General features: G+C 41.7%; 200 protein-coding genes, 4 tRNA genes and 1 other RNA gene (2 of these 205 only partly in view). 133 read left to right on the forward strand and 72 right to left on the reverse strand.

Annotation, left to right across the window (positions count from 1 at the left end):
* The 4 genes from H6679_00385 to H6679_00400 form a co-directional block, all read left to right on the forward strand.
* Positions 1-453: the 3' portion of a hypothetical protein gene (locus H6679_00385; protein MCB9492713.1), read on the forward strand. Its footprint begins 1,350 nt before the window's first position; 453 of the gene's 1,803 nt are visible here — the last part of the coding sequence; its start codon lies off the left edge, out of view; it ends in the stop codon at positions 451-453.
* Positions 454-508: 55 nt separating this feature from the next.
* Positions 509-2,317 (forward strand): hypothetical protein, encoded by a 1,809-nt coding sequence (locus H6679_00390; protein MCB9492714.1) that lies wholly within the window; start codon positions 509-511, stop codon positions 2,315-2,317.
* A gap of 21 nt (positions 2,318-2,338) precedes the next feature.
* Positions 2,339-3,409, forward strand: a complete 1,071-nt coding sequence (locus H6679_00395) for a hypothetical protein (GenBank protein ID MCB9492715.1) — start codon at positions 2,339-2,341, stop codon at positions 3,407-3,409.
* A 141-nt stretch (positions 3,410-3,550) separates the two neighbouring features.
* Positions 3,551-4,756, forward strand: coding sequence for an ATP-binding protein (locus tag H6679_00400; protein ID MCB9492716.1), 1,206 nt, complete (start codon positions 3,551-3,553; stop codon positions 4,754-4,756).
* Positions 4,757-4,914: 158 nt separating this feature from the next.
* Here H6679_00400 and H6679_00405 read toward each other — a convergent pair whose 3' ends face one another.
* The 6 genes from H6679_00405 to H6679_00430 all read right to left on the reverse strand — a co-directional run bounded on the left by H6679_00405 (position 4,915) and on the right by H6679_00430 (position 12,668).
* Positions 4,915-6,570: a hypothetical protein gene (locus H6679_00405; protein ID MCB9492717.1), complete on the reverse strand. Its 1,656-nt coding sequence runs from the start codon at positions 6,568-6,570 to the stop codon at positions 4,915-4,917.
* 341 nt (positions 6,571-6,911) lie between these two features.
* Positions 6,912-7,298: a HEPN domain-containing protein gene (locus H6679_00410; GenBank protein ID MCB9492718.1), complete on the reverse strand. Its 387-nt coding sequence runs from the start codon at positions 7,296-7,298 to the stop codon at positions 6,912-6,914.
* Positions 7,285-7,605 carry a nucleotidyltransferase domain-containing protein gene (locus tag H6679_00415; GenBank protein MCB9492719.1) on the reverse strand — a complete coding sequence of 107 codons (321 nt, stop codon included), beginning with the start codon at positions 7,603-7,605 and terminating at the stop codon, positions 7,285-7,287. Before H6679_00415 ends, H6679_00410 begins: the two co-directional genes overlap by 14 nt.
* Before the next feature lie 622 nt (positions 7,606-8,227).
* On the reverse strand, positions 8,228-11,641 hold the full coding sequence (locus tag H6679_00420) for a hypothetical protein (protein ID MCB9492720.1): 3,414 nt from the start codon (positions 11,639-11,641) through the stop codon (positions 8,228-8,230).
* Positions 11,642-11,982: 341 nt separating this feature from the next.
* A complete protein-coding gene (locus H6679_00425) occupies positions 11,983-12,378 on the reverse strand; it encodes a nucleotidyltransferase substrate binding protein (protein ID MCB9492721.1) in 396 nt (131 codons plus the stop codon).
* Positions 12,366-12,668 carry a nucleotidyltransferase domain-containing protein gene (locus tag H6679_00430; GenBank protein MCB9492722.1) on the reverse strand — a complete coding sequence of 101 codons (303 nt, stop codon included), beginning with the start codon at positions 12,666-12,668 and terminating at the stop codon, positions 12,366-12,368. Before H6679_00430 ends, H6679_00425 begins: the two co-directional genes overlap by 13 nt.
* 345 nt (positions 12,669-13,013) lie before the next feature.
* On the opposite strand from H6679_00430, the gene H6679_00435 reads away from it, so the two are divergent.
* Genes H6679_00435 through H6679_00445 form a run of 3 tightly spaced genes read left to right on the forward strand, consistent with a single transcriptional unit; the run spans position 13,014 to position 25,614 of the window.
* The gene (locus tag H6679_00435; GenBank protein ID MCB9492723.1) at positions 13,014-22,049 is read left to right on the forward strand and encodes an ankyrin repeat domain-containing protein; all 9,036 of its coding nucleotides are present in this window, start codon (positions 13,014-13,016) and stop codon (positions 22,047-22,049) included.
* Positions 22,050-22,059: 10 nt separating this feature from the next.
* The gene (locus H6679_00440) at positions 22,060-24,042 is read left to right on the forward strand and encodes a hypothetical protein (protein ID MCB9492724.1); all 1,983 of its coding nucleotides are present in this window, start codon (positions 22,060-22,062) and stop codon (positions 24,040-24,042) included.
* Positions 24,043-24,063: 21 nt separating this feature from the next.
* Positions 24,064-25,614: a hypothetical protein gene (locus H6679_00445; protein MCB9492725.1), complete on the forward strand. Its 1,551-nt coding sequence runs from the start codon at positions 24,064-24,066 to the stop codon at positions 25,612-25,614.
* Here H6679_00445 and H6679_00450 read toward each other — a convergent pair whose 3' ends face one another.
* The gene (locus H6679_00450; protein ID MCB9492726.1) at positions 25,615-27,069 is read right to left on the reverse strand and encodes a CCA tRNA nucleotidyltransferase; all 1,455 of its coding nucleotides are present in this window, start codon (positions 27,067-27,069) and stop codon (positions 25,615-25,617) included.
* A gap of 132 nt (positions 27,070-27,201) precedes the next feature.
* Between H6679_00450 and H6679_00455 the strand changes: the two genes are divergently transcribed.
* The 12 genes from H6679_00455 to H6679_00510 all read left to right on the forward strand — a co-directional run bounded on the left by H6679_00455 (position 27,202) and on the right by H6679_00510 (position 38,068).
* Positions 27,202-27,277: transfer RNA gene (locus tag H6679_00455), tRNA-Ala, on the forward strand.
* 14 nt (positions 27,278-27,291) lie between these two features.
* Positions 27,292-27,822, forward strand: a complete 531-nt coding sequence (locus H6679_00460) for a hypothetical protein (protein MCB9492727.1) — start codon at positions 27,292-27,294, stop codon at positions 27,820-27,822.
* A 104-nt stretch (positions 27,823-27,926) separates the two neighbouring features.
* Entirely contained in the window at positions 27,927-28,700 is a 774-nt protein-coding gene (locus tag H6679_00465) for a hypothetical protein (GenBank protein MCB9492728.1), read from the forward strand.
* Positions 28,701-28,704: 4 nt separating this feature from the next.
* Entirely contained in the window at positions 28,705-30,699 is a 1,995-nt protein-coding gene (gene uvrB / locus H6679_00470) for an excinuclease ABC subunit UvrB (protein ID MCB9492729.1), read from the forward strand.
* A gap of 419 nt (positions 30,700-31,118) precedes the next feature.
* The gene (locus H6679_00475) at positions 31,119-32,093 is read left to right on the forward strand and encodes a MerR family transcriptional regulator (protein MCB9492730.1); all 975 of its coding nucleotides are present in this window, start codon (positions 31,119-31,121) and stop codon (positions 32,091-32,093) included.
* A gap of 200 nt (positions 32,094-32,293) precedes the next feature.
* On the forward strand, positions 32,294-32,872 hold the full coding sequence (locus H6679_00480) for a hypothetical protein (protein MCB9492731.1): 579 nt from the start codon (positions 32,294-32,296) through the stop codon (positions 32,870-32,872).
* Between the two features lie 149 nt (positions 32,873-33,021).
* Entirely contained in the window at positions 33,022-33,762 is a 741-nt protein-coding gene (locus H6679_00485) for a hypothetical protein (protein ID MCB9492732.1), read from the forward strand.
* 7 nt (positions 33,763-33,769) lie between these two features.
* Complete coding sequence (locus H6679_00490; GenBank protein MCB9492733.1) at positions 33,770-34,018, forward strand: hypothetical protein; 249 nt, start codon at positions 33,770-33,772, stop codon at positions 34,016-34,018.
* Between the two features lie 5 nt (positions 34,019-34,023).
* The gene (locus H6679_00495; protein MCB9492734.1) at positions 34,024-34,431 is read left to right on the forward strand and encodes a type II toxin-antitoxin system death-on-curing family toxin; all 408 of its coding nucleotides are present in this window, start codon (positions 34,024-34,026) and stop codon (positions 34,429-34,431) included.
* Positions 34,432-34,520: 89 nt separating this feature from the next.
* Entirely contained in the window at positions 34,521-36,896 is a 2,376-nt protein-coding gene (gene pheT, locus H6679_00500) for a phenylalanine--tRNA ligase subunit beta (protein MCB9492735.1), read from the forward strand.
* 15 nt (positions 36,897-36,911) lie between these two features.
* Positions 36,912-37,403 carry a signal peptidase II gene (gene lspA / locus H6679_00505; GenBank protein MCB9492736.1) on the forward strand — a complete coding sequence of 164 codons (492 nt, stop codon included), beginning with the start codon at positions 36,912-36,914 and terminating at the stop codon, positions 37,401-37,403.
* 5 nt (positions 37,404-37,408) lie between these two features.
* Complete coding sequence (locus H6679_00510; protein ID MCB9492737.1) at positions 37,409-38,068, forward strand: ComF family protein; 660 nt, start codon at positions 37,409-37,411, stop codon at positions 38,066-38,068.
* On the opposite strand, the gene H6679_00515 is transcribed toward H6679_00510, so the two are convergent.
* Positions 38,033-38,581: a hypothetical protein gene (locus tag H6679_00515; protein MCB9492738.1), complete on the reverse strand. Its 549-nt coding sequence runs from the start codon at positions 38,579-38,581 to the stop codon at positions 38,033-38,035. The genes H6679_00510 and H6679_00515 overlap by 36 nt on opposite strands.
* A gap of 14 nt (positions 38,582-38,595) precedes the next feature.
* Entirely contained in the window at positions 38,596-39,315 is a 720-nt protein-coding gene (locus H6679_00520; protein MCB9492739.1) for a hypothetical protein, read from the reverse strand.
* 157 nt (positions 39,316-39,472) lie between these two features.
* Here H6679_00520 and H6679_00525 point away from each other — a divergent pair, with 157 nt between their 5' ends.
* Positions 39,473-40,816, forward strand: a complete 1,344-nt coding sequence (locus H6679_00525) for a hypothetical protein (protein ID MCB9492740.1) — start codon at positions 39,473-39,475, stop codon at positions 40,814-40,816.
* Here the strand turns inward: H6679_00525 and H6679_00530 are convergent.
* Positions 40,813-41,505, reverse strand: coding sequence for an HAD family phosphatase (locus H6679_00530; protein MCB9492741.1), 693 nt, complete (start codon positions 41,503-41,505; stop codon positions 40,813-40,815). The two genes, H6679_00525 and H6679_00530, sit on opposite strands and share 4 nt — an antisense overlap.
* A gap of 249 nt (positions 41,506-41,754) precedes the next feature.
* On the opposite strand from H6679_00530, the gene H6679_00535 reads away from it, so the two are divergent.
* The 3 genes from H6679_00535 to H6679_00545 all read left to right on the forward strand — a co-directional run bounded on the left by H6679_00535 (position 41,755) and on the right by H6679_00545 (position 47,426).
* The gene (locus H6679_00535) at positions 41,755-42,396 is read left to right on the forward strand and encodes a hypothetical protein (protein MCB9492742.1); all 642 of its coding nucleotides are present in this window, start codon (positions 41,755-41,757) and stop codon (positions 42,394-42,396) included.
* Between the two features lie 24 nt (positions 42,397-42,420).
* Entirely contained in the window at positions 42,421-46,080 is a 3,660-nt protein-coding gene (locus H6679_00540; GenBank protein MCB9492743.1) for a mechanosensitive ion channel, read from the forward strand.
* 122 nt (positions 46,081-46,202) lie between these two features.
* Positions 46,203-47,426, forward strand: a complete 1,224-nt coding sequence (locus H6679_00545; protein MCB9492744.1) for a ubiquitin carboxyl-terminal hydrolase — start codon at positions 46,203-46,205, stop codon at positions 47,424-47,426.
* 30 nt (positions 47,427-47,456) lie between these two features.
* Here the strand turns inward: H6679_00545 and H6679_00550 are convergent, their stop codons facing one another.
* On the reverse strand, positions 47,457-47,714 hold the full coding sequence (locus H6679_00550; GenBank protein ID MCB9492745.1) for a hypothetical protein: 258 nt from the start codon (positions 47,712-47,714) through the stop codon (positions 47,457-47,459).
* Positions 47,715-47,918: 204 nt separating this feature from the next.
* Between H6679_00550 and H6679_00555 the strand changes: the two genes are divergently transcribed.
* Positions 47,919-49,742 (forward strand): ubiquitin carboxyl-terminal hydrolase, encoded by a 1,824-nt coding sequence (locus tag H6679_00555; GenBank protein ID MCB9492746.1) that lies wholly within the window; start codon positions 47,919-47,921, stop codon positions 49,740-49,742.
* 27 nt (positions 49,743-49,769) lie between these two features.
* On the opposite strand, the gene ssrA is transcribed toward H6679_00555, so the two are convergent.
* Positions 49,770-50,205, reverse strand: a transfer-messenger RNA (tmRNA) gene (ssrA, locus tag H6679_00560).
* 208 nt (positions 50,206-50,413) lie between these two features.
* On the opposite strand from ssrA, the gene rsmA reads away from it, so the two are divergent.
* Entirely contained in the window at positions 50,414-51,253 is an 840-nt protein-coding gene (rsmA, locus tag H6679_00565) for a ribosomal RNA small subunit methyltransferase A (GenBank protein ID MCB9492747.1), read from the forward strand.
* On the opposite strand, the gene H6679_00570 is transcribed toward rsmA, so the two are convergent.
* Positions 51,250-51,882: an HD domain-containing protein gene (locus tag H6679_00570; protein ID MCB9492748.1), complete on the reverse strand. Its 633-nt coding sequence runs from the start codon at positions 51,880-51,882 to the stop codon at positions 51,250-51,252. The genes rsmA and H6679_00570 overlap by 4 nt on opposite strands.
* Before the next feature lie 164 nt (positions 51,883-52,046).
* On the opposite strand from H6679_00570, the gene H6679_00575 reads away from it, so the two are divergent.
* From H6679_00575 to H6679_00600, 6 genes are all read left to right on the forward strand, one after another.
* Positions 52,047-53,357: an ankyrin repeat domain-containing protein gene (locus H6679_00575; GenBank protein ID MCB9492749.1), complete on the forward strand. Its 1,311-nt coding sequence runs from the start codon at positions 52,047-52,049 to the stop codon at positions 53,355-53,357.
* 136 nt (positions 53,358-53,493) lie between these two features.
* A complete protein-coding gene (gene gspE / locus H6679_00580) occupies positions 53,494-55,197 on the forward strand; it encodes a type II secretion system ATPase GspE (GenBank protein ID MCB9492750.1) in 1,704 nt (567 codons plus the stop codon).
* A 27-nt stretch (positions 55,198-55,224) separates the two neighbouring features.
* Positions 55,225-55,797 carry a hypothetical protein gene (locus H6679_00585; protein MCB9492751.1) on the forward strand — a complete coding sequence of 191 codons (573 nt, stop codon included), beginning with the start codon at positions 55,225-55,227 and terminating at the stop codon, positions 55,795-55,797.
* An 8-nt stretch (positions 55,798-55,805) separates the two neighbouring features.
* Positions 55,806-56,567, forward strand: coding sequence for a polysaccharide deacetylase family protein (locus tag H6679_00590; protein MCB9492752.1), 762 nt, complete (start codon positions 55,806-55,808; stop codon positions 56,565-56,567).
* Positions 56,568-56,598: 31 nt separating this feature from the next.
* On the forward strand, positions 56,599-56,925 hold the full coding sequence (locus H6679_00595; protein MCB9492753.1) for a hypothetical protein: 327 nt from the start codon (positions 56,599-56,601) through the stop codon (positions 56,923-56,925).
* Between the two features lie 17 nt (positions 56,926-56,942).
* Positions 56,943-58,658: a hypothetical protein gene (locus tag H6679_00600; protein MCB9492754.1), complete on the forward strand. Its 1,716-nt coding sequence runs from the start codon at positions 56,943-56,945 to the stop codon at positions 58,656-58,658.
* Here H6679_00600 and H6679_00605 read toward each other — a convergent pair.
* From H6679_00605 to H6679_00615, 3 genes are all read right to left on the reverse strand, one after another.
* Entirely contained in the window at positions 58,655-60,103 is a 1,449-nt protein-coding gene (locus H6679_00605) for a hypothetical protein (protein ID MCB9492755.1), read from the reverse strand. The genes H6679_00600 and H6679_00605 overlap by 4 nt on opposite strands.
* A 143-nt stretch (positions 60,104-60,246) precedes the next feature.
* On the reverse strand, positions 60,247-61,254 hold the full coding sequence (locus H6679_00610) for a phosphatidylserine decarboxylase (protein MCB9492756.1): 1,008 nt from the start codon (positions 61,252-61,254) through the stop codon (positions 60,247-60,249).
* Between the two features lie 13 nt (positions 61,255-61,267).
* Positions 61,268-61,789, reverse strand: coding sequence for a hypothetical protein (locus H6679_00615; GenBank protein MCB9492757.1), 522 nt, complete (start codon positions 61,787-61,789; stop codon positions 61,268-61,270).
* Positions 61,790-62,048: 259 nt separating this feature from the next.
* Here H6679_00615 and H6679_00620 point away from each other — a divergent pair, with 259 nt between their 5' ends.
* The 15 genes from H6679_00620 (at position 62,049) to H6679_00690 (ending at position 79,556) form a co-directional block, all read left to right on the forward strand.
* Positions 62,049-63,587 (forward strand): YifB family Mg chelatase-like AAA ATPase, encoded by a 1,539-nt coding sequence (locus H6679_00620; GenBank protein ID MCB9492758.1) that lies wholly within the window; start codon positions 62,049-62,051, stop codon positions 63,585-63,587.
* An 8-nt stretch (positions 63,588-63,595) separates the two neighbouring features.
* Positions 63,596-64,015: a holo-ACP synthase gene (locus H6679_00625; GenBank protein ID MCB9492759.1), complete on the forward strand. Its 420-nt coding sequence runs from the start codon at positions 63,596-63,598 to the stop codon at positions 64,013-64,015.
* 2 nt (positions 64,016-64,017) lie between these two features.
* Positions 64,018-65,619 (forward strand): ATP-binding protein, encoded by a 1,602-nt coding sequence (locus H6679_00630; GenBank protein ID MCB9492760.1) that lies wholly within the window; start codon positions 64,018-64,020, stop codon positions 65,617-65,619.
* Positions 65,620-65,721: 102 nt separating this feature from the next.
* Positions 65,722-66,390 carry an OmpH family outer membrane protein gene (locus H6679_00635; GenBank protein MCB9492761.1) on the forward strand — a complete coding sequence of 223 codons (669 nt, stop codon included), beginning with the start codon at positions 65,722-65,724 and terminating at the stop codon, positions 66,388-66,390.
* Positions 66,390-67,442, forward strand: a complete 1,053-nt coding sequence (gene lpxD / locus H6679_00640; GenBank protein ID MCB9492762.1) for a UDP-3-O-(3-hydroxymyristoyl)glucosamine N-acyltransferase — start codon at positions 66,390-66,392, stop codon at positions 67,440-67,442. Before H6679_00635 ends, lpxD begins: the two co-directional genes overlap by 1 nt.
* A 12-nt stretch (positions 67,443-67,454) precedes the next feature.
* On the forward strand, positions 67,455-68,438 hold the full coding sequence (locus tag H6679_00645) for a ribose-phosphate pyrophosphokinase (protein MCB9492763.1): 984 nt from the start codon (positions 67,455-67,457) through the stop codon (positions 68,436-68,438).
* Positions 68,413-68,973 (forward strand): aminoacyl-tRNA hydrolase, encoded by a 561-nt coding sequence (locus H6679_00650; GenBank protein MCB9492764.1) that lies wholly within the window; start codon positions 68,413-68,415, stop codon positions 68,971-68,973. The genes H6679_00645 and H6679_00650 overlap by 26 nt, the downstream gene beginning before the upstream one ends.
* Positions 68,974-69,066: 93 nt before the next feature.
* Positions 69,067-69,627, forward strand: coding sequence for an elongation factor P (gene efp, locus H6679_00655; protein ID MCB9492765.1), 561 nt, complete (start codon positions 69,067-69,069; stop codon positions 69,625-69,627).
* 2 nt (positions 69,628-69,629) lie between these two features.
* The gene (gene nusB, locus H6679_00660; protein MCB9492766.1) at positions 69,630-70,184 is read left to right on the forward strand and encodes a transcription antitermination factor NusB; all 555 of its coding nucleotides are present in this window, start codon (positions 69,630-69,632) and stop codon (positions 70,182-70,184) included.
* On the forward strand, positions 70,184-71,017 hold the full coding sequence (kdsA, locus tag H6679_00665) for a 3-deoxy-8-phosphooctulonate synthase (protein ID MCB9492767.1): 834 nt from the start codon (positions 70,184-70,186) through the stop codon (positions 71,015-71,017). The genes nusB and kdsA overlap by 1 nt, the downstream gene beginning before the upstream one ends.
* Before the next feature lie 101 nt (positions 71,018-71,118).
* Positions 71,119-71,505 carry a nucleotidyltransferase substrate binding protein gene (locus H6679_00670; GenBank protein MCB9492768.1) on the forward strand — a complete coding sequence of 129 codons (387 nt, stop codon included), beginning with the start codon at positions 71,119-71,121 and terminating at the stop codon, positions 71,503-71,505.
* A gap of 4 nt (positions 71,506-71,509) precedes the next feature.
* On the forward strand, positions 71,510-71,803 hold the full coding sequence (locus tag H6679_00675) for a nucleotidyltransferase domain-containing protein (GenBank protein MCB9492769.1): 294 nt from the start codon (positions 71,510-71,512) through the stop codon (positions 71,801-71,803).
* Positions 71,804-71,943: 140 nt separating this feature from the next.
* A complete protein-coding gene (locus H6679_00680) occupies positions 71,944-73,566 on the forward strand; it encodes an ankyrin repeat domain-containing protein (GenBank protein MCB9492770.1) in 1,623 nt (540 codons plus the stop codon).
* Positions 73,567-73,870: 304 nt separating this feature from the next.
* Complete coding sequence (locus H6679_00685) at positions 73,871-76,438, forward strand: ankyrin repeat domain-containing protein (GenBank protein ID MCB9492771.1); 2,568 nt, start codon at positions 73,871-73,873, stop codon at positions 76,436-76,438.
* A 676-nt stretch (positions 76,439-77,114) separates the two neighbouring features.
* Positions 77,115-79,556, forward strand: a complete 2,442-nt coding sequence (locus tag H6679_00690; protein ID MCB9492772.1) for an ankyrin repeat domain-containing protein — start codon at positions 77,115-77,117, stop codon at positions 79,554-79,556.
* A 361-nt stretch (positions 79,557-79,917) separates the two neighbouring features.
* Here the strand turns inward: H6679_00690 and H6679_00695 are convergent, their stop codons facing one another.
* Positions 79,918-80,268, reverse strand: a complete 351-nt coding sequence (locus H6679_00695; protein ID MCB9492773.1) for a hypothetical protein — start codon at positions 80,266-80,268, stop codon at positions 79,918-79,920.
* 908 nt (positions 80,269-81,176) lie between these two features.
* Between H6679_00695 and H6679_00700 the strand changes: the two genes are divergently transcribed.
* The 6 genes from H6679_00700 (at position 81,177) to H6679_00725 (ending at position 91,294) form a co-directional block, all read left to right on the forward strand.
* Complete coding sequence (locus H6679_00700; protein MCB9492774.1) at positions 81,177-83,768, forward strand: ankyrin repeat domain-containing protein; 2,592 nt, start codon at positions 81,177-81,179, stop codon at positions 83,766-83,768.
* Between the two features lie 351 nt (positions 83,769-84,119).
* Positions 84,120-86,621, forward strand: a complete 2,502-nt coding sequence (locus tag H6679_00705; protein ID MCB9492775.1) for an ankyrin repeat domain-containing protein — start codon at positions 84,120-84,122, stop codon at positions 86,619-86,621.
* Positions 86,622-86,796: 175 nt separating this feature from the next.
* On the forward strand, positions 86,797-87,981 hold the full coding sequence (locus tag H6679_00710) for an ATP-binding protein (protein MCB9492776.1): 1,185 nt from the start codon (positions 86,797-86,799) through the stop codon (positions 87,979-87,981).
* A gap of 976 nt (positions 87,982-88,957) precedes the next feature.
* Positions 88,958-90,364 carry a hypothetical protein gene (locus tag H6679_00715; GenBank protein ID MCB9492777.1) on the forward strand — a complete coding sequence of 469 codons (1,407 nt, stop codon included), beginning with the start codon at positions 88,958-88,960 and terminating at the stop codon, positions 90,362-90,364.
* Positions 90,365-90,593: 229 nt separating this feature from the next.
* Complete coding sequence (locus tag H6679_00720; GenBank protein MCB9492778.1) at positions 90,594-90,887, forward strand: nucleotidyltransferase domain-containing protein; 294 nt, start codon at positions 90,594-90,596, stop codon at positions 90,885-90,887.
* Entirely contained in the window at positions 90,875-91,294 is a 420-nt protein-coding gene (locus H6679_00725) for a nucleotidyltransferase substrate binding protein (protein MCB9492779.1), read from the forward strand. The genes H6679_00720 and H6679_00725 overlap by 13 nt, the downstream gene beginning before the upstream one ends.
* A 26-nt stretch (positions 91,295-91,320) precedes the next feature.
* Here the strand turns inward: H6679_00725 and galU are convergent, their stop codons facing one another.
* From galU to H6679_00740, 3 genes are all read right to left on the reverse strand, one after another.
* Positions 91,321-92,250 (reverse strand): UTP--glucose-1-phosphate uridylyltransferase GalU, encoded by a 930-nt coding sequence (gene galU / locus H6679_00730; GenBank protein MCB9492780.1) that lies wholly within the window; start codon positions 92,248-92,250, stop codon positions 91,321-91,323.
* Positions 92,251-92,279: 29 nt separating this feature from the next.
* A complete protein-coding gene (gene pheS, locus H6679_00735) occupies positions 92,280-93,314 on the reverse strand; it encodes a phenylalanine--tRNA ligase subunit alpha (protein MCB9492781.1) in 1,035 nt (344 codons plus the stop codon).
* A 232-nt stretch (positions 93,315-93,546) separates the two neighbouring features.
* Complete coding sequence (locus H6679_00740) at positions 93,547-94,611, reverse strand: phospho-N-acetylmuramoyl-pentapeptide-transferase (protein ID MCB9492782.1); 1,065 nt, start codon at positions 94,609-94,611, stop codon at positions 93,547-93,549.
* Between the two features lie 139 nt (positions 94,612-94,750).
* Between H6679_00740 and H6679_00745 the strand changes: the two genes are divergently transcribed.
* The gene (locus H6679_00745; protein ID MCB9492783.1) at positions 94,751-96,052 is read left to right on the forward strand and encodes a hypothetical protein; all 1,302 of its coding nucleotides are present in this window, start codon (positions 94,751-94,753) and stop codon (positions 96,050-96,052) included.
* Here the strand turns inward: H6679_00745 and H6679_00750 are convergent.
* Positions 96,049-97,455: a hypothetical protein gene (locus tag H6679_00750; GenBank protein ID MCB9492784.1), complete on the reverse strand. Its 1,407-nt coding sequence runs from the start codon at positions 97,453-97,455 to the stop codon at positions 96,049-96,051. The two genes, H6679_00745 and H6679_00750, sit on opposite strands and share 4 nt — an antisense overlap.
* Positions 97,456-97,681: 226 nt before the next feature.
* Positions 97,682-99,817: a hypothetical protein gene (locus tag H6679_00755; protein MCB9492785.1), complete on the reverse strand. Its 2,136-nt coding sequence runs from the start codon at positions 99,815-99,817 to the stop codon at positions 97,682-97,684.
* Positions 99,818-100,089: 272 nt separating this feature from the next.
* Here H6679_00755 and H6679_00760 point away from each other — a divergent pair, with 272 nt between their 5' ends.
* Complete coding sequence (locus H6679_00760) at positions 100,090-100,641, forward strand: ankyrin repeat domain-containing protein (protein MCB9492786.1); 552 nt, start codon at positions 100,090-100,092, stop codon at positions 100,639-100,641.
* On the opposite strand, the gene H6679_00765 is transcribed toward H6679_00760, so the two are convergent.
* The 3 genes from H6679_00765 to H6679_00775 all read right to left on the reverse strand — a co-directional run bounded on the left by H6679_00765 (position 100,634) and on the right by H6679_00775 (position 103,556).
* The gene (locus H6679_00765) at positions 100,634-101,287 is read right to left on the reverse strand and encodes a hypothetical protein (GenBank protein MCB9492787.1); all 654 of its coding nucleotides are present in this window, start codon (positions 101,285-101,287) and stop codon (positions 100,634-100,636) included. The genes H6679_00760 and H6679_00765 overlap by 8 nt on opposite strands.
* A 134-nt stretch (positions 101,288-101,421) precedes the next feature.
* Complete coding sequence (locus tag H6679_00770) at positions 101,422-102,450, reverse strand: ankyrin repeat domain-containing protein (GenBank protein ID MCB9492788.1); 1,029 nt, start codon at positions 102,448-102,450, stop codon at positions 101,422-101,424.
* 23 nt (positions 102,451-102,473) lie between these two features.
* Positions 102,474-103,556 carry an ankyrin repeat domain-containing protein gene (locus H6679_00775; GenBank protein MCB9492789.1) on the reverse strand — a complete coding sequence of 361 codons (1,083 nt, stop codon included), beginning with the start codon at positions 103,554-103,556 and terminating at the stop codon, positions 102,474-102,476.
* Positions 103,557-103,642: 86 nt separating this feature from the next.
* Between H6679_00775 and H6679_00780 the strand changes: the two genes are divergently transcribed.
* The 5 genes from H6679_00780 to H6679_00800 all read left to right on the forward strand — a co-directional run bounded on the left by H6679_00780 (position 103,643) and on the right by H6679_00800 (position 110,355).
* Positions 103,643-105,769, forward strand: coding sequence for a GHKL domain-containing protein (locus H6679_00780; protein ID MCB9492790.1), 2,127 nt, complete (start codon positions 103,643-103,645; stop codon positions 105,767-105,769).
* 75 nt (positions 105,770-105,844) lie between these two features.
* Positions 105,845-106,579, forward strand: coding sequence for an ankyrin repeat domain-containing protein (locus H6679_00785; protein MCB9492791.1), 735 nt, complete (start codon positions 105,845-105,847; stop codon positions 106,577-106,579).
* Between the two features lie 39 nt (positions 106,580-106,618).
* Positions 106,619-107,134: an HIT domain-containing protein gene (locus H6679_00790; protein MCB9492792.1), complete on the forward strand. Its 516-nt coding sequence runs from the start codon at positions 106,619-106,621 to the stop codon at positions 107,132-107,134.
* Positions 107,135-107,460: 326 nt separating this feature from the next.
* Entirely contained in the window at positions 107,461-108,861 is a 1,401-nt protein-coding gene (locus tag H6679_00795; GenBank protein MCB9492793.1) for a hypothetical protein, read from the forward strand.
* Positions 108,862-108,960: 99 nt separating this feature from the next.
* Positions 108,961-110,355 carry a hypothetical protein gene (locus tag H6679_00800; GenBank protein ID MCB9492794.1) on the forward strand — a complete coding sequence of 465 codons (1,395 nt, stop codon included), beginning with the start codon at positions 108,961-108,963 and terminating at the stop codon, positions 110,353-110,355.
* Between the two features lie 183 nt (positions 110,356-110,538).
* Here H6679_00800 and H6679_00805 read toward each other — a convergent pair whose 3' ends face one another.
* Both H6679_00805 and H6679_00810 read right to left on the reverse strand, forming a co-directional pair.
* Positions 110,539-111,027: an ankyrin repeat domain-containing protein gene (locus H6679_00805; GenBank protein MCB9492795.1), complete on the reverse strand. Its 489-nt coding sequence runs from the start codon at positions 111,025-111,027 to the stop codon at positions 110,539-110,541.
* Positions 111,017-111,466: a hypothetical protein gene (locus H6679_00810; GenBank protein MCB9492796.1), complete on the reverse strand. Its 450-nt coding sequence runs from the start codon at positions 111,464-111,466 to the stop codon at positions 111,017-111,019. Before H6679_00810 ends, H6679_00805 begins: the two co-directional genes overlap by 11 nt.
* Before the next feature lie 144 nt (positions 111,467-111,610).
* On the opposite strand from H6679_00810, the gene H6679_00815 reads away from it, so the two are divergent.
* From H6679_00815 to H6679_00880, 14 genes are all read left to right on the forward strand, one after another.
* Complete coding sequence (locus H6679_00815) at positions 111,611-112,237, forward strand: hypothetical protein (protein MCB9492797.1); 627 nt, start codon at positions 111,611-111,613, stop codon at positions 112,235-112,237.
* Positions 112,238-112,250: 13 nt separating this feature from the next.
* Positions 112,251-114,143 (forward strand): transketolase, encoded by a 1,893-nt coding sequence (locus H6679_00820; GenBank protein MCB9492798.1) that lies wholly within the window; start codon positions 112,251-112,253, stop codon positions 114,141-114,143.
* 74 nt (positions 114,144-114,217) lie between these two features.
* Positions 114,218-114,958, forward strand: coding sequence for an ankyrin repeat domain-containing protein (locus H6679_00825; GenBank protein MCB9492799.1), 741 nt, complete (start codon positions 114,218-114,220; stop codon positions 114,956-114,958).
* Between the two features lie 142 nt (positions 114,959-115,100).
* Positions 115,101-115,772: an ankyrin repeat domain-containing protein gene (locus H6679_00830; GenBank protein MCB9492800.1), complete on the forward strand. Its 672-nt coding sequence runs from the start codon at positions 115,101-115,103 to the stop codon at positions 115,770-115,772.
* 21 nt (positions 115,773-115,793) lie between these two features.
* Positions 115,794-116,633, forward strand: coding sequence for an ankyrin repeat domain-containing protein (locus tag H6679_00835; GenBank protein ID MCB9492801.1), 840 nt, complete (start codon positions 115,794-115,796; stop codon positions 116,631-116,633).
* A gap of 122 nt (positions 116,634-116,755) precedes the next feature.
* Positions 116,756-116,833, forward strand: a tRNA-Asp gene (locus H6679_00840).
* Positions 116,834-117,097: 264 nt separating this feature from the next.
* Positions 117,098-118,774, forward strand: a complete 1,677-nt coding sequence (locus tag H6679_00845) for a hypothetical protein (protein ID MCB9492802.1) — start codon at positions 117,098-117,100, stop codon at positions 118,772-118,774.
* A gap of 9 nt (positions 118,775-118,783) precedes the next feature.
* Positions 118,784-120,019, forward strand: a complete 1,236-nt coding sequence (locus tag H6679_00850; GenBank protein MCB9492803.1) for a hypothetical protein — start codon at positions 118,784-118,786, stop codon at positions 120,017-120,019.
* Positions 120,003-121,163: a hypothetical protein gene (locus H6679_00855; protein ID MCB9492804.1), complete on the forward strand. Its 1,161-nt coding sequence runs from the start codon at positions 120,003-120,005 to the stop codon at positions 121,161-121,163. The genes H6679_00850 and H6679_00855 overlap by 17 nt, the downstream gene beginning before the upstream one ends.
* Before the next feature lie 69 nt (positions 121,164-121,232).
* On the forward strand, positions 121,233-122,504 hold the full coding sequence (locus tag H6679_00860) for a hypothetical protein (GenBank protein ID MCB9492805.1): 1,272 nt from the start codon (positions 121,233-121,235) through the stop codon (positions 122,502-122,504).
* Positions 122,505-122,546: 42 nt separating this feature from the next.
* On the forward strand, positions 122,547-123,950 hold the full coding sequence (locus H6679_00865; protein MCB9492806.1) for a hypothetical protein: 1,404 nt from the start codon (positions 122,547-122,549) through the stop codon (positions 123,948-123,950).
* A 28-nt stretch (positions 123,951-123,978) separates the two neighbouring features.
* Complete coding sequence (locus H6679_00870; protein ID MCB9492807.1) at positions 123,979-125,283, forward strand: hypothetical protein; 1,305 nt, start codon at positions 123,979-123,981, stop codon at positions 125,281-125,283.
* Positions 125,284-125,381: 98 nt separating this feature from the next.
* A complete protein-coding gene (locus H6679_00875) occupies positions 125,382-127,052 on the forward strand; it encodes a hypothetical protein (protein MCB9492808.1) in 1,671 nt (556 codons plus the stop codon).
* 120 nt (positions 127,053-127,172) lie between these two features.
* Positions 127,173-127,249, forward strand: a tRNA-Met gene (locus H6679_00880).
* A 12-nt stretch (positions 127,250-127,261) separates the two neighbouring features.
* Here the strand turns inward: H6679_00880 and truB are convergent.
* Positions 127,262-128,005, reverse strand: a complete 744-nt coding sequence (gene truB, locus H6679_00885) for a tRNA pseudouridine(55) synthase TruB (protein ID MCB9492809.1) — start codon at positions 128,003-128,005, stop codon at positions 127,262-127,264.
* An 81-nt stretch (positions 128,006-128,086) separates the two neighbouring features.
* On the opposite strand from truB, the gene H6679_00890 reads away from it, so the two are divergent.
* A complete protein-coding gene (locus H6679_00890; protein MCB9492810.1) occupies positions 128,087-128,899 on the forward strand; it encodes a hypothetical protein in 813 nt (270 codons plus the stop codon).
* Between the two features lie 12 nt (positions 128,900-128,911).
* Positions 128,912-129,223, forward strand: coding sequence for a cation transporter (locus tag H6679_00895; GenBank protein MCB9492811.1), 312 nt, complete (start codon positions 128,912-128,914; stop codon positions 129,221-129,223).
* Between the two features lie 134 nt (positions 129,224-129,357).
* On the opposite strand, the gene H6679_00900 is transcribed toward H6679_00895, so the two are convergent.
* Positions 129,358-129,945 (reverse strand): hypothetical protein, encoded by a 588-nt coding sequence (locus tag H6679_00900; GenBank protein MCB9492812.1) that lies wholly within the window; start codon positions 129,943-129,945, stop codon positions 129,358-129,360.
* Between the two features lie 199 nt (positions 129,946-130,144).
* Here H6679_00900 and H6679_00905 point away from each other — a divergent pair, with 199 nt between their 5' ends.
* From H6679_00905 to H6679_00940, 8 genes are all read left to right on the forward strand, one after another.
* A complete protein-coding gene (locus H6679_00905) occupies positions 130,145-131,494 on the forward strand; it encodes an ankyrin repeat domain-containing protein (GenBank protein ID MCB9492813.1) in 1,350 nt (449 codons plus the stop codon).
* Between the two features lie 126 nt (positions 131,495-131,620).
* Positions 131,621-133,510 (forward strand): ABC-F family ATP-binding cassette domain-containing protein, encoded by a 1,890-nt coding sequence (locus tag H6679_00910; protein ID MCB9492814.1) that lies wholly within the window; start codon positions 131,621-131,623, stop codon positions 133,508-133,510.
* Between the two features lie 139 nt (positions 133,511-133,649).
* Positions 133,650-135,560 (forward strand): hypothetical protein, encoded by a 1,911-nt coding sequence (locus H6679_00915; protein MCB9492815.1) that lies wholly within the window; start codon positions 133,650-133,652, stop codon positions 135,558-135,560.
* A gap of 156 nt (positions 135,561-135,716) precedes the next feature.
* Entirely contained in the window at positions 135,717-136,142 is a 426-nt protein-coding gene (locus tag H6679_00920) for a hypothetical protein (GenBank protein ID MCB9492816.1), read from the forward strand.
* Positions 136,143-136,166: 24 nt separating this feature from the next.
* Entirely contained in the window at positions 136,167-136,862 is a 696-nt protein-coding gene (locus H6679_00925; GenBank protein ID MCB9492817.1) for a DUF1669 domain-containing protein, read from the forward strand.
* An 89-nt stretch (positions 136,863-136,951) separates the two neighbouring features.
* Positions 136,952-137,887 (forward strand): hypothetical protein, encoded by a 936-nt coding sequence (locus H6679_00930; protein ID MCB9492818.1) that lies wholly within the window; start codon positions 136,952-136,954, stop codon positions 137,885-137,887.
* Positions 137,884-138,297, forward strand: coding sequence for a hypothetical protein (locus H6679_00935; GenBank protein MCB9492819.1), 414 nt, complete (start codon positions 137,884-137,886; stop codon positions 138,295-138,297). Before H6679_00930 ends, H6679_00935 begins: the two co-directional genes overlap by 4 nt.
* Before the next feature lie 33 nt (positions 138,298-138,330).
* Positions 138,331-139,287, forward strand: a complete 957-nt coding sequence (locus H6679_00940; protein ID MCB9492820.1) for a DHH family phosphoesterase — start codon at positions 138,331-138,333, stop codon at positions 139,285-139,287.
* Between the two features lie 178 nt (positions 139,288-139,465).
* On the opposite strand, the gene trxB is transcribed toward H6679_00940, so the two are convergent.
* Positions 139,466-140,404: a thioredoxin-disulfide reductase gene (gene trxB, locus H6679_00945; GenBank protein ID MCB9492821.1), complete on the reverse strand. Its 939-nt coding sequence runs from the start codon at positions 140,402-140,404 to the stop codon at positions 139,466-139,468.
* A 132-nt stretch (positions 140,405-140,536) separates the two neighbouring features.
* Here trxB and H6679_00950 point away from each other — a divergent pair, with 132 nt between their 5' ends.
* From H6679_00950 to H6679_00970, 5 genes are all read left to right on the forward strand, one after another.
* Positions 140,537-141,121: a peroxiredoxin gene (locus tag H6679_00950; protein ID MCB9492822.1), complete on the forward strand. Its 585-nt coding sequence runs from the start codon at positions 140,537-140,539 to the stop codon at positions 141,119-141,121.
* Positions 141,122-141,177: 56 nt separating this feature from the next.
* The gene (locus H6679_00955; GenBank protein ID MCB9492823.1) at positions 141,178-141,867 is read left to right on the forward strand and encodes a hypothetical protein; all 690 of its coding nucleotides are present in this window, start codon (positions 141,178-141,180) and stop codon (positions 141,865-141,867) included.
* A gap of 45 nt (positions 141,868-141,912) precedes the next feature.
* Entirely contained in the window at positions 141,913-142,497 is a 585-nt protein-coding gene (locus H6679_00960; protein MCB9492824.1) for a hypothetical protein, read from the forward strand.
* Positions 142,498-142,569: 72 nt separating this feature from the next.
* Positions 142,570-143,010: a hypothetical protein gene (locus H6679_00965; protein ID MCB9492825.1), complete on the forward strand. Its 441-nt coding sequence runs from the start codon at positions 142,570-142,572 to the stop codon at positions 143,008-143,010.
* A gap of 85 nt (positions 143,011-143,095) precedes the next feature.
* Complete coding sequence (locus tag H6679_00970; GenBank protein ID MCB9492826.1) at positions 143,096-143,596, forward strand: hypothetical protein; 501 nt, start codon at positions 143,096-143,098, stop codon at positions 143,594-143,596.
* Here the strand turns inward: H6679_00970 and H6679_00975 are convergent.
* From H6679_00975 to H6679_01005, 7 genes are all read right to left on the reverse strand, one after another.
* Positions 143,582-144,526, reverse strand: coding sequence for an alpha/beta fold hydrolase (locus H6679_00975; protein MCB9492827.1), 945 nt, complete (start codon positions 144,524-144,526; stop codon positions 143,582-143,584). The genes H6679_00970 and H6679_00975 overlap by 15 nt on opposite strands.
* Positions 144,523-144,894 (reverse strand): HIT domain-containing protein, encoded by a 372-nt coding sequence (locus H6679_00980; GenBank protein ID MCB9492828.1) that lies wholly within the window; start codon positions 144,892-144,894, stop codon positions 144,523-144,525. Before H6679_00980 ends, H6679_00975 begins: the two co-directional genes overlap by 4 nt.
* A 33-nt stretch (positions 144,895-144,927) precedes the next feature.
* Positions 144,928-145,014 (reverse strand) — tRNA-Leu (locus H6679_00985).
* 103 nt (positions 145,015-145,117) lie between these two features.
* Complete coding sequence (locus tag H6679_00990; GenBank protein MCB9492829.1) at positions 145,118-146,629, reverse strand: macro domain-containing protein; 1,512 nt, start codon at positions 146,627-146,629, stop codon at positions 145,118-145,120.
* 63 nt (positions 146,630-146,692) lie between these two features.
* A complete protein-coding gene (locus H6679_00995) occupies positions 146,693-149,524 on the reverse strand; it encodes a hypothetical protein (protein MCB9492830.1) in 2,832 nt (943 codons plus the stop codon).
* 335 nt (positions 149,525-149,859) lie between these two features.
* The gene (locus H6679_01000) at positions 149,860-150,897 is read right to left on the reverse strand and encodes a rod shape-determining protein (protein MCB9492831.1); all 1,038 of its coding nucleotides are present in this window, start codon (positions 150,895-150,897) and stop codon (positions 149,860-149,862) included.
* A 31-nt stretch (positions 150,898-150,928) separates the two neighbouring features.
* Positions 150,929-152,227 (reverse strand): hypothetical protein, encoded by a 1,299-nt coding sequence (locus H6679_01005; protein MCB9492832.1) that lies wholly within the window; start codon positions 152,225-152,227, stop codon positions 150,929-150,931.
* A 227-nt stretch (positions 152,228-152,454) separates the two neighbouring features.
* Between H6679_01005 and tpiA the strand changes: the two genes are divergently transcribed.
* From tpiA to H6679_01040, 7 genes are all read left to right on the forward strand, one after another.
* Positions 152,455-153,219: a triose-phosphate isomerase gene (gene tpiA, locus H6679_01010; GenBank protein MCB9492833.1), complete on the forward strand. Its 765-nt coding sequence runs from the start codon at positions 152,455-152,457 to the stop codon at positions 153,217-153,219.
* Between the two features lie 142 nt (positions 153,220-153,361).
* Positions 153,362-153,748, forward strand: a complete 387-nt coding sequence (secG, locus tag H6679_01015; GenBank protein ID MCB9492834.1) for a preprotein translocase subunit SecG — start codon at positions 153,362-153,364, stop codon at positions 153,746-153,748.
* 53 nt (positions 153,749-153,801) lie between these two features.
* Entirely contained in the window at positions 153,802-154,581 is a 780-nt protein-coding gene (locus tag H6679_01020; GenBank protein ID MCB9492835.1) for an ABC transporter permease, read from the forward strand.
* Positions 154,578-155,333 (forward strand): ATP-binding cassette domain-containing protein, encoded by a 756-nt coding sequence (locus H6679_01025; protein MCB9492836.1) that lies wholly within the window; start codon positions 154,578-154,580, stop codon positions 155,331-155,333. The genes H6679_01020 and H6679_01025 overlap by 4 nt, the downstream gene beginning before the upstream one ends.
* A gap of 18 nt (positions 155,334-155,351) precedes the next feature.
* On the forward strand, positions 155,352-156,614 hold the full coding sequence (locus tag H6679_01030; GenBank protein ID MCB9492837.1) for a sigma-54-dependent Fis family transcriptional regulator: 1,263 nt from the start codon (positions 155,352-155,354) through the stop codon (positions 156,612-156,614).
* Between the two features lie 16 nt (positions 156,615-156,630).
* The gene (locus H6679_01035; GenBank protein MCB9492838.1) at positions 156,631-157,644 is read left to right on the forward strand and encodes a MoxR family ATPase; all 1,014 of its coding nucleotides are present in this window, start codon (positions 156,631-156,633) and stop codon (positions 157,642-157,644) included.
* Between the two features lie 18 nt (positions 157,645-157,662).
* On the forward strand, positions 157,663-158,529 hold the full coding sequence (locus H6679_01040; GenBank protein ID MCB9492839.1) for a deoxyribonuclease IV: 867 nt from the start codon (positions 157,663-157,665) through the stop codon (positions 158,527-158,529).
* Positions 158,530-158,537: 8 nt separating this feature from the next.
* Here the strand turns inward: H6679_01040 and H6679_01045 are convergent, their stop codons facing one another.
* From H6679_01045 to H6679_01055, 3 genes are read right to left on the reverse strand one after another with little or no spacing between them, the layout of a single operon-like run.
* Complete coding sequence (locus H6679_01045) at positions 158,538-159,311, reverse strand: hypothetical protein (GenBank protein MCB9492840.1); 774 nt, start codon at positions 159,309-159,311, stop codon at positions 158,538-158,540.
* The gene (locus H6679_01050) at positions 159,283-160,065 is read right to left on the reverse strand and encodes an ankyrin repeat domain-containing protein (protein MCB9492841.1); all 783 of its coding nucleotides are present in this window, start codon (positions 160,063-160,065) and stop codon (positions 159,283-159,285) included. The genes H6679_01045 and H6679_01050 overlap by 29 nt, the downstream gene beginning before the upstream one ends.
* Complete coding sequence (locus H6679_01055; protein ID MCB9492842.1) at positions 160,004-160,597, reverse strand: ankyrin repeat domain-containing protein; 594 nt, start codon at positions 160,595-160,597, stop codon at positions 160,004-160,006. The genes H6679_01050 and H6679_01055 overlap by 62 nt, the downstream gene beginning before the upstream one ends.
* Positions 160,598-160,716: 119 nt before the next feature.
* Here H6679_01055 and H6679_01060 point away from each other — a divergent pair, with 119 nt between their 5' ends.
* A complete protein-coding gene (locus tag H6679_01060) occupies positions 160,717-161,997 on the forward strand; it encodes a hypothetical protein (protein ID MCB9492843.1) in 1,281 nt (426 codons plus the stop codon).
* Position 161,998: 1 nt separating this feature from the next.
* On the opposite strand, the gene H6679_01065 is transcribed toward H6679_01060, so the two are convergent.
* The 8 genes from H6679_01065 to nusA form a co-directional block, all read right to left on the reverse strand.
* Entirely contained in the window at positions 161,999-162,268 is a 270-nt protein-coding gene (locus H6679_01065; protein MCB9492844.1) for a hypothetical protein, read from the reverse strand.
* Positions 162,269-162,342: 74 nt separating this feature from the next.
* On the reverse strand, positions 162,343-163,164 hold the full coding sequence (locus tag H6679_01070; GenBank protein ID MCB9492845.1) for an NUDIX hydrolase: 822 nt from the start codon (positions 163,162-163,164) through the stop codon (positions 162,343-162,345).
* 157 nt (positions 163,165-163,321) lie between these two features.
* Complete coding sequence (locus tag H6679_01075) at positions 163,322-163,720, reverse strand: hypothetical protein (protein MCB9492846.1); 399 nt, start codon at positions 163,718-163,720, stop codon at positions 163,322-163,324.
* A gap of 68 nt (positions 163,721-163,788) precedes the next feature.
* The gene (locus tag H6679_01080) at positions 163,789-164,193 is read right to left on the reverse strand and encodes a hypothetical protein (protein MCB9492847.1); all 405 of its coding nucleotides are present in this window, start codon (positions 164,191-164,193) and stop codon (positions 163,789-163,791) included.
* A 2-nt stretch (positions 164,194-164,195) separates the two neighbouring features.
* The gene (locus tag H6679_01085) at positions 164,196-165,227 is read right to left on the reverse strand and encodes an undecaprenyl/decaprenyl-phosphate alpha-N-acetylglucosaminyl 1-phosphate transferase (protein ID MCB9492848.1); all 1,032 of its coding nucleotides are present in this window, start codon (positions 165,225-165,227) and stop codon (positions 164,196-164,198) included.
* Positions 165,228-165,248: 21 nt separating this feature from the next.
* Positions 165,249-166,235 (reverse strand): tetraacyldisaccharide 4'-kinase, encoded by a 987-nt coding sequence (lpxK, locus tag H6679_01090; GenBank protein ID MCB9492849.1) that lies wholly within the window; start codon positions 166,233-166,235, stop codon positions 165,249-165,251.
* A 170-nt stretch (positions 166,236-166,405) separates the two neighbouring features.
* Entirely contained in the window at positions 166,406-168,751 is a 2,346-nt protein-coding gene (locus H6679_01095) for a translation initiation factor IF-2 (GenBank protein MCB9492850.1), read from the reverse strand.
* 22 nt (positions 168,752-168,773) lie between these two features.
* Entirely contained in the window at positions 168,774-169,961 is a 1,188-nt protein-coding gene (gene nusA / locus H6679_01100) for a transcription termination factor NusA (GenBank protein ID MCB9492851.1), read from the reverse strand.
* Between the two features lie 698 nt (positions 169,962-170,659).
* Here nusA and H6679_01105 point away from each other — a divergent pair.
* The gene (locus H6679_01105; GenBank protein ID MCB9492852.1) at positions 170,660-171,826 is read left to right on the forward strand and encodes a C40 family peptidase; all 1,167 of its coding nucleotides are present in this window, start codon (positions 170,660-170,662) and stop codon (positions 171,824-171,826) included.
* Complete coding sequence (locus tag H6679_01110) at positions 171,826-173,016, forward strand: C40 family peptidase (GenBank protein MCB9492853.1); 1,191 nt, start codon at positions 171,826-171,828, stop codon at positions 173,014-173,016. The genes H6679_01105 and H6679_01110 overlap by 1 nt, the downstream gene beginning before the upstream one ends.
* Before the next feature lie 21 nt (positions 173,017-173,037).
* Here the strand turns inward: H6679_01110 and H6679_01115 are convergent, their stop codons facing one another.
* The 5 genes from H6679_01115 to yajC all read right to left on the reverse strand — a co-directional run bounded on the left by H6679_01115 (position 173,038) and on the right by yajC (position 177,411).
* Positions 173,038-173,679, reverse strand: a complete 642-nt coding sequence (locus H6679_01115) for a hypothetical protein (GenBank protein MCB9492854.1) — start codon at positions 173,677-173,679, stop codon at positions 173,038-173,040.
* A 35-nt stretch (positions 173,680-173,714) separates the two neighbouring features.
* Positions 173,715-174,392, reverse strand: coding sequence for a uracil-DNA glycosylase (locus H6679_01120; GenBank protein MCB9492855.1), 678 nt, complete (start codon positions 174,390-174,392; stop codon positions 173,715-173,717).
* Positions 174,393-174,440: 48 nt separating this feature from the next.
* Positions 174,441-175,910 (reverse strand): hypothetical protein, encoded by a 1,470-nt coding sequence (locus H6679_01125; protein ID MCB9492856.1) that lies wholly within the window; start codon positions 175,908-175,910, stop codon positions 174,441-174,443.
* A gap of 93 nt (positions 175,911-176,003) precedes the next feature.
* Complete coding sequence (locus tag H6679_01130) at positions 176,004-177,131, reverse strand: ComEC/Rec2 family competence protein (protein MCB9492857.1); 1,128 nt, start codon at positions 177,129-177,131, stop codon at positions 176,004-176,006.
* On the reverse strand, positions 177,112-177,411 hold the full coding sequence (yajC, locus tag H6679_01135) for a preprotein translocase subunit YajC (protein MCB9492858.1): 300 nt from the start codon (positions 177,409-177,411) through the stop codon (positions 177,112-177,114). Before yajC ends, H6679_01130 begins: the two co-directional genes overlap by 20 nt.
* A 121-nt stretch (positions 177,412-177,532) precedes the next feature.
* On the opposite strand from yajC, the gene eno reads away from it, so the two are divergent.
* From eno to H6679_01185, 10 genes are all read left to right on the forward strand, one after another.
* Positions 177,533-178,798, forward strand: a complete 1,266-nt coding sequence (gene eno, locus H6679_01140; GenBank protein MCB9492859.1) for a phosphopyruvate hydratase — start codon at positions 177,533-177,535, stop codon at positions 178,796-178,798.
* A 74-nt stretch (positions 178,799-178,872) separates the two neighbouring features.
* A complete protein-coding gene (locus H6679_01145; protein ID MCB9492860.1) occupies positions 178,873-179,475 on the forward strand; it encodes an ankyrin repeat domain-containing protein in 603 nt (200 codons plus the stop codon).
* A 152-nt stretch (positions 179,476-179,627) separates the two neighbouring features.
* On the forward strand, positions 179,628-180,962 hold the full coding sequence (locus H6679_01150; protein MCB9492861.1) for a hypothetical protein: 1,335 nt from the start codon (positions 179,628-179,630) through the stop codon (positions 180,960-180,962).
* Positions 180,963-181,166: 204 nt separating this feature from the next.
* A complete protein-coding gene (locus tag H6679_01155) occupies positions 181,167-181,967 on the forward strand; it encodes an ankyrin repeat domain-containing protein (protein MCB9492862.1) in 801 nt (266 codons plus the stop codon).
* Between the two features lie 23 nt (positions 181,968-181,990).
* Positions 181,991-182,824 (forward strand): hypothetical protein, encoded by an 834-nt coding sequence (locus H6679_01160; protein MCB9492863.1) that lies wholly within the window; start codon positions 181,991-181,993, stop codon positions 182,822-182,824.
* A gap of 177 nt (positions 182,825-183,001) precedes the next feature.
* Positions 183,002-183,847 carry a hypothetical protein gene (locus H6679_01165; GenBank protein ID MCB9492864.1) on the forward strand — a complete coding sequence of 282 codons (846 nt, stop codon included), beginning with the start codon at positions 183,002-183,004 and terminating at the stop codon, positions 183,845-183,847.
* Between the two features lie 88 nt (positions 183,848-183,935).
* Entirely contained in the window at positions 183,936-184,466 is a 531-nt protein-coding gene (locus H6679_01170) for a GrpB family protein (GenBank protein MCB9492865.1), read from the forward strand.
* Between the two features lie 21 nt (positions 184,467-184,487).
* Positions 184,488-185,333, forward strand: a complete 846-nt coding sequence (locus H6679_01175) for a GNAT family N-acetyltransferase (GenBank protein ID MCB9492866.1) — start codon at positions 184,488-184,490, stop codon at positions 185,331-185,333.
* Between the two features lie 96 nt (positions 185,334-185,429).
* Positions 185,430-185,711, forward strand: coding sequence for a hypothetical protein (locus H6679_01180; GenBank protein MCB9492867.1), 282 nt, complete (start codon positions 185,430-185,432; stop codon positions 185,709-185,711).
* 24 nt (positions 185,712-185,735) lie between these two features.
* Positions 185,736-186,170: a hypothetical protein gene (locus H6679_01185; protein ID MCB9492868.1), complete on the forward strand. Its 435-nt coding sequence runs from the start codon at positions 185,736-185,738 to the stop codon at positions 186,168-186,170.
* Between the two features lies 1 nt (position 186,171).
* On the opposite strand, the gene H6679_01190 is transcribed toward H6679_01185, so the two are convergent.
* From H6679_01190 to H6679_01200, 3 genes are all read right to left on the reverse strand, one after another.
* The gene (locus H6679_01190) at positions 186,172-187,623 is read right to left on the reverse strand and encodes a glutamate--tRNA ligase (protein MCB9492869.1); all 1,452 of its coding nucleotides are present in this window, start codon (positions 187,621-187,623) and stop codon (positions 186,172-186,174) included.
* A gap of 107 nt (positions 187,624-187,730) precedes the next feature.
* On the reverse strand, positions 187,731-188,342 hold the full coding sequence (locus H6679_01195) for a hypothetical protein (protein ID MCB9492870.1): 612 nt from the start codon (positions 188,340-188,342) through the stop codon (positions 187,731-187,733).
* 8 nt (positions 188,343-188,350) lie between these two features.
* Positions 188,351-189,124, reverse strand: a complete 774-nt coding sequence (locus tag H6679_01200; protein MCB9492871.1) for a hypothetical protein — start codon at positions 189,122-189,124, stop codon at positions 188,351-188,353.
* Positions 189,125-189,292: 168 nt separating this feature from the next.
* Between H6679_01200 and H6679_01205 the strand changes: the two genes are divergently transcribed.
* The 8 genes from H6679_01205 to H6679_01240 all read left to right on the forward strand — a co-directional run bounded on the left by H6679_01205 (position 189,293) and on the right by H6679_01240 (position 197,306).
* Positions 189,293-190,276, forward strand: a complete 984-nt coding sequence (locus H6679_01205) for a cysteine synthase family protein (protein MCB9492872.1) — start codon at positions 189,293-189,295, stop codon at positions 190,274-190,276.
* Positions 190,277-190,284: 8 nt separating this feature from the next.
* Complete coding sequence (gene dapF / locus H6679_01210; protein MCB9492873.1) at positions 190,285-191,133, forward strand: diaminopimelate epimerase; 849 nt, start codon at positions 190,285-190,287, stop codon at positions 191,131-191,133.
* Positions 191,130-191,945 (forward strand): ankyrin repeat domain-containing protein, encoded by an 816-nt coding sequence (locus H6679_01215; protein ID MCB9492874.1) that lies wholly within the window; start codon positions 191,130-191,132, stop codon positions 191,943-191,945. Before dapF ends, H6679_01215 begins: the two co-directional genes overlap by 4 nt.
* Before the next feature lie 25 nt (positions 191,946-191,970).
* Positions 191,971-192,768: an ankyrin repeat domain-containing protein gene (locus H6679_01220; GenBank protein ID MCB9492875.1), complete on the forward strand. Its 798-nt coding sequence runs from the start codon at positions 191,971-191,973 to the stop codon at positions 192,766-192,768.
* Between the two features lie 32 nt (positions 192,769-192,800).
* Positions 192,801-193,787, forward strand: coding sequence for an ankyrin repeat domain-containing protein (locus H6679_01225; protein MCB9492876.1), 987 nt, complete (start codon positions 192,801-192,803; stop codon positions 193,785-193,787).
* A 34-nt stretch (positions 193,788-193,821) separates the two neighbouring features.
* Positions 193,822-194,655, forward strand: a complete 834-nt coding sequence (locus tag H6679_01230) for an ankyrin repeat domain-containing protein (protein ID MCB9492877.1) — start codon at positions 193,822-193,824, stop codon at positions 194,653-194,655.
* Positions 194,656-194,829: 174 nt separating this feature from the next.
* On the forward strand, positions 194,830-196,116 hold the full coding sequence (locus tag H6679_01235; GenBank protein ID MCB9492878.1) for a hypothetical protein: 1,287 nt from the start codon (positions 194,830-194,832) through the stop codon (positions 196,114-196,116).
* 92 nt (positions 196,117-196,208) lie between these two features.
* A complete protein-coding gene (locus tag H6679_01240) occupies positions 196,209-197,306 on the forward strand; it encodes an ankyrin repeat domain-containing protein (protein MCB9492879.1) in 1,098 nt (365 codons plus the stop codon).
* 62 nt (positions 197,307-197,368) lie between these two features.
* Here the strand turns inward: H6679_01240 and aspS are convergent, their stop codons facing one another.
* Positions 197,369-199,171 carry an aspartate--tRNA ligase gene (gene aspS / locus H6679_01245; GenBank protein MCB9492880.1) on the reverse strand — a complete coding sequence of 601 codons (1,803 nt, stop codon included), beginning with the start codon at positions 199,169-199,171 and terminating at the stop codon, positions 197,369-197,371.
* A 184-nt stretch (positions 199,172-199,355) separates the two neighbouring features.
* Here aspS and H6679_01250 point away from each other — a divergent pair, with 184 nt between their 5' ends.
* Positions 199,356-200,123: a hypothetical protein gene (locus H6679_01250; protein MCB9492881.1), complete on the forward strand. Its 768-nt coding sequence runs from the start codon at positions 199,356-199,358 to the stop codon at positions 200,121-200,123.
* Between the two features lie 15 nt (positions 200,124-200,138).
* Here H6679_01250 and H6679_01255 read toward each other — a convergent pair whose 3' ends face one another.
* Positions 200,139-201,101, reverse strand: coding sequence for a sulfite exporter TauE/SafE family protein (locus tag H6679_01255; protein MCB9492882.1), 963 nt, complete (start codon positions 201,099-201,101; stop codon positions 200,139-200,141).
* 197 nt (positions 201,102-201,298) lie between these two features.
* Here H6679_01255 and H6679_01260 point away from each other — a divergent pair, with 197 nt between their 5' ends.
* A complete protein-coding gene (locus H6679_01260) occupies positions 201,299-201,850 on the forward strand; it encodes a YbhB/YbcL family Raf kinase inhibitor-like protein (protein ID MCB9492883.1) in 552 nt (183 codons plus the stop codon).
* A gap of 37 nt (positions 201,851-201,887) precedes the next feature.
* On the opposite strand, the gene H6679_01265 is transcribed toward H6679_01260, so the two are convergent.
* Positions 201,888-202,697, reverse strand: a complete 810-nt coding sequence (locus H6679_01265) for a hypothetical protein (GenBank protein ID MCB9492884.1) — start codon at positions 202,695-202,697, stop codon at positions 201,888-201,890.
* A gap of 132 nt (positions 202,698-202,829) precedes the next feature.
* Here H6679_01265 and H6679_01270 point away from each other — a divergent pair, with 132 nt between their 5' ends.
* Positions 202,830-203,435: a hypothetical protein gene (locus H6679_01270; protein MCB9492885.1), complete on the forward strand. Its 606-nt coding sequence runs from the start codon at positions 202,830-202,832 to the stop codon at positions 203,433-203,435.
* On the opposite strand, the gene H6679_01275 is transcribed toward H6679_01270, so the two are convergent.
* The 3 genes from H6679_01275 to H6679_01285 are packed head-to-tail and all read right to left on the reverse strand — an operon-like array spanning position 203,424 to position 207,353.
* A complete protein-coding gene (locus H6679_01275) occupies positions 203,424-206,213 on the reverse strand; it encodes a translocation/assembly module TamB domain-containing protein (protein MCB9492886.1) in 2,790 nt (929 codons plus the stop codon). The two genes, H6679_01270 and H6679_01275, sit on opposite strands and share 12 nt — an antisense overlap.
* The gene (locus tag H6679_01280) at positions 206,210-206,740 is read right to left on the reverse strand and encodes a type II secretion system protein (protein MCB9492887.1); all 531 of its coding nucleotides are present in this window, start codon (positions 206,738-206,740) and stop codon (positions 206,210-206,212) included. Before H6679_01280 ends, H6679_01275 begins: the two co-directional genes overlap by 4 nt.
* The gene (locus tag H6679_01285) at positions 206,733-207,353 is read right to left on the reverse strand and encodes a Holliday junction branch migration protein RuvA (GenBank protein ID MCB9492888.1); all 621 of its coding nucleotides are present in this window, start codon (positions 207,351-207,353) and stop codon (positions 206,733-206,735) included. Before H6679_01285 ends, H6679_01280 begins: the two co-directional genes overlap by 8 nt.
* A 368-nt stretch (positions 207,354-207,721) precedes the next feature.
* Here H6679_01285 and H6679_01290 point away from each other — a divergent pair, with 368 nt between their 5' ends.
* From H6679_01290 to H6679_01300, 3 genes are read left to right on the forward strand one after another with little or no spacing between them, the layout of a single operon-like run.
* Positions 207,722-208,840, forward strand: coding sequence for an ankyrin repeat domain-containing protein (locus H6679_01290; GenBank protein MCB9492889.1), 1,119 nt, complete (start codon positions 207,722-207,724; stop codon positions 208,838-208,840).
* A 21-nt stretch (positions 208,841-208,861) separates the two neighbouring features.
* Positions 208,862-210,067, forward strand: a complete 1,206-nt coding sequence (locus H6679_01295) for an ankyrin repeat domain-containing protein (GenBank protein ID MCB9492890.1) — start codon at positions 208,862-208,864, stop codon at positions 210,065-210,067.
* A gap of 1 nt (position 210,068) precedes the next feature.
* Entirely contained in the window at positions 210,069-211,244 is a 1,176-nt protein-coding gene (locus tag H6679_01300; GenBank protein MCB9492891.1) for an ankyrin repeat domain-containing protein, read from the forward strand.
* A gap of 7 nt (positions 211,245-211,251) precedes the next feature.
* Here H6679_01300 and H6679_01305 read toward each other — a convergent pair whose 3' ends face one another.
* A complete protein-coding gene (locus tag H6679_01305) occupies positions 211,252-211,872 on the reverse strand; it encodes a hypothetical protein (protein ID MCB9492892.1) in 621 nt (206 codons plus the stop codon).
* Between the two features lie 244 nt (positions 211,873-212,116).
* On the opposite strand from H6679_01305, the gene H6679_01310 reads away from it, so the two are divergent.
* The 4 genes from H6679_01310 to H6679_01325 all read left to right on the forward strand — a co-directional run bounded on the left by H6679_01310 (position 212,117) and on the right by H6679_01325 (position 218,047).
* A complete protein-coding gene (locus tag H6679_01310) occupies positions 212,117-213,778 on the forward strand; it encodes a trypsin-like peptidase domain-containing protein (protein MCB9492893.1) in 1,662 nt (553 codons plus the stop codon).
* A 163-nt stretch (positions 213,779-213,941) separates the two neighbouring features.
* Complete coding sequence (locus H6679_01315) at positions 213,942-215,591, forward strand: trypsin-like peptidase domain-containing protein (protein ID MCB9492894.1); 1,650 nt, start codon at positions 213,942-213,944, stop codon at positions 215,589-215,591.
* Between the two features lie 9 nt (positions 215,592-215,600).
* Positions 215,601-216,404, forward strand: coding sequence for a hypothetical protein (locus H6679_01320; protein ID MCB9492895.1), 804 nt, complete (start codon positions 215,601-215,603; stop codon positions 216,402-216,404).
* A gap of 95 nt (positions 216,405-216,499) precedes the next feature.
* Positions 216,500-218,047 carry a hypothetical protein gene (locus H6679_01325; GenBank protein MCB9492896.1) on the forward strand — a complete coding sequence of 516 codons (1,548 nt, stop codon included), beginning with the start codon at positions 216,500-216,502 and terminating at the stop codon, positions 218,045-218,047.
* Between the two features lie 8 nt (positions 218,048-218,055).
* Here H6679_01325 and gatB read toward each other — a convergent pair whose 3' ends face one another.
* Positions 218,056-219,516: an Asp-tRNA(Asn)/Glu-tRNA(Gln) amidotransferase subunit GatB gene (gene gatB / locus H6679_01330; protein MCB9492897.1), complete on the reverse strand. Its 1,461-nt coding sequence runs from the start codon at positions 219,514-219,516 to the stop codon at positions 218,056-218,058.
* Between the two features lie 42 nt (positions 219,517-219,558).
* Complete coding sequence (locus H6679_01335) at positions 219,559-221,076, reverse strand: Rne/Rng family ribonuclease (protein ID MCB9492898.1); 1,518 nt, start codon at positions 221,074-221,076, stop codon at positions 219,559-219,561.
* A 242-nt stretch (positions 221,077-221,318) separates the two neighbouring features.
* Between H6679_01335 and H6679_01340 the strand changes: the two genes are divergently transcribed.
* Entirely contained in the window at positions 221,319-222,050 is a 732-nt protein-coding gene (locus H6679_01340; GenBank protein MCB9492899.1) for an OmpA family protein, read from the forward strand.
* A gap of 79 nt (positions 222,051-222,129) precedes the next feature.
* Here H6679_01340 and H6679_01345 read toward each other — a convergent pair whose 3' ends face one another.
* Entirely contained in the window at positions 222,130-222,534 is a 405-nt protein-coding gene (locus tag H6679_01345) for a thioredoxin family protein (GenBank protein ID MCB9492900.1), read from the reverse strand.
* A 257-nt stretch (positions 222,535-222,791) separates the two neighbouring features.
* Here H6679_01345 and rpsU point away from each other — a divergent pair, with 257 nt between their 5' ends.
* From rpsU to H6679_01365, 4 genes are read left to right on the forward strand one after another with little or no spacing between them, the layout of a single operon-like run.
* Positions 222,792-223,004 carry a 30S ribosomal protein S21 gene (rpsU, locus tag H6679_01350; GenBank protein ID MCB9492901.1) on the forward strand — a complete coding sequence of 71 codons (213 nt, stop codon included), beginning with the start codon at positions 222,792-222,794 and terminating at the stop codon, positions 223,002-223,004.
* Positions 223,005-223,027: 23 nt separating this feature from the next.
* A complete protein-coding gene (locus H6679_01355; protein ID MCB9492902.1) occupies positions 223,028-223,438 on the forward strand; it encodes a ribosome-binding factor A in 411 nt (136 codons plus the stop codon).
* A 2-nt stretch (positions 223,439-223,440) separates the two neighbouring features.
* A complete protein-coding gene (locus H6679_01360) occupies positions 223,441-224,463 on the forward strand; it encodes a KpsF/GutQ family sugar-phosphate isomerase (GenBank protein ID MCB9492903.1) in 1,023 nt (340 codons plus the stop codon).
* Between the two features lie 5 nt (positions 224,464-224,468).
* Positions 224,469-225,299, forward strand: coding sequence for a prepilin peptidase (locus H6679_01365; protein MCB9492904.1), 831 nt, complete (start codon positions 224,469-224,471; stop codon positions 225,297-225,299).
* Here H6679_01365 and H6679_01370 read toward each other — a convergent pair.
* The 4 genes from H6679_01370 to H6679_01385 form a co-directional block, all read right to left on the reverse strand.
* Positions 225,276-225,773, reverse strand: a complete 498-nt coding sequence (locus H6679_01370) for a hypothetical protein (GenBank protein MCB9492905.1) — start codon at positions 225,771-225,773, stop codon at positions 225,276-225,278. The two genes, H6679_01365 and H6679_01370, sit on opposite strands and share 24 nt — an antisense overlap.
* A 1-nt stretch (position 225,774) precedes the next feature.
* Entirely contained in the window at positions 225,775-226,269 is a 495-nt protein-coding gene (locus tag H6679_01375) for a hypothetical protein (protein MCB9492906.1), read from the reverse strand.
* Between the two features lie 6 nt (positions 226,270-226,275).
* Positions 226,276-226,665 (reverse strand): hypothetical protein, encoded by a 390-nt coding sequence (locus H6679_01380; protein ID MCB9492907.1) that lies wholly within the window; start codon positions 226,663-226,665, stop codon positions 226,276-226,278.
* Positions 226,666-226,754: 89 nt separating this feature from the next.
* Positions 226,755-227,201, reverse strand: a complete 447-nt coding sequence (locus tag H6679_01385; GenBank protein ID MCB9492908.1) for a hypothetical protein — start codon at positions 227,199-227,201, stop codon at positions 226,755-226,757.
* A gap of 254 nt (positions 227,202-227,455) precedes the next feature.
* Here H6679_01385 and H6679_01390 point away from each other — a divergent pair, with 254 nt between their 5' ends.
* Positions 227,456-227,983, forward strand: coding sequence for a ferritin (locus H6679_01390; GenBank protein ID MCB9492909.1), 528 nt, complete (start codon positions 227,456-227,458; stop codon positions 227,981-227,983).
* 1 nt (position 227,984) lies between these two features.
* On the opposite strand, the gene H6679_01395 is transcribed toward H6679_01390, so the two are convergent.
* Entirely contained in the window at positions 227,985-228,680 is a 696-nt protein-coding gene (locus tag H6679_01395) for an ankyrin repeat domain-containing protein (protein ID MCB9492910.1), read from the reverse strand.
* 36 nt (positions 228,681-228,716) lie between these two features.
* Complete coding sequence (gene sufC / locus H6679_01400; protein MCB9492911.1) at positions 228,717-229,481, reverse strand: Fe-S cluster assembly ATPase SufC; 765 nt, start codon at positions 229,479-229,481, stop codon at positions 228,717-228,719.
* Between the two features lie 236 nt (positions 229,482-229,717).
* On the opposite strand from sufC, the gene H6679_01405 reads away from it, so the two are divergent.
* A protein-coding gene (locus tag H6679_01405; GenBank protein ID MCB9492912.1) for a hypothetical protein crosses the window boundary here: on the forward strand, positions 229,718-230,686 show its 5' portion. 273 nt of this gene lie beyond the right edge of the window; 969 of the gene's 1,242 nt are visible here — the first part of the coding sequence; it begins with the start codon at positions 229,718-229,720; the stop codon falls past the right edge of the window.

Consider the following 230,686-nt stretch of genomic DNA (forward strand, 5'->3'; position numbering starts at 1 on the left):
ACCAACGACAAAAATAGCCCAAAACGCCATGACCAATTTGAGCTTGCTGGTACAGAGCATGAAAGTCATTGGTTTGTAAGCGCATTCCACAAAGACACCCCCAAAGAAAAAGAAATGGCTATCGCAACCGAGCCACCTAAAACAGTAACTGCAGACAAAGAAGATGTGAAAAAACAAGAAGAAGGTGACAAAGACAAAGATAAAGAAGACGAAGAAGAGGAAGTAGTCGCTGACGCACGAAGCGTAAGAACTCGCAGAACACGAACGGCTCGTACACGCGGTACAAGAGGTACAACTCGTCGGTCAAGAACATCACGTCCAGAACGCGGAGCACGAGGAACTCGAACCACAAGAACAAGAGCTACACGCAGCACACGAACAAGCCGTGGCCGTGAACGTGCAGGACGTAGAACAACTCGTACTTCACGCCGCAGTGCGCGTTACGAAGGATAAATAAAGAGGGGAGCAATGCTCCCCTTCTATAACAAAAAACCAGGGGGATTTGATAATGAACGGTTCACTTTTTAAACGCTATTTAGCGAGCACGCTTATCCTGATGGGACTTGCATGTTCATCAGTAAACGCAGCTAACTTTAAAGTAGTTCACGCGTGGTATGGCTTTGATGGCAATGAAACCATCGACGTCACAACAAAACTTGCTGAGCAGCTCAACAAAGATGGCTACTTAAGCTTTCCTGCGGATATGAACAAATATTATGGCAAGGACCCGATTCCAAACAAAGTAAAAGTAACCGCCTATCATCTCCAGACTGAAGCTGGTCACAATTTTCACTTCAGAACCCCTGAATGGGCAGATTCTCACCTTGCAAACATTGTTTCAAATGTTTCTGGCAAATCGCTCAATCGAGAAAAAGATCCTAAAGATAGAAAACTTCCTTCAGGCTTTCCAGACATTATGCCTCCTGCAGAAATGGAAGCTGTACATGCATGGTACGGGAATGAAACCAATGTCGTTATCGACAAAATAAAAGAAAATATAAAAGAATTTGGCTTCATTTACATGCCTGACATTAAAAAGGCATTCAATGACACCGACTCAAGTAGTAAAAAACTTGCCATCCACTTACGACTAAGAAATCACGACGATGTTGGGCAAATACTCGACGTACATCTACGAGCAGACAGTGATAAACCATTCATTTTCTATCCGATCAATCCTGCTGAAACAACTATGGCCAAAGAAGAGAAAAAAGACGAACCTAAAAAAGACGTCGAAGAAAAAGTTGTAGAAAAAGCAACAGAAGATACACAAGCGCTTGACATGGACTATTTCGCGCTAACACACAGCGTTGCATCAAAACAATTGCTAAAAAATACGCAACAAAAACACACCATCAACTATGGTGACATCATCGAACTTAACCACGTCTATGGTAACGTTCAAATCCACGCCAACAATGCATTTAAGTACAACAACGAAGGCGGTTCTGGCCAGGTACAGGTCCAGGGCTGGACAGCTCCAGGCCAAGAAGAAAACTTCTTCATCGTCAAGGGCGCAGATGGCCAAGATGATAAAGAAGGTCCCGTCAAGAGCGGTGACATTATTCGCCTTGAACACAAAATTTCTAAAATGAATCTCCACTCACATGCCTCGCACCAAAGCCCTAACGACATTGGTTATGAAATAACTTTGTTTGGCAGCGATGGCAAAGGTGACAGCAATGACAACTGGGTTCTGATGGTAATGGATGATGACCAAATCGGTAATCCTGCAAAGTCAGATACCGAGTGGACAACTCGCGACAGTATCAATTTTTACCACCACAACACCAGTGACAACAAAGCGGTCAGCACTGTTTCTGGCAAACGCTTTTTAACCTGGGGCGGACCAAATCAAATGTTTGATGTTTGGACCACCAACGAAAAAACTAGTCCAAAACGCCACGATCAATTTGAACTTGCGCTCACCGGACATGAAAGTCATTGGTTTGTAAGCGCATTCCACAAAGACACCCCTAAAGAAAAGAAGATGGCAATTGCAACAACACCACCGAAAAAGGTCACCGCTGACAAAGAAGATGTTAAAAAACAGGAAGAAGGCGACAAAGATAAAGATAAAGAAGACGAAGAAGAAGACACAACCGATGTACAAAGCGTAAGAACTCGCAGAACACGAACGGCTCGTACACGACGTACAAGAGGCACAACACGCCAAGCAAGAGCACCACGCACAGAACGCAGCACAAGAGGCGCAAGAACAAGAACCACACGCAGCACACGAGCAAGCCGTGGTCGTGAACGTGCGGGACGTAGAACAACTCGTACTTCACGCCGCAGCGCACGTTATGAAAAATAATAAATAAAAAAGGGGAACGTTATGAACTACTCTCGCTTAACAAAAAGCATTGTCCATCTGCTCAGCATGCTGCTGTGCCTGTCAACAGCTGCGCACGCTGCCCTGACGCAGCCGGCAATGCCAGTTATCGCAAGCTATAACAAGCAAACTCATCCACAGCAAACCATCAAATATGGCGATGTAATCAATATCCGTCATGCCTACTGCAAGGTGCAACTTGATGGAAGTAGCAAAAAAACATTTGATTCTGGCAACCGTGAAGTGTTTGGACTGGACGGCAGCGACAACATGCACTCATTTGTTGTGCATGGCCCACACGGCAGTGCCGCTGACTATCAAAAAGGTGAGCCAGTCAAGCATGGCCACATTATTCGCCTTGAGCCGTACGATTCTAACGCGTTCTTAACCGCCAATCTTAATGTAAGCAGCCCAGACGAGTTTGGTCCAGAAGTTTCATGCGCAGCAGGTAGCAGCAAGGCGTGTGACTGGATGGTGTTGATGAGCAAAGACGGTATGGCACACACACCAGCAGCTGCAGGCAGCGCACTGACAACACACGATAATTTTTCACTCTACCACGTAGCAAGCAGCAAAAATGAAGACTCTAAAACCACCTCTGGAAAAATGTTTTTGACTTGGGTTCCAAACACCGTCTACCAAACAGGTGATGGAAGCATGGGGCACGTCATCTCAATGGGTGATCAAGAAAGCCATTGGTTTGTAAAATCACTCTACGGCCAAGATGAAACACCAGACGTTGATGAGCCAGAGGGCCAACAAGTAAGCGTTGCAAAACCAGTTATTTCAGGCGAAGGGCCAGCGATCAGAATAATTGCTGAAGAAAAAGATCGCGATGCTACACAACCACTTGTTCGTCGTGAACGTCGCCGTCCTGGCAGAACACGAACCATCGAACGTAAATATGGCCGCAAAGGAACTGGCAGAACACGAGGAGCGCGCTCTGGCGCAGGCATGAGCAGCCGCCGTGACCGTCGAGCAGAACGTGCTACACGTACAAGCACAGCACGCAAAGACAGACGAACCGAGCAGCGAGCAAAATATCAAGATTATCTTGAAAGCAAAGGTCGTTAAAGACCGATGCTTTTAGGTTATAAGGCGGGGACCGAAATCCCCGCCTTTTTTATTTGCAGAAAAGCCCTCAATACTTGCACCTTTAGGCGTACTTGTGCTAATTTAATATTAAGTATTAAATTAGCACAGAAAGGTGTAATCATGTTTAAACGAGACTTAGAAAAAATTCTGTTAGAGTATACAAAATTTCCAGTCGTCGCCATTTTGGGGCCGCGACAATCTGGCAAGACAACACTTGCTCAAGCAACATTTAACAACTACACCTATGTTTCGCTTGAAGACCTCAAAACACGGGAACTCGCGCTTGAAGACCCACAAAATTTTTTGGCCATGCACGAAAACGAGCATGGCATCATTATTGATGAGTTTCAAAATGTACCAGACATTCTGTCCCAAATTCAGATTATTGTTGATCAAAAAAAACGCCCTGGCTACTTTGTTTTAACTGGGTCTCAAAATTTTTTAATGAATCAAGCAATCAGCCAATCTCTTGCTGGACGTGTTGGCATTTTAACATTGCTCCCCCTCTCGCTGCATGAGTTGAATTCAAATAACCTACTCACACCCGACGTCAATCAAACAATCATTAACGGCTTCTATCCACGAATTTACGACGAATCATTTTCACCTTCACAACTCTACCCTTCATACATTCAAACATATGTACAGCGCGATGTTCGCCAGCTTTCACATGTTGGTGATCTCAATGCTTTTATAAAATTTATAAAACTTTGTGCTGGTCGCATTGGTCAAATTCTCAATATGTCAGAAATAGCAGGCGTATGTGGCATCAGTACACCAACAGCACAACGTTGGCTCTCAATTTTGCAGGCAAGCTACATCATTTTTCTCTTACAACCCTACTTCAATAATTTTAACAAGCGCCAAACAAGCGCTCCTAAATTATACTTTTTTGATACAGGCATTGCATGCAGCCTCTTGGATATAACATCGGCAGATCGCCTTGGCGTTGACCGCCTCTATGGCAATATGTTTGAAAATTTTATTATCGCAGACCTATACAAGCAGTACTACACAGTTGGCAAACAACCACCTGTATATTTTTGGCGAGACAAAAACGGCAGGCTTGAGGTTGACTGCATCATCGAAGAAGAAAGAACAATCTTTCCCGTAGAAATAAAATCAGGCAAAACAATAGCAAGTGACTTTTTTACAAACCTCAAAGAATGGAGCCAACTTGCACAAAAAAATAATCTTGACCTTGGCACAAATTTTATTGTCTATGGAGGCCAGCAGTCACGCACCTGGGACAACTGGGCAACCATTGGCTACCAAGATGCAGGGGTATTACTTGAAAAATATCTTAAACCAACGTCAAATGAATGAAAACTGTGTTTTCTTCTCGGGCAAGAAATTTAGATCCTCTGGTCAATCCCCTTGTCAAGCAAGAGGGCAGGCTTGGTACCGGTATGATGTGTTACATAGCGTATTTCAAAAAAAATTAGCCAATCATAGCCCTGGTACAAAGTTTATTCGTTTACTCTTTAGGATTTGATTTTAGGTAAAGGAGTTGAAAAATTATAACCAACCGTTTGTGCCAGCTCTTTATACTCAAGACTTAAGCTAGCGTAATCATTTATCGTAATATACCAGGCACCAAACTCACCGCGTAAAAAGTCTTTTGTTTGCTGGTCTGCATTTTTTGCAATCGCTGCAAGGTATTTTTCCATATGCCTATTAAGCATGTATCGCGCACATGTTACTGTTTGCTGGCCACTTTTCTCACATAACATCTCTTGTGTAACAAGATTATGACGCACAAGCATCTCAATGCCATCTTTGTGTTTGTCATAATTCGCACATAAAAAATAGAGTAAGCTCTTATCAGCATCCTGACTGCCATCACGCAAGGTCAAACAGCACATTCTGAAATGATCTTTTTGACCTTGCACACCAAGAAGATATGGAATGTGCTGCCAGCCCATTTCCGAGGTTTCATATTTGAGCAATGCGGCACCGGTAGCAACATCGTCATTTTTTTTGGCAATACCCAATAGCTGCGCAACACGGTCTTTGTAGTTTTCTCGCTTCTCAGCAGGAATTGTTTTATACGCAAGATCAACAATTTTTTCAACAACTGACGCTTGTCTATTATCCACCGCAATATGACATGCATGAGCTAAATGATTTTCCCCATACCGAGTCTCATCATTTTGCACATCCCATAGATTTATGAGGTAGTCAACCAATGGAGCATTACCGTTCTTTGCAGCATACAAAAGTATGTTTTTTTCCCTCTTAAATTCAGTAAAAAGTAAATCATCATTCACATCAATACATTTTTTAACAACCGCATCTTGGCCAAGGTCAAAAGCATGCTCGAGCAATTTTTTGCTCTGCCCTTTTGCTGATAGATCTTTATCTAGGCTGATTTTAAAACGCTCAGCCTGTGCAAGCAAATAATCTAGTTTTTTAGCATCAACGTTTTGTTGATCGAGCATTTTGTTTAACTCATCCACAACACTATAATCATAATCGCCCGTCACGGTTTGATACCAAGATGCAACGTTTGCCACCAGCAACACGCCAACACCCAGCAAGTAACGCATGTCAGTGCGATAATCACTCGCCTCACGCAATGCACGTGCGAGCACGTATGCATTTTGCAGCGCAGCACGTGTTTGTGCGTCAGTTTCTGGGTGAATTGCAAGTGCCTCACACATTGCCACAGCACCTGCCACGCATGAAAGCACGTAGTCTTGCAACTGTGAAGGGCTGGCACATTGTTGATCTACTAGCTTTTTTTCAAACGTGTGATCCTCTGTTGAGAGTGCATGCAGCCCGTTGGTAAACAGTTGCATCGCATCATAGCCAAACAACAGTCCTTCTTGAATTTTGTTTGCGTCACGGTCTTGCTCGTACCAGCTGTTGTATGCTTTAACAGCATGGCCTGTCACACGTGCAGCATCACGCACTGCGCAACGTGCGTACTGTGCTTTGGTTGAACCACTCCCTTTTTGCGCAGTTACAAACAAATCTGCAAATGTTTCCACTCCTGCAAACACACACTGTGCTTTTTCTGCCTTGGTTGACACTTTCCAGTTGTCACTAACACTTGGCAAGCTCACTTTAGCGTTACTTTGTGTACTCAGCCCAACACTCAGCACAAGAAGTAACGATTTAAAAAACATTTTACTCATCAAAAACCTTTCGCTTATAAAAATGGAAAAAATGCCTGCTAACAATATCAAAAAAAAATGTTCTTATAAAATAAATGATTTTCGCTTAGATTTTTTTGAAAAAATGAAGAACAAGTTCTGGATCCCGGCTCGGAGGCCGGGATGACGAGTTGGCGGGGCCGGGATGACCCCCTGGTCAAGCAAGGGGGCAGGCTCGAAGGTTGCTACGATTAGCAAGTTTGCTTACAAAAAAAAATTTGTCATTCCCGACTCTGATCGGGAATCTAGATCCTCTGGTCAATCCCCTTGTCAAGCCAGAGGACAACCAGTAGAACAGGTCGCACAGAAAGGTGTAACCATGTTTAGATAGAATTTTTCATCTTCATCTGAATAAAATCAAAGACTCTTTTTGCTGTTTCGATTGCATCCTCTGCTTCTCCTCTGTCGATATCAAAATAATCATCTGGGTAACGAGAATGTATCGCAAATGGATTAAGCTTTTTTACATCATCTTTTAGTGCCAGAAAGTCAGCATCTGATTCACAACAAATCTTTAGTAGATATTCTAAATCATGAGTACGCTCTAGTGGGTTTCCTTTAAAAATTAAAAATCCCTTCAGAACTTTTTCTGCGCATTGATGAGTGTGATAGGCAACGCAATCAAGTGTATCATCATCGTCTCTTAGGCCCTTGTGTGCCATTTTTAAGTCACTTTGTGCCTTAGCAAACCAATCTTTATGCCCTGGCATAGAGAACCTTTCCCTCTTTTTTTATCTTGTAACACAACGTTGAAGAATCTGCAGTTGTTTTTGCAAACTCATCTTTGGTATAAATTAAAAGATCTTTTGGGACTTTTAATTCCCATAAGGCTTCTGCACCCGCATCACCTCTTCTGTGTATTTTTTGGTCTGACTGATCAATCACAATAAGTAAGTCTAGGTCACTTCCTGCGTCGGGCTGACCCCACGCGTGTGAGCCAAAAAGGTATATCGTGATGGGATTATATGCCGAAACAAGTTTTTTTGTTACTGCTTCAATCATTTCATTCGATACCATGAATAACGCTCCTTTGCCTAAAAGCAGAATCAATTTCGCAATATGCACAAGAATTATTTTATTTTAAAGGAATTTAGATCCTCTGGTCAATCCCCTTGTCAAGCAAGAGGACAGGTCAGAGGATGCCCCCCTGTAGGCTCGTCGCTCCGGGCTTGATCCGGAGTCCATTCCTAAAGATAAAACCTATGTTTTTTACTCAAGTATTACCATGGATCCCGGCTCGGAGGCCGGGATGACAAGTTGGAAAGGCCTGGATGCCCCCCTGTAGGCTCGTCACTCCGGGCTTGATCCGGAGTCCATTCCTAAAAAATAAAACTTATGTTTTTTACCCAAGTATTACCATGGATCCCGGCTCGGAGGCCGGGATGACGAGTTGGCAAGGCCGGGATAAGAGTTGGCAGGTTCAGTACTATCAAAAGTGTTTTTGAGGTGCTCGTTGTTAACTCAAATCCAACAAAAAATTTGTCATTCCCGACTCTGATCGGGAATCTAGATCCTCTGGTCAATCCCCTTGTCAAGCCAGAGGACAGGTCAGAGCATGACAAGTTTGACTAAAAAGCAAAAAGAGAGGCGGCAACATTTCGTCACCGCCTCTCTTTCTTTTATTTGCTCCTGATGTGGACTAGTCAAATAAACCAAGGCCCATATCGCCTTCTTCTTCTTTTTCTTCTGCTACAGGAACCTTCGCATCAACACAGGCCTTTTCAAAAGAGCCTTCTGCTTGATTGATAGGCTCTTTTGTAACATAAAATGCATGTTCTCTTGGTTTTTGTGATGTAACCTTGATATACCACGGCTTATCATCACCTACTTCTTTTTGATCCAAGCACGCTTTACCCATGAGCGCAAGCTGATTTTTCACATCAGGGTCAAGATCAGGCTTTGACCATTCTGCTCGTATAAATTCAAAGATATTTTTATCTTGCTTATTATCATCATTGTCTATCAATGTCTTGGCAAGGTACCCATTATTTATCATCCTATGGACAATTTTATGCGCAAAGCCATATTTTTTCTGAGCAAATGCAAGCTGGAGGATATTCAAGCCGTTATTGAAATTCCATCCTGTAAAATCGTTAGGCTGAGCATAGCGCAAAACGAGATCAATAAGCTGGCCATTATTTTCGTCTGCTTCTCGAATCACATCTCCAAGCGCATGACATATAACCAACGCATTACCTTGTTTTTGATTATTCAGCACGACCGGCACACCTTGAGTAAACAACGTGCTAAGCTCTGCAGCATTACCACTTGTCACCGCTTGCTGTACAAAACCTTTAAGCTTTTGGTGCAAAGCATTGGTGTGATCTTGTTGTAGCAGTTGCTGTACGCTCTTTCCAGATGCTCTCAAGGCCCCAGCAAACGCGTTAACCGTCGTTGCGCTAAGTACTGCTTGGTTTTTTACTTGCTCTTGAGCTTGCTTACGCGCCGCAACTACGTGACGCATTTCAGAAAACTTACCACCTTGTGCTTCTCCCGCTTCTTCGTCAGGAACTTGAATTATTTCCTCAGTCTCCTTCAGCTTCCAGCCATTCTCAACCTTTTCAAGCAGGCTGCGAGCCAGATCGTCGTAGGCTTGCTTTGCAGCCTCGGAGTTGTGACTATTTAAATTATATTGATCACACAACGCATCAAATAAATGCGTTTTCTGGTCATCGCGACCAACCGTCGCGTACACACCACGCTCGACAAAAGCTTGATGCACAGCGCGTGCAGTAGCTTGGCCACCATCATCTTGACCTATTAATGTCAAAGCATGCTCAAAATACCGTCCGTTCTGCAGCTGCTCGTCAGGGATTATGTACTGATCGCCATTTTTAGCAGTCAACATTTTTTTTGCTTGGTCAAAGTGTTTTGCAGTAATGAATCTATGTACAGTATTTGCGTAATCACACTGAACTTCATTTTTAGCAAATGTCAGCACAACATCAATAAGGCCACTTTCTGCGGCAGCAGTAATCATATCTCCACAATCAATCGTCCTAACATCAAGTTGCTCTCCACCACCTTCATGTGCTGACAACGATTTTTTAAGCAACACGTCAAGTCTATCAGTTTGGTTGGAATTAACCGCAACCAAAAGTGCTTCTTCAATCTGACCCCGAGTTGGCACACCTTTAACTTTATCGCCATATTCATTTTGATTGTACTGTGTTGCATTTTCAACCTTGTCAATCATATCATTTGCTTTGTCGAGAACACTGTCAGCTCCCACTGCTTTTGCAAGCTCAAAATGATCAGCAGTCAAGCCTGCAACGTCACCATGATGAGCTTGACCAAACCACTGCTCAAACTCACTTTGCAAAAAGTATTTTGTTGCTTGATCTGCATTTTTTGCAATGACAGCAAGTTGTTTTTCTTGACCTCGTTCAGCCAACATTGCACATGCTTGCGTAAGCGTCGTATCTTTCTCGTCAGCTTTGTGCTGCAACATTTGTAAATCGACAAGACCATGGCGTGCAAGCATGTCAACAGCATCAGGGCTGTCATACAATGTCTCTAGAAGGCCCTCATGTTCATCGGCTGCTCCTACGTCTTTGCCTCGCTTAAGCAGACAGCACATCTTGAAGTAGTTGCGATCACGTTGTGCTTGGAGCAGAGGAGTCAAATCATTATACTGCCCCTTTGTTTCCAATTCATCTTTGGTCATGAAACCAAGCAGTGCAGCACCGGTAGCAACATCATCATTTTGCTCAGCAAGCGCAAGCAGTGCATCTTCGCTTGCCTTAAGCGCTTGTAAGTGCTCGTTGTCTACGGTCTCGATTTCTGAGTATTCATCTTCTGGTGTCGTTGTAACCTGACCACGACCAACGGCAAACTTGACAATCGCTTCAACCACTGCGGTTTTTTTATTTTTGATGGCATGCTGAAGTGTTGAATGGTATTCATCGTCATCTTCATCATCGTCGTCATCACCCTCATTGTAAATCACCCAATCAGCATCATGGATCAACTTACCTTGCGCATCATTTTGCTCTAGCAAATACGCTACACAGTGGGAATACCCAGCTTGTGCTGCTCGATCGATCATGCACATTCCATCTTTGTCTTCTTTCTCCAACGTATCCTTACTCACGTCCATGCCAAGCTCGGTGATCATTTCATCACGCTTGCCTGCATCAAGTTTGCACACATCATTGAGTGTTGCTAGTTCATCGGAAAGCGTCATGCCTGCAGCTCTGCATTTTTTAACGACAGCTGGTTGGCCAACTACAGCGGCTCGGTCAAGTAAATTTTTTCCTTGTTCATCTACTGCTTTCAGATCAATGTTAAATCGCTCGGCCTGGGCAACCAAACGATCAAGTTTTTTACCGTCAACATCTTGTTGGTTAAGCATCTTGTCTAACTCACCCATCACGCTGTGGTCATGATCACCCGTCACTGCTTGATACCAAGATGCAACGTTTGCCACCAACAACACGCCAACACCCAGCAAGTAACGCATGTCCGTGCGATAATCACTCGCCTCACGCAATGCACGCGCAAGCACGTATGCATTTTGCAGCGCAGCACGTGTTTGTGCGTCAGTTTCTGGATGAATTGCAAGTGCCTCACACATTGCCACAGCACCTGCCACGCATGAAAGCACATAGTCATGCATCTGTGCACCGCTGGCAAATTGTGGATCCATTAATTTTTTTTCAAACGCATGATCACTCGTTGAAAGCGCATGCAGCCCGTTGGTAAACAGTTGCATTGCATCATAGCCAAACAACAGTCCTTCTTGAATTTTGTTTGCGTTGCGATCTTGCGCGTACCAGCTGTTGTATGCTTTAACAGCATGGCCTGTCACACGTGCAGCATCACGCACTGCGCAACGTGCATACTGTGCCTTGGTTGAACCACTCCCTTTTTGCACAGTTACAAACAAATCTGCAAGTGTTTCTACTCCTGCAAACACACACTGTGCTTTTTCTGCCTTGGTTGACACTTTCCAGTTGTCACTAACACTTGGCATCGTAATCTTGGCGTCACCCTGCACAGTCAGCCCAACACTCAGCACAAGAAGTAACGATTTAAAAAACATTTTACTCATCAAAAACCTTTCGTTTATAAAAATGGAAAAAAATGCTTGCTCAACAATATCAAAAAAAATGTTCTTTTAAAATAAATGCTTTTTTAGTTGGGTTTTTTGAAAAAATGAAGAACAAATTCTGGATCCCGGCTCACAGGCCGGGATGACGCGTGTTGAGGCCGGGATAAGAGTTGGCGAATTCACTACTGTCCAAAGTGTTTTTTGAGGTGCTCGTTGTTAACTCAAATCCAACAACAAAATTGTCATCCCCGAGTCCCATCGGGGATCTCTGCTTTGAGAATGCCCCTTGCTTGACAAGAGGGCAGGCTTGGGGATAACAAGGGAGTTGTGGCTAGAAAAAATTAATCAAAAAAGAGTGTCGATAAACGCTTAAAACATTGATAGTGCTGATCAAGTCTTTGCGCAAGAGACTGAGCACAATCTTCGTCGTACAAATAAGTTGCAAGATTTCTGTCTTCATGAATACTGGAAAGCTCATCTAAATCTTTTTGCGAAATGACTTCTTGCTCCAAACTTTCTTTAAAAACACCCTTAGGGCTTGCAATAGTGATACCATGCTTGTCATAAAGCAAATCTTTCATACACTTCCAAAAAACATCATAGCACAGCTCGAAGCGTTTAATTGCACTATCGCGAACCATCTCATAATCAGCAGCACTCTCCATTTTTTCAAGCGATTCTTGCAAGCGAAGCAAAATCTTTTTTAGTCCTTGTTTGCGCTTTTCTATTTTTTCCATACAACCTTCGTTTCACCTATTTCTTGTTTAAAATCCTGAGAAACTCCATTAAAATCAACCACACTAATTTTGTACGGAATATTAGATTCTTGAAACATATCGCGTGCTTCCCCAACATCAACTCGTTCAAGTTTTTTGCCGGCGTCTAAAGCCAAATCTATATCAGACCATTCACGGTGGGTTCCCTTTGCCCGTGAACCATACAAATAAATTTTAGCATCAGGAAAAAGTGCTGATAAAACACGAATAATTTTATCTTTATATTTTTGTTGTACACCATCATCGTGCATAGACAAACCCTCATCAGCAATAATTTGAATTCACCAATTTTTTGAAAGTATAACAAATACATACAAACAAAAAAAAGACGCTCCCATATTCAATCAAAGCAAGCCCTAGTAGATTACCATCATAAAATGTGCCCCTAACTTAATCAAGCCTTTGTACCAAGCTGTAACTTGGCAAGCCGGGTATTGTTTCAACATCTATCCTGCCCAACTATTGACTCGACCACCTTGCTTTTCTTTATAGTAAGAAGTCAGAAATGTAACCTGCGCGTACACGCGCGCGCAAGCACATACGCCGCACACGTAAAAAAAACGAGATAACCTGTACCTGGAAAAAAGGATCAGCACATGAAACGTGCACAACACTATCGCCTTTTCTATCTCCTGCTTATCATGCTTTGCATGCCAACTAAAACGTGTGCTCAAACGGCACTATTTGCACAGCCAGCACCTACACCAACACTTACCACGCTTACATCACTGGCTACAACAACCGAGGACCCTCTTGCACAACTTGCCTATGGACTGCGTTATGGTGATGTCATACAACTTTCACAATTTGAACAGTTTCTAGCATCACACGAATATTATTTTAACTATCAAAATGGTTCTGGGCTGCAACAAACTTTTTTATCTAAAAACAATAATGATAAAAACTGGTGGACCAATTTATGGGAAATTCATCCACCTGGCGGTGTTGGCCTTGACTCCCTACACCCTGTAACCCAAACTCCATATCGCGAAAATTTTGTAAAATCTGGACAAGCAGTTGCACTACGCCACTGGCGAACACAAAAAAATTTACAAAGCACACAACACGTACTCGTTCAAAATGACAAGACATTATTTTTTGAAACAAACTGTAGTTATCCACAAAACATTGTTGGCAACGCTGACCGCCTGCTTGTATTTGCCTACAAAAAAAGTGGCAACAATCTCATACCCACATTGCCTGACACAATTTTAACCAATCAGCACACACTCAATTTTCAATTCTTTTCAGACCAAGATGAACTACAAACCCAGGCACAAGCGCAACAAAAAAAATATCTAGCCGCAACAAATACAACCATTGATGCTGCACGCCTTGACAATCCACAAGCAACTGTAGGCCTGTCTGTGCAAGGTATTGGCGCCGGCACAACACCAAACTACTGGAGCACTGATTTGGTCAGGCTACCTGGTCTTTTTTCGTCTCTTGTTTTTTCTGAAAATTTTATACAGGAACCAGGCAGTGCGCATAAAGTTGCTGTCAGTCTTTTTAATGGCGTCGCTGAAGTATGGATGCTGGAAAAAGGAGATGGCATAACCAGCAAAAAACTCTACAAGCTTGATTTGAATGCACAAAACAAATTCCCTTGGGTTGAATTTGTTACAAAAAATAGTCTTGGCCAACAGCTTACCTCACTCAAAGATGTAGCCGCCGCATCTGACGGAACGCTATGCATTGTTGATAACAATGGAAAGCTGTATCAATACGACTGGGACAAGCAAGTGTTTAGCGAACTACCACTTGCGGGTGGAGTGCAAGCACCACCCTTTGACGAAGTTGCCCTTGGCAGCGCACAAAGCATTTGGGCGCGCTCGGCACAAACAAATACTGTGTACATGTACAGCAACAACACATGGACACCAAGTCAGAAAAATGCGCTCAATGTTGCTGCAAGCTTTGATGGTTCTGTTTTTGTCATTGACACAAATCACAATGTACAACAACTTGCACAAGGTCAGTGGACGCCTATGCCAGGTATTAAACTTGATTTCATTGCAGCAGCAAGCCAAGAGTTTGTTTTTGGTACATATAAAAATCGAACAACCGGTGTTATTGACCTCTATCAACTCTATCAAGGTCATTGGGAAAGCGTACAAACTAGTTATGGCAGCCCCGCTTCAGGATTTGAAAAACTTGCCGTCAATACCGAGGGCAACATTTTTGCCACTGACATTTTTGGCAACATTTATAGCAACATTGGCGGTCATGCAGCACCACTACTGCCGGGAGCTGACATGGCAGGTCCTACTGCAACACTAGGCGGCGTCGACCAAGCAGGCATTGCACTGGCTGGCCAACCAGCGCTCACACAACCGGGAGTTGGACCCGCTGTCGGACAAATTCCTGGCGCCCCTATGGGCGATCCATTTATGGGTGACCCATTTGGTCCAGACCCATTTGCAGGACAAGTACCGGGAGCTATTGCCCCAGCACCTTCAGCACCCGCTCCAGCAGGTGCGTTTAATGATTCATTTGGCCTTGACCCTGGCTTTGAGGGCGCTTCGCTTGATATCATGCCAGGCTTTGACGTCGCACCAGCTATAACACCTGCTGCCCCTGCTCAAACGTACCAGTCAGAGACATTTTATGATCCCGCACCATATCAACCGCCTGCACCAGCCTATCAACCCGAACCATTTTACCAGCCCGAGCCATTTTATGAGCCTGCACCATACCAACCACCTGCTCCCGCCTACGATCCGGCACCAATTTACGAGCCCACACCAAGTTATGGACCTGACCCTTTTTACCAGCCACCTCAAACGTATGAACCTGCTCCATTTTTTGAAGAACCTTACTATCCACCAGAACCTGCACCATACCAACCACCTCCGTACGACCCATTTGCATACGAAGAAGCACTACCGTACGAAGAACCTTTCTATGAACCTGAACCAACACCTGCACCACCACTGCAACCAACTCCTGCGCCACTTGAACCAACTCCTGGTCCAATTTTTGGGCTTGATCCTGATGCTTTTCTCGCGCCGCTTGACCCTGTTCCTGGCGAAGGCCAGGGAGCATTGCCCTCAGAGCCTCCAGCACAAGGGCCAGCGCGTAATCCTAACATTCATTTTTTCAAGTTTAACAATGGCACACCATCAGTCTTTGATGACAAAGAAGTTGGGGTAGGAAGCCCAGGTGTTTCATTTTTCGATGATAGCTTGGTACTACCAGAAACAGGGAAAGGGACCATCATCTTTCAAGCACGTGCACAAGAAGGAATACAAATTACCCTTGCAGCAGGAAAACAAGAAAGTGCAAACACCGCATATCAAATTATTATCGGTGCGGAAGGAAACACCGCAAGTGTTATCAAAAAAGATCCTGCTGGTACACCTGTCTTTACGGTGTACAAACAAGCTCCAGCCAATAACCCTCAAGCACTCGCCAACATTGATGCCATCGTAACCGGAGGGCTTGGCAATGAAGATAGCCCTATTGGTCAATGGGACGATTATGAAATATCCATCAATAACGGACGGATTGTTTTTGCCAAGGGGTACGGCCAAACTCGCTTTGAAGTTTTTGAGTTCATAGATCCCAACCCTATACAAAACATAACGCATGTTGGACTGGGCGGATTAGGTAACACCGTCGAATACGAAAACCTGGAAATTATCGCAACACAACTAACAGCACCAGATCTAACGCCACCAGAGGTTCCAATCGCTCCGCCAGCTCAACTACCACCACTACCTCCAGGTGAAGTAGTAACTCCAGAGCTTTCGTTCAGCCCAGGTGATGCATCATCACCTCATGGAGGCAACGCAGGCAAGGGCGTGTATAACCAAGAAGCGTGGAGCTTGAAAACTGCAAACTATGGTACCATTTCATTTAAAGCTCGTGGTGACTTTGGTATACATATAGCCCTCTCGCCACAACCTCAAGATGTTGCTGGTAACATGTATCAGGTAATCATTGGCTGGGGGCTGAACATGCGCTCCGTTATCAGCAAGTCTGTTGGCGGCAATATTGAACCATTTGTTTACCGAGTCAGCAAAGAAGAAAACCCGAATGCTCTTGTTACTGGCGGTAGTGGCACAGGCCAAACCGCGACATGGGATGATTACCGTGTAATCATTGAAGATGACACAATCATTGTTGAAAAGGGTGACGCACAAGACCCTATTAGAATTATGGAGTTTACTGACCCCACGCCACTAAGCAACATTACATATGTTGGATTTAGTGCATGGGGTAACATTGAGTATGCCGACATCCAAATCACATCACCTGAAGTTGCTCCAACGCCTGCACCTACACCGGTTGAACCTACCACTCCTGGTCCAGAAACTCCCGCTCCACCTCCTACTCCAGCACCACCAGCAAGTCCTGTTGCGCAGCTGTTTGCAGCAATCAAAGTGAAAGATGAAAAAAGGGTTGCTGAGCTTATCGCTGAAAAAGTTGATGTTAATGCTGTCGATGCAACATCAGGCTCAACCGTATTAATGACAGCAGTTACCCAGGGACTTTCACAAACAACACTGGAGCTCATATTGAACGCCGGTGCAAATATCAATGCCCAGAATACAAAAGATGGGCAAACGGCACTACACAAAATTATTCGCTTTGGATTTTTAAAATATCAGACAAGCAAGCCCGACATCGTCAAACTCCTGCTCAGTCAAAAGCCTAACCTTGATATTTTGGATAACAAACAGCAGAGTGCCTTACATATCGCTTTTACAAATGGACTTGTACAAGATGTTGAATTACTTCTCAACAACAAAGCCGATCTTGATGTCAAAGGAGAAACAGGCAGCTCTGTCCGTGAACTTTATCTCGCATTAAAAGCTCAAGACCCTGCAACACTTAAATTAGCTGAACAGCAGCTCATCAAAAAGATTGATGATTATCTGGCAGCTATGGCAAAAGAACAAGCAGAAGCAGAAGCCAAGAAAAAGAAACAGGATGAAGAAGACGCTAAACGCAAAGAAGAAGAACGCATTAAAAAACTGAATGATTCTCTTTTGGCTGCAATACAAGCACAAGACCAAACAGCAGTTGAAGCCGCCTTGAAAGCAGGTGCTGATATCGACACTATTAAATTTAATGAAAGCAATGTCGCCGTTGGTACGCCAGTCATTTTAGCCAGCCAGCTAGGCAATGAGACACTGGTCAGATATTTACTTGCTCAAGGTGCAAATGTTAACGCAATAACAGGCTTACCGCTTCTGATACAAGCGATTTATGATGGACTCAGCCCACAAACCCTGGAGCTCATCATTAACAATGGAGGCGAAGTCAACAGAACTGGACCAAATAACATGACAGCATTGCACCAGTTTTTGACAGTATTGCCTGAAAAATATACAGCCGAGCGAAACCTTGTTTTGGGATTCCTGCTTAATTTAAATCCAGACTTGCAGGCATTTGACGCACTCGGACAAACCCCGCTCCACATAGCACTGAAACGAAGACTGGCTGATGAGTTTGTACAACTTCTAGGACATGGCGCAAACCTTGAGGCAAAAGCAACAACAACTGGCAGTCAATCGGTACGAGAACTATATGCGGCACTGAAAACCCAAGATCCACCTCCAACAGACGAACCTACACTCAACTTCATTAAAGTGGTCGATGCATACTTTGCACAACAAACAGAAGAACCAAAGAAAATAGACGGACAAACAACAGAGGAAACAACACGGGAAGAAAAACGAACAGGGCAAACAACAGAACCTGAAACAGAACCTGCCCCCCCTGTTGATAAGGCAGCTTTGAACAAGCAACTTTTTGACGCACTTAATATCATTAATGTAAACGATCCTCCAGAAATAGTTGCAAAACAACAAGCACAAGCGCTTGAACTCATTAAAAAAGCACTCGACGCAGGCGCCGATGTAGATGCAGCAGACCAATACGGCACCGTCGCAGTATCTGCCACACGAGCCGGTAGCCATGATATTTTGGTTGAGCTTGTCAGGCGTGGTGCTAATGTTAATGCGCAACACCCTTCAAGCAAAACCCCCATCCTTATCTATGCCCTGGTAAAGGGTTTTCCATTCGATACAATTAAACTCTTACTTGATAAAGGTGCTAACGTAAATGCTCAAACCGAAAAGATGGTGGACGGTCAGCCGGTCAAGGACGCGACACCTTTACACAGCTTAATAAACAGTTTCGGTATAGAATTTTTCGGTTTTAAAGATGAAGCCACACACAACACACTGCTCAATCTCCTGCTTGCACCAGCATATAACGCAAACCCAAATATTTTTAACGCTAACAACAAAACCCCTCTACACATTGCGTTTGAAAAACGATACGCACAGGGCGTTATTAGCTTAATTAGTGCAGGAGCCAACATTGATGCAGGCAAACAAGAACAAAAACAAACTGTTCATGATTTGTACAATGACCTTATTGCAAAACAAACCAAGGATCCAACATCTATAGATCAGGCAACACAGGATTTTCTTGCTGCTATATCGCCACAATTCACCCAAGAACAAAAAAAAGAAGACGAGGAAAAAAAGCAGAAGGAAGCCGAAACATCACCACCAACAGAACCTGAACCAACACCCGTACCAACACAAACCCCTGGGCAACAACTCCTTAAAGCTATTGCCGAACGCAACGTTAGGGATGTACAGGCAGCATTACAAGCAAATGCCGACCCCGAAACCTTGAGCGATGTTGGCACAGCACTTATTACCGCCCTGATTGCACCGATCACACCGCCCGGAGATGAAAATCAGACCGCTCTTGTAAATCAAATTGTTATTGCGCTTATCAATGCTGGCGCTGATGTTAATGCAGTTCATTTAGCATCTGGCACAACAGTGCTGATGAACGCTATTGCTAAAGGACTACCACCAACAACAATACAGCTCATTTTAAATAATGGTGCAGATGTCGACACGCAAGACGGCACCAACCAACAAACCGCTCTCCATATTTTGGTAAGATACGCAAGCAACCTCTATACGCAAGAAGCAACACGCAACCAAGTACTTGCAGCCTTACTTGCACAAAATCCTAATCCTAATATTTTCAACAGACAAAACGAAACCCCACTGCATCGTGCGTTCATACAAAGAGATACTCAAATTTTTACACAATTGATGCGACTGCCAGGGGCAAATGTTAACGCAGGGGCTGGAGAACAAAAACAAACTGTTCGTGATTTGTACAATGACATTGTTGCAAAACTAACTAAAGATCCAACATCTATAGATCAAGCAACACGAGACTTTATTACTGCAGTAACAAGATTCTTTCCAACCTCTTCTCGCGGCGCAATGGCAACAACATTCGTACCGGTCACTCAAACACTGACAGCTCAAGGCGACGGCAATGTAACCTTTGATGCACAAGGACCAGCTGTTGGTGGCTTGAATGGCATGATAATTGAACTCTTGGCTGGAAGCTCAACAATTGGTCGCATAACATTTACGCGTGAGAGTACAGTCATCTCTATTGGTAAACAAACAGCCGCACCGAGCAGCGCAATTCCACTCCCTGCCAACGACACAAAAGTAAGTTTTTGGCTCTCTGTTAAAAATAGCACCATAGAGTTTGGTGCTGGCAAAAACCTTGGCCAGAACAAAGGAAAAAATTGGCAATCTCCGACTTTTGCAGCAATTACAGGCATTAGACTGACAAGTGGCAACAGCACCATAGAATATACAAATCTTGCCACACCTGCATCACCAGAACCACAGCCACAGCCTCCTCAAACGTATGATCCTATTAGCATTGCCTTGGCCGGCACTGGCGCTGGCAATATCACATTTGCAGCTCAAGGACCTGCAGCAACGGGTCTGGTTGGAATGAGAATAATTTTTGTAACCGAGGCCAACCAACAAACTGCGGCTATAAATTTGGGTCAAAATGCCATCTCTATAAATCCTGCCCTCACACAAGCTCAACCTTTTGCAACACCACAAAATGACACCCAGGTAACATTTGAACTTGCCATTGTGGGCAGCGCAATGACGCTACGCTCCAATAATCAAGTCTTACTTTCAGCAACTGCCCCACTCTTTTCAACGGTGAAAAATATTGTGCTTGATAGCTCTACACGTACTATTACTTATACGGACGGAGTCTCTCGTCCTTTAACTGATGAGCAACAAGCAACACTCAAACAGCAACAACAACCACAACCTGTAAAAATTGCTCCATCTAACCACCGACTCGCAACCAATGGCGCAAGTAACATAACATTTCAAGCTCAAGGACCTGCTAACCAGGGCCTTGAAGGTATGCGTATTGGCTTAACAGACGCAAGCAACCAACCACTCATTCGGATGACATTTGAAGCGCCTGTCATCTCTGTCATTATGGGAACTGAGACCCGACCACAATCTGAAGCACCAATCCCACTACCAACAGACAATACAAGTGTCAGTTACTGGGCAAGCGTCGTTGGTGAACTGTTTACGCTGGGCTCGGGCACCACCATAGGTCAAAACGCACTTAAACAATGGAATGATAGCTCATTTAAAAATGCAGCTGTTATCTCTTTGACAAGTGCCAATGAAAACATACTGTTCTCTAACGTCACCGTCTCCGCACTCACTGATGATCAGAACAAATTACTCGCAGCCCAACAAACCGAAACAATCAAAGAGCAAGAAGAAAAGAAGAAGAAAGCGGCCACACCACAGCAAACATTCCAGCCTCAAACAGCTACGCTTGCAACTACTGGTGCTGGCAGCGTTACTTTTAATGCGCAAGGCCCAACCGATAGTGGCCTGGTTGGTATGAAGATAACACTGCGCGCCGGTAGCCAAGATGTCGCTACTTTTGATTTTCAAGCAACTCAAATAGTAACTCAATATGGCCAAAACAGCTCCAACACACCATACGCCACACCAAGCGATGCTACTGAAGCATCATACAAAATTTCTGTCGTTGGAAAGCTTATAATTCTTACAGCTGACACACGACAAATCATCAGCATTCCCGACGAGCCAGCCTTTGCAACAATTGACACGGTTATTTTGGATAGCACAGCTCAAACTATTAACTTCACGCAGGTTGACGCTGAACCACTCGACACACGTCTACAAAAACTATTCGATGCTCAACAGCAAACAACGTCAACGGTAACAACACGCGATAGAACTCCTCCCCAAACCGACGAGCAACAAAAGAAAAAACAGGATGAAGAACAAAAGCAGAAAAAGGCAGCCCAAGCTATTGCGCCAGTCACTCAAGCCATAACGATTCCAAGCAGTGTCACATTCACTGCTCAGGGACCTGCAGATCAGGGGCTGGACGGTATACATCTCAATTTTATGATTGGCAGCGTATCACGATTTACAGCAACCTTTACTTCGGAAAGCACACAAATAACACGTGGACGAGTACAGCAAACTACCGAAGGACTTATAACATTATCACATGATGCAACACCAATCACATATTGGCTAGCATTCACCCCTGATAAAGTATTTTTTGGCACAGGCACTGTTGGCCAAAATATTTTAAAAGTTTGGGCTGACGCCGGCTTTATGCTGCTCAACACACTTGAGCTATCAAGCACTGAGCAAAACATCACCTACTCAGATATCGCTGTTGGCGCACTAACAGATGAGCAAATCAACAGCATACAGGCTGAAGCTGAAAAACTCACAAAACAAAACCAATCAACATGAGGTCTTACAGATGAAAAAGTGTTTCATTCTTTTTAGAAAGCTAACAAACTCTAATCCCATTCTTCAGCCCTTCCTGCTTACGGCACTACTTGCAAGCCTTTGCTTTATAGAAGCGTATGCAAAAAAACATCCTGAGCTTGAAAGGCTCGAGTTTGGCCTTAAGTATGGTGACATCATACGCCTTAACAGTGAAACAAATTATCTTTGTTCACATTCTTTTTTTGATAATACTGATCCTAACGCTCCCGGCCTACAGCAAGTATTTATAACAGCAGAAACTGGCTATGGTGTGTGGTGGAACAGCCTGTGGATTATTAAAGGCCCTTTTGGTACCACACTTGATGACATTAACCCAGTGACTGGCCAAGTATACCGCGGCTCCTTTGTTCAGAGCGGCGATGTTGTTAGCTTTGAGCACTGGAAGACACAAAAAATGCTGCAAAGCAAGAAGCCTGCTGTCATGGTCAGTGAGGATGCACCCTTTCCTGTAAACTGCGTTGACCAATTCAGCCAAAGTAATGCAGACATCAATTGGCTTGTTATGGTTATGAATCAAATAAATAATACAACCTACCAGCCTTCAACACAAGGCAGCGTATGGACTAACAAAACTAAGGTAAACCTACTCCACCACCAAACAACTAAAGACAAAAACGTTCAATTTATTAATCCACAAAATCCATACGACAAAAAATACTTCGCTAGCAGTTCAAAAAAAATTGATGTTTTCAAAACTGACAATCCAGCATCCCCTGAAACGCTACAGGTACAAAAAACTGAAGTTGCTAACAAACAATTTTTGTGGAACGCACAAACTGTTGTACTTCCTACACTTTTTACAAACGTCATATTGCCAAGCGATTTTGTTCAAGAAGCCAGCATGGCGCATAAAGTTGCGGTTGGACAACGCGAAAAACAAGCAGAAATATGGATGATTTATAAAAATGAACAAGATGCAGGCAAAAAATTATACCGATACACACGGAGCAAACCAACACAGCACCCATGGGAATTTATTGCTGCAACGCGCAAGGTCGGCACAACTATTACTGCAATTAAGGATGTTGATGTTGGAAGCGATGGAACCGTTTGCATTGTTGACGAACAAGGCAACGGACATCGGTATCTTTGGGCACAAAAAACGTTTGAACCATTAGTAACGCAATCAGCTGATCCGAAAATGCAGGGAAAAAATATTACGCTAGACCAAATAGCGGTTGGAAGCGCTGGCAACATTTGGGGACTGAATAAAACAAATAAGGTTGCATACCAGCTCACACAGAAGGGCTGGAACTCGCGTGCTGAAAACATTATTGACGTTTCTGTTGGTGATGATGGCACCACTGTCGCAGTCAACAGCACTAACGATGTATATACGTATGAAAATAACGCCTGGAATCAGATGAAAAATATCAAATTATCATCAATTGGTGTTGATAATAGAAATGACATGTTCGGTAGTTTTTTTAATGAAAAGACAGGCGTGGTTGATATTTATCACTATCAGCAGAACTCATGGACTCGTCTTAGAAATGTTGAGCAAAATATTGATGTGCTCGGCCTAGCACGCATTTCGGCCAGCAATGGTGTTATTTTTGCCACAGACGTATTCGGTAATATTTATACCAATGCACCTCAAGCTCAGGAGGCACTCATCGTACAGCCTCAAGACTTGGCACCATTACCAGCCCAAACACTTCCTTCAGACCTTGCCCCGCTGCCTGCACTACAAGTACCTGCCGATATACAACCACCCGCTTTAACCGTACCAACATCAGGTCAAGTTCCCGAACTAGCACCCGCTCCAGCGGTTCCACTTGTCTATCAAACAGATCACATGCGCCAAAAACTTAAACAAATCACCTCGCTCGAACAACAAAAGGTAACTCAAATTAACTCACTCAAAGAATTTGATACTGTAGCAGCAATAATTAGTCCGATTACCAATCATGTTGACCTCAATCAAGCGACCATTACAACAACGTCAACATAACCATTTATGAAAAGGGTTATAATGAAAAGAATACATAGTATTGTTTTAGTTCTGACGTTCTTACTACTCTGCCCTTGCCAAGGCTCAGCTTTTTTTAGCTTCAAAAAAACTGAGCAAGAAAATTCATCTCACGCAAAACTGTATGAAAAAATAAGTAGTTACGCACAAAACTTGCCTTACATCATGCAGACAGCATCATCACAAAAAAAGGGTGAGATGCTTGCTAACATCTATACATTCATGCGTAGCATTGGCAATGCAACAAATCCTGAGCTGGCAACGCTTAAAACGGTTCTTGAACATAGCCTTGGCGTACCTCAATTTCTTGAGCAAGGACAGGTCGGTACCGTACAACAGTGGATGACCACCACAAATTTTGCACTTCGCCTTTCAAGCGGCAATACCCCGTTTATTAACGATCTCAAGCTAGCACTAGAAAAAAATGAACAAAACTTTGATGCACTTACCAACGTTTGCATGCTTGGCTTGAGCATCGTTGACACCGACATCGCAAGCTATGAAAAAAAGACATCCAGCAAAAAAAGCCTGGCATACACCCTCAATAAAACAATCACTCAGCTCTATGAGAACCGTTCTCACAAAAATTATCAACAACTACAAAAACTTTTTTCTCTTGCTGCTAGCGCTCAAAGTAAAAATATGAAACTCATCTCACCAGGACAGTACAACAGCATTGAAATTGCCTACTCACTTGCTTATGGCGCACAGTTGGAAAAAACCGATGACAAACTAGCACTACACCACGCCTTGGTTGAAAAGATTGACCACAACACTCATCCTCAGGAAAAAAAATCATTCATCAGCAGCATTGATCATTTGTTCAACCATCGCAGTGCATATACCCCGACAACACTCAAACAGCTGCATACACTCTGCATTAATGCTGCAGGTAAAGAGCTGTCTAAAAAATCAGTCTTTGCTGCCAACGACAGCAAAATACTCAAGGACATGGCCTCAATTCTTGCTTGCACCATTGCTTTGCAAAGCCCATATGACTCCCTTGATGACGGCATTAATGCATATCAAAAAGTTTTAACAACAGCCAGCAACCAACGTGCTGGATACGAACGCTCTCTGGTTGTTAGCCTACTTAACAATCTGTTTTCCAATCGAGGCAACTACACCAAGTCTGAGCTCCAGTCACTACATAAATTCTTTTCAACTGTGCACAATACCAAAAACCTTTTGGCAAGTAATCAACAAGCTGCTCTCGCACTGTGGGGAAATGAAATCAGACAAAATGCACGTTTTATGGAGCATGATTACCGACCAGAAGCAACCTATATTGACACGCTACTGCTTCATGCCGCCAGCACCTACAACGTTGACATGTATACACAAGCGCTAGCATTAATAAATGAACAAACGCCAATGGTCGAAAAAGATCGGTTTGTTGAACATCTTAACTCACTCGTTGCCATGCATCACCACACTGACCAAACAAAACTAAAAAACTTGCTTGGTGATCTTGAAAGTAAAAAAATTGGTCATGCACCGTTTTTGAATGTGTGGCAACAGTCTGTGCTCAATCAATGGAAGAATATTTTTTGATTACTTATACTTTTTACCCAAAACCATTTTTTTGAGTTCTTCGATGTCGGTAATGCCCTGTTCAATCTGAATCTCATACGCTTGTTTGAGCAGCTTGCCCATTTCTGGCCCGGGAGCAACCAAATCAAGTAGATGACGACCAAGCAATACTGGCTCTTCTGGACGATCAACGACATGCGCCCTGCCCGCCTGTTCAAGAAAAGCATCGTACTTTTCTTGTCCACTTTCAAGGGGCAGACTGCCAACACCATTGCGACCTTGATAATCTGACAAACAAACAATGCCAAGCTGGCGCATACTCACTTCTGGAGCAAGACGATTTGCCAAGCGCTTGTAGGCTGGCAATTTTGCTCCAGCATCGACAAGCTGAAATGGATACAAATGGTGGCGAACAATTTTTCGTACCGCTTTATGCAAGAAAATGTCATCAGTTAATCGACCAAGTAATTTTTTTGCTGGCTCAAGCCCTGTCTTTTCATGCCCAATGGCACGCCCCTGCTCGTCAGCAACAGCCGGTTTGCCAAGATCATGACAGAGCACCCCAAGCATGATCATAAATTTTTCTTGCTCGCAGCTCATACGCTCTGTCTCTTGGTAAAGCTTACTTGTAGCTGCAGCATCGATAGCCTGCATGGTATGCTCAAATACATCACCTTCAGGGTGATAGTCCGGCCGCTGATAGCAACCAATGAGCTCATGCAGTTCAGGAAACGTTTGTTCAAGACGCCCGATCGAGGCAAGCCACCGAAAACCTCGTGATGGTTGGCGCGACTTAAGTAGCATCTTTTTTATTTCTTCAAAAATACGCTCACGTGCAAGCGGACTGTCTGTCACGCTATCCCACAACTGCATTGTTTTACATAAATCATTGAGGGCTTGGTCCGGCTGCATCTGAAAGCGACCAATAAATTGCATCACACGAAAGAAGCGAAGAGGATCTTCCAAAAACAACTGCTGGTCAACTGCACGTAGACTTTTGTTTTTTATCGCATCAAGGCCACCGTATGGATCAATCACGCTCGCCCGATAAAGTTTTTTTGTCTGCTGATGGTCCTCAAGCACTTGATGTAAATCAATCGCCATTGCATTCATGGTAACATCGCGCCGGCGACATGCCTGCTCAATACCCATGTCTGGATCAACGGCCACATCGGGCTTGCGACCTTTGCTGTCAGCACGCGGCAGCGACCAGTCAACATCGTCACGAGCTATTTTATAGACACCAAATTTTTTACCAACCAGCATAACTGTGCCATGCCTTGCCAGCACATGCTCCAGTTGCTCTGCCTGCAAACCATGTACTTCAATATCTAAATCTTTAAGATCAATGCCAAGCACAAGGTCCCGAACGCATCCACCAACCAAATATGCACGACCACCAGCCTCTTTTAGCGACTTTAAGATTGGCTCAATCCGCTTGAAATAATGATCAAACTTTTCAAGTGAAACATTCATCTGTAAGTTTTCTCCGGCAAAAGCTTGCCAATTGTGCTGAGTTTTCCTAGACTTTAGACATCATAACATCATCAAAGATTGGTGTATACCAAATGGATGAACGTTTTGACAAGAACGTGATTTAGTTGTGAAGGGGCTATAGCTCAGTTGGTAGAGCGCATGAATGGCATTCATGAGGTCACCGGTTCAATTCCGGTTAGCTCCACCAAAAAAGGTGAAGTGGTGTACGCAAAATTATTTCGTGACATTCTTGTTTTTGCTTTTTTAACCGCCATCCTTTGTGTCTGGTTTGCTGTCTTTATTTTCATTCACGGCATCGCCAAAGGAATCCATCTAGGCTTTCTTGCATGGTCATTTTATGTACTTTGTTTTCCTGCAACACACGGACGCCTTGTGTATGGCATGCTCACTCGTTTTAAATATAATCGCACAACCTTGACTGAACCATTCGCCTGGTCCATTGCTGCAATTTTAAACATCGTCACCATTCTCGCTCGCCCCAGTATTTACCACAAAAGTGTTACCAGCAGATTGCTTTTCCACATTCTTTCAGATCCATACCCTCGTTGGTTGATTTTATTTGTTGCTGCCATCGGCACATTTTATCGTATGATTGTTGGCATCGATGAGTACTACAAAAATCATCGAAAACACTTCATTTATCATCAGCTGATCAACATCATAGGCATGGCCGTTACCCTCTACCTTGCCTCTGAGCCACTCATTGTCATTTTTAACTCAACATCAGCCTAAAAAAATCCTAAAATCCAATAAAAATCGCCTTTACTTCTTCTTGTTGTACGGTATACTTCAGTACCTTAAAAAATGTTGCTAATACACATAAAAAATGGGATTTTATGAAAAAAATAAAACACACACTACTGGTGTGCCTTATTGCATCATCTGCCATAGCTACGACATGCCCCCCTATAACCGCAAGAAATCTCGAACAGGTGAGGAGTGAACTTCTATCATTAGCTCACGAGCAAAGCAATCTTGTCCCCAAGGGCATAGCTGTTGCTAATGGCCTATGGCTGCTCAACGGCTATCTTAATGAAACTGAAGCCCAGTACGAATGCACAACTTTATCTGAAGCACTTATAGAAGTATTAGACCACATGCCACATACTGAATTTGAGGAATTGGCAAAAAAAGCAAAAATACAAACAAACGCGGGAGTGGGAAACAGTACCATTATCAACAGCTACTATAGACAACACGCTTTTTCTTTTAATGACAAAAATAAAACTGAACTCTTCACCAAGCTTGGAGAGTTCCTCACAGAAAAAAATGATACAGAGGCTGAGTTTCTTTCTGCCCTGAACCATGGCGCAAAGCTTGCAGAAAGCGAAACCGACAGGGAAACAAAAGAAATCAAAGAACGCTTCTGGTCGCTTCTCATACAAAGCGCCTCTAGTCAGGTTCCAACGCTTCAAAAGAAAAATATTAAAACGTACGCTTGGCTATGCAGGCTAAAACAAAAGCTTAACGCTCGTCGCGACAATACAACTACCCACGGCAAATTAGCCAGACAACTGGACAGCATCCTTAGTTGGGCGCGACATACTCATGTAGTAGAATTAGTCATAAATAGGCCTTTGAAAAACAACGGGAGAATTGCTAAGCTTTGATATTATGTCAAAGTCTAGCATCTTCCATTTAAAAGCTCCTTACAAACCAGCTGGCTCACAGCCACAAGCAATCGAGCAGCTCAATACCGGCAGACCCTGCAAGTCAACCCTTTTGGGGGTCACAGGTTCTGGCAAGACGTTTACACTGGCAAATGTCATTGCTCAGCAAAACAAGCCCGTACTGGTGCTTTCGCCCAATAAAACGTTGGCCGCACAGCTGTATGAAGAGTTCTCACTCTTTTTTCCCGACAACAAAGTTTGTTATTTTGTCTCGTACTATGACTATTATCAACCAGAATCATACCTACCAGCACAAGACATTTACATCCCAAAAGAGACCAAGGTTAATGCCGAAATTGAACGGCTACGCGTAGAAGCAACTGCATCAATTATTAACCGACCAGACACTATTGTTGTCGCGTCAGTCTCTGCTATCTACTCGCTTGGTAACCCGGCTGACTATCGAGAAATGTCTTTTAGTATTAAAGTTGGGCAAAAACTTTCACGCAAAGAATTGATTGATCAACTCATCACTACGCAGTACAAACGCAACGACGTTGACCTGACCGCTGCCGGCAACTTTAAGGTCGTTGGCAGTACCATCACCATCAACGTACCCTACATGCACGACAATTTGCGCATTGAGCTGTTTGGTGAGGAAATCGAGCTGATTGAACTTGTTGACAAGCAAGAGCACAAGGTACTGCGCACACTCAAAGATTTTCTTATTTTTCCTGCAAAGCATTTTATCACACCACAAGACAAGCGAGAGTCTGCTATTGCTCAAATTGAAAATGATCTTGAGCATGAAGTTGCTACAATGACCAACCCGCTCTACAAAGAACGCTTGCAAACTCGTATTAATCATGACGTTGATATGCTCAAGCAAACGGGTTACTGTACAGGCATTGAAAATTATTCACGCTATTTTGACGGGCGAAAACCAGGTGAGGCGCCCTACACACTCTTCGACTTTTTTGATGAAAACTTTTTGCTTATCATTGATGAGTCACACATTACCGTGCCACAGTTTCGTGGCATGTACAACGGAGACCGTGCCCGTAAAAAAGCACTCATTGAATACGGCTTTCGTCTAAACTCAGCCTTTGACAACCGACCGCTCAAGTTTGATGAAATTGAGCGTTTCTTTAACAACGTGATTTTTGTCTCAGCAACACCCGGACCATACGAACTTGAAAAATCAGACCACATTGCCCAACAAATTGTACGGCCAACAGGAATTATTGACCCTCCTATTGAAATTGTTGGACGAGAGGGACAGCTCACACACTTGATGGAACAAATCCAACAAACCAATAAAAAAGGCTGGCGCACCTTGATCACGGTGCTCACCAAAAAAGCGGCTGAGACGCTAGCAAAATATCTAGAGCAACAGAAAATTAAAGTCTGCTATATGCACTCTGAAATTAAAACACCTGAACGAACCAAGTTGCTGTATAAACTACGCACTGGGGTTTTTGATTGTTTGGTTGGTATCAACTTGCTGCGTGAAGGCCTTGATCTACCTGAAGTGGGTTTGGTTGCCATTATGGACGCGGACATTGAAGGCTTTTTACGAGATGAACGCTCACTCATCCAGACTATTGGACGTGCAGCACGTAATACCGAGAGCAAGGTTATTTTGTACGCTGACAAAGTGACAGGCTCTATGAAGGGTGCTCTTGCTGAAGCCAAACGACGACGAGATGCCCAAGCGGCTTACAACAAAGAGCACGGTATCACGCCTAAAAATGTCGCACGTGATGTTAAGCAAAGCATTACACAGCTGCAAGAACGTATTGCCAAAGCATCGGCCGCATCAAAAACACGCCAAATCAGAAAACCTAAAAACGCTGAACAAGCACAAGCGCTTATTCAAGAACTTGAAATTGAAATGCAACAGGCTGCTGAAGAACTTGATTTTGAAAAGGCTATTGCATTGCGTGATAAAATTTTGGGATTGCGTAAAACATTTGGTGATGAACTAAAACAAACGTAACTCTATTTTTCGTGCAGACGTTTGCACGTTGAAACGACGCATTGTTGTTCAAAGTGATTAATAAGACGACTGGCACTCTAAGTTCGTCATTCCCACGAAGGTGGGAATCCAGAACTTGATTTAACCATTATCTGGATCCCCGATCGGCGTCGGGGATGACCCAAGGTGTACAGCATGCCACTTGAGAAAAAAAGCTTATTCTAAAAATAGAATAAACACTACCAACCGCCGTAGAAAACCCGCAAAAACAATAATCTAAAATAAACCACAATTCATAAAACCCACACAAAAATTGCATCTACAAGCACAATTCATTACTTTTGAAGTATTGAATTCACAACAATTTAAAAAAATTACAAAAAACCGCTTGACCCTATAGTTGCTATATACCCTATCCTCAAATACAAGGAGTTTAAACTATGGCCAAATGGTACGTTAAAGACTTAAGTCAGCTGACTGGTGTATCTGTGCAAACACTACACCACTACGATCGTATTGGTTTGCTAAAACCAAGTGTAAGACGACCTAATGGCTATCGTTTGTACTCTGAGGATGATTTATTACGTCTTGAGCAAATTATCGCTTTAAAATTCTTTGGGTTTGAGTTGTCTCAAATCAAAGAGTTTTTGGCTGGCAATGCGGGGACTCTTGAGCATTTCACCGTTCAAGCAAAGCTACTGGAACAAAAAGCAAACAAATTGCTTGAGGCAAGTACTGTGCTTAACAGTGTTATCGCAGATGTCTCTGACGATAAATCTATCCCTTGGGAAAACATTATTACGTTAATTAAAGGATATCGTATGATACAAGAACTTGAGCATTCCTGGGTTAAAGAAATTTTTACCCCAGACGAATTAAAACAGTATGCAACATTTGAGTCTGAAATGGTAAGCAACGCAAGCCCCCAACAAATGGCTGCATTTCAAAAAAACTGGTCCAACCTGGTAAGCGAGATTAATAAAAATCTTGATACTGATCCAAGCTCTGCAACAGGCATTGCCATTGGTAAAAAATGTATGGATCTGATCAACAGCGTGTATGGTAAAAAATATGCCCATCTGCGCACCAAGAAATTCAAGCAAGGTTTTTTACAGGGCAAGGGCCTTGATGAAATAAGCCTGACCCCAAAAGCAGTTGCCTGGCTTGATAAAGCAACAACTGCGTACTGGCAAGACCGCATCTACAAGGTTTTAAGCAAGGTAGGGTCTGGCAGCTCAGATGAAACAATTTACATGCTTTGGAGCAGCCTACTAGATGAACTATGCGGTGAAGATGACCATCATAAAAAGGAAGTTTATGACATCGCAATAGCAGATGCCAAGGTCAGCAAGGCTGCAAAAGAATGGCTCAAAGCATTACGCAAACTCATCACAAGTAGCCGCCATCTTTTATAACACATATTTAATCAAACAACTGTTGCCTCAACTTCGTGTTGGGGCAACACAATCTTAAAGCGGTCTAACTTTCCCTCCATCCATTAAGACTCACGATCTTTGCCTTTTGTCACACTCGACACTACAATGAAATTTATCACTACAATCTTTGTTTTCGTGTTCAAACATTAACTATTTTTTTAGGTAAAAGGAGAACCCGTATGAATTTTTTATGTATTTTTTATGTAACAGCGGTTATGTCTACACTTGCTCTGCAATCACTCCTACCAATGCAAACAGAAAAATATGAAGAATGTACACCGTACAGGACTGAGGTCAGACGCTACTTTACTAATGAAAAACAAGGACAAAGTAGCCAGAGTAACGAAATAAAAATACTCGATTCCAAGGGGTTTTATAAACTTACTTCTCAAAATGACACTGTTTTTTTATACAACTTTAAGGGGGGCAATGAAAAAGAAATACAATCATTTCAAATGCCATACCCTGTATTGCAAGGTGCTGCACTAATTAAGAATGGATCACTGTTAGCAGTTCTAGAAAATAATAATATAATCTCTATATTAGATACACAAACTCAACAAGCAACTAAAACAATAAACTGTTACTGTGAATTCCCTCAACACAAATTTAGAATTGTTTCTTTGTTCAGCGATGACACTTATCTTTTTGTTGTATACGAAATCGCATTCACCGCTTATACGGGTGCTCGCGTAACTGATAAAATTGACCTAGAAAAAGTTCCACTTTCCCAACAAGCAGGCTGTATTATTTCGTAAGCCCTGAAACAAATCAAGAAAATCTACACTCATAACCAGGCGTTTGCATTCCAGATAGCCCAGTGCTACAATTGCCCGACTTATTGCTACAAGTTTTTTTGTTATGTTTTAGAATTAACCAAGTTTTTTATATGCAAGGATTTTTCAACATGAACTTTTCACACATTTTTTTTGCAGTAGCACTACTATCAACGTTGGCTGTGCAGCCACTTTTGTCAATGCAAATGGACACAGAACAGGAAAATAGCCGGGTTAACGAATTTGTTGACCAGGTTTATCAAGGCACCTTTTATAAAATACCAATGTTTAGCACTCTAGCTTCGTCAAGCGAACCTCTCGCGAAGATGCTACAAGAACCAGATAACCAAGAAAAAAGACTACTAAGCTCTACAAGAGATCGTCAGCTTATGCTTTATGCGGAAGGCAACTTTGTTGTTTTGTATCACATGGTAGAACGTCAAAGACATGAGCCAGCAACACTTACAAAGCCCTACTCCATAACCTATGCTCCTACCCTAGAAGAAGACATAGTAAAAACATTTAAAATGCCCTACCCTGTAGCACAAGGCGCTACCTTAAGTCGTGATGGATCTCAACTTGTTGTCTTAGAAGAAAACAACATAATTTCTGTATGGGATACAAACACCTGGAAAGTACTCAAAAAAATAGATTGTTATAGCCAAGAAAAAAATCGCAAAATTTTGAAAATTATGATCAATCCGGTTAACGACGAATTACTAGTTTTTTCCACTAATTACACTTTAACGTTCTATGGAGAAATTGACCTGAGCACTGTCTTTTGTGATAGAATCCTGCTTGACCAGGTTCCAGCATACGTCGAACCAAGCATTGTCGAGCAAAGAAACCTTGATAGGTGCATTATTTCATAAAGAAGAAATGAAACAAAAAACAACAATCAAAAAACTTAATAACAAAAACATCATTGAGATTGATCAAGAACTACTTGACCAGCTGGGTATTGTTATTAATACCCAGCTGGTCATAACAACAGACGGCACAACGATCATGATAGCTCCTGTCAAAGATGACGCTAAAAAAGGTACATCTGAAAAAGAGTTCGAAGTAATCGTTGATGAAGTCACTAAGGCATACGGCCCGGTGTTAAAAAAACTTGCTGATAGCTAGCCAAGATGACACACTTTCTAACGCAACAGCAAGTACTGTACTTGCACAACACTTCATTAATACTGTATGGTGGTAGCTCAGGCATTCGTAGCACAGAGCTGCTGAGCTCAGCACTCGCTCAACCACAAGCACAGTTTGGCAACCAACTACTGCATGCAACAGTCTATGAACAAGCAAGTGCATACCTGTTTCACATCATTAAAAACCACCCGTTTGTTGATGGCAACAAACGCACCGCTTTGTTGTGCTGGCTTGTATTTTTAAAACTTAACGGGCATGCATGCACACTCAATCATGATCAACTATTTGCTTTGGCCATAGGAGCATCAAGTTCGCGAATTGACAAAAAGATGCTTCATGACATTTTGGCTACCAACAATGTGACCACAGCAGCAGCCAAAGAAACCACATAAATCAATTGACTAAATCAGCGCTTTTAGGCAATCTTTGAGAATACGCTTTGATCAATCGTTAGGCATTTTTTTACAGGTAGAAATAGAAAATGAAACTATCACTTGCATGGATTTTTGACCACATTGACGCATCATGGCAGGACATCAAAGTTGACCACCTCGTCAGCCTTTTCAACACTAAGGTTGCAGAGATCGAAGAGTTTTATCACGTCAATTTCGATCTTAGTTCATTTTTTATTGGTACCATCAAACAAAGGAATGGCTCAACGTGGGCGCTGGACATTGCCGAACTTGGCATCCAAGCACAACTGCCAGAGCGCGAAGCTCCAGTCCCTGTAAATGCGGATGAGGCTACCATCGGCTTCATAGTCAAAAAGACTGGTGATAGCTTTGCCTGGGCAACGCTTGCCGATTTCAAAGTAGATAAAGACGGCTTGCTACCAGCCCTTTATGTGCCAACTGATCAACAGGCTGGTGCCTGGCGTAACAAATTTGCATGTGAAGACATTATTATCGATATTGACAACAAGTCAATTACTCACAGGCCTGATATGTGGGGACACCGTGGTTTTGCTCGTGAAATTGCCGCGCTGCTCAACCTCCCGTTTCTGCCTGGGTCAAATTTTTTACAACAGCATCCAGTAAAAACATTTGAAAAAAAATCTACCACAACTGAGCAGATGCCATTTACTATAGAAAATCAAGCACCTGAGTTGTGCTCACGCTTTGCAGGCCTTTATTTCAGCTCAGTACACAATAAACCGTCTGACATTTTTATGGCTAGCAGACTGATGGCCGTTGGTGCACGTCCTATAAATTTGCTTGTTGATTTAACCAACTACCTAACCCATGATTGGTCACAACCAGTGCATGCATATGACGCTGACAAAATTGGAAATAAATCCGTTGTCATCAGACGTGCTAAAAATGAAGAAGAGTTGCTGCTACTTGGTGATGAGAAACTGTCTCTAACCACAGAAGATCTTGTTATTGCAGATGCACAACATGCAATGTGTCTTGCCGGCGTAAAAGGCGGTTTTGACAGCAGCGTATCAGAACAAACAACAAAACTGTTTTTTGAAGCTGCAAACTTTGATGCTGAGTCAACACGCCGCAGTTCACAGCGCAACAAAGTAAGAACAGACTCGTCAGCACGCTTTGAAAAAACGCTTGACTCAATGCAAACAACGCAGGCGATTTCTCGTTTTCTTTCACTAGCAAAACAATTTGGTATGGACGCTACACCAGCAGAACACATGGTTGTTGTTGGCGCAGAACCAAAACCTGTCAGTCTTGATGTCTCGCACGAGTTTTTAGAGCAACGCTCCGGCATTAGCCTCAGCTCAAAAGACGTTGTACAAGTTCTTGAAAAAATTGAATTCGGCGTACAGTCAAGGCAGGAAGATGGCAAAACAGTCTACCACATTGATGTACCATCATTTCGTGCAAGCAAAGACGTTGATATTAAAGAAGATATCTTAGAAGAAGTTGTCAGGTTTTACGGCTTTGACAAAGTGCCGCTGGTAATGCCACGTCTACTTCGTCGTCCTTTTAATCTTGCCCCGATTATGCGTCGCAGAAAGATAAAACAATTTTTAGCACAAGCAGCAGGCATGATTGAACAACAAAATTATACATTCTTTGACGAACAATTTCTGAGCCAACTTGAGCTTACACTCCCACACAGCGTGGAAGTTGCAAATCCAATTTCTGATAATTACGTTCGCCTTGCAAGCAGCATCATACCAGCTCTGCTAAAAAATATTGCAGACAATCATGTCCATCATGACAAGCTTTCATTTTTTGAGTTAAGCAACGTCTGGCTTGGAGCACAAGATAACGCAATTGAGCAACAAACCCTTGCAGGCATATTTTTTGCAAAGCGTTCTGACGTTGATTTTTACGAATGCAAAACAACACTAAACCATTTATTCACACATCTTGATTTTGCAACAGCTAACATACGCTGGAAAAAACCTACTGGCACGTTAGCCCCATGGTTTAGATCAAACCGCAGCGCTGATATTTTTATTGGCGAGCAAAAACTTGGCACAGCAGGCAACATTGACCAACTACTTTTGAAAAAACTTGATATTGGCACGCAAGCGGATGCATTTGTTTTTGAATTAAACGCAGAATTACTCATTAATACCAAGCCCACACAAAAGCGCTACCAACACCTGTCAAAGTTTCAAGATACCTACTTTGACATTTCACTGTTGGCGCCGCTTACACTCACACAAGTCGAACTTGACACAGCGCTCCAAAAAACCGATGCACTTATCACACGTGTTGAACTCATCGACTTTTTCGAAAAAGATGAATGGACCGACGTTCGTTCATTGACCTTTCGCGTATGGCTTGGTCATGATCAAAAAACATTACTCAAACAAGATATTGATACTGTCCATAAAAAAGCCATAGAAACCGTGCAAGCGCTTGGTGCTCAAGCACGAACAGAATAAAAAGGAGCTGTTACTATGAAGCGTCAACACGTCATCTGGTATGTCGGGTTATTTTCACTCGCCTTTGTGTGCGACCGTTTAACAAAGATGTGGGCATTGTACTCACTTGCTGACCAAGCAATTACCATAGGGCCATTTCTTACTTTTGAACTGGAATGGAACAAGGGTGTTTCGTTTGGGCTTTTTTCTCAACTATCATCACATACCGCCTACTACGCACTTATGACGAGTATCGGTCTGTGTTGTCTGTTTTTTATGTACCTTGCTTGTTCAAACTATAAAAAGCAAATTAATGTCCTCTCAGAAGTTTTAGTTCTTGCTGGAGCTTTGTCAAACGTTGTTGATCGGTTTACCTATGGTGCCGTGATCGACTTCATTCAAATTCATGCCGGGACATGGTATTGGCCAACATTTAACGTTGCAGATGCATGCATAGTCGTTGGCATTTTTGGTATATTGCTGCGCGAGCTTGTCCTTGCAGAGCCAGACGAATCACTCTTTGGTTAAACTGCATGTCTTTAATTGCGTCGGCTCTTCAATTTTTGTATCCGCCATATTGCAGGTCATGCCAAAAACTAGTTCCCGCTCATGATGTATTGTGCTCTACATGCATCAACACACTCAAGCCGGTCGTATCTCTACACCTGCCAATCGCAAAAACACAAACACTCCGAATTTTTTCGGTAGGAGCTTACAGCGGTGCACTTCATGATCTTGTTGTTAAAAAATTTAGTCAGGACACACTTGCCAGCAAACAACTCGGTCAATTAATTGTAAGATTCACGCCAGTCAGCACGATGCTGTATGACTACGCTGTTCCAATTCCGCTCCACTGGACACGCTACGCACAACGCGGTTTTAACCAGGCATGTGAAATCGGCGCCGTCGTTGCCCACAACCTAGATATTCCTTTACTACCACTACTGCGCAGAAAAAAGCGTACCCTGTTTCAATCACAGCTTGGCCAAAAACAACGCCAACAAAATGTTGCTGATGCCTTTGCTCCTGCATGGTGGTACAGCAAGAATATTGAAAAATATGTAAGGGGAAAAAACATTCTGCTCGTTGACGACTTGTGCACAACTGGTTCAACACTGGTCAGTGCTGCAAAAGTACTGTACAAAGCACAACCCGCTTCAATTACCGCCGTCGTTGCCGCTCGTGCTATCTAATCGTTCAATATCTGAGATAACTAATTCACTTTGCACATCTTGCAGCTCTATCGTATCATGACTCAAATCGAAAATAACACGACTCGCTTGTACTTGTGAGTTAAGCAATGTGCCTGAAAGATTACCTGTCAGAACACCCTCTTTTTTAATTCGGTCAATGCGGCATAAATCAGCCCGCAACGTACCAACCTCAACATCATCCTTAAAAACCGTTACTTGGACATTATTGCAAACAACAACATCATTATCTTTATCAGCACCGCCACCCGTAAACCCAGCTTGTTGAGCACGCACCAAATAGTGATACTGACTTTTCTCGCTGCCCTCCTGTAAGGTTACATTTTTCATGACAAGCACTTGCTTGTTGTCTGAGGCATCATTATTTTGCTGCTCATCGTCCGGCTGGTCCAACACAGTTTTGCTTTGTGAACTTTTATTGTTTGAAAAAAAATAATAACTTATGCCTCCACCAACCATAAGCAGGCACGTAAGCGCTATACATATTTTCTTCATAAAAACCATCTGTCCTATTTTTGCAACGTCTGCTCTATCAGGCTTTGACATGGGTGAACACCCTTAACGTAAAGTAGTAGATCTGCAAGAAGACGAAATGCATGTTGCTCTCCACCATTACGAGGAACAAGCACATCAGCAAATGCCTGAAAATAAAAGGGAGCATTAGCGGGCATGGCAAGCAAGCCAACCACATTAGCTTCTTTTAATTGCATATCAAGATGGTCATCGCCCCACATAAGGGTTTGTTCTTTTTTTATGCCAAGCTCATTGAGCAGCTCTTTTGTTCCAGCAACCTTATCGGTTACCCCTGTCAACACTAACGACTCATCAATCCCTAATTTTTTTGCTCGAATTAATGCTGAATTATGAGACTTACCACTCATAATCGTAAGTTTTATATCGGCTTTATGCAAGAATTGGAAAATGTATCCATCTTGAATAGAAAAGAAACGGCCATCCTCACCTTGGCTTGAGAGATAGATTTGCCCATCAGTAAGCGCACCATCAACATCTAAAATTATGAGTTTAATATTTTTTAGCTGCTCTACCAGCATAGCGTCCTGAACTCGCTGACCAAACCAGTCCATGTCTTTTGCAGCTTCTGCTGTCATATTTTTATTCTTTTTATTATCAATCATACTCTGCTCTTCTTTAAAATCAGCATACACACAACCGAGAAAGGCCAATAATATCACACAAACAAATAAAGACCGAAAAAAACATCTTAGCATCTGGAAAACTCCTAAAGATATATCCAGCTTGAAATATAATGTTATTTTTTAAAATGATTTAATAAAACAAAGCCTCTATGCTTTGTTTCTGGCAATATAACGTGATAGAATTTATAGTCTAGGAACTTTCTATTTACACCCAAATCTTCACATTATTATGAAAAAAATCGTAACCTATTTCTTACAAGCTATCTTGTTCTTCACGTGCTTTAGCTGCCCGCTGTTTAATGCTCCACAAGGATGTGTAAGTATGAAAACAAATGCACCAACCGTGTGGCTCAATGTTTTTGTTCACGGCACCATTTTGACAGGCCTCGAGCTATTCAACAAAGAACAAATTGAAAAAGATGAGTGCATTCAGGATACGCTCTACCAAAAAGTAACAGCAGCTCGACGCTCTGACAGCCTCTTTTTTGGTAGTCAAACGGCGCTCAAAAAAGGCCTTGTCAAAATAACACCTACCTTTGACATGACACACTCGCACAATAAAAAATATGCCGCATACCCAATCACTAAAATGTATTCTGAGATGCTTAGGATTTCTGGTAACAACGACAAACAAATCTTTTATACCTTTGGCTGGGATGGTCTGCTGAGCCAGCAAAATAGACGGTATGAGGCCATAAAATTATACAACGCCCTAAGCAAAGAGGTAAGCTCATACAAAAACGCCGCAATCAGAATAAGACTTCTTACCCATAGCCATGGTGGAAATGTTGGCTTAAACCTTGCCGCAATCAAACGTACCCTTGAGGGTAGGCTTGATGAAAAAACACACGCTATGCACAAAGATATATCGCAACTTCCACGCTGCGAATACGAGCACGAACTCTATGCCTACAGGCCAACCAACAAAAATTTGTTCATTGATGAATTAATCATGCTTGGCACACCGATACAAGAGGAGACTGAGTGCTTTGCCTATGATAGCATCTTTGGTCATATCTATCACTTCTACTCACGTACAGATATCATACAACGTCTTGATAAACTTTCATCATCACAAAGCAAACAACGCTTTGAAGCAGAACATGAAAATATCACGCAAGTGAAAATGATGTTTCATGCAAGAGGACGCGAAGAAGATAGCGAAGAAGACCATGGCTTGCTTAACCTTGCACAAAAAATTCTTAATAACTTTAATCCATTTAAAAAGCCACCAGCACCTTCGCACGCACAAATGTGGTTCATGCTTTTGCCAGATGAAGAAGATGAATGGAATTTACAAGGTCTCTTTGAGGCTTTACCAATTGTGGTCTTCACACCTCTATTCATCAAACAATTAAAACAATTTCCCGACGCTCGTGATGTTGACATTGATTTTCGCATTAAGCAAAGCCACCTTCTCTTCAACATCTTTGAGCACAACAAGCAAGAGCACATCTGCTTTGGTAGAGCGCTTTACTTTGACGAAGAATTTTCCTACTTACCAGACAAGTTGCGGGACTGGAAAACAGGCTTTCCATTTCCGCAACTTGCAGAACTAGCCAAGCGTATTTAATCTTTGCCTGAAACAATTTTACGTAAAGCATCAAGCGCTTGATCGTAATCATCAATGGCATGATGTACGTGTTCGCGATGTCGCTCATTGTAAGCACTCTTGATGGCAATACATTTGATGCCCGCTTCTTTTGCTGCAGTAAATCCAGCAAGCGAGTCTTCAAAGACTACACAATCTTCTGGCAACGCACCAAGACGATCAGCAGCGTGCAAAAAAAGTGCAGGATCTGGCTTAGGTCTGAAGCCAACATCTGCCACTGAATAAATATTTTTGCCAAAAAATTTATCTAGACGAAGCTTATCAACTAATCGTTTAAGATTTTCTGGCGGGGAATTTGTTGCAATCGCACTTGGCATTTGATGAGTCTGCAATGTTTTATGAAACGCCTTAAACCCATTAACAAATTCTATATACTGATCAAAGCGTTCATTAACCAAGTTTACTTTTTTCTGCGCAAGCTCTTGTCCTGATACTGGTAAATTAAATTTTGCTTTAATTCGCTCTACTGCTGTCTGGAGAGAAATACCCGACATTTCGCGCAAAAAAACTGCGTCATCGGGATCGTTAAAATGAATATCATATTCTGCTAAAACATCAGTCACGGCATTTTGCCAGATATCCTCCGTTTTAATGATGGTACCATCCATGTCGAAAATAATGGCTTTGACTCTTTTTTTGATGTAGATCATTGTACCCCCTTGGTTGATGTATAAAAAATTTCATTGCTTTGCAAAGCAGCCTGCAGAAAAAATAAAAACTTAGACGCCCCACCCACAGTCATGAGTTTAGCCTTTTGAAAAGAGGAATTCATAGACTTTGAGTATATCATAGCAATTTATGTAATTAAACTGGATACTTTTACTATACAAGCACAACGTAAGCATGCTACGGTTAGAGCACACAAAAAATATAGTCTATAACCCCTCCTCTCAATTAAAATGAACCAAGAATACGGCTTTACCCTTAAGCAAAATTTTTCTAATAGAAAAAAATACAATATACTTACGCTCAGTAAAGGGAAAATTCATCTCTACTACAACAACAACTATCGCCCGCAAGAAATTCGGCCAAACACACTCGTATCTTTCCATTTTCAAAAAAATGCGCTGCTACCTTATGCTACAGACAATTTCGAAATTATAGCAACTCCCATAACAGCTACCACTCATGATCTTTATTGGATTCATCATCTTGCAGAGCTCTGTTATTATTTTCTGCCACTTGAATACCCAAATCATGAAGTATTCAAGCTTGTGTTCAACAGCTACACACTACTTGGTTACAGACACAAAATCCCCCAATTTGAAAGACTAAAAAAAATAACAGCTCTAACCTTTTTAGTGCTGATTGACCATATTCCCCTTAACAAGCTCGATAAACCAAGTTGCAGACTTAGTTTCTTGATTACTGGGGAATTATTTATTAATGTCATTAAAGAAGACACTTTAAAAACGCTGTGCAATGCACTCGATGCACTTGATGAAAACCAAATGACCCATTACCAGGCAGTTATCATTGAGTGTCTGAAGGAACATCCACGTTTTGACGCATTCAACACAGTACGTTTTATGTACGATTGACTTTAAGAAATATAAGGAGTGCTCATGCGTTTAAAAAAACAAGGCCCGTTAATATTCGCCTTTTGCTTATTTCCCATTGTTACATCTCTTGCTATGTTTCCCCACGAACAAACCAGCAACAAAAAAATTGCTATTACCATTCTTGGTGGCGACGTTGAAGTAAAAAAAACACAACTTAAAGACCTAGAAGAAAATCTTTCATCACTAAAAAAAAGGTCTGAAGAATCACACAAAACAAACACGACCAGGCTCAACTACCTCAATACCGAACTTGAAACTGTCAAAGGTAAGTTAAAAACAGCCCGGTCAAAAGAGCTTGAGTTTCTCAACAAAAAACTAAGCACACTCAATGATCGCAAGCAAACAATATCTGACGCCCAGGAACTCTGGAAAGAGATCATAGAAAAAACCGAAAATCACACCAAGCTTTTAAAAGAATTTATTGAGTTTCTTCCAGCGCCCAAACCACGGCTTCAACCTGCATACTCTTGGAAAGAATTTCGCGAACAACAGGCCCGCAATGCTGAACTTGCCGCAAAAATAGAAGTCGCAAAAAACAAAAAGGACCTTCTCAGAAAAAAGAAAATAGCTGAAGGCGAATCGCTACTCTCGTGGCAAAAACAGCTAGAGGGTAAACAGAAAGAACAAGAAAAATTAATAACCCAAGCAGATAAAGAAGAAACCATTAGACGCGCTGATGGGGCAACCCTAATCAAGCTGGAAGGCGAGGTCTTAAGCCAGGAAATAAACTACATTACCGAACATATTGAACTTACAAAACTAAGAGCCGAAAAACTTGAAATTGAGACCTCTCTACAAGAAACGCACGTTGAGCTTGAGCAGCACAAGCTTGCAGATCAAAAGCAACTTCTTACTCAAATTGAAAGCCGGTTGGTTTTTAACTTCAATGATGTACAAATAGCAAAAGCCGATTGGAGCGCACAAACGCAAAAATCGCTCGCACAAAAAGAAAGCATCAACAAACAGCGTGCTATCAAAAAATCCAACAAGGACAAGCTTTCTTCTGAAATAGACTATCTCAAAGAAAAACTTGCCGAAATGAAATCTGGCGGAAGAAAAGATAACGTCGAATATGAAGTACACAAGTCACTTCTGCGTAAAGTCCAGGCACAGTACGATCTTACTAGCCAAGAACTACACGTCCTTGACACAAAAAAGGACCTTGTTGATGCCGAGGCAACACTTAAAGAAATCGACTACAACATGGTCGACTTGCGCTACAAACTTAAAACAGACACTGAAAATCTTGATGAACTGCTCACAACCTATAAACATAAGTATGATTTTGCAAGCAACACACTCAAAACACTCAAAGACAAAAAAGATTCTATCTCATCTCTTGCCATAGAGACTAATCGTAATCTTGAACGCCTCAGACAACGTGAGGAAAAATTAAAAAACAGAATTGCTATGTTTCAAGGTAAAGAACTTATCTTACAACAGGTACTCAAAAACCTTAATGAGGCAAAAAAATACCTGGTAGCAAACATCTCACTCACACAAGATTATTCAACCGACAATGCTGACTTGATAGGATTACAGGAAAAAATTGTTAAGCAATACAACTTAATCGTGTCTGATCTTGTATCTCGCAAAAAAACAGAAAGCATTTGGCGTCGATCAAACAAGGCTATGTCTCTTGACGCACTCATCAAGTCAGCCCTAGAGGCTGAAATATTTGCCAAAAAGATTTTCTGGCAAACACCTACATCTCTTTCTCCTGTCAGTATCATGCGCTCACTGCAAGAACTGACCCTCTTTGATTATCTGAAAATGCTCCTGTTGTTAATTTTCTTTCTCATGTTGTTTATCGGAGCACGCATTCTGCTGCGCTATATGCAAGAGCGTTCCTCTGAAATACTTGTCCGTTATCATAACAAAACACGTTTTCTCTACCTGACCATTTTATTTGCCGTCGTTGACTTTGCACTTGAAAATTACACACTGCTCTTTTCATGGCTTTTCGCCTTTGCCCATATAGCTTGGGATGGCAAACTGCTATACGCAATCTTTGCACTTCAGCTTGATCCATACTATGTCGCACTGTTTTACTTGGCCTCAATTCCGATTTTAGTCTATCTCTCATTTCGCTTTTTGGGCGCACTTAAAGCACTTAACAACAAACTCAGTGACTATTTCTTTGCCGAGCACATCCAGAACAAGGTTATGTTCTTTATCACCACTTTGTGTTATGCATCAGCAATTTTGTTACCGCTGCGCGCTGCCTTTTTACGTTATATACCAAACCCTCAGTCAGAATTTGCAACGGTACTACTTGCTGCATATTCCCTGGTTATGGTGCTCATTTTACCACTCTGTTTTACCAAAGACGAAGTATTACGACTGATTCCCTCAAACAATGGCTTTCTCATCTGGCTAAAACGCAAGATTGAAACACACTATTATCCAGTCTTTTTCTTTGTTCTAACACTTCTTGTGCTCATTAACCCATATGTTGGGTACATCAATCTTGCTTGGTTTTTGGCTTTTGCTGTGCCAACCTCAGTACTCTTGATTTACGCCATGTTCTTGCTGCACGCTTCACTGCGTAAATACTCACTCGTTATGTTTATGAGTGAAGAAGATGAAGAATTCATCGACAAGTTTGAGCATGCCAAAGCCTATTATGGCTTCTTCATTATTTTTTCATTTCTGCTGCTTGCATTTGCAACATTTGTCTTGCTCTCTCGCGTCTGGGGCTTTAACTATACCGCTATGGATTTATGGAAAAGTATTTCAGAAGAATGGGTTATACGCGTCGGCGTTAACAAAGTTGGCATCGTAGAGTTTGTTTTGTTAGTGCTCTTTTCAGCTTCTGGTTTTGTTTTATCATCGCTTATGCATCGGTTTGTACTCAACAAGCTCTTCACTATTTTGCACTCAGAACCCGGCATGCAAAACACCATCTCACGTATTTCGCACTATGCCATTGTTTTCATTGCTGTTCTGCTTGGCCTTAGTGCCATCCACCTTGAACAGTTCATATTCTTTTTCAGTGCAACGATCGCCGTTGGTCTTGGTTTTGCACTCAAAGATATTGGCGCAGACTGGTTATGCGGATTTTTTGTTTTGATTGAACGACCAATTGAGATTGGTAATTTTGTCAAGATTGGCGATGTGCTGGGAACAGTGCACAAAATTTCAGCTCGAACGACTACCATTATCACACCTAAAAACCACAGTTTCATTTTGCCGAACAGTGATGTGGTCCGTAAAGTTGTCAATAACTGGGGTCGTGGACGTTTTGCCGTTGGTTTTGACATGTTTGTTCGTGTTGATATGGCCTCTAACCCACATCAAGTCAAACAACTCATCGCAGAGACAGTTCAAGAGCATCCACTTATTCTGAAAGTGCCAAACACTATTATTCGTCTTGAAGAAGTTGAAGATGACATGCAAATTTTTATGGTTCGTGCTTATATCAGCGCCCGTCGTGTTAAAGAACAGTGGGAAATATCATCTCAGCTACGCATGGCCCTGATAAAGCTCTTTGCTGAAAAAGGTATTGAATTTGCAAAGCCAGTTCGCTTGGTCTACAACCGCGAAACTTCAAGACCAACCCCTACAGCGCCACCATCGGCTGACAAGTCACCCGACTCATCCACAACATCACCACTTGGTGCAGCAGGCAGCAAACCTATAGAAATCAAATTTGATAAGTAGAAAACAAAAGCCCCAGCAAAAACCTGGGGTTCTTTGTTTATTCTACATTCTTGACCTCACATACATCTTTTTGAAAAAATTAAAGACATACGAAAAACCATATTTATCTTTAGGATAATCATATGAAAAAAACGGGTCTTAAAATAGTTGTGCTTATTGCATGGTCTGGCTTGGTTAATACAGCACTAACAAAAAACAAGGGTATTCAGAATCCAGATGCACGCTGTTTTATGAATTCATCACTACAGGCACTCTCTCACATGCCCAACATAGTCCCAATTTTACAAGAGGCACAAAAACAACTTACAGATGCTAATAAAAAAAATATCAACGGAACACTCATCAATGTGATAAATTCATTACACTCGCAAGGCAACACTCCTATTAGTGTTAACAATTTAAATGCCTTGGTAAGAAACAACTACTTCGGCCGGACAGGTCAAGAAGATGCCGCAGAGTTTTTATTTGAAAAACTTTTTTTAGACCTTAAGCCTGCTGGCTTTAGATGTTCGCTATTTCTTAAAGACGTCATAAAATATGAATGTGCACAAGATCCTAAGAACAAGCATTACTACTATAATATTGAGCAAAAGGACATCCAAAATCATGACCCCGAAACATATTTTGCATTGGACATACCGGATCAAAATCAAAAAATTACACTCCGAGATCTATTAAAAAAAGCTGATGAAATTCCCGAGGACTACAAGTGTGAAACCTGTAAAAAGAAAAATACTGGAGGCATTGTACGTAGAATTCATATCGCAAGTGCTTTAACCAAACCAGATACAGCATCGGTCCACCCCCCCGATGCATTAATTGTTCAACTAAGACGCTTTTTTAAACTTGGAGGCGGGGATGCACATAAAATTAATACCCCTGTTACAGATTTTTTAGAATTCACGCTACCCATTGCTTATACAAATGAACGAGAAAGGTACCAGCTCTTTGCAATTGTTTTACAATCTGGATCTCTGGCAGGAGGACACTACATTGCTGCAGCAAAAGATGCCAATGATTCGTGGAACCTTTACAATGATTCAAGTGTTTCTGACTATTCTAAGGGAATTGAAAAAATTAATGCCGAGGGCGTTGATAGCGGTTTTACACCATACATTCTCTTTTATAAGCGAAAAAATGTCCTCACATACACGCCCCCACTTACAGTACAAGGCGCCGAAAAAACAAGTTCTCAACCCAAACCTCAAGCAACCCAACCCAAAAAGCACCCAAAGCCATCACCAAAAAAAGCTCCGGCGTCATCATTAAAAAATAATGCCATTACAAACCTTCTGCTCGCACTCAAGCTCAAAATGATACGTCTACTTAGCACTATCAATAAATAAAAAAAGGCGAGATGGTCTCGCCTTCACTGTTTACACTTGCTTTGGCAATTGCCTGCGCAACGCCGCTTGTGCACGAGCGCCAACCTTATTTCCCTTTTTTTTACCTTTTTTGTGATTACCTTTTTTCTTAGGATTTTTTGGAGCTGGCTTTTGTGGACGTCTATGGTTACCCTTTTTACCTTTTTTTGCCTGCCCTACCGCAAATGTTTGTTCTTGTCGAGCCATTAACTCTACGCCACATAGCGCTGCAATAAGGCCTACCAATAGCATTATTTCAATTTTTTTCATACTCATTCCCCTTTTGACAAAATTCGCATTGCGACCATTATGCATATCAAAAATCCCCCCTATATCTACATCTTCTCAAATAAAAATAAATATAGTCAATAAATACGAAGAATGCGTTTATTTAAAATAACTTTAATTTTTATGCAAATTTGTAGTATGGTAGGATGCTAAAAATTTGAGATCGTTATAATTAAAGAGATGTTTATGAGGCAAATCCTGAAATCCACTTTCTGTTTACTGCTATGCATAAATCTTGCTCAGCAAAGTCGTGCTGAAGATAGTGCTTTGCAAGCCACAACTGTGTGTATGAGCGCGGCAAGCATGCTTACAGGAACAGCCGCCAACTATATGCAGCTAGAAAACAAAGAGTCTGCTTATGGCATCGACGCAGTCACCCTCAACTGCATGCATGCAATCGCACAAATTACCGTTGACTGCATACAGGCCCATAATCACTACCATCTAAGCAAACAGCTTAATCAAAAACACAGCACCTTCCAGCTCATGCTTGATATCATTCCCCGTATCGCATGGGCCGGCCAAACCGGCTATGAACTAGCAACCAACTTAAGCAAACTGCTTGCTGACAAAAAGGACCTTAGAGCTCGACAGGCACTAAAAAATAATGACGTAGCACAAAACGTTTACATATGTTTGCCTCTTGCAGTAGGCGCAAGCAACATCGCTCAAACCATCATACAATCTGATGACCCTGCATCGCTCAGGTCAGCACTCATGGCTCAGCACACACAAACAGTGCTACGCATTGCCCAGCAGCTTCTTAAAAACCATGGTAGCCTTGACACACAACGCTACTGGTTTTATGCACTTGTGTCTGAAATGATATTGCTTTGCTATCAGCTCAACCAAGGTGATGGTGAAGATGAACAAGATGGACAGGGCTCCAACGGTAGCGGTAGTCGCAACGGCTCTGGATCAGGAAAAGGACATCCTCCACTCGAGCGGTATGTCACATTCACTAACCTCGGCGCACAAGAAGGTGCTCTGAGCAATCTTGGCAATACCTGCTATATGAATTCAACGCTACAAGTTCTGCTACGCGGCATTCCTCAACTTGCAAATACACTTCCCATGGAGGGTGGCATAACCGAAGACGTAAGAAGACGGTTTGAGTCAGGAGAACTTAAGTTCAAAGGAAAAGAACTTAGGGATTTTCTTAAACAATTCAAGCTCCACGCTGTTATGCGTAATCTCGCACAAGCACTTCGGGAAAATAAAGACACTTCACTTGAAATAAAACTTTTTAATACATTGCTTTTCAACAATGAAGGTTGTTGGATTAGAGAATATAGCCAAGAAGATGCAGGATGTTTTTTGAACTATCTTGATAACCTTGATGAAAATTATCGCCACACCTCAAAACCCGACGTAAAGAAAACTCAACTTGAAAATGTGCTACATATAAACTTCACAGATAAAAGAACAGGCATTGGAATTTGTGACGAAAATAAAAACATAATAGCAAAATGTGAACATTCAAGTATCAGTAATGAACAAAGTATTTCGCTTCCGCTTTCGTTTCCTCCTGAAATCGAAAACGATCCAAACAAAGCGGATACCCCTGCAAAAACACTCAAGGAGCTTGTCGATTTTTACCAGACTCCTGAAGACCTAGGAGGCGCTGAATCTTGGTATTGCGAGCAATGCAAAAATTATGTCAATGCAAGAAAAAAAATAACCTTAACCAAAGTATCAGACCACGTGTTAATACAACTCAAGCGATTTGGCTTTGACAAAGAGACCAAGCATAGTACAAAAATAGAAAATCCGGTCACACAGTTGCAAAAATTGATGCTTGTAGGACATGAATATGAGCCCGTTGGGGTCGTTCAACATTCGGGCAGCCTAGGAGGCGGCCACTACACAGCCTTGATCAAAGAAGGTGACATCTGGTACCACTGTAATGATGGCTCAAAATCTGTGTGTGAAAATATTGATGAAATTCTTCAAACCGGTAGAAACGGCTCATTCACTCCATACTTTATATTATATAGAAAAAAAGGCTAAACCGTCGCGCTTAGCCCTTCAATTTTTTGGTGGAGGCGATGGGAATTGAACCCATGTCCGCAATACTCTACACATTAAGCACTCCATGCTCAGCTTCTGCGTTCTACTCTTGTCCAATGGCAGAAGCACAAACAGACAAGAGTCAGTTGAGTGATACTCACAGCCCTACACAACTAAAAAGTCTGAGGCTGTAAGTTCTATCTGGGTTTAATACGAGTAAGCAAAGCGGATAGACGCGCTCACACTTACAAGAACGTTACTAAAAACTAAGCAAATGCAGCAACTTGAGTTTGGCTTGCACCAAAACCAAGTGTATTGAAAAAGCCAGTTTTGTGGCTAGTAGCGTCAACAACATAATTGTCGTTTTCATTTATTGTTTTTGAACACTTCTTTTACGAGTTTGCATTCAAAACTCGGCATGCACTCAATGCACAGCATACTACGTCGAAGCCAGTACGCCCCCGTGAAATTCAAAGATCTTTGTGGATGATGTCACCCTGAAGCAAGTTCAGGGGCTGGATTCCGGCTCGGCGGCCGGAATGACGAAAGATCGTCCAAATCCACATTTCAAGCCTATCAAATAATTACAATAAGTCAAATTTTGACAATATCAGTTTGATAGCAGATTCCAAGCGCTAGCCTGGATCATGTTTTTAGTGTACCATACAGGGATGAAACAGTACAGGAAAAAGCATCCCAACAAGCATTCTCGTAACCAACACCCCTCAGACCGCGAACAGCAGCCGCGTAAGAAAAAAGCACTAGGACAGCACTTTTTACGCAAACAATCGGTCGTTGACCATATGATTGAAGCTGTCACTGTCACCGACCAGCACAGTGTGTTGGAGATTGGCTGTGGTGATGGGTTCCTAACACGCTCAATTTTGGCCCAGACGCCATGCAAGCAGTTGCGGGTGTACGAGATAGACCAAGAATGGATGGAGTACGTCCAGAGCCAAATCAAGGACCCAAAACTCAACCTCATACTTTCAAACATCCTGGACGTTGACTTTGACCTGGAAATGGGGCCAGACAAACCGTGGGTTGTCCTGGCTAATCTACCCTACCAAATAACCTTTCCCATCATGTTTCGCTTCGTCACCTATCGCCATTTGTTTGATGAGGGTGTGGTCATGATTCAAGAAGAAGTTGCACAAAAAATTGTCGCATCTCGGGGGAAGCCATACAGTGCAACATCGCTCTACTTGCAATATCATTTTAACTTCAAACTTCTAGAAAAAATCGAGCCGGGCGCATTTAGCCCACCACCAAAAGTATTTTCACGCCTACTCTACTTCAAGCCACGCACTGACCAACCAGAAATACCCAATGTCGAGCAGTTCTGGAAATTTTTAAAATCATGTTTTTCCCATCCACGCCAGATGCTACGTAATAACTTGCGCTCAACACATTATGCATGGCAAAACTTGCCAGAAGAAACACTTCAGTTACGTGCACAACAAATGAGCTTTCAAGATTTTCTTGAACTCTGGAAGAAAATTTCTAACTAACGCAGGACTTGTTGTACGTGATCAATTAACATGTCACGGTAGTACTCAAGCTCAGGCACGACACAATCTACAACTTTTGCTTGGTCATCCCATTCGCGAATCTGTAACTTTTGCTCAAATAGCGGATCTTGCTCAAAATCATGTGCTTCGCCTTGCGTCATTGGTCCGCCCTGAGCAACCAGTGTTTGCTGACTTGCATATGAAAGCTTTCCTCTAAACGCCTCATCTTTAAACGCAAGATATCGCTTTGCCTGGACATGCCCCTTAACTAACGCACAAACAGTATCTGAAAAACCGTGTTCAAAAAGATACTCAGCCCCTAGCTCTTCATGGCCAGCGGTACCAAAAATTCCCATTTTCTCGCATGCTTGGTCAGCACACAGATGACCAATATCATGCAACAATGCAGCAATAATTTGCTCTTGAGTCCCCCCAGCCTGAACGGCCAAATAAGCAGCTTGCAGTGCGTGCTCCAGCTGACTAACATCTTCGCCTATGTAGTCTTGCTCCGCACCAATGGTTAAGACAGAAAAAATTTTATCAACTACATACGCAGTATTTTCTATCTTTGCCTGTAGGTTAACAAAAACAAAAAAACTCACTGCTATGATTTTAAGACAATTTTTCATAGTACTCCTTCCTTTCTTTTTTACACTAACTGCCCCCCCTAAGAATGTCCATAAAATATTGAAATGACAAATATATTGCGAGCGCGACACTCGTTTGTTAAGCTGCCGGACAATAAAACAATACAATGTCTGGCATAATCAAAATAAATAATCTGAGGGGAATTGTGAGTAAAAAAGTTATTTGTTTTTTTGGATTCATAGCTTTATCTTTGCCTCAACAAATCTATACAATACACCACGACTGGACATTTTATCATGATCATGATGATACAAATTTTCGACCTTACGACCCAACCTATTTCACTAAAAAAAGGCTTTTTCTGGATCTAGTTGCACGTGCACACCAAAAAAGTTGGCCTCAATACAATAAAATTTTACGTGAATACAATGACATACTTCATGGGCGAGATATCGTTAAAGATGGCCTTTGGAAAGAATCTCGAGAGCTTTACACAGATGAAAGTTATTACGGAAACGATTATCATCGCATGGAAGTTCATATGCCTGCATGCTTCATAAAACAAACTCGATCAAACTTCAACCTCTTAACACAAGAACTTATTCGCAGACTTTCAAGCAACGAAAAAAGAATAAAATACCTAATTCTCGCTCACAGAAAAAAACTGATCGAGAACAAAGAATTTCAGGCAATAAGCCAGACACTTTGTTTGCAAGACCATTGGCAAGAACAAGGGTATATCTGGTTTGCAAGTAATTACCCTTTTTACTGGAAAAATAATCACCCAGAACTTCCAGATAATGATGAAAACTCCAGACTATTTATTCGAGGTATTTTGAATGCGATCTACAGATACGCACTCAAAACGTTTTGCAGCCATGACAACTGTAGGCGCGACGTAATAAAGGCGTCTCCTGAAAATATAAAAGATAGGCTTTTGCACCTCTATGCACTTGATAGAAAACTTTTCTTTGAAGCATCAAACGAGGATGATGTGAACACTCTTCTCGAACAAGGTGCAGATCTGTCAATTTTTGATGCTGAGGGTAGAACCCCTCTGCACAGTGCTGTTGTAAGGGGGAATACTCACGTTGCACAAGCATTGCTCAGCGCAGGCATCAATATCAACGTTATTGACCATTATCAAAGAACAGCCCTGCACTACGCTGTAGAAAGAAATAACATCGGGATGACTCAGCTACTACTCGATGCAGGGGCCAACACTAACATGTACGGTGCCAACTTTCACACAGAACTTGAAAAAGAGCGTCCTCTTGACACAGCACTGCTAGACAATAATTATCAAATGATAGAGCTGTTACTCAGTTATGGAGCAATTTTTGACCAGAGATCAATCGAAATAGCCTCAACAGATACTCTCTGGCAACAAGGTTATTACAAACGGGTTGCCCAACGCTACTGGGACGACTTTCCGCTAGGGCTTGTATGTATAGGAGGTATGTTTTTTACCTCTACAGGAGTACTTGTCTACGACTACTTCACGCAACAATCTTAACCTTACAGTTAGTCAGTAAGATAGGCTACACAAGTTAAAAATTACGGTATTGACAAATATATTGCGAGCATGACACTCGTTTGTTAAGCTGTCTGGCAGTACAATATCAAGAGAATGACCAGTTACAAGGCAAAAAATGTTTAAAGATTCATTAGGTTCGATTCTTGTTCTACAAAATGCCATTACACAAGAGCAACTTGATCAGGCAAACAAGACGCATGAAGAGACAGGCAAACCGCTCAGTCAAATCTTGCTTGAGACCAATGCTATCACAAAAACAGATCTTGCCCGTGCGCTGGCTCAGCAAATTGGTATTCCATTTCTTGAAACAATCACTGAACAAATGGCAGACCCGTCACTACTTGGGCAAGTACCGCTCAAATTTTTACGCCAGCATATGGTCATTCCCATCATGTACAACGGACAAAAAACCATCGTCAGCTCAAACCCACGCGATCTCCAGCCGCTTGACGAACTTGCCATGTTACTCGAGGGTGACGTACGGTACGCTGTTGCCAGTTTTGAAGCAATCAATAATGCCATCAACAAGTACTACCCACTTGAGTCAAGCAAAGAGATGCTTGAAGAACTTGAAGAAACAGACAAAGAAGAAATTGAGCTGTCAACACTTGATGAAAAAGACATCATGGAAATGGCCAATGAAGCACCGATTGTCAAGTTGGTTAACCACATTCTCGTGCAGGCAGCTAAAGAAGATGCTTCCGATATTCATATTGAGCCCTTTGAAAAAGAGCTGCGTGTACGCTACCGTGTAGATGGCGTCATGTATGAGCGGTTTGTACCACCAAAGCGCTATCAAGGTGCCATTGTTTCACGTATAAAAATTATGTCGCACCTCAATATTGCTGAAAAACGCATCCCACAAGACGGTCGCATTCAAATTAAAGTTGCTGACAAACCTATTGACCTTCGTGTATCAGTGTTGCCCTGCAACTACGGTGAGCGCGTTGTTATGCGCCTTTTAGACAAATCAAAAGGGGCTGCGGATCTTGAAGCGTTTAACATGAGCCAGCGAGATTATAAAATTATTACTGACGTCATCGGACGGCCAAATGGCATTATTTTGGTGAGTGGTCCAACTGGTTCAGGTAAAACAACAACACTCTACTCTATTTTAAATCGACTCAACCAAGACGATGTTAACTTGATCACCGTTGAAGATCCAGTTGAATATACCATTCATGGAATTAGCCAGGTTCAAGTCAATGAAAAAGCAGGACTAACATTTGCCTCAGCACTGCGCTCAATTTTACGTCAAGATCCTGATATTGTACTCATTGGTGAAATACGTGACAAAGAAACTGCCCAAATTGCAACACAAGCTGCACTGACTGGCCACCTAGTGTTGAGCACCATCCACACTAACAGTGCACCTGCAACCATTACCCGACTTATTGACATGGGCATTGAACCATTTTTGATAGCTTCATCGCTCCTTGCGGTCATCTCACAACGACTTGTGCGTCGCCTGTGTGAAAAATGCAAAGTTGTCTATCAGCCAGTGCCAGATATGCTCGCAAAAATTGGTATGAGACCAGAGCAGGCAAAAGACGTTACTTTCTATAAACCAGGCCAATGTCCAGACTGTCTAGGAACTGGATACAAAGGACGGTTAGCGCTATTTGAGATTATGCTCGTTGATAACGAAATTGCAAAACTCGTTGTACAAGAAGCCGATGCCACCGTTATCAAACAATCGGCAACGGCACAAGGCATGATCTCACTTGGTCTTGATGGAGTAAGAAATATCAAGGCGGGTATCACAACTATTGAAGAAGTTCTCTCGGTTGCGTATATTGAAGGAGAAAGTGAAGTTTAACTTACTGTTTGAGAGAGTAGTAGTCAGATGCCATTTTGGAAAGATAGACCGCATTGGTATCATTATTTATGTAGCCTGAACACAGTAACGCGAGTATCTCTTTTTTCTGCCGGCCTCTTCATTGGTCTTGGTTGGTACGCAAGTTTTTTTGTCATTCCTTTGCAAACGAAACTTTCTCATGCACGCCACGAATGCGTCTTACTTGAGCAAGAACATGCATCATTTCAAGCTCAAGTAAAAAAAATAACCCAGCAACAACAACTTCACGACCAACTGATTGCTGTGTACGAACAAGCTACTCCCCTATCAACACTAGAACATTCACCCTGCAAGCAACTCTTGGAACAACTGCACGAACAGCACATAAAATGCATGAGCATCAAACCGCTTAACCAAAAAAAAACCGTTGCAGGAACTATCAGTGAATACATGCTGTGCATCAGAACTACATTTCACTCACTGCTGGAGTGGCTTGCTGACAGCGAGCAGCAAATGCTCCCGCTTCGTGTTAAAACTATGCAAATTGATTCAACTAATCACAACAAACTTGAAGTCAAATTGGTCGTACAAATGTTAAGTAAAGCTTTGAACAATGATTGAATAATACAATGAGAACATTAATTTCAATACTTATTGCAACCACATGTTTTTTTGGACAAATAAAACCATACTACGCTCAAATATCGGCTAAGTTTGCTGGCCAAACACCACATGAATGGTCTGAAAATGCCACAGGGGTCAAAACACGCTTAAACACACAGGATAAAGTTGTTGCTCTTACTCTTGATGCATGCGGATCAAACTATGATGGCTTTGACGAACGAATTGTAGATTTTTTAATCGAACATAAAATACCAACTACCTTTTTTATTTGTCAAAAGTGGATCGAAAAACATCCCTTCTGTTTTGCCCAACTTCCTGAACATGATTTCTTTGCCATAGAAAATCATGGCCTTAATCATAAGCCCTGCTCTGTCAACGGAAAATCAATATACGGAATCCCCGGAACCCAAAATATCGATGAACTCATCGAAGAAGTAGAAGAAGCTGCGCAGGAACTGACTCACCAAACATGCAATAAACCCAAGTTTTTCAGATCAGGAACCGCATACTATGACGAAATCGCGGTAAAAGTGATTAATTGTCTTGGTTACGAAGTAGTTGGCTTCACTATCCTTGGGGATGCCGGAGCAACTTACTCAACCGAGCAAGCTTATGATGCATTAAAACAGGCAACACCAGGATCAATCATAATTGCTCACGTCAACCACCCCGAGCGGGATGCAGGCCTGGGAATTGTTCAAGGCTTACAATATTTACTCAATCAAGGATTCAAATTTGTTAAACTAACTGATTATAAATTAATATAAAAAACTCCCCCTTCAAACTTTTGGTTACTTTATGAACACAAAAAAACTATCTACGCTCGTGTTTGTGTGCACGTTCTTACAAGCTCATGCAACAGCATCTCAAACTGAAAATATTAAAGACATTCCTGACCCTTTTGCAGGCTATGTTTTGCCTGAAAACATAGGGTTTAAACTCACCGCCATTGTTGAAACAAAAAATAATGGCAAAGCAGCACTCTTACGAATTAGACGCTTTACAAAAAAAGTTGTTGAGGGTGATATCGTCAAAGACTGGACTATAGAAAAAATTGAAAAAGACTTCATACTCATTTCAAAAGGAGGCGAGCTGAAGCAGCTCTGGCTAGTGCCACCACTTTAATACCACAACAGAGAGTAATGAAGTTTTTGTTATCTTGTACTTTCGCATTCTTATGCTATTTGCAGCTCACAGCAGCTGACAACACCCATCTGGATTACGTAGAACTTTCAGACTACGTGCCTTATAACGCTGATGATGACATTGCCCTTCCTAACCCTCTTTTAAAAGATGAACGCCAACGACACGACAAGACAAAGCTTAAAAAATACACACACGCACTTAAGAACCTGCTTGACGAGGAAGATAAGGCAAAACAACACACAAAAAAGGGTTCAAAAAATAACCATAAACACCTTACAGTAAAGGAAGAATCTTCAAAAAATGGTCACCTTCCTCAGGCAATTCGTGACTACATCAGCACCGTTTACCAGCACAAAGATCTAGCAAGCAAGAAAATATCACTTAAATTTTCAAACACATCATTACATGATGCGATGGCACTCATTGCCGATCAAAGCGATTTGCAATTCATCATTGATGCTGACATTAAAGGTACTATAGGCAACGTTGTTTTAGAAAACGTAACACTGAGTGATGCGCTGCGTTCATTATGCAACAGCATGAACCCCAAACTTGCACCGCTCAAAGAAGGCGATATATGGCGCATTACGCAAGAACAGGAACTTATTGAGCAGTTTAAAAGCAAACGACAGGCAGATCACGAACGCAACTACTCACAGACAACAATCACTATAAAATATGCAAAATGGAATGAGCACTTTAAAAAACGTATTAAAAAACTATGGGAAGGGATTACTCAAACAAATAAAGAGTTTGAAGGTACCTATCTTGTTTTTGATGACTATAGCCGCAAACTCTTGTGTCGAGCCCATACCCCACATGTTCGCCAGTTTGAACAATATATTAAAGAAATTGATATCGCTCACCCACAAATTAAAATAGATGTGCGCGTGGTTCTGGCTAACAAAGACTTTGACCAAAGCTTTGGCATACAGTGGTCTGGAGTATACAATCGACGCGCAAGTGTAAAAAATACCAGCTTTGTTGGCCTTGGCCCAATCACGTCAAATGACAAAAGTGATACCGACTGTTTTACCAAAAGTCATGATTATTTTAAAGACTTAATCACCTGGACGCTTAATTTTATTCCCGAAAATCTCACTCCCACTATCAAAATTCCGTTTGTTTGGGGCAACAAAGATCTGGCAACCAAGCGCTTAAATCTCTTCCTAAACGCAGCCGAAAATCGCAATGAAATTCGCACTATTCTCAAGCCATCACTCCTTGTTGACAACGATGAAATGGCAGAAATCTTAGTTGGAGAGGAACTTCCTCATGAAGTGCGTCTTGACGAGGCAGTTGAAGGCAAGCTAACTAACGTCACAACAGTTAACTACAAAGCAATTGGTATGAAAATCAAGGTCAAACCAACGGTATGCCCCGACCATCAATCAGTTTTTCTCGATATTTACGTTGAGAACTCATCAGTAATCAAGCCACAAATTCAGCTCGAACGATCAGTGGATGATAAAAAAACAAGCTTTAACTACACCATCCAAACAGCACGATCAAAAAATAAAGTACTTTTAAAAAATGCACAGACAACTATGATCAGCGGCTTAATTTCCAACGCAAAAGAACGCAATGCAAGTGGTATTCCGTTTCTACGACAAATCCCTATTTTGGGAGATCTTATTTTTGGCGGACGTCAAAAAATAAATATCGATAAAGAACTGCTTATCTTTATAACGCCAGAAATAGTCTACGTTTAGCTTAACACTAACGCCCGCGGATGAAGTGGTATCGGGTAAAAACGCAAATCTTGGCCCAGACTTGGGGCAAGCGCAATGTGTGGCATTGCACTTGGTTCATGAATCTCTTGCTCTGGAAAAAAATTAAACGGCGTTACATAGGCAAAAGCACGGCTAACCTTATCAACTAAAGCCTTATCTGATCGATAAGAAAAGTCATTATCATCCTTTCTTCCGCTCATGTACTGAGTATGCATCGATTCAAGATTCACAAAAAACCTACCATACCCAACACTTGAAAGTAATGGGAAAATGGCGTAAACAGCACACGGCAGTTTGCCAAAATAACTCCAGTATCTTTGCACAAGTTCCGATGAAAAGTTGGTCGTATAAACCATTACATCTTTATCATGAGAAGCCCCAGATGAAATAATCATACGTTCTCCTTTCCCCTTTTCCCCACCCAATCGCTTTTTAAGCTCCTTGTTTACAAGAGCCAAATTTTTAGGACCAAAGTTACACGAAACAACGTGCGTCCAAACAACATTTTTCTCTTCAAAAACAGAGCATAGTCTACAAAAATTTTCTATAGATAAGCAGGCCACCTCAGCATAGTCACCATGCCCCAGCAAGGTTACATACCATTTCTGCTCTCCCTTTGTCTGTAAAAGAGAGCTCACTTCATCTATAAAACTATTTTCAAAGCTGACATAATAGCCCGCTCTGTCATGATAATCTTGCAGTTGAGTAATACTTGTTTCTTTTAGGTCACGCCCGTTGAACCCAAGTTTTTCAAGTAATTCCTGGCCATGTAATAAATGCGCTCCTCGTGAGGCGGCATACACTCGTGGAAGCAGGAGGTATGAATTTTCACCCTCAAAAACATGCCACTGCTCAATGAGATGCTTGTATAAAAAATAGCATGCAAAAATGAACCCTTTGCTATGCGCCTGTAAACCACCAGCTGTAGAACCAATACTATCCAGAATTTTCACAATAGCTTCTTGGTTCTTTTCACCTTTTGCAGATGCGCAATCAAGCGCAGGAAAGAGCTCCCGCTCAAGAAGATCAACATAATAATTTGCCGCTTTATTTAAAGTCACATAATTTTGCGCAGAACCTGCGGCAAAAATAACGTTATCAAACAGGTGCTTACCATAAACCAATATTGGCGAAGTTTGTTGCGCAAGTGCATAAATAAGATGGTGATAAGAAAAAGCGAAAGAAGTCTCAATAGACTGACGAATGCGCTTGCTCTGTTCTTCACTATCGCACGTATCAAGAAACAACTGACGCTGCTGCCCGCTAAGCATCTCAGTAGTATGGTCGACAAAAATCATCAGATGACCATTTTTTTGTTCGCTAGAAGACGCCCACAAACAAGAACTGTTTATAGTCAACGCAAATAAAACGATAACCACACACTTACCGTAGCCAGCTACTACGAAGGCTATATCCCTAAACACGATAGTTTCCCCAACTATTGTCCCACCAATTTTTCAAGATCAAAGGACTAGTCTAGGGATAAAAAAGCAGACATGCAAAAGCCCCAAGGCTTTTAAAAAGCTTGGGGCTTAATTAATTTCTATAGGTAAAAATATTACTGAAATCAAACAATCGAACCGATAATCTCCCCAACCTCGACAGCCGTCTCGATATGTTTGTTCGAATGCTCCAGAAAATGCTTCTCTACTGTAAGATCACCTTTTTTAAACAAAAGCACCACCGTTGAGCCACCAAACTCAAAGTAGCCAGCTTCTTGTCCCGCCTGGCATTGTGTATTAACATTAAATGTCTCTTTTATACTCCCGACCAACATTGCCCCAACAGGAAGCATAAGCGCCTGCTTGCCGGTTCTATTAATATTTTCAAGTTTAATCATGTGCCTGAGGTTTTGCGTCAACGGCTGAACGCCAGACTTATACGCAATTGGATTAACTGACTCGTAGGACTTGCCAAGTGTACTCGGTGCTCCCGGCATGCAACTGACAGGAAAATGAAACCGGTGATAGTCATATGGCGCTAGGCGAAAAATCAGCATAGTGCCATTTGCATACTGACCAGCAAGATCTGCATCACCCAAAAATGTTTCTAAGCTAAACTGTTTTCCTTTAATCTGAAACGGCGTGTTTTGCCCGATATTTTCAATGACAAGCAACTTACTGTCAGCAGGTGAATAAACTTTGTTCTGAGAAGCACTCTCCCCACATCTTTTTTCTAAATCCAGTTGCGCACTCATGCTCAATTTACGGATAAAAAAATCATTGAATGAATCATACTCGTCAACCTTCGCTTTTTCAAAACGCTCTAAATCGATAGCATGACCTTTAATAAACGGCTCTATTTTTGACTTACTCCATGCTGACTTCATATAGCGAGCATAAGCATTAGCGGCATACTGATTTTTGAAAAAGTAACGCAGGCCACAACCTGACCAGCTGTACATGAAATACAGACTCGCTGCATTGCTGTTTGTCTCCGCAACAAGCTCATAGCCGTTTTCACTGTTTTTTTGGTAGTACTCTTGTTTTGCACCACTACCAAAACCAAAATACGAAATCGGGCCCCACGCCAACGCAGTAAATGTTAAATAAAATAAAATACTTGAAAAAGTCACAACAACCCAATCGTTATATTTTTTTATAAAAATTATACAAACTCATAAGTCCAACAAACCCGTAAAAGTACATCCAACGAACATAAGATCTTGTTCGCTCTTGCTCTTTGCGATCAACGTGATCCAGATCACCATATTTTTGCCAGTTCTGGTTAACGTAAAAAGATGCTAAGCCCGTAAACGAATGCCAAAAAAACTCAACCGCATAAGCAAAGGCAAAGCCAGCCCCAAACCGATTAAGTACTTGACCTTGATTTTGTAATTCAGCTCCATAAAGCGCAAGTAATGTCATACCCAAAACAGTTCCCTTATCTCGGTGCTCTGCAAAGATTTCTTTATCTTTTTTAGCATTACTATCATGCATCTGCTGGTTAGGAAAACCATTATATGCTGCATTAAAAAACGCTTGTAACAACGTATACAAAACAACTCCCCCAAACATCTCAATCTTTGCCTCCATTGGACGCACGCAAGCAGCTGTAGTAGCTATTGCCACCACAAGTGCCTTCAGAAATGCTTTTTTGGAACTTAACATAATAACCTCCATGACAAACAAGTCCATTTTTCGCTAAAAAAGGCCGAGAAAACTATAACAGTCTCCCTTACCATCTCTTATTTTAACACAAATAGAAAATTAATAAAAACGGCCTATGGCAGCTTAATATCAATCATTTTTCACACTTTCATAGCCTTTTTTCAAAAGTTTTGCAAAAAAACACAATACTGGTATATCTAAATACCCTTTTGGGCGTAAATACAGTGTGGGGCAGTGATGACGGTTAGGGGAAACAGACATGCATGCAAAAGTACATTCAGCAACAACATTAGGCATTAACGCACAACACGTTGAAGTTGAAGTAGACCTTGCCATGGGGCTTATAAATTTTCACATTGTAGGCCTACCGGATAAGGCAATTAAAGAAAGCAGAGACCGAATTCGCGCTGCACTCAAGAACAGCGGTTTTCGCCTCCCCGAACGTCTGATCACCGTCAATCTAGCACCTGCAATGCTCCAAAAAAAGGACGTGCTCTTTGATGTGCCTATTGCCCTAGCAATTTTAAAAGCCGCCAAACTCCTTGAAATATCAGACGAGTTTATTGCGCAAACGCTCTTTTTGGGCGAACTCTCGCTTGATGGCGCCATTCGTCCTGTTTGTGGCATACTCCCCATCGCTCATGCCGCACGCAGCTTTGGCAAAAAGCGCTTGGTAATACCTAAGTCAAACTTGCAAGAAGCAAGCTTGATCAAAGACCTTGAACTGATTGGCGTTGACAACCTGACAGAACTTGTCAGCTACTTGCGCGGTGAAAAAAGCATTCAACCAACACAGTCACGCTTTGAAAAATTTGAACGAACTATAGCCACACACGAGCTTGACTTTTCACAAGTCAAGGGCCAGCTCGCTGCAAAACGCGCATTGCAGATTGCAGCAGCTGGCCATCATAATATTCTTTTTATCGGCCCGCCAGGCTCGGGTAAAACTATGCTTGCCAAACGACTTGCAACCATTTTGCCCGCAATGTCATTTGACGAAGTTATCGACACAACAAAAATTTATTCTATAGCCGGCCTTTTGGGTAAAAATCCACTCATAGTTAAACGGCCCTTTCGCAGTCCGCACCACACCATCTCTCAAGCAGGACTTGTTGGCGGCGGCTCCTATCCTCGACCAGGTGAAATCAGTCTTGCCCACAACGGTGTCCTGTTCCTTGATGAACTGACTGAGTTTTCTCGTGCAACACTTGAGGTTTTGCGCGAACCACTTGAGGGTGGCAACGTACTCATCTCGCGTGCAAACTGTGCCGTTGAATTTCCAGCATCATTTTTACTTGTCGCGGCACTTAATCCATGTCCCTGCGGTTTTTATGGCGACAAAAAAAAGCAATGTGTTTGCACCCAACAACAAATAAGTCGCTATCTGTCAAAACTTTCTGGCCCCTTGCTTGATCGTATTGATCTTCACGTACACGTCACATCGCTTGACTACGACGAACTACATAGCAGCACAACCCAAACAAACAGTTCTGCACAAATGTATGAGGGCGTTCTCACTGCACAAGAAAAACAAACCGAACGAGCAGGTACCGTGCGCAATGCACACCTTGAAGCACAAAGTGTTGAAAAACATTGCACGCTTAGCACTGAGGCTGAACATGTTATCAAACTTGCATTCAGCCGCCTTGGTCTGAGTATGCGTGCTTACCACAAGGTATTAAAAATTGCACGCACCATTGCAGACATAGATCAGTCAGCTATCATTGAAAAACAACACATTCAAGAAGCCATTTCTTATCGCTCACTGGACAAAGCATTTAATCAACACGCTCATTAAGGAGCAATATGGTTGTTGGTATTGGCACAGATATTGCATCAGTTGCACGCTTCAACACGTGGCAACAAAAATCACGTGCGCAACTCAATAAAATTTTTTCAGACCAAGAACTGGCAACATGCACAACCAGCAATGGCAAACTGCAGCCAGAAAAACTGGCCGCTCGCTTTGCTGGCAAAGAAGCTTTTTTCAAGGCACTAAGCGCAGCATGCACAACGCTGCAACAAACCGACACTACCTTTTCGCTGCTCTTTATTTGCAAGCACGCAACGATAACACAATCCCCATGGGGCGTACCACTTTTAACGGTAGACTGGCAGGCAATAGAAAATAAACTTGGACCACTCCCGCCGCTTGATGTTACGCTGTCTCTTTCGCATGAACATGAATATGCGCTAGCTTTTGTCGTAATTTGTAAGAGGCTTTAACCATGAACAAAAAAAAATTAGGCCATATTTTGACCGGCTCGCTTACACAAGGTTTGTTAATGCGTCTTGAAAGTGAATGTGAGCTTGAAGAGCTTAAAACTGGCAAGTTTGTCTCAATCCACGGAACACAGTACACCTTTTTTTCTCTCATTACCGACATTGAATTGCAAGTCAGCAACCAAGACATTTTGCTATTCCCACCAACGCCACAAGAAACTATTCTTTCTGATGTACTCAAAAAACGAGACATCTACGCAAAGCTCCTGCTCAAGCCGCTGCTTATGCTTGACCACAAGCAAAACAAAATGCCGGTTAAAACAGTGCCCGCACACTTTACTCCCGTCTTTGAGGCTACTGCACAAGACGTTGCACAAATTTTTGGTGATGAACAAGAAGACACTAAGTTTTTCAACATCGGCTCACCGCTTGATATGGACGTACCCGTCTGCCTTGACCTAACACGCTTCATTGAACGTAGCAATGGCATTTTTGGCAAAACTGGTACCGGCAAAACATTTATCACTCGACTACTGCTTGCAGGTCTCGTACACAGCGGTAAAGCCGTTAATTTAATTTTTGATATGCACTCAGAGTACGGCTTTCAAGCACGAAAAGAAGGAGCCGGTCACGCTTTTGTAAAAGGACTAAAAACATTATTTCCTAGCAACGTAGCCATTTTCTCTCTAGATCCAGAATCAACACGCAAGCGTGGTTGCGCTCCCGATTTTGAAGTTAACCTAAGTTACCGAGACATCAGAGTTGAAGATGTCATGCCACTGCAAGACGAGCTTAACCTGCATCAAACAGCGCTTGAGGCTGCCTATCTTATTGCCAGCAAATACAAAGAACAATGGCTTGAAGTGCTGCTTGCACAAGAAGGCAACATTAAAGATTTTGCTGCCAGCATCGGTGCACATGCTGAGTCAGTTGGAGCACTTTATCGCAAACTCAAACGCCTTGAACGTTTTCCCTTCATCAGCGAAACTGGTACACGATCGGCCGTCATTGACCGCATGCTAGAATACCTTGACCGTGGCATTCACGTGGTACTTGAGTTTGGCAAACAAACCTCAATGTTATGCTATTTGCTCGTTGCAAATATCATCAGTCGTCGCATTCACGAACAATGGGTCACACGTACCGAGCAGTTCCTTGCAACGCAAGACAAATCGCTTGAACCCAAGCATCTGGTTATTACAATCGAAGAAGCACACAAGTTCTTGAACAGCACCGCAGCAAAACAAACTATTTTTGGTATCATTGCACGCGAGATGCGTAAATACTATGTGTCACTGCTTGTTGTCGACCAACGTCCATCAGGCATTGACGAAGAAATTATTTCACAGCTGGGCACTAAGGTTGTTGCTCAACTCAACGACGAAAAAGATATTAATTCTGTGCTCACAGGAGCAGCAAGCTCTGGGGGACTGCGTAGCGTACTTGCAACACTGGAAAGCAAACAACAAGCACTGGTACTTGGTCACGCCGTGCCAATGCCAATTGTTATCAAAACACGTGAGTACAATGAGCAATTTTACGCCGCAATGAGTACACAAAACAACAAAAAGAAAAATTCTCGCGCTATTATTGACGAAATTTTTTGAAAGAAACAGCTCGTAGAGAGAAAATTGACGACTTAGTGCAAACGCGCTAGTCTAGTCGAGAACGTTGAAAGTAGAGGTATAACCCTAAAAAAAGGATTGGTTATGAAAACACTCACAAAAGCAACACTTGCTACATTGGCACTTATGAGCGCATGCAGCTCAAGCTTTGCAACAACAAGCTCTCAGCTTGTCTCACTTGATAGCCGCTACATTTTCCAAAATTCAAAAGCTGGCAAAGCATTCATTGCAAAAACACAACAAAAAATTGACGGCTTCCAAGAAACTGTACGCAGAGCACAACAAGAAGTTGCTACAATGCAAGAAGATATTGAAAAACAACGCAGCGTACTCAGCAAAGACGCACTTACAGAAAAAGAAGAACAACTTGCTCGCAAACGTAAAAACAGCGAACGCGATCTGACACAGCAAGAAGAAGAACTTCGTCGCGTTATCCAAAAAGACCAAGTAAAGCTCATCGAAGAACAGCAAAAAATTTACACCAAAGCTGCTCAAGAAGAAGGTTGGAGTGCACTGATCGACAAAAACACTCCAGGTGTAATTTATGTTGCTGATGCAATCGACAAATCAGACTATGTTCTGAATAAATACATCGGTGCTTCAGATGACGCAGATGCAAAAACAACCATGATGGTTAAAAAAGACGCAACTCCTGCATCAAAGGCAGCTATTAAAACAAAGACCGATAAGCCGGCTTTGTTAACTGCAAAAAAAGACACTAAAACTGCAGCAGGAAAAACTACAACAGCCTAATGAATATTAAACTGCAACTTGATAAAATTCTTACTGCTCTTGAAGGGGCCGAATGTTTGGCTGAGCGTGCGCTTGTTATCGAGCGCATCGCGTCGCTTGAACATGCCGGCCCACAGGATCTTGCCATCGTTTTAGACCGCGGTGACAACTCAGTTTTTGATGCTGTCAGCAAAGAAAAAATCGAGCAATGTAAGGCTGGAGCTATTCTTGCCTCCAGCCCAATCGTTCCCAACAAGCCATACATCTTGGTTGGCGATGTGCTTGATGCATTCGAAAAAATTATTTATACAGCACAACAACAACCAACAGACAAAGCACAGATTGACCCGACAGCAACTGTTGATGCACATGCAGTTGTTGCAAATGGCGCAACAGTTGGGGCACATGCACAATTACACGCACATACTTTTGTGGGTAAACATGCAATCATTGGCAAAGGGGTAATACTTGCCCCAGGCGCAAAGGTGCTTGATGGTTGCACCGTTGGTGATGGCTCAATTATTCATGCAGGAGCAATCATTGGCTCCGATGGATTTGGCTACCAGGTCAATGCAACCGGCATGCGTAAAATTCCTCAAATTGGCAACGTACACATTGGAAAAGGTGTCGAAATTGGTGCTAACTGCACCATTGATCGTGGATCATTTAACTCAACGGTCATTGGGGACGGCGTCAAGTTGGACAACCTTGTGCATATTGCACACAACGTGCACATCGGGCCATGCACCGCAATTCTTGCGTTAACAGGCATAGCGGGTAGTGCAAAGATTGGTGCTGGTTGCCAAATTGGCGGACAAGTTGCAATCAAAAATGATATTACCATTGGCAACAAAGTTAAAATTGTTTCAAAAAGCGCGGTACTCAAAGACGTCGCTGACGGTCAAACAATTGCAGGCATCCCGGCTATTCCATTTTTAACATGGAAACGTCTTAATGTTTTTGTCAGTCGTCTACCGGAGCTCTTCAAGCAAGCGCAAACTATTTCGTCAGCCCTACAAACTGAAAAAAAGCCAGGTTTTTTAAAAAAGTTTTTTGGTTTTTTGACACGTTAGGAGTTTTTCGTAATGCATCATAATTTAGTGGTAGCACTGCACAACACCAGGCTAGCCACCGGGCTTGCAGATGCGTTACAGTCAGACCTTGCCATTTGCTCGGCAGGAATTTTCCCCAACACCGAAGTTTTCTTGCACGAGCCAACCATCTCGCTTGAGCATTCCTATCAACACGCCCTGGTGTTGCATCAATTCAGCATTCACCATGAACAAGCACTCAGCATGAATGATCAAATCATTCAACTCATTTGGTTGATTGATGCTCTCAAACAAAATAATATTGATAACATAACTTTGGCACTACCATATCTACCCTACTCGCGGCAAGACAAAACGTGGTACACCCCGCACGGCGTGCTGCCTGCACTCGGCAAACTGTTAGCTTACGCAGGAGTAAAAAAACTAATCACCTGTGACCTGCACAACCCAGATCAAACGTATATGCCGCTTACCCTCACCCACATAGAGATGGCCGACTTTTGGGCAAACACTATTAAACAACACTTTCCAGATACTGCCCAAATGTGCATTGCTGCTCCTGATTTGGGCGGTGATCAACGAGCAGAAAAAATCGCTACACAACTCGGCCTTGAAACGATCACCATCATCAAGAAAAGAACACAACAAACATTAACGCAAGAATTTTTTGGCGATGTAAGCGGACGCAACATTGTACTTGTTGACGATATTTTAGACACTGCACAAACGGCAATAAGCGCATGTAATTTACTCAAAGAACATGGCGCTCAAAAAGTTTATGGCTGCTTTAGTCACGCAATTTTTTCATGCAATGCCAAAGAACTCATTGAGCACAGTGCATTTGACCACATCTTTGTCGCAGACACAAGCCTTGCCCAACTTAGCCTTGCAACAGAAAAAGTAACGACCATCTGCGCTGCCCAGTTTTTAACTGAACAGATTTGTGCACACCTTGATCGCACCATACAACCCTCAACACAAGCAAAACAGTATGACCAAAAATTTTCAGCGCTCTGAAATAAAAGCCATCATTGGCTTGGGCAACCCAGGCTCCCGTTACACAAAAACTCGTCACAACATTGGGTTTCGCGTTGTTGACCAACTTGCTCAAGACCTTCATACAGCACCTTGGCTCGAGCAAAATAACGCACATTACGTGCAGGTACAAATTCCGGCGCAAGGCCAAACTGAGTCAGCGCAGGTTGTTTACCTGGTCAAGCCACAAACATTTATGAACAACTCTGGCAATGTTATTTCATTTCTCCAAAAAAAAGGCATCCGAGCTGAAAACATCCTTGTCGTTCATGATGAGCTGGAAAAGGCTTTTGGCAAAATAAGCATTAATTTTGGTGGCAGCGCAAAAGGGCACAATGGACTACGGTCTATCATCAATGTCATTGGTAAAGATTTTTGGCGGCTGCGCTTTGGCATAGGCCGCCCTCCCGACAAGCAAGATGTACCGCACTATGTACTCGCACCCTTCTCAAAAACAGAGGAGAGCGAACTTGAGGTTTTAATCAGCAATGCGGTCCATCTAATCTTAAATTCTTAGCTGCTAGCGCGGCTTTTGCTAATTTTTCTATTTTTGTTATAGTTTGTAAACGCATATTCTCTCCATTTTTATAGTTACAAGGGGTTCAAAACCATGATTTCCACATCTGATTTTCGTAAGGGTCTGACCAAAATTTTATGGAATAACGAGCCATGGATTGTGCTTGATTATCAGCTCGTACAGCCGGGTAAAGGCGGTACCTACCTAAGAACAAAGCTCAAAAACTTGTTTACCGGTAGAACTCTAGAAGAAACATTTCGATCAGCACAAAAGTTTGATCAACCAGACCTTGAATATGCAAACATGCAATTTTTATATGCAGATGATCTCTACCACTTCATGGACCTTGAAAATGGTGAACAGCTTGACCTATCAGCAGACCAAATCGAAACAGTCAAAAAATACCTCAAGGAAAACGAGACCTACAATATCGTAAAGTTTCAAGACAAACCAATGTCTGTTGAACCTCCAACATTCATGATTTTAGAAGTTAAAGAAACAGTCCCTGGTGTTAAGGGCGACACCGCACAAGGTGGCAGCAAACCAGCAAAGCTTGAGACCGGACTTGTTGTGCAAGTTCCTTTGTTTGTTAACGAAGGCGATAAAGTTAAAGTCGACACCCGTGAAGACAAATATATTGAGCGAGCCGAATAAGTATGAGCAAACCAAGCACAACACCTAACGATCATCTAGAAGAAACAAAAAATACGCAAGAGTACGAAATCGATCCTGCTCTTGAAATGCAGCAAGCCGAACAAGAGCTTGCTGCATTTTTTACCTCTATTTCCACACGTAGAGATCAACGACGTCTAAGTTTTTACTTAGTGTACATTGTTGATCGCTTTGATTATTCAATTACGGCAGACGATGCGCTTGCCGACCTGCAAGAAGGCTTTGATTTTACCTTACCAGCAGACAGCTATGCACGCACACTTGCAGACAGTGTCATTAATGCAAGCGATGAACTCGATCGAAAAATCAGCCCATACTTAAAAAACTGGAAGCTCGAACGCCTTGGTTGCGCAACGCGCCTTATCTTGCGCCTTGCACTCTGGGAGCTGCTTCATACCGACAATGCGCCATCAGTTGTTATCAATGAAGCGATAGAACTTTCAAAAATGTTTGCAGAACGTGATTCATATCGATTTGTTAATGGCATTCTTGATGAACTGCACAAATCAATACAAGAACAAAACAAAAAGGATGCTTAATGAATTCAGATTGGCTTACGACTGTTGATAACACGCAACCACTTTTTTTCATTCTTGGACCGTGCTCAATTGAAAACGAACAACATACCTTTAAAGTTGCAGAACACATTAAAAAGCTTGCTGAAAAATTACAGTTTCATTTTGTTTTTAAAAGTTCCTATGACAAAGCAAACCGCCTCAGCCCAACTAGTGGCCGCGGCGTTGGCATCGACCAAGGACTTGAAATTTTATCAAAAGTTCGCTCAACATTTGATGTACCCATTATTACTGACGTACACGAAACTGAACAGGTAAATCAGGTTGCCACCGTTGCCGACATTATCCAAATTCCTGCAATGCTCTGTCGACAAACTGACTTACTGCTTGCAGCTGGAAAAACAGGAAAGCCTGTTATGGTTAAAAAGGGACAATTTTTAAGCGCTGAAAACATGGATGGTGCTGTAAAAAAAATTGCCTCAACAGGAAATGACAACATCTGGCTTTGCGAACGCGGCTTTACCTTTGGCTACAACAATCTCGTTGTCGACTATCGTAATTTTCCAATTATGAAAGAAGCAGGCAAACCAGTTGTATTTGATGCTACACACTCCGTGCAACGCCCAGGTGGTCGTGGCAATAGCTCTGGCGGTGATCGCAAATTTGTGCCACACCTTGCAGCAGCTGCCATCACACAAGGTATTGCTGGCATCTTTATGGAAGTACACGACAACCCAGAACAGGCTGTCTCTGACGGACCAAACTCAGTCAGGCTGTCTCAACTTGAAGATCTACTCAAGTATTTGATCGAGCTTGACAACTGGGTTAAGCAACGCACGCTTCCTGAACTATTTTAATTACATACACACTATTTTTATTTCAAAAAGAAACCTTGCTAGAAAAATGGTTCAAAGTTGACTATGCTTATTCATTGCAAATAAGAAACAAGAAATAATGTATGGAAAAACTAATCTTAGGCCATCTTGATATTTCGCCGCTTCTTAAAACCTCCAATTTCTTTGAGCAAGCCATTGATCAAGCGCAAACAGATCTTGAAAAAGCTGGTGCAATACAAGCGTTTGAATTTTGCTACGAACTTGCCTGGAAAACTATGAAGCGAATATTATCTCACCGGGGCATTGAAGCAACAAATCCACGTGAGGTATTTCGCCTGGCAGCACGTGATGGTCTCATTGCTGATGCAGAAGCTTGGTTCGAGTTTATAAGAAAAAGAAACCTCACTGTTCATACATATAATGAAGACTTGGCTGAAGAAATCTTTGACTTTCTACCAGCTTTTAACAAAGAGCTTCAAACGTTCATTCAAACTATAAAAAAACTATAAATAGATGATTGCTCTAGAGCCAAAACATCTAAAAATCATTCAAGACATACTTGCACCATATCCATACAACTTTTACGCATACGGCTCACGCGTAAAGGGCACACATAAAAAATTTTCTGACCTGGACCTTTGTTTCAAAGAAAATATTTCTGACAAAGAACTAACGGCCATAGAAACAGCACTGGAAGAATCTGACCTTCCCTTCACTGTTGATTTGATTAACTTCAATACATGCTCTAAAAACTTTCGCAAACTCATAGAAGCTGATCTGATTCTTATCTCTGCAGATAAAAAATAGTCCCCCTTTCACGCAGCAATAAAAAAACACCAAATTGCTCATCAAAACGCATAAATAAAATACTTTTTTCTTTTTAAAGGCTTTTTGGTATAGTTTTGGTCACTTGTCGTTTTCTACCCTCCAAGAAATGAAAGGTCATTATGCACATTACCATACGTGTAAGGCAATTTTTTTTACTCGCAACACTGACAAGCACAATGCTATCCAGCAACGCTGTAGACGCAACGCAAGCCTGGCAACAACTTAAAGACCACACGGTCCAACTTAAAGATCAAATCAGTGATCGCGCACACGCAATCTACCATGACGGCCTGCTTGAGACATGCGCAAAACATGGTCATAGTAAGGCTGAGCAAACCGAACTTGCAACTGCAGCGCTCAAACTTCCACTCACTATAATCGCACGCCACCTTCACAGCGACAATGCTCATGGAGCATGCATCGCTGGAGCACTGGCAAATACCGTTTCACTGATCAACATTGGCGCTGCCCACTACAACAAAGATAGTCTGAGCCAGCCCTACTTTAAATATGCCAGTGCTGGCGTTGAGAGCATCGACCTGCTTGCAAACATCAAGGGGATGTTCAGCTCATCACGCCGCCTTGATGAAGATGACGAACAGAAAAAAATTGAAGGCGTAAGCTATTTGCTTGACACCTACCTGCTTTCTGCACTTGAGACCTGTTTGAGCGTTTTAAGCACGCACCAACTTGCCGAAGGTGAAATCAAGCGCGCGCACATGCTCCAAGGTCTTGAGCTCTTGACCAAGCAGCTCTCACACCTTATTGAATGCAAGGACAGCTCACTGCGTCTGCTGTGGGCCGCAAGCACGCTGGCAACCATAGGCATGCTCGGCCACGATGGTATAACCAAGCAACTCCGTCACGACACCACAAAATATGAAGCTATCTTTAACGATGCACTCACACGCGACTGTCATCACACCGTGCGTTGGCTTGTAGGCCAAAAAGATTTTGCTACCACCTACATGGACTACAAAGCTGACAAGGACCAACGCTACACCCCCGTACAACTTGCGCTACGTCATGGTAAACTTGCAGCAGCAGCACTCCTGAAAAACCTCACCCCAGAAACTGCAGCACAAAAACGCACTCAAGGGCAAAAGCAAACAACGTTTATGCTTGCAGCACTTAATTTTTCAAAAGATTATAAAAACGGACTACCCATCGACAAATTTATTGAAACATTTTGGTACCCAGGTGCTAGCTTTAATGACGCCGATAAAGACCGTAAAACATTGCTTGAGCTCCTTGAGCATTACAAACCAACAGCAGATTCACTTGGTATTTCCAGTGATGAGTTTGTAAAACACCAACAATTAATTAATCAACGTCATAACGCAATGATTGATTTAATCAAACGAAACGGTGGAAAAACAAAAGAAGATTTTGAAAAAGAAGTAGTTAAACCAATTAATGATTTATTAGATAACTCACTAGGAAAAACACCCAATATTCCCGCAGCTGTAAAGCGGATTAAGGAAAAAGTTACAAACGGCACGCTGCCTGTTAACAGTATCGTTACACAAACTCAAGCAACGATCAAGGACAACAAAGTCTTCACCCTCCTGTATTTTGCCGTTAAACGAAAAGATGCTGACCTTGTAAAGTTCCTGCTTGAACATGGTGCTGATCCAGACGAAGCACGTAATCCACACGGTGGAGATACTAAAGCCAAAGTAACAGCGCGCGGGCTAGCACAACAGTCGGGCAGTGATGAAATTAAGCAGTTATTTCATTAGATCCCCGATCGCCCCCCTGATCAAGTCAGAGGACAGGCTTGGGGATGACCATGTGGACACCGGCTCGCAGGCCGGTGTGACGAGCAAAAAAACATTGCATACTCTACGCTCGTCATTCCTAAGGCCATGTGCTCTGACTTGATCAGAGTATTGATCCGGAATCCATCGTAACACTGAGAAAGAGATCCCCGATCGGAGTCGGGGATGACAAACTTTGGAGTCGGAGATGACAATGCAGGATGCAAGAACGAGACTTTACCCAAGTAAAAAGAAAAACAACAACCCCCAAAATGAAAGGACACATATGTCTCATTTCACAAAAAACAAAATCCTGACGCTTGTGCTCACGGCACTTTGCGCAGGGCAAAGTATGTTTGCAGATGTCATTGGTGACATCAAACAGGCAACTTCAGCAATCGCTGCAGACCTGCAAGGCCTAACCAAGCACGAAGAGCAAGCATACAGCACGTTTGAGTACATCGAGCTACTCACAGGCGCTGGCAAATTTGTTGTCAACCCCGTTGCCCGTCACCTAAAACATGTAAACGCAAGCGCAGCCAACGGTGCAGAACTTCTTGCCGACTTGGTCTCACTGACCAACGCTTTTGCAGCGTACCAAAATAGCGACGAACGCATTTGGGATCGCAATGTTGCTGGTAAACCAGTACCACTCAACTACAAAACATTTGGTGCACTCATTGACTGCGGCGACGCGCTTATGCGTGTTCTTAGTATCGCCAAAGGCGCAGAGGCTCACGCTGACGCTCAAGCAAAAAAAAATTCTGGTAAAGCTAACCAACGCACACGCAACATACAACAGGCAAATGCCAAGACCGTAGGCGGCTTGCTCTACATTATCGACACCATCTTACTCCCTGCTTGCGAAGCTGGTGCAAGCGTTGTAGGCGCTCAACAAAACGCTCATGGCGAGTGCGTACGTGCAAACACTGCACAAGCACTTGAGCTGCTTTCAAAACAACTTTCAAAATGCATTGCTAGTCATGACTGCCCAACAGCACTAGTAACCTGGTCCGTCTTGTCACTTGCCAACATTGCAAGTATTGGCTACGACATTGGCTGGCGTGAAATTGCAAAAGATGGCAGTGTCCCGACAGAATTTAAAAAAGCTCTCAAAGCATTCAGCGAACATGGTGCCAAAAACAAACTGCGCTACTTGGCAAAACATGCAAACCTCAACACCATCGCGCTGCACAACAACCACTGGAAAAAACCATGCTCACCACTTGAGCTTGTCATCGTTGATCAGCACCTTAGCGCAAGCAAAAAAGTAGAATTGATCAAATTCTTGGTTGCACGTGGTGCTGATGTTAATGCTACAACGGTCAATGGCGAAAAACCACTAGTCACCGCAACAATGCATGCGCTCAAGACAGGTGATAACAGTGTTGCTCAAGCGCTGCTTGACCTTGGTGCATGTCCAAACGTCACCATGCTTGACAAAGACAACCAGACCACCTCACTTTACTCCGTACTCACTACAAATGATCCTAGTCGCGCAAGCTACCCTGACCATGCCTTTCTGCAATGCTATTGTCCTGCTGGTAAAGTTGAGCAAGCAGAGCTCACCAACAGAGCCAAAGCACTTGTTGATGTTTTTAAAACAAAAGACGCCAAAGCATACGCAGAACTTGGACAAGAAATCATCAATAAAATCCCTAACGACGATCTCAAGAAACTTGAACAACATACTAAAGATGCTCTTGTCAAACTCATTACTGATACACTCAATGATGGGACGCTCAGAGCAGACTACAAATTCACTCATGACGGAGCAAACAAACCACTTGCACGCATTGCCATTGAGCTTGACGACACACAGCTGCTTGAGCTGTGCTGTCAAAAAGGTTTTAACCCTACAAACAATGACCTCGAGTTAATTTGGGCACTTGCTTTAAACCGTCCGGATTGTGCATTGCTCCTGCTTGAGAAAGGCTGTAGTGCAACCCAGCTGGTAGCGCCTCAAGGCAGCCAGGCTCTTCAATCAACACTGATTTGGGCTGATAGAATTACTGATCAAGCAAAACGAGGTGCCGTTAAAGCAAAACTCACTGAAAAAGGTGCGAAGGGCCTACACGACACACAGACAGCTGCGCAACAAATCTGGACCAATGACACCACTCCAGAAAAAACAACCGCGCTCAATGAACTTGCAGCACAGGTTAAAAGTGGAGCACTGCCAATCAGCATAACTATTGATACAAACACAGCAGGACATTACGCCGCTACTCACACAACACTGTACCAACTTGCTTGCCAGTACCTACACACTGAGCTGATGCTTGCCGTACTTACAAAAAATCCGCGGGGAATGAACATTGCTAACTTTATATTGGCTCATGTACGTAACAACACTGATGAAAAAAAAGCAAAAGCCATTGCGCTGCTTAAAGCAGTACTTAAGGCTGGCCTGGGTGTTGATGTTAACCAGCCCGCTTGGGTCAAACCAAGTCAGTATACCGATTATCAACCAGACCTGCCAGCACTTCACCTCGCAATTGAAGATGACAACACAGAGCTTGTCACACTCTTGCTAGAACATGGTGCATGTCCAAACATTGCAGGTACGCACGTTACTCATAACAACGCAGACATCCAACACAACAACTTCAACACAGGCATCACGGCACTGCACATGGCCGCTGTGTACGGCAGTCCGGAAATGGTCACATTGATGCTTGAGAACGGTGCGGACAAAGACGTCAAAAATGCTGCTGACAAAACAGCACTTGAGCTGGCCGAACATAAAGACAAAAACAATCTCTACTGGAGAGCATACGGTCACGATAATATTCCAGCTGACGATAAAGATGCCATAGAAAAGCGTGAAAAAATCATTAGCTTGCTAAAGTAGGTCTAACATAATAATCTACAAGACAACAAAACAACGGAGCCGGATAAACCTGGCTCCGTTGTTAAAGTAGGAAGAGATCCCGGCTCGGTGGCCGGGATGACGATGTGAAGTCTGGGATGGCGGTATGGACACCGGCTCACAAACCGGTGTGATCCACTGATCAAGTCAGAGGACAGGCTCAGTTGAGAAAACATTACATACTCTACACTCGTCATTCCGGGCTTGATCCGGAATCCATCGTGACACGAGAAAGAGATCCCCGATCGGAGTCGGAGATGGCGATATGGACACCGGCTCGCAGGCCGGTGTGACGAGATGAGTAACTAGCATACAACAAGACTTCGCCGTTCCCGCCCCCTGGTCAAGCCAGAGGACAAGCTCGGCGGGAGTCCAGAACTTGATAGACGTCACCTTGAATGCAGAGATACAAAGCCACGTCTTCCTGAACTTGTTTCAGGATCCAGAAATAGGAAAAATCATTATCTGGATGCTGAAATAAATTCAGCACGACATATAAGTATGGTAGTTTTTTTACAGTACACTACATAAACTCCTTGCCAGGTCTATCCTCTAAAGGAATACTGAAACCATACTCTTTTCAAGTCAGAACATATGGCTTTGCATAACGCCAAGAATTTAAGTCAAACAAAAAAACAAAACCAAAAGGTAAAAAAATATGACTAAACACACTGCTACAAATAAAAAAAGAAACTCCCTGCTAGCGCTCAGCATGTGCCTGCTGGCAACCAGCGCAACACAAGCTGGCTCTGGACTTGCCGGAGCAAAAAACTACGGCCGCGAACTGAAGGGTGCACTCAACCCACTCAGCACTTATAAAAACCGCCAAGGCTATAACTGGAAAGAGCAAACACAGCTTTACACCGCCGTAACCGGCGCACCACTTGGCCTGCTAGCAAGCGTAAGTGACGCAAACATAGCTCACGTCATTGCCGACCTGAATGGCTTGGTCAACACAGCTGCAGCCTACGCAAACATGGACGACCGTGCACGCGAAGATTGGAAAAAACTACCCGTTGCAAAATTTGGTTCTGGGCTGCTTGATTTTGCCGACTTAGTCAAACGCATTGATGCAATGTTTGGTGGCAAAATTTTTGGTGCAGGCAGTGAACCATCAAATTATGGATCTCGTCTCGATGGCCGGGATGACGAGCGTGTAACTATTCCAAAAAAAGAACTTGGCCTTGTGCTCAAGCTCATCGACGGCGTACTGCTCAAACTTGCTGGAAGCACTGCTAGCTTGGTTGGTGCACACAAGACACTACACTTTCAAGGACAACACGCTGCCATTGCCTACGACCTTGAACTGCTCTCAAAAATATTCTCACGCATTATCCATAGCCACAACTGCCCAACCTGGCTTGCTGCATGGGCGGTATGCGCGGTGGCAAACACTGCGCTGGTTGTCTATCACTGGGCTGGCGGCGAGTGGGGTCTTGACGAAAGTACTTCGTTAATTGCAAAACGAGCGCTTGATAATGACAACCCTGCAGCACTGCGTGACTTAGCTCGACGTGGCGTGTTGAATGTCAGTATCCACGATCATAAAGATCGTACCATCAAGCAAAATCCTCTCAACTATGCTGTTGAAAATCGCAAACACAATGCAACAAAGTTTTTGCTCCACGCAACCAATATTGATAATCCCCTAAATCTCGTACAAAAAGCATTTGCAAATCTTGATGAAGATCTGCTCACACGGCTCTTGGGCGAAGGCGTCGCCATATACCGTTTTGATCCTGACTTTGAAACGTTTAAAAGAGGCCAGGAAGCTGAATTCAAAAAAGCATTTGATCACTACGAATCACTCAGAAATGAGAGCAACCCTACTGATGCAGTAAAAGCTGAAATGACAAAACACGAAGCACAGCTCGGCATCGATCCCAACCAGGACTGGACAGCACAGCGTGCAGAGCTTGAAGCTCGTGGCCAACGAATGATTGCTTTACTGCAAACAATCAAAGAGATGCAAGAGTGGGAAAAAAATATCAAGCTAGAAGACGGCACTCCCCTAGACACCATTGATCAAGTAAGACTAGACGCAATGGCCAACGCGGCGCTTACAGATCCAAAAGAAAAAGGTCGTGAGCTTGAACAAGCTTTAGCGTTAAAACTAGCGTTCGGCACTATCGATCCAAAAATTACATTCAGGTACACACATCCAGGAAACCATTATTATACCAATAACTCTCTTCTAGATTTGATTGTTGACCTGCGAAAACACACAGACAAAGATAAAGCATATGCTGCTCATGACTTGTTCCACGCACTGTGCATGAAGGACATATACTTCAAGCAATACCTGGTGCATAATTCTTGCATCAATACGCTCGTACAAAACGACTGGACTGACTGGCTTGGCGCACTGCTTGATGCTGGTTTTATTGGCAGTAAACCAATTGACTTAATACCTGTTTTAGACGAAGCCATCAAGCACGGTTCCCTAGAAACGATTATGCTGCTACTTGAGCGTGGTGCATGGGTTAATTTTTCACAACAGAATATGTCGCGCCTTGATAATGCGCAAGCACTTACCTCTGACAAAAAAGATGCAGTCGTTGCACTGCTTAAAGAGTATGGCGCACTCACCAACGCAGAGATTGCCCAAAAAACAACATCAATCAAAGATGCATTTGACGGCACAGACAAAGATGCGCAAATAGCCGCACTTGATGCGTGGTACGCATTGACAAAACAAGGCATTGTAGATTGTGATGTTTTACCAGATAATGCTACTAAGAGGAAAACGCTAGACCAAGCCGTGCAAGACAAGTATGTACAAGTCCATGCAGCAGTAGGGGTAGCAGTAGGGGATCATGACTCTCTACAGGAAGCACTGAAAAGTAAAAACCTAGACATGGTTAAACTTGTGCTGCACAACAGCAGCATCAATGTCAATACTGCTTTCACTAAATTCATGCCCCTACATGAAGCAGCAAAAACTGGCGACCAAGCCATTGTTGAATATTTGCTCAGCCAAGGCGCACGTGCAAGTATCCCTTACAAGCACCAAACAGCTGAAGCAGTTGCTCGCAATGCCGGTCACAGTGATGTTGCAGACTTGCTCAAAGCACGAGCAGAGGCTGAATTACAGCAGTAGGGAGTAGATCACGGCTCACAGGCCGGGATGACCAAATTGTCACACCACAGCTGTCCAAGACGAATTGTTACATGTCTTACATCCCACCTTCGTCGTTCCCACGAAGGTGGGAATCCAGAACTTGACTCATCATTATCTGGATCCCCGATCAGAGTCGGGGATGACGAACATTAGGGACGGGGATGATCCCCTGTCAAACACGAGAACAGGCCGGCAAAGCGACAAACGGAAGGACATGAGACACCTACTCTCATCGTTCCGGGCTCGATCCGGAGTCTAGACTCAATAGTCACAGACAATAAAAAAAGCAGCTCTCGAAAAATATCGGGAGCTGCTTTTTTTTATTAACACGAAAAGGTGCTTAACGTCCCCTTAATTTTGCCGCAGCATATCCAAACTGAAGAAAGTACTGCTGCCACGCTTGATCAGTAAAGCCATACTGGTTATCACCAACAAAATAATCTGCTAGAAACTCACGAACGCGCAATACCTCTTTAAGCCGCTTGCGATTTTTAGGATCTTCAATGGTAAAATCAATTAGCTCAAGTGCACGTTCAAATGCTTGACGGCTATATTCCATATCACCTTTTTTACGCCATGATATTGCCCGCTCAACATCACTACCAACATTTGCAAGCTGTTCAAGCAGCGATAGTTTAAACCAACGTCCAGACTCAAGAAGGTCTTTATGGATAATTCGTGCCATCTTCATAGTACCACCAATTTTTTGATAATATCTCTTATCTTCTCACGCACTTGCTCGTCCTCAACACCTCTGCTCACATTATTTTGAGAGGGCCTGACGTTAATCATTGAATCAAACTCTATAAATTCATTGCTACCGCTTTTGGATGGATGCAAGTTAATGCCCCAAACATTTTTTCCGACATTTCTTGCAACTCTTGTAGCGTAATTCTTTTATCAACCTTATGCCTACAAACCTTTTTATACAAACTCAATACTATGGAAATATTCTTAACTAACATAGCCTACAGAGAAAGATACTCTAATACAACTTGACTCACTATTATTTGGATCCCGGCTCGTATCCCCTTGTCAAGCAAGAGGACAGGGCCCGGGATGACAAACACTGTCGGCCGGGATGACGAGTCTTGAAGTCGGGGATCTCTTTTTCAGTGTCACGATGGATTCCGGATCAAGCCCATTACTGTCCAAAGTGCTGTTTGTAAAATCATATACAATTGAGTAGGGGTCATTCCCAAGCCTGTCCTCGTGCTTGACACGGGGGCTGATCGGGAATCTTATTTTCATTACTAATTGTTGCTCCTGATCAATAAAAAATGTTTCAAACGAGATCCCCGATGGGACTCGGGGATGACCACTTTTTTGTTGGCTTTGAGTTAATAACGAGCACATCCTAACACCGTAACTGCCTCATCCTAAATCATGTCCTCTGACTTGATCAGGGGATTATTTCAGGATCTCTTAACGCTCACTTAGTAAAACAAAGCCCACGGTCCATAATCCACGACACAACAACAGCAAAAGAAACCACAAATCCAACTTTTTTGGATTTGTCCCAAACAATGTGCTACATTTGTGTTTTCTTATTTTTTGTCAAAAAAAACGTAGGTCAAAAATTTTGCTAAGGGGTTGTTTATGAACTCAAAACTTTCTCGTTCGCTTCTTGCTATCTCTATGCTTGCGCTCACACCGCTACACGCTAAACATGAAAAAACAAAATCATCCCTTCTCTCAGATGCAACCACCATGTCTGGCAAACAATACTCCGTAACGGAGTGGACAGCGCTGACTACCGGCATGCTGCAAGGCCCCCTACGTGGTATGGCACGTGCACTCGAACATTACAAAGTAGGTAATACAAAAATAACTGACGGCATGCACATAGCAGCAGACACAAACAACCTTCTCAACGCCATCACCATTTTGGCAAACCGTGACACGCGCTCATTGCCGTACTACAAACTTGCCAGCGCCTCGCTTGACATGGGCGACTTGGTCAGACGCATCGACAAACTGGCAGCTGGCGGCAAGCTTGAACAAACCATTGCCGGCATTATACCGCCAAACATTGCAGACATGCTCAACGACAAAGTTGACCTGCTTGAGCCAGCCTACGAATATGTTGACGCACAAAAAATTGATATAACCTTGCACATCATGCACGCCTACCTGTTGCCAGTCTGTGAAGGACTTGCAAGCTATGTTGGTGCACATCAAAGCCTTGAGTGGGAAGCACAACGTGCCAACGTTGCTCACGGTCTTGAACTGCTGACAAAACTGCTGGCAAAATGTGTTGAGAGCAGACGCTATCCAAAATGGTTGATTGCATGGTCTGTGTGCAGCTTGGCAAATATTGTTGGCGTCGTTTACGAGGGCGTTTGGCATACATTTGACGCCGACGGTTCAGTGCCAATGCGTTTTAAACACGCACTGCGTGATATTGCTGATGGTTCAGGCCTTAAGCACTTGCGCTACATGGGCAAGCACGGCCAGCTTGATGCCCTCGCACTGCACAACACCGGCTGGTTACCACTGTGCGCCGGACTTGACTACATCATTGTTGATGAAAAACTCAACACACAACAAAAAATAATGGCGCTTGAGTTTATGGTAGCACGTGACCCGCATGCAGTTAACCGCCCAGTTAAATTTGACTCTCGTGGCAACGTAGTAATGCCACTGGCAACCGCAGTGATACACGCGTTCAAAACTGGTGATACTGCTCTGGTTGAGTGGCTTCTTAACCATGGTGCCTGTCCAAACTTAGATGATTTTGGTATTCATGGACTTACACTTAAAAACATGCAGAAAACAGGTTTTATCCGCGATGCGAATCTTTTTCAAGGGCTGTTTGAGTATGATATGCAAAGCATTTTGCACAGTACCGAAGAAGGCACAAGAATCTTGGCTCAATGGGAATCAACACGTGAAAAATTGGCAACTCTACTCAAAGCGCGTAACGCAAAACAAAAGGATGAGCTGGATGGAATGCTTGAAGCTCATGTTGACAATGTTTTGTATGATCCCGACAAGCCTGCGCAAGAACGAAAAAATGCAACCCAAGCGTTGTGCAAATTGGTGGCTGAGCATGTAGTGCCAATCACAAACGATCAGCTACTAGATGCTGCTGTCAGATATGCAGATGAGCATGACACCTCGCTGCTTGAATTACTACTTGAGCGTGGTCTAAACAAACAGCTTGCACCACAACTGCTGGAAACAGCGATAGAAGGCAAAAAAGTTAAACACGTCAAATTACTCGTCACACATGGCTGGCCAGTAAACAAAATCAAAAATAGCTGGCCTTCTAGTGATCAATCAATGCTTGACCTTGCTCAAGCACTCAGTGGAACAAGCTCAGAAGAAAAGGCTCGGAAAGCTGCCATCATTGCAGCTCTTGGTAGCAAGGCAAAAACATATGACACTTTGGAAAAACTTTTTAATGACACTGTTGGTAAGATAAATGGTCATGGTACTCCTCAAGAACAAATAAACGGCTTACTTGATCAAGCTGCTGCACACGTCAGAGACGGTTATTTGGTTTACCATGATTTTACTGAAAGAGCATTTAAAGCTGCACTTCACTTCAAACATGAGGGCCTGGTGCGTACACTTTGCCAGCATGCACCAGAATGTATCGATATTCGAGCGCTTGTAGAAGCTGTATCACACGCATACGATGCTGAAGAAAAAACCAAGGCACGCAATTTTGCCACAGTAGTTCTTGAAAGTGACGCTCCACTCAATCTCAACCAAAATGATATTTTCATAGAGTGCTGCACCGCTGGTGAGGTTGAACTTGTCAGGCTCATGCTTGAGCGTGGTGTATCACTGCATAAAGAAATCTTGAGCGTTATGTATGAACATTGCAAACATAACGCTAAGGCCGTGACAGCACTGCTGCGTGAACATGGTGCAAACCAACCTACAAACATTCCAGAAAAGGCTCTATGTCAGGCTGCAGCAAACGGTAACAAAGATGTCGTTGAGCTTTTGCTTGAGAGTGGCCTTGTTGACATAAACGGCAAACACGGCCAGTACAATGGTACAGCACTACACGAAGCTGCTCGCACTGGACATAAAGAAGTTGTTGAGTTGTTGCTTGCTCGCGGTATAGATAAAACGCTTCAAGACAAGGACAAATATACCGCTGAAAAAGATGCAACCACCCTTACAAATGATACTCACCATCAAGCAATCGCTCAGTTAATTCGAGACTGGAAGTAGGCAAGGAAATTACAAGCTCTGGATCCCGGCTCGGTGGCCGGGACGACGAAGATGGCAGTCGAGATGACCCCCTGGTCAAGCCAGAGAACGGGCTCGTAAAAAATGACAAGGAACGAAGACAAAATTGTACGGTGATCAGCACACAACCCTCGTCACACCGGCCTGTGAGCCGGTGTCCACGCCAACACAATGGATTCCGGATCAAGTCTCCCCTGGTCAAGCCAGAGGACAAGCTCGATGGGAACCCAGAACTTGGCTAACCATTATCTGGATCTCCGATCGAGCCGGGGACAACCCAAGGGAGTCGGAGATGAAAAAACAGAACAAGAGACAAAAAAAGAAAGAAGAACTATGACAAAAAATAAAACAAAAAGAATTACGCTCCTATTGGTTAGCGCACTTAGCACAGCGCACCTTGAAGCAACCTTACCACGCATGCCACACGCTATCAGCAGTCTGATACCAAGCAGTGGGCAAAACTACACTACAGCAGAATGTGTTCAGCTAGGCTCAGCACTCGCACAAGGAGGGCTGCGCCTAGCCGCACGTGCTGGAGGGCAACTCAGTAAACAGGATAGTGCTATTGATGTAGCACACGCACTTGCAGACCTTGCCGGACTGACCAACGCGGCAACAGCAGTTTTTATCAACCGTGACGAGCGGGTAATGCCTTACTACAAAGCAATCTCAGCAACACTTGACTTTGCTGATCTGGTCAAACGGATTGACAAACTCTTTGCCGGCAGCTACTTAGCTGGCACACTCGCAGACATGGCACCAACCCTGATGGGCGAAGATGATGAACTGGATGGGTTTGACAGCAGCGGACAAGGCACAAAACCTGGACCTCTTGCAATGCTGCAGTCAAAAGGAGTCGGTGCTGTGCTGGGGATTGTACACGCTTACTTGCTGCCTGTTTGTGAAAGCGTTGCAAGTTGCAGTGCAGCTCATCAAACAACACAGTGGGAAGCAAAAAAAGCACACATTGCCCAAGGCCTTGAACTACTTTCAAAACTGTTAGGTCAATGCATTGAACACCGCGCATACCCAACCTGGGTACTCGGCTGGTCTGCCTGCTGCTTGCTTAATGTTATCTCACTTGGCTACGACGGCTTGGTGTGGGACCTGAGCGTAAACGGAAAAACATCTGACTTAGCCAAAAAGGCTATTGACAGTGACAATCCACAAATTTTGCGTTGGTTGTTTGAAAACCGCAAGCGTGATGCGTTTGACGTAAAAACAGGTGATGCCGGCCAACAACAAAATACCAATGCTCTCGCCTATGCCGTCAACGAGCACAGTTACAACACAATCGCCTACTTACTCACACACGTGCCAGTCGAATACGAGCCAGAAGATATCGGGGATGAGCTAACCAACCAAGCGTTTGAAAATTTCGACCCTCAACTGCTCGAGCTCCTGCTTGCAAACGGCATACACATTGAGTATTTCCCGTATGATGCGCAAACATTTAAAGATGACAAAATAAAACAAGCAAAAGAGGCACTTAACCACTACGAACGGCTAAAAAATATTGTTGGTCAAGAGCCTAAGGTTGAAGAACAGCTTAAAAAACTTCGAAAAACTTATGCCATTGATAGCAACGCAAAAACATGGGCCGAACAACGCACAGAGCTTGAACAGCGCATTGGCAAGATGGTAAATTTGCTTGAAAAATACGGTATTCCAAGCAAACACGAGCATGACGAAGCAGTAAGAAAGCTTGGTCTGCTCGCCATGAAGGCACTTAACCAACCAAGCGCAGTACATGCATTTGAAGCACGCTGTTGTAAACTGCTCAGAGAGAAAAAAATAACCCCACTAACAAAAATTGTCCTTGAACGTGGTAAAGAAGGTACAACACTTCTGGAATGCGTAGGTATTCTTCACTTTTTAAAAAATCAACCACTCAACTCTCTTGTCTCACTCCTTGTCAATGACTACCCATGTCAATTACGAGCATTTTTAAACAAATATTTCGACGAAGAAGATGAAAAAAAGACAATCGAGAGTATGGTCATGTTTGGCGCCTATGACTGGACATACCTTGCGCTCACGCATCGCTTGCTTGACGTCACCCCTGAGCGTCTTCAGCTCATACTCACGCATGGCATCAAGTCTGGTAACCCTGACTTTGTCAAACTTGCCCTTGAACATGGCGCTCAAGTAAACCTTTATAATGAAAAAACAACATGCCTTGATCTGGCGCAAGCAATTGATGACAGCGATGAAGACAAGCCGTTTATCATCAAGCTACTCAAAGGACTTGGCGCTCTGACAGGCAGCGAAATGCAAGAAAAATTTGCACCTATCTACAAAGCATTCACCCAAGGCAGCCAAACCAAAGAAGCTGATGAAAACAATGCTGTTGATGAGCTAATCAAACTTTGGGAGCAAGGCATCGTTGATGATAAACTTGGCATCACCCATTTGCCACAGACAAACACGGCCCTGGAAAAATTAGTGCAAGCACAAATACGACTCGGCATTGGTAACCTAGGCAACGCGTTATATCATGCAGTAAAAACTGGCAATGTTGGCGCAGCCAAGTTGCTGTTAGAGCATGATACAGTTAATCCAAACGAATTTCACTTTGAGTGGGTAGGACAAGGTTATGATCAACACACCTACTACACGCCACTGCACATTGCAGCACAGCAAGGCAATCGAGACATGGTTACGCTACTGCTTGAGCATGGTGCAAGTAAATTTGCGCAGCATAGAGGCTCTGGCTGGGGAAACTCTGATGGCCCAACGGTCGCTCAGGTTGCTGATACCAACGTTAAAGATTTGATAGCAATCAAAGCAGGCGAAGAGCCTGGTTATGACTCCGACGAAGATGATGACCTTTAAAATAATTAAAAACTAGTCGCTCTACGACTGAGTACACCATTAAGGGCCGGTTTGACCGGCCCTTTTTTATAGAAAATCTTGCTTTATTTACCCTTGCCAGTCAACCTATAAATCGATATTGGACAAATTCGATTTTTAGGTTTGGATTTGGATAAGTAGTTTGTAAGGAGTTTATATGATCGCTCGTAGTGCTGAAAAAGATATAATTGAAGGCGCAAAATCATTTCCCGTTGTTGCTATTTTAGGCCCACGTCAGTCAGGCAAAACAACAACAGCACGTACCGTTTTTAACCAGCATGTATACCTCACGCTTGAGGACCTGGATCTGCGTGCAGCAGCAAAAAACGACCCTCGTACATTTTTAAAGGCTAATGCTAACGAACATGGCATCATCATTGATGAGTTTCAGCACGTACCAGAGCTGCTATCCTACATTCAAACAATGGTTGACCAACAGCGCAAGCCTGGAGAATTTGTACTAACTGGATCGCAAAACTTTTTAATGAATCAGGCGATTGGGCAGTCGCTTGCTGGCCGAGTAAGCATACACACACTACTGCCGCTTTCAACCGGTGAGTTGGGCAAGCATAACATACTACCAACAGACATCGAACCAACGCTGTATCAGGGGTTTTATCCGGCCATATATGCACACAATATCGAGCCAGCGCGCCTTTACCAAAACTACTTTCACACCTACATCGAACGTGACGTCAGACAGCTTGCTCAAGTTGGTGATTTGATGACCTTTCAAACCTTTGTCAGGCTGTGTGCTGCACGTGCCGGGCAAGTACTCAATTTGACCTCTTTGGGCAATGATTGCGGCATTAGCGATACAACAGCAAAAAAGTGGCTTTCGGTTCTCCAGGCAAGCTATGTCATCTTCCTGCTACAGCCATTTCACAAAAACTTTGGCAAACGGTTGATCAAAAGCCCAAAGCTCTATTTTTATGACCCAGGCCTGATGTGTTATTTGCTCGGTATCAAGCAACAGGAGCTTGCTCTGCATTCACAGCGGGGAGCACTTTTTGAGTCACTGGTCATTACAGAAATACTTAAGCATTTTTATAACCGTGGCAAAACACCACAGGTTTACTTTTGGCGTGATAAAACAGGACATGAAATAGACTGCATTGTCCAGGAGGGGCAAAAACTTACGTTAGTCGAGATTAAATCGAGCAGAACAATTAATCAACGTTTTTTTGATGGCATTAATTACTGGAAAAGCTTTGCCACAGACGAAAACATTGAAAGCTTTGTTGTCTTTGCTGGTGGCCAAGACCAGGGGCGCAGCAGGCCTGATTTGGTAAGCTGGCAGTCGATTAATGATATTTTTTGTCAGGAAAACAGACAACGCTAAATCAAGCCTACAACTGCCTAAAGTACTGAGGGTATCTACCTGGAGAACTAAAAAGTTGTATCTCTAACAACAAGCATCTACAAGCCTCGTCACACCGGCCCATGAGCCGGTATCAACACTTTAGACTCAGGTAAAACAGTAGGTTTGATCTTTAGAAATGGACCCTGGATCGACGTCCATTACTGTCCAGAGTGCTGAAGTATCTGCTGGGGAGTTAAAGCGTTGCGACTAACAAAGTTGTATGCAGAAAAAAAATTTGTCATCCCCGGCTTGATCGGGGATCCAAAAAATTAAAAGTGAAATAAATGATGTAAAGGTTGTATGATTCTTACAAAGGAGATCCCCGATCGGAGTCGGGGATGACCCAAAGGGGAAATGTGTGTCCCGCAAAAAACTTATTTCAAAATACTTTGGACAGTAGTGGATCGACGTCCAGGGTGACGAGTTTGCATATCAAAGCTATCCCCTGTATTAAGTAAAAATAGATCCCCGATCCCCACTTTCGTGGGGACTGTCGGAGATGACCAGTCTTGGACTCGGGGATGACTCCTTTTCTCTTGAAATCCCTGTATCAACACAGTCTGAAAACATTTCTATTTGTAACATAATTATTTTTTTTATTTAACAACAGAGCAAAAGCACACGCCCAGCACCATATACAGCGAATCTACGCATTGGGAGGTTTTTTTGCATGTTTGAAAAATGAATAAAAAGAACTTAGGCCTATTTGACAGTTTAGAAAAAATAAACTACCATAAACTATAAGTTATTTTTAAATTGACATAACTTCTCAAAGAAACGCCAATCCGGTTATACTAATCGGATATTAAAAATAACGCCCTATCCTGGGCTTATTGTCCAACAGCAATACTGTCTAGGCCGCAATTTTTTGCATTACACGAAGTTTAATCGGGCACAAAGTATTCTCAATGATAACGATTGAATGCTTTAAACCACAAAAAGAGGAAGGCACACGATGAACACAGCAACAGAAGTTTCACGCCAGAAGGTTCATGTCCCGCTTGGAAAAGTGCGCAACTACAATGAAGTTGTTGAATATTTGGACTCGCTACCAGAAATGGATTACAGTCCGAATGTTTTAACTCGCATGCAAGCACTTGATAAGCAATTTGGTAACATCAGCAAACAACTCGATGTTGTTTTGGTTGGTGGAACAAATGGCAAGAGCTCAACAATTCATTTTGCCAGCAAGTTACTCAAAGAAGAGGGATTTAAGGTTGGTGCCGCCTATTCAACACACACGCTTACGTACAACGAGCGTGTAAATATCGACTTCACTCATATTCAAAACAAGGCGTTTACTGATATCGTCAACGACGTTATCAATGCTGCTCAAGACAACAATATTGCAGCAACAGCTTTTGAAATTATGACCATCGCATCACTGCTGTATTTCAAACAAGAAAACGTTAATGTTTGCTTGCTTGAAGTTGGCTATGGTGGTAAATACGATGCTACAAGCATCTGCACACCACTCATTGCAGCCATTACTCGTGTTGCAAACGACAGTAAAGGCTTGCTCAGTGACGATCTTGACGATGCAGCATTTGAAATGATGAACATTGCTAAAGGTAACTGCTGGTTTATTTCAGCGGAACAAAGCAAACTTCGTCTTCAAAAAATGAAAACATTGTGCGAAGAAAAAGGTATCAAATGGGCTATGCCTATTCGCAAGCTTGCTCAGTTGCCATACATTTTTGAACAATTGTATGGTCGCATTGCATCACTTGGTGAACGTATCGTCCAAATTTATGTTGAAGACATAAAAGGTAAATTTTCACCATTCTTGCGCGGCAATCTGCTTGCAACACAAAAAGGTCAACGTGGTCGTCCAACCATTGAGGCAAAACGTCACGCTGAACTTAACCCAATCAAAACACTCAAAAGCTTTTGGGGCGAAGAGTTTGACTTGCTCAAGAGTCGTTTTGATCTGTTAAATAAAGAAAAACCATCAATCTTGCTTGATAATGCAAACAACCTTGACGCATTTACCAACTTCTTTTTGGGTGTGCGCTTACTGCATTATCAAAAGCCACTCAAGGGCCTTGCATTGGTCCTTGGCTTAAGCAAATCAACCAACGCAATGGAAACGCTCAAGCTTATTCGCTACTTGCTTAAAAAAGTAAGCGGACAAGTTTTCTTTGTTCCACTGCCTGGCGATGCTTGCCACGATCCACAAGACTTGGCTATGATGGCTAAAGAACTGAACGTAAAAGCAAAAGCATGTGCAACCTTTGCTCAAGCTTTTGAACAAGCAACACAAAGCTCAGTTGTTGATGAACGTGATGGCCTGGTGGCTATTGCCGGTTCAACAAAACTTGTACGCGAGTACTGGAAGTTGCGCGACATCAAGAAGTTCTAAAATACTCCTTTTAAAAAAAAGAGCCGGCTGGTATAACAATCAGCCGGCTCTTTTTTTTGTGACAAATATATTGTCACGTGCTATAAGTTTTATCATGTACTCTGACTTGATCAGAGTATTGTTTCAGAATCAAAAAATTAGGAAAAATCATTATCTGGATGCTGAAACAAGTTCGGCACGACACAGTAGTATAATATCACTATGACTACTTTTACCTGAAAGAATTTGCATGGCACTTGAAGAAAAATATAAAAAAAAAATCATAAGCTTGATTAGCGCATTAATCCCGGAAGCAAAAATTTATTTATATGGATCACGTGCTCGTGGTGATGATGCTCAACGATCAGATATCGATATCGCTCTTGATTCAGGCTATAAGCTTGACCTGGTAGATGTCGGTGAAGTTCGTGATGTTTTAAATGCTACACACATCCCCTACAAACTCGACCTCGTTGATGTTCATTTTGTATCAAAAAGCATAAGAGAAGAAATCATGAAAGATAAAGTGATATGGAAAGATTGAACAAACGGCACAAAACATTAACCAAAGCCCTAACTACACTTCTCAAGTCGATCGACAGAATCACGAATAATGAATACAACGACTATGAAGAAGCACGAGATAGCCTTATACAACGATTTGAATATACAAGTGATATTTTCTGGAAATATTTACACGACTACTTAAAAACAATGCACAACATAAAACTTGATATAGTCAGCCCTAAAAGTGTTTATAAAGCATTCCGTGATACAAACATTATTACAGAGGAAGAGTTTACGCTCTGTATCAGGCAGGTTGAACTACGCAACTTAACATCTCACACATACGATGAAGAGTTGGCAGAAGAAGTCTGCAAACAAATACCAACACTCGCTCGTATGATGAAAACTGTTACGAGTCGCCTTGCAAAAAATGCCCCCGATTAAGTTAATCGGGGGCCCAAGTCACATTTTTATAAAAAAGAATTTTTCGATTTACTTAGTGCATCCGCCTTGCCCTGCATCAGCAAAAACTCAGTATCAAGCTGACGCAAATATTCAAACATCTGTGTTCCATATTTTGAATGGCGTAATGCCAAATCAATATTAGCTTGCAAAAATCCTGATGGTTGGCCAATATCGTAGCGCATGCCTTGTATTTTATAGGCAAAGACCTTCTCACCTCCAAGCAGCAGTGTTTGGATCGCATCAGTCAATTGAACTTCACCGCCTGCGCCAATACGCTGCTCATCAAGTGCATCAAAAATCACTGGTGAGAGTACATAGCGCCCGACAATAGCCAAGTTTGATGGAGCATCGGAAACTGCCGGCTTTTCTACCAACTCTTTCACCTGAAACATATTGGGTGAAAATTGCTTTCGAATACCAACGACCCCATAATTTGAAACCTGCTCAAACGGTACTTCTTGAACAGCAACCACACTACATTTTTCTTGATGAGCTATCTGCATGAGCTGTTGCATACAGGGAGTTTGCCCAATAATAATGTCGTCAGGCAGAAAAACTGCAATATGGTCCTTGCCAACTACATGTTTGGCACTCCAGACCGCATGACCAAGACCAAGCGGCTCTTTTTGTCTGACATAGACAAAGTTACACGCTTGCACAATCTTGCCAATGCTTTCAACAAGATCCATCTTATTTTTTGATTTTAAGAAATTATCAAGCTCTGGACAGGTATCAAAGTGATCTTCGATGGTATTTTTGTTTTTGCCGGTAACAATAACAAAATCTCTCAGCCCTGAGCACGCCCCCTCTTCAACAATGTATTGAATGGCAGGCTTATCAACAATTGGCAACATCTCTTTTGGCATCGCCTTTGTTGCAGGAAGAAACCGTGTCCCAAGCCCACCAGCAGGAATAATTGCTTTGGCACTTATCATCCCTCTTTCTCCTCTTCTCCTTTAGGCTGTTAAAACTGTTTTAAGAAAGCAACTCTTCCGCTATGAAAAAGACGGATATCATCTATACCATACTTGAGCATGGCAAGCCGCGTCAGACCAAAGCCAAATGCAAAGCCTGAATACTCTTCTGGATCAATGTTGCATGCACGCAAAACATTCGGATGCACCAGTCCCCCGGGAAATACTTCAATCCAGGTTGTATGTTTACATACACCGCAACCTTTACTGCAGAACGGACAACGCATATCAATTTCAAAACCAGGTTCAACAAAGGGGAAAAAACCAGGACGGATACGAATGTCCAGCTCGTCTTTGCCAAACAAGGTCTTTAAAAACGTCTGCGCCGTACCGAATAAATGAGAAACATTAACTTTTTTGTCTACCAATAGCCCTTCACACTGCATGAACATAAAATCATGCGACGCATCAACTGCTTCGTAACGATATGTTCGACCCGGCGCCACAATGGCAAGCGGTAGTTCCTTGCTTTGCAGTGAGTGTATTTGAACTGTCGAGGTATGCGTTCTCAGCAAGTAATCTGGTCGTGTTGTCCAAAAAGTATCGTACATGTCACGCGCTGGGTGATCTTGTGGAATGTTGAGAGCCGAGAAATTGTAGAATTCAGAATCAACCTCAGGCCCTTGGCAAATCTCATATCCCATTGAGAGAAAAATATCTTCAATTTCGTGAACGAACTGAGAATAGGGATGTAAGTGGCCAGGATAGGCATGCGGTTTGTAAGCGGTCACATCAAAGTTTTGCTGCTTTGCATTGGCAGCATCAACTTCACGAGCAATAAGCTCGTCCTTAACCTGCTCAAAACGCTCTTGTGCGTCTTGTTTAAGCTGGTTAAGTTGTGAGCCGAAGGCCCGTTTTTGCTCTATGGGAAGATCTTTAAGGGTAGCCAGGAGTTGGGTAAACTCACCCTTTTTTCCCAGAAATTGTAACCTTACCTGTTCTAAAGACTTGCTTGACGAGGCAGAACCAAGCGCTTGTTCAAACTCCTGTTGAACCGAACGCAGCTTCTGATCGAGATTTTCCATGAATTTTCCACTACACAAATGAAATGACGATCAACTGAAATTACCGGCAAATGTTTGTTACAGCGTACCACGTTTGTGCATTATTTCCAGAAAAAGTGATAATTATAACTTTATGGCAATTTGACCTACCAGAAAGGTTTTTTTATACCCCATTTGACATTTTTTTAATTTCAGTTAGAATATTAATGCAAGAATTGATGAAGAAATCAGGTCCTTTGCAGCCACGCAAAAGCTAGCGCACTTTAAGCGAAAGCAATGTCAACAAGCACAAGACAAACGAAATAATCCAAAAACGAACCGTAATTTTGGCCTCTTTCCACCCAAGCAATTCAAAGTGATGATGAATAGGGGCCATTCTAAAAACGCGTCTACCCAGAAACTTATATGAAAGCACTTGCACAATAACAGAGACTGTCTCCAAAACAAAAATTCCTCCAGCAAGCGGTAACAGCAGTTCTTGCCTACACATAAGCGCTGTCAGGCCAAGGCCTGCGCCAAGGGCTAACGAGCCTACATCTCCCATAAAAATCTGCGCTGGATAGGTGTTGTACCACAAAAAACCAATGAGTACTCCAGCCATGCTGGCTGCAATAACTGCAAGCTCTGCGCTTGCTGCAAATGGAATGTAGAGATAGTTTGCAAACTGCTTGTGCCCGGCCAGATATGCAATCAAACCAAACGTAGAAAATGCCATGATCAATGGCCCCGTTGCAAGACCATCAAGCCCGTCGGTTAAATTAACCGCATTGCTGGTGCCAACAATAACAAACGTTGCCCAAAAAATAAGTAATGGCCCTAACATCAACTCGCAGTGTTTAAAAAATGGCACACACATTTGCGGTGTTTGAAGGCCAAAACAGTACCAAAGCGTTGAAACAAGAAGTGCAGAGATAAACTGCGCTAAAAATTTTTGCTTTGCACTGATACCTTTTTTATGAAAAATTTTACTCCAGTCATCTATAAAGCCAAGAATGCCAAAACAAATCATCGTTAATAAAAAAATCCACACATTTGGTTTACACAGATTTGACCAAAGAAGCATGGTTAACATACCAATCAGAATAACTAACAGGCCTCCCATTGTTGGTGTATTGTTTTTTTTGTGGTGCGAGTCTGGCACCCACTCACGGACCTTAGATCGAAAATTTTTTTGACAAAACCGTATAAACTTCTCGCCCCAGAGCAAAGAAAGAAAGAGTGATGTCAAAAGAGCCGCTATGGCACGCACACTTACGTAATGAAAAAGATTGAAAAACGTGCAGTGAGTTTGCAATGCTAAAGCCAGATGGTAAATCATGCGTTTCTCCTTTAGGTTGCTACAATTTTTTAAGGAAAATATTAGTATAGCACCCCCAGTTTCGTTGACAATAACGCATGAAAAAGATACTTAAATATCGCTCTAAAATTTCAGCTATTTAAGTAGTAAGGAGAAAATCGTGAAAGAGACCGTCAAACAATGCCTTAGGGCATTGGGGTGCATGTTATTGTTTTTGTTGCCACAACATGCTCATGCTGACTTTAGAGTCAAAGATATTGCAAAGATTGTCTCGTTGCTCAAAGCACCCATCATAATTTATCGCCATATGAGTAAGGCTGACAAAAAAATTGCTCCACGCATTCATTTGTATAATAAAATGACCGTTGATGCAATGCGCATCATCCATCAAAGCGCTGTTTTCTATTCTTGGTTCACACAAAAAAAACATACTGTCTATGATGAGCATCCAGTACTTCGCGCAAGCTGGCTGTGCTACGATTCATTCATGCTTTACGATGATCTCATAGAACTGATAACTAACGACGATGAGCAAACGTATGACCCCGCACTTGAACTGATTGACGAACAAGAGCATTATGCCATCACAGATTTTTTAACTACATACTGCCTGCCCATTCTTGAAAGCGCCGGAAGCGTTTTGCACGAGCACCTGGACATAGGCAAGGGACGTTTGATTTGCCAAGATTTGGAATATTTTTCGCGAGCTGTTAGCGAGTTTTGCCAATGCTCGAGCTCGCAACGCGCAAAAAAACTCCTGCTTGCTTTGGCGCTTGCACACTTGAGCCTTTTAATCAAAGACTGTTACACTATCGCTCACCCAGAACAAGATGAGCCCCCATATGAACAAAAACCTGAACACAAATACATCGCAAAAAGCCACCTACAGCAAGCACGAGAGTTGCTCAATAGAACAGACTCTGTGTTTGAACTGATCGATCAAGGGAGAGCGTTTTACCAAAATACGCTTACAACCGGAGAGAAAGGATCATTACTTGAAAATATCATAATGCACATAGTACTGCCAAATCTTGAAGCACACACGTCAGATAGCTCGTTTAATCGGTTTATCGGCGGAGCACAAATTGGTGCGCACGTGGCCCGCAAACTTGCTGGCACCATCATGCAAAATATTAAAGAGACCATCGCAGACGGCAAGGAAAAGAAAGCTGAAGATAGCGACTCAGCTACTGCCATTACCAATCAAACATTGGTCAAGCGCTTAAACCCTGAAACAATGCAAAAACTTGGTTACACCATTATCTCACTGCAGGCAGACAAACGTGATGAACTTCTCTCACTTTTTAACAGCAATTACACAAACGCTTCTAACCACATTATTGCACGTGATGTTGAACGAATTTTAGCTATCTTAAATATCAGCTTTGATCATGTTAAAAAAGACATACATGCAGTGCTTGATAAACTTGAACACCAAAGACTTCAGGAAAAGCAGGCTTAGGCAAAATAGGAAAGTAACGGCGTTACACACTTACACAGGACATATCCACCCACAGCATATTTGCACGCAGTAGAAGTAAATCCAGTCAACATTTGATAATGTGTGGGCTTGTCCAACATGTAGGCGATATTTGCCACACCTCCACTACCCACGACCATTTTAGCCAGATCAAGCGCCCAATGACCGCCATCAGCCTGTCGGCTGAACGGTATTTCATAAGTAATGTCTGACTTGCCGGCCACTTCGGTCAAAATCATTGCACATTCTTCAACAACCAACCGTACACGGTCGGTATCAAAACCATAAGGACTGCCATGCTGACAACCGCTTTGCAACTGAATAAGTTGATCAAGCAATGTAATAATGTCTACTTTAAACGTTCCAGCCGTCTTGCCCTGAAAAAAACGCTCAGTCAGCATAGAGTAGGAATTAAATAAATTCTGCAACTCAAGCTTGAGTGCAATCACTTCACTCGTTTTTTCGTTGTGGACAAATAACCAGTGCCTGACAAACAAACCAAGCTTGTCTGTATCTTGGCCACATTTACTTTTACCAGCCTCAAACGCTTGATGCTCTTTGATGAATTGGATGAGTTGCCCAATTTTACAAAGCATCAAATCAAAAAAGGCTTCCATGGTAGATAGTGCTTGCTTATCGGTAAAAAAAACCTGAGAGCGTATCTGCAAAATATCTTTTTGCACTGCCTGATAACCCTCTAAATTAACAAACACTGGCTTACCTGCTCGCCACAGGGCAAGCTCTCGAACTTTATCAATAACCTTTTTACCCAAGGCATTATAGTCGGTATCTGGTTTAAGCAACAATGCGCACACCTGTGCGTAACGCACCGAGGTGGTATTGATCACACTGTCAAGCCACGAACCTTGCAGGCCTGCAGGCAATGCCGCATTAAATAATGCAAACAGATACACGTGATTTATCTCTGTGCCTGCCTTATCAAGTAGCTGGCCCTGCTCAAAGAGTGTCGGTTGATGCCATAATTGTTCAACAAGTTGCACAAGCAGCCCAACTGTTTTGAGCCATACGCTTGCAAGCTCACAGGACGAAAGCCCATCTTTGAGAAGAGCATATTGACTTTGTTGTTGCCCAATCGCTAAAAACTGCAGCCCCAGATCAAGCATGTCAGCAGCATCTAAAACCTGCTCCAACATTTTTTCTTGCTCATACTTTTTGGCCGTCTGGTCAAGCAACAATGCAAGTCGTGCTTTGTAACTTTCAAAACTTACTCTTTGCTGAGCACTCAAGATATGAGCAGTACTTAGCTGATCAAAACGATCAAGCAGTTTGTGTTGCACAGTGTGCAACTGGGCAAACGCTGAACCCAAACAAAATAGCTGCAAAAAAATGATAGTTCTTAAACTTAATTTCACAGTAACTTTCATTCCATTAATTTCGGACAATGTTTTTTTACCCTGGTACTGTTCGCATGGATCCCGGCTAAATCCCCTTATCAGGCAAGAGGACAAGCTCCCATGTCTTCCTGAACTTGTTTCAGGATCCAGAAATAGGAAAAATCATTATCTGGATGCTGAAATAAATTCAGCACGACACGCAAAGGGCAAAATCTTTTACAATACCAACACCGCTCAGAGCATTACTAATACAACGCTACCTCTTTTCACCCATGATGTATGGCAGCAACTCAGGAATAAACGGTGTTATCAAAACAACGATCTTATCGATATTTTCCTGGACATATGATGACTTTTGAAAGATATAATCAAACACACCAACAAGCCTATATTTAATATCACCGTAAGCGCTGTTGTACATAACATCACCCACAAACTGCTTCAGTTCACTCTTGTGCGTATGCGTTAAAAAGGTAACCTCATAAGCCTCTGGTCCATCTTGAATAAGTTGCACATCACGCTCAAGTTCTTCCAGCCTATCAATTTTTTCAGCTGGCAGATCTGTTGGATCACTGCAAGCACGCAAAGCGCTGCGCACGCTGACCAACTCTTTAACACACTCATTTTCTTGCTCAAGCTGTTGTGCACGTTTTTCTAGCTGCTCCATGTAGTGAATGTACTGCTTTTTAAGTGGGGCAAATTTGAGCTGAGCAGTTTTACGCTCAGTTTCATCAAGTATCGCATCGATAGCCATTTGCTCTTGAGCAAGCTGTGCGTCTATTTCTTCTTTTTCACAACGATAGGTCCACACAAGCTCTCGGCGTACGTTTAAGTTATTTTCAATAGCAAGTGCTGATGCAAGCTGCAACTCAAGCCCTGCAATGCGTGTTTGCAGATTCTTAATTTGGTTATCATAATCTTGCTGATTATCAACATCTGACTCTATCTCGGCCAAGTCATCAAGCTGCTTTTGACAACTTTTAAGCTGCTCGACCCGACTACACTCAGATGCTTGCTCTTGTTGATCTTTATACTTTTCAAGCAGCCCCGCTACAGCTTGCTGAATGCGTTGTGCTGATGCTTTGCCGTATTCAGTGCGCAAAAACTCAATCGTTGCAATGCGCTCTTGTTCTGCTTGCTCAAGCGCTTGCTTATCTTGCAACGACTCGGCTATATCGCTTGCTGCAATTTTTTGCTTAACATTGGCATAGTCAGCCAATGCACGTAGCATGTTGGCAAATGTCATTTTTGTCGTTCGAAAGAGCCCAAGCTTGCCACGCACAAGCAGTACCCAATGCTGATCACTGTCAACGCTAATCAACTGAACCTGAGGTAAAAGCTGATTAGTTTGGCAAAGCTGCTCAATTTTGTCTTTTACCCGTACTGGTAGATTTTTGTCTCCAAGAGTAAAACTCGCCTTGCCGACAAATTTTTGAACATACTGTGCCAAATGCGCATCAGATTGCTTTAGCAGGTATTGTTTAAACTTTTCATAATCAATAATGTCATGCTGTTTAACGCCGTGCGTTGCCAATGCTTCAGCCATTTTATCTTCAAAGGTAATTTCGCTACCATTTGCAAGATACTCAGCACAGGACTGAGCTTGTGCTAAGTCGCGCATCACAAAGACATCCATCTCAACACTCTCCTTGTCGCAGGTATATTTTTCTACACTTTCAAGGCTGAGATTGGTAACGAGCGCCCATGCACCGTCAATATTTTGCAACAGATCCGGACTGTTGTTATTAAAGAACTGGACAAGCTCTTCTGGCAAATACTCAGACAACACCGTATTCCCATCAAACAAATGTGTTGATGGCGTCATGCTTAACTTAAACAAAAGACGGAAAAGCTCTTCACGTACTAGGGCAACATCACTGACACCATCTTTGCAGAGCAAAAACAATTTAAACAAAAATGTTAATTTGGGATCTGCACGAAACTTAGCCTTTTTGCAGGCATATGACCGAAACCAATCCGTTGCAACGCCCCACAGGCTATCAGCACTTTTTTTGTACACTGGGTCAGAAACTTTAATCTCAAGCTCTGGCAATTGATCAAACAACTCACCTGACCCTGCAAAACCCCAGTCAAAAATAAGCTTTTGTCCGGCAACAAGCGGTAATGAAATATCTTTGGCCGTGTGGTAGCTGAGCTTACTCAGTCCACTAACATTTTTTTTCAGATAATCAAACAATGGACTCACACCAAGCTCTTGCAAGAGCTTATCAAGCGCTGCTTGGTCATGCTGTGCAGCTCGCGTTGAATGCTTTATGGTACGAATCTTAGTCTGCGGCAGCCGTACAGGCGTAGTGGCATCGGCAAAAAGCGTACTAAAACAAAGTGTAAGAAAAAGGCAAAAATGCTTGAAACAAGCTTTAGACAATGTCATAAACAACCCCTCCCACAAGGTATTTATAATAATTTTTGATTGAGTAGTAAGTAAACTATTTTTTTGCTGAAAAATCATGGTGTGTGCCCCTAACACAGCTGCAGATCCCCCTAGAAGTAACAATAACTCTAGCACTAAAAAAACAGTGCTTCAAACGCCTTTACCCTAATTTTTTCGACCTTTAAGCGTTTTTCTTAAAAAAATTTCAAATGATGTTTATTCTTAAGAACCTCAACATCACCCTCTAGGGTCAATAAAACAATTAGGGCACTATGCATAATAAAAAAATTCTAATATTTATATTTTTGCTTTGCGTTCTACAGCAGGCTGCTAGCATGGGTCAACCGGCCAACTCAGAAGGGTTACAGAAGCTGCTTGATACACAGCTCAATGAGCTTGCAATAACGATACCCGAAGATGAAGATTTCTTCCGGCAAAAAATTGAGGGTCTTATTGCAAAGGGTGCAAACATTAATGACACAAACAATCACGCTGGAATCACCCCCCTGCACAGCGCAGTTTTTGTAGAGAATCTATTTTTCATTGCTATCTTACTACGCAATAGGGCCAACCCTAACACCCAACATCCAACAACTCTGAATACACCATTGCACGCTGCAATCTTAAAAGGCTCAGAGGCGATGGTTACCAGTTTGGTCAAAACCGGCCGTATTAATTTCTTACTCAGAAACAAGAAAGGCCAAACAGCCCTAGACCTTGCATGCGAAAAAGATAGGTTTGACCTAGCACAGATTCTTTTAGAGTACGGCGCACCGCACACCAGCTACAGCAAACAATTTTTCACTTCGTGTACCATCATCTAGGCCTGTCATGTTCACCTCGCAAAGCAACAATCATTGTTGCAAAAGTCTGGTTATTATGCCGGTTACTTTTTATGGCGTCAGATACATGCTGCAGACATTCCCTATCGTGGGCAAACTGCTCAAGACTTTGGTTTTGCCAGTTAACCTTACCATCTCTGTCCAGACGCTCAAAATAGCCATCCAAAAAGAGCTCATTTTTAATATGAATAAGGTAGTCTTGCTCTTTGACAAAACAAACGACCAAAAAATCTGAAGGGCAGATAAAAACGCATGCATCAGTTAACATAGCAATATTTCCCTCACGTACGCCGTTGAATTTAACTCGACGTTCAAGAAGAAATGAAATGAGCGGGTACATAGCAAGGCCATCAAAGCTATCGCTATTACTATGCTTCAGTAAATACGTTAGCGGAGTACAATCATCAATCATCTGGTGAATATCGATACCATCCCGTTCTAATCTTTTCAAAGCACAAAGAGCATGCGCAGGATGTCTCTGCGCAAGATCAAGACAACCTTTGATAGAGTTTTCTACCACCGAGGCCTCAAGGTCAACCCTTTCAACTTCAACACCCTTAAGAAAGGCACAATCTGCTGTACCAAACAAAAATAACAACCCCATGAAAAGTTTCGTGGCACCAATCATAAACCAACTCCCTAAAAAAACGCTACAGATACTACTTTGTACATAGTATCTAGCCAATGAAGTCGGGCAAGCGCAATAATTGCAAACTATTGCCTGCGCATGCTTGAACAGCGGCCACATGCAATTCTGTACCCTTACTGCCCAAATTCTTTTTCTAATTTAGACAAAGTAGCAATGACAGCCTCATAAGCCAAATAACTGCCAATGCCACTAAGATTTTTTCGCGCTGCTTTATCTAAATCAGTCAAAAAACTTTGGGCAAGGACTCCTTGCTTAAAACCTTGACGAAACAATGTCTCAATTTTTTCAGTATCTGCCAGCTTAACTGCATCAAGAACTTCGCAACATAACTTGTTCACAAACAAAAGCCTGTCTATCAAAAAATGTTCATTTTGTTTCAGATAAAAAGTAGTTGTTATGTGATTAAGTTTGCTTGTTTGTAGGGCTCCACGTGAAAGCAGAAAATTAACCAAGTCAACATTTCCTTCAATGTAGGCATGACACAATGGAGTACAATCCTCATCATCTGCTTGATTAACATTAGCACCATAATCTTCAACCAACTTTTGCACAAACTGAAAGTAACCACCTCGACAAGCTATATGTAGCACAGTAATTCCACGCAAGCCCGGTTTATTAACCAAATTCCTATCTTGTGCAAGCAATCGAAAAACGTCAAAATCACGTCCCGCTTTTGCCGCGTCCAACATAATTTTTAGTTGCCCCAAAACCTTTAATTGCTGATTTTTTAGTTCAATACACTCAGAATAATTTTTCAAACAGGGAGCAAAGTTTTGCAGAAATTGGACAGGCATGGGGATCTTTTCATCACGAGCACTTGGTCGCAAACCACCAAACACATTTCGATCTTTAACCAACGGCTCTTGATCACTCACTGCCGGTTTTCCCTCTGGCTCAAAACGCTCAACTAGTGACTGTACTTTTTCAACAATGCCCGGACGGATAGCGATGGGCGCTATGACCTCAGTGCTTGCTGCAAGCGCCGCATACCCTGGTAGATCCTGCTCCGAGTCCAAGCAACCTTCACCATAAAAAAGCTCCATAGACTCCTCAAGTAAGAGTGGCCCAACTTCGCAACACCTCTCAGATGCTGAAATACTACTAACCTGCAACAAAAAGGATATCCATAGCAAAACAACCATATGATCTCGTCACTTATTTTTAGTTATCCATCTTTGGGAAAAAGTTCACCCTGTAGTGAAAACAATCTTTCAATAATCCCAATCTGCCCATACTCTTCGGCTATACTTCCAAGGACGCCAACAGCGGCAACATTTATCAACCGTCGCTCACAATTCTCACGAAATAATCTATCGAATTCTTGCACGTTACCTTGTATAACTGCCGTTTCAAGCTGCCGACGAATTTCATCTACATTGTCTGTTGCAGCAATGGTAGCACCCTTCTGATTACACTTTTGCAAGTCAGCCACTAAAAGAATCTTAATTGCTGGATAAGGGGGGTTGTTTTCATACATAACAACATCAAGCGGAGTTCGTCCATCTATGGTTCTTACTTGCTGCGCTCCCTTGGAAAGCAAAAAATCAACAATTTTCACATGCCCCCTACTACACGCTCTATGTAGAGGTGTCCACCCTGATTGGTTTGGTTTATTGATATCTGCTTTATACATCTCAACCAATGTTGCCACAAATTTTAACAACTCTCTTTCATATGCACAGGCCGCGTATAACATCGTCATACCAGCCTTACCAGCAACGTTTACAACGCTTGGATCTTGTGCAAGAAGCGCAAGAGCAGAATCGGTTTTACCTTGGCCTATATCTTTCAAAAAACCATCAGGCAAATGTCTGCGCTCTCCAATCTTAGAATCACAAGTCATACTACCTAGCGGCACTGCAGTCGTAAGCGACGACCTATCCGATTTCTTTTTTTTTGTCCCATCTTTTTCCCGCTCTTTTTCTTGAGTTTGTTCGCCTTCCTTTTCTTGAGTTCGTTCGATTAATGAAAGAGCAAGTGCCCGCTGCACAAGCTCATCATCTTCATCGTCCTGGTCAAAATCCCAATTCCACTCTTGGCCTTGTCCCTGATGCGGGTCTGTGTCATCATCCCAAGCACGACTCTGCCTCAAGATATGACGAGAATCCTGTTCTCTTCTGTCATAACACCAGCCAGGAACATCTCTGCCCTGATCATCTAGGCAACCATTCCATTTAGAGTTGTCGGCTGCATTTGCGTAACTGACAACAAAATAAAATATGATTAACATCAAGTTGTAAAAAATCATGAAAATGGTCTCCCTCTTTGATTTTTTTCAGAACTCTTTTACTTTGTAAAAGTTATTAACTGCATTCAAAGGATTAATGGTATCAAATGAAAACTAACGCCCATAGACGCCTAGGTGTACTTGCTCTTTGTTGTTGTGCGCTTTTTATTACTTCGTGGATAGAACTTTTTCTACAGCGAAAACAAACAATCATTGGAGTTGGCGTTAGTAAAACGTTTCTTTTTTTACTCATTAATATCCATGTTGTTGTCATGATCATCCTGTTGTACTTAATTGTGCGACAAAGTATCAAGCTTTTCTTAGAACGGCAGAAAAAAGTTCCCGGAAGCGTATTTAAACGCAATCTTCTTTTTGCCTTCACCTTTTTTTCTGTAATTCCATCATTTTTTGTTTTTTTTACTGCTGGAAAATTTATTACCACCAGCATTGACGACTGGTTTAAGGCACGCATTAGCTCGGGACTTGATACAACACTTTTTTTGCATGAGCAGTATACGCAAGACATAAGAAAAAAAATTCAAGCCGACGCACATCTGCTCAGCCAACAGCATATTATAGCATCTACAGAAGAACAAAACACTCGCTGCACGCATTATCATTGGCATGATAACGCAAGTAAACAAAAAGCGCTGGAACGAGAAGCTCGTGTCTGGCGAGCCTTACGTACAACAAACGACCGTTCAATCAAGAATCTTCGTCAAGTATTTCTGACCAAACTCACTCAAGCTGAGGCGAACAAGCAACCTTTTGACTTTTATGGTTCACTCTATCACATTGTTAAAAACAACAATCAGACACTAATGCTTGTGCACCGCTATCCAGACAATGTCTGCCATTCATTGATAGAAATAGAAAATGCTATTAACGACTACACACAACTTAAGTCAATTCGCAATTCAATTTACGCAAATTATCTTTGCACGTTTATTCTGGTCACGTTGCTTATTTTATTTTTATCAATTTGGTGCGCATTTTATTTAGCAAAAGGCATAAGCAAACCCCTTAAGGAACTACTTGATGCCACTGACAAAGTCAGTAAGGGATCATGGGATGTACAAGTTTCACCAAATTTACACAGCGACCTACAAAGCCTTGCCCTAGGTTTTAACAAAATGACCAAAGCTCTTGCCAGCGCCCATACCCAACTTGAGTTACGCAACAAAGAAATGTTGGCCATCTTGGAAAATTTAAAGGCTGCAGTTATTTTCATTAATCAATTTGGCAGGGTTATTACATTCAATCAAGCAGCAGACACACTCGCACAAAGTCACCTACGCATACGGCTCGGTAAAAATAAAAAAGTAGTATTCAATCAAAAAACAGAAACCGAACGTAAAATTTTTTATGATTGTATTCGTAAACTATTTACCTCTGGCAAACAACAACTCACACAAAAAATTTCACTACTATCAAACAATGAAACAAAAACATTTGTTGTACATCTCGCCCTGATTTCGATAACGCCAACCTTTAACCCCAACGATCAAGGCATGCTCATGGTTTTGGAAGATCTGACCGATATTGTCAAGCTCAATACTATAAAAACGTGGCAAGATGCAGCAAAACAAATGGCCCATGAAATTAAGAATCCACTCACCCCCATCCAGCTTTCTACGCAACGATTACAAAGAAAATACAGCAGCATTTTAAAACATGACCACATTTTCATTCATTCGACTGAGACTATTCTCAGTCAGGTCAAAATCTTAAAAGATCTTACTGCTCACTTTTTTCGATTTTCATCGATGCCGGCAATTGTTATCGAATCTACAAACCTTCATACACTTATTCAAGAGATTATGTACTTGTATGAAATGAGTTATCCTGAGATCTATTTTTTCAAAACACTTGAAGGCCAAGCCTTACTTAACACCGATAAAAAAAAGCTTAAACGGGTTTTGATTAATCTGGTTGATAACAGCATCAATGCAATCAAGCGATATGGATCAAATTCAAGTCATCGGCACGTTATCACCATCACAACAAAAACACATGCCGAAAAAAAACAACTTGAGATCATTTTGACCGACAATGGTCCTGGTATCGGCCCGCAGCTCAAGGACAAACTTTTCCTGCCGTATGTTTCGAGCGAGAAAAAAAATATGGGTCTTGGTCTTGCTATCGTCAAAGACACCATCTCCCAACTTGGAGGCAGCATTTACTTGCTTCCTACAACGCACGGAGCATCATTTCAGATACTTTTGCCCATGTAAATTGACAGGCACAAAGCTTTACGTTACGCTTTGTGCCCTTTCAGTAAAAGTTATACACTTTCGCAGGAGCAGTCGATGATAAAGCGACAATTTCTCTCTTCAGTGTTTTTTCTACCTCTACTCATCTTCACAATGAGTGCACAAAACCTCACCTATCCCTTGCCTAAAAATTCACACGATGCTTTGATGCAAATTCATTTAATTATAAAAAAAATTGATGGGCATCAAACCCAGGCTAATTTCACATTATCAGATATACGATTTGGCAAAGGAAAGCAGAACGTCTTGCAAGTTGCTATCCAACACAATCTTAATGATTTTGCAAAACAATTAATAACAAATGGCTTTAAAATTGATACCGTTGATGATGACAATTATACCGCTCTACATACTGCAGTAAGGCATGCTAACGTTGAAATGGTAAATCTTTTACTTGAACAAGGGGCAAACCCTAATGCCAAGAATAACCATGGCGACTCTCCGTTTTCTCTGGCTGTCTGCCCATCGCTCATTCATCCATTTCAAAATACCTTTGCAATCATTAGTGCGTTTTTATGCAATGAAAAACTGGCAATAAATCAACAAAACAAAACAGGCGAAACGGCACTTCACTACTTATTTTATTGCCAACCAATGAACTTTGAACAAAAAGAAATACTCTACTCACTACTTTGCAAACATGGAGCCAGTACTTTCATATGCAACGAACAATCACTTACTCCATGGAGTTTGCTTAAATCAATGAAAAAAACTAAATATAACGATAAGAGCAACAAAATTTCCAGAGGCTATTTTGGCATTTTTTCTTAAAATTTGTCTGTCTACAAAATACTTGCTACGATCAGCATTATGAAAAAATTATATGCGCCTTGGCGACACGATTATATTAATAATGTAGCACGCAAACAAGACAAAGACAGTTCGGAAAAGGGCTGCGTCTTTTGCAAGCAACTAATGCACAAAGATGATGATAAATATTACATCATCAAGCGCTTCTCTGACTGCGCCGTCATGATGAATTATTACCCCTATAATGCGGGTCATGTGATGGTATTACCTTACCATCACCAACCCAATCTTGACAACCTCACCCCATTGGTACGTACTCAAATGATGGAAGTTGTAAGCCTAAGCACAACGGTCATCGGTAAAACCCTGAATAGTGAGGGGTTTAACGTCGGCATAAATTTGGGCTCTGCCGGAGGTGGCGGACTTCCTTCACATCTACATATTCATGTTTTACCTCGCTGGAAAGGTGATACAAACTTTCTGGAAACAACTGGGGGCGTCAAAATAGTCTCTTCAGATCTTGATAAAATGTACTTTATGCTCAAAGAAGCATTTGCCAATACTTCCATCGATTAATACGCAAATTACCCTCTCCGTAAGCGGCCAGCGCTTAACTTAATTGGCACGTTAAGCCAAGCTTGACTCGCTATGCTCAACGCTGGCCAGTCCCTGAACACCATTGCCCCCTCTAAATCATCAAAAAGCCTATTATACGGCCTCCTTTAGACATTCTCCCCGTCTCTCTAGGAAATATTTACAAATGTTAAATTATTGACTTATAGTAGCTATAATAAGTAAATTTAAGCTATGAATAGTACAAATAGAAAATATATAATGGGGCAGTTCACCACCATTACAACACCATCAAGCGAATTGCTTTAAGGGAACTTTTGGGGAGCCATATGAAGAAGCAAAACTATAGCTTAAAGAACCTTGTATTTTTTTCGGCACTTTATTGCGCTACAACGTTGTTCTATACCGACCTACAGCCAAGCTCAGCGCAACCCAAAGAGTGGACCATCTTGGTGTACGTACAAGCCAACAATAACCTAGCAAGCTTCGCAAGCAAAAACTTTACCGATATGGCTGAAATTGGATCCAACCAAAACTTAAACATAGCCATTCAATGGTATCAACCTCATGACCAGGGCTTTTGGCGCTACAAAATTAATAAGGGAAAAATGGAACTCGACGTTCGCCTCCCAACCACATCCGACGGAAATTCAGACAAAGATCTTTCAGATGCCATGCGCTGGGCCGTTAATAAATACCCCGCAAAAAATTATGGGTTAATTTTGTGGGATCACGGTATCGGCGTTTTGGATCCCGCATGGGGCAGGCTAAGCTCTTTTAAAAAAGATGCAAAAATTGAGGAATTCGTTTGTAACCTTGACCCTGAAATGGTAAAAAACAACCCTCGCATTCAAATTGAAGGGCTTACCATCGAGGAACAAGATAAACTTTTCACCCCTCAGCAACGCTCACCGCTTTTTGTTCACTCAAGTCATCACGAAAATGAACATCGAGGTATTCTTTTTAATGAATATAAAAAAACATACATGGACAACCAAACGCTATGCAAGGCGCTCAGCGATATCCACAAAAATGTTTTAAAAAATAAAAAAATTGATCTTCTTGGCATGGATGCATGTTTGATGGCCATGCTTGAAATAGCCTACCAAGCACGACACTATGCAAGTTATTTAGTATCTTCACAAGAGGTAGAGCTTGGCTATGGTTGGTCATACACACCATTTATGCATGCGCTAGCGCACAGCAAAGCAACCCCTACGCAGGCAGCTCAAGCGATTGTGACCGCCTATGAAGGCTACTACAAAAATAAAATAGGGTTTTATACACAGTCTGCCATAGACTTGGAAAAAACCATAAATATTAGAGAAAATCTTGATGCACTCGTCGAAAAAATAAAACTTTGCCAAGCTACAAATAAAAGCGTCATTAATAATGTGATCAATCAAGCGCGTAAAGCAAGCCTACAGTTTAGCGCACAAAGCTACGTCGATCTTCATTCATTTTACCAAGAACTGTTTAAGCTGCTTTCAAATAAAGATGTTACACAAGAAATTAAGCAGGCCAATGATTTGAAAACGATTTTAACACAGGGACTACAATCAATCGAACAAGCCGTTATTGCAAACGCTGCGGGCAATACCCTTTCTCGTGCCAAAGGTATTTCGATATACTTTCCTCGTCATCACATTGATGATTCGTATCAAAAAATTGAGTTCGCCAAGGAAAGTAAATGGTTGCATTTTATTAAAGAGCTGCTTCCAAGCTTGTAAAAATACGCACATTAAAAAACTTATTGACTAGATACATCATCTATTTCTACGCTGACTGCAACTAATAAAACTCATTAAATAAAACGAGAAGGAGTCAGAGTGGAAAACTCTAAAGTGCGTAAACTTGCGTATGCAAGCAGTATAGTACTTATTGCGCTCATTACCTCCGTACCCGCACATGCAGCAGCAGAATGGACGGTACTCACTTTTATTCAGGCCGATAATAATCTTGCAGACTTCGCTTACTACAATATCAACGATATGCAAAAAGGCATACTCTCTGACGATGATGTCAATATCTTGGTCCAATGGGATCAACCTGAAAACAGGCGAATTTGGCGCTACCGCATAACCGCAAGCGGCAAAGTTGAAGACGCATCAGTTTCGGGCGAAATGGGTAATCAGCCAGCAAAAGAACTAACTGACTCTATGCGCTGGGCTAGCTCGGACTACCCAGCAAATCGCTATGCTTTGATTTTATGGAACCATGGAACGGGCGTAGAAAACTACTGCTACCAAGGAGAGTTGGACGATGGATATGACCTGCGCCAACCACAACTAGCCCCAGAGCTCAGGTCATGGATTCAAATCCCGGGTTTTGAGCAAGCAAACCAAACAACTGAGCGCACAATTTTGTATGACGACACTGAAGGAACGTGCCTTGGCTGTAGTGAACTCGGGTCGTGCATGGGTGAAATTAAAACAATACTTGGGAAAAATCTTGATCTACTCGGAATGGATGCTTGCTTAATGGCAATGCTTGAAATTGAATGGCAAGTTAAAGACTCTGTTGATGTCATTGTTGCATCAGAAGAAATTGAACCTGGTTATGGTTGGTCATATGAAGGATTTATAAATCCACTAACAACAAACCCAAAAATGACCGCTGCTCAACTTGGTCAAGCAATTGTAAATTCATATACAACACTGTATGCAAATAACTACTACGCGCAAGACCACACACTCTCCTGCGTTTGCACCACAAAGCTTGATGCTATTAAAGACAACCTTCAACAATTTATCCGTGATGTTGATACGTGCGTTCAAGCAGACGAATATAGAGCACGTAGCGCAATACAAAAAGCACGATACGCATCAATTGAAATGTATATCTCTGAATACATCGACCTACATTCATTTTATGCAGCACTAGTCAGACGGCTTGACGATGTCAGCCCACGTTCAGACAGAATACTAAGCAAAGCTCGCCGCCGCAGACGCCAAAAATATTCCCCCGACTATCTTGCAGCACTTGACGCCATGATAAAAACAGCCAAAGAAGGCATGAACCTAATATCAGATGCAGTTCTCTCAAATGCTACTGGACCATTAATGGATGGTGCGCACGGCCTCTCAATCTATTTCCCTCGCAAGGGCGAAATGCATGCGTCGTATGCTGACGTTCGCTTTGGTAAAGAAGTAAATTGGGAAGAATTTGTAAAAACAAATATGAAAGCACAGCAGCGCAAGAGACGTGAGCGTCGTAGAAGATAAATTTAATAAAACCTACCCAAGCAAAAACGCTAAAATTTATTTACAACAGGTAGTATTTGTTAACCCATTTCAATGGCATACGGAGTCATTCCCGATCGGCGTCGGGGATGACTCCAAAAGACTATGTACGTTTAAAAACAATCAACTCGCTAAATAGAAATTCATACTATCACTTGTATACATTCACTCAGATTTAAAAAAAATATCATTCATCTTTTCACTCTTGATGTAATCAAATGGGCACAACCCTTTTTTATCAGGCAAATTGATTACCGCCTTTTTTTTAATGAGCATTTTTGCCATCTTTGTATCATCGGCTATAACGGCATAATGCAATGCTGTTTTTCTCTCATCATCTTGCAAGTCAATAGCTGCTGAATGCTTTAACAATAATTTAGCCGCCTCATATTGGCCGGCAAGTACAGCCCAGTGCAACGGTGTTCGTTGGTGCTCATCCAGCCCATTGACCGGCACAGGAGGAAAACCCAGCAGGCGCTTCATCTCACTAATGCGTCCACATATTGCAGCTTTGTGCAATTTATCGGCCCCAAGCGTGTTGCCAATCATTGTATTAATTTCAGCCTCCGATAGCTTACCTGTACTCTCTTTATCACTTTTGGCAAAAAGATTTACCATCAAGGGTAACAAATACAACAAATACCTAACTTTCACCACGTTCCCCTACACAAGATCCTTGCACAGCACCAAGCAACAGCCTACAATTTTTTTCTCGAGCATAATCACAAGGTGTTTTATTAAACTTATCCCGCGCTTGAAGGCTTGCTCCTCCTGCAACAAGGCAACGTACAGCCTGCAGCCATCCAATAAGCACAGCCCAATGCAGTGGCGTTCGATTGTGCGCATCCCTAAAATCTTCGACGCGGCATTCTCTTCCCTCTGGAAGAATCATATCCAGCTCGTCTGCATCTTGAAAATACATGAGCCTATGCATTTCACTGATTCTTAATTCTTTGGCCATAGAAAGTTCTATAAATTCTTCTGCTTCAAGAGCATAAAATTTTTCTAATTTCTCTAACTCAACATTTGAATAAACAGACGTGTTAAAAGACAAACAAAAAAGCATAGAAATGGCGTACAGATTTTTTTTCATTTTTCTCCTTTTTAAAACTCACCGCTATAAAATTATCAGGAAAATAACAAAACATAACCAAAAAAGCAGTCGTTTTAATTTTGTGTTAGGCTATACGTTCTTACAACATTTAAAAAAAATGATTTTGTTCTAGAAAGGCCACCCATGACAATAGTACAAAAACAACCGACAGCAACTCCAACAAAGCCCGATGAAAAAATTCTTGTCGTTGCACGCAAAAACTTGTTCGCAGCAACAACACCACAGGGATTTGTTTCCATCGACAATTTCAAAGAGTTTGAAACAAACATTGATGCTCACAAGGAGTTTATTTGGCGCCAAGCAGCAGAACAAGATCCAAGTTACAAACAAATTATTCCTTATTTGGTTTTTAAATATCAAGAAAAAATTTTTCTCATGCAACGCCCCGAAAAAGCAGGCGAACAGCGCTTAAAAAATAAATATACCCTTGGCATTGGTGGGCACATTAGAGAACAGGACCTAACACACAATTCTATTTTTGAATGGAGCAGACGCGAATTTACCGAAGAGGTAAACTACAAGGATGACTTTTCAATAACGCCACTTGGTTTAGTTAATGATGAAAGCAATAGCGTTGGCCAGGTGCACGTTGGCTTTGTTTTTTTACTTGAAGGCAGCAGCGACAACATTAGTATCAGATCAGAACTCAAACACGGCTCACTACTAACCATTGAAGAGTGTGCAAAACAATATGACAACATGGAAACGTGGAGCCAACTCGTATTCAAACATCTTGAGAAAACATACTAAAGGAGAACTGATTATGCCAAACACCCACGCTATTGACCTTGCACGGCTTGAATATCACGCACTACAAATTCGCATCGATTCCATTCGTGCAACAAGCCAAGCCGGCTCCGGTCATCCAACATCATGCCTTTCAGCTGCAGATATTGTCAGCGCACTTTTTTTTCACGTACTGTGCTATGATTTAAAAAATCCAGAGCATCCGAACAACGATCGGGTTATTCTTTCTAAGGGACATGCTATTCCTGTGCTGTATGCAGCATGGAAGCAGCTTGGGGTCATTTCAGACCAAGAACTACTTAGCTTGAGAAAGTTTGACTCCGTACTTGAGGGACACCCAACAAGCCGCTTTGCATACAATGAAGCTGCAACAGGATCCCTTGGACAGGGGCTCTCGATCGGGGTTGGTATGGCTCTTAATGCACGCATGCGCGAGCTTGATTACACAACTTACGTTATTTTAGGTGACGGCGAAGTTGCAGAAGGTAGTGTGTGGGAAGCTGCTGAGCTTGCCGCTCACAATAACGTCGACAACTTGGTTGCAATACTCGATTGTAATCGCCTTGCCCAGTCTGGATCGAGCATCCACGATCATGATGTAAAAAAATATGCTCGCCAATTTGAAGCATTTGGCTGGAACACATGCATTATCGATGGACACAATATCACCGATATTGTTGCAGCCCTTGAACACAGCAAAGAACAAAGTGGTAAGCCGAGCATGATCATTGCAAAAACATTTAAAGGTCATGGCATAGCAGCAAGCGAAAACAAAGATGGTTTTCACGGAAAACCATTTGAGCTCGACGATATACAAAGTCTTATTGATCAACTCAACACAACATTTTCTTCTGCTTCAAACTACGCCCCAAGCTCTCTTTATGCACCATCTGAACCAACCCCAGCTGACGCGCACGAAACCAAGACTCCACATATTCCTGATATTGATTTAGCACACGATGACAATAGCGCAGAGTTTACAGCTGATAAAAAACTTGCAACACGTAAAGCATTTGGCTATGCACTTTCTGCGCTTGGCCATACAAGCAACTCAATTATTGCACTCGATGCTGATGTACAAAATTCGACATTTACTGAAATGTTTGCGCAGGCTTTTCCTGATCGTTTTATTCAATGCTTCATTGCTGAACAAAACATGGTAGGCATTGCAACAGGTTTACAAGCTCGTGGCTTAATTCCCTTTGCTGCAACATTTGGAGCTTTTTTTACTCGTTGTTACGACCAAATTAGAATGGCTGGCATCGGCCGCAACGCCCTACGCCTATGCGGTTCACATAGCGGGGTATCAATTGGTGAAGACGGTCCATCACAAATGGCACTTGAAGACATTGCAATGCTCAGCACAATACCAGATTCTATCATTCTATACCCATCTGACGCTGTTGCTACATACAAACTTACCAACTTGATGGCGCAGTATCACGATGGCATTTCATACCTACGTACAACACGCGCAGCAACCCCAGTCCTTTATAAGAAAGACGAAGAATTTAAACTCGGTGGCTGCAAAGTTTTACGCCAAAGTGACAATGACCAGGTATGTATAATCGCAGCCGGCATTACTCTGCATGAGGCACTAAAAGCACACGAGCAACTTAAAACTGAAGGCATCATGGCCGCAGTGATTGACCTATACTCAGTCAAACCACTTGACAACCAAACAATAAAAAAAGTTGCACAAAAAGCTGGCAATCGTGTTATCACTGTTGAAGATCACTACCTACAAGGCGGTATTGGCAGCCTCGTCGCGCATGCATTAAGCACAACAAACATTGCCGTCCAGTCTTTGGCTGTCAAACAACTTTCTCGCTCAGGCAAGCCTGAAGAGTTGCTCGCTTACGCCAAAATCGATGCTGCAGCAATTGTAGAAAAAGTGAAAGAGAAATAAAATATTGCCTCACCTTACACCATCCTTGTAAGTTATAGCAAAAATCGAATACTACCTGTAAAAGAGGAAGATTTATGAACAAAATCACAACATTGGCAATGGGTGTGCTCATTACCGCACTAGCCACTTCATGTTCAGCAAAAAGCTTGGAGATTGAAAATACAAATGAAAATCACTCAATTATATTCGAGGAAAACGAGTGGTCATTTCCAAAGCCATATACCCTACTCAGATCAAATGACCATGTTATTTTACTCAATGAAGTAATTCGCTATCAAAGTGAAAACATCGAATACATAAAACAACTTATCGCTGAAAGCAAAAATCTTGACGAATTCGACTGTAGTGGCCACGCGGCACTACACATCGCTGTAATGAAAAAAGAAAAAGAAATTACTCAATTGCTGCTCGACGCCGGAGCAAGCGTTTCACTCATCGACCAATTTGATTGGACACCTTTGCTCCATGCAATATGGGAGAAAAACCGGGAGATAGCACAAGAACTACTGAGTCGTGGCGCTGATATAAACGAACCAATCAAAGACGGCATCACGCCACTACATTACGCAGTTTCATGGGGAGCTGAGAGTGTTAAATTTGTCTTAAACCTCAATCCCAACATCAATGTTCAAGACAAAGAGGGGCTAACACCACTCCACCGTGCAACCTTGGGCAATAATCTTGAAGTTATTGAATTACTACTTAAACATGGCGCGAGCAAAACAATTACTGACAGCAAAAACAGAACCGCTGCCGATCTAGCTGTTGAACACACCTGTAGAGATATGATCACTACTTGGCACAATAACACGTAAATTATACGAGTAAGCAGGGCAACAGTCCTGCTTACTCACTTCTTTCTGTTAATCTCACATAAACTCTTGCGCTTGTTTTAAACTCGTTCTAGGCTCTTAGCAGGTTTATAATTTTTCATTCTCTACAAAAAAGGAGAGGGTCATGAAAAGAACTTCTTTACTGCTGGTTTGCCTCCATTCAATTCTTACGCTTTGGACTCCTCTGCTCGCACATGAAGATAATCCTTATCCGCTGCATGAAGCCATTTACGCATACAACACATACTGGATAAACGAAAACCTTGCAGCAATCGATCAACTCATAACAAGCAACGCTGCAAACCTGGACGACTTCAATGATGAAGGATATGCTCCCCTACACATTGCAGTATTTGAAAACAGATTTGATGTTGTCAAAAAGCTTGTTGATGCCGGCGCGGACGTTAATCGCCAAGACTTTTTTGATTGGACCCCTCTACTGCATGCAATTAATGGACGCAACCGTAAGACTGCAAATTTTTTAGTCGAGCATGGTGCCGATATAAACATGCCTATCAAACACGGAGAATGTGCCCTTCATTTTGCCATACGCTGGGGTATCATGCACGTTGAATTTGTTTTGGAATACAAAGCCGATATTAATGTAGCAGATAATGCAGGATGGACTCCGCTCCATGGTGCTGCTGCCTACAAAAATCCTGAGCTTGTCAAACTGTTACTTGATCACGGAGCAGATCGCAAACGCACAGACTTGAAAAAACGAACTCCACAAGAACTTACCACCGATGAAGAGTGTATTAAGCTGCTAAAAACCTATTTTCCAGAAAACGAATAAAAAAGCGATACATAACAACCCATGGATAGCTTTTGGAGTGCTCTTACAAAAACAGCAGCCGTCTGTACCTCTCTGGTACTTGCCCCAACTCAACAAACCTTGCATGATATAGCACTCTGTGCAGCAGCACAAAACAATGATGTTCAGTCAGCATCAAGGCTCTTGACCAGTTCAAAAGCTAGCATTAACACTCAAGACCCACTCGGCAGAACACCGCTGCGCATCGCTGCACTTGAAGGTAATGTTGAAATGATACGGCTTCTTCTTAAACACCATGCACATACAACAATGCCCGACAACGAGGGCTGGACGCCCATGTTTGCTGCCATATCCACCAATAAACCTGCAGTAGTCGAAGCACTTCTCGAGCACGATCAAACACTTGCCAACACAAGAAACAATAAAGGCCTTATGCCTTTGCACAAAGCTGTCAGTGACTACACACAAGACACGCAAGAAGCTCGTAAGGCCATCATCATGATGCTCCTAGCATATGGTGCTCAAATCAATGCTCCCATTAAAAACCCTGAGAATAGGTGGGGTAGCACGTATGCCTATCAAGTCATTGCAACACAAAATAATATCATCATCCCTGACAACGAAGGCTGGACTCCTCTGCATCAGGCAGCAGATGCCTGTTCGCGCAACGATGTAACGAGAAATCCATATAAAGAATTACCCGATTACCGCATTGGTGATACTGATGTTATTGAACTCCTTCTCAGGAACGGTGCAGACCCCAAGCTTACTGACTATAAGGGCCGCAGGCCGCAACAGCTAGCAAAATCAAAGCGCGTGCTCAATGCCTTTGCCCCGAATTATCGGCCTGTAGCAATACCTCAGGTCACAATCATTGAGTAACCGCTCCAATAGGTTTTTGCAATAAATCGCTGCCAAATAAGCTTTTTACTTGAAAAAATAAATTTGTATGGCACAATAGTGGTACTTCCTGACCATATTTGGTCCAAAGATGTTTATGGTGGGGGGCTGTAGCTCAGTTTGGTTAGAGCGTCCGCCTGTCACGCGGAAGGTCGCGAGTTCGAGTCTCGTCAGCCCCGCCATAATTATCGAGAACTTCTTCCCTGCCGGCTTTTCCTTTACTCTCTCATTTTTCTTTTTCTAAATAATTGCACCAACCGTGTTTTTTATAGAAGACTACAGGTGTTACAACGAGCAATGCCTCGAGCGTAAATACAAGTTGTCACGGTAGCGTATCACAAAACCGCTTCCCTTTATCTATCCCCTGAATTTTTTTCAGGTTCCAGGAATGCATAGGATTCTGAAAAAGCCCGACAAGATACACGGAAGCGTAGAGGAGTCTTGTTATGAAAATATTCAGCAGACAACCTTTTGTGCTCAATCCTACAAAATTCATGCTATCTCATGTTTTTTTCACGTTGCTTGCACTGTCCACAACCAACGTTCGTAGTGCAGAGACATCTCAGTTGCTCGCTATAACTCAGGTAAGCAGCCAAAATGAAAAAGAACATGAAAAAACAGCCGAAACCACAATCCCAAAACTGCGAGAAATAGTATCCAAGATGATTGCCAACAAAATTGACCTTGGTTACAATGAAGAACTTTTTGGGCAGCTTTGTGAGTATCCAGAGTTTTTGGCAGAAGTTGGCTTAAGCCAAAAACCAGAGAGTGTTATTCATCTGTTGACTGTCCTAAAAGAACGCTTTTACCCAAGCTATGTTTTTAAAACACTTCAGGCAGAAAATAAAGCCGTTACAAAAGACCTCGGTCCAAGATTACGGCTTGGCAGTCAGTGCGTACAAAGTGTCTTGCTACCGCCAGAAAGAGAACCTTTCGGCGCCAAACAAAAGCAAGACTTTATACATCAAATAATCTGTAAGTTTTACTCACAACTACTTGCTGCACACAAACCTCTTGCCCAGTTTTCTTTAAACAAAGGCGCAAATACCATCGTTATTAGCTCAGACCTGCGCTACATGTTTATTTCAAGTAATATGGGTCATCAACGCGAAGTCAACATGTATGACCTTAACGCTTTGTTAACGAACAAAGTGGCATACATCACCAAGTTTTCATACGGAACAATCACTCCTTATTCTGTAAAAATAAGCGCATGCGGCACGTACCTTTTAACTGGAGGTGATGGCATAATTCGTCTCTGGAGTGTACCAAAACTGGCAAACAACCACAGAAAGCCCGATGGTGCTCGACTCAAGGCACTACCCAGCGAAGGATCAGCAACATTATCTGCCAATTTCAGCCCCAACGGAAAATATGTTTCGATAAGTAACTTTGACGGTAACGTTATGGTTTACGACCTAGAACAAATACTCACGCTCACAAGTAACCCTGAGCGAGCATTGGTCGTTAACATTTGCCCAGAAGAAAGCAAACCAATTGCTGTAACATCATTTAGTCCATGTGGTCAATACCTGCTTGCTTCATGTAATAACGGCATAACCAACATTTGGAATATCCAAAATCTGATTACACAAGCTGAGACAGGTCAAGTAAAAAATATCACCCACAAACAAGCCGCCCCACACCTTGTTGCAAAATTTGAGAGCAACTCTAAAAACCCCTCTAGCAGCGCATTTTCACCTCATGGAAACTTAGTTATTACCACATCTAACAAGGCTTTGTACATCTGGGATTTTAAAACTCTTGCCAACAAGCAACAAGATGGTGAAGTTATCCCTATCGCAAAAGTACTAAGCGAGGGACTTTACTTCTCGTATGCTTTTAGTCCTTGCCAGCGCTACCTGCTCATCGGTGATGGGAAAAAAACAATGCATCTGTACGATGTTCCAACACTCCTACAAAATCCTTCAAATCAAGCTCGTGCTCAAATTTTTGAACAGGCATTTGATAAGGAAATAAAAACAGTTTCTTATAGTCCTAACGGTGATTTTTTTTGTATCGGAACCAGCAATTTTTGCTATATTTTACCCTCCATAAGCTATTTCGAAAAAAAACAGTTTGAAACAATTAATACATTGCTTCTTAAAAAAGTAACTAACTAGCTAAAGAACATGAATATTTCGACGAAACACACTTTTTTTGTTTTTATCATTTTAATAACGTACTCCGCTCTTGCAATGGACATAGAACAACAAACGCAAAAAAATCTTGATACGATTGAAACAAACTTCCAATATTTACTTAAACACCATCCCAGCTCGCTACTGGAATGTTTTAAGGATAGCTCATCCCTGCAATGCGTAGCAATTAGCAACAATGAAGAATATATCGCCTTAGCATCTGCACGTGGAACCATTGCTATTTATAGTAGACTCACTAAAACTCATACGATGTTTGCCACTGATCAAACAAATATAAGAAAAATTGCTTTTAGTTACAACGGAAATCACCTTTTTGTTTTATCTGACAACAGCGTACAACGCTACCTTCTTTCAGGGGAACTAAGACATATGTGGCCTTCACCAACTCCTCTTTTGAATATGGCCTTAAGTGCAAATGGGAAAACCCTTCTGATAGTTTCAGAGCAAGGGATACATCTTTTTTCAAGCTCAGATCTTTACCAAATAACTTCAATCGACTATAAAACCAACGTCTCAAAAACACTTTTCAGTCCAGCAAAATCATACATTGCAATTTTATGTGCCTCAACAAGTAACCTGTTTCTCTACAATTTCCACGCAAAAAAAACAATACTCCTTGCACATCCAGGACACGTTTTTGATATGGTCTTCAGTCCAACTGAAAAAAAACTTGCAACATTATATAAAGACAAAGGAGACTGTGTTAAGCTCTGGAACTTTGCAGGGGTATGTCTTGCAACCTTAAAACAACCTTATGGTACCCACACATTTAAATTCAGTGAATGTGGCAAACTCTTAATCGTTGGAACAGGTAACGAACTGCGTACTTTTTGTACAACAACGGGAAACTTAGTTGCCACTACTCAAGCCGGCATACGTCCTATCGAAACAATAATTTCAGTACCAAAAAGTAACTATTTTTTAACCGCACAAAGAAACAGCACTGACATAACACTATGGACTGTAAAAAACGGAGTCCCAATACTTATTGCTCCAGTTACTTTTCCAAGCGTATTTCTCATGCCATGCTGTAGTAGTAATAGAATAATGCCAAGTCCACTAGGCTCGTTTTGTATTTTCTTCAACCAAAATATAGTTTATCAATATCCACTCCCAAGATTCTTTAGTACGGTGGACAACGACAATATTCAGATGCTGCTAAACGACAAAAACATAAAAGGTGCGTGTAATGAAAATCTCAACTAAAGCCGTTCTTATTTTTTTTCTATCAACACTTACTCAAACTTCAACAAAAGCTAATCTTGGTAAAAAAATAGTTATTCTTGCCCTTGCAATACTCACCAGCGCAACAACTTACCCTGCCGAAAAACAACAACACCTGTACAACTTTTTGTGCTACCTCAAACAAACCGTACCCGAATCAAACCACCCAAACATTGTTAGGAGCGTTGCTTTTGGTTACTATGGAATATTACTAGAAACATACCTCAGACAACACGAAAGAATAACGCTACCTCACAACGCATACATCAACTCAATAGCTTTTAACCCTTCTGGAACGCTCATCGCTACTGCCTGTGACGATGGGACCACAAACATATGGGATATTTGCGGAATTATTATTTGCCAAATCCCACAAAAAAACAAACGCGCCTATGCCATTGATTTTACTTCAGACGATCAAATCATGACAATTTACTACAACAATCCTTGCCAAATCAAACTATGGAATACCAAGGGGGAGTTAATAGAAAGCCGTGAATTTCCAGAAGCGGTTTATAGACTCTTTGCAACCTCAGATCTATCTGTCATTTCGACTGCATCAGCACTGGGCATAAGAGTAGTAGAAGTACACACTCCTGAAAAAAAATTTCTTATAGAGCACAATGATGAAATTAATTCTGTAGTCTTTAGCCATGACAAACAATACATCGCTACTGCCTCCGATGACGGCACTACAAAAGTGTATACCCAACATGGCGAACTTATTAAAAAAATTTCGCATGGCAACTGGATCACTGGTGTTACCCTTAGTCATCACAACAATTTTATAATAACAACATCATCTCGAAACGGAGAAATTAAAATATGGGATTTTAATGGTAACCTGGTAATAAAGCTATCAGCCGAAGACACAGTTACCAATGTTGCAATAGATCCCTATGAAAAATTTTTCGTAACAGATTGCAGCTGGCTTGTAACCCTAGACGGAAAAATTCTTAAACGACTAACCCCAAATGCCAACAGCAAAGTATTATTTAGCCCAGATGGAAAACTTATCGCTCTTGCTTGCGTAAAAAAGTCTACAGTTAAACTATTCCCATCGCCACATTATTTTGCACAACTTGCTTTTGACGAACTCATTGACCTACTCTTCCCCGAACAGTAGCTTTATCAAATTGGCGATTTTTTTTGATGTGCAGTTTTAATTCATTAACACCATAGAAAGCATTTAGACATGCTAAAAAAAATAATTATCCTTACCCTTGCAGCACTCATTAACACCACAACTCACGGTGCAGAAAAACAGCAACATCTGTATAACTTTTTGTGCTACCTCAAACAAACTGTTCATACAGTCAATCATCCAAATATTGTTAGGAGCATTGCTTTTGGTTGCTATGAAGCACTACTTAACGCGCACATCAGGCAACACGGACAGACGATTTTACAACACGACTTGCAGGCAAGTATTTGCTCAGTTTCCTTCAGCCCCGATGGCACGCTTATTGCAACTGCATCAGATGACTGCACTGCAAAATTATGGAGCCCTGATGGCAACCTTATTGCAATCCTCGACCATAACGACTGGGTCCCCTCTGTTTCATTCAGCCCTGATAGCACACTTATTGCAACTGCATCACGTGACCACACTGCAAAACTATGGAACCGTGACGGACAACTCGTTGCAACCCTCAATCATAATGACCGGGTCAACTCTGTTATATTCAGCCCTGATGGCACACTCATTGCAACTGGATTATACAACTTCAAAACAGAGCTATGGAGCCGCAACGGACAACTCATTGCAACCCTCAATATCGATAACGGCTGGCTCAACTCTGCTGCATTCAGCCCTGATAGCACGCTCATTGCAACTACATCAGAAGACTGTATTGCAAAACTATGGAACCGTAATGGACAACTCATTGCAACCCTCAATCACAATGACCACATCAACTCTGTTTCATTCAGCCCTGATAGCAAACTTATTGCAACTGCATCAAGTGACCACACTACAAAACTATGGAACCGTGACGGACAACTTGTTGCAACCCTCAATCATAATGACCGGGTCAACTCTGTTGTATTCAGCCCTGATGGCACACTCATTGCAACTGCATCATATGACCGCACTGCAACACTATGGAACCGTGACGGACAACCTGTTGCAACCTTCAACCATAACCGCTGGGTCGACTCTGTTGTATTCAGCCCTGATAACGCACTCATTGCAACTGCATCAGGTGACCGCACTGCAAAACTATGGAACCGTGACGGACAACTCATTGCAACCCTCAATCATAACGGCTGGGTCACCTCTGTTTCATTCAGCCCTGATGGAACACTCATTGCAGCTGCATCAATTGCAATTGTATCAGAAGTTGACGACACAATAATCTTATGGCCTGCACCTGATTACTTTGCACAACTCACGCTCGACGAGCTCATCGAACTGCTTTTCCCAGAACAAGCTCATTGGCTTTATCAAATTAGCGATGTTTTTTGATGTGCAGTTTTAATTCATTAACACCATAGAAAGCATTTAGACATGCTAAAAAAAATAATTATCCTTACCCTTGCAGCACTCATTAACACCACAACTCACGGTGCAGAAAAACAGCAACATCTGTATAACTTTTTGTGCTACCTCAAACAAACTGTTCATACAGACAATCATCCAAATATTGTTAAAAATATTGCTTTTGGCTGCTATGAAACATTGCTAAGACTCTATACTCAAAAATATGGAGTTATTAAAATAGAAAATGACGAAGCAGTTGGAAATGTTCTGTTCAGTCCTAATGGAAAACTTATTGTATGTGCTGCCTGCCCAAAACCTACTGTTACAATACACTCATTGGAAAGTAGGCACTCAGTAAAACTTAATCATGACAAAGTAATACACAAAATCGAGTTTAGTCCATGTAGCAAATTAATTACTACAATCTCACGTGATAAATCTGTTGCAAAACTATGGAGTATCAAAGGAGATTTGGTCGCACAATTACAACACGATGGCTTAATAAGCGATATTACATTCAACCCTTGTAACAAACTCATAGCAACCGCATCACACGATGGATCTGTCAAACTATGGAGTCATGAAGGAAAACTTTTAAAAAAACTTATACACAACGGCACAGTTCCCCTCGTCGTTTTCAGTGCAAATGGAAACCTTTTAGCAACAGCATCAAAAAAAACTCTCAAACTATGGACATCTGACGGAGATTTACAGCGCAATTTAGAGCACCCGGAAGAAGTGAAAAGTTTTGTTCTTAGTCCATGCGAAAAATTTATTGCAGTAGCAACACATGATAACAATTCTCCTCTATCTTACTTATATCTCCGAAACATAAACGGAGAATATATTACAAAGACAGCACAGCTAGTCAATACTGGGCCTCCACAATTCAGTCAATGCGGAAAATTTCTTGTCACAGTACCACCAGGTCAAAGCGTCCAGCTATTGCACACGGATGGGAAAACTACTACTAACCTTCCTCACCCCAAATTTGTATCCGGTGCTTCATTGAGCCCATGCGGAAAACTTGTAGTCACAACGGACCACGATGGTGCCGCTTATTTATGGAAAACTAACGGAGATTTCTTACAAAAACTAAACACAGATCTTGAAAAAAGTATAAGTACAAATTACCTTACCACTTGGTTCAGTCCATGCGGAAAATTAATCATACTCATGGAGAAATATTTCATGCATGCATTATGCAAGGCAAACGGAAAACTCATTACAATTGCTCCTGAAGACACGACCCCTTTACCAACGTTCAGCCCATGCTCAAACTACGTATCATTTCCTCTAAATGATCGCGCTTGTGTCATTTTCCCTGCTGTAAATTTTTTTTCACGATTTACCCTTGCCGAATTGATTGACCTACTCTTCCCCGAACAGTGGCTTTATCAAATTGGCAATGTTTTTGATATACAAGTTTAATCAATTTAACTCATAGAGATGTCTAAACGTGATAAAAAAAATAACAATCCTCTCCCTAACTTTGCTCATTAGCTCAATAACTTATGCCACCGAGCAAAGTCCAACTGAAATAAAAGATAACCAAGAAACAGAAGAGAATAACACCACACCCAGCCTATTTAACTTAGCAATCATTGGTCTTGCACAACATGCTCAACCTAAGCTAACTTCAACACGTAGACAGTTCTTAAATATGCTCTATGAACTTGTATGGCAAAAGTACGGAGTTATCTGCACCGAACCAAACCAACTAAACAACCACAATGAATTTACATCATTATATCCACTCCAAAAAATCCAGCACAAAAATGAACATTATTTTTATGATCAAGCAGACTATCCTCTCAATGCCCTACCTTGCCACATCAAAAAAGAACTAGCTCCACATCTTGCACGTACACACTTTTTTAAGCTTTTTAAAAAAATATGCGCCATGACTTCAAGCCCCAAAACTCGTATTTTTGGAAAATTTAATCTTTACTCAAATCATCAAGTTGTTGGGCTCTCATGCAAGGAGCAAGAAACTATAATCAAAGCATATGACTCTTGGCAAGGAGCTTTTTTCCTCGATACCTTTGACCATTCAAAAATTTCTTGTACTGTAACACCTCTTGAGAATTTTAGTCTTACCTACACAACAACACAAAACTGCGCAAGCCATGAGCTCTATTCAAAAGTTGAGTCACTCTATCCAAGCATTAAAAAACTATGTGGTGATAATACTAATTCTAGAATCGTTTTTAGAGAAATAGATCCTTCTTCTACATATTTCGCATTAACCATATGTACACCTAAACACTGTGACGATAGCAGCTGCAGAGTATCTCAACATCATACTCACGATGAATATGAAACTTTTGTTGGGAAAATCGCTAAAGACAACATCACAAAACCATATATAATTCATTCCCACCAAGCACCTATACAAGGATGTACATTTTTACCCGGCACACAGCAAGTAATGATTCATTATGAAGATGGTTCTGTAAGACTATGGAATTTTAACAAGAAAATGTTTTGGGATTTTGGATGTATGCAAAAAATACTCATCAGCCCCTGTGGACAATACATGTTGGCAGCCAAAAAAAACAAAACTATTTTTTTTACTATACAAAAAGTAGAAAAAGATACTGATATATTCACTTTTCACGGCCTAAATGCTAAACATTTTTCTTTTGATCCATGTAGTAAATATTTTTGTATTGCGACAGATAGATATTTTGTTCGCCTTCCTCTTTCAGCTTATTTTGAACAACTAAGCCTTGAAGAACTGGAAGATATTTTGTCTTATTGATTAAGTGGTAATCATTCTAAGTTTTGGCTATACTCGAAAAATTATTATTCTCAATATACCGATCTCACAAGGTTCATGTAAAAAAGGGAGAAAATTTTATGAGAAAAATAATGCTACTGGCAAGTATCATAACACTGTTTTTTGCCTGTCCACTACAGGCAACAGAAAAAGATCATAATGATCCCAACACAGAAGAGCTCCAAAAAATAGAGTTGTGGAAAAAACTTCAAGTGGCACTACAACCATCAGTCCAACACTCCCCAACAGCTCTTGGCAAGTTAACCGATCGAGGCACCAAGCAACTGGACTACCTAACGCTTGCAGTGCTCCTGGCAAGCGCACACACAAAACCAGACGGTCAAATAATGAGTATGCTGGATGTTGTAGGACAAAACTTAATCGACAAACGCTTTCTACCCAGCCTTGTGGTTAACAATCCTTGGCTTGCGGCAAAAGAAATTCAACGCTATTTCTTACACACTGATTTTGGCCAAAACAAACCTACATGCGTAGCACAAAAATCAAAAGAGGATATTTTTACCGGCATACTGAGAGAAGTTTTTGCGTCAGTATCATGTACAAAATACACCAATACCTATAATCGCTACATCAATCCAAAAGTTTGCTTCACCCCAGACGGGCAATATCTGGCTATGAAATACAGCGTTCAACAATATGACCCAACAACAAATAAGAGTTTTCAAGAACGCGTAAGGTTTGTCATAGTCGAAACCAAAGAAGAAAACGAACATCCATTTATCCCCGTCAATGTTGCCAAGGACGTGTGCAATCTAAAAATAGCAAGCCTAACCTACGATGGACAATATTTAGTTTTCACCAATAAAAATGAAATACTTTTTTACAGCACAGAAAACTTATCAATCTGGCGAAGATTGGATATTGATAAATTTAATTGGAGTAAAAAACATACCTTCGAAAACGAAATTACCCACGTTATCCATGACCCAAAGAGCAAAAAGATCATTATCGCCTCAGGTGATAATGATATCACTATCATGACCACCCAGCATCCACCACTCACGCAGACAGGTGGCGTAATCTCTGCAATAAGACTTTTTGACGTCGCATCATTTACTGCTGATGGCCGAATCCGTCATGACCAAATTTATTTGGGTGGGGATGGGCAGAGCGTTCTAACTCAATGCAGTAACCGCGATCTAAAAAAACTCGACTTCGGCGGGGAGCCTGAATATGCAATTGGACCAGTCTCATATTTCCCTGGGGAACCGGGACACTCAGAACCCAAAAGCTTTAACATACAACCACTACACTTCACTTTGATTGAGCAAGGCAACAAAAGGCACATTTACAATCTCGCTGGACAATTAATTGCAACGGCTGATACCCCACCAGGAGAGTACACGCTGACACAAATTGCATCTGAACTCTATGGCCGCTGTTTTCTCGTACATTACGGTGATGATATCACCCCAGCATCGTTGTACAACCAAGACGGTCAAAAACTTTCAAAGCTTCAACATAACGGCTGCCTAAGAGATATTGCCTTTAGCCCATGCTGCACCTACATTTTAACCGTAAGCAACAAAAACACCGTGTATCTGTGGACATGGTATGGGGATCTTATTCGAACCTGGCAACTTGATAAAGAAGAGGCGGCTCTAGCCGTAGCAATTAGCCCTACCAATGAGCACTTTGCTGTTATCACGGAACGCTCTGTCATCTTTTACCCATTCATTGGCAAACTGCGCCCAACCATACAAAACTACTTCAACGCCATAAAAAAATAGCATGTAAGCTGAGAAATATATTTGACAATCATGTACTTTACTCTATACTTATGATTACAAGTTGACAGGTAGAAAAAAATAAATAACTTTTCAATTTGTAAAAAAATATTCAGAAGTAGACGCGGGGTAGAGCAGCCTGGTAGCTCGTTGGGCTCATAACCCAAAGGTCGCTGGTTCAAATCCAGCCCCCGCAACCAAATTTCTCTGCTCTAAATTTCTAGATTTTTCACTACACTATTTTCGATATCTGCAACTGACTTGAGGTCATCAAGATTAGTTGAGCGTTCAACGCTCAAATTTCCTATTTTCAGCCTGTCAAGCACATGTGCCGCTGCATGCAATCCTAGCTGCTGAGCGATATCATCAACGAGTGCCCGGATATAGGTGCCTTTCGAAACCCGAGCGACAAGCTCAAAATATGAGTCTTTTACGCTCAACAATTTCACTTCGTAAAGCATAACTACGCGTGCTTTTTGGTAGGCAATGTTGCCTAATTCTTCCTGCGACATTTTTTGACCGCGCGCAAGCTCGTGCATGCGTTGCCCCTGATATTTCATGGCTGAATAAACGGGCGGTACCTGCTTGTATTGCTGCCCCAACTGATCAATTGCTTGTTGCAACTGCTGCGCCGTCACATATGAACAATCCTTGTCTTCAAGTACTACACCCTCACAATCAAGCGTTGTGGTTAGCTGACCAAGTTTTGCCCTTACCTGATACGTCTTATCTTTGCCACTCAGCAATTCAAGTTGCTTAGTAAACGATCTGCCTATGGCTATAATCATCAACCCCGAAGCAAACGGATCGAGCGTACCCGCGTGGCCAATCCTTACCTTTTTGCCAAGTTCTGGCCGAACAAGTTTTTTTATCTTTCTGATGCAATCGTACGATGTACAGCCTACCGGTTTGTTGACGGGCAAAAAACCAGTGAGTTTTTCATTTTCATTTGTCATAAGAGTCACTAGACTGAGAAATATACAATAAGTAATTGAAGTTATTTTTATGCCCACTTTAAGATAAAGAAAATAGGAAAAATGAAAACCAGGATGTTACTTCCACTGCTTTTTTTATTTTTTTCACCCTTATGGCTTAACGCCCATCGCCCAACATTTGCTCGTTACCCTCAAACTATTTGGGACAAAGGAATTAAACAAAAATGCCAAACCTTACATATCCAACAACGAGACCGCAGCACGTCCATCCTCGCCTATGAAACTTGGTATGGCATAAACGAATCTACAACACTGCTGCTTGTTGCTCCACTCGTTTTTGATCGTAGGCATGGCCATGGGCATAACTCGAACTTAGGCAACATTCGCACACTCATTAAACACCGCTTCTACAAAAAAGACTGGAAGGGGCACAGTGTTCAAGCCTCATTGCTTGGCGGGTTTATTTTACCTACCAACACAGAACGTAATGCAACGCGCCCATTTTTTCGTACCGGTGGCTTCAACCTCATTGCGACGGGAGTTTACGAATCGCCTCACTGGTATTTTTATTCGACACTTGAAGCTGATCTCTATTCACAAAAAAGTCAGGCTAAACAGAGCAATCTTGCTGACTGGAGCTTGGTCGTTTTTTATCGCCCAGTTCCTGTACAATTTGATCAACCCGACTGGGCCGTTGCCTGGGAAACCAATGTAATTGTGCAAGACAAGGAGCGCTCTAAACAAGAAAAAATAATCAACACTGGTGGCTATGTACTATTTGCAGGTCCAACGTTTGGTATGGCGTATGAAAATATTTTTTTAAAAGGTGGCATGCAGGTACCACTTGTGCAAAGCTGGAATAGCAAGTCAAATTTTGATTTTCGTCTTGCACTGGTTGCAGCTATCGATTTTTAAGGAGACCAAATAATGAAAAAACTGTATGTCCTTTTTTCTTTACTCCTACTCTCAAATTTCCCACTTCACGGAGTCATCAGAAAAATGACCATGCGTGTTGATGGTATGACCTGTTCGCTGTGTGCTCAAGGACTAAAGAGTAAACTAAAAAAACTCACATTCCTTAAAAAGATCGAAAAAATTAACGTGAAAGATGGAATTGTCACCATCACACTCAAAAAGAAAAACGAATTAACACGAGATGAACTGAGCAAGCAAATGCGTACTCTTGTCCAAAAAGCCGGATTTACTTTTGTAGATATTACTGAAATTGAGGAAAAATAATTTGGGTGTTAGCCTGAATCCTACGAAACATAAATCACACGGTCAGTCATATTCATATATGGGACGGCGCCGTTGCCAGGATTGATTGGAGCTGTTACTTAGATACAGCCTGGACTTTTATCACTTTCAATATCTCACTTCTCATAGAAGCATCCATCATTAAAGTGATACCCCATATGCTTACCATCAACGACCCCCTCTAGGCATAATGCACCCTTGGGAAAAACAAGATTTGTTAACACTCGATCCACATTTATCTCTCTAAGCTTTATTCCTCTCATAGAAGAATATATGGCAATAACATATGCTCTCCCATTCTGTTGATCATCACGACAACCAACAATAGCAATACCATGCTTACACTCACTAATAACGGCATCAAGTATCGTACAATCAGTCCTAAAAAAATTCATAGGGTTTTCTCTTTCCTTGTTGGAATCTAAACAAAACAAACAAATTTTATGATCTCCTACCGCAAGTAACATCGTCTCGTCGCTGCTAAGCTTAAAAAAGTTCACATCTTCTTCTTCATCAAAATAATGCTCGTACTTTTTTTCAGTCTTACTATCTTCATTGCGATAAGTAATCTTCACTTCCCTATTGCAATACTCAACATGAGAGCTTGCAACATTTTTTAGGCGGGTCTCGCTACCGAAACTACTGCCAACAAAAACGAGCGCATACACCAACAAAACAGGCATCAAATACTTTGTTTTCTTCATAACTTGCTTTCTCCATTAGCAAAACAACGCTTCCATAAAAAAACAGATCGTTTGTTTATAACTTTTTTTAAAGAAAATACAAGTGGTTAAGGACAAGCATAAACATGCGCAAGAAAGCCCGCACTCTAGACAAAGAGAGGCAAAATTTGGTACAAATTAACTCTCGAAATTTTTCTAACCTGTTATCACTTGGGGATCGATGAATAAAAAAAGAAACGTTATCACACTGAGCATCATTCTTTTAATAACAATTTTCAGCACCGAACTTAAATCCGCCGAAGGCCCATATATCTGCAGGATTGTCAGCAGCCAAACGGAACAAATCTGTTTTGACAGTGCCCTCATTAGTGATATTTGGTCACTAATGCAGGAGTTTAATAAGGACAAGGCAGAAAGATTAAAACCCCTAACCTTTTTTTTTAGTAAGATAGTGCCTTGCCAAAAATTTTTAGAAAACTTTGGCAGTAACACCTTCGTAGACAAAAACAACAACCTTACAATGCATAGGCCTCTTGACTTCCCATTCAGTTCTCGAGAAGAGCTCTCCAAGGATCTACAAAATGATTTGAAGAGTATTCCCCACAACGAAACCCTACCAATAGAAGACAAAATCTACTTTTTTAAAAAAATGGTACCATTTATAATCTCCCATAATCTAATTTCACACGAACAAATTCACGACGCTATCTTTTCACTCTTTAACTCCCTAAAAATCGGAAATACTTTAGCTAAAACAATTGTTGATTTTGTTTGCTCCGGAGTATGTTCTATTTTTTACATCATTCAAAACGATAACCAAGTTGCAAGAATTTATGACCTTCTATCATCAAATAAATCAGATGAGTCAGAGGAAATAGAAGAGCATGCACGTGGTTCTCTCTATGGCATGCTATGGACTTTGAACAGCCATCTTCGCTTGCCTCTTTTTCTACGCATACCACCACCCTGCTTGACGCAAGAAGGCACAACTCTTTTCATGCAAGGGTACATCTATTCGGTTCAAAGGGCAGGATACCCTTCTTCTGTTTTTGCAAACCTTGCACAAGCTCAACACGTAATAAACCGCTGTGATGAGTTACGTACAATACTGCAAGCAGGCAATCTATCTGAAAAACTATTGAGCAGCGCCATCAAAGAAGGAGTCAACATCAACATGTTCGATAGCCACGGCATGACGTTACTTCACTACGCAGCTCAAGGCGGCCATCTTAAAGCAATCAAATTACTCCTTAAATATGGAGCCAACGTCGATGCAGTAACAGTTTGGCATAGAATGACACCACTACACCTTGCAGCTAAAACAAAGTACCTCTATTCTGCGCAACTACTTGTAGCAAATGGAGCTAGCGTCAATGCTAAAATGCATTTTGGTACCACACCTTTGCACGAAGCAGCACAGGAAGGCAACATCGCTATGATTTTATTTTTACTCACATCAGGAGCCAACAAAAACTCTTTAACTCGATACCGACAAACGCCACTTATGCTTGCTCAAAAAAGTCCAGACACAACTCATGCGGTTATCAATATTTTGTTAAATGCTGGCTAACAATCAACCAAATATTTTTACTCATATATCGGTTTCTGCTGTCATTTTTCCCCATTTATCAAATACATGCTACACTTGAGACGTCTTATTTTTGATTAATAATATTTTAACCATGTGTAATGTACTATGATTCTTGGCAATGATATCTGCCTTTCGTTCGGGACCAGGGCACTTTTTGACAACCTTGCATTCTCATTTTCAAAAACTGATAAAATCGGTTTTGTTGGGCGTAATGGAGCGGGAAAATCAACACTGCTAAAAGTTATTGCCGGCAGGCAAGCTCTAGACAAAGGCGGCGTGAGCATTGAAAAAGATAAACATGTTGCCTACATGCCACAAGAAATGGTACTTGAATCAACAAAATCAATTCTTGAAGAGACTTTTTCAGCATTTGAGCGGGTTTACAAACTTCAAAAAGAAATCGACTCAATTGAGCAACAACTTGGCGATGCAGACGAACATATGCTCGAGCGATACGCACATTTGCAACATGAAATGGCTGACTACAATATTGCAGATCTTGAACAACAAGCAAAAAAAGTACTTCAAGGCCTTGGTTTTTCACCCGATGGTTGGGACAAGCCTGTTAACCAACTCAGCGTTGGCTGGAAGATGCGCGTTGTACTCGCAAAGCTTTTACTACAAGACGCTGATTTTTATTTATTTGACGAGCCCACTAACCACTTAGATATTTTTGCAAAAGACTGGTTCTTAGATTTTTTAAAACACGCACCATTTGGCTTTTTACTCGTCACACACGATCGCTATTGCCTTGACTATGTTTGCCAAGATATTTTTCACATCGATCGAGGCAAAGGCAAACTTTACCGCGGAAACTACAGCTCGTTTCTGGGGCAACAAGAGCATGAACAAGAACTGCTTGAAAAGGCTTACGCCACCCAACAAAAAGAAATTGCTCAAAAAAAGAGAACTGCTGAACGATTTCGCGCTAAAGCCACAAAAGCAAAAATGGCACAAGGCCTGCTGCGCTCAATTGAAAAGATGGAAATAATCGAGCTCGAGCAAAAACAAGGAACCATCAAGCTCAACTTTGGGCACATTCCACGTGCAGGCAAAACAGTACTCAAAGTTAAAGATGTCTCAAAGCGATTTGGCGACCAAACAGTTTTTAAAAACATTTCTTTTGATGTCGACCGTGGGCAAAAAGTTGCCCTTGTAGCAGCTAACGGTGTTGGAAAAACAACGCTGCTCAATGTTGTTACCGGCAAATATCCACTCGAGTATGGCTCATTTGAGTTTGGCTACAACGTAACGCATGCCTTGTTTGAGCAAGATCAAGACCTAGTACTCGACAAAAAAAAGACAATCCTTGAAGAGGCTGAAAGCGCCTGTCAAACATCACAAGCTCACGCTCAAGTACGAACATTTCTCGGCACATTTTTATTTCCTGGAGATGATGTACACAAAAAAATTGGTGTCCTGAGTGGTGGTGAAAAAAATCGTGTGGCCATGGTTAAAGTTCTGCTACAACATGCAAATTTTCTTATTTTGGACGAGCCAACTAATCACCTTGATCTCCAGTCAAAAGAAATTTTGCTCACCGCTTTGCAACAATTTTCAGGAACCATTCTTTTTGTTTCTCACGACCGTACCTTTTTAAACGAGTTAGCAACGGTCATTGTTGAACTTACACCTACTAAAGCACTGACCTACCAAGGCAACTACGACTCGTTTTTACACCAAAAAGAAATGACCCAACCAAAAGCATCAACGTCAGAGAAAAAAGCAACTCCCAAGCAAAAAGAACACACACAACAAAAGAAGCAACAATCGAGTAAGCAAGCGTACGAACTTAATAAAAAAATTAACAACCTTGAGAGCAAAATTGATCGATACGAACAAGAGCTCAGCCAACTATATGAGCAACTCGGCCTTTACGACTACTCTTCAACTACCTACCAAGAAACCATGGAAAAAATAGAGGAGATAAAAAACCAACATAGCGACGCACTCACGCAGTGGGAGGCGCTACATGCCCAACTAGGCGACAAATAAGAACAATTGAAAACCGTACATACCCTAAAAGACCTTAAACCGGCAGCTTTGGTCACAATGCTTGCTATAAAAAAGATTGTTATTATAATACCACGTTACATGGAATTTTTTTATTTAACCCCCAAATGAAAGGTCTTTTATGACATATTCTTCTTTGCATAAAGTTGGATTGTTTGCCCTCATGATTCTTGGGCTGAGTCCAGTCCATGCTAAAGCACCTCAACCTGTAAAACCAAAACCAACTCAGGAAATGATTCTCCGCATTCCTGCATCGTACTTTGAAAAAATTGAACTTCAAAAAGATGATGACCGAGCGCTTCCTGGCCTTGAGTGGACCGAGCAAGACCACTTGGCAGCAACGTTGCTTACCTACAGTGCCGATCATGGTAAAAACGACGTGCTCTCAGAGCATGCTTCAGATGAATTAAATCTTGTTGCAGGCAAACCTGAGTGTCCTCAAATGAGTCTTGCAAACCGCATTGGCCGATACGTTAACACCATCTATGGACACGAAGCAATGCGCTACTTGCTTACCCACCCTCTCAATAACAAGCAAGAACAAAAACTGCTTAACCGTCAAAAATTTGTTCAACGCCTTGCCCAAAGCCCTGAGTTGTTGACAGAGTTTGAAAACGTTTTTCAACCAATTGCGCAACAGCAGGAAGATATGCTGATTTTATGGTCCCTTTCAAATCCATTTAACAGCAGAACTGATGCTTTGACCAACTTTACCAACATGACCGGATCATCAAACTCTGCTACCACTATTGAAGGTATCCGTACCGCAATGTTGCTTAGCTTAAGCGCCGCAACCGGAGTTTTTATCGGTTATGGAGCGAAATGTGGATACGACGTAATTCAAGACCACTTTCAAGGTAAAGATTTCAATGGAAAAAATGGCGCATGGGGCGCTGCCTCATTTGCTAGTGCAGGACTGCTTATTTGGAAAGTATGGCCTGGACTGATTGCTCAAGAGCGCTTGAACAAAAGCATGCAAGAGCTGATGATCAGCGTTGCAAACACTATTAATTCAGCACAAGAAGTAAATGAGCTGCTCAAAAAAGTTCCTAGTGCTGTCGACGCACTTGAATATCATAACGACCTCGTTTCATTTGCTGAAAATAGCGACAAGCTCAGCAAAGAAATGCGCTTTCTACTCAAAGAACTTAACACCTCAACATTTAAAAATAACGCCTCTTACTTCTCCTTTATGGGCCGTGTTCGTGTTGCTTATGAGCGTGCAACAAGACTTAAAGAGCAACTTGTTCCTCTCCTTAAGTCAATCGGTGAAATTGATGCATACATCAGCGTTGCACGTATGATTCGCACTCATGACGAAAATGATGCACGTTACTGCTTTACAACATTCGTCACAGAAGAGTGTCCACGCCTTGAAGTAGAAAAAGTGTGGAACCCGGTTGTACACTCGGACAAAATTATTCCTGAAGATGTTAAGCTTGGTTCAGGTAAAGATGCCGTTGCAAACATCTTGCTTACTGGTCCACACGGTGGTGGTAAGTCTACATTCATGCGTGAGCTTGCATACACCGTACTCCTTTCACAGGTTTTTGGTGTAGCACCTGCAACTGCATGTACCATGACCGTCTTCAACTCACTCAACACTTACATGGACATTAAAGACAACGCTGAAGAAGGCATGTCAACATTCATGGTTGAAGGTGATCGTGCTGATGAACTCAAGCGCCGTCTGCGCCGCTTGCATGATGACCATTTTGGCTTCACCATCATGGACGAAGGATTTAAAGGAACCATGGAAGCTGAAGCATCAAAACTCTTGATCAAATTTGGTCAAAAGATTGGAAACATCACTGAAAGTATTTGTATCTTAGCAACTCACTTTGTTGAGCCTGCAATTGAACTCGAAACCGGTGAAGATTCACGCTTCAAAAACTTTCATATGAAAACCGATGAATATTCACCAGGTCGCTTTAAACGTTACTTTAAACTTATTAAAGGACGTTGTGACTGGTGGTTTAACGATCCCGCAAAACGTGGTCGTTACGTCAAATGGCTGCAAACATCAGTCTAGACGGCATCAACTTCCCCCAAAAGAGGCTGCATTTCTGCAGCCTCTTTTTTTTGCTCTATCTTACTTAAACCACGCACCACAGGCCATTTTACAAGATCCCCCCTATTTGATATAATTACAATTAGGATTAATACGATGCATTAATGGAGGTTTTTTATGAAGCACGTAAGGCACTATGCAATCACACTATTCATATTATTTTCATGCCTTGTATCTGCTATAAGCGCCTTAGAGCGAAAGCGCTCACTCGAACATGATGACCATTGGCAAGAGCGACGTATTGGGCGCGTTATAGAAGTGGAAGACAATGGTCAAGACAAAGCATTTGCTTCTGGCGGACTAAATTTTCAAGATTCTAACTTACTTGACAGCGTTGAAGACTATAATGAGCAATACCTAATAGTACGACACGCCAATAGCCTTAACGTATACAACTCACGGGTACTTCAACCACCACTCATTAAATGTAAAGACTGCGAAATCCTTGGCAAATTGATTAGTGTTGCATTCGTTCTAAAGCCAAACAACATTTGCGTGACATGGGAAAAAGGAAAAAAAACTATCGACCTAACAAAGGTTTAAATTTAAAAAAATGAGAATGGAATAATGAAAATAAAAATAAATCAAAAAAAACTCTCTTTCTTATCATTGATTATTCTGTTGCCCACTATCGCATGGCCGCACTCATGCAACGCTATGCTAACATTAAGAAAGCCAACGCTCCCAAATTTTCCATACTTCCCACAACATGGTATACAACAAAAATTTGGTCGCTCCCATCCACCTATACACCAATACAAGCATCAATTGTATAAGCCCCATTCTCAGTCAGTACACACTAAGGTATACTTTAGCCCCGATCGAGATGAGAAACATTTTAAAGCCATCAAGCACTGCATTGATAATTCGACTAGCTCAATTAAGGCAGCTCTTTTCATCATCACCGACGAACCTATTACACAGGCTTTATGTGACGCGCAAAAGCGCGGCGCAAAAGTAGAGCTCATTGTTGATAAAAGCAGCGTAAAACACAGCAGGCCTATGTTATCAACATTAAAAAATTCAGGTGTAGACGTATCACTCTACGATAACATAGCACTCAATAAAGCCTTTATGCATCACAAGTTTGCAGTATTTGATGACAAAACAGTCGTTAGTGGATCTGCAAACTGGACACACCGCGCTCGCAAAGAAAACGAAGAAAATGTTATAATCAGCAAAGGGAAGCGCCTGTGCCAACAATTTCTCGAACAATTTGAACGAATAAAAAAATACACAAGACAATACAAAGAACCAACCTAAAAACCAATTTGAAAACAAATCAAAAAATTTCTATACTGTTGCGCATGCCTTTATCATAAAAGACAAAAAACTTAAGATCTAAGATTCTTATGTTCTCACGAAAAAAAATTGTAATATTTTTGCTTACTTTCTCTTGTTTTCATGTAGCTCACACAGCAGAGCGTAATCTTTTTTTGCTTTTTCAAGACCAAAAAGGACTTGCACTTCACGCCAATCTAGCGTTTCAACTTTTTGTTGATGATACCACACCACTAAAAAAAGACTCTTCTCAAGAAGAGGGCCAACTCAAAGCACTCATAGAATTTTTGAAAGAAGAAAATGCACTCCGCCAGGACGGGCATACATCTTTAACAGTTGCAACCAGCAAGGGGACTATCAATAACGTAAAAACAGCTATAGCCAAAAGTTATGACAGAAAGCGTGCTTTAAATCCATTTGTCATTGAACATGAAAACTACTTTTACACTCCTGTAGGCTACGCCTTTAAAAAAGATGAAACTCGTGAACATCATCAAAAAAAGCCTGTGCTGTACAACATTATGTCAAACTATCTAGCACTAACCTACACTCCGCTGATGCTTGCACTCAAAGCTGGAAAATTTGACATCGTACATTTTTTGCTCGATCAAGAAGAAACAAATGTCAACGTAATCACAAATGACAACACAACCGCTTTGTACATGGCAATTAGCATGCCTGTTCAAGCAACGCTACCACAAATACAATGTAAAGGCCAAAATGCCCACAGGGTAATTACACCAACCTTTCCTGACTGGCAAACAAAGGTAACAATTATCAAACACATGCTACAGCGACCAGATATTAATCCAAACATTTCAGACGCTCAAGGCTTTTCGCCATTATATTTTGCAGCTTTAAGGACTGTTAGGCTTGGCGAGGGAAGAGAAGTTTTCAACGCACTTTTCAACCATGAGAAAACAAATACCAATACCGTTGCACCACCTACAGCAGATCGCAACATTGTCAACTTCATTCATAGCCACAAACCAGAGAAATCCTTATGAACAAACGTTTTTTATTTCCAGTCGTCTTTGCTTTTTTCACCTTTTCTCCTATTCATCCTATAAATGATGATCATGACTTTGAACGCTTAAAGCAATTGGCACAAACAAGAGATCATAATAACTCAGAAGAAATTATGAACAAGCTTATGAGTAACCCTACTCTCATGGATAAACTCATACAAAATCCTGGCGTCTTATATTTAGTGGTTTCAAAGTGTTTAAAAAATCCAGCCTTTCTCAGTCTCTATATGAAAACACTAGGAATTCCAACGCACCCTACAAGGGTATACCCAATTTACTATCAAGAACAAAAAATTGAGCTACCCAAAGAAACAAAAAAGAAAAAAGACAAAAAAGGCTCGAAGGAAAAAAAACACCACGTTGTCGTGTCCCTAGAAAACCAACCATAACGACAGTGTGCACTTCCAATAGAAAGGCAGTAAATGACTAAAAAAAATCACCGCAATCAAGACGATGTCAACCGTGCATGGTCTATGATACAAGAAGCACAAAAAGTGACGCTTCTCACACACTACCGACCGGATGGTGACGGCATTTCTGCATGTGCAGCACTCTCTCGACTTCTCGAAAAAAATAACAAAACCATTGAAACAATTTACCCAAGCAAGCCAGACCTTGCATACAAGCGACACGGCGCTAACATAAAAATTAATGAGCACACCCAGATGCCTGACCTAATTATTGCCTGTGACACCGCAAATTATGATCGACTTTATTATCCTGAAGAATTTAAAAACGTTCGGCTTATAAATATCGACCACCACGTGAGCAACTCAATTAATGGCTCTATAAATTTTATTAACGCTCGTGCAGCAAGCACCTGCGACGAACTGTTTGACCTGATAGAAGCGTGGGCACCGAATATGCTTGATAAAGATATTGCAGAATGCCTTTTGATGGGCATTTTGTATGACACACAAGTTTTTTACATCCAGTCAACCAATGCGCAAACACTACGTCGTGCAGCAACCCTTATGGACTTAGGCGCAAATCTGTATGAACTAGAAAATGAACTACTCTCACACCAAAGCCCAACCATCATAAAATTGTGGGCTGAGGTCATGAGCTCCATCAACCTATCAAGCGATGGCAAAATTGTCTGGACGAGCATCGCCCAGGATCAACTAAAGAAACACAACTTAACCCTAAGCTCGCTAGCGGGCTTTCATAACTTTCTGGCCCAAATTTGTGGCGTTGACGTGATTGCACTGTTTTATGAAACCGAGGACGGAAAAACTAAAGCCTCACTTCGCTCAAAACATACTGACGTTAACTTACTGGCAAAACATTTTGGCGGTGGTGGCCACAAGCATGCAGCTGGCATCATGTTTGACAAAAAGCCAGATGAAGCGACTAAAGAGTTTCTTGCAGTAATGTAAAAAACTCATCTAACTCATACTCAGTCCTTGAAGGGTTTGTCTCGAGTTAGGACGTCATTCCCGATCGGCGTCGGGAATGACAATTTTTTTTGTAAGCTAACTTCACACTAGTAACCCTCCTGGTCACCAGTAGTATTCTCAGAATTTTGAACACCCCTGAAAGCTTGTATCAAAAAAACTACGTTTTCTTTGTTTCAGCTTCTTTTTTACCTAGAAAGCTAATCGCATCAAGTGCAGCCATACAGCCTGTTCCAGCTGAGGTAATTGCTTGACGATACTTTGCATCCGCAACATCACCAGCGGCAAACACACCTTCTTTGCTCGTTTGTGTTTCGCCCGTTAACTTGATGTAACCCCAGTCATCGAGTTCAATAAATTCTTTAAATGGTCCTGTGTTAGGATTGAACCCAATGGCGATAAACACACCATCAGTTGGCACTTCTTTTGTTTCTTTAGTTTTTTGGTCTTGCACTACAACACCGGTCACACGCTGACCGTCACCTTTAATTTCTGTCACGGTTGAGCTGTAGATAAACTCAACTTTAGGGTGATCAAGTACTTTATATTTGATCGGATCTTTAGCCGTCAACTCGTCAAGAATGTGAATGATCGTAATTTTTTTTGCAAACTTGGTAAGGTGCTCAGCCTCAGTCACTGCGGTATCTCCGCCACCAACGATGACGACCTCACGGTCTTGATAAAACGGTGCATCACACGTTGCACACGTAGCAACACCTTTTGCCCAATATTCTTTTTCTCCCGGACAACCAAGCAGCTTGTTTGATGAACCAGTTGAAATAATGACCGACTCAGCTTCAACTTCTGTTTTGTTGTCAATAGTTAACTTAAACGGATAGCTGTCAAAATCAACCTTCGTCACTTGCCCTTGCGCAAACTTAACACCGTACTTTTCTGCATGCTTACGTATACGCTCCATCAAATCCGGACCTAAAATTGACTCGTCCCCTGGCCAATTTTCGACTGATGTTGTTGTTGTCAGCGCCCCTCCTGGCTGATTACCATCAATAATTAATGTGTCATACTTTGCACGAGCAGCATACAAACCGGCAGTCAAACCAGCAGGCCCAGAACCAATAATTACCAAATTGTATTTCATAGCAACCCTTATTTTCAAAACTCACAAACACAGCCTCAAGACGGTTTGCACGAAGTTCTTTTTGTTCTACACTAAAGATTTAGAAAGTACTTTAGTATAACCACCTTTTAGTGTTAAAGGAACCTACAAATCATGATCAAAATTGGAACAAAAGCCCCTGATTTTACATGCGAAGCAGCCGTCGAAAACCAAATTAAAACCGTCAGCCTTCAAGACTTTCACAACAAACATAAACTCCTTTTTTTCTATCCACTCGACTTCACATTTGTCTGCCCAACCGAACTGCACGCGCTCAACGACAACCTAGATGAGTTCAAAAAGCGTGGCATTCAACTCCTTGGAGCATCCGTTGATTCAGTTTACTCTCATCTTTCTTGGCTACGCACACCAAAAAGTATGGGTGGTATTCAGGGCATTGCATACCCACTCCTTTCAGACCTGACAAAAAATATTGCACGTGAATATGGCGTACTCAACGAAGAACAAGGCGTTGCCCTGCGCGGTGTATTTTTGATAGATAAAAATAACATCATCCAGCATGCCTCTATCAACAACTTGCCACTTGGCAGAAATGTTGATGAAATTCTGCGTACCTGTGATGCACTCCTACACTTTGAACAAAATGGACAAGTGTGCCCAGCAAACTGGACCCCTGGCAAACCTGCAATGCAAGCAACTGAACAAGGTGTTCGCGAGTACTTCAAAGAAAGCGTTTAAAAAAGAGGCGGTAGATAAACCGCCCTTTTTTTTAGCACATGGAGAAAGGATGAATTATGTATTTCAAGCTATGTTTATATTTTTTCGCTGTAACAACAACATGCCTACATGTACTCACGGCTGCTGAGCAAGGCGAAACTATTGATATTGATGGACTTGATTTTTCATATCAAACGCTCAGCAACGTCAAACAAACAAACACATGGAAAAATCCGGTTCTGCTCACTATCAATCAGTCAAAACTCTTTAGCCTCGACAATCCTTGCTCAAGCGAAATAACTTTTATCAAACAAAACATAAATTTCTTGCTCGTTGCAACTGAAACCAAAGTATATGTCTGGAACATCAATACAATTAATCAGACGCATCAGCTTAAAAATTACGGTTCTTGCAACCCAAATAAACCTCAAATACTTTCACACAATCCTACGTTTGTTAAAGTATTTGACCTAGAAAAAATCTTGAAAAAAGACACGGGAAGAATGCCAACTTTTCAGCAATTAGTAATGCACCAAGGTGAAGTGTTTTTTGCGTTAAAAACTTCCTGCCTTTGGATCATCATACACATCGCTGCCTTTTTCCAAAATCGAAACTGTCTATACCTTTGTCGCGAAGGCTGTTGCAGCCTTAAAAGCATTGTCTTTCCAAGTGATGATGACAACCTTTTGCGCATACAAAAAGGCGAACCTCCCATTGAAATGTTTACATACCTGGACAGGCTGCCACTCATACCTTACCCTTTATAAAAATCTTTTTATCTTTACCTGCCCCCTTCAAAAGAAAGGAAACATGTGACCTATCCCAAAAAACCAATAGCCACATTTTTTGTTGCTACAGTTTTGAGTGTCACACTCTTTGCTGCTGAGAACGAATTTGTTGAAAAAGAAGGCCAAGCCCCACTTTCATTTTTAGAATATATCCAGAAGTTACCAACCGCCTGCTTTTGCAATGATTCTTTCAAAGAAAAATTTCTTAGCGAAAAGGCAACGTCTTGGATAGAGCTCGATAGCGAACCCTTTGCTGCCGATCTCCAAAGTGGCAGAACTCTTGCGCTATGGCACTTATGTGACGCTCAACTCGAACAGGCTAAAAAACTTTTTAACGCTCTCCCTGACGACGATAAATTTTATGTTTTTTTATGTTGTGGCCGCCTACGAGAAAGATTAAAAAATCCGTTCTTGCTAAAAACACAGATAATTTCTGCTGATTATCACTTTGAAGCTATACTTTTTTCTATCGAGACAGACATCGCCACTCGCATTAAAAAACTATATGCGTGGGGCTATGAAAATCATGTGAAAAGATGGATGACCGAACTACAAAACCTAGTAAAAGAACTTGAGCAATCTAAAAAAAGTTCTGTTGAGACATTGTAAAAATATTATATCTGATTATCCTTTCTAATCCGTAATTCTTAACTTACTAACACCAAACAAAGGTGAGCAACAATGATAATCAGATGTATCTTTTCAGCACTCGTATTTTTTGCAACAATCAGTCAGCTTAATGCTGCAGAGGCTCGAACCGTAAATTTCGGTGACATCACAGTCTCTCAGGTTAATGGGACAACATCGTTTAAAATCAATGCAAACGCAAAGAAATTTGATGTACCCACGGGAATAATCCTCGGCAAAGAAATAAAAGGTGCTGTAATCAGCTCGGACGAAAAATGTGTATTAATTTTCACCGAACAAGAAGCAGTTGTTTGGAGCCTTGAACATCTTCTAGCCGATGGCGATACTACAAAATGCATACGCACTACAAAACTTAATATCACGGACGCCTATTTTACAAAAGGTAGCAGTCAAATAGGCATTAATTACGGTAGTGGTAAAAAAAGCATGACCTCTAAAACAGTAAAAATAAAACAATCATCTCTGTCGGAATAGATAAGGGCTACATGTACGCCCCCCGTTTACTTTAAACACACTAGCTGTTTAACACACTTCTTGCAAACTTAGGATTATTTTACCCGTGAAGACAAATAAACTATTATCCCGTGCATTCTTGATCGTCGCCTTCATACTTTCTGCCAACATAGGCCAAACAACAGCAACGTTACCGACTTATCGCTGGATCCTTCATGAAGACGACCAAATGACATTAAATGTAATATTCGAAAAAGGTTTTAACTCTACCCTCGTAGCACTCTCAAGTGATTGCATCGCTCCAATTAAAGATATTCAAGCGAGTGCAAGCAGAAAATATTTACTCATCATAACCGATGTGGAACTTATATTTTGGGATCTGGAAGAAGTGTACACAACTAAAGAAAATAAACCCAACGCACTAACACTCACTCCAGAACATAAAAGATGCTATTTTAGAATTTCATTCTTTAATCAAAAGCAAGAATGGAAAATTGAATTAGCCAAAAACCGCGACGACCTCCGTGTAGAAAAAGGGAAGTTTACTGCTTCATACAACATTCCCCAGATTATTACACTAAAAAAACTCAGTCTACCGGGAATTTAGCGCTCGGGTAACAAACTTTGTTACCTTTTTTTTATATAGATCACCTTTGTACATACTCAAGCAACCATGGCGACATGACGGTCCAACCCAAAGTTTGCACTTTTCCTGGTCGCTACTCGCCCAGAGCTTAAGCGCGCTGCTTGGTGAAATCATTGAATCAACACAAGAGTGAATAAACAACATAGGCTGCTTAATTTTTTTGACGCTACGTGTCATTTCCATCTCGTGCAAATCACATTGCGCAAAAAAGTGAAACATCATGCGTGTCATCGTAAAAAATGGATACAAAGGCAGACCAGACATACGTGCAAACCCCTTCATAACTGTCGCGTTTAGGCTTGCATACGTTGAATCGATAACTAAAACATTACACATATTTGAGCTACTCTCAGCTGCTTTAAGCGCTGCAGCACCACCCATAGAAACACCTAGCACAATCAGTGGCAGTTCTTTGCCACTCTGCTTTGCTTCCTGCTTTACGTAGTCAACAGCGGCAAGTACATCCTTATACTCATGACAACCAATGGTTGTAATACTTCCTTCACTCTGCCCATGCGCACGAAAATCAAAAGAAATCATATTCCATTCAGGAAAAAGCTCCAAAAAGGTATACATAAACTCTTTACTGCCTCGATAACCATGACACAAAAGCATAGTCGCCTTTGCATTCTCACGCTTGAGGTGAAAGCCGGTTAGCAGCTGTCCATCCTGATTTTTAAATGTAAACTGCTTCATATTTGGCCGCTTAAGCAGCTCATCACGAATTTCTTGTGCAACAATTTTGTGGCTTTTACCATCATGCAAAATGCGCTCTTCGGTAAACGTCAACTTACCCAACGCAAGGTACGAAACGATTGGGCAAACAACAAAAAAGAATACACCAACTATACCAGCCCCCCACCAGACGGCTGGATGTATACGTCTTTTCACAGCTGCAGCCCACCTTCCTGATAAAGATTTTTGCCCGCTAAGAAATGAAAATGTAGGTGAAACACACTCTGTCCTGCAGATGCACCATTATTTGAAACCAGATTAAATCCCTTATTGCCAATTTTTTTGCCCAAATCACGCGCTACACGCATAATTTCCCAACTTATTTGAGAATCGTGGTCCGCCAAATGTGCAACACTTTCAACATGTTGTTTGGGAAGAATCAAATAGTGAATAGGTGCTTTTGGCGCTATATCTGGAATAACAAGCACATGCTCATTCTCAAAAACTGGACTACTAGGAATTTCTTTTGTAATAATTTTACAAAAAATGCAGTCTGTGGCCACTGCCTTGCCTTTCTCAATCATGGTTTTAAGTCTAATCTGCAGATAAAAAAAATATGGTGCCGAAGGTCGGACTCGAACCGACACAGTATCGCTACCGCGGGATTTTGAGTCCCGTGCGTCTACCAATTTCGCCACTTCGGCACATCAAAATGATGCATATATGCTTTTAGAGCGCACTATAATGGTACCAAAATGGCTCTAAAGGTCAAGAAAATGCCCTAAAAAAACAACTCTCAGATGCAAACTATTTAAATATACCTTGCATCTGATCTTTATAGAGATTAGCAGCAGGCCCATCGTTAAAGATAACAAAGTATATCTTTTTAACTTTATCCGCTCCGTTAGCGTTAATCCAGTCCTTGATCGCGTTAAGCGCTACTGGAGTTGCCTCACTAATGTTATATCCGTAATTATTTGTACTAATTGGTACAAATGCAATTTCTGCAATATCTTTTTGTGCAGCTAGAGCTAACGAATTTTGATACGCATCTATCAATTTTTGCTCACGATCGGAATCGGTCCCATGTGGCCCAACAGTGTGAATAATGTTATCCACAACACCATTCCTAGAAAGCCCAAAAGCGGGGCTCCATTTTGCCTTCCCAACATCGCAATGACCAGCATTGTTTTGTGAATTGTATGCAACCAACTCTGAACTTTCTGCAGCACTATGAATTGCTCCATCAATACCCCCTCCACCAGCTAGTGTAGGTTTTGCAGCATTAACAATGGCAGCTGTCGCTGGGTTATCAAACTTCATTGTCACCATATTGCCTTTAATCAACACCAGCTGAACACCGTTATAGATAAAGGGTTTATCGAATACCTCTTCGTTTTTGTCAACCGGCCCCTTTCCAGGCACTGGTCCACTTCCACCGCCATTGCTCTTGGCTTTTCTACCATTTAGCTTCTCCAAGCGTGTAAGCAAATCCTGCTCAAGGCCACAGCCCTTTGCATAATCAACAATTGAACCTGAACGACCTGCTACCGGCCTGTTCACACTGATGTCGTCAAACTTTTCAATTAATCGAAGTTTCCTGTCTACTTTGGACAAATCTGTTTCTCCTACTACTATCCGGAGTGGAGCCTTTGAACTTTCAATGTGCTGATACAACTGCTCAACCAAATCATTTTTACCATCTGCACGAAAATCTTCTATCAAACGCTTAAGCATGTATGCAGCCTCTGCAAGCGCAATAAAAAGTACAGGTTTGTTATCACGCTTCTTGCTTGCCATACGCAAAACACGAGCAAGAGCATAACAGTCTTGCGCAACATGACGCTTCCAATAATCTTTTTCTGGATGATTGCACGCTGCAGCAATCATCGAGCATGCTGTGCTCAATGCAACCAAACTATAGTCATGCACACCAGTAGCAATCCACTGATCGTCTTTTACATCCATTTGCTTATCAGGATCACCTTTAAGTCCATTGATTAAACAAAAAAGCACGTCAAAACCTGCGCACACGCCATGCCCTATAGCATGTCTACCATCAATATCCTTATCACCATCAGAATAATTGCACAGCGCCAAAACATTGTACGCTGCGTGCAAACCATGCGCGAGAGCATACTCTTTACGACATTGCTCTGCTGGTTTTTCCTCTTGCTCAAGCGCTGCACGAAACTCTGCAATACCGGCAAGACCAGCTGCTGCAACTTCAGCAAACTCCAATGTTGAGTGTTGGGCATTAAGGCTAGGCAAGCTAGCAACACAGAAAATCGCTACTACTAAAAAACTATTTTTCTTCATATTTTTTCATCCTAAATTTTTTGCTGTTCAGCTCAAGAAAGACTTTATTCTCACTTTTTTACTCTAAAGTCTTTTGTACCCATTCGCGTACCCTTCGTACGTACCCCCTAGATATCCAACCAAAGCTTTTAATCTACCTTCTTGAGCAAACCAACTAGCAGCGTCATATTGCTGCCGTGAGAAAATTTGCAAAGTGATATCAAGCCCTTTGTTAGCAGCTTCACGAACAGCTTGATCAATAGCATCAACAACCCACTCTATTTTGTTGCCAAACACACCACCACCAACAAGCGTTAGATAAACTTTTTGCTTGCCGTGGGCAACGGCACTTTGCAGCGTCCCACGATAAGCAGCAAGCAACAAAATACGTGCAAGATTTTCGTACCCCTTGTCGTCTTTATTGAGTCCCGTCATGTTCAACGTTGCAGTAAATACTTGGTTTATTTTCTGCTCATGCTCAAGCCTTGCAGCCTTATAAGCGCTAAAGTCACCTTTTTCTGACAACTCAGAACGCATTGGCCCTAGACCACCACTCACGTGAATGTCACGATGCATACCAACACAGACAGTGTCGGCATAGTTGCTGATTTGCTCGGGGGTCAGTTTGGCAAGCTCTGCCAGATACTCAGGAGCAACAGACTGAACATAACCGTTGGCAACTGCAATATCGACACCCAAACCCTTTTTCATTGCTTTGATTAAGCCATCAAGAAAGTTAACCTGTTTTTCTTCCTGTCCGTAATACTGCTTGCCATCAGCTTCGTGCGGCATCAAGTACATGCGATGGATCAAACCAGGCATAGCAGAAAGCGCTGCGGCCTCACCCTGCACATACATTCCTTTACCCAAGTACGGCTCAATACCTGCAGCTGGGCTGCCACTACCTTCAAGACCGTTAAAGTTTGATGCTACCTGAAAAACTGCATCGTTGTTTACAGGGCTTGCTTGCAATGCACCAATGTCAAACTTATAGCGATAGTCATGCTGGTCAGGAATATCAAAACTTTCAATCACACTAAACCGCGACTGGTTACCTGTAAAATCTGTCTTCAGTTGCCCAACAGATTCTACTGAAAACGTACCAGGGCTAAACATCTTTGCGCCCTGATAAAAAATACCTTTGTCCATAAGTGCTTGACGCTCTTCATGACTTTTTTCAGAAAAATCTTGTTCACTCACGCCGGTGACGCACATAAAAGGATCAAATTGCTCTCGTTGATCATTTACTGGCTCATGGCGTTTTTTCCATTCGACATACACATTCCACAGCTCTTTACATTTCTCATTTCCTTGAATTCTTTGAACCTCAGCATCAGTTAAACGCTCACCTTTTGCAAGGAGAACCTTAAAACGCAAAAGCTCTTCCCTTACCCCCCACGGGTAATTTTTTTGATTCTTCAGGGCTCGCTTGTAATGCGTTATCACTCCATCATTTTTATAAGTATGAAAACATCCATATGAATCAGTTTTCTGGTACTGAAACTCACCAAACTTCATACGACGACCATGCCAATCGCGATAGCAATCCTCTCCCATGCGTTTTTCCGACAACGCTGCTGCAAGAGCAACATTGATATGATCATCGCTCTGTTCATCATAATTTTGCACACTCCTTACTAACGCCCAATATACCCTTTCATACTTGCCCCAGTGAGTGCTACGGACGCCCCCTGCATAAGTTTGCTTGTCCCAGTCAGTTTTATGACCATTCCCAACCAAAAACTCTACAATCTTTGGCTGGCGCTGCCAAATGGCTTTATGTAAAAGCGTTACCGGACAAAATCCAGTAGAAAAACTCCCCTCATACCCATAAGTAGAATCTTTTTCAAGAAGCTTTTCGAGTCTCAAATCGTGACTCCAATTGTATTGTTCTTGCCCGAGATAGGTCAAAACATCGTTATCATTTTTTTCAACTGCTGTGCGCAAGGCATAAACAATATTTGATTCGTTCCACTCAAAGTTAAGCTTTTTCAAAAGCTTCGTTCGCTGTACGGGCAACTTTTTAACAATCGTTGCAAAAACATCAAATCCATATTTCAACTTAAAATCAAGCTTGGGTTTGACGGTATCTGCAAGTACATCAAATCTATCAATTTCTATAGCACGCCCAACAAGACGCTGAGCGATGCCAGTAGCCTGCGCTGCACCAAACCAATGCGTTATAGCCTTTTTATCATCACCATTAAGTGCTTGCTCAAATTCAAAATCTATGTCGCCTGACTGCGCTCTTACAACCTCAATTAACCAGTAACAACTTGCCATCGTCATAGCAGCTGTAAGCGCAACATATTTTATGTCACCCTGATTATCAACCAACTCACGCAAACTGCGCGCCAAGGTGTATCCAGACTGAACAATGGCGCGAGCCCTGCTGTGTTTGTAGGGAGATGAAAACAATACATCACTAACAGCTAACACACCACTTGCAACAGAAAGAACGGTATTATGCCACTGGGTTACTTCCTCACCATAATCAATCACTGGAGCGTTAGACTGAGAAGAAGTTGATACTTCCTGCTGGCCAACCGGTTCTTGACGAGCTGCCTGAACCATGTGCTTACAAAATTGCACAAGATCATAGGAAGCAATCATCCCGTCATTGTAAACCGAAATTTTGTAGTCACGATCTCCCAAAAAACGATTACATAGACGCGCTGCATGATGCGCAAGGCGGCCTGCATCGCGAACAAGCTTACACGATGGACTATCAGGCCCTTTTATCAACACCCAGCCGTCAGTTGACGCTTCAAGCAGCGCACCAGCAAGCTGTAAATAATCGAAGTTGGAGACGGTACCATCTCCCTGTGCATTTACCTTTGCGGAGTGTCCCGAAAATAACCCACTACACAAGATAATGGTACAAAGAATGTAACGAGTAAACTTATAGGTCTTCATATGGCTTATATCCTCAAAAATAGATAGTAACTAACAAGACCAAACAGTCTTTGCTATTTTCATTTCTTGCTTATTGTAATCAAAAACTCGTCATGCCGGCTCGCAGGCCGACATCAAAGGTGACTACTCAGGCAGAAGCTCAATCTTTAAAAAAATGGACTCCGGGTCAAGCCCGGAGTGACGAGCTTATGTCTACCCAAAGTACAAGTTGTGTTAATCTCACAATAAAAAATACATAACATAAAGTGCTCTAAGGATATCAACAAAAAACGGACCTGCAAGAAATCTTAAAATTCCTGCAGGTCCGTTAATCTTTTTCGACAAATAAATACTTTTTATTTCATTAACGCATCACGAAACGTGTCAAGCTCTTCAAGCACCTTACCAGCACCCGCCACAACACCATGCAATGCATTTTCTGCAATTTTTACCGGCAAGCCGGTCTCTTTTGAGATCAACAAATCAAGGTTGCGCAGCAGTGAACTGCCACCAGCCATCATAATGCCACGATCAACAAGATCGGATGATAGCTCTGGCGGTGCATTTTCAAGCGCTGTACGAACAGCATCAATAATTATTGAAATAGGCTCAGTCAGTGACTCAAACACTTCAGCATCTGAAAGATTGATAATTTTGGGCACTCCAGTGACGAGGTCTCGACCCTTAACCTCAATGCTTTTACTTTCTTCGCCAAGAATTGCAGTACCTATTTTAATTTTAATTTCTTCAGCAGTACGCTCACCGATCAACAAGTTATATTTACGCTTAACGTACTGAACGATGGCACGATCCATTTCATCGCCACCAATGCGCACAGATTTACAGTAAACAATGTCTTTGAGAGAAATAATTGCAACCTCAGTAGTCCCACCACCAATGTCGACAATCATATTTCCTGTTGGTTCTTCTACCGGCAACCCAGCGCCAATCGCAGCTGCCATTGGCTCCATTATTGTGTACACTTCACGAGCACCTGCCTGTTTTGCAGAATCTTCAACCGCGCGCTTTTCAACTTGAGTGATCCCCGAAGGAACACCAATGATCATACGCGGACGAACAAGTGCCTTGCGATTGTTATGAACTTCTCGAATAAAATAGCGCAACATGCTTTCAGTCAACTCAAAGTGAGCAATAACACCATCTCGCATTGGCCGACAAGCAATAATACTCTCAGGCGTTTTGCCAAGCATGCTCTTTGCTTTATTACCAGCAGCAAGCACTTCGTTTGTCGTGCCTTTAACCGCTACTACAGAAGGTTGATCAAGAATAATACCTCTATTTTTAACGTAAATGACGGTATTGGCAGTTCCCAAATCGATAGCCATGTCGTTTGAAAAGAAACTGAACACCTGTCGTGCGGGCCAAAATTTCATGAGAGCTCTCCAACCGTTTTACTTAAGACTTTTAAAAATGCATTTGCACGCCAGCATTAATTTGGTGTGTCTTCATAACGCCTGAACCATTGATGGGTACGTCGTACGACAAAAACAACAATGGCTTGCCTACATATTTTTTACCACCAAGCTTAGTGTCATACGAAACTTGAAATGTCATGTAGTGTGTTGACCATTTTGATAACGCCTCTTTGGCTCGTACTAATTCAGTACCTTTTTGCAAGTAACTCTGCGGATTATGGTCGCCACGCAAGTCATGCCAGCGGTCTCGCTCATGGCGCAGATACGTATAACGCGCATGGAAATGAAGCCCATCGGTCATGTTTTCAAGCGTAAAGTATGTTGCAAACTTGTAAGACATGCCCGGTGTAACACTTACGCGACCAACAAGCGCACTAAATGGTGCTGGTTCGCAATCTACTGGGATACGCTTGCAATGTTCTTTTTCAAACAACGAAAGCAAACTACCCATAAGCCCAAACTTCCAATCTTGCTTAAGCTCAAATTCCCCAGCCAAATCAATATAAACGCCAGCATGCCCGTCATGCATAAACGGCATAGAAATTGGTACCGCTGTATCAGAACGCACACCAGTCGGCACAACAACGCCTGTCTGAAAATTAAGATTTATACTTTTCATTAAAAATTCGTGATCACCAAAATATCTGCCACGTACGTGCAAATCAAGGTCCCCAAACCCTGTCCTTATCCACTCATTACCCTCAAAGCCAAGTAATTGATGGGTTGCACGACGCAACTCATCAACAACAAGATCTTCTTGATGCTGAACACGTAGTGGCTTATTTGAATCTGCAAAAAATGATGCCGACTCTTGGCGTAAGAAAAAGTAGCGACTATTAACACTCAAATGCATAATCGGCAACCATGCTCCTACATAGATAGGCACCCACGGCAATTTTTGCTCATACGACAACTGCATACCCCAGCCACGCACACGGCTTTCAACTTTAAACCGCATACACTTGTCCTTAAATGTTTCTGAAGTAATCGAACATGCAAATGGATTTGCCGTTGGGTCAACTGCCTGCAAACTTGCAATCACCTCGTTAAGGTCATAACGTCCCCACAACTCTGGGATACCTATGGTACCACCACCTCGCTTAAATCCAGTTGAGGCATTAATAAAAAAAATGCTTGGCGCCAAATGTGAGCGGCGCTCGGTATAATCTTCTGGTCGTTCTAAAAAGAAAAAATACCTGCTTCCATTGTGCATTGAGCTAACGAAGGCAGGAATTAAACAAACAAGTAACAGCAACTTGTTTATTTTTTTTCGAATGTGTTGATTCATAATCGTCTTTTTTTGATCAAAATATGGAACAAATGCAAGTTTTGAGATTACTGTAAATTAATGTTTAGTCAAGCAGTCTCTTGCTCAATTGTCAAATAAAAAACTATGTTTTGCTGTTTTCTCAAGCAAGCCTTTTCATACTATTGCAACCACGTTGCAAATTAGCACTATCTCTGTAGACTAAGCGCAATGTTGCCTATTTTTTATATTAAACGGGAGAAATATGCATGAACAAAAAACTAACATACATTGCGAACTGGAAAATGTTCTTTACTTTTGAACAGACCACTGACTTTGTCACAACACATTACGATGAACTACTTGATCTCGCACAAACACAAAATTGTGACATCCTTCTTAGCCCGTCCTTTCCAAGTCTTTATGCAACCGCAAAAATGTTTGAAACCACACCAATTAAAATTGGTGCTCAGGACTGTGCTCATCACCTAGCGGGGGCATTTACCGGGCAAGTGTCAGCGTATGACTTAAAACTTATGGGATGCGCATACTCAATCATTGGACACAGCGAACGTCGCCGCTACAACCACGAAACCGATGATGTCATTGCAAAAAAATTTGAACTCTTAACTGATCAGGAAATCAGTCCAATCCTTTGCGTCGGCGAAAATGAACAACAGTACAAAAAAGGTGAAACGCTTGAGGTTATCAAAAATCAGACCGCACAAATATTCGAATGGATAAAAACCAAAGCACCTGCCTTAAACACCATACCCATTTACATAGCATATGAGCCCGTTTGGGCCATCGGTACTGGGAACGTCCCCACGTCTCAGCAGGCAGAGATTGTTTTTGAGTGGCTATTTGAAACAACCCAGGCACTCGCAGAACACATTGATTGGAGACTTTTATACGGGGGATCTGTCAATGAACAAACGGTTGGATCATTTAAGCAAACACCCCATCTGGATGGCTTTTTGATAGGAAAAGCAAGCACCGATTTTCAAGAGCTAAAAAACATAGTAAGCTTGTAAATCTTCTGGGTTCGAGCGGCAAACCCTACGACTTAATGGCCAAATCTTTACAAAATCGGCCGATTATGCAAATGTATTATGAATAGTGAAATATAAAAAATTTCTATAAAAAAATAATTATAAAAATACGAAGTGAGGCATAATGTACGCACTGTTAATGGTTTTTTTCATTATCTTAGCATTTTTACTTGCAGGCATCATTCTTATTCAACAGGGCAAGGGTGACATGGGCCTTGGAAGCTTAAGTGGTAGCCAAATGCTGTTTGGCGCGTCAGGAGAGCAAAACTTTTTTGAAAAAGCAACGTGGCTCATGGCTGCCATTTTTATTTTTGGCTCGCTTGGTCTTGCAATACTCAAGTCGAAAGAAGAAAAATCAACACGCCTTAAAGGTTACACCGTCACAAAACAAAAACCAGCGCAAACAAATGCTGTAGAAAAAACTTCAGAGCCTGCACAAGCTGAAGCAGCTACAGAAAGCTCAACTCCAGAAGAGCCTACCGACACTCCATCTTCCAACCAAACACCGTAAGCCTTTTTTAGAAAGCGGTTATCAGCATAACCTTTAGCTGGGAAGGGAACAGTGTGTCTGCAAAGTTTGTTAGTTCTCTGGGGGCCATGACACTTCAAGCGTGTAGGGACTTGGGTAATCTCGGCCTCTTTATTTACGAGGCAATTTATACACTATTTACCACAAGGCTTCGATTTAAAAAGGTTCTATACCAGATGAATTACATCGGCATCAACTCGCTGACCATTGTATTCCTGGTTGGCGTCTCTGTCGGTGCTGTACTTGCCTTACAAAGCTATATCGGCCTTGAGCGCTTTGGATCAACACAATTCATTGGCCCTATTGTGTACCTTTCAATGACACGAGAATTTGGGCCAGTTTTTGCTGCGCTCATGGTTATCGGTCGAGCCGGATCTGCCATAACGTCAGAAATTGGGACCATGCGCATTACAGAACAAATTGACGCACTCCAAACTCTATGCATTGACCCGTATCAATATCTTATTGTTCCACGCATTGTCGCTGGAACATTTATCCTGCCTTTTCTCTCAATTTTTTGTACGTTATTTGGAATTTTAGCGGGCTACATTACCGCTGTATACGTTCTTAATGTTAATGCAGAAACTTATATGGAGGCGATTCGTGCAAACGTAGAACTTTCAGACATAGTTAATGGACTTGTCAAGGCTGTTGTCTTTGGCTTCTTGCTCTCGTGTGTTGCAACGTATAAGGGTTTTTACACGAGCGGTGGAGCTAAAGGTGTTGGTCTTGCAACAACACAAAGTGTTGTGTACGCAAATGTAACCATTGTTATTGCTGACTACATCCTTACCTCATTGATGTTTACACGATGATTACGCTAAAAAAAATTAAAAAGTCATTTGGCTCAAACGTTATCACTAACGGGCTCGATCTGACTATCGACGAAGGCGAGTTTCTTGCTATTATCGGCCGATCTGGTGAAGGCAAATCAGTCTTACTCAAACAGATCATTGGCCTTCTGCGCCCAGACTCAGGAGAGATAATCGTCGATAATGAGACCATCACAAATTTCTCCGATCGTGAACTACGCAGGATATTCAAAAAGTGTGGCTATGTTTTCCAGTTTGCCGCACTCCTTGATTCGCTCACTGTTTTTGAAAACGTTGGCATCACACTCATAGAGGAAGGTGAGGATAAAGAAAAAATTCTCCCTTTGGTAAAAGAAAAACTACAAAGTGTCGGCCTAAACCCAGAGTCTGTTTTAGAAAAATATCCCAATGAGCTTTCTGGCGGTATGAAAAAACGAGTCGGATTGGCACGTACACTAATGTTAAGTCCAAAGATTTTAATTTATGATGAGCCAACAACCGGCCTGGATCCAATCACTGTCAGGCTCATTCACGAACTCATTAATCAGACACATCAAGAACAAAAAGCTACAACAATCGTTATCTCTCACGATATCGAAATTTTTAAATATGCAACATCTGTTGCAATGCTCCATGAAGGAAAAATTGTTTACAAAGGCCCAACAAAAGACATTTGGGAATGTGACAACCCGTACATTTATCAATTTATCCGTGGCCTACCAGAAGGCCCTATAGAACAAATTGGTTTCGTTTAAACGACGTGGTGGGGACTTATGAATATTCGACCAGAAAATAAAAAACCCAAAGTGTTAATAATAGATGATGAGCAAGCAATTTTACAAACCTTACAAGCTTCGCTCAAGGACGAACAATTTAATGTTCAGACACTTGATAACAGCACTCAAGCACTTGATGTCATAACAAAATATAGACCAGATGCCATCTTACTTGACATCTTTATGCCACACTGTGATGGTTCACAGCTTTTGAGCAGCATCAAAGAAAAACATCCTGATCAAGAAGTTATTGTGATATCTGGCTTTGGCACAATTCCTTTGGCTATCGATATGATCAAAAAAGGCGCTCGTGATTTTATAGAAAAACCGCTTAACTTTGATGAAATTCTTGAAAAACTCCAGTTCCTGAAACAAGAATGGTCCGCTGGTGATACATCTCGCTTCTTACCTTTCGGCATAGCCGGTAGCAGTGCACTTTTTTGTGAGTTTCTGGACCAGCTTGCGCAGCTTGCAAAAACAAATTTTCCTGTTCTGCTCTATGGGCCCAGGGGCTCAGGCAAAAGCTTGTACGCACACTACATCCATAGAGTCAGCAAACAAAAACAGCATCCCGCAACCCTCATTGATTGCGCGCAAGTACATACCATAAAAAGTACAAGTTTTCAGCAGCCCGGCACAGTCATCTTAAAAAACATTCACCTACTCTCCCCAAGTCGCCAGCAACGGATTCTTGAAGAACTTAACAATCCAAAACTTGAAGCCCGCATTATTGCAACCGCAACACCCGATCTCTTTTCAAATATGACCAAGGGACTTTTTGATGCAACATTATTCTACAAATTAAATGTTGTCCCCCAAGAGCTTCCTACTCTTGCCAAACGGAAAGAAGATATTAAAACACTCATCAATTATTTTTTGGATCAAGCAAATCAGATATGCAAAAAAAATGTTGCTTTGAGCAACGGATGCAAAGAGCTGTTAAGTAACTACAAATGGCCCGGTGACGTCACTCAGCTCAAAAATGTTATCACGTATACCGTGGCTCAAGCTCCATATAAAAATCACGTCATCAACCCAGAAGACATCGTTCACTACTTCACCAATAATAAAAGCGAAGAACAATTCTTTGATGGTTTTGGTTCCTTGGAAGAAGCTCAACAAGCATTTGAAAAGAAATTTATTTTTTACCTGCTTAAAAAAAATGGTTACAATATTTTTCAGCTTTCACAGGCGCTTAAGGTTAATACCGCTCAACTGCGTGACAAATTAAAAAAGCTTAACGTGCTTGCAAATATCTAAGCTAGACAATGAACTAATGACAAGGAGTTTTAGGATGGAACAACTACAACAACCAACCTCTCAATTAATCATTGATCAAATTAAAGAGAAAAGCCTTTCCTGGGGCAACTTAAAGGAAGAAGTTAGTAAAACAATCGTTGGACAAGACTATATTGTTGAACGCATCTTTCTCGGCCTTCTGTGTAACAACCATATCCTTCTTGAAGGGGTACCAGGCCTTGCCAAAACAACTTTAATCAAAGCACTGGCCCAAGCGCTTGGCGTAAGTTTTAGTCGTATACAATTTACACCCGATCTTTTGCCGGCAGATTTGATAGGAACCATGGTCTACAACCCTAAAACGCAAGATTTTAACACAAAAAAAGGTCCTATTTTTGCCAACCTAATTTTAGCCGACGAAATTAATCGTGCGCCAGCCAAAGTTCAGTCTGCACTGCTTGAAGCTATGCAAGAACATCAGGTAACTATTGGTGATCAAACATTTAAGCTTGATGAGCCATTTTTGGTTCTTGCAACACAAAATCCTATTGATCAAGAGGGAACATACCGACTACCTGAAGCACAGGTTGACCGTTTTATTTTCAAGCTTCTTATAACTTACCCAACACAAGAACAAGAAAAACAAATTGTGCAAAAGAGCTTTACATCACAAGAGTCACGCACAATCCTAAGCAAAGAAGAAATTTGTCATGCTCAAAAGCTGGTGGCTGAAGTATATGTTGATGAGCGTGTTTTAGACTACATTGTACAAATTGTTTTTGCCACACGCGCTCCTCAAGATCACAATCTTGACGAACTCAAACACTTGATCGAATATGGTGGATCACCTCGCGCAACGCTCTCACTCACGCACGCAGCAAAAGCTCACGCTTTTTTAAAGAAACGCCATTTTGTCATTCCTGACGATGTGAAGGCCGTTGCTGCAGACGTTTTACGCCATCGGATTTTGCTCACCTATGAGGCTGAGGCCGAAAACATTTCAACCGACACGATTGTTCAAAAAATACTTCGTACTGTGCCCGCACCATAACATCTAAGGACCTTATCCATGAGCACAAAAAAATCAGCACAAGCTCTTATTGGTTCACACATATCGGCAGCCGGCGGCCTACATAAAGCAGTCGAGCGTGGCGAGTCAATCGACTGCACTGCTATGCAAATTTTTACAAAAAGCAATCGTACCTGGTTTGAAAAAAAAATAAGCCAAGAAGAGGCTGACCTCTTTAAGCAGGCTCTAAAAAATTCACAAATACAAATGGTATGTGCACACAGCGCGTACCTGATTAATCTGGCATCAAGCACTGATGCCACGGTCGACAAATCGCGCAAATCACTACTTGAGGAGGTTCGTCGTTGCGAGATGCTGGACATTCCTTTTTTGGTGTTACACCCGGGCTCTCATACCGGAGCGGGTCTTGAGGCAGGCATTGAAAAAATTGCGAAAAATCTTGACTACGTTTTTGAACACACGCAAGGAAAAACAAAAATTTTACTCGAAACTATGGCAGGACAAGGAACGCAAGTTGGCTACGATTTTGAACATCTCAAAAACATTCGCTCAGCATCAAACCACTCGCGCCAACTTGGTGTGTGTCTTGACACCTGTCACATTTTTGCTGCCGGCTATGACATCACCTCCAAAGATGCATATGACCAAGTCATGAACGATTTTGACAAAATTGTCGGTTTGTCAAATTTAAAAATCATTCATCTTAATGACTCAAAAACAAAGCTCGCATCTCACGTAGATCGTCACATAGATCTTGGCAAGGGAAATATTCCACTCGATGCATTTTCATGGATTGTGAACGATTCTCGATTGCAAAAAATTCCCAAGATTTTAGAGACCCCATCAGACCCTGACATGAAACTATGGGAAGAGGAAATAAAACTTCTTCGAGATATGATTAAGTAAAAAATATTTTATTGTGAAGAGCTAAGAAAGCTAGCAAGACGATCTAAGAAATTTATACGCACCGTAACCGTTGCTCCTGGCTCGCTGTTTGTTCGCCATGAATCGTTACTCATTCTCTTGCTTGCTCCACCTGACTGAATACGCTTTAACTCCTCCTCTTTTTGCAAACGTATTTTCTCCGCAGTCTCAAGTTGTTTAATTTCTTCTTCTGAAACCCCAAAAGATTCCAAAAGTTCTTTTCGCTCTAACCAAGCCCACATTAAAATGTTTACATCTTTTAAAAAAAACAAAGCCTGATCTTTACTTGCCCCATGATCAAGCAACAATTTTATTTTTTGCAACATCAAGAGTTGGGTTTGACGAGCATGCGACATGTAAAAGAAATTTATTGCATCCAAGATGGGCGTAATTAATTGCTCCTCTTGTCCTTCTTCATTGATAATAATCCCATCGACACGTGCTCCATTTTCTAATAATATATTACAAATTTCTAGCGAATTAGGATGAACCAACTGTATAGCGTAACGCAGAGGCGTATTGTTAATACTGGGATAATATTTATTCAGATTTATACCGCAATCTTGGGCAATCAGAGCTTTTGTCTTGACTGCGTCACCATTTTTGAGTGCCTGAACAAAATCAAGCTCGCTGACACAAAGACTTTCATATGAGCTAGAATGATACCCTCTATCAGCACACATTACTGTCACTGGTAAAAGATAAAGAACAAGCAAAACCCATCTAGTTTTTTTGTCAACCGTCTCGAAGAATAAGCGCATCATGTTTCATTGCTTCTTTTAAAATTTTTATAATCTCAGATTTTTTTGCACAGTGCACCGGCTGTTTACCAAAACCATCTTCAATAAGCGTATCGGCACCAGCCTCAATTAATAATCTCACCATTGCCTCATCATCATTTTCCGCTGCATAATGCAGCGGGGTTTTACCAACTGCATCAACAATATTAACATCTACAGAATCAAATTCATTATCCGTTGTGCGAACTATAAATCTTGCAATGGTCGTATTTCCGTTTAAAACCGCATAATGCAAAGGTGTTTCCCCCCAAACATCTTGAGCGTTGCGATCGGCATGATGCAACAACAACAATCCAACAAGCGCAACATGTTCGCATTTGGTTGCTATATGAAGCGCAGTACACTGGGCCAAACCAGTAGCATCAACATCTACACCAGCACGCAACATTGCCTCTGCCACATGAAATGAACCTTTTTCAACCGCAATAAAAAACGGTGATAAACCTTCTTTGTTTTTCAAATCTGGGTCGGCACCACAGGCAAGCAAGTACTTAACTTTATTTAAGTTGTCCTCTTCGGCAGCATAGTGTAAAGCACTGCACCCGCTTTGATCTTGAGCGTTCACCTCTTCGTAGCTTAAGCCCGTTTTACTGTCATCGCTAGCAATAAAAAGTTGCTCACAATTTTTATTTTTTTCTTGGGTCAAAATTGATCCATCAGTTGCCAGCAATGCCGATGTTGCCATACTCAAAAAAAGCAATGTCATCATTTTTTTCATGATAATCTCCTTTCCGCAAACCAAAAATCACGTTCAATCCTTTTTTACTATCAACTATGGCTCCATGCTGAATGAGTAAAGCTTCTGCTCGCTCTGAAGCTAACTCGTGAGGTTTCAGGTGAAACACTGTCTCAATATTTGGGTTTGCCCTTCCCTCCTCCAATAACGCCACTATTATTTCAACTTTATCGCCTAGACATGCATGATGAAGAGCTGTCCAACCAGCATGATCTTGCGCATTCACATCAACTAGCTTTGCTCTCAAAACGCTTCTTACAGACTCTGCATTTCCATGCATCACAGCAGCATGCAGTATTGTTTGCTTTTTACGGATCATTTCCACTATTGTAGACAACTTCTCTTGCTCACTCAGCATGCTCAAAAACTGATCCCAAAAGTCAAGCCTTAAACTCTGAGCATCTTGTTTATCATCAACAACAGCAATAGCTTTCCCCTTTCCGCTCCCTCCGGGAAAACATAAATTAATAAAGAGCAAGCAAAGAACCAAAGAAATGTTTATAATTTTTTTCATAAGTACAACCTATAACACAAGGAGTCTTTTAAAAGCTGCAAAGTCTGCAAACCTTAACATATCACTTGTTTTTTGTCACATGGGTGAGTTAAAAAACAAATAATTAAAAGGAGAAAATCATGAAAAAAATAATTCTAACAATGCTAGTACTTTTAGTTTCTCTGATAAACCTACCAGCACTTTATTCAGACGGTGACCACGTTCACACATGGACATTACTTGTTTACGCTGATGCAAGCGACAATTTACAAGATGCCATCATCAAAAATATCAGAGACCTTGCTGCAAGTTGGTCACACCCTTGCGTAGAAATACGCATACAGGTAAGCTTGCAGGCTGGTTATGCCTGGCGCTATATTGTGGTAAATAATCAGCTTCGCGAACAAGAGTTTGTACAGCTGGACTCAAACCAAGCAGAAAATCTCATCAACTTTACCAACTGGGGATTCAAAAACAGCATAGCTGCTCATCACGGCCTCATTTTAAGCGGCCATGGCTACGGTATTTTAGACCCCTCTTACCACGAACTAGAAAATGATTGGTTCGCAGAGTCAGACCAAGATTTGCCATGTGGAATCTGCAAAGATACCCTTGATCAGGCAGCAGCACAACACTACAGAGCAACCTTGCTCAACCGTGTAACACAAAACTACTTAAACAATAAAGAAATGGTCAGCACACTACACAATATCAAATCCATGCTGAACAAAAAATTGGACCTGTTTTGTCTTGATATGTGTCTTGGCGCATCACTTGAACATGCCTATCAGGTTGCACCCTACGTCGATATCTTAATTGGCTGTCAAAACTGCGAATTAAAGGATGGCTTTGATTTTTTTGAACTTGGAAGGTCAATATGCTCTTCGGGCAACACTCCTGCAAACCTTGCTCGCAAAATATGCCAGGCATATCACGTGTATTATGAACAACATGCAGAACGAGGGATTTACACGCTCGCGGCAATTGACTGCAGTTATGCATCAAGCATCAAAGATTCTTTAGATGTAATTGCGCATGCACTTGTTGCCTGCATCCAGCAAGACTCTAAACTCAAAACAACCATAAGAGATGTTCGGCTTAACTGCATTAATTTTTGTTTCGTACCAATGTACACCGACCTTTTTATGGTATGTTCAGAATATGAAAAAATATTGCCCATACTAGAAAAGCATTCTGTAGACAAGAATACGCTCCAAACACTTAAAGACGAACTCGATAATTGTAAACACAAAATTCACAATGCAGTCATCGCCAATGTAAAGGGGCATTCAATGGGCGATGCACATGGCATGTCAATTTATTTTCCTTTCAACCATATTGATTCATCATACAAAATAACAGAGTTCGGATCTGGAAAACCTCAAGCCTGGGTAGGCCTACTTGAAACAGTAGTACGATAAATCACTCTTCTATTATCTCAACACCCTGCAAGCAACCAGAGTCTGAAGACTCTTGATTTTTGAGCATATTTAGAGCAGCTAAGAGTATGAAAAAATTGGTCAGAGCGGAAGCCTTGCTCTTTTGGTCACCAGAGCTGTGCACTACTTTATTTTCCTCTCTGTATTTTTTGTACAAATCAAGATACTCTTGAATATCAGAACCACAAGGATGTGCAAAGGGTACAGAAAAAATAGACAAAATAACAACAAACAAAATCGACCTACTCTTCATGAATAATCTCCTTTAAAAAAACTAGAGGGCTGATGCCCTCTAGTTTTTTTGCTCAATCTACTTTGCTAGCAGTACTATTTAATTGTTTCAAGCATTGCTTCTTTTTTTTGCTCTAGAGCATCAAAGGCTGCAAGTGCCATTTCACGATGATCTTTTGCAAACCAATCACTTTCTAACGTAGCCTCAACAAAAATACGATCTACAATTAAGACTTCTCTTGCTTCATCACTCAACTGCGGTAAATCTTTTGTCAAACCAACAAACGCTATTGATGCTACGTGCTGTCGCTTATCTCGATCTATAGCATCATACACACCAACAAGATGCATGCTTTCTTCTATAACATCAACACCAGTTTCTTCCCTTGCCTCACGCACGCCAGTTTGCTTAAACGTTTCCCCATACTTTGTAAAACCTCCGGCTGGACCATATGTTCCATCAGGACGCTTGATGATTATCAAACCACTGATCTCTCCTTTTTCTTGATCGAAATAAAATACGAGCGGATCAACGGCTGTGTACGGACCTTCCTGTACATTTAAAAACCAGCCAAAAGGCTCAGTCAAAACTTTTGCAGTTTTAATTAATGGAAGATGAACTTGTCCAAATTTTGTCGCATCATCAATATCCCCAAGCTCTTTTAGCTCAGCCGCTATCTTTTCTTGATCAAGTGAAGCCGCAAATTTTTGTGCTTTCTTGTGAAATTTATGGGCCAGAGCAGAAAGCTTTTCAAATGCCTGCATGGTATAGCTCTCGCTCATATTTTTTTCAATACAGGTTTGATTGCATGCTTGACATTGCTCGTTTAGCTCAGCCCGCAAGTGTGTAAGCAAAATGGCCGCACAACAAACAAGACAGGTAAGCATCTTTGCGATTTTTTTTGAAGACTGCATCATATAGTAAACTCCTTTAATGTATTACGGTTTAGTATGTACACTTCAGGAGAGTATACGGTAGAAATTTAATGATGCAAACGCCCGCAAATTAGTTATCTTAGAAATCTGGACAGACACCTAGAGGTTGAAAAAATTCCTTAAATCTAGGATGACCATCTTAAAGTCGCGACCTCATCAATAAGGAGTTCAACATATTTTCCATGGCCAAATGAAAATTCATCTCAACGGTCTTGGAAATATCACGCCTCATTTGTTCTAAATTATCACTATGAGTGATGATGTTAAATGACCTTGCTCTCTTCTCGATTACGTCAACGTAGTTGTGCAGTAACTTCTGGTATATCTTTGCAAATCTTTTGAACTCTTCCTTGCGCTCCCATATTGCAACGTATACCTGACGGATCTCTCTTACTTCCTTGAGTCTTTCTTGCACAAAGGCCAACAAAAAGTATTGCTCTACAGGTGTTTTAACATAGTCTACACAAAAGGCTGAAGCTTTGTCTTGGTAGAAATCGTATATTCCCTGAGCTTTATCCTGCGCATATAACTGATCCACAATAGAGCAATTTATTATCATAGACATTGAAAATAGTATTATCTTATTTATACTCACTCGCTTTTCCTTCAACCTATATTCATCAAAAGCTCTTTAAACAAACAAAAAAGACTTTCATTACTGCCATCTTTAATAGAACTTTGCATGCGAGTCCTGACATCAAAACTCGCCATCATTATCTCAGCATATAGCATTACAACATTAGCCATCCAAAAAGTATGCTGTTCCTCAGTCAAGCCGCTCTTTGGAATATCTTCTTTGGAAGGGTTTGTAAGCGCAAACCTTAAATACCTTTTACATTCATCTTTCTTCTCTTGCTCCTGCATATGCCCTTGAATAAATTTCTTTATTCTTTCTTGATTATTAGGTGTACTAAGAAGATCTTCCATCGCTTGTTCTTCAGGAGTACCTATAAAGGCAAACGTTTGGCCTAAAAGCAAAACGGTACAAACTAAAATTAGGATTTTTTTCATCTTTATTCTCTTAATTTTTGCATTCGAACTTTTAAACTTTTTTGCTCATAAAAAACAGTATACACCCACATAGAAAGCATAATGCACATACTACATGCAAGAAAATAGAAATCAATAAACTTGTACATGTGCATCAACGCCAAGGTAGAAAAAACTGTCGACATAAAAAAAGTAAAGGCCAGTATTTTCCATTTATTCCATCTCTTTTTTTGCAAAAAAATTGAAAAATGATGCGGACTTCCATAATAAAATGGAATACTAAGCCAACTGCGAATTAAAACAAGAAAACCAAGCTCAAGTAGAGGAATTGCTAAAATAATGACAGGGGTATAGTAAATATCAATCGACTGCCGGCTCCATTCAATCATCAGCGGAATAGCAGCAAAAAATCCTCCCAAAAAAAGCGATCCCGCATCTCCCAAATAAATTCTGGCGGGAGGCTTGTTGTACCAAAAAAAGCCACACAATCCTCCAAGCATAGCCACAAGCAATAAACTAACCAAGTACTGCTCCAATAACAACGCCACAACTAAAAACGAGCTTGCTACAGTGATCGATACAATGGCGGATAGCCCATCCATGACATCAATCAAATTGAATGCATTAATAACTGACAACATCCAAAACCCTGACAGGAAGGTACGCACATACGAAACAAAGAAATTTGTTTTAAGCGAGCAACCGCCCTTTAAAAAACAAAGAACAGCAAGACACTGAGCAAAAAACTTTTGTCCAGGGGTCATAACTTTTAAGTCATCAACAAAGCCAACAAAAAGCAGAAACGTACTGCCAAGAAGTAACCACAATGCCGTGTTTTGAAAAGGATACGCTATTGCAAGTGTAGCGATAAAAGAAATATAAATCGCAAATCCACCAAGGTATGGGACAGGATTTGCATGTTTTTTCAGCTCACCATTGGGCGCATCTAAAATATTAAACTTAAATGCGGCTTTAATAAGCATCGGGATAATTTTATAACTTAACAACAAAGAAAAGATGAAACAAAAAATATGTCTAAAAAAGACTGCCTGCATACTCTCTCCCTTTTTTTACGGTCACTCCTTTTTCTCTAACCCGTCTAGTAGCAATCTAAAAGCACTATACTCTTGCTCGGACAAAAATTCAAATCCTATACGTAGAACGTAAAACCAATCTTTCTGTTTTTGCTTGCCTGCAACAGTAAGTACATGATCAATCTTTACCCAGTCTTTTTGCGTTGTAATAATACCATCACAATCGCTCTTTTTCATTTCTGCCAGCATATGCTCAATATCAGCCATATCATACTGATGATGATCATCGTATTCGACCTCTCCAAATACTGGGACAACAATCTGCTCAAGCGTCTGCTTAAAAGAACCAAATGAACCTATTCCAGCGCAAGCTAAAAATTTTTTGTTTTTAGAGTTATTGAGCAGTTCATCATTTTTAAGGTATACACCTTTTGGCACATGCCTGCCTGTAAAGATACGTACGGCTTCCCCATGACCTTCAATACTCAGCGAAATATTTCTTAGTCGGACACTATCAACTCTATCTGCGTGCGTTAGGATAATAACGTCAGCCCGTGAGATATCTTTCTCTCTTAGCCGCCCAGCGGGAAGACAATGTTCGTTACTGAAAGGCATTCGAGCATCTAACAGTAAAATTTCACAATCTTTTTTTACTAAGAAATTCTGGTATGCATCATCAAGGATGATGTAAGAAATCTGAGCGCTGTTTGCTGAGAATTTTTTCTCTAAACGACGGCATGAGTCGTCTCTCTTTTTACCAACAGCAACTGAGCACTTGTGCGCGCTCGCCAACATGTAGGCCTCGTCACCAACAACATTTGGAGCTTCAACCATACCGTCTTGCCTGTTGATAAGTTTTCCGGAACTCTGCTGTGCAGATCCACCGTAACCACGCATAACTACAGCAACGCGATCAAAACCAAGCAATTCTATCAGAAACGAGGTGAAAACTGTTTTACCTGTACCGCCAACAGCAATATTACCAACACCCAAGACGAGAGATTTTTTGCATGTATATGGCCTTACCATCAAGCGTTTTAAACGCTGTATGCAAAAAAAGGATACTCTGTAGAAAGGCTCACACAGGCAAAAGAGATAAAAAACAATAGTCCGAGCAACGCCAAGTTCTTCTTGTTTTGACGTTTTATCCCACAAGTTCTGGCAATACAGCGCTAGACGCTTGTAAAGATAGCTCGTTATTATTTTTTCTCCTTAATCTCTTGATAACAAACAGCAACGTCATCTACAGCCCAATCATGAAATGAATCAGTTAGGAAACCACATTCTTGGCCAGTATGCACTTCTTTGACCGAACGTTTCTCTTTTTGAAGGCTAACGATTTTACCTCCACCAATGACCTGACCATTTCTGACGCATTCGATCTTGCAGTTTTTCCCCATAATAATACCACTACGCATGTAGCAACCAGCGATTACTCCAACGCCCTTGATGTCAAAGACTTTTTTGACAACAGCTTCGCCAATCTTATTCCACGTAATTTCAGGTTCTCGCTGATCTTCCAAGAGTTGTTCAAGAAATTCAACCATGTGGTAAATAATGGAGTATAGATCTACATGCACACCCTCTTCTTTGGCAAGCATTTGAGCATTACGCTCAACCTTAACATGCAAACCAAGAATGCGTGCATTTGTATTGACGGCTAACTCAATATCACTTTCGGTAATATCACCGATGCCGGTGGAAATTATGTGAATAGGACATCCAATTTTTTTGCTAATTTTTGAAAGTTTTTCAATCGAACCAACAATTGCTTCACGTGATCCGCGAGTGTCTGTTTTTATGATAATGTTTATTGATTTTTTAGCTTCAGCCTGATCAATTTGTGAAAAACTTGATACTGTTTGCCCAGAAGTTGTTGAGAATTGCCCTCGACCGCTCTTTGCTTTGTAATATTCTTGAGCAGGCACAACCTTCAACCAATCAGCTGAAGGAGCAACCCCATCAAACCCAATAATTTGCACTGGTGTTGATGGTTTTGCCTGCGTAATTTTTTTGCCATGACAATCAAGAAGCAACCGTATCTTTCCTGTTGCTTTGTCACAGACAAAGAAATCGCCTTGCTTGAGAACACCTTCTCTGCAAATGGCTGTTGCTACAATCCCATACCCTTTTTGAACATGAGACTCTAACACAAAAGCCTTGGCAGGTACTTCCTCTTGAGCCTTCAACTCCAACAACTGTGATTGCAGCACAAGCATGTCCAGGAGCTCATCTACACCTTTTCCCGTTTTTGCAGAAATCGGTACAACGACAGTATCGCCGCCCCAATCCTCTGGCAATAGCTCATGTTGAGAAAGCTGACGCTTTACTGTTTCAATGGAAGCATTTGATGAAATTTTATCAATTTTATTAATGGCAACAATAATAGTAAGGCCCGCGTCCTTTGCAATATTTATTGCCTCGATGGTCTGGGGTTTGATGCCATCATCAGCAGCAACAACAAGTACCGCAATATCAGTCACCATTGAACCGCGTTCGCGAAGATACGAAAAAGCCTCGTGGCCAGGTGTATCTAGAAAAACAATCCTACCATGAGCACTATCAACATCCCATGCACGAATATGCTGAGTGATACCACCTTTTTCACTTGCTGCTACGTTCTTTTTTCTTACATAATCAAGCAATGTTGTTTTTCCATGATCAACATGCCCCATTACCACAACAACAGGCCAACGGGTTTGGCCGATTTGCACTTCTTTTTGACCATCAACCTTATCATCTATGTCATTATCTCGAGCAGACTCAAGGGCAACAGTAATACCATACCCTTCTGCAAGTGAGCGAATATTTTCAGGTGATAAAATGTGGTTTCGGTTACAAACGGTTCCTTCTTTGAGCAGAGTAAAAATCAAGTCCCCTGAAGACTTGCCAAGCAAATCAGCAACCTCAAAGAGAGGCATAGAGCCTTCTATGGTTACCTCAGTAACAGGAACGTTCTCTTGTTCTTGGGCAAGACGTCCTTTATTGCGACGCTTTTTACCCTTTCTGCGCTTTTGCTGCCTAAAACCTCCAGTCCCCACGTCCTTAAAGCCTCTGATGGGAGCAACTCTAGCTTGCTCACGCAAGGAGTCTTCATAAAGTGCACGTTCAAGCACGTCATCTTGTCGACGGCTCAGTGTTACTGGAATCTCTTTAATTTCTTGTTCGCTTTGAGAGCTACCTGCTTCTCGTTGGTTTATCAATGCTTCGTTCAATGTTTCTTCTTGTTTAATTTTTTGCTCAGCGCTAACTTTTTTTACTTCAGTCTTTTTTTTGACCGCAGAAGCTTTTTCCTCTCTCTTGAGAGAGCTACTTACCGCTTCCGAATCCTTACGTACTTCCTTAACTCCAGAAGAGCTCTTTTTTGTTGCTTTTTGCGTCGCTGAGGACTCGCTTGCTGCCTTGTATTGCTCATGCGCAACCTGTATAGCCTTATCGCTTGCAATCGACATGTGACTAGAAACGTCAAACTTCTTTTTCTGTAGAAACGCAACTAACTCTTTGCTTGAAATATTGAATTCTTTGGCAAGCTCATAAACCCGCATAACCTATTCACCTAACTATGATCTATTCGACTTGATCATCTTCTTCCTGTGCATGCTGATCTGCAGAATCACCCGCATTAGATTCGTCATGCACAACGCTTTTATTTTCTGACTCTTCTTGCTCGCCCTGCTTATGATTGCCCTCAGTTTCAATGTCTTCAAGCATTAAAGACGGCTCTCCAGTTGCAACATCCTGCAATTGAATATCAAGCCCCACAAGTTTTGATGCCAGGGCTATATTTTGTCCTTGCTTACCTATAGCAAAAGAACGCTGATCTTGAGCTAGCCATACCTGCGCCCTTGAAGTGCCAGTCTCGCTATTGTCAAGTATCTCAACCTTGTCTATCTCTGCAGGCTTAAGACTATCTTTAACCAACTGCTCAAGGACATCTGTTTCTTCAATTAAGTCAATCTTCTCTTGACCGAGCACGCGCAAAATAGGCTTGATGCGAGCACCGCCAACGCCCACACACGTACCAACTGGATCAATTTCTCGAGAAGTAGAAGCAACAATAACTTTCGTTTTGTAGCCAGGATTTCTAACAATTTTTTTAATCTCAACAATTCCTTCAAAGATTTCTGGAATCTCAAGTTCTAGCAATTTTTGAACAAAGTCTGCTGATGCACGATCTAAAATAAGCTGATAATCGCCACGCGCAACACTTAAGACCTCTTGAAGTAAAACTTTAACAGGATGCCCCATGCGCAACGCTTCTCCTGGGACTGTATTCTCGCGAGGCAGTAATCCCATGACATCGCCAACCTTAATGACATAACCAGCTCGCTCACGCTTGTGAATGACACCATTAAGAAGCGTACCGGTCTTGTCGGAAAATTCTTCATAGACTGCTTGCTGTTCAAGATCCCTAATCTTACTTGCAATGTACTGTTTAGCCGTGAGAATTTCTATGCGACCGATATCCTGGTCAAAGGGAACCCAAATAACTTGGTCAAGAGATGCATCCGGATCAATAACCTTAGCTCTGCGCAAGGATATTTCGAAAGCATCATCAGTAACAGAACTTACTACTGTCTTTTCAACAAAGAGCTCAAGCGTTCCGCTTTTTTTGTTGAATTGCACGTGAAATGTTCTGTCAGGATACCTTTTTGTATAAGCAGCACGTATTCCATCGCAAACTATAGAGATAACTTTTTCTTTTTCAAGGCCCCGCTCTTCTACAAGACCTTCTATAACATCAACAAGATTCACTGTTACTCATACCTTTAAATTTTAAAATGAAACACGCACATGCCTGCTTATTAAATAAAGAGCCCCGCGAGCCATTGCAGGCCGAGAATTAAGAGGCTATACAAAAAAGTTATTTTTGCATAATTCTTATTTTACGGCAAAAAGATAAAAAGTGAAGGCTAAAAGCAAGTTACTAAAGCAAAAGCACTCAAAATAGGTCTATTTTGAGGTGAAAATAGGTGGACATGCTTGTGTGACTGATCTTTCCTATTACTAGTTATAAATAATAATATTTAAAAGTAATAATAATAGGCTCGGCAAAAAATGTGGATAACTCTATCGATACTGCTTGATTGCTCCTCCTGTAGGATCATCAGAGTTATTGGCTTATTGTGGATAACCTGTTAGTAAATTGTGGATAACTGTTGATAACTTTTTGTTCTCCCTGGGATAAGTCTATCTGATGGGTAGTTTCATGTAATACCGCTTTTAAAGATAGACTCTTACGTACTATCAAGTTTTTGTGTTGCAAGTTATCAACAGTTATCCACACCTTATCAACAAGTTATCCACAATTTCTGTATTGCGAGTAATAAGTGTATGATTCACCGTGTTTTTTCGCTTTACTTGTATAAACGATTGCAGTTTGTATTTTGCTTGAGTACGTTCTTTAGTGTTAATCGAAGAAGGTCAAGAGGCTCTTCTGATATGAGGGTGTTATGAAGTTTTCGTTTCTCACTAAAATTTTTCTGCTTTTTTCAATTTGTATTTTTTGTTCTACTGTTGGTTTTGCTGCAGATTTTGAAGGTGGGCCACCTTCTGTGTGGAAAGCTGTTGTATTTTCTCCTCTAGCCAATGTTTATAGGTTGCCAACTGAGCATGGAGGAGAGTTGAAAACGCAAATGGTTTGTGGTGAGCGACTCCATATAGTCGCAAGTTCTGTTGGGTGTCATCGCGGTTGGGTAGAGGTAGAAGCATTAGAGCAACCGGCAAGTAACGGGCAGGGGATTACTGGTTGGTTGCGCATGGCAGATGTCACCTACGTTGGAGACTTTGTCCCATACAACTGCATCTCGTGGGGGGTATGGTGCCCGATGATGGCAATGCAGGGTGAGGGACCGCATGCTTCGTCTTGGGTTGAGTGTGGCGTTATGTCACGAGGAAGTTTTGTGGATAACGAGTACGTACAAAATAAGCGTGAATGGTTTAGGCTTGAGTTTTGCCATGATGCTCTGGGTTTTATGTTACCAAGTAGGCTGTGTTCTTTGTTTCCAGACTCGCAAGTAGCCACTCTTTCGAGAAAGCAAGTGCTTGCAAATCTTGCACAAGCAATGCAGTCAGAATTTGTGTATCGCTGCAGCATCGGTTGCATGGAAGATGTGATAACATTGCGTTCATATGTTGTTGCGGCCGCAAAAAAAATAGTAGGAGCGCAATACTTGCCTGGTGGTCGAAGTTTCTCGCAGCAAAATAGAACGTGCCCTCATGGATTTGATGAGTCAGGATTTGTAAGCTTTGTGTACCGCCTTGCAGGTTTACTTGTTGGGCGGAGTATTGAGTCGCTATTTGCGGCATCGACCGCGCTTAAATCTGCAGATGAGTTGGAGGAAAGTGACCTTATATTCTTAAAAGATGACACGGGCAAGCTTGTTCATGTAGCTCTCTATGTTGGAAATGGAAATATTATTGAGAGTATTTTGCCTCAAGTAAGGAAGACTTCATTTGCGGAGTTGTTTGGTATAGACCATGTTGCATATTTTTTATCTGGCGAAAGGGTTCAAGGTCATACGGTGCACTTTCGTTCGCTATTGACGAGTAAAAAACGAGCACAAAACATGCGTTCAGCACTTATGTTTGCAGGGTGCAACACTTTGGAAGGAGTGTAATGCTCAGAAGTAGAATTGTTTATTTTTTATGTATTGCTATTTTTGCTTGCGCGTGCTCCTTTAGCCTCGATGCTTGTGAAACCAAGTTGTGCTCTGAAGAGGTTTTACATCAAGCGGTTGTTACGAGTCCCGTTGTCATACTTTACACGTGCCAGGCAGACAAGTTATTAGTGAGGCAAGATTTTTCTGTGCCCGATAATTTAAAAAGCAGGGTTATTGATCACTATCTCTCATTGCCAATTGAAAAACAACTTGTTTTTGGGATGTGTGTCAACGTCGTTGAGTGGCAAAAAGATTGGGCTCGTGTCAGGGTTAGCGAGTTGCCGGTATATCGTGGTGAGCATGGTTGGGTGAGCAACGAAGGCTGGGTTCCTGTTTCATGTTTGAGACCGATTGTAGGCAGTCGAGAGTCACATGTAAAATATAAAAAGGTTGTGATAACCAAGCCATGGACAACGGTTAAAGCTTGGGAGCGTAACTGCTCGACCCCACAGGTTTTTAGTATACCTATGGGCGCTCAGTTGCTCGAGGTCAATATGAGCCTCGAGTCAGGGGGAGCTGTGAGGAATTGTATATTGCACCATCAGGCATTTAACGGGTGGTATACAATTGAAGTGCGCTATGACGATGCGTATGCATTTGAGGAGCGCGTTGAGGAGGGTGTTGAGCAATTACGCGAAAAAATAGTGGAGACTGCCAGATCGTTTGATGGACCATATATTTGGGGTGGGCGTAGTCCTTATGATGCTCAGTACGGCCAAGAAGTGACGGGCGTCGATTGTTCTGGCCTTATAGACCTTGTTTATCGCTGTGTTGGTCTTATGGTTGGGTGTGATGCACATGATCAGTTTGTATTGTCAGATGAAATAGAAGGTAGTCAATTACTTCCAGGTGATCTTATTTTTTTCTCTCGCGCAGATAAGCGTCCAGACAGGGTTAATCATGTTATGTTATATCTTGGTCAGCAAAAAGCCATAGAGGCGACAGGCGAAGATCCACACTGTGTCAGAATAGACGAGTTGCCAGCAGAACTTTTTGCATGCAAGAATGGGGCAAATTGGAAGGGTAGACACGTATTTTTTGGTAGTTTTCTAACTCAAGATAAAATATATGCCATGCGCAGTTGTGCTTACAATCGTAATTACAATGCGTTGACCCAAATTGCACAACGCATTGTAAGTTTGGGGTAATTAATTTTAGGATTTAGTCAGCTATTTTTTTTGGTTTAAGTAGGTAATGATTGGGCTATATTTTGGGTCATAGCCTTGTCTGCCTAAAACTTTTTTACCTTTTAGTGCAGAGTCAGATATCGTTAGTTCCTTACCATTGCCATATTCTGCCACGCTAGTTTTTGGGATGCCCGCTTCTTCGACAAGAAAAACTACGAGGCGATACCTCCCTTTAAATGCTGCAATGTGCAGGTAGGTCATGTTTTGAGCTCCTGCATGTGTAAATTTGTTTTGAAATATCTTAGGGTGGATTTGTTTAATTTGCTCGAGTTTTTTTATTGCATCCTCGGTATCGCCAACTTTGTCTATGATGTTCATGATTGATTTGTGAAATTGAGCTGGATCGATAGTTTGGGCTGGAGTTGGACCATTTGATTGTGAGGTTGGCGTTTCTTCTTCTAGTTCTAGTTCTGAGGTTGAACCTGATCGATTTTTTTCACTTCTTGGGCCTGTTGTTGATGTTGCCGAAGTTTGTATGACAGCTGACTTTTTTGGTGATGCCTGCGCTTCTTCTTGTCGAAAAAATGGGTACCAGTCGTAGTCGCCAAGATTTCTTCCTGAACCATATGTAGAATGCATTGTTGTCATTGTAAAAATGATAAGCAAGGTACATAACGGTTTCATTTGAAAAGTCTCCTTTTTAAAGAATTGTTATTTTTTTATTCTGCAAGTTTTGCTAGTACTTTCTTCATATCTTCCCAGACGGTACGTTTTTCAGCTGGATTGCGTAATAGGTATGCTGGGTGGTACGTTGGCAATAATGGGTAACCACGAAAATCTAAGAATTGCCCGCGTACTTTTGAAATAGCGAGATGATCGCCAAGTAGCGCCTTGATAGCCGTTGAGCCAAGAGCACAAATAACTTTAGGTTGTATGATATCGATTTCTTTGAAAAGCAAAAGATCTTTACATGTTCCACTTTCTTGGGGGAGTGGTGCTCGGTTATTTGGTGGGCGACATTTGACAACGTTAGTAATGTATACGTTGTCTTCGTCCAATTCCATAGCAGCAATTATTTTTGATAAAAGCTGCCCTGCGCGACCGACAAATGGCTTGCCTAGACGATCTTCATCACGCCCGGGCCCTTCGCCTATAAACATGAGTTGCGCTTCTGCCCAACCTCGCCCAAAAACAACTTGGCTGCGACCTTGTGATGCCAATGGACAAGCTTGACAGTTGTGACATTGTTTTTTGAGTTCGTCAAGTCGTGGTTGTTTTGAGCAGGGGGTGTCAGGCGTCTTTATAGGTAATTCATTTTCCACGTAAACAAAGCCTTTGGGTTGTTTTTTTAAAAATGTAAAATAATTGTTAAGTTGGTTTTTTGTTCTGTTTGGCATGATATGATAGTGTTCTGAGAACTTACGTTTTATGACCATAGCCTACCATTATTTTTTTACCCTGTCAGACCTTTTTGTTGATTGTTGGTGTTCAGCAGTATTTCTAAAGATGCCACGCCCGGAAAAGAAGGATTCTAAAAAGCTTAACCAGCTTGTTTTATTTGCAAAGGCTGTTTTTTTGTATGATTCATGAATTAGCCTTCGCGGAAAATAAATGGAAAGACCTTGTGCGCAAGGCAAAGCTTTTCCTGCCACATTTGCAACGACACACTGTCTTAAGGTTCGTAATCCCTGGAGTGCTAGTTCGCTTGTTTGTTCAAGTGTTTCCACAATATCGAGCTCATCAGAAATATCGGAGTTTTCCTGAAGAGTTTTGCATTGTTTGCTGATTTTTAGGTAAAAATCAGCAAGATCGATGTAGTCGTTATCGAAGAATTCTGTTACGTCATAACGTACTTCTTTTAGACCAGTCATAACTGTTTTTTTTCGGAACCCGATTAATTTCAAGAGGTTTTTTGCCAAGCTATCAACATTGGTCTCTAATTCTGTGATACTTTTTAGTTTTATTGCTGACTGTGTGTGATCAACAAAAATTGAGCCGTACTCTTTGTCGTAGGCGCTGACAATGTGTTGGGCAAGATCTTTAGGACTGAGTGAGTGGCGTGTGAGGGGTTCTAAGACGTATTGGTAGTTATAGCCGCCACCAGGTTCTATTTCTTGCGATGCTACAAAGTAGCGGATATCTTCGGGGTTTATTTCAGAGCATATTTCAAGCATAGCCATATGACAGGCATCCATTACTAAAACATCGAGCTTGTTGCCATCGAGCAATTCTGTTTTAATTCGTCCAAGCACTTCTCTGAGTGCTTGGTTTGTAAGGTAGGTGTTGGCAGTTTGATTAAATGCTATACCTCGAGCTTTGGCAAATGCCTTAAGCGATTTGCTAAAATCTTCGTTACTTAAAATGGTCCGATTGAGCTCCATTTTGGAGCTTTTGTAGTTGAACTCAAAAAATTCATCTCTGTGTTGCATAAAAAGTTCGTAGAGTGTTGGATCCTTTATACCAGTACCATGGTTCCACAGAATGAGTGCATTGTTACGTGCAGAAAAATTTTTTAAAGACCATGCAACGAAAGAAAAGAGGCTTTCAGGGGTGCCGCTGATTGCGTCAACCGTATTTTGCTGACTTTCCATGAGGACAGGATTATGCTTTTTTATATAGAAGCGGGAGTTTTTAAGTGTTCCTGGTGTATCTATTTGTACGATGATATTTATTTTTTCATTTGAGCCAATGGAAACCATCTCGTTAAAGTTATTGACGCCATATTTGTGCAAGGAATTGTTATTTGCCATGTAAACAATAAAGTTCCACTCAGCACAGGTTCTACTCGGTATTACTTCTTGTGTGATTTGATTAGTATCTTTTTTGATAGCTTTGCAGAAAAATGGTTTGGTAAAAGCAAGGTTATAAAAAATAAGAATGAAAATCGTATAACTTACTTTGATATGTGGTTTCACGAGCTTCTCCTTTTTCTTGGGGGTTCTTTGCTAGATTACGCGGGAGTGTGGTTAGGCTTCAAGTTTTTTGAGGATTTTGTTTGAATCGAAGCCTTAGTATTTTGTTTGCATAAATAAAGCGAGAGCAAATGTTAAAGAAAACGTGAGTTGAAAATCAAGAAAGAAAAGCTGTAGTGGATTGAAGAGCAGCATGAGCATGCAAGTCAAGGAAAGAAGGTGTAGAAAATTTGTGTGCTGAGAAAAAATATTACCAAAGCAAAGGAGCAAGAAAACGTACAGCGAACGAAGCATAGAAACGCTAGCCCAGCTGAGCACATGATAAACACTGCATAATGTGATCAAAAATATTCGCTTGTAATGGATGTGAACGGGTATGAATGACAAAATCCATTGCCAAAGTAAAACAAACAGTAAAATGTGCAAGCCCGAGCGTGCTAGAAAATGTGAAAGGCCCCAGTAATTAAAGTATTGTCTTAAAAGGTCAGCATGCGTTACTTTTTTGTTACCCAGAAAAATAAGGCCAAAGTAAGACAATGTTTTTGGACATAGTTTTTTGCGTAAAGCTTGATACACGTTATTTTTGATATTCCAGAGCAAAACGCTGAGTGAGTCTGGTGCTGGCTTGAGAACAATGATGTTATTTTCTTTGTTTAAAAAAACTGAAGAAAAAAAACCTTCTTTTGCTAAGTAGTCATCGTACGATGGGTTTCCTGTTGATGTTGTAGTTTTGGGTTGAGAAAAGGTAACATTTTCAACGGTAATATTTTCACCAACGTGAACGGGCACTCTTTGTTTGGTGTAGCAAATAATTGAAAAACTTGCGTTGCTTTGTTGGTTTGTTTTTTTATCACGTAGGTTGTTTGTCGCTACTTCTATTGTGTGAAATTCTGTTCTGCTCGGTGCGAATTCAATATTGGTGACGTGCCCCGTGATATCAAAGGTTTTGCTACACAGTTTTGTTTGCAGTTGTTTACGATTATTTTTTTGCAGTTGGTACAGTGTTGCTCCACTGCCAAAAAAAAGCCAGCAGAGCAAAATCAGCTGTGTAGTGTGTGTAGTTTTATAAAAGTGTATGCACAACAGTGCTGTAAGTGCTAGCAATGGTATAGTGAGCAAGGTAGGGAGTGTATGATGCGTAGCTTGCCAAAAAATGCCGCAAGCTAAGTGAGCAAGGAGCAGGAAAAGGGCATAGGGTACGGTTTCAGTTTTTAGTTGTAACATGAGTGATCGTTGTTTTTAAAACATCAATTTTTTGTCCATTATCAAGCTCAAGAATAACGATTTGTTGGTCTAAAAAAATAATAGTGCCGGCTAAATTGTTTTTTGTTGTTGCTCTATTGCCCACACATAATCTTTTTTTTAATTCATTAAAATGTTGTCGTTGTATTTTTTGTGGTCGTATGATCAAAAAATAATGTGTTGTTGCAAGCAGGATCAACGGCAAGCTAATCTGAGCAAGTTTTATAAGCTCGTAACAATGGAGTGTTAGAAAGTGGTACATGTTGCGTTAGCCTATGCAACGTGATTGTGGTGGTGGTGTTTAGCAAAAAAGCCTAACGGTATCACTGTGTTTGGCAAGCAAGCACCCGAAATGGCAAAAAAGGCAAAAAAAGTGAGAGCAAATGAAGATAAAAAAAATACAGGCAGCACAGATTCTTGATTCGCGTGGTACCCCTACCGTTGAGTGTAGGATTAACTTAGCAGATGGGGTTTCTGTTGTTGCCAGCGTTCCGTCAGGATCATCAGTTGGTAAATTTGAAGCGGTGGAGTTGCGTGATAACGACCCAAGCAGGTTTTCGGGTAAGGGTGTGTTGCGAGCGGTTGACAATATCAATACAAAAATAGCCCCACTTTTTGTTGGACATGAGCCTGATATTCAATCTATGGACAGACAAATGATTGAGCTTGATGGCAGTGTGAATAAAGCGAAGCTTGGTGCAAATGCGGTGCTTGCTGTTAGTATTGCGCTTGTACGAGCACAGGCGCATGTGCAGGGACTGCATGTGTTTGAGCTGTTGAACACAGTTTTTGGCCTAGGCAAGTTAGCAATACCGCAGTGTATGTTCAATATCATTAATGGGGGCAAGCATGCGGACAGTGATTTGCTGTTTCAAGAATTTATGGTAATGCCGGAGTGGGGTTTGAGTGTTACGGATATGCTTGAGCAGGCAGTAGCTATTTATCGTGCATTGGAAGGAGTATTGGAGCAAAATGATTACCGGACAACAGTTGGTGATGAAGGTGGTTTTGCTCCCTGTTTTGATAAAAATAGTTTAGGCAATGAGCGTAAGGCAATTAACTTTTTATTATTGGCTATACAGCAGGCTGGGCTTGAAGATGAAGACGTAAGAATTTGTGTTGATGTTGCGGCTGCACATTTTTACAATAAAGAAGAAAAGAAATATGAGGTATACGGGCAGAAACATGATGCTGAGCAAATGCTTGAACTGTATAAGCAACTGGAGCAGGACTATCCGGTAGCATCAATAGAAGATGCGTTAGATGAAGACGATTGGCAAGGGTGGCGGCAATTAACGGACTCTCTTGGACGGTATGTGCAGCTAGTGGGTGATGATTTATTTGTGACCAATGTTGAGCGTATCAAAAAGGGGGTTGCGTATGGAGCGGCTAATGCCGTGCTTATCAAGCCAAATCAAATTGGAACAGTTTCTGAGACAGTTGCCGCTATTGCATGCGCTCATCAAGCTGGTTACAACGTAGTGATATCGCACCGGTCGGGGGAGACGTGTGATAGTTTTATTGCAGATCTTGCTGTTGGTACAGGTGCACAACAACTGAAGGCGGGAGCGCCCATTCGCTCTGAGCGCGTAGAAAAATATAATCGTTTGTTAGAAATTGAACGGTTATTGTCTGAGGACAAATCTTGATTGAGTATAGTAAGTTTTGTATGCTTGCAATCCTGTTACAACTGAAAAAATTATTTTTTTAAGGAGTAGATTATATGAAAAAGTATTTAGTCTTTTGTTTGTTGAGTGTTTTATTGTCCTTGAGAGTGTTGGTGTGCGCTGAGCCTAAACAAGGCCAAGAGGTTAATAATGTGTATAAGGGTGGTACTGCTCTGCACTTAGCAGCTGGTGGTGATGATATTCGAGTTCTGTTTACATTGCTCAACGATCAAGAGATTGATAAAAATGCAGTGACTGATGATTTTCGCTGGACGGCGGTGCACGTTGCGGCGTCTAAGAATAAACCTGAAAATATTAAAGAGTTGCTAAGCTATCAATGGTTTGCGAAAGGCAAGGGTAGCGGTGTTACTCAAAAATTTAGATTTGATCCTAATGCTGTTGATTGCAGAGGGAATACGCCTCTACATATTGCTGCACAATTAGGGCACTTTGAAGCATATCAAGCATTGGTGGAACAGGGTGCTAAACAAGACATCAAAAACAATGCCCAAAAGCTTCCGATTGATCTTGCTCAAGACAGAGTTAATGCAGATAAAGCAAATGTTGAGGGATGGGCTAAAAATCAAGATTTTGAATTTTTTGTTAAGCGCTATCAAGGTTGTTTAGTTATTGTTGCAACGTACGGGAAAGAGCTGTAGTAGCTAGCTACTTTTGCTTTATGTGAAAGGGAGAAAATATGCAGAAGAGAGTAGTAAAATTACTGGTTTTTTTGGTGTTTTGTTGCTTGAGTATATTGTGTTTAGAGGCACAGGAAAAAAAGGGATTGGTCAGAGTAAGTTCTAAGGAGAGGATGGGGGTTGCTGAAACAAAAGTTGCACCAATAACGGAATCACTGAGCGGCGAGTTTAACTATCCATCAGGTGAGACACCAAACCTGATAGCAAGTTTTGCTAATGGTCAAGATGCTCGTGGTGATGGAAAAAACTTCAATGACGGAGACATGTTTGAAGTTAAGGGCGAAACAGATAAATACCTTGTACTGGTAAACATGCATGGTGATGCTGAGCTCAATACTGAAAATAAATTCGCGCCTGGCAAGCGGACGCTTAACTGGCAGGTTCCACTTGAGTATGCGTCACTTGGGCTTAAAACATTAGGTGATACGCATAACAATCAGGCGTTGTTACCGGAGTGGGGTGTTAGTCAGGTCCAAGCAAAGCAGAGCACTCAGCGCCAAGTTATACGAAACCAAGCAACATTTACGATTGTTCCTCCTGGTACCAAGCTTGAATATGTGATAGGTACTGCCTCTGAGCAAGAAGGGCTTGATAAACGTTTAGGTGGTGGTGTTCAGATGAGGATGAAAGAAATTCCCAAGGGCGCTCTCGCGATAACTGTTGATATAAAGCTTGAGGAAGGTACGAGAGGCGATGTGAGCAGGGAAGATAAGAAAATAAAATTTGATGAGACGTATGCTGAAGCGATGAAGGCTCTGCAAAAGCACTATGACGATAATGGTTTGGGCAAAATTCCTCAAGAGCTTGAGGAAATAGATAAAAGGTTATACACAACGGCGTTAAGTATTGAAGCTGCAAATGAGCTCATGGATGAGTTCAAAAGTTTGAGTCCAGAAAAGCAAAAAACAATGGAAACGCAGTTTAAAAAGTATATGGGGCAGTTTGATATCGAGCGTTATGTTAATGAGAAGTTTCCAGGCGCTGAAATTAGGGAAACCTCGCCAGATGGTGCTGTCAAACAAATTAAAGAGAAAATGCTCAAAGTTATGGAAAAAGAGATAGCAAAAGAGGTTGCTGGAAAAGAAAAACAGATAAAAGACCTAGAAGAAGAAAACGATAAGCTTGCAGCAAAACTTGATCAAGCAGAAGCCGAACGTGATAGACAGGCAGCACTTGTAAAAGACTTAAAGGTGGAAGTTGAGGACCTAAAGGGCATAGGCAAAGTTATTGATGATCAGAAAAAGCGAAAAGTTACGTCTGGCATTAAAACGTTTGAAGAAAAGAAAATTTCTGATGGAGGTTTGCAAAGAAAGCGTATGGGGCAAGATTTTGAAAAGCCTTCAATGAAGGCAAAGCCTGAAATGGGCTTGCCAGAACGGGATATGTTGCCTAAGTCAGTGGCGCCAGATGATGTGTCGCGAGCTGTTCGTGCAGCAGCGGCTGCGTAAATAGTTTTGAAGCTATTGTCGGAGGATGCAAAGCTTCTTGAATAAAATAGTTTTAAGTGTTTTGTAAAAATAACTGTTGAACAGGGTAGCAGATGCTGCCCTGTTTTGCTGTGTTCATTTGCCGTTGCACAATGCCAGAAACTGAGCTACACTGCCCTTTATGCTTCAGTTTTAATTTCAAGTTATAATAAAAAAAGGGACGCTATGGCAAGAGCTGCAGATTTTTTAATGGGGGTTGTTTTGATGGTTGCGGTCAGCGCAAGTATGTTTGCAGGTGAGCAGGGGGTGATGTCTGAGCAGTCCAAAAACCTTTTGCAAGAGCTTGAGTTTGTGTTTGATAAGACCAAAAAGCCGCTTGAGCAAGGTCATGACTTTATGCTCAAACTTTATGGGCTGCTGTGTCGAGTAGTTACGCAAAAAGAGTCAGATTTGCTTAATTATCTGTTACGGGAATATGGCTATGCTGAATTTGGCGCTAGTAGTGATAATCCGTTTGCGGTAAGTTTTTTGTACACTGCTCCAGGTGGCGCTGATGCTTCAACTATCCCTGTTGTTATTGAAGGTGAGATGAATTGTTCTCAATTAGCACAGGTTATTGATAAAACATCACCGCTGCATTATGCGGCGCGTGGAGGTTTGCGTGAAGTGGTTGAGCAGCTTGTTGGAGCTGGTGCGCAGATTAATAATACCTGCGGTGCGCATAGTATGACGCCTTTGCATGAAGTTGCTAGAGGATGCAGATGTGAGAAAAAGAAGGCGGCTGAGTGTGGCCATGTCCAGGTGGTAAGGTTTTTAATTGAGCAAGATGCGGATAAAACAATAGTAGATAAATCGGAGCGTAAGTGTACGGCTTGTGCCTATGCTGTGAAGAATGGAAATCGATATATGATGCTTTTGTTGAATCCTTTAGTGTGTAACGCGGGCCAGGCCAAAGTTGCCCATTTGAGCTGCAAGGCTCAAGCGGCGAGTAAATTGTCCCGCGATCCTAGCGCAGATGGTTACTAGTGATTCTTGATTTTTTCTACAGTATGAACAAAAGAATGATTTTGGGCACATTGCTTGTGTTTTTTTTAGGCAACATGCTCTCAGCTTATATTGGCCCCATCCACGGCGCAAGCTTGGCTTTGCGTTGGGTTGAAAAAAACAGGCCTGATTTTGATGTACTCGAAAAACGAGATGTAATTATTGGTTTGCTGTATGTTAATGCATTGCATGTATTGGACCAATCCAAAGAGCAGATTGTAAAGAACCACCAAGAGTTTAGCAAGCTTGACTTAGCTGCAATTCAGGATCCATTTTTATTGGGTATGGGGCTGAACTTTAAATTTTCAGATGCGCGTGAAAGGTTGTTACGCTATCGCTTTCCAAGTGGCCATATATATGGATCAATATTTAAGGAATTTAATATTCCGAATGGGTATAGTGATGACGAAGATAACAAAAAACCGTGTTCGGCAGCATCTCTTTTTTTAAGTGTATTTGACGATTTACAAGTGTCCAAAATGTCTAAACACAAATTAAAAGAGATATTCAATTATGACAAGAACCCAGCAAATGTGTTGGGAAAAAACTCTTCACGATGTAATTATATTCAGCTGGAGTCAGATTTTGGAATTTTTTTTCTTGATCAAAGTAAGCATTTGTTTATCGCCGAACCACTAAATATACTTGCGGCAGCATTTGGTTTTTTGCTCAAGCTTAGTGATGAAGAAAAAAATGCACTGCTTACGGTTAAAGTCTGTGGGGCAAGGACGTGTGAAGAGAGTATGCGGGGGGTCTTGTGCTACATTAATTCGCTTGTATCCACACAAGAGCATGCGGCTTTTCTTGATCGCATGATATGTGAGCAATTTTCTTTGTAGGCTGGTGAGTTGTGCTACCTTGGTGAGGGGTGATATACAGGATTGTCGGATTCCCGGGCAATATTTTTGTTTGATTGACTTGGTATTTATTTTTGTACTACAGTTTTGCATAAAGGGAATATTTTTCATATAAATGAGTAGCACGCTGTTATAAAGTTTTTGAGAAAGGAGTTGGGAATGCAAGCTTGTTTTAAAAAGCGCTGCAGCCTTGTCTTATTGATATTGTTCAGTTTTGTTTCTTACGCTCATGATGCATATTTAATGGGTGTGCAGCAAGTCCCCGAGCCAATGGCCGTTGAGGAAGAGGAAGATCTTTTTCCTGAGTCCGAGGCAAAGGCTATTATGGACGACATCAAAAAAAATCTAAAGCCACGTGTTTTTGATTTACTTGTTTTTAATGAATGGTTTACCAAAGAAGAGTTTGCGCAGAGTTTTCAGGAGGCAAAAAAAGCGCTTGATGAATTTGAGCAACGTCATAGAAAATATTTATCCGGAGTGCAGGTTCCAGATGCTACGTTAGCAGCAATGGGTATGGGGGCTCCCGTAGCACCAATGCCTAAGCCTGGGCTAAAAACTCAACCTGCGCCATTTGTTGATTTGGGGGCACAGGTTCCTGCGTCGCCAGCGCCGGTGCCACCTGCGATGATGAGTGTGCCAAGTCCAATGGGCATGCCTGCACCAACACAGCCTCCATCCATGGGAGCGGGAGATATGGTTCCTCCTGTGGATATGGGTGGTCCAACTCCCCCAGCAAATGGAGCTCCACCTGCAATGGGTGCGACAGATCCAATGGCAATGAGCGGCCCGACACCACCACCAGCTGGCATGGCACCGCCTCCTGCGATGGGCGCAACACCAGCACCTACAATTCCAGCTCCTGTAGTAGAGACCGCACCGACTGCTGCACCTGGTCTAGCTCCAGCAGAGATGGGAATGGTGTCTGTTCCTGGCATGGGTGGTGCTGACGATCCATCCGGCATGGGTATGGACGTGGATATGGGGCTTGATATGGGTGCTGAGTAACCCGTTATTTTTAGCTTAATTAAGAAGCCTTGCAGCGTATTTGTTGCAGGGCTTCTTAATTAGTTTTTTTGTATGAAAGAATGGAATTATGAGTAATTTAGTACGTCGCAAAATAAAGGTAGTGGGCTACGATAGATTGTGGCCTAAAGTGTTTTATGCAATTGCAAAAGACTTAAAGACATTATTAAAAGAAGCCATTTACGATGCGCATCATGTTGGGAGTACTGCTGTACCCAATATGTATGCTCGACCGGTCATTGACGTTGTTCTTGCACCGCGTGATTTTGATGTGTTTGAGTTATATAAAAAAAAGATGCTTCAAGCTGGCTATCGATTTGATAATGCTGGCGATCAACACACTAAAAAGGTCTTTATTAAAAAGGGGCCGGGTGGGGTGGTAAGGCAGCACGTAACGGTGTATCGCGATGATGGTGAAATCTGTAGGCATATTAAGTTACGAGATTATCTGATCAATGAGCCTGATCAAGTGCGTCATTTCTCTCGCTTGAAACAGGTTTTAATTGCCGAAGATCCTTATAGTATTAAAAAATATACAGAAAAAAAATCACTTTTTATTGATATGCTTGAAAAGAAAATGGAGGCGGAAAGAATCTTATAACTCAAGCATAAGGATTTAGGTATGAGCAAAAAATTATTTGCGTTCGCCGTGTTGTCAATTTCTTTGTTTACCTCTCAGTGTAAGTCTACAGTTGATCTGAAAAAAGCTCTTGTCAAAAATGAAGACCTATTTGCTCGGTGTATGCCTCACTTGGTTGTTCCTTGTGATGGGTGTACCGTGATGAGTTGTAATGTTGGCCATGATGACTACAACTATGTTCTGCATTCGAGTTTTCAGAGTACGGGTGAGTTGGCTGAGGCAGTAGATGAGGTAGTCACCTTTTTCAAAGATCAGGATGCAGTTTTTTATTGGTGGGTGATGGAAGATGATCAGCCCACTGATATAGAGCAAGTTTTGCTGGATAAAGGTTTTGTTTATGACGAATCGTCTTACGCGATGTTTCTTGATCTGGCAAATTATGAGCCCGCAGAGCATAGTGGGCTTGAAATTTATCGTATTGAAAGTCCGGATTTGTTCAGAGATTTTTGCGATGCGAAATATGAATGTGGGATATCTGAACATGTCTTTTCGCAAGTTTTTCAAAGTGGCGCAATTTTAACCCTGCCCGAGCAGAAAAATATTGAGTGGTATGTTGGATTTGTAGGAGGTGTTCCCGTTACAACTTCCGCACTCGCGTTTGATGGGGATATTGTGGGGGTTTACCATGTGGCAACGCGTCATGGATATCAGCGGCAAGGTCTTGCTACGCAGATGATGCATTTTCTTTGTCAAAAAGCTAAAAGGGATGGGTGTAGTTTTGTTGTGCTTTCATCTACAGGAGGTGCTGCTCGACTATATGAAAAAATAGGATTTGAGCATTTGTTTGAATATAAAGAGTACTGCTTGCTAGAACATTGGGTTGAATGAAATTAGGTATAAATAGATTAAAAGTAGCGTTATTTTATGCGTATGTTACAATACCTGGTCCAAGATATTTAAGTATGTACATTTTAAGAGGCTGCAATGAAGTTAGCACCACACAACTGCCCTGAATACTGTCAGTACTATCAGCTGAAAGTTACGGTTAAAACAACCTGGTTTGTTATGGGTGTGTATCGCAACGAAGACAACATTGCTTTTGAGCGTACCCCAGAAGGACAGAATCAAATTCTTGAGTTTTTTGTTCCCGACGATTGTGAACAGCACTTTGTGGATGTGGCGCAATGCTTGCAAAACAAAGGGTATGTGCTTGAAATCAAAAAAGTTCCTAACCGATTTATCGGATCAGACAATATTTCACTATAAATTTTACTAGCAAGAAGGATATTCATGCAAGGAATTGCTCGCGCTGTTTTTTTAGCATTATTTTCTATCAGTGGTTTTTTTGGCCTATGTGAGGGAGAGCTGTCTGAGCGGTATATGAACTTGGGGCAGATCAAGAGATTAATTGACGAAGATAGGAATGACTTAACTGGTTCCATTCGAAACCCCGTACAGAAAATGATGTTATTAGCGCAGCTGCTTTGGCAGAATCCTACTCAGAGTGAAAGAATAAGAAATTGCGCAGAAGACCTTATTGATTTTGGCTATGAAAGGCCAGTGCTTGTTTGGCTATGTGTGTATGCCTATCAAAATGGTTTAATAGATCATAGCTTTGTACAGAGGGACAATAACGAACAAGCCCTAAGAAGTCTTCTTGAAGATCGTTCGATAGATTCGGTAAGCAGGGTTTGTTTGGAAGCCCTTATCGATAGCACTGATTAAATTATTGATCGAGCTTAAGGTTATTTATAGCTTCAAGTCGTTGTTTAATTTTTTCAGTTTCAAGCATGGCAAACAGGTCGTGCATGCCAACACCTTGAAAGTTTCCGGTTAGCAAATAACGAACACTGCCAAACACATCTTTTATTTTCAGGCCTTGTTGTTTTGCCTGTGTTTTGAGTTCGTCTAAGAAGTGATCAGTGTTTTTAATGTTATCTGCTTGGTTGCTGATGATAGTGAGGATAGTGGTGTATTTTTCACTGCCAAGCCACTCGAGCAGTGCTGTTTTTTCTACAGTTGGATCTGTGAAATAACATGCAAGGAGCGCCTTAGCGTCAAGCAACGTGTTCATTTCACCGCGCACTATTTCAAGAAGTTGTTCAAGTTTGTTTGCGGTAGGCATTGCATTTTGGCCATAAGCGGCGGTTAATACTGGTGTTACATGTTTGGCAAGTTCTGGTACTGAGATTTTATTAATCCATTTGTGGTTAACCCAGGTGAGTTTGTCAAGATCATATTTGATGGTGCCCGTTGCATGGATGTTGTCAAAATCGAAGTTTGTGATCAGCTCTGAAACACTTTGAATTTCCTGTTCAAAGCTGGCGCCAACAATGGCCATGTAATTGCAAATAGCTTCAGGTAAAAAGCCAGCACTTTTAACATCATCAAGGCTAAAACCAAAATCACGCTTTGACAGCTTTTCGCCACTGATGTTGCAAATAATTGGTAGGTGCCAAAATACAGGTAATTGTACAGCGAATGCGTGGTACAATGCGGCTTGTAGTGCGGTATTTGAAAGATGATCTTCTCCGCGCACGACGTGGGAAATATTCATGAGCCAGTCGTCGATAAAGTTGGTAAACAAAAACGTGAACGACCCATCTTGCCTGGTAAGGGCAAAGTCACTGAAGTGTTTAAGTTCAAAATCTATTGAGCCACGTGCAAGATCATTGATGGTGATAACTTGGAGATCGTTGAGTTTGAAGCGCCAGATGAAGGGTGTTCCTGCTGTCTGCTTCAGCTCAACGCGACTTTGCGCCATCCCCATACAGGTTCGAGCGTAGCGTGGTGGTTTACCTGCCGCAAGCTGTACAGTACGCTGTTGTTCAAGTTGTTCTGGCGTGCAAAAGCACGGATACACCTTGTTGGTATTGATGAGTTCGTTAAGGTGCGTTTGGTAAAGCTCTTTGCGGTCAGATTGCCTGTAAGGACCAAACTCACCAGGCTTTTTTGGTGTTTCGTCAAAACGAAGTCCAAGCCAGAAAAGATCGTCAAATATTTTTTGTTCAGCATCTTTAATGTTACGGGCTTGGTCGGTGTCTTCAATACGTATAATAGTTGTGCCATTTTTTTGTCGAGCAAACAGATAGTTCATAAGTGCTGCACGAATGTTGCCAATGTGCATAAAACCAGTGGGAGACGGTGCAAAGCGAACGCGTACTTTTTGATGTTTCATAATACAAAGCCTTTTGCAAAAATAGACTATCAAGTAAACCGACTTAAGTCAGATTACTCTAGCAGAGACTGGTGTTTTTTTGTAGAGGCGGCTGTTTTTTGTCTTGTTTAAGACAAATATGAAGCTAAAAGATTGCTGACTTCATGTATGGTTGTATTTTCCGCTGCAACTACTGCTTGTCTGAACTCTTGGGGGTTAAAATTTTGATGGGCGACAATGAGTTTGATGACTTCAAGGAGTTGTAGTCCCTGAGTGCTTAGTTTCAGGCATTCTTCAACGAGCTTGTCTGCCTCTTGTACATCTTCTGCGTAGTAGAGTCTGGTTGCCGTTTTTACGAAGTTTTTAAAGGCAATGGCAAGATTTTCAAGCATTACTGTGCAAAGTACAAGTGGGGTTTTATTTCGGAAAGTGGGTGTATTGATTAAGATGGTGTTATTTGTTTTGAGTAAGTTTTTGATTTCTTCAAAAATGGTATCAATATTTTCGTTACTATGATGCGCGTTAACAAGCCATGCGCGCAAAAGTGTTACATGAAGCCGTTGCGTAGATTCGATTGCTTGATATGGTTGGATTACTGATTTAAATGATGATGCTGAAAAGGCGTCGACCAGAGTTCTAACACTGGGGGGATCAACATCAAGCACTTCGGTCATAGGGGAGATTCGTGCTGAGGTAGCACATAAAAGCGTTAGTAAAAATAACGCTTTTCTTACATCCATAATGTTCATTAAAACGTTGGGGAACTCATGTAGAGTTCTGGGTTAAGCTGTTCACCAGAGAATACAGCTTTAGGGTTTTTAATGAATATTGTTTCTCTGCATAGGGGGCACTTATCGTTTTGTGTTATGTCGGTATATTGCCAGTCGTATCTTTTGCTATCTACAACGTTAAGGTTTTTGCTCACTAAAGCACAGAGAAGGTCCATATATTTTTTATCTTGTTTGATAGTTATATTTTTATTCATACAGTCTGTGCAAAAAAAATGTGGAACGTTTTCATTTTTGTGGAAAGCCAAGCTGTCTTTTTTTTCCAAGCAAATGCAGCATTCAAATACAAGTTCCTCATTGTGTGCAAGAAAACTCAAAGCTTTTCTTGGGTGTTGAGTTAATCTGTCTGTGCCAGCGTTGCTTACGGTGTGCTCTTCTGCTTTTTTCTGTATGCTTTTATGTAGATATGTTAGTGCTGTGGTTAGATCTTTTTTATCGCATTTTTGATCGAGATAGTAAAGATTAAAAATAACAACAGTAAGCGTATCGACAATTTCTTTGTATGTTTTAATGTTGATACCGTGATTTGCGTTTGTGTCGAGTATATAGACAAGGGTTGGGATGAAAAGGGAGAGCTGGTGAGCTCGAGCTTTCTCTTCAGTGCTCTTTAAAAGCTTTGTAATAGATGTTTGTCTAAGATGAAGTTTGTCAAATGCATTGTTCTGAGGTTTTATGCTGAAATGAGGAGAGCATAATGTTACTGTAAGCAATATTGTGTAAATTAATTTTTTCATGATAGAGCTTTCTTGAGGTAGGTAACTTTTTTTAGAGAGACATAGTCTAATTTTATTTTTTTTACTGTCAACGAGTACTGTAAAAAATAGAGTGACAAAATTGCATAAAGCGTTTTAAACTAAGGCGCTAAAAAATAGTACAATATAAATAAAGAACAGCGATAACTCATGAAAAAAAACTATCCCCTATTGCTTGATTTGATTGGTAACACTCCGCTAGCTCGTCTTGAGCTTGATACTCCGGCGACAGTGCTTGCAAAGTTAGAGTATTTTAATCCTGGTGGTAGCATTAAAGATAGAGCAGCCCTATTTATGGTGCAGGATGCTGAGCGGACAGGAAAGCTTAAGCCCGGTGGGACCATTGTTGAAGCATCGTCAGGCAATCAGGGCATTGCGCTTGCAACCATAGGCAGAGCAAAGGGATATCGTGTTATTATTACGGTTCCTGGCAGAACATCAGATGAGAAGGTTGCAACGCTTAAGGCATTGGGTGCTGAGGTAAGGCTGTGTCCGAATGTTGCGCGTCATGATGATCCACAGAATTATCATGCACTTGCAAAGCAGTTGGCAGAACAAATTCCTGGGGCATACATGCCAGACCAGTATTTTAATGTGCTTAATCCTGAAGCGCACTACCGCAGCACTGGACCAGAGATTTGGAATCAAACAAATGGAGAAGTAACTCACGTGATTATTGCTGCAGGTAGCTGTGGAACGATTTCGGGGGTTGGTAAATTTTTGAAAGAAAAAAATCCAAACATTAAAGTTATTGGTGTCGATGCTGCAAATTCGGCCTATTCAAGCAAAGAGCCCAAGCCGTACATGGCTGAAGGTCTGGGCATTGATGTTATTTCAGATACGCTGAATGAAGAAGTTATTGATCACATCATTCCAATTACCGACCAAGATGCATTTGCCGGAACAAAGAAACTTGCTCAAGAGTATGGTATTTTGGCTGGCATTAGTAGCGGTGCATTATTTCATGTTGCAGTGCAGTACGCGCCAACATTTAAATCAACAGATGTTGTGGTTCTTATTTTTGCTGATTCGGGAAGAGCGTATTTGAATAAGGTCTTTGTTAGTAGTGAGGTTGAATGTTGTCAACAAGTGGCCAACAAAAATATTGACTCAGTACAAAGATTGCGCAATTAAGAGATCTTGTGGTTCTAGATTCATTTGTCAAATACCATTCACTTGGAAACGATTTTGTTATTTTTGATTGGTTCAAGAAGCCTCGTTTTTATCTGAACGCTATCTTGCGTGATAGTAAGTGGCCAGAATTTGTCAGACGTGTATGTCAACGTAACACTGGCGTGGGTGCTGACTGTGTTTTGTTGATTGTTAGCAGTGAGCAAACGCGAGAGCCAGAATTATTAATTTACAATGCTGACGGAAGCTTTGCACAGAATTGCAGTAATGGTGTTCGTTGTGTTGCACATTACCTGCACATGCAGCGTTCATTTCCTGAGCAGTTTTCAGTAGCTATGAATGGGCGCAATGTTGTATGTACTATAAATAAGACGAATGTACCTGATGGCGATATTCAAGTTACCACTAATCTTGGCAATGTGCTGTATAAAAAAGAACATACGGTTCTTTGTGCGGATAAAAAATTACAAGGGCACGTACTGTCTGTGGGTAACCCACACTTTGTTGTACTTGAAAAAATTAAGCCTAGTTGGCTCGAGAAGTATGGTTACTCCATAGAGAACCATGAAAGCTTTGAGCAAGGAACGAATGTTGAGTTTGCCTGGCAACATGGTGACTCTGGGCACTACCAGCTCATTGTACATGAACGAGGGTGCGGTATGACGCAGGCGTGTGGTTCAGGAGCAAGTGCTGTTTTAGCACTCTTGTATTTTTTGAAAAAAATTGCGTATGATCAAAAAACAGTTGTGATTATGCCAGGAGGGGAAGTGATCGGATGGATGAGCCATAACGAAGATGTGATTTTGCAAGCAAGCGTTGAGTTCGTGTTTTCAGGAGTTTTACAAAAAGGGGAATTATGAAGAAGTGTCTTTTGCTGGCTATGTTATGTTGTATTTGCTCTGGTACTATTGTTCAAGCGAAAACATTTGTTGCGCCGGTTACTGTTGTTAAGAAGGCAAAGCTCTATGGTGATTTGATAACACCAAAAACAGAAATTTTTGACGCAGCTGGTCAGGGGGATCGACATCTCACGTTTCATCTCATTGAAGTCTTTAGTTCTTCAGAGGGTGACGAATTTCTTTCTCAAAAAGATCTTAGTAGTATTTTTAGACTGCTTGCGCAAAAGGCAGATGTTGCGCAGTGCGATGAACAAGGGAAAACATTGCTACATGATTTGGTTGCAGTTGGGGACACTAAAGCAGTCGAAATTGTTTTGGCACGCAAGCCTGACGTAAACACGCAAGACAATGATGGGGAAACGCCATTGCACGTTGCAACTCGCAGAAATAATGGAGAAATTGTTACCCTACTGTTGAAGGCTGGTTCTGATTGGAAGATGCTTGACTTTGATGATTATAGCCCGTTACATTTTGCCGCGCTGTACGGTAATAAAAGTGTTTTGGATGCCCTTGTAAGTTATCAGGGGGTTGATATAAATCATGCAAATGACTTTGGTGTGACACCAATACAGATTGCCGCTATGTGGGGGCTTGTCAATAATGTCCGCTTGCTTTTGCTTGCAGGAGCTGATCCTGAATTGTCTGATGTTGATGGGAGGAATGCTCTTGATCATGCATGTCAGTGTGGCCATGACGATGTTGTTAGTCTTATCAAGCAACATCTGAGCAAAAGATTGGGTCACAGCGACAATAGTCTGCATGAGGAAGAGTAGTATTATTTTTTTAAGGGAGTTGGAGGTGACGGTGAGAAGCTACGTAGCAGGGGTGGCATTGCTGTTTGCGGTGGTGTGGTGTTTTCATGTTGGACAACAACGTGCCGAGGAGTTGGCGGGGTATGATGACAACATAGTTACGATCGATCAGCCCTTGAGTAAGGCACTGTATGACTCAGCCTATCAGGGTGATTGGCAAACCTTTTCATGTTTGCTAGATCAGTTTAAAGGTCCATATAATAAAGCGACAACGAAATTTATAAAAGATCTGTACTTTATGTTGTCATACAATCTTGATGTTACTCAGTGTGACAATCAAGGGGCTACGGCGCTGCATGATTTTTGTGTGACGGGTAACCTTGAATTTATCGATATTTTATTGCGTGATAAAAAAACAAAGGTTAATGCTCGAGACAACGAAGGTTGTACTCCTTTGCATTATGCAATGCAAGGGGGAAATGAGCAGGCCATAGTCAGACTTATAGAGCGCGGTGCAGATTGGTCAGTTGCCGACAAAGAAGGGCACACCCCGGTGCATTATGCAGTATGGTTTGCAACGCCGCATGCGATCGAAGTGCTTGTAAAAAAATGTGACATTAACAAAAATATTAAAAATCCTAAACTTGGTTACACACCACTTCATATGGCTGTTTTATGTGATCGATTTGACATGGCAACTGTTTTGGTAGAGCTTGGTGCAGATACATCGCTACTTGATAAACAAGGTATGACAGCGTTGCAGCTTGCTCAAAAGGAGGGGAAAATTGAGTTTGTCCAGCTCCTTGCAGGCGAAGTTGTCGAGCAAGCGTGTTGTGCTCATTAAGGTCATCGTAATAACCATGAAAAGGGGTGTCTATGAAAGCCTTGCATAAAAGCGTAGTAGCAGGATTAATGTTAACTAGTATGCTTGTTTACGGACAGCAGGCTGTCGATCTAGAGCAGGCAAGTACTATTTATTATCAACAACAAGAAAAGAAAGAAACACAAAAAAGCGATTTGTTGTCTGAATCTCAAAAGATTTTAACAGAGTTATTTCAAGAACTGCTTAGCGCTGTCTTTACGCAGATCAATATGACGCCGCTTCATCTTGCTTGTGCTTCAGTGGGTGATTGTGAGCAAAATTTTTGCTTTTTTCAAGAGGCTTTGCGTGAAGCCGATGATGTTAACCTGCAAACTGTTTGTGGCTTGACTCCTCTGCATTTTATTGTGTGTTCTTTCAGCGAGCGTACAGGAACAGACTATACATTGTATGTCAAGGCAATTGAAAAGCTTGTAGACCGTGGAGCCAATGTTAATGAACAAGACTGCCTCGGGTTTACACCACTGCATTATGCAGCATTGCACGGCTCTTTTAATGAAGTGGAAAAGCTTATAGAATGCGGGGCAGATGTTAACGCCATTAGTTTTCAGGGAATAACGCCACTGCATTTGGCAGCCATGAAAAAAAAGGCTTGCGTAGAATGTATGTATCACGAAGATTTACAGCAATTTTTTGATCAAAGATTGTTTGATTTTATTGTTTTTGATGAAGGTAGCGGCGGATGGCATCTTGTTGTTGCTGCTAGTCCATACACAAATAGTCTTAGTCCTGAGCACACAGATCATTTACAGGTTGTAAATGATCTGTGTGCTGTTAATGTGCAAGCTGATGTATGTGATGAAAATGGCTTTAAAGCGCTTGATTATGCTCAGCAATATGGTAATTTTGGAATAGTTAGTCTTCTTAAAGAGTATGAACGAAAACAGAAGATAAATTTATTGAGTGCTGATAGTGAAGAGAGTTTGTACGCAGATAGTTTTGACAGTTTGTATGCGGATAGCTTTGATCTGTTAGATTCATAAAGATAAAATAAACATCTTTTTTGCGGGGTGAATTATGTATAATCAGTTGCTACGTTTAAAAAAAATATCAAAACAGTTTTTTGGAGCGCTTGGTTTTTGTTGCTTGTCAGTAACAGCTATGCAGGCTGAAGGTGCTTTGCAAGAATATAAAAAACACTATGAAGAACTGATCGAACTCAAAGATAAGTTTGATCAAAAATATAGTGATAAGCTTGAAAAGTTGCGCGACGATGCCGAACTCAAAAGTATTAAAGATGCATTTGAAAAAACACGGCAACAACTGCTTGCAACACAGGATGCAGCCCAGCAAGAGTACAACCAGCAGTTACACGCCCAGGCTGAGGAAAGCAAAAAGGCATACGCAAAAGAACAGGATTTGTTTGAAGCGCTTGTTAGTACGATTGTGGTTGGTGACCAAGGTCAATTTGATGCTTTCTTTGCAAGCAATCCAGAATTTGATGTGAATACTAAAGATCCAATTGGTTTTACGCCGCTTCATTATGCTGCGGCTATGTTTAATGTAGAGGCAGCAAAGAAGTTGCTTGAAAAAGGTGCAGATATTAATGCTGCCGCTGGTATGTTTGGCTATACTCCGCTTGATGGCACAGTAGACGATTGCTCATGGAATCGTCTCGTCATAAAAGATGCTGAGCAAGACTTACCTGACATCATCAGTAGTCAAGTATTTCATGGACAAGGTCCTGATGGTCGTGTGGTTATTGCTTGGGCAAATGACGACAAAAAAACAGCGGTGGAAGATGCGAATCGGGATCAGATGGTCAAGTTGCTTGAAGAACATGGTGGCAAACATGCCCAGGTTGTTTCAGTGTTTGATTTTGATGATTTCTTTTGCGACGTCTTTTGTTAGTGACTGTTATTTAGAATGCAGCATGTGTTCTGCGTGCTGTTAACTTGATCCGAAAATTTTATCCCGGCTCTTAGCTGGGATTTTTTTTGAACGTCTTTTTTTAAATATTGATTCAATATGCTTGCGTGTGTCATTGTGCCTAAAGTCCAGCATGCTAAAAAAGGGAGTAAGGATATGTTTAAAAAATGTACAATTTTACGGAGTATGTGTTTTTTGGTGACAAGTTTTCTAGATGCTTCTGACCCAGCTTTTGAAGTTATTGTATTTAGGCAACCTATAACTAAAGAGAATGCTAAAGTTAAAGGCAGGGATGGTAATACAGTATTGCATTATATTACAGCGATTCGGGGGGATAAGTATGCTAAAAGTAAAAGCGTAATAAATGACCTTATTAAACATGGCGCTGACATAAATGCTCGTAATAATTATGGCGAGACTCCATTGTTGTCACCTTTTACCTGGACAATACGCTATAAAGATAGAGGGAATGACAAAGAAAATCCTGTAAAGGATAATATTCCCCTACTGATAGAAAAAGGTGCTAATTTTAAAGCCATAGATAATCAGAAAAATAATATTTTTCATCTCTTTATTCTCTCCTATGAATGTTACGATCGCTCACCAACTAATGATACAGGAATTCATTCAAAAAAGATGGTTCAATTTCTTTTGAGTCAACCTGGAGCAAAAGACTTGCTTGTACAGAAAAATAACGAAGGTAAAACGCCTGTTCAACTACTTCAGGAAGTGTGCACAAAGAGCCCATATCCTGGTCATCCTTTTTTCTCTCATATACTCGAAGCATTTAATGAGTTTTTTGCAAAGAATGGGATAGTTCAAGTATCTAGTACTGGTAGTGTGCCGCCACCTGCAGATTACTTTTCTGGTTCACCCGAACCAGAAAAGCCTAAGCCTGCTCAAAGACCGGTTGATCCAGAGCAGAGTAAAACAGCAGTTGTCATTGTGCCGACAGGTCCGATTGAGGATGAAATAGTAACGTATGTTTCTTCTTGTGTTCGGGGCAAAATAACTTTGGATGCATATAAGCAAAATGTTTCGGCGGTTATTGAAAGTGACAAAATTAATGGACTTGCTTTGTGTCAAAAGCTCTTAAGGAGTAAAATTATTTATCCAACAAATTTAAATGCCGATGGCAGAAGCAGAAGTGAGGAAACATTTAAATATCTTGTTGAAGATCTGAAGGTTATCAAGTTGAGTGACCCTACGATATATAGTTTTTTGGAGCACTTTGTAAATCTTAGCAGCAACCAAGCTGATCAGGAAGGGTATAATGCTGAGATTAAGCGGTTTCTTTTTGAGCCATATATTATTAGCAAGCTTAAAGGAACTTCTAAGTCTTCGAAAACTTCTCCTGTGGTGGAGCAAAATTCAATCGTAAGCATGATTCAGCTTGTCTCACTCAAGATTAAATACCTGATGGCTCGTGTAGTGGGCAAATAGCACAAACGTCCTATTTTCTTGCTTTTCTCTTTTTTTATTGCTTAGTGTGTTGACAGGAGAAAACAGTGTGGTTTTTTAGAAAGGAGAAAATCATGAAAGTATTATTTCATGTGTTGGGAGCTGCCAGTTTGTTAGCAGCGGGAACTGCGCTGTATGCGGAAGATGCTCAAGACCAAGTGTTGCAAAGCCAACAAGGCCGCGGTAAGTTTGAAAAATCACTTAACGAAACACCGCTTCATGCCGCGTGTAAGAAAAGAGACTTTGACCGCGTTAAAGAACTTGTTGAAAAAGAAAAAGCAGATGTAAACGCGAAAAACAAGTTTGGTGAAGTGCCGCTTCATTTTGCCTGTTTTGAAGGGGCTCTTGATATTGTTAAGTACCTAGTGGTGCATGGTGCTGAAATAAACGTTGAGATGTTTCAGGGCGATACGCCGATGGACTATGCAATTGAGGCAAACAAAAATGATGTAGTCAGATACTTATTGACAAAAAATGCTCAATACACGGTCGAAAATCAAAGGTTTGAAGAAAAAGAGCTGCATCTGGCATGTAGGGTGGGTAGCGGTATTACTTACATTCAAAAACTTGTTGAAGAACGTGGTGTTGATGTCAACGAGCCCAATAAGTTTGGCGATAGACCGTTACACTATGCCGTACGTAAGGGAGATTTGTCGGTTATTATTTATCTGCTTGGTCATGGAGCTGAAATAAATATTCAAAATAATTATGGTGAAACACCGCTTGATTATGCGATTGATGCTGAGCAAGATCATGTTGTAAAATTTTTGATTGAGAATGGAGCAAAGTTTACGCTTAACCACAAGCCTGAGCGAGGTGGTAAGTCGATACATGATACCTTTGATGGGCGAGGAAAGATAGAAAAAGCATTTCAAGAGACACTACTTCATGTTGCATGCAAGCATGAAGGTAATATTGGGCGTGTTAGAGAGCTTGTTGAAGCAGAAAAAGCAGATGTAAATGCTAGAAACAAATTTGGCGATACGCCTCTGCATTACGCCTGTTTGCACGGCGATGTCCAGGTTGTAGAGTACTTGCTTGAGCAGGGGGCTGAAATGAACGCAAGAAATTGTTTTAACGAAACACCGCTTGACTATGCCATTGGTGCTGATATGAGAGAGGTAATGAATTTTCTTGCTCAGAAAGGAGCAAAGTGGGGCGGTAGTTGCTAAGTTTACGACGATATAGCATTACTTGTAGGTACCGGCTTGCAGGCCGGCACCTACAAGGTAAATTAAACACTTGCTTGAGTTTGTTTTTTTGCTTGTGGCAATTTTCTAAGCCCAAGATCTTCAAGTTGGCTTGTGTCAACTGATGCTGGTGTATCCATCATTAGGCAGCCGCCCTTTTGCGTTTTAGGAAAGGCAATGACATCACGAATTGAATCAGTACCGGCAAGCATCATGACAATGCGGTCAATACCAAAGGCAATGCCACCTTCAGGCGGATAACCAAAGTCTTGTGCATCAAGCAAGAAGCCAAACTTTTCACGTGCTTGTTGCTCGTCTATGCCAAGAAGGTCAAATATTTTTTGTTGCATATCTGAGCAATGAATTCGAATTGAGCCGCCACCAAGTTCTTCGCCGTTGTAGACTAGATCATAGGCACGTGCTTTCATGTGGGCCGGGTCTTGAATATCTTCCCAGCCATGTTGTGGAGCGGTAAACGGATGATGTTTTGAATCCCAACGATTTTCTTCTTCGTTCCATTCAAACATTGGAAAATCCGTAACCCAAAACATGCTGTGCTTGTTTTCATCAATCAGGCCAAGTGCTTTGCCCAGACCCATGCGAAGTTGGCCGAGTAGCGACCATTGTTTTGTAAAATCACCGGCAACCATAAAGAGCGTGCTTTTACGTGTAAGCTCAGGAAGCAGTTTTTGTGCCCGTTCAAAAAAATCACTAGGTAGGTATTTACTTATGGATGAGTCGATGCTGCCATCTTCTTTCCAGCGGGCCCAAATCAAACCTTGGCCACCAAGTTCTTTGGTGACATAGTGTGTCCATTTATCAAGTTCTGCACGGGAAAACGAGTGGTCGTGTACACATAGTGCTCCAACTTTACCACTATTTTTGATAATGGTTTGCAAGAAGTTGAGTGGTGAATTTTCAAAGAGTGCAGTTACGTCATTAATCTCAAGATCAAAGCGCATGTCTGGTTTGTCTGAGCCAAAACGGTTAAACACATCATCAAAACTGTAACGCTCAAGTTTTTCTGGTAAGTCATGGTCAAAAAACTGTTTCCATATTTTACGCATCAGCTCTTCGCATAGCGTGTACACATCTTCTTCATCAACAAATGCTGTTTCTATGTCAAGCTGTGTAAACTCAGGTTGACGGTTTGCGCGTAAGTCTTCATCACGAAAGCAGCGAGCAATTTGAAAGTAGCGCTCGATACCGCCGGCCATCAAAAGTTGTTTGTAGATTTGTGGAGACTGTGGCAGGGCATAAAAGTTACCTAGTTGCAGGCGTGAAGGAACTAAAAAGTCTCGCGCCCCTTCAGGTGTGCTTTTTGAGAGTACTGGGGTTTCAATTTCATAAAAATCTTTTTGATTAAAAAATTCACGCATAGCAAAAATGAGATCATGTCTGAGTTTGAGGTGATCATGCATTTTTGGTCTGCGCAAGTCAAGGTAGCGAAATTTGAGTCTGAGCGATTCTGAAACATCTTGCGAATCAAGTTGAAATGGCAGTGGTTCAGACTCGTTAAGGATGCTCAAGTGTTCTACTTGAATTTCAATCATGCCCGTTGGCATTGACTCATTGACTAAATCTTTTGCACGGGCAATGACAGCACCTTGTGCCGCGACGACATATTCCGAGCGAAGCGAGTGAGCATAGGTTGCAGCGCCATGATGAATTTCAGGATTAAAGACAAGCTGTACAAGGCCAGTGTGATCACGTAGGTCAATAAAAACAACCCCTCCGTGGTCACGGCGTGTATTAACCCAGCCGCACAAGGTTACCTGCTCTCCGATGTTTTCTGCTCGCAGTTTTCCGCAATATGCGGTTCGTTTAAGCAGTTGCATACAATAAATCCTTCCTGAAATTGCTTTGAATGGCTAAAACGCCCTATGAAATCGTTCTAAGAGTCGATTATAGCACCTTTATGGTCAAAAGCAAAAATCAGATTTGCTCTTTACAGAATGAAAAAGTGGCGTACACTAAGTGTCTCAATAAAAAATTACTGTTTGTTTTATTTTTATATCGTGGGAGATATGTATGAAGATTGCTCGTAGTACCCTTGTTCTTATTTTGCTTGTATTGGCTGTAGGGGATGGTTTATTGTTGGCGTCTGAAAGCTCACTGGATAGTTATGAAAGTGCGAGTGGCAGTGAGTATAGTGTGAGTTCAGATTATGACGAGTGCTCAGATAGCGAAGAAGAATACAGCGAAGAGGAGTATGACTCAGAAGACGATTTCTATGATTGTGATGATTTTGGTGCTTGCATTGGTGCCAACTGGGTACCAGTGTTTTATGATACAACGGATTTGTATGTGCGCTCTGCTATGAGATCAAGAAAGAGAAAGCCTTATAAATCTCGCCTTCCCTTGCATGTATCAAAAGGGCAGGAATTGTCTAAGGAGCAAAAAGAAAAGCTGAGAGCTGCTGAACTCAAAGCGTTGCGTATGAGAGCTAGGAGTCTTCAAATATTTGAGTTGGATGTTGAAGAGTGCGAGGAGTTGTTTGACCCTTTAAATAATGCAGAAATTAAAGTTATTCGTCCGATGACTAAGGTGGAACAGAGTTTACGAATAAACCAAAATATAGCTTTGGCCTGTTCCAACAAAATGGGTGGTTATGTCATTGGAAAAGTTATAAGCAAGACCGAGTTCAAGACGGGACTGAGCCTACTTCACTCAATGAGAAAACTTATGACTGATGATGAGCTTGAAGTATTCAAAAAAGGTGTAAAAAGCTTTGGGCGCCAAGAGTTTGCCCACATTCCGTTTGTTGAACTTACCATACAAATGCGCAAAAACATTTAACAAAAATAAATTTCTCTAGACAAACGAATTCCATATGAGGGCTGTTGCTGCGATTGCAAGGAGCAGCCCGAGTCCTTGCTTAATCCAATGTTTATTTCTATCCATGACTAAAAAGTATAATCCAGCAGAGGCTGTTACAGCTGCGTATAGCAGGGTGATGATTTGGTCGTCAAGAAGCGGGTCTAGAAAGTATACGCACACAGCTAGTACAATAAAGCCAAATGCTTTCTTAAAGTCTCCCATCCATACACCAGCCTGAGGTAGCAGTGTCATTGTACTTGCAAATGTTCCGGCAAGCACAAGCAGCAACCCCATGCCAAGTGAAAAAGCAAAGAGCATCAAAAAGCCCGTGATTGGATTTTGTTGTGCAGCAAAGCCAAGTAAAACTGCTAGCGCTGGCGTTAGGCATGGTGAGGCTACCGTGCCGGCCAGCATGCCAAAAATGAAGGTGTGAAAAAGTGATTTGCCTGCATTAATTTGGCTGCGCTGTGTTAAAAATGATGGCAGATAAATGTCATAAAAACCAAACAGTGAAAATGCCAGATATAAAAAGAATGCAACCACGAGTGCGATAAACCAAGGATTGCCTAGCCATTGGCCAAAAATAATGGATGTGGTTGCTGCAATATAGCCAAGTGTTGCATACACCAAAGCGATGCCAAGAACGTATGAACAGGCCGCCAAAAAGTTACGTAGTACAGAGTTTTGCGCTTGTGATTGCAGGATACCAATGGTGATCGGAATCATTGGGTAAACACAGGGCGTAAAGCTAATGATCACACCCGCTAGAAATGCGAGTACTAAAATAAACCACGCGCTTGAATCTGTTGCAATAGCCTCCTTAAGCCAGCCGACAATATTAAGTCCTTCTATTTGAGTGTTGACTGCTTTTTCTTGTGCATACAACAATGAATTGCAAAACAGCGTTATGATTGGAAGAGCGAGAAATCGGCAGACTTTGCTCAAAAAAAATTTCATGGGACTTCCCTTTCGATTTTTTCGTGGACAACGTAATCTTAATGAGTTTAGTCATGCTAGAAAAAACTTTTGGTTTGATGCAAGATTTAGGTGGTTTGTCTGTGATTGCTTGCATCTGAGCACCATTTTTTATTAGATTTTCCAGAAACCATAGTCTATGTATAAAAAATGAAAGGATAGGTGGTTTTATGCATAAAATGATTTTTTACCTAGTATGTGTATGCGCATTTATTTTGTGTGGTTGGTATTTGTGGCGTAATGTGTCAGCAAGTCGGGGGCGTGGTCTTATTTTGAAAAGTAAAAATTTTATAAACAATGATCGTTTTGATAAAGTTCATACTTGTGATGGGCAAGATCTTTCGCCACACCTTGCCTGGCACGGAGCTCCAGCAAATACAAAGAGCTATGCACTTATTTGTTCAGACCCTGATGCACCTGCTGGTATTTGGGTGCACTGGATTTTGTACAATATTCCAGCAAATATTGGGGAGCTTGAGCAAGGTGTAAGTGGAGATCGTGTTTTAGAAAACGGAGCGTTGCAGGGTATTAACAGTTGGGGGCGTTTTGGTTATGGGGGTGCATGTCCACCAAAAGGTCACGGGCAACATCGTTACTACTTTTATTTGTACGCGCTGGATACCATGCTTAAGTTTGATGAAGATATGGTAGACAAAGATATGCTTGAGCGTGCAATGCAGCGCCATGTTTTGGCAACGGCACAAATCATGGGAACATACTCTCGAGAATAAAAAAAGCGCTGGGCTGACCAGCGCTTTTTTACTTTTTTTACTTGCCTTGTTGCTCTAGTAGCCCGTTGACAAGTTTTGTCAGTTCTTGAAGATTGTCACCTGGAAGCATAACTCTCTGATATTCTACAAGAGTGTGATTGTTTTCTGGCATGGCTTTTTTTGCGGCGTCGCTTAGTTGTTGGCGATTTCTGTCAAGCGTTTCGTCGTTGAGTTGGCCGATGAGCGCTACAAGATTGTCAGCAGTTATGCCATTTTTTGTACGAATTGCTTCTGGCATTTTTTGTATGTTTTTGTAATAAATTTTCGTAGGGGAATCACCTAGCTGGTCGAAATACCCATGAAGATGAAATTTGAGCGGAGCGTAGTCGAGTGCAATATTGATGGCATGGCGGTCCCCAAATTTAAGGGCAATTGGTAGCAGGGCCAGGTTATCCGCATGAGCTTTGGCAAACAACTCTAGTTGCGTATTAGATGTAGGTGTGTCTTGATCGAGCATGGTTAAAATTTCCTGATCAGATCGACTTTCAGCATGCTTTTGGCCTAAAAATCGTAAGTTCGTTACTTTGTCAAAACGTGTTCTGCAGACCAAGGCGAAGAACGCTGCTGGTTGGAGCTTGTCTTTGTTGCTGCGCAAGAATACATTCATGGTTTCAAGTGTTCCCATGCCAACGCGCTTCTCTTCATTAATTTTGTGAGCAACGTCTTGTATCGGAGAAAAATCAAAAGCATGTTCGGCAACCCATTGCAGTAGGCCGTCGGTATGATATTGAGTTTCAGTTGCGTATACCTGTTGCAAGGTGAGTGCGAGTGCAGAGCAAAATAGTACGTTGCGAAGTTGTTTGTTCATAGTAGGCCTTTCACTTTTTTACAAAATTATTTTTTGAGTTATTTGAAATTTATTGCAGAACTTGACTAATTTTATAGTAATTCAAAAAAACGTACAAACGTAAAATAAAAATTGAGCGTTGAAGGAGAGGGAGTGAGATTTTTAAGAAAAATAGTATGTGAGGGTGCGTTGCTGTGTATTTTTTTTGTTCCTCTAGGCTACGGTAATGAATCTCGCCAGGGTCAGATTCAGCAGCTGTACAAAAAAATAGGTGATGAATTACTTGAGATTCGCCGTCAACACGCACAAACACAGCCGCGAGTATACACGTTGCTTGATCACGTTGATAAAATGCATGCGCTGGCAAAAGAAGCGTGTTTGGAAAAAAAAGAGATGAAGCGTAGAGTCAAAGAGCTTGAGCACGATAATCATGTACTTCGTGTTGAACTTGAAGGTCTTAAGCGTGAATTGGACACAACTAAGTTAGCACTTGATCAGTCAAAAAGCATGTTGCTTGAGGCAAAAAAAAGTGTCAGCCAACAGTCTCGTTTGCTTGCCAAAAATACTATGCCCAGAAAAGAAAAAAAAACAGAAGATAAGGAGGTGAGGGCCTCTGTGCAGGTGCCTGTTGAGCAAGATGAGTTACTCAAAGCAATGAGTGAGGCAAAAACAAGTACACTTGAGGCGTTGCACAAAGAGCTTGAAAGTAAAGAAGAAGTTAGTCCAGAAGAAGTAAAAGCAATGCTGTCAAAATTTTAGCCGCAGTTCAAGCTCGGAGCCAATTTCTCCGCGTTGGTCTTTGACCACCTTGAGATGTAGATCATCAGTGAGTAAGTACTCAAGTTGTGCGCTAAAGTCTTCTTGAAGGTTAAGGTTTTTTTCAACCTGTGCACGAATTTGATCATTGAGTGTCACCGAGATTGAGCCCTTCAGACCCTTAGGCCCAGCTTTATTTGCAAGGTCGGGTGAGATTTGTACGTACTTAAGTGGTTTGGTAACTTTCTCAAATAATGTTTTTGCTTTCGGTTGAATGTCGGTTGTGTGCAGCAAAAGTGAATCAAGGTTTTGCAATAGCATTGTTGGTAGGTTTGTTTGCAGAGTCGCATTTTCAGAGCCAGCAACCAAGAGGCTTAAAATTTGTTCTTCGCTGAGTTCAGGTGTCGACTCAAGCAAAATGGTCTGATTTTGCAGTGAGCCGGTAACGTGAAGGTGAATGAGGTAGCGGTTAATGCGGTTGCGTGCACTTAAATCAATGAGCGGGTCGTTTATTTGATTTGCAAGAAACTGAATTTTACCGTGCTCAATGTACAATTTATTATGGAGAAATTTTAAAAAGCCCTTTTCCAGTTCAACCGAGCCAGACAACTTAGGCACATTAACTAGATCTTTGTGCGGTGTGTAATGTGCATGCAAATTAATGTTTGCGTAGCCGTCAAGCGTTGATGTTGTTGTTTTAATTGGTTTTTCGTTTGTGACCTTAATATCAAAGCCGACGGTATTAATGCCCAGTTTGTTTAAATCAAGAGGGTTGTCAGTCTTTGTATTGGCTGAAAAGAAGTTTTCTTTCAGGAGTGCTTTTTTAACGATTACGTACCCTGATAAATGAGGAAATGATTCTGGGAGTTTGTTGAGTAAGAGGTTGCCGTAGATAATTGCATACAGGTCTTTTTTTACATTGATGAACAAGTCATCAATTTGCAATGGTGCATGTATGATATCAAGCTCGTGCGCACGATCAAGATTAAATGTTGCGTGTGGGCACGTAACGGTTCCTTTGCAAAAACGCAGTACGCCATTGTTGATGGCAAGTTTTTTCTCATAAGGTGCAAGGTCAAAGCTGCATGAGCATCCTTCAATTAAATTTCTATTTTCTGGTATGTAGAGTGTTCCTTGAGCAAGTTCAAAGTTTCCGTGTAGATGTGCGAGATTATTTTGATCTACGCTAACCATAAATTGAGAATTTTTCCCCCGTAGAAAGCGTTTGGTATTGTAGTTTAGAAATGTGCGTAAAAAGCGGTATGAGATCAAGCCTTGCAAAATATTGCCTGGTTTGTTGTGTAGATTGACAAGCTTTTCGTTATTTTTTTTATAGATAACAGAAGTTAGTGCTGGGGTTGGTTTTCGCTTTCCTGTTACGGTATATGTGCCGCTAGCAGTTGCTCCATTGATGGTAAATGTTTGGGGGTCTGCGTTTAAGGAGCCAGAAAAGGGATATGTTTTTTGCGTTACATTATTACTCAGCGATACTTTGTATTCGCCTTGTATGTGGCCATTTGTATCATAGGTTGTGTGTAGAAATAGGTCGAGCGGGTTAATGCTAAGTTCATTGTTCATTTTGCCAGCATTGCATGAGAAAGGCCTAATTGTTGTGTGGTTTGTGCAGTGTATGTGGGCAAGGTTTTGGTTGTTATCCCAGGTTATGTGAGCGTGTAGGTTCGTGGTTGCAGCTTTTTCGTGTGTGTTTGATTGTGTTAGATCATGAATGTACGGGTGGCTATCAAGCGTGATATTTATGGGTTGGTAAGCTTGTCCATCAAGCGTGAGGTCTGAAAATGTTATATTCCCCGATGAGGTAATGGCATCATCACTTGTCGAGATGATTGTATTGATTTTGCAAAGACCATCAAGTGGTAGTGTTTTTTGTGTTTGATTATTTTTACTCAATGCGCTGGACAGGCCTGCTATATATCTGAGCGGAATTTTCCCTGTTGCGTGCAGTTGTTTGTTTGTAGCATCGTGCGAAAGTGTGAGGGATTGTTGGCGTCGATTTTTAAATATAAAGGTATGGATGCCATCTTTAAGGTTTGCGAGTAAGTAAAATTTTTCATTACAGGCGCATGTTGGAAGTGCAAACATTGTTTGCGCTGTAGCATACAAATATGGGCTTTGTTTTTTTTGGCTGAGTTTTATTGAGCCGGTGAGGTTGTCGGCTATTGTTGTTCCATCAAGTAAAACTGAGCCATCGCAAAGATTAAGTGAGCCGGACCATTCGATTGATTGCGACTTAAGCAGTGGTGCCTGTACGATTTTCAAGCATCCTTGCAATGCAGTATGAAGTCGCCCTTGCGCAGTATTGAGGTCAAGCTCAAAATTATTAACGGTGATGACATGAGGTTCTATATCAATAAAAAACGGGGCAGGTGCAAGTACTTCATGCATATGGTCGATCAAATCAGATTGTCCATTTTGATATGACGATTGTGCTCGAACATTGTACAGCGTTATGTGTAGCCCAAGTTTTTTTTGTAAGACAAACACAAGGGGGGAAAAACTTACTTTACACTCATCATATTCCCACCAAAAATCTTTTTTTTCTTGCGAGGTGATGTGTCCTTTGCGAATGAGGACAGAGCAGGTAAAAAAATTAACACGCGAATATTCTTTTTCTATTCGAATATTGAAAGTTTCTTCGAGGAGCTTGACAAGTTCTTGGCAGGCTCTTTGTTGTACATGCTCGTTGTTTTGCAAAATCCACAAAGAGAGTAGCATGCCGAATGTAAGAATGCAGAAAATGCGGTAGATGTATTTTGTGATCATATCAACGCCCATGAGCTCCCCGTGTACAGATACTTCCTTACACAGGATACCTGAGATACACTGCAGGTCAAAGCCCCCATGACCGTCTTTTTGTCATCAACTATATACAAAGCGCCAACAGAAATTGTCCCATTGGCAAAAAAAGTTACCATGTGTAGGTTTTCATGCTGTTTAAATGTAGTGAAAGCCTCAATGGGTTTGATTGGTTTTGCGGGAGGGCCGAGAGAGCCGGCTATAAATCCAAAGGCAAGTTGCCGCTGAAGATTGTACGTGTTGAGGGTCCCATTGATTGAACATGAAAATGAGTTGTTTGCTTGATTAATAAAAAGTATGTGGTCTTGGTTGCTAGCGATGGATTTTTGTTGCAAATAGACAAAAAGCTTCTGCATACCCCCAAGCTGGGTGTGCATGATAGATCGACTGTTTGGCAAGAAGAGCTGTAATGAAAGGCTTGCCAAAAAACAAAAAAGCGCCATAACAATGCAGAGCTCAAGCAATGTAAATGACGCTTTTTTTGCTTTATACATTTGTGTGTTTAGATGCGGACAGGTATGAAAGGGCATTTCTAATCAATTGATCAAGACTTGGTTGCTGCCCTTTGTGTTTGCTGCTCAGGTATTTAACGGCATGTGAAATTTCTTGGCGTGAATAGTTGAGCGAGCTGAGCACATCACTGAGTTGTTGCCACATGACAAAATTTTCTTGATGTTGATCGTCACCTTCACTAATCCCTTTGCTAATCAGGTCATGTACTTTATCTTTGAGTGTGACAACAATTTGTTCTGCTTTTTTCTTGCCAATGCCATTGAGTGCACTGAGTGCTGCTTCATTTTGGCTTGCAACTGCTTGCAGAAACTGTGCTGCGCTAAGTTGTCCTAAAATACCAATGGCAATGCCAGGCCCAATCTTGGGGCAGGTGATGATAAGTTGAAATGTACTGCGCTCAAGCTCAGAGCTGAAGCCAAAAATACTCGGTCCATTTTCTGAGCTCCAGTGAAAGTATGTGAAGATCTGTGCTTCTTGGCCGAGCACAAGGTGGCCTGTTTGTGGTATAGTCAGGGCAAAGCCAATGCCGCCGGTCATGACGGTAGCATTTTTTTGTCCGACGGCGACTATCTTTCCATTAATTTGATCAAACATAGTTATTCCTTTTTTTGTTTACGCACAAAGCCTATCTTAGCAGCGTTTAAAAAGAAAGTGTTTGAGGAAAGTTGTGTTTGTTATGTTAAGCTTTGCGTGTTGTCTGTTGGTAAGGCTTGAATACCATTGTTGAAACCTTTGCAAAGAACCCTTCTGAGCGATGGAACAGATGCGAGGTTAGTAGTTGTACGCATCAATACGTGTCGTTCCCGCGAAGGCGGGAATCCAGATAAATGTAAGATACAAGTTCTTGCCTCCCGATCGGCGTTGGGGAAGACGGGAAGAAAGGTCTATGTAATTTTAAAGAGTTAGTAAAGATTTTTAAGTGTAACTGATTTTATTACCTCAATCCCAAAAGAGTAACAATTATGAAAAAAACTATACATTGTTTAGCATTAGTGACTATTTTTTCTATGACTGCAGTGTCTGCTGCTGAAATAGCAATGAGACCATTTCAGCGTTGGTCAAGAGAGGTTTTGCCAAAACTTGCACGTTACAATCAAGAGAGAGCTGACGTCATTAAGCAGGGCGGCCGTGTAGATGTTGAAGAGAGCTTACTTCAAGAGTTGAAAGATGAGTTACAAAAAATGATAGTAGCAGAAGGTCTTTTGTATAGTCAGAAACTACACCTTATCAAGCGAATTACGCGTTATGCAGCCCACTGGAATGTGCAAAAAAGCGATCTGATCATTTCTGACTATGTAGTACAAGTTATTAGCAAAGCTCCGACAAAGACAAAGGCTATTGTTGATGCGTTTAGCATGAAGCTAGCGTTTGATGTTTCTAAAGTTTCTCAGTCTATGCTTAAGGTTCTTTCTGGCTATTCTTGTGATGCTGATCATTATCAAAAGCAGGGTTTTTTCTGGTACATGTGTCATTATTTTTCTCTGCCACCAGATTCTATACCAGAGTCTGTTGTGCCAAGAGAAGGTAGTGAAGAACTGACGCGTTTTGCTCGTGGTGCGCTCAAGGCTGAAGGTATAGTTAAAAAAGATGATAGTGCTTTGAAAATATCAGATTTTGTTACAACTCATCTTCACCTACGAGAAGAGATGGCACGGCTGCGTTACTTGGATGGAGAGTTGTTTGCTGGGGTTATAAATGGAGAGAGTCATAAAGTTTGTTGTTCTATTCGTGATGGTGCCGACATTGATGTACGAGGAACTGAGCTTGGCGTTACTCCTCTTGCCTGTGCGCTTATGGCTCACAAAGGAGGTCAGGCAAGCCTTGAGATGATTAACCTTCTGCTTAATAAAAATGCCGACAAACACATACGATTTTTTAATGGGCAGACAGTGATGCACATTGTTGTAGAGCACTGTCCATATTTAGTTGATATGTTTTTAAGAGAAGGACTTCAAGTTGATAAGCAAGATTTTGATGGCATAACACCAATTGATATAGCACGTGAGCGTGGTCTGGAGCATGTTGTTGAAAAGCTTGAACAACGTCAAAAGGAGTTTGCTTTTATCCCTTGGCTTTCATAACGTGAGAAATTAGAGGGTAGTATGAAAAAAATTATGTTTTCTTTGGCGGTGGTTGTTTTTATACCTTCAGTGACATTTGCTGCTGAAGAGCTGTTGACACTCGTAACACTGGCGTTCGATCAACAGTCTTCGCTAAGTCAGTATTGGGAACAAGAAATTTTACGACCGCTTAAGGTATTGGATGATAAGCTTTTTAATGAACGTGGCAAAGTGTGTGACGGACAGGACAGTAATTTTAGTGTTAAGCAAAATCTGAAGCAGGTGTTGCAGGTTCGTATAGAGGAGTTGGTTATTTCAAATGAAGTTCCTGTTGAACTGAAAATTAACTATCTAAGACGCGTAGCAAAATATTTGTATCATTGGGAACCAGATGAAGTTCTCATATGTTTGAGGAAGGGTATATGCAAGCTTGTTGAGTCTTGCAGTGATGACGGGCTACGTGCAAAAGTTCTTGTCAATATTCTTAAGGACTTGCCGAGATTTCCAGGTCTTTTTTTTAGGCAAGCATGTTCGCTGCTTGTCCAAGATAACGTTGGAATACGTGAAAAAGGTTTTTTATGGTTCTTTTATCGATTTTGCCTTATGTGTTCTGACATAGATTTTTTTGAAGGGGAAGGGCTTGATAACCGACCAGAAGATCTTTTCCCATCATCGGACAAAGTTGTTCCAGCTAGCGGTGAAGATTTACCTGTCTTTGCTCGTGGAGTTTTGGAAGCTGAAGAGCTTATGATTCATTATGAGCGTCGGCATGAAATTTGGAATGGATTGAAAGGAGTCGATCGCCTACGAGAAAAAGTAGATGAGTTACACCACCTTGATAATCTACTTTGTCATGCTATTAAATCTGGAAATACTCAAGTAGCAGGTCAATATGTGCAAGTAGGTGGTAACCCCAATGCTAAGCGCGGCTCGGGTGAGTTTGCCCCACTCTCTCTTCTCCTTTGTTACCCTAAAGAACGCGAAGATCTTAACCTTGCAGAGGTTGTTAAAGAGCTTATTGCACAAGGAGCTGATGTAAATGTGACAATCTATAGCCGAGAAACACTACTTCATCTTGCTGCAAGTAATGGTCTTGTCGATATAGCTGAGCTACTGCTTACGGCTGGAGCTGACATATATGCGCGTGATGACAGCAGTAGAACACCGCTTGATCGAGCGCGAGAAAAAGGGCACAACGATTGTGTCAAATTTTTAGAGGAATATGTCGTACAGAAAAAGGGTGAGTAGTATGAAAAAAGTTTTATGTTGCTTGGTCGTAGCGTTTGTTATATTTCCAGTAGTATTTGCAGCTGAGCTGCAACTTTCTCTTGCGCAGCGTTGGGAGCAAGTAATTTTGCCACCACTGAAGGCTCATTTTGACCAAAATTTTGAGAAACGTTGGCAGGGAAATTCTCAGTATTCTAGTTTGGATCAAGATGCTCAACAAGCACTGCAGCATGAGTTGCAGATATTAGTTGCCTCGGAAGAAATGTCTTTTGAAGAAAAAATCAGTTGTCTGAATCGAATGGAAGGATATTTGCAATTTTATGAAGGGAATGAGGCTTTGGCACGTTGTTGGTTGCAAGGTTTGATCAATCTGATTACGGGCTACCAGAGTTCTCAAGATAAAGCGAAAGCGCTGGTATACGCAATGAAAAAAGGCTCAACAAATTATATTACGGTATTCATGGATTTGGCTTTTTCATTGCTACAAGAAGATGCCGTTGAAGTCTATGATAAAGGTTTTTTGTGGTATGCATTCATCAGCCATCTCAAACCAGAACATCAAAATAAAATTCCTAACAATGTAGTTCCACAGCCAGGCGATGAGCAAAATTTAATAACGTTTGCTCGTGGTGCACTGAAGGCTGAAGAGATTACGCTGCATTTTGAAAGACGCTATGATGTTTGGCGTGGCCTTGATGATGTTGCTCACTTGCGAGCTAAGGCTGATGAGCTTCATCAGTTGGATCATGTACTTTGGCATGTTGCCGCTGATGGTGATATTGAAAAAATAATTGAGGAATTTGAGAAGGGGGGCGATATCAATGCTAAGCGTCACTCTTGGCAACTCACACCCTTGATTCAGCTGCTTTGCTTTAATTATAACAAAGACAATCTTGTACAGATTGTGACAGAGCTATTGGCTCGAGGAGCAGATGTAAATATATGTGGAGCTGGAGGAGGAACCTCGCTTCATTATGCTGCAGAAAATGGATTGGTTGCTATTGTGCCACTTTTGCTGGCTGCGGGAGCAGATATCTATGTGAGAGACATTCAAAGTAGAACACCGCTTGACCGAGCAAAAGAAAAAGGCCACGCCAACGTTATTGAGTTACTAAAAGCTCATGAGCGGTTGCTCGAGCGTGGCCAACCATCGTTGAATGTGCAAAGTGAGTTCAAGCGACCAAGACTTGTAGATTAACCGAAGACTAAGCCAGCTCTATGTCAAAATTAATAGATTGACCAGCGTCATTATTTTTCACTACAGCAGTAAAAGAATTTGTGCTTGCTGCCACATCATTTTCATGGACAAAGAAAAGCTTATTGATGCTTGCTCCTGCAGGGATGTTAACTTTTTCATTGCTATCAAGAACGCGTCTTTCAAAGTCAAAAGCCATTGCTTTATTTGCTTTTGAACAGCGCCCCCATTCAACTGCTGTTGTAATCCAGAAAACTGGCCCGAGCAGGAGACCGGCAGTTGCCCAGCCGATAAGACGAGGGGTTGGGTCAAGCTCAAGAGCATTAACCACACCGTCGCGTGATGCAAGGTCAAGGCCAAGATCATTGGTATCTAATGTGTAAGGTTGACTGCCTTTGTTGCTGACAACGAGCTGGTATGCTTTAAGGTTTTTTTTCTTAACCCGGCGGGAGAAGTAAGCATGACACTCTTTGTCAGAAAGTTGACGTGCGCCAATCTGTACATTTTCTTTTTCGACTTTTGATGGGATGTTTGTGGGAACTTCTCGTTTTTTGTACTTTGCGCAACCCGACGTTGCTAGCAAAATGCTAGAAATACACAGAAGTTCGAATAGTTTTTTAGAAGTTATCATGAGTCTCTCCACGTTTTTTAGTATCTCTTTGGTTGTTATTTAAAATAGAAATATTTATATTTTCGCTGCTCATTTGTAGGAGTATACTTGTGGTTGCCTTTTATTTCAAATGACTCTGTGTTATGATGTGAATTGGTCCTAGGGGGGATCTTTAATTCTTGAATATTTTCTCTATGTGTATAATGTGAGTGCAGGAAGATAAGGCTATATTTTTTGGTGCACAGCAAATAACAAGGAGTTTGGAATGAAACGTTCCATGGCGTACGTGGTTGTAGGTGCGGTGTTTTTGTCGTCGGTTATGTTTGCAGAGACGGCGGGAGAAGAGCGCTATACCTACGAAAAATTAGAAAGTGAAACATTGCAAACACGGCATGAGCGTTCGATTTCAGACCCTGAACTTTCTTGGGACGAAGTGACACAACGTACTTCTCAGTCTGTTGTGCAAGTGTTTTCATACATCAGAAATTATGATGTGTCCTGCCCATGGAATATGTCTGATCGTACTGCGTGTCGTGGTTCAGGTTTTTTTGTCAGCAATGATGGTCACATCGTTACCAATTTTCATGTCATCAGGAAAGCGGATCCAATTTATGTAACTATTTTTGCTGCGGGCAAAGAGCGTTTTGAAGTAGAGTTTATTGGTGGTTCATCAAAGCGTGATTTTGCTCTGCTCAAGCTCAAAGAGTATGAACTTGCTCGAGTCAAAAAGATTCTAGGTGTTGATGAGATTACTTATCTTTCTCTTGGCGACTCTGACAAAGTTGTTCCTGGCCAAGAGATTCGTATTTACGGATATCCGCTTGGTGATGAGTATTCGCTTAAAGCGTCTTCAGGTATCGTCTCTGGATTGACAGAGGGGCCTGTTGGTAGTTTTATTCAGACAACAGTACCAACAAACCCGGGTAACTCTGGTGGGCCGGCGGTTAATAAGCAAGGCCATGTCATAGGCATAGCATCTGCTGGCAAGCTGCTGAGCAGGACTGAGCGAGCCCATGGTGCCAACTTACTTGTGCCGACCAATACTTTCAGTGTGCTCTTTTCTCAAATTAAAAAAGGAAAAATTGTACGCGAGCCATTTTGGGGCTTTAAGTATCGCCCAATGACGCGTGCAACAAGTGAGTTTTTTGGAGTACCGGTTGATGGCGGTATTTATGTAGCCAAGGTCGAAGATGAATCTATTGCAGCGCAGGCAGGGCTGCAGGATGGTGATATTATTTGTAAAATTGCTGAGCTGGACGTTGATCGCTTTGGGTATGTACAGGCTCCATGGAATAAAGAAAAAATAAGCCTGCTCGATATTTTTGCACGGTTATTTTTTGATACTGATGTTACTGTTCAGGTCTGGCGTGACGGGATATATGTTGATTTGAGCTGCAAAATTGTTCCAGAGCCATATAGCCCTATTGATATTTTCCATCCTTGGATTGATAAATCGCCCGAGTTTGAAGTGCTTGGTGGTATTGTATTTGTTGAAGCAACCTACAACCATCTCATGGACTTTTTTGATGAAGGGTACTTTGGCCCAGCTATAATAAATAGCTATGGTAAATACTTATCACGCGAGGGAAGAGCTGAACCGCGTATTTGCATTACCAACATCTTCCCAGAAGGAGAGGTGTGTCAGGTTCGCGCTATTCATCATGATGATCTTATTATTGAGTCTGTTAACGGGCAAGCAGTGCGTACCATTGATGATTTTCGTAGAGCGGTGTTGGAATATACCAACAATGGAATCGTTTCGTTTGTTACAGAAAGTAATGCACGGTTTGATATGTTTGTTGAAGATATTTTGCAGATTGATCCAATCTTGGCTGGGCGTTACAATTTTGTACTTTCAGATTTATTTAAGCGGCTTGTACAGTTGCGTGGTGGGCTTGAAAGTAGGCAGTGTGAGGTTACTGCATAACTGGTGAAAACATAACAAATACTAAGGCGGTGGACTCAACAGTCCATCGCCTTTTTTTATGGTTGGTTGAAAAAAAAAGACAACATTTGATTAACTAAATCAAGACTATAATTGACAGCATGAGAGGGGCATAAGATCATCTTTGCAAAAAGGGGAAAGAGTAATGAAGTATTCGATGCTTGCCTATGGCATTGTGTGTTTTGTAGCTAGTGGTTTATGCGCTCAACAAACAACGGTGCGTGTTAGAGAGCTTACATTTACTGATTCGAAACAAAAAGAGGCAGAACCTAAGCAATCTTCAGGTAATGAAGCCTCAATGCCGGGCGATAAAACTCAAGAAACTAAAGGCAGTAAAAAAGGTGTCGAAAAAGAGGAAAAGCCTAAACGCATGCGTGTGTGGCGCGATGTGCAGACCAAAACCAAGGATACGGTTTTGCAGCTTTTTGTTCAGACTGCCGAGTTCAACTGGCTTGAGCCACATAAGTCTCCAGATCTTGAAAAGACGTTTGGTACGGGTTTTTTTATTGATGAGGCGGGATACGTTGTTACAAATTTTCATGTCATCAACTACGCCTGTGATATTAAGGCGCAGATTCCTTCGTTTGGAAAAGAGCGTTTTGAGTTGACTGTAGTGGGGGTTAGTCCAGAGCGTGACTTTGCCCTACTCAAGTTGACTGACAAAGCGCGAGAAAAGATTGAAAAGAAATTAAAAAAAATTCCCCATTTACAGTTTGGTGACTCTGATAAGGTGGTACGCACTCAAGAGGTAATGGCCATTGGATATCCACTAGGTCAGGAGAAATTGAAGAGTGTTCAGGGCATTGTGAGTGGACGCGAAAATTTGCGAGGAGAGTCTTTCATTCAAATTACAGCAGCTCTTAATCCTGGTAACTCTGGTGGACCATGCTTGAATAAGGATGGAGAGGTTATTGGCGTTAACACATCGCGTATACCGTCTGCACAAAACATTAGTTACATAATACCTATTAACGATGTAAAAAGTGTTGTTAAAGATCTGCAGAGAACAACTTTCTTACGTAAACCGATGCTTGGGTGTGAGTTTAACTATGGTAATAAAGAAATGGTTAAATTGCTTGGTAATCCAGAGCCCGGCGGGTTGTATATTTCACGCGTTTTCCCTCAGACACTTTTTGCTCAGCAAGGCGTGCAGGCTGGTGACATGCTTTATAAAATTAATGAGTATGAGATTGATTTGTATGGAGAAGCGCATGCAAGTTGGAGCGAGGACAAGGTTCCCATTGCAACATTGCTTAACCGTTTTGTTGTTGGGCAACAGCTTGACATGATTATTTACCGTAATGGTGAAAAAAAAGATGTTTCGCTTACTTTTGATTTGCTTGATCCTTTGCCGATTCGCACTCAATATCCGGAGTATGAAGCAGTAAAGTATGAAATTATCGGTGGCATGGTGATTATGGAAATGGCGATTAATCATGTACGACGCTTTGATGATGTAGTGCCATACATGGTTAAGTACTATAAGCGGGAAAATCAGTACAAACCAAAGCTGATTATTACGCATATTTTTCCGAGCTCGCAGGCACAAGAATGCCGAGAGTTGCGCGAGGGTGACGTTATTGAGCAAGTTAATGGGCGGGAAGTTAAAACACTGGAAGATTTTAGAGGCGCTGCCAAAGAGAGCGAGGAATTTTTGACCATTAAAAATGATGAAAAACGTTTTGTCGTGCTTTCTGTTGACAAAATTGTTGAACAGGAAGAGCGGCTTGCAAAAAAACATCTATTTAAAAAATCTGATCTTGTCGAAGAATTTGAGCGCAAAGCAAAGAAATAAGGAGTGTCCATGAAAGTTGTTGCGAAAATTTTATTTCTCCTCATGGTTAGCTTTTCATCAGGATATACAATGATCAAGTACACGGCCCGACCAAGGGTTATGGTAAGGCCGCTGTACACCCCGCCTCGGCAGACTACTCCCACCCTTGTTCCTAAGTTTTCAGGCAGTCTCGGTCAGTGCTCTGCCCAGCCAAAGCGGCTACTATACACCGAAATGGTAGCAATAGGTGCAGGTGTAGCGTCTGTTGTTATGGGTAATGTAGTAGCAAATAAGGTCAATGATTTAGAGAAAAAGATAGACAGATTAGAGCAACGAAGAATTCGTGATGCCAGCAAAGCTGATGAGCACCAGACAGCCATCTTACCACTTTTGTTTGAGCCGCTGCTAACAAAGCCAGAGCTTAGCACCGATGAGCTGTTACTTGTGCATCAAACGCTTGTTCATTCAAGTGCTGCACAAAGGTTGTTTCGTGATCGTGTGGCACGATTTATTAGCACACACAAACATAACTATCCACCAGTATGGGATGTAAGATTGATTGACGTTGCACTCCATCATTTTAAAGGTCCGGGAGACTTGAGTTATTTTTTTCAAGCAGCTGATGAAAACATTGAAAATATTGCCCTGCTGGGCTTGGTTAAACGAGTTGAACAGAGTTTAAACCAGGAAGCAAAAACCTACCTGCCAAGGCTTGCCGCAAAACTAGCAAGGGTCGATGGTAAGGGATGGGATCTTTTTCCCGATCGCAAAGCTGAATTGCTTTCATATCTGCGGGAGAATGAGGCGGCACGAGAAAAATGGACCTCTAACTGAGCTTTTACTTTTTTACTCAACAAACTCTTGAAAATCAATCTCGGTTGAACGTACGCTCATCTAGGAAAATTAAGATGGTAAACCGGGAGTGAGAAATGTTTAAAACTTATTTTTCTACAGTTATTTTGCTATCGTTGGGCTTCATTTTTGCCCATGTGCAATGTCCTGCTGAGTTTTCAAATTTTCCCGAACAAGAAAATATTGCATCATTTGTGCTGTCACGAACAAAAATTGATCCAATTACTGTTCGCGAGGGTACAAATATTTGTTACGACGAATATCGATCGTTATTAAATCGTGATGAGGTTGTGCGTGGTGCTATCAAAAAATTGCTTGGCAGAAACATACGGACTGAGAATGTACCCAACATAGGGGTTGTTGCAAGTGGTGGTGGTTATCGTGCAGCGATAGCAGCTCTTGGCTTTATGCGTGGGCTTGAGAAGATAAATATGCTTGATACAGCCATGCATTTTGCAACATTGTCGGGTTCAACTTGGATGCTTGCGGCATGGATTGCGCATGGTTTTTCATTGCAAATGTTAAAACGTTTTTTACGTGTACAGCTTGAGCACGATTTCAGGCTTCATAACTTTAACTTTAAAGAGATTGTACGCAATATTCGTAGAAAGCTTTCTTATGGACAGCGCATAACTATTGCCGATTTATATGGTGGCATGCTTGCTGACACATTGTTTGAGACATTTCCGCATGATGGGCAGGGGGTATACCTTTCCTCATTTGCGACAAAAGTTTTAGAAGGGAAGTATCCAATTCCAATTTTTACGGCGGTTATGGCGCAAACAAGCCCATACGAGTGGTGTGAGTTTACGCCGTTTGAGGTAGGCTCAGAGATGTTAGGCAAAAAAGGAGCATGGATTCCAACGTGGGCATTTGGTAAAAAGTTTAAATATGGCATTAGTACTGACCTGGCCCCAGAGCAAACATTGGGATTTTTTATGGGGATGTTTGGCTCGGCTTATGCTGCAAGTTTTACCGAAGTTATGCGTGAGTTATGGAATGCAATCCAAAACTTTTTGCACAAACATGTGTGGACAAAGCTTTTTGGGAATGAAGAGCGCTCACTGACTGAGGTGTTTGACAAGATTAGATTGTCAACGCCCAAAGTATTTAACTTTACAAGAGGTATGGATGGGATCCTTTCTGACAAGCGTTATCTTAAGCTTGTAGATGCTGGCCTTGGCTTTAATTTACCGTTTCCACCGTTGTTTCGACGTAACATAAATTTGTATTTGGTTTGTGATGCGTCCGAAGAAACATCGGTGTATGAATATCATGCATTGCGTGGGGTTGAGGACTATGCACGACGTAAGGGATATAAATTTCCGCGTATTGATTACGAAAATATTAATGAACGGGTAGTCAGTGTTTTTTATGACAGACAAGACCCTGAAGTCCCTGTTGTTGTCTATTTTCCAAATCAGGTACCATTTTCTACATTTAAGTTTACGTACTCAGTTGAAGAATTTAACAGTTTATACAAGGGAATGGAGCAGGCTGTGATCGATGCTCGCTATGTCATTAGAGATGCGCTTGAACGTTCAATCCAAGCGCTACAAATACAACATCATCCTGACTGGAAGCCTGGCAGCCAAGAACTGATCGAGTTAATGGAGTGGAATTAGGGGCGTGGCTATGGTGCCAAATGTTTTTTGAGCAAGTCGTTAAGGAGTTGTGGATTACCCTTACCCTTTGTTGCTTTCATTGCTTGACCAACGAAAAAGCCAAAAACACGCTCATTACCGCTTTGGTATTTTTGTACCGAGTCTTGGTTTGCTTTGATAATATCGGCCACAATAGCCTCAAGAGCGGCAACATCGTCAATTTGGCCGAGGTCTTTTTCTTTGATAATTTCGGGTGCACTCTTCCCCGTTGTTACAATATCAACAAACACTTCTTGTGCGACTTTACTATTAATGGAGCCGTTATCAAGTTCTCCGACCAGGCTAGCCAAATTTTGCGGTGTCATTTTTGTTTGCTCGAGTGACAGTTTGTTTTCTTTCAAGTAGCTGAGCAGATCACGCAAGATAAGGTTGCTTGCTGTTTTTGCATTACCACATAGCTCAACGGTCTCTTCAAAAAAGAGCGCGATATCCTTTTCCTGTACAAGTGTTTCGGCTTGATCGTCACCAAGGCCGAGCTCCTGTGTGAAACGTTTAAATTTGTGGTGTGGTAGCTCTGGGATGTCCGCTTTAATTCGCTCAATCCATGCTTGATCTATTTTTATAATGGCAAGATCTGGATCAGGAAGGTAGCGATAATCATCGATGCTTTCTTTTGATCGCATAAAAATACTGCGCTGATTTTTATTATCCCAGACGCGTGTTTCTTGATGATATTCTTCTCCGCTTTCAAGCATGTCAATGTGTCGTTCGATTTCGTATTCAATAGCTTGGACAACGAATCTAAACGAGTTAATGTTTTTAAGCTCGATGCGTGTACCAAGCTTTGTTTCACCTTTTTTTCTGACAGAGACGTTGATGTCGGCGCGAAAAGAGCCCTCTTCCATGTTTGCATCACTAATGCCTAGATAGCGAACAATGCTGTGCAGGCGAGTTAAGTACAATTTTGCTTCAAGTGAGCTTGTCATGTCTGGCTCAGTAACAATTTCAAGCAATGGAGAGCCGGCGCGGTTGAGGTCAACAAGGCTATAGCCAGCGCTGGTGTGCATGTTTTTACCGGCATCTTCTTCAATATGAATGCGGGTAAGGTGTATTTTTTTCTCACTGCCATCAGGGAGCTGAATGGGGACAAAACCATTTGTGCAAATCGGTGGTTCAGCCTGTGTAGTTTGGTAGTTTTTGGGCAGATCTGGATACATGTAGTGTTTACGGGCAAATTCACATTCTTGGCTGATTTGGCAATTTGTTGCCAGGCCTGCCATGATCGCATAATCAACAACTTTTTTGTTAAGCGCTGGCAACGTGCCGGGATGCCCAGCACAAATTTGGCAAATATTGGTATTTGGTTGTTGGCCGAATTCATTTTTACAACTGCAAAATACTTTAGATTTTGTTTTGAGTTGCACGTGTACTTCAATGCCAATGGTTGCTTCGTAATCAGGGTAGCGCGTTAAAACGTTTTGTTGTGCCATGAGCGGTCCTTTTCTTAAAAAAATCAGCGTGGTGTATGGTGATTATCCGTCTGATCGCTCAACATCAAATCTTGTAAGCTCAAATTGCTCTTGAGCATGCAATTGAATTTTACAGTTGAAGGTTTTTTCAAGTTGTAAGATTGCTTGATATTGATTATGAACAACGTAGTCTAACACATTTTTAGCAATATGAAGAGTTACGGTGCCCTGCATGCGCTTTTGAGAAATCTCGTCTTTGAGTTGTCTGAGAATATCTATGCTAATAGCTTTGACCGATTTTGTTCTTCCGTTACCGTGACAACATGGACATTCGTCGGTGAGCTGTGCTGCCAGGGTCTTGCCGGAACGTTTTCGTGTCATCTGCACCAGGCCAAATTCAGAGACCTTGAGAGTGACTGATTGGAAGCGGTCTTTTTCTTTTAGATTTTTCTCTAGATAACGTGATAGTTTTTGACGATTTGATTGACTTGCCATGTCAATAAAGTCAATGACGATCAAGCCCCCAATGTTGCGTAGCCTGAGCTGTGTGACAATTTCTTCAGCGGCCTCCATGTTTGTTTTCAAGATGGTATTTTCCATGTTGTTTGAGCCGGTAAATTTTCCGGTGTTCACATCGATAACACTCATGGCTTCGGTAGTTTCAATGACCAGTGAGCCGCCAGATTTGAGTTGCACTTTTTTTTGGAGCGCCTTATCTATTTGTTTTTGAATTTCCAGGTGCTCAAAAAGAGGCGTTTGGCCGGTGTAAAGGCGTATTTTATTTGTATGTTCGGGCGTTAAGTGTTTTGTGAATTTTTCAATAGCTTGCAGCTCATTAGGGTTATCGGTTATAACGAGCTCGACATCGTCATCCAGGTGATCGCGGATTGCGCGCAATGATGATGGCAGGTCTTTGTGAACGAGATCACTCGCTTGTGCCTTTTTGTATCGTTTCTGTACGGAGTGCCATGTGGAGGTTATAAAGGCAAGATCTTTTGTTAGATCTTTTTCAGAGCGTCCTTCGGCTGTGGTTCTAATGATTGCCCCCATGCCCTTGTGGAGATTGCGCGTAATAATGTCGCGCAAGCGGGCACGTTCGTCTTTGTCCTCAATTTTTTTGGATATTCCAATTTGGGGAATATTTGGCATGAGTACGACAAAACGGCCAGGGAGTGTAAAGCATGTTGTTAGCTTTGCGCCTTTTTCTCCAATTGGCTCCTTAATGACTTGAACGAGAGCATCTTCACCTTCCTGGAAAATCTTTTGGATATTAAAAGCTTCCTTAAGTTCTTGTTTGGAAAACTCTTCTTGGATATCGTCAACTTGTAAGTATTCTGAAATCTTTTCAGTGGCAAGGAACCGATCAATTTCTGAAATATGTAAAAAACCAGCTTTTGGCTGACCTATGTCAATAAATGCAGTTTGTATGCCTGGTAGAACTTTACTGACGCGTCCCTTGAAAAACGAGCGCTCGAGGTCTTCTTCTTGAGTGCTGGCAAAGTAGATGTCCTGAAGTTGGTCTCCATTGAGGATAGCAACACGTGTTTGAAAAAGATCCTTACTGATAACTATTTTTTTCACTATGGTTCCGGTTAACGACTGTAGCGAAGATAAAAATTTGGCATATGTTCAAATATTTTACTTTGCAAATGACTGTAAAACTAAACTCTTTCATTGATGAGGTATTACAATAATAATAAAAATTAAAAATATTGGGTAGGAAATTTAAAAAAATTGTGGTAATGTTTTGCAAAATGTGTGCTTTGCAAAGTGAATTAATTTGAGTTTAAAGGTCCAAATACGTTTCATACGAAGAGGTTGATATGATGAAAAACTTCGGTCTGCTCGCCCTTGCGGTAGTGTTGTTTTGTGGTGGTTGTGGAAAAGATAAGAAAAAGGAAACTGGCAAAAAGCAAGAAGCTGTTTCTACAAAAATGGCACAGGCTACAACATCAGACATACCTGTTTTAAAGGAAGAAGTAGAAAATTTTATTGACGAAGATGCAATTGCTGAGTTTGCGTTCGTTGACGACGAGCAGTCAGCAACTCAAGAAATGCAAACTGACACAACTGGAAATGTTGTTGTAGCGTCAAATGATGATGTTGATCTTGATGATGCTACTGTTGTAGCTGCATTAGAGCACGAACAGCATGCACAAGAGCAAGAGCTGCTTTTCGAAGAAGACGAAGAAGCTGAAAGCTATGCATTCAAGACCGTTTACTTTGATTTCAACAAGCACAATGTAAGACCAGATCAGCGTGAAGCTGTTGACTATGACACCCAAGTAGCTCGTGTAGCTGCAGAAGAAGGCAGAACGGTTGTAGTTGAAGGTCACTGTGATCAAATGGGCGATGCTGCTTATAACATCCTGGTTTCACAGCGTCGTGCCGACACCATCAAAAAAGAGATGGTTAAAAACGGTGTAAGCCAAGATAAGATTAAAACCGTTGGCTATGGTTTTGAGCGTCCGGTTGTATGGACAGACAAAACAGAGCGTGACGCAAAAATCAGAGAACTCTCTCCAAATAGACGTGCAGAAATTTTGGTAAGCTAGTTTATACGCTTAGTTTGCACGAAAAAAGCCCCGCATTTTGCGGGGCTTTTTTTATGTATTCGGCCTGTTGTGGTTAATTTTATTTCGATGTTGCAAAGGTGCTTTCAATCATATCAACCAAGCCTTGTACTGTACTTGGGCGGATATCAGAAGTAATTGCTTTTACAACCTGTCCGTTGTTTATCAAAAGTGGTGCTGGTACGGTAGGAATGTGTGGTTTGACGTACTTGTTGCGTAGCCACGAATTGTTTGAATTCTTAGCGTCAAAGCTAATGAAGGTATACTTTGTACCCAGCGTTTTTTTTGCACCTTCAAAGATTGGCTTGAATTTTGTGCATGGTGGACAACCGGTTCCAAAGTAGGCCAAAAGAACTATCGGACCACTGTTTTGATCGGTTATTTTTTGCTCTATTTCTTTTGGTGTTAATGCATATGCTACTGTTGCTGTGAGTAGAGCAAGTAAGATTGCTAAACGAATCTTCATAAAAACCTCCCAAGATTTGGTTTGAGTTATAACCTCTAACATATGTTTAATTCTACTATGAGTAGTATTTTGTGTAAAGTGTGCACCTTTTTCCTATTTGTATTTATATTTATTTGTTATAAGAGTTTCTGAATTTGCTGTAACAGCTGATTCTTTGACATTATTGATTTATACCGGTAAGATGAGAAATCGTTCTTGAAATAGAAAATATTTAAAAAATATCTGTATTACACGCATTAAAGGTGGTGATTTAAGAAATGTCAAAGAAGAAGGTTTATAACATCGAAATTCAGGTTACCAACAATCTGGAAAGAAGCCTGAAGCAGCTCAAGAAAAAGATTGAGCGTGAAGGTGTTGTTCGTGATATGAAACGCCTCGTTTATTTTGAGCCTCCAACACAAAAGAGGCGCAAAAGAATGATGCGCGCGATCAAGAACAATATCATCAAGATGTACGAAAGTATGCTGTAATCACAGCATGGTCGTAAATTCTTATGAATAGATCAAGATCAAATGACGTGAAGAGGGAACAGAAAAAGTCCCTCTTTTTTCGTGAATTATCAACATTTTTCCAGGAACTTACGCATGATGAGCCGTCGCTAAGTTCGCTTTACATCAACCGTGTTGATTTGTCGGCAGACGGTGGCATTTGTTATGTGTACTTTTCATCATTTCAGGATCCTGGCCAAGATGTGTTTAACCAGCTTTTGCCAACGCTTAAGTTGTACAAACCATCGATGAGAAAGGCGTTTGCTCACACATTGCGTATGCGTTATGTGCCCGACTTTATGTTTGTTTATGACAAAGCAAAAGAAAAGGAGCGTAAAATTAATGTTCTGCTTGACCAGGTTCAACAAGAACTTGATCAGCAAGAGCATGATGACGCACAACAAGAAGAGGAGTAGGCATGCAAGAGGATTCAATCCGAGCTGCTCACAAAACGCATATGGAAGAGCAATCATCCGGCCAAGATCGCATTCAAAGTGCATTGATGCACGTTGTTACTGAAGAGGCTCGTGCACTTGGTCACGCAGTTGCTCATTTTCCTGATAACGCTCATGAGTTGGTTGAAAAAATTATCAACACCACCGGCAAGGTTATTTTTTCAGGTAATGGAAAATCAGGCATTGTTGCACAAAAGCTAGCAGCGACATTTTCAAGCTTAGCATTGCCGGCAGTATTTCTGCATCCGGCTGATAGTGTGCATGGTGACTTGGGTCTTGTTCAGCAGGGCGACTTATTTATTTTTCTTTCAAAGAGTGGTACGGGTCTTGAGTTTGAGTACATGTTACCGCACATCAAATCACTTGGTGTTTTTACCAGTATGATTACTTGCCGTCATGGACAGCTTAAAGATATAGTTGACCAAACAATTATGCTTCCGCTTCAACACGAAGCGTGTTCACTTAATTTAGCGCCAACAAGCAGTACAACGCTGATGAGTGCTTTTGGTGATGCGCTTGCCGTTGTTGCAAGTCAAGCCAAAAATATTGGCAAGGACGATTTTGTTCGTTTGCATCCTGCCGGAGCATTGGGCAAGCAGCTGCTTTGTAGTGTTGAAAGTTTTCTGCACGAAGGTCTTGAACTTCCAACAGTCAGTGAGCATGCGTCGTTTCAAGACGTTTTGACTGCTATAACACAAAGAAGGCTTGGGATTGTTATAGTACTTGACCGGGCAGAACAGATGTGTGGTATCATTACCGATGGTGATGTACGCCGCGCATGCGCTTTAGGTGCGCATGTTTTTGATAAAACCGCTGTTGAGCTTATGACGCGTAACCCCAAGACAGTACAAGTTGGAGCATTGGCTTCAACAGCTTTGCAGATTATGGAAGACTACAACATTACGACGTTGCTTGTTATGGATGGCAATCAGCTGCGTGGTGTGGTGCACATCCATGATTTAGTTAAGGCAGGTATTAGTAGTTAGCGTGTATGAATATATCATTTTTCCTTGCGTGGGACGTCTGGTACGTTGCCGTTTTGGCGTTGTGCTGGGGGTCATTTCTTAATGTATTGGCCTATCGACTTGCGCATGACAAAAAGTTAATCACAGCTCGATCATATTGCCCATCATGTCGAAAATCTATAGCTTGGTATGACAATATTCCTCTGTTGTCTTGGTTGGTGCTTGCTGGTAAATGTCGCAACTGCAAAAAGCCAATCTCATGGTTATACCCATTCGTGGAGTTACTGACCTTGGTGCTCATGGTTGGGCTATATTCAAAGTGTTTTTACTCGTTTCCGTTGGCAGGGTTTGAGGTTGATGTTGGCTTTGTTTGTAGCCTCGTTTTCAACAACTGTTTTGCTTATTTTGTTTTGCTGAGTGCTCTGATTGCGGCAACACGCACTGACCTTGAGGCGATGGTTATCCCCCAGCTTTTTAGTGTCTGGCTTGTACCTATCGGTCTGATCTGTTCATTTTTTGGGCTCACCCATATAACGTGGATTGAGAGTATGATTGCTACACTGCTTGGCTATGGTGTGTTGTGGGTTACAGCCAAAGCCTACCAATATTATGCTGGCCATGAGGGCATGGGCGAAGGTGATATGGAACTGCTTGCTATGATTGGTTCGTTTCTAGGCGTGCTTGGAGTATGGACAAGCTTGTTAGTTGGTTCTGTTGCTGGTGTTGTGTGTGGATCGGTGTATTTGTTTGCCGCCAAAAAGGGACGCAAAACGAGAATCCCGTTTGGCCCCTTTTTAGCACTTGGAGCAGTGTTGTTTTTGTTCTTTCAAGATTTAATCTTGATGATGCTCTTTTAGAGCAAGTAAATTTTTGATTCCCTGCTTAGTTGCAGGAGAGTCAAGCATAGTTTTTGAATCTTTTTTATCCATGAGGCGCTTGCAAAAGTCACTCTTGGGTTTAGTAAAGATGTCTTTGCCAAAAATCTCTAAACAATCAGCATATATTTTTGAGCGTTGTTCTGATGAAAAAGTCCACCAATGTTCGATCAAAAGTTCTTTGAGTTGCGTTTGTGAAGTTTGCCTACGGTCTTTTTTTGCATACGGTTGATAGCGGGTATTTTTTTGTTCGTTTTGCGGTGTAGTGGTTTTCAATTCATTTATGAGCACTGAGATTTTTTCAAATGGCTTCATATAGCGAACGCTAATATTTGATGGAAGTTTATTTTCGTTACCAGGTACTATTTTTATCGCCTTGTACTTTGTCATGGCATGTGCTTGTGAACAGAGTAACAAAATAGCTGCGCAGGAGAAGGTAGTACGTAATAGTTTCATGTTAGTTTCCTCGTTGTAGGTGTAAAGGTTGTTGTAAGCAGCCAAGAATTGTTTCAGGTCTTTGATAGTTGGGGTCTAGGGTATGTAGTATGTCTGGGTTTATTATGCCTGCAGTAAGAGGGAGTAACGCTTCTTTTTCTTCGGGCTGTAGGTAGTTCCAGTGTATTTGAAAGGCTTGTATGATATCTTCGAGGAGGGGCACATTCTCGTTTTGACCACTTTTTTTGTGTGAGTATGGAGAGTTTCGGTAGATATGACCTTTTTTTTCTCTTACCATTTTACCGCTACCGATGGACGCGTTGTTGTTATGATATCTTTGAAGAAGATCTTTAAGCAACTCGTAAGAACTACGGCTTAGGTCTAGAGGTGGTATCTGTTCGGAGTGGTGGCTTTGTATAGGGGGCAAAAATCTATCAAAGGCTTTGTTTTCTGCTCCATAGCATTGTGGGTTCATGACTAAAAGGGCATATGCTATGAGTTGGTATATGTTTTTCATAGGGGGTTAACTTTCCATATTTGTTGCTTGAATGAGCTTGCTGCCAGCATTATGAAAGTTGAAACGTATAGTGTCTAATACAGCCGTTTTTTCTTGTGGGGTGAGAAACCCCCAATTATCACCGAGTGAACGATGCCACATCGTAAGGTGCTTCTCGGTAATTTCTTTTAGAGTATATGTGTGATATGGGTGAAAGCGGTTCGTTTCTAGGTTGTCAAGAATAGTAGTAAGAGTTGTAAGTATTTTGCGTAAATGAGGGTTTGTTTGATAGAGCAGAGTTGGTGTACGGTTTTCTTTGCTTGGGCCGTCTATCGACATTTCTGCGGCAGACGCTATAGAACTTGTTATGACAAGTGATGAACAGAGCAGGATTTTTGCGAGTGTGTTTTTTTGCATACGGTGCCTTTTAATTGATAAAACGCTTTTAAAAATAATGGTAAAAAAGGATTGAAAGAATAGCGCAAAGAGAAAAAATGTCTAGAGGACTAATCAACACCGTCTTGTGTGTGTGCAATTTTTCGTGCTTGGTCGATTTGCCAAATATCGGCTTTTTTGCTGGTTAGATTGCCAGCCGCCTTAACCAAAAACTGTTCACCGTCAGCGTAGGTGTTGCCCAGTTCTTCTTTTGAGGTTTTAAGTTTGCCAGTAAAGTAGTGCACGCCTTCTTGTGCACCGGCAAAATTAAAGCCATAGGTGTAATAAAAATTTTCTTGTTCACCACCGCCATGGTAACCGTCCGGTTTCCAACCAATACCATTTTCACCGATTAATACGTTTGTATAGTGACCATGCTCTGCGTAGTATGCCTGCAAAGCGGTATGCAGTGAGGCAAGGTTGACCATCACTTCTGTTTGACGTGCTTTTGCAAGGTAACGAGAATATTGTGGGAGAGCAACCGCTGCCAGAAATGCAACAATTGCGACAACGATCATCAGCTCGATTAGATTGAATGCATGCTTTTTCACAACCCTTATCCCCAACGTGATATTGGTAACCCATATATTTTTAGTCTATCACGTTCAGTTTGCCAACATCAATACTTTTTGCAAAATGGTTTGTTGTACTTTTCACAGTGCTTGTCATAGGCGATGCTTTTTTGTATTGTGGGGATGATGTTTGCTCGTCATCCTGGCCGCCGAGTCAGGATCTATCAAACGAAGTAGTTCTTTAAAAAGGAGAAAATCATATGTCACAAAAAGCAAAAAGTGCAGCAGACAAATCACAGCGAGCAGAAATAGTTGGCGTTGACTTGCCAGAGCTTATCAGGCGGCTGAATAAAGCATATGCAGACGAGTGGATAGCCTACTACCAGTATTGGCTGTGTGCAAAGCTGGTACGTGGCCCAATTCGAGCGCAGGTAGTTCTAGAGCTTGAAGAGCATGCAGGCGAAGAGCTCAAGCACGCGCAAATGCTTGGCGATCGTATTATCCAACTTGATGGTATCCCGTTGTTGACGCACGAAGAATGGAGTAAACATGCAGGATGTGGATATGATGCTACACAAAATGCCTATGTTCGTGCGGTACTTGAGGAAAACATTAAAGGTGAGCAGTGCGCAATTCGTGAGTACCAAGAAATCTTGAACATGGTTGATGGCAAAGACCACGTAACCGCTGATATGATTTTAGAAATACTCAAAGATGAGGTTAAGCATGAAGAAGATTTAACTCGCTTGCTTGAAGATTTGAACTCCATGGAGCAAGAGTGTAAATAAGCTACTGTGTGATTGCGCCAAAAATTTCTTTGCCCGTTTTTGCTTCAGCAGCTTGTAATATTTGGATGACTTGTGTGGAGAGTGATTTTTGAGTAAGGGTTTCAACAGGTGGTCGTCTTCTGTTTTTTCGTTCTTCCTCCAAGTAGGTATTGAGATCGTGTTCGTTTTTGTGTGCAAAATCTAGGGGTGTAAGGCCTCTGGAATTTAAGGCATTAACATTCGCGTTGTAAGAGAGCAGCAACTTTACAGAGTCCAGTTTGCAGCGTAAGGCTGCCCAATGCAGAAGTGAGTTTCTAAAGTCATCAACGCAGTCAACATCAAATCCATCTTGTTTAATAAGCATTGTAAAAAAGGTGGGGCTCATAGAAAGAACGTGATGAGCAAGCGTAGCTCCATGCTCTTTGGTTTGTGTAAAGTAGTTTACATTATGTTGTGTGAGCAAGTTGTTAAATGCTTTTATTTGATCAGCATTTTCTTGTTTGATTCTTTCCTTTAGTTGATACTCCATTCTGATGATTGCTTTTTGATCGCTTTTTGCTTTCTTGAGTCTTGCGATTTCATACTCAAGGTTTTCAGAGTATGGACGACAAAGAATAATGCTGAGTTGTTCAGCAAAGCTTTTGGTTGCAAAGCTGCTTGAAAAGCTCATTAAACAGGTGCAGAAAAATACTGCTAAACGCTGTCTTGTTCGGTTCATGATGAGCCCAATTTTTTTGAGGGGGGATTTTTTATTTTATTTGTAGCCTTCGGTTTCCAGTTCTTGGGCAAGTTCTGGTCCACCGCTACGCACAACCTTACCATCGCGCAGTACGTGTACAACGTCAGCGTTAATGTGTTTCAAGATTCGTGTGTAGTGTGTGATCAACAGTACGGCCATGCCTGGGTTGTCAGCTTTGACTGTGTTGAGCGTGTTGCACACAACTTTGAGTGCGTCGATATCAAGGCCAGAGTCAATTTCGTCAAGGATAGCTAGTTTTGGTTGTAAGACTGCAAGTTGCAGCATTTCAACGCGTTTACGTTCACCGCCAGAAAAACCGACATTGAGTGCACGTTCAGCAAACTTTGTGTCCATGTCCAACATGTCCAGTTTCTCGATTAGCAGGTGGGCAAACTGCTTGAGTCTGAGCTGCTTGTCAGTGCCATCATACTGGGCGTTGTAGGCATAGCGCAAAAAGTGCTTGAGGCTGAGCCCTTCAATTTCGAGTGGGCTTTGCATAGCCAAAAACATACCAAGTTTGGCACGCTTGTCTGGTGAGAGCTCGTTAACCAAGGTGCTACCAAACAAAACTTGACCATCTGTAACTTCATAGCGAGGATGACCCATCAATGTTTGGGCAAATGAGCTTTTGCCTGATCCATTTGGTCCCATAATGACGTGAATTTGGCCTGGTTTGATGTCCAAGTCAATGCCGTCTAGTACTGGTTTGTCTTCAATTGAAACGCGCAGATTCTGCACTGAGAGCAGGTTTTGACTTGCTGGTGAACTGTTTATATCCATAATTTATTATTTAAAGACCTTGTCTTTGTGATTTAACCCCGTTTTAACGCGTGTTTTACAAGTATAACGCGCTTTGATTGCTTTGCAATGGGCAGTATGAAGAGTACGATAAAAAGAAGGTAAAGCCTTGTAAGAGCGGTTTTTATTGTTGTTTTTGTGCTGAGTAGGGGCGTTTGCGCTCTTTTTTGGGGTATGGTAAAATATTTCTATATGTATATACAAATGGGGGTTTTATCGTGAAGAATATTATTTCAAAAACATTGCTGTTTTCTCTTGTTTGCACCCTTACACCCACAACGCCAACATTTGCTTTACCTGAGCGTCAGCAACAGCACGGGGCAGAGGTCCAGCAGCAAGCTTTGTCTGGATGGCAAAAATGCATGGTAAGCGCCTGGTCGCGCTCTGAAGCGGCTGGTGTTGGTGCTGCTTTAACTTGTTACTTACTTTCGCATGTTGTCAAAAGTAACTCTTTAACCCTGGCGTTAGTCGTGCTCAGTGGACTGTATGGTCTCACACGCTATGCAAAGAAGAATTATACGCTTGGAACGTCTACCCATTGCCAGATTAACGGAGTGAGTGCTGGATCTGCAGGACTTGTGTCGGCAGGGCTTATGTACTTAGTTGGGCTGAGTGTTTGGCGTGGAGTTGCCAAACAGAGCTGGTTAGATTTTGTTGATGTTGTGTTACTGGGCGGATTGAGTTACTCATTTTTTAAAAATATGCGTGATTGTTGGCAACTGGCACGATATGTTCATGTTCCCCTTAACGATTATGTTTACGAGCAAATAAATGGATATAATTTTTTGCCGTTTGACTGTCAAACGCAAAGGCAAACTGGATTTGATGAAGCTGGAAATGAACAATGGGGGCAGAGAAAAAATGAGACGCTGTATCTGCGAGCAGATGAAGCATACAGCAATGCCGCGCAAGTGCTTTCAAAAGATAAAATAACTCAAGGCATGCAGCCGAACTATCAATGGGAAACGATTGATGGTCAAAATTATATAGTTTCTAAAAGTGTTTTGAATAATTCTGGTGACTTTCTTGTCGAGTACATCATTAACGTTGGTTTTGATCGAAAAAATAAAAAAGTATCTCGAGATGACTTGCATTTGTGGAAAAAATGGCAGCAAGAATTTCTTGAACGGTCAGCACGTTTTGACGCTATTTTGGATTCTAATAAGACAGAAATTTTTAATAAACAG

This window comes from Campylobacterota bacterium (assembly GCA_020633995.1).
Classification (GTDB): Bacteria; Babelota; Babeliae; order Babelales; family RVW-14; genus JACKCO01.

Coding starts and splice junctions, on each gene's coding strand:
- H6679_00515 (MCB9492738.1), bottom strand. CDS start 38,581: ATGAAGAAAATATGTATAGCGCTTACGTGCCTGCTTATGGTTGGTGGA.
- H6679_00405 (MCB9492717.1), bottom strand. CDS start 6,570: ATGAGTAAAATGTTTTTTAAATCGTTACTTCTTGTGCTGAGTGTTGGG.
- H6679_01390 (MCB9492909.1), top strand. CDS start 227,456: ATGTCACAAAAAGCAAAAAGTGCAGCAGACAAATCACAGCGAGCAGAA.
- H6679_00835 (MCB9492801.1), top strand. CDS start 115,794: ATGGATAGCTTTTGGAGTGCTCTTACAAAAACAGCAGCCGTCTGTACC.
- H6679_01095 (MCB9492850.1), bottom strand. CDS start 168,751: ATGCGGGTTTATGAGCTTGCCAAAGAATTCAATATTTCAAGCAAAGAG.
- H6679_00395 (MCB9492715.1), top strand. CDS start 2,339: ATGAACTACTCTCGCTTAACAAAAAGCATTGTCCATCTGCTCAGCATG.
- H6679_00685 (MCB9492771.1), top strand. CDS start 73,871: ATGTCTCATTTCACAAAAAACAAAATCCTGACGCTTGTGCTCACGGCA.
- nusB (MCB9492766.1), top strand. CDS start 69,630: ATGAGCAAACCAAGCACAACACCTAACGATCATCTAGAAGAAACAAAA.
- H6679_01085 (MCB9492848.1), bottom strand. CDS start 165,227: ATGCAGGCAGTCTTTTTTAGACATATTTTTTGTTTCATCTTTTCTTTG.
- H6679_00765 (MCB9492787.1), bottom strand. CDS start 101,287: ATGATTGGTGCCACGAAACTTTTCATGGGGTTGTTATTTTTGTTTGGT.
- H6679_00715 (MCB9492777.1), top strand. CDS start 88,958: ATGAACACAGCAACAGAAGTTTCACGCCAGAAGGTTCATGTCCCGCTT.
- H6679_00490 (MCB9492733.1), top strand. CDS start 33,770: ATGAAACAAAAAACAACAATCAAAAAACTTAATAACAAAAACATCATT.
- H6679_01185 (MCB9492868.1), top strand. CDS start 185,736: ATGCAAGGAATTGCTCGCGCTGTTTTTTTAGCATTATTTTCTATCAGT.
- H6679_00775 (MCB9492789.1), bottom strand. CDS start 103,556: ATGATTTTTTACAACTTGATGTTAATCATATTTTATTTTGTTGTCAGT.
- H6679_00905 (MCB9492813.1), top strand. CDS start 130,145: ATGAATAAAAAAAGAAACGTTATCACACTGAGCATCATTCTTTTAATA.
- H6679_00955 (MCB9492823.1), top strand. CDS start 141,178: ATGTATTTCAAGCTATGTTTATATTTTTTCGCTGTAACAACAACATGC.
- H6679_00545 (MCB9492744.1), top strand. CDS start 46,203: ATGAAAAAAACGGGTCTTAAAATAGTTGTGCTTATTGCATGGTCTGGC.
- H6679_00675 (MCB9492769.1), top strand. CDS start 71,510: ATGATTGCTCTAGAGCCAAAACATCTAAAAATCATTCAAGACATACTT.
- H6679_00910 (MCB9492814.1), top strand. CDS start 131,621: ATGATTCTTGGCAATGATATCTGCCTTTCGTTCGGGACCAGGGCACTT.
- H6679_00495 (MCB9492734.1), top strand. CDS start 34,024: ATGACACACTTTCTAACGCAACAGCAAGTACTGTACTTGCACAACACT.
- H6679_01050 (MCB9492841.1), bottom strand. CDS start 160,065: ATGAAAAAAATGATGACATTGCTTTTTTTGAGTATGGCAACATCGGCA.
- H6679_00510 (MCB9492737.1), top strand. CDS start 37,409: ATGTCTTTAATTGCGTCGGCTCTTCAATTTTTGTATCCGCCATATTGC.
- H6679_00465 (MCB9492728.1), top strand. CDS start 27,927: ATGAAAAAAATAAAACACACACTACTGGTGTGCCTTATTGCATCATCT.
- secG (MCB9492834.1), top strand. CDS start 153,362: ATGTACGCACTGTTAATGGTTTTTTTCATTATCTTAGCATTTTTACTT.
- H6679_00895 (MCB9492811.1), top strand. CDS start 128,912: ATGAAAAAACTGTATGTCCTTTTTTCTTTACTCCTACTCTCAAATTTC.
- H6679_00890 (MCB9492810.1), top strand. CDS start 128,087: ATGAAAACCAGGATGTTACTTCCACTGCTTTTTTTATTTTTTTCACCC.
- H6679_00535 (MCB9492742.1), top strand. CDS start 41,755: ATGAACCAAGAATACGGCTTTACCCTTAAGCAAAATTTTTCTAATAGA.
- H6679_01230 (MCB9492877.1), top strand. CDS start 193,822: ATGTATAATCAGTTGCTACGTTTAAAAAAAATATCAAAACAGTTTTTT.
- H6679_00590 (MCB9492752.1), top strand. CDS start 55,806: ATGAGAACATTAATTTCAATACTTATTGCAACCACATGTTTTTTTGGA.
- H6679_01285 (MCB9492888.1), bottom strand. CDS start 207,353: ATGTTTGATCAAATTAATGGAAAGATAGTCGCCGTCGGACAAAAAAAT.
- H6679_01295 (MCB9492890.1), top strand. CDS start 208,862: ATGAAAAAAATTATGTTTTCTTTGGCGGTGGTTGTTTTTATACCTTCA.
- H6679_01225 (MCB9492876.1), top strand. CDS start 192,801: ATGAAAGCCTTGCATAAAAGCGTAGTAGCAGGATTAATGTTAACTAGT.
- H6679_00440 (MCB9492724.1), top strand. CDS start 22,060: ATGAAAAAGTGTTTCATTCTTTTTAGAAAGCTAACAAACTCTAATCCC.
- H6679_00595 (MCB9492753.1), top strand. CDS start 56,599: ATGAACACAAAAAAACTATCTACGCTCGTGTTTGTGTGCACGTTCTTA.
- H6679_01355 (MCB9492902.1), top strand. CDS start 223,028: ATGAATAGATCAAGATCAAATGACGTGAAGAGGGAACAGAAAAAGTCC.
- H6679_00600 (MCB9492754.1), top strand. CDS start 56,943: ATGAAGTTTTTGTTATCTTGTACTTTCGCATTCTTATGCTATTTGCAG.
- H6679_01235 (MCB9492878.1), top strand. CDS start 194,830: ATGTTTAAAAAATGTACAATTTTACGGAGTATGTGTTTTTTGGTGACA.
- H6679_01315 (MCB9492894.1), top strand. CDS start 213,942: ATGAAGTATTCGATGCTTGCCTATGGCATTGTGTGTTTTGTAGCTAGT.
- H6679_01240 (MCB9492879.1), top strand. CDS start 196,209: ATGAAAGTATTATTTCATGTGTTGGGAGCTGCCAGTTTGTTAGCAGCG.
- H6679_00435 (MCB9492723.1), top strand. CDS start 13,014: ATGAAACGTGCACAACACTATCGCCTTTTCTATCTCCTGCTTATCATG.
- H6679_01380 (MCB9492907.1), bottom strand. CDS start 226,665: ATGCAAAAAAACACACTCGCAAAAATCCTGCTCTGTTCATCACTTGTC.
- H6679_01300 (MCB9492891.1), top strand. CDS start 210,069: ATGAAAAAAGTTTTATGTTGCTTGGTCGTAGCGTTTGTTATATTTCCA.
- H6679_01000 (MCB9492831.1), bottom strand. CDS start 150,897: ATGAAATTTTGGCCCGCACGACAGGTGTTCAGTTTCTTTTCAAACGAC.
- H6679_00725 (MCB9492779.1), top strand. CDS start 90,875: ATGGAAAGATTGAACAAACGGCACAAAACATTAACCAAAGCCCTAACT.
- H6679_00615 (MCB9492757.1), bottom strand. CDS start 61,789: ATGTTAAGTTCCAAAAAAGCATTTCTGAAGGCACTTGTGGTGGCAATA.
- H6679_00635 (MCB9492761.1), top strand. CDS start 65,722: ATGAAAACACTCACAAAAGCAACACTTGCTACATTGGCACTTATGAGC.
- H6679_00555 (MCB9492746.1), top strand. CDS start 47,919: ATGAGGCAAATCCTGAAATCCACTTTCTGTTTACTGCTATGCATAAAT.
- pheT (MCB9492735.1), top strand. CDS start 34,521: ATGAAACTATCACTTGCATGGATTTTTGACCACATTGACGCATCATGG.
- H6679_00925 (MCB9492817.1), top strand. CDS start 136,167: ATGAAAATAAAAATAAATCAAAAAAAACTCTCTTTCTTATCATTGATT.
- H6679_00965 (MCB9492825.1), top strand. CDS start 142,570: ATGATAATCAGATGTATCTTTTCAGCACTCGTATTTTTTGCAACAATC.
- rsmA (MCB9492747.1), top strand. CDS start 50,414: ATGAAACAGTACAGGAAAAAGCATCCCAACAAGCATTCTCGTAACCAA.
- trxB (MCB9492821.1), bottom strand. CDS start 140,404: ATGAAATACAATTTGGTAATTATTGGTTCTGGGCCTGCTGGTTTGACT.
- sufC (MCB9492911.1), bottom strand. CDS start 229,481: ATGGATATAAACAGTTCACCAGCAAGTCAAAACCTGCTCTCAGTGCAG.
- H6679_00690 (MCB9492772.1), top strand. CDS start 77,115: ATGACTAAACACACTGCTACAAATAAAAAAAGAAACTCCCTGCTAGCG.
- H6679_00770 (MCB9492788.1), bottom strand. CDS start 102,450: ATGGTTGTTTTGCTATGGATATCCTTTTTGTTGCAGGTTAGTAGTATT.
- H6679_00860 (MCB9492805.1), top strand. CDS start 121,233: ATGCTAAAAAAAATAATTATCCTTACCCTTGCAGCACTCATTAACACC.
- H6679_01325 (MCB9492896.1), top strand. CDS start 216,500: ATGTTTAAAACTTATTTTTCTACAGTTATTTTGCTATCGTTGGGCTTC.
- H6679_01190 (MCB9492869.1), bottom strand. CDS start 187,623: ATGAAACATCAAAAAGTACGCGTTCGCTTTGCACCGTCTCCCACTGGT.
- H6679_00845 (MCB9492802.1), top strand. CDS start 117,098: ATGAAAATATTCAGCAGACAACCTTTTGTGCTCAATCCTACAAAATTC.
- H6679_00820 (MCB9492798.1), top strand. CDS start 112,251: ATGCCAAACACCCACGCTATTGACCTTGCACGGCTTGAATATCACGCA.
- H6679_01170 (MCB9492865.1), top strand. CDS start 183,936: ATGAGTAATTTAGTACGTCGCAAAATAAAGGTAGTGGGCTACGATAGA.
- H6679_00430 (MCB9492722.1), bottom strand. CDS start 12,668: ATGCACGATGATGGTGTACAACAAAAATATAAAGATAAAATTATTCGT.
- H6679_00875 (MCB9492808.1), top strand. CDS start 125,382: ATGAGAAAAATAATGCTACTGGCAAGTATCATAACACTGTTTTTTGCC.
- H6679_00525 (MCB9492740.1), top strand. CDS start 39,473: ATGAAAAAAATCGTAACCTATTTCTTACAAGCTATCTTGTTCTTCACG.
- lspA (MCB9492736.1), top strand. CDS start 36,912: ATGAAGCGTCAACACGTCATCTGGTATGTCGGGTTATTTTCACTCGCC.
- H6679_01280 (MCB9492887.1), bottom strand. CDS start 206,740: ATGTATAAAGCAAAAAAAGCGTCATTTACATTGCTTGAGCTCTGCATT.
- H6679_01195 (MCB9492870.1), bottom strand. CDS start 188,342: ATGGATGTAAGAAAAGCGTTATTTTTACTAACGCTTTTATGTGCTACC.
- H6679_01030 (MCB9492837.1), top strand. CDS start 155,352: ATGAATATTCGACCAGAAAATAAAAAACCCAAAGTGTTAATAATAGAT.
- H6679_00785 (MCB9492791.1), top strand. CDS start 105,845: ATGATAAAGCGACAATTTCTCTCTTCAGTGTTTTTTCTACCTCTACTC.
- H6679_01065 (MCB9492844.1), bottom strand. CDS start 162,268: ATGAAGAGTAGGTCGATTTTGTTTGTTGTTATTTTGTCTATTTTTTCT.
- H6679_01060 (MCB9492843.1), top strand. CDS start 160,717: ATGAAAAAAATAATTCTAACAATGCTAGTACTTTTAGTTTCTCTGATA.
- kdsA (MCB9492767.1), top strand. CDS start 70,184: ATGAATTCAGATTGGCTTACGACTGTTGATAACACGCAACCACTTTTT.
- galU (MCB9492780.1), bottom strand. CDS start 92,250: ATGATAAGTGCCAAAGCAATTATTCCTGCTGGTGGGCTTGGGACACGG.
- truB (MCB9492809.1), bottom strand. CDS start 128,005: ATGACAAATGAAAATGAAAAACTCACTGGTTTTTTGCCCGTCAACAAA.
- H6679_00680 (MCB9492770.1), top strand. CDS start 71,944: ATGCACATTACCATACGTGTAAGGCAATTTTTTTTACTCGCAACACTG.
- H6679_00705 (MCB9492775.1), top strand. CDS start 84,120: ATGACAAAAAATAAAACAAAAAGAATTACGCTCCTATTGGTTAGCGCA.
- H6679_00530 (MCB9492741.1), bottom strand. CDS start 41,505: ATGATCTACATCAAAAAAAGAGTCAAAGCCATTATTTTCGACATGGAT.
- H6679_00645 (MCB9492763.1), top strand. CDS start 67,455: ATGCATCATAATTTAGTGGTAGCACTGCACAACACCAGGCTAGCCACC.
- H6679_00450 (MCB9492726.1), bottom strand. CDS start 27,069: ATGAATGTTTCACTTGAAAAGTTTGATCATTATTTCAAGCGGATTGAG.
- H6679_01375 (MCB9492906.1), bottom strand. CDS start 226,269: ATGAAAAACATATACCAACTCATAGCATATGCCCTTTTAGTCATGAAC.
- H6679_00710 (MCB9492776.1), top strand. CDS start 86,797: ATGATCGCTCGTAGTGCTGAAAAAGATATAATTGAAGGCGCAAAATCA.
- H6679_01155 (MCB9492862.1), top strand. CDS start 181,167: ATGGCAAGAGCTGCAGATTTTTTAATGGGGGTTGTTTTGATGGTTGCG.
- H6679_00760 (MCB9492786.1), top strand. CDS start 100,090: ATGCATAATAAAAAAATTCTAATATTTATATTTTTGCTTTGCGTTCTA.
- eno (MCB9492859.1), top strand. CDS start 177,533: ATGAAGATAAAAAAAATACAGGCAGCACAGATTCTTGATTCGCGTGGT.
- gspE (MCB9492750.1), top strand. CDS start 53,494: ATGTTTAAAGATTCATTAGGTTCGATTCTTGTTCTACAAAATGCCATT.
- H6679_00400 (MCB9492716.1), top strand. CDS start 3,551: ATGTTTAAACGAGACTTAGAAAAAATTCTGTTAGAGTATACAAAATTT.
- H6679_00700 (MCB9492774.1), top strand. CDS start 81,177: ATGAACTCAAAACTTTCTCGTTCGCTTCTTGCTATCTCTATGCTTGCG.
- H6679_00520 (MCB9492739.1), bottom strand. CDS start 39,315: ATGCTAAGATGTTTTTTTCGGTCTTTATTTGTTTGTGTGATATTATTG.
- H6679_01385 (MCB9492908.1), bottom strand. CDS start 227,201: ATGATCGTTGTCGCAATTGTTGCATTTCTGGCAGCGGTTGCTCTCCCA.
- H6679_00940 (MCB9492820.1), top strand. CDS start 138,331: ATGACTAAAAAAAATCACCGCAATCAAGACGATGTCAACCGTGCATGG.
- H6679_01290 (MCB9492889.1), top strand. CDS start 207,722: ATGAAAAAAACTATACATTGTTTAGCATTAGTGACTATTTTTTCTATG.
- H6679_00625 (MCB9492759.1), top strand. CDS start 63,596: ATGGTTGTTGGTATTGGCACAGATATTGCATCAGTTGCACGCTTCAAC.
- tpiA (MCB9492833.1), top strand. CDS start 152,455: ATGAACAAAAAACTAACATACATTGCGAACTGGAAAATGTTCTTTACT.
- H6679_01265 (MCB9492884.1), bottom strand. CDS start 202,697: ATGAACAAACAACTTCGCAACGTACTATTTTGCTCTGCACTCGCACTC.
- H6679_01160 (MCB9492863.1), top strand. CDS start 181,991: ATGAACAAAAGAATGATTTTGGGCACATTGCTTGTGTTTTTTTTAGGC.
- H6679_00995 (MCB9492830.1), bottom strand. CDS start 149,524: ATGAAGACCTATAAGTTTACTCGTTACATTCTTTGTACCATTATCTTG.
- H6679_00755 (MCB9492785.1), bottom strand. CDS start 99,817: ATGACATTGTCTAAAGCTTGTTTCAAGCATTTTTGCCTTTTTCTTACA.
- H6679_01275 (MCB9492886.1), bottom strand. CDS start 206,213: ATGATCACAAAATACATCTACCGCATTTTCTGCATTCTTACATTCGGC.
- H6679_01345 (MCB9492900.1), bottom strand. CDS start 222,534: ATGAAGATTCGTTTAGCAATCTTACTTGCTCTACTCACAGCAACAGTA.
- H6679_00935 (MCB9492819.1), top strand. CDS start 137,884: ATGAACAAACGTTTTTTATTTCCAGTCGTCTTTGCTTTTTTCACCTTT.
- H6679_01040 (MCB9492839.1), top strand. CDS start 157,663: ATGAGCACAAAAAAATCAGCACAAGCTCTTATTGGTTCACACATATCG.
- H6679_00950 (MCB9492822.1), top strand. CDS start 140,537: ATGATCAAAATTGGAACAAAAGCCCCTGATTTTACATGCGAAGCAGCC.
- efp (MCB9492765.1), top strand. CDS start 69,067: ATGATTTCCACATCTGATTTTCGTAAGGGTCTGACCAAAATTTTATGG.
- H6679_00420 (MCB9492720.1), bottom strand. CDS start 11,641: ATGAGTAAAATGTTTTTTAAATCGTTACTTCTTGTGCTGAGTGTTGGG.
- H6679_01175 (MCB9492866.1), top strand. CDS start 184,488: ATGAGCAAAAAATTATTTGCGTTCGCCGTGTTGTCAATTTCTTTGTTT.
- H6679_00390 (MCB9492714.1), top strand. CDS start 509: ATGAACGGTTCACTTTTTAAACGCTATTTAGCGAGCACGCTTATCCTG.
- H6679_01250 (MCB9492881.1), top strand. CDS start 199,356: ATGAAGATTGCTCGTAGTACCCTTGTTCTTATTTTGCTTGTATTGGCT.
- H6679_01365 (MCB9492904.1), top strand. CDS start 224,469: ATGAATATATCATTTTTCCTTGCGTGGGACGTCTGGTACGTTGCCGTT.
- H6679_00750 (MCB9492784.1), bottom strand. CDS start 97,455: ATGAAAGTTACTGTGAAATTAAGTTTAAGAACTATCATTTTTTTGCAG.
- H6679_00780 (MCB9492790.1), top strand. CDS start 103,643: ATGAAAACTAACGCCCATAGACGCCTAGGTGTACTTGCTCTTTGTTGT.
- H6679_00815 (MCB9492797.1), top strand. CDS start 111,611: ATGACAATAGTACAAAAACAACCGACAGCAACTCCAACAAAGCCCGAT.
- H6679_00475 (MCB9492730.1), top strand. CDS start 31,119: ATGGCCAAATGGTACGTTAAAGACTTAAGTCAGCTGACTGGTGTATCT.
- rpsU (MCB9492901.1), top strand. CDS start 222,792: ATGTCAAAGAAGAAGGTTTATAACATCGAAATTCAGGTTACCAACAAT.
- uvrB (MCB9492729.1), top strand. CDS start 28,705: ATGTCAAAGTCTAGCATCTTCCATTTAAAAGCTCCTTACAAACCAGCT.
- H6679_00795 (MCB9492793.1), top strand. CDS start 107,461: ATGAAGAAGCAAAACTATAGCTTAAAGAACCTTGTATTTTTTTCGGCA.
- H6679_01080 (MCB9492847.1), bottom strand. CDS start 164,193: ATGAAAAAAATCCTAATTTTAGTTTGTACCGTTTTGCTTTTAGGCCAA.
- H6679_01360 (MCB9492903.1), top strand. CDS start 223,441: ATGCAAGAGGATTCAATCCGAGCTGCTCACAAAACGCATATGGAAGAG.
- H6679_01310 (MCB9492893.1), top strand. CDS start 212,117: ATGAAACGTTCCATGGCGTACGTGGTTGTAGGTGCGGTGTTTTTGTCG.
- H6679_01340 (MCB9492899.1), top strand. CDS start 221,319: ATGATGAAAAACTTCGGTCTGCTCGCCCTTGCGGTAGTGTTGTTTTGT.
- H6679_00720 (MCB9492778.1), top strand. CDS start 90,594: ATGGCACTTGAAGAAAAATATAAAAAAAAAATCATAAGCTTGATTAGC.
- H6679_01370 (MCB9492905.1), bottom strand. CDS start 225,773: ATGAAACTATTACGTACTACCTTCTCCTGCGCAGCTATTTTGTTACTC.
- H6679_01045 (MCB9492840.1), bottom strand. CDS start 159,311: ATGATGCGCTTATTCTTCGAGACGGTTGACAAAAAAACTAGATGGGTT.
- H6679_00900 (MCB9492812.1), bottom strand. CDS start 129,945: ATGAAGAAAACAAAGTATTTGATGCCTGTTTTGTTGGTGTATGCGCTC.
- H6679_01320 (MCB9492895.1), top strand. CDS start 215,601: ATGAAAGTTGTTGCGAAAATTTTATTTCTCCTCATGGTTAGCTTTTCA.
- H6679_00740 (MCB9492782.1), bottom strand. CDS start 94,611: ATGATTTACCATCTGGCTTTAGCATTGCAAACTCACTGCACGTTTTTC.
- H6679_00855 (MCB9492804.1), top strand. CDS start 120,003: ATGAAAATCTCAACTAAAGCCGTTCTTATTTTTTTTCTATCAACACTT.
- H6679_01105 (MCB9492852.1), top strand. CDS start 170,660: ATGAAGTTTTCGTTTCTCACTAAAATTTTTCTGCTTTTTTCAATTTGT.
- H6679_00620 (MCB9492758.1), top strand. CDS start 62,049: ATGCATGCAAAAGTACATTCAGCAACAACATTAGGCATTAACGCACAA.
- H6679_01150 (MCB9492861.1), top strand. CDS start 179,628: ATGGGGGTTGCTGAAACAAAAGTTGCACCAATAACGGAATCACTGAGC.
- H6679_00550 (MCB9492745.1), bottom strand. CDS start 47,714: ATGAAAAAAATTGAAATAATGCTATTGGTAGGCCTTATTGCAGCGCTA.
- H6679_00990 (MCB9492829.1), bottom strand. CDS start 146,629: ATGAAGAAAAATAGTTTTTTAGTAGTAGCGATTTTCTGTGTTGCTAGC.
- H6679_00790 (MCB9492792.1), top strand. CDS start 106,619: ATGAAAAAATTATATGCGCCTTGGCGACACGATTATATTAATAATGTA.
- H6679_00445 (MCB9492725.1), top strand. CDS start 24,064: ATGAAAAGAATACATAGTATTGTTTTAGTTCTGACGTTCTTACTACTC.
- H6679_00865 (MCB9492806.1), top strand. CDS start 122,547: ATGCTAAAAAAAATAATTATCCTTACCCTTGCAGCACTCATTAACACC.
- H6679_01110 (MCB9492853.1), top strand. CDS start 171,826: ATGCTCAGAAGTAGAATTGTTTATTTTTTATGTATTGCTATTTTTGCT.
- H6679_00830 (MCB9492800.1), top strand. CDS start 115,101: ATGAAAAGAACTTCTTTACTGCTGGTTTGCCTCCATTCAATTCTTACG.
- H6679_01305 (MCB9492892.1), bottom strand. CDS start 211,872: ATGATAACTTCTAAAAAACTATTCGAACTTCTGTGTATTTCTAGCATT.
- H6679_00585 (MCB9492751.1), top strand. CDS start 55,225: ATGCCATTTTGGAAAGATAGACCGCATTGGTATCATTATTTATGTAGC.
- H6679_01115 (MCB9492854.1), bottom strand. CDS start 173,679: ATGAAACCGTTATGTACCTTGCTTATCATTTTTACAATGACAACAATG.
- H6679_00540 (MCB9492743.1), top strand. CDS start 42,421: ATGCGTTTAAAAAAACAAGGCCCGTTAATATTCGCCTTTTGCTTATTT.
- H6679_01200 (MCB9492871.1), bottom strand. CDS start 189,124: ATGAAAAAATTAATTTACACAATATTGCTTACAGTAACATTATGCTCT.
- H6679_01070 (MCB9492845.1), bottom strand. CDS start 163,164: ATGATGCAGTCTTCAAAAAAAATCGCAAAGATGCTTACCTGTCTTGTT.
- H6679_00825 (MCB9492799.1), top strand. CDS start 114,218: ATGAACAAAATCACAACATTGGCAATGGGTGTGCTCATTACCGCACTA.
- lpxK (MCB9492849.1), bottom strand. CDS start 166,235: ATGGTAAGGCCATATACATGCAAAAAATCTCTCGTCTTGGGTGTTGGT.
- H6679_00570 (MCB9492748.1), bottom strand. CDS start 51,882: ATGAAAAATTGTCTTAAAATCATAGCAGTGAGTTTTTTTGTTTTTGTT.
- H6679_01025 (MCB9492836.1), top strand. CDS start 154,578: ATGATTACGCTAAAAAAAATTAAAAAGTCATTTGGCTCAAACGTTATC.
- H6679_00670 (MCB9492768.1), top strand. CDS start 71,119: ATGGAAAAACTAATCTTAGGCCATCTTGATATTTCGCCGCTTCTTAAA.
- H6679_00850 (MCB9492803.1), top strand. CDS start 118,784: ATGAATATTTCGACGAAACACACTTTTTTTGTTTTTATCATTTTAATA.
- H6679_00810 (MCB9492796.1), bottom strand. CDS start 111,466: ATGAAAAAAAATCTGTACGCCATTTCTATGCTTTTTTGTTTGTCTTTT.
- H6679_01120 (MCB9492855.1), bottom strand. CDS start 174,392: ATGCCAAACAGAACAAAAAACCAACTTAACAATTATTTTACATTTTTA.
- H6679_00480 (MCB9492731.1), top strand. CDS start 32,294: ATGAATTTTTTATGTATTTTTTATGTAACAGCGGTTATGTCTACACTT.
- H6679_01205 (MCB9492872.1), top strand. CDS start 189,293: ATGAAAAAAAACTATCCCCTATTGCTTGATTTGATTGGTAACACTCCG.
- H6679_00410 (MCB9492718.1), bottom strand. CDS start 7,298: ATGCCAGGGCATAAAGATTGGTTTGCTAAGGCACAAAGTGACTTAAAA.
- H6679_01130 (MCB9492857.1), bottom strand. CDS start 177,131: ATGTTACAACTAAAAACTGAAACCGTACCCTATGCCCTTTTCCTGCTC.
- H6679_00650 (MCB9492764.1), top strand. CDS start 68,413: ATGACCAAAAATTTTCAGCGCTCTGAAATAAAAGCCATCATTGGCTTG.
- H6679_01165 (MCB9492864.1), top strand. CDS start 183,002: ATGCAAGCTTGTTTTAAAAAGCGCTGCAGCCTTGTCTTATTGATATTG.
- H6679_01005 (MCB9492832.1), bottom strand. CDS start 152,227: ATGAATCAACACATTCGAAAAAAAATAAACAAGTTGCTGTTACTTGTT.
- H6679_01035 (MCB9492838.1), top strand. CDS start 156,631: ATGACAAGGAGTTTTAGGATGGAACAACTACAACAACCAACCTCTCAA.
- H6679_00630 (MCB9492760.1), top strand. CDS start 64,018: ATGAACAAAAAAAAATTAGGCCATATTTTGACCGGCTCGCTTACACAA.
- H6679_01215 (MCB9492874.1), top strand. CDS start 191,130: ATGAAGAAGTGTCTTTTGCTGGCTATGTTATGTTGTATTTGCTCTGGT.
- H6679_01145 (MCB9492860.1), top strand. CDS start 178,873: ATGAAAAAGTATTTAGTCTTTTGTTTGTTGAGTGTTTTATTGTCCTTG.
- H6679_00920 (MCB9492816.1), top strand. CDS start 135,717: ATGAAGCACGTAAGGCACTATGCAATCACACTATTCATATTATTTTCA.
- H6679_01395 (MCB9492910.1), bottom strand. CDS start 228,680: ATGAACCGAACAAGACAGCGTTTAGCAGTATTTTTCTGCACCTGTTTA.
- H6679_00980 (MCB9492828.1), bottom strand. CDS start 144,894: ATGATTGAGAAAGGCAAGGCAGTGGCCACAGACTGCATTTTTTGTAAA.
- H6679_00415 (MCB9492719.1), bottom strand. CDS start 7,605: ATGGTATCGAATGAAATGATTGAAGCAGTAACAAAAAAACTTGTTTCG.
- gatB (MCB9492897.1), bottom strand. CDS start 219,516: ATGGCACAACAAAACGTTTTAACGCGCTACCCTGATTACGAAGCAACC.
- H6679_00485 (MCB9492732.1), top strand. CDS start 33,022: ATGAACTTTTCACACATTTTTTTTGCAGTAGCACTACTATCAACGTTG.
- H6679_00695 (MCB9492773.1), bottom strand. CDS start 80,268: ATGAAGATGGCACGAATTATCCATAAAGACCTTCTTGAGTCTGGACGT.
- lpxD (MCB9492762.1), top strand. CDS start 66,390: ATGAATATTAAACTGCAACTTGATAAAATTCTTACTGCTCTTGAAGGG.
- H6679_01180 (MCB9492867.1), top strand. CDS start 185,430: ATGAAGTTAGCACCACACAACTGCCCTGAATACTGTCAGTACTATCAG.
- H6679_01260 (MCB9492883.1), top strand. CDS start 201,299: ATGATTTTTTACCTAGTATGTGTATGCGCATTTATTTTGTGTGGTTGG.
- H6679_00425 (MCB9492721.1), bottom strand. CDS start 12,378: ATGGAAAAAATAGAAAAGCGCAAACAAGGACTAAAAAAGATTTTGCTT.
- H6679_01055 (MCB9492842.1), bottom strand. CDS start 160,597: ATGAAAAAAATTATAAACATTTCTTTGGTTCTTTGCTTGCTCTTTATT.
- H6679_00930 (MCB9492818.1), top strand. CDS start 136,952: ATGTTCTCACGAAAAAAAATTGTAATATTTTTGCTTACTTTCTCTTGT.
- pheS (MCB9492781.1), bottom strand. CDS start 93,314: ATGGAAAATCTCGATCAGAAGCTGCGTTCGGTTCAACAGGAGTTTGAA.
- H6679_00915 (MCB9492815.1), top strand. CDS start 133,650: ATGACATATTCTTCTTTGCATAAAGTTGGATTGTTTGCCCTCATGATT.
- yajC (MCB9492858.1), bottom strand. CDS start 177,411: ATGTACCACTTTCTAACACTCCATTGTTACGAGCTTATAAAACTTGCT.
- H6679_01255 (MCB9492882.1), bottom strand. CDS start 201,101: ATGAAATTTTTTTTGAGCAAAGTCTGCCGATTTCTCGCTCTTCCAATC.